The 230,686-nt window shown below is 58.2% G+C and carries 184 protein-coding genes and 38 pseudogenes (2 of these 222 cut by a window edge); 107 read left to right on the top strand and 115 right to left on the bottom strand.

Going from position 1 to position 230,686, the window contains the following annotated elements; all coding sequences use genetic code 11:
• Both AMK02_RS25110 and nodD3 read left to right on the top strand, forming a co-directional pair.
• Nucleotides 1-542 carry the 3' portion of an LLM class flavin-dependent oxidoreductase gene (locus tag AMK02_RS25110; protein ID WP_004677759.1) on the top strand. Its footprint begins 484 nt before the window's first position, so only the last 542 of its 1,026 coding nucleotides appear in the window; its start codon lies beyond the left edge, outside the window; the stop codon is at nt 540-542.
• A gap of 151 nt (nt 543-693) precedes the next feature.
• Entirely contained in the window at nt 694-1,602 is a 909-nt protein-coding gene (gene nodD3, locus AMK02_RS25105) for a transcriptional regulator NodD3 (protein WP_004677763.1), read from the top strand.
• 408 nt (nt 1,603-2,010) lie between these two features.
• Here nodD3 and nodD2 read toward each other — a convergent pair whose 3' ends face one another.
• Nucleotides 2,011-2,967, bottom strand: a complete 957-nt coding sequence (gene nodD2, locus AMK02_RS25100) for a transcriptional regulator NodD2 (RefSeq protein WP_004677768.1) — start codon at nt 2,965-2,967, stop codon at nt 2,011-2,013.
• Nucleotides 2,968-3,354: 387 nt separating this feature from the next.
• Here nodD2 and AMK02_RS31480 point away from each other — a divergent pair.
• A pseudogene (locus AMK02_RS31480) lies at nt 3,355-3,523 on the top strand (IS3 family transposase); the annotation flags it as partial.
• 111 nt (nt 3,524-3,634) lie between these two features.
• Here the strand turns inward: AMK02_RS31480 and AMK02_RS25095 are convergent.
• From AMK02_RS25095 to AMK02_RS25080, 4 genes and pseudogenes are all read right to left on the bottom strand, one after another.
• Entirely contained in the window at nt 3,635-5,224 is a 1,590-nt protein-coding gene (locus tag AMK02_RS25095) for a class I tRNA ligase family protein (protein WP_080956179.1), read from the bottom strand.
• Between the two features lies 1 nt (nt 5,225).
• Nucleotides 5,226-5,555 (bottom strand): cupin domain-containing protein, encoded by a 330-nt coding sequence (locus tag AMK02_RS25090; RefSeq protein ID WP_004677772.1) that lies wholly within the window; start codon nt 5,553-5,555, stop codon nt 5,226-5,228.
• Nucleotides 5,556-5,576: 21 nt separating this feature from the next.
• Nucleotides 5,577-6,356, bottom strand: coding sequence for a phytanoyl-CoA dioxygenase family protein (locus AMK02_RS25085; protein WP_016737344.1), 780 nt, complete (start codon nt 6,354-6,356; stop codon nt 5,577-5,579).
• Nucleotides 6,357-6,437: 81 nt separating this feature from the next.
• Nucleotides 6,438-7,723: pseudogene (locus tag AMK02_RS25080) on the bottom strand (lysine N(6)-hydroxylase/L-ornithine N(5)-oxygenase family protein).
• 764 nt (nt 7,724-8,487) lie between these two features.
• Here AMK02_RS25080 and AMK02_RS25070 point away from each other — a divergent pair.
• Nucleotides 8,488-9,590 (top strand): IS3-like element ISRel21 family transposase gene (locus tag AMK02_RS25070; RefSeq protein ID WP_139052612.1). Its coding sequence is split into 2 segments (ribosomal slippage): nt 8,488-8,749 and nt 8,749-9,590, totalling 1,104 coding nucleotides; the frame shifts between segments, so codons are not numbered across the junction.
• Nucleotides 9,591-9,890: 300 nt separating this feature from the next.
• Here the strand turns inward: AMK02_RS25070 and AMK02_RS25065 are convergent.
• A complete protein-coding gene (locus AMK02_RS25065; RefSeq protein WP_010034735.1) occupies nt 9,891-10,805 on the bottom strand; it encodes a hypothetical protein in 915 nt (304 codons plus the stop codon).
• A gap of 937 nt (nt 10,806-11,742) precedes the next feature.
• Between AMK02_RS25065 and nodA the strand changes: the two genes are divergently transcribed.
• Nucleotides 11,743-12,330, top strand: coding sequence for a nodulation N-acyltransferase NodA (nodA, locus tag AMK02_RS25060; RefSeq protein WP_004679687.1), 588 nt, complete (start codon nt 11,743-11,745; stop codon nt 12,328-12,330).
• Between the two features lie 410 nt (nt 12,331-12,740).
• On the opposite strand, the pseudogene AMK02_RS31945 reads toward nodA, so the two are convergent.
• A pseudogene (locus tag AMK02_RS31945) lies at nt 12,741-13,199 on the bottom strand (GDP-mannose 4,6-dehydratase).
• A 231-nt stretch (nt 13,200-13,430) separates the two neighbouring features.
• Here AMK02_RS31945 and AMK02_RS30770 point away from each other — a divergent pair.
• The 9 genes and pseudogenes from AMK02_RS30770 (at nt 13,431) to AMK02_RS25010 (ending at nt 21,548) form a co-directional block, all read left to right on the top strand.
• Nucleotides 13,431-14,374 (top strand): annotated as a pseudogene (locus AMK02_RS30770) (IS630 family transposase).
• Nucleotides 14,375-14,624: 250 nt separating this feature from the next.
• Nucleotides 14,625-15,518, top strand: coding sequence for a nitrogenase iron protein (gene nifH / locus AMK02_RS25045; RefSeq protein ID WP_004675840.1), 894 nt, complete (start codon nt 14,625-14,627; stop codon nt 15,516-15,518).
• Between the two features lie 107 nt (nt 15,519-15,625).
• The gene (nifD, locus tag AMK02_RS25040; protein WP_010023084.1) at nt 15,626-17,128 is read left to right on the top strand and encodes a nitrogenase molybdenum-iron protein alpha chain; all 1,503 of its coding nucleotides are present in this window, start codon (nt 15,626-15,628) and stop codon (nt 17,126-17,128) included.
• A gap of 123 nt (nt 17,129-17,251) precedes the next feature.
• Complete coding sequence (nifK, locus tag AMK02_RS25035) at nt 17,252-18,793, top strand: nitrogenase molybdenum-iron protein subunit beta (protein WP_018247184.1); 1,542 nt, start codon at nt 17,252-17,254, stop codon at nt 18,791-18,793.
• 58 nt (nt 18,794-18,851) lie between these two features.
• A pseudogene (locus AMK02_RS25030) lies at nt 18,852-19,154 on the top strand (nitrogenase component 1); the annotation flags it as partial.
• Nucleotides 19,155-19,187: 33 nt separating this feature from the next.
• Nucleotides 19,188-19,676, top strand: a complete 489-nt coding sequence (locus AMK02_RS25025; RefSeq protein ID WP_009991126.1) for a NifX-associated nitrogen fixation protein — start codon at nt 19,188-19,190, stop codon at nt 19,674-19,676.
• Between the two features lie 24 nt (nt 19,677-19,700).
• Nucleotides 19,701-19,904, top strand: coding sequence for a CCE_0567 family metalloprotein (locus AMK02_RS25020; protein WP_009991124.1), 204 nt, complete (start codon nt 19,701-19,703; stop codon nt 19,902-19,904).
• Nucleotides 19,901-20,218, top strand: coding sequence for a ferredoxin III, nif-specific (gene fdxB / locus AMK02_RS25015; protein ID WP_004677870.1), 318 nt, complete (start codon nt 19,901-19,903; stop codon nt 20,216-20,218). Before AMK02_RS25020 ends, fdxB begins: the two co-directional genes overlap by 4 nt.
• Before the next feature lie 874 nt (nt 20,219-21,092).
• Entirely contained in the window at nt 21,093-21,548 is a 456-nt protein-coding gene (locus AMK02_RS25010) for a phasin (protein ID WP_010024976.1), read from the top strand.
• 13 nt (nt 21,549-21,561) lie between these two features.
• Here the strand turns inward: AMK02_RS25010 and AMK02_RS25005 are convergent, their stop codons facing one another.
• Complete coding sequence (locus AMK02_RS25005) at nt 21,562-21,792, bottom strand: NAD(P) transhydrogenase subunit alpha (RefSeq protein ID WP_225880318.1); 231 nt, start codon at nt 21,790-21,792, stop codon at nt 21,562-21,564.
• A gap of 478 nt (nt 21,793-22,270) precedes the next feature.
• Here AMK02_RS25005 and hemN (AMK02_RS25000) point away from each other — a divergent pair, with 478 nt between their 5' ends.
• Complete coding sequence (gene hemN, locus AMK02_RS25000; protein ID WP_016737481.1) at nt 22,271-23,623, top strand: oxygen-independent coproporphyrinogen III oxidase; 1,353 nt, start codon at nt 22,271-22,273, stop codon at nt 23,621-23,623.
• Between the two features lie 965 nt (nt 23,624-24,588).
• On the opposite strand, the gene AMK02_RS24995 is transcribed toward hemN (AMK02_RS25000), so the two are convergent.
• Both AMK02_RS24995 and AMK02_RS31940 read right to left on the bottom strand, forming a co-directional pair.
• Nucleotides 24,589-25,032, bottom strand: a complete 444-nt coding sequence (locus tag AMK02_RS24995) for a pseudoazurin (protein WP_004674399.1) — start codon at nt 25,030-25,032, stop codon at nt 24,589-24,591.
• 306 nt (nt 25,033-25,338) lie between these two features.
• Nucleotides 25,339-26,056: pseudogene (locus tag AMK02_RS31940) on the bottom strand (cyclic nucleotide-binding domain-containing protein); the annotation flags it as partial.
• A 241-nt stretch (nt 26,057-26,297) separates the two neighbouring features.
• On the opposite strand from AMK02_RS31940, the gene ccoN reads away from it, so the two are divergent.
• From ccoN to AMK02_RS24940, 10 genes are all read left to right on the top strand, one after another.
• Complete coding sequence (gene ccoN / locus AMK02_RS24985) at nt 26,298-27,920, top strand: cytochrome-c oxidase, cbb3-type subunit I (RefSeq protein ID WP_046977167.1); 1,623 nt, start codon at nt 26,298-26,300, stop codon at nt 27,918-27,920.
• An 8-nt stretch (nt 27,921-27,928) separates the two neighbouring features.
• Nucleotides 27,929-28,663 carry a cytochrome-c oxidase, cbb3-type subunit II gene (ccoO, locus tag AMK02_RS24980; protein ID WP_046977166.1) on the top strand — a complete coding sequence of 245 codons (735 nt, stop codon included), beginning with the start codon at nt 27,929-27,931 and terminating at the stop codon, nt 28,661-28,663.
• A gap of 8 nt (nt 28,664-28,671) precedes the next feature.
• Nucleotides 28,672-28,824, top strand: a complete 153-nt coding sequence (locus AMK02_RS24975; RefSeq protein ID WP_016737484.1) for a cbb3-type cytochrome c oxidase subunit 3 — start codon at nt 28,672-28,674, stop codon at nt 28,822-28,824.
• A gap of 1 nt (nt 28,825) precedes the next feature.
• Nucleotides 28,826-29,689: a cytochrome-c oxidase, cbb3-type subunit III gene (gene ccoP / locus AMK02_RS24970; RefSeq protein WP_004674413.1), complete on the top strand. Its 864-nt coding sequence runs from the start codon at nt 28,826-28,828 to the stop codon at nt 29,687-29,689.
• Nucleotides 29,690-29,700: 11 nt separating this feature from the next.
• Nucleotides 29,701-29,886, top strand: coding sequence for a hypothetical protein (locus AMK02_RS32370; RefSeq protein WP_004674416.1), 186 nt, complete (start codon nt 29,701-29,703; stop codon nt 29,884-29,886).
• Nucleotides 29,887-30,053: 167 nt separating this feature from the next.
• Nucleotides 30,054-31,628, top strand: coding sequence for a cytochrome c oxidase accessory protein CcoG (ccoG, locus tag AMK02_RS24960; protein ID WP_011053473.1), 1,575 nt, complete (start codon nt 30,054-30,056; stop codon nt 31,626-31,628).
• A complete protein-coding gene (locus AMK02_RS24955; RefSeq protein ID WP_011053472.1) occupies nt 31,625-32,110 on the top strand; it encodes a FixH family protein in 486 nt (161 codons plus the stop codon). Before ccoG ends, AMK02_RS24955 begins: the two co-directional genes overlap by 4 nt.
• The gene (locus AMK02_RS24950) at nt 32,107-34,377 is read left to right on the top strand and encodes a cation-translocating P-type ATPase (RefSeq protein WP_011053471.1); all 2,271 of its coding nucleotides are present in this window, start codon (nt 32,107-32,109) and stop codon (nt 34,375-34,377) included. Before AMK02_RS24955 ends, AMK02_RS24950 begins: the two co-directional genes overlap by 4 nt.
• Nucleotides 34,374-34,532, top strand: coding sequence for a cbb3-type cytochrome oxidase assembly protein CcoS (gene ccoS / locus AMK02_RS24945; RefSeq protein WP_011053470.1), 159 nt, complete (start codon nt 34,374-34,376; stop codon nt 34,530-34,532). Before AMK02_RS24950 ends, ccoS begins: the two co-directional genes overlap by 4 nt.
• 31 nt (nt 34,533-34,563) lie before the next feature.
• Nucleotides 34,564-35,229: a Crp/Fnr family transcriptional regulator gene (locus AMK02_RS24940; RefSeq protein WP_011053469.1), complete on the top strand. Its 666-nt coding sequence runs from the start codon at nt 34,564-34,566 to the stop codon at nt 35,227-35,229.
• A 275-nt stretch (nt 35,230-35,504) separates the two neighbouring features.
• Here AMK02_RS24940 and AMK02_RS24935 read toward each other — a convergent pair.
• Together AMK02_RS24935 and AMK02_RS24930 are read right to left on the bottom strand one after the other, a co-directional pair.
• Nucleotides 35,505-35,690 (bottom strand): annotated as a pseudogene (locus tag AMK02_RS24935) (hypothetical protein); the annotation flags it as partial.
• 688 nt (nt 35,691-36,378) lie between these two features.
• A complete protein-coding gene (locus tag AMK02_RS24930; protein ID WP_010025697.1) occupies nt 36,379-37,365 on the bottom strand; it encodes a nodulation protein NodZ in 987 nt (328 codons plus the stop codon).
• Nucleotides 37,366-38,992: 1,627 nt separating this feature from the next.
• Here AMK02_RS24930 and nodB point away from each other — a divergent pair.
• The 7 genes and pseudogenes from nodB (at nt 38,993) to AMK02_RS24895 (ending at nt 44,696) form a co-directional block, all read left to right on the top strand.
• On the top strand, nt 38,993-39,652 hold the full coding sequence (gene nodB / locus AMK02_RS24925) for a chitooligosaccharide deacetylase NodB (protein WP_011053465.1): 660 nt from the start codon (nt 38,993-38,995) through the stop codon (nt 39,650-39,652).
• A 7-nt stretch (nt 39,653-39,659) separates the two neighbouring features.
• Nucleotides 39,660-40,991 carry a chitooligosaccharide synthase NodC gene (nodC, locus tag AMK02_RS24920; protein ID WP_011053464.1) on the top strand — a complete coding sequence of 444 codons (1,332 nt, stop codon included), beginning with the start codon at nt 39,660-39,662 and terminating at the stop codon, nt 40,989-40,991.
• Between the two features lie 15 nt (nt 40,992-41,006).
• Entirely contained in the window at nt 41,007-41,624 is a 618-nt protein-coding gene (gene nodS / locus AMK02_RS24915; protein ID WP_011053463.1) for a nodulation methyltransferase NodS, read from the top strand.
• Between the two features lie 35 nt (nt 41,625-41,659).
• Nucleotides 41,660-41,863: pseudogene (locus tag AMK02_RS32365) on the top strand (carbamoyltransferase N-terminal domain-containing protein); the annotation flags it as partial.
• 467 nt (nt 41,864-42,330) lie between these two features.
• Nucleotides 42,331-43,281 (top strand): nodulation factor ABC transporter ATP-binding protein NodI, encoded by a 951-nt coding sequence (nodI, locus tag AMK02_RS24905; protein WP_016737487.1) that lies wholly within the window; start codon nt 42,331-42,333, stop codon nt 43,279-43,281.
• A gap of 3 nt (nt 43,282-43,284) precedes the next feature.
• Nucleotides 43,285-44,073, top strand: a complete 789-nt coding sequence (locus AMK02_RS24900; RefSeq protein ID WP_011053461.1) for an ABC transporter permease — start codon at nt 43,285-43,287, stop codon at nt 44,071-44,073.
• A gap of 206 nt (nt 44,074-44,279) precedes the next feature.
• Nucleotides 44,280-44,696, top strand: coding sequence for a cupin domain-containing protein (locus AMK02_RS24895; RefSeq protein ID WP_010020624.1), 417 nt, complete (start codon nt 44,280-44,282; stop codon nt 44,694-44,696).
• Between the two features lie 352 nt (nt 44,697-45,048).
• Here the strand turns inward: AMK02_RS24895 and nodD1 are convergent, their stop codons facing one another.
• From nodD1 to AMK02_RS30715, 8 genes and pseudogenes are all read right to left on the bottom strand, one after another.
• The gene (gene nodD1, locus AMK02_RS24890) at nt 45,049-45,987 is read right to left on the bottom strand and encodes a transcriptional regulator NodD1 (protein WP_029532439.1); all 939 of its coding nucleotides are present in this window, start codon (nt 45,985-45,987) and stop codon (nt 45,049-45,051) included.
• A 168-nt stretch (nt 45,988-46,155) separates the two neighbouring features.
• Entirely contained in the window at nt 46,156-46,488 is a 333-nt protein-coding gene (gene nolE, locus AMK02_RS24885) for a nodulation protein NolE (protein WP_010022281.1), read from the bottom strand.
• A 388-nt stretch (nt 46,489-46,876) separates the two neighbouring features.
• Nucleotides 46,877-47,552, bottom strand: a pseudogene (gene istB, locus AMK02_RS24880) (IS21-like element helper ATPase IstB); the annotation flags it as partial.
• A gap of 7 nt (nt 47,553-47,559) precedes the next feature.
• Nucleotides 47,560-47,854: pseudogene (locus AMK02_RS31460) on the bottom strand (transposase); the annotation flags it as partial.
• 487 nt (nt 47,855-48,341) lie between these two features.
• Nucleotides 48,342-49,127: pseudogene (locus AMK02_RS32740) on the bottom strand (IS5 family transposase).
• A 59-nt stretch (nt 49,128-49,186) separates the two neighbouring features.
• The gene (locus tag AMK02_RS24860; RefSeq protein WP_011053455.1) at nt 49,187-49,582 is read right to left on the bottom strand and encodes an FkbM family methyltransferase; all 396 of its coding nucleotides are present in this window, start codon (nt 49,580-49,582) and stop codon (nt 49,187-49,189) included.
• A 194-nt stretch (nt 49,583-49,776) separates the two neighbouring features.
• Nucleotides 49,777-51,834, bottom strand: a complete 2,058-nt coding sequence (locus AMK02_RS24855) for a carbamoyltransferase family protein (protein WP_011053454.1) — start codon at nt 51,832-51,834, stop codon at nt 49,777-49,779.
• 760 nt (nt 51,835-52,594) lie between these two features.
• Nucleotides 52,595-53,011, bottom strand: coding sequence for a hypothetical protein (locus AMK02_RS30715; RefSeq protein WP_011053452.1), 417 nt, complete (start codon nt 53,009-53,011; stop codon nt 52,595-52,597).
• A 175-nt stretch (nt 53,012-53,186) separates the two neighbouring features.
• Between AMK02_RS30715 and AMK02_RS24845 the strand changes: the two genes are divergently transcribed.
• On the top strand, nt 53,187-53,861 hold the full coding sequence (locus AMK02_RS24845; protein ID WP_046977195.1) for a transcriptional regulator: 675 nt from the start codon (nt 53,187-53,189) through the stop codon (nt 53,859-53,861).
• A gap of 128 nt (nt 53,862-53,989) precedes the next feature.
• A complete protein-coding gene (locus AMK02_RS24840; RefSeq protein ID WP_004679185.1) occupies nt 53,990-54,529 on the top strand; it encodes a hypothetical protein in 540 nt (179 codons plus the stop codon).
• 550 nt (nt 54,530-55,079) lie between these two features.
• Here AMK02_RS24840 and hemN (AMK02_RS24835) read toward each other — a convergent pair.
• The 5 genes and pseudogenes from hemN (AMK02_RS24835) to AMK02_RS24810 all read right to left on the bottom strand — a co-directional run bounded on the left by hemN (AMK02_RS24835) (nt 55,080) and on the right by AMK02_RS24810 (nt 60,265).
• Nucleotides 55,080-56,426, bottom strand: a complete 1,347-nt coding sequence (hemN, locus tag AMK02_RS24835; RefSeq protein WP_080712026.1) for an oxygen-independent coproporphyrinogen III oxidase — start codon at nt 56,424-56,426, stop codon at nt 55,080-55,082.
• An 88-nt stretch (nt 56,427-56,514) separates the two neighbouring features.
• A pseudogene (locus AMK02_RS24830) lies at nt 56,515-56,712 on the bottom strand (hypothetical protein); the annotation flags it as partial.
• 107 nt (nt 56,713-56,819) lie between these two features.
• On the bottom strand, nt 56,820-57,713 hold the full coding sequence (gene nifH, locus AMK02_RS24825; RefSeq protein WP_004675840.1) for a nitrogenase iron protein: 894 nt from the start codon (nt 57,711-57,713) through the stop codon (nt 56,820-56,822).
• An 886-nt stretch (nt 57,714-58,599) separates the two neighbouring features.
• On the bottom strand, nt 58,600-59,310 hold the full coding sequence (locus AMK02_RS24820; RefSeq protein ID WP_008536495.1) for a nitrogen fixation protein NifQ: 711 nt from the start codon (nt 59,308-59,310) through the stop codon (nt 58,600-58,602).
• A gap of 517 nt (nt 59,311-59,827) precedes the next feature.
• The gene (locus AMK02_RS24810) at nt 59,828-60,265 is read right to left on the bottom strand and encodes a DUF3846 domain-containing protein (RefSeq protein ID WP_008536498.1); all 438 of its coding nucleotides are present in this window, start codon (nt 60,263-60,265) and stop codon (nt 59,828-59,830) included.
• Between the two features lie 189 nt (nt 60,266-60,454).
• On the opposite strand from AMK02_RS24810, the gene AMK02_RS31930 reads away from it, so the two are divergent.
• Entirely contained in the window at nt 60,455-60,790 is a 336-nt protein-coding gene (locus tag AMK02_RS31930) for a hypothetical protein (RefSeq protein ID WP_158464441.1), read from the top strand.
• A gap of 899 nt (nt 60,791-61,689) precedes the next feature.
• Here AMK02_RS31930 and AMK02_RS24800 read toward each other — a convergent pair.
• Nucleotides 61,690-62,879 (bottom strand): annotated as a pseudogene (locus AMK02_RS24800) (IS3 family transposase).
• A gap of 1,224 nt (nt 62,880-64,103) precedes the next feature.
• On the opposite strand from AMK02_RS24800, the gene AMK02_RS24790 reads away from it, so the two are divergent.
• The 8 genes from AMK02_RS24790 (at nt 64,104) to fni (ending at nt 73,788) form a co-directional block, all read left to right on the top strand.
• Nucleotides 64,104-64,283 carry a cytochrome P450 gene (locus AMK02_RS24790; protein ID WP_008536508.1) on the top strand — a complete coding sequence of 60 codons (180 nt, stop codon included), beginning with the start codon at nt 64,104-64,106 and terminating at the stop codon, nt 64,281-64,283.
• A 68-nt stretch (nt 64,284-64,351) separates the two neighbouring features.
• Nucleotides 64,352-65,632, top strand: coding sequence for a cytochrome P450 (locus AMK02_RS24785; RefSeq protein WP_011053445.1), 1,281 nt, complete (start codon nt 64,352-64,354; stop codon nt 65,630-65,632).
• Nucleotides 65,633-65,637: 5 nt separating this feature from the next.
• Nucleotides 65,638-67,239: a cytochrome P450 gene (locus tag AMK02_RS24780; protein ID WP_011053444.1), complete on the top strand. Its 1,602-nt coding sequence runs from the start codon at nt 65,638-65,640 to the stop codon at nt 67,237-67,239.
• A complete protein-coding gene (locus AMK02_RS24775; RefSeq protein ID WP_008536513.1) occupies nt 67,226-68,068 on the top strand; it encodes an SDR family oxidoreductase in 843 nt (280 codons plus the stop codon). Before AMK02_RS24780 ends, AMK02_RS24775 begins: the two co-directional genes overlap by 14 nt.
• Nucleotides 68,068-69,411, top strand: coding sequence for a cytochrome P450 (locus AMK02_RS24770; protein ID WP_011053442.1), 1,344 nt, complete (start codon nt 68,068-68,070; stop codon nt 69,409-69,411). The genes AMK02_RS24775 and AMK02_RS24770 overlap by 1 nt, the downstream gene beginning before the upstream one ends.
• A 771-nt stretch (nt 69,412-70,182) precedes the next feature.
• The gene (locus AMK02_RS24765) at nt 70,183-71,736 is read left to right on the top strand and encodes a hypothetical protein (RefSeq protein ID WP_016737498.1); all 1,554 of its coding nucleotides are present in this window, start codon (nt 70,183-70,185) and stop codon (nt 71,734-71,736) included.
• Nucleotides 71,733-72,635, top strand: coding sequence for a terpene synthase family protein (locus AMK02_RS24760; protein ID WP_008536520.1), 903 nt, complete (start codon nt 71,733-71,735; stop codon nt 72,633-72,635). The genes AMK02_RS24765 and AMK02_RS24760 overlap by 4 nt, the downstream gene beginning before the upstream one ends.
• Nucleotides 72,622-73,788 carry a type 2 isopentenyl-diphosphate Delta-isomerase gene (gene fni / locus AMK02_RS24755; protein ID WP_016737499.1) on the top strand — a complete coding sequence of 389 codons (1,167 nt, stop codon included), beginning with the start codon at nt 72,622-72,624 and terminating at the stop codon, nt 73,786-73,788. Before AMK02_RS24760 ends, fni begins: the two co-directional genes overlap by 14 nt.
• Before the next feature lie 188 nt (nt 73,789-73,976).
• Here the strand turns inward: fni and AMK02_RS24750 are convergent, their stop codons facing one another.
• The 4 genes and pseudogenes from AMK02_RS24750 to AMK02_RS24740 all read right to left on the bottom strand — a co-directional run bounded on the left by AMK02_RS24750 (nt 73,977) and on the right by AMK02_RS24740 (nt 76,410).
• Nucleotides 73,977-74,906 carry a polyprenyl synthetase family protein gene (locus AMK02_RS24750; RefSeq protein ID WP_008536525.1) on the bottom strand — a complete coding sequence of 310 codons (930 nt, stop codon included), beginning with the start codon at nt 74,904-74,906 and terminating at the stop codon, nt 73,977-73,979.
• A gap of 830 nt (nt 74,907-75,736) precedes the next feature.
• Nucleotides 75,737-75,884: pseudogene (locus tag AMK02_RS32735) on the bottom strand (IS5/IS1182 family transposase); the annotation flags it as partial.
• A gap of 86 nt (nt 75,885-75,970) precedes the next feature.
• Complete coding sequence (locus AMK02_RS31445; protein WP_008536526.1) at nt 75,971-76,087, bottom strand: transposase; 117 nt, start codon at nt 76,085-76,087, stop codon at nt 75,971-75,973.
• 32 nt (nt 76,088-76,119) lie between these two features.
• Nucleotides 76,120-76,410, bottom strand: a complete 291-nt coding sequence (locus AMK02_RS24740; RefSeq protein ID WP_008536527.1) for a hypothetical protein — start codon at nt 76,408-76,410, stop codon at nt 76,120-76,122.
• On the opposite strand from AMK02_RS24740, the gene tnpA (AMK02_RS32730) reads away from it, so the two are divergent.
• The 3 genes from tnpA (AMK02_RS32730) (at nt 76,382) to tnpC (ending at nt 78,886) form a co-directional block, all read left to right on the top strand.
• Nucleotides 76,382-76,789, top strand: coding sequence for an IS66-like element accessory protein TnpA (gene tnpA, locus AMK02_RS32730; RefSeq protein WP_011053439.1), 408 nt, complete (start codon nt 76,382-76,384; stop codon nt 76,787-76,789). The two genes, AMK02_RS24740 and tnpA (AMK02_RS32730), sit on opposite strands and share 29 nt — an antisense overlap.
• Nucleotides 76,786-77,136, top strand: a complete 351-nt coding sequence (tnpB, locus tag AMK02_RS24730) for an IS66 family insertion sequence element accessory protein TnpB (RefSeq protein WP_016737501.1) — start codon at nt 76,786-76,788, stop codon at nt 77,134-77,136. The genes tnpA (AMK02_RS32730) and tnpB (AMK02_RS24730) overlap by 4 nt, the downstream gene beginning before the upstream one ends.
• Nucleotides 77,137-77,195: 59 nt before the next feature.
• Nucleotides 77,196-78,886, top strand: a protein-coding gene (tnpC, locus tag AMK02_RS30690) for an IS66 family transposase (protein WP_237350495.1) whose coding sequence is annotated in 2 segments (ribosomal slippage) — nt 77,196-77,748 and nt 77,748-78,886 — 1,692 coding nt in all. Because the reading frame shifts where the segments join, the coding sequence is not laid out codon by codon here.
• Nucleotides 78,887-79,561: 675 nt separating this feature from the next.
• On the opposite strand, the pseudogene AMK02_RS32335 reads toward tnpC, so the two are convergent.
• Nucleotides 79,562-80,707, bottom strand: a pseudogene (locus AMK02_RS32335) (recombinase family protein); the annotation flags it as partial.
• Nucleotides 80,704-81,111: a hypothetical protein gene (locus tag AMK02_RS30680; protein ID WP_012489556.1), complete on the bottom strand. Its 408-nt coding sequence runs from the start codon at nt 81,109-81,111 to the stop codon at nt 80,704-80,706. The gene AMK02_RS30680 and the pseudogene AMK02_RS32335, both read right to left, overlap by 4 nt.
• On the opposite strand from AMK02_RS30680, the pseudogene AMK02_RS24710 reads away from it, so the two are divergent.
• Both AMK02_RS24710 and AMK02_RS24705 read left to right on the top strand, forming a co-directional pair.
• A pseudogene (locus AMK02_RS24710) lies at nt 81,084-81,314 on the top strand (transposase domain-containing protein); the annotation flags it as partial. The gene AMK02_RS30680 and the pseudogene AMK02_RS24710 overlap by 28 nt on opposite strands.
• Nucleotides 81,314-81,614, top strand: a pseudogene (locus AMK02_RS24705) (hypothetical protein). The pseudogenes AMK02_RS24710 and AMK02_RS24705, both read left to right, overlap by 1 nt.
• On the opposite strand, the gene AMK02_RS31925 reads toward AMK02_RS24705, so the two are convergent.
• Nucleotides 81,589-81,780, bottom strand: coding sequence for a hypothetical protein (locus AMK02_RS31925; RefSeq protein WP_170965075.1), 192 nt, complete (start codon nt 81,778-81,780; stop codon nt 81,589-81,591). The pseudogene AMK02_RS24705 and the gene AMK02_RS31925 overlap by 26 nt on opposite strands.
• Nucleotides 81,781-83,335: 1,555 nt before the next feature.
• On the opposite strand from AMK02_RS31925, the gene AMK02_RS24695 reads away from it, so the two are divergent.
• Entirely contained in the window at nt 83,336-83,839 is a 504-nt protein-coding gene (locus tag AMK02_RS24695) for a helix-turn-helix transcriptional regulator (protein ID WP_010069248.1), read from the top strand.
• Between the two features lie 517 nt (nt 83,840-84,356).
• On the opposite strand, the pseudogene AMK02_RS24690 reads toward AMK02_RS24695, so the two are convergent.
• A pseudogene (locus AMK02_RS24690) lies at nt 84,357-85,300 on the bottom strand (IS481 family transposase).
• Between the two features lie 442 nt (nt 85,301-85,742).
• On the opposite strand from AMK02_RS24690, the gene AMK02_RS30670 reads away from it, so the two are divergent.
• The 4 genes and pseudogenes from AMK02_RS30670 to hisC all read left to right on the top strand — a co-directional run bounded on the left by AMK02_RS30670 (nt 85,743) and on the right by hisC (nt 88,670).
• The gene (locus tag AMK02_RS30670; RefSeq protein ID WP_004671987.1) at nt 85,743-86,249 is read left to right on the top strand and encodes a helix-turn-helix domain-containing protein; all 507 of its coding nucleotides are present in this window, start codon (nt 85,743-85,745) and stop codon (nt 86,247-86,249) included.
• Between the two features lie 395 nt (nt 86,250-86,644).
• Nucleotides 86,645-86,824 (top strand): annotated as a pseudogene (locus tag AMK02_RS32725) (hypothetical protein); the annotation flags it as partial.
• Nucleotides 86,825-86,863: 39 nt separating this feature from the next.
• Nucleotides 86,864-87,408: pseudogene (locus tag AMK02_RS32635) on the top strand (adenylyl-sulfate kinase); the annotation flags it as partial.
• A 158-nt stretch (nt 87,409-87,566) separates the two neighbouring features.
• The gene (gene hisC, locus AMK02_RS24675) at nt 87,567-88,670 is read left to right on the top strand and encodes a histidinol-phosphate transaminase (protein ID WP_008536542.1); all 1,104 of its coding nucleotides are present in this window, start codon (nt 87,567-87,569) and stop codon (nt 88,668-88,670) included.
• A gap of 444 nt (nt 88,671-89,114) precedes the next feature.
• Here the strand turns inward: hisC and AMK02_RS24670 are convergent, their stop codons facing one another.
• The 15 genes from AMK02_RS24670 to AMK02_RS24600 form a co-directional block, all read right to left on the bottom strand.
• Nucleotides 89,115-90,053 carry an SIR2 family NAD-dependent protein deacylase gene (locus AMK02_RS24670; protein WP_012489553.1) on the bottom strand — a complete coding sequence of 313 codons (939 nt, stop codon included), beginning with the start codon at nt 90,051-90,053 and terminating at the stop codon, nt 89,115-89,117.
• A gap of 30 nt (nt 90,054-90,083) precedes the next feature.
• On the bottom strand, nt 90,084-90,296 hold the full coding sequence (gene nifT / locus AMK02_RS24665; RefSeq protein ID WP_004678514.1) for a putative nitrogen fixation protein NifT: 213 nt from the start codon (nt 90,294-90,296) through the stop codon (nt 90,084-90,086).
• 4 nt (nt 90,297-90,300) lie between these two features.
• A complete protein-coding gene (locus tag AMK02_RS24660) occupies nt 90,301-90,618 on the bottom strand; it encodes a nitrogen fixation protein NifZ (protein WP_012489552.1) in 318 nt (105 codons plus the stop codon).
• A 64-nt stretch (nt 90,619-90,682) separates the two neighbouring features.
• Entirely contained in the window at nt 90,683-90,889 is a 207-nt protein-coding gene (locus AMK02_RS24655; RefSeq protein WP_012489551.1) for a 4Fe-4S binding protein, read from the bottom strand.
• A 34-nt stretch (nt 90,890-90,923) separates the two neighbouring features.
• Complete coding sequence (gene nifB, locus AMK02_RS24650) at nt 90,924-92,402, bottom strand: nitrogenase cofactor biosynthesis protein NifB (protein WP_012489550.1); 1,479 nt, start codon at nt 92,400-92,402, stop codon at nt 90,924-90,926.
• A 213-nt stretch (nt 92,403-92,615) separates the two neighbouring features.
• Nucleotides 92,616-94,304, bottom strand: coding sequence for a nif-specific transcriptional activator NifA (gene nifA / locus AMK02_RS24645; protein ID WP_011053431.1), 1,689 nt, complete (start codon nt 94,302-94,304; stop codon nt 92,616-92,618).
• A 220-nt stretch (nt 94,305-94,524) separates the two neighbouring features.
• Nucleotides 94,525-94,824, bottom strand: coding sequence for a ferredoxin family protein (locus AMK02_RS24640; RefSeq protein WP_004678523.1), 300 nt, complete (start codon nt 94,822-94,824; stop codon nt 94,525-94,527).
• Nucleotides 94,825-94,836: 12 nt separating this feature from the next.
• On the bottom strand, nt 94,837-96,144 hold the full coding sequence (locus tag AMK02_RS24635; protein ID WP_064807225.1) for an FAD-binding protein: 1,308 nt from the start codon (nt 96,142-96,144) through the stop codon (nt 94,837-94,839).
• Nucleotides 96,145-96,153: 9 nt separating this feature from the next.
• Complete coding sequence (locus AMK02_RS24630) at nt 96,154-97,263, bottom strand: electron transfer flavoprotein subunit alpha/FixB family protein (protein WP_008536549.1); 1,110 nt, start codon at nt 97,261-97,263, stop codon at nt 96,154-96,156.
• 15 nt (nt 97,264-97,278) lie between these two features.
• On the bottom strand, nt 97,279-98,127 hold the full coding sequence (locus AMK02_RS24625; RefSeq protein WP_004678528.1) for an electron transfer flavoprotein subunit beta/FixA family protein: 849 nt from the start codon (nt 98,125-98,127) through the stop codon (nt 97,279-97,281).
• 176 nt (nt 98,128-98,303) lie between these two features.
• On the bottom strand, nt 98,304-98,687 hold the full coding sequence (gene nifW / locus AMK02_RS24620) for a nitrogenase stabilizing/protective protein NifW (RefSeq protein ID WP_008536550.1): 384 nt from the start codon (nt 98,685-98,687) through the stop codon (nt 98,304-98,306).
• A 339-nt stretch (nt 98,688-99,026) separates the two neighbouring features.
• Nucleotides 99,027-100,223, bottom strand: coding sequence for a cysteine desulfurase NifS (gene nifS / locus AMK02_RS24615; protein ID WP_012489549.1), 1,197 nt, complete (start codon nt 100,221-100,223; stop codon nt 99,027-99,029).
• Between the two features lie 969 nt (nt 100,224-101,192).
• Nucleotides 101,193-101,510: a HesB/IscA family protein gene (locus AMK02_RS24610; RefSeq protein WP_009995752.1), complete on the bottom strand. Its 318-nt coding sequence runs from the start codon at nt 101,508-101,510 to the stop codon at nt 101,193-101,195.
• A 529-nt stretch (nt 101,511-102,039) separates the two neighbouring features.
• Nucleotides 102,040-103,491, bottom strand: coding sequence for an RNA polymerase factor sigma-54 (gene rpoN / locus AMK02_RS24605; RefSeq protein ID WP_011053429.1), 1,452 nt, complete (start codon nt 103,489-103,491; stop codon nt 102,040-102,042).
• Between the two features lie 75 nt (nt 103,492-103,566).
• On the bottom strand, nt 103,567-104,106 hold the full coding sequence (locus AMK02_RS24600) for a peroxiredoxin (protein ID WP_004678566.1): 540 nt from the start codon (nt 104,104-104,106) through the stop codon (nt 103,567-103,569).
• 803 nt (nt 104,107-104,909) lie between these two features.
• Between AMK02_RS24600 and AMK02_RS31440 the strand changes: the two are divergent.
• Nucleotides 104,910-104,999 (top strand): annotated as a pseudogene (locus AMK02_RS31440) (L,D-transpeptidase); the annotation flags it as partial.
• On the opposite strand, the gene AMK02_RS24595 reads toward AMK02_RS31440, so the two are convergent.
• Complete coding sequence (locus tag AMK02_RS24595) at nt 104,989-105,705, bottom strand: Crp/Fnr family transcriptional regulator (RefSeq protein ID WP_010009905.1); 717 nt, start codon at nt 105,703-105,705, stop codon at nt 104,989-104,991. The pseudogene AMK02_RS31440 and the gene AMK02_RS24595 overlap by 11 nt on opposite strands.
• 596 nt (nt 105,706-106,301) lie before the next feature.
• Nucleotides 106,302-106,475, bottom strand: coding sequence for a hypothetical protein (locus AMK02_RS31920; protein ID WP_010009909.1), 174 nt, complete (start codon nt 106,473-106,475; stop codon nt 106,302-106,304).
• Nucleotides 106,476-106,781: 306 nt separating this feature from the next.
• Between AMK02_RS31920 and AMK02_RS24590 the strand changes: the two genes are divergently transcribed.
• The 13 genes and pseudogenes from AMK02_RS24590 to AMK02_RS24535 all read left to right on the top strand — a co-directional run bounded on the left by AMK02_RS24590 (nt 106,782) and on the right by AMK02_RS24535 (nt 119,353).
• The gene (locus AMK02_RS24590) at nt 106,782-107,960 is read left to right on the top strand and encodes a cytochrome P450 (protein ID WP_010009913.1); all 1,179 of its coding nucleotides are present in this window, start codon (nt 106,782-106,784) and stop codon (nt 107,958-107,960) included.
• Between the two features lie 20 nt (nt 107,961-107,980).
• The gene (locus AMK02_RS24585; protein ID WP_004678571.1) at nt 107,981-108,235 is read left to right on the top strand and encodes a ferredoxin; all 255 of its coding nucleotides are present in this window, start codon (nt 107,981-107,983) and stop codon (nt 108,233-108,235) included.
• Nucleotides 108,236-108,439: 204 nt separating this feature from the next.
• Nucleotides 108,440-108,682 (top strand): annotated as a pseudogene (locus AMK02_RS24580) (nuclear transport factor 2 family protein); the annotation flags it as partial.
• 1 nt (nt 108,683) lies between these two features.
• Nucleotides 108,684-108,896, top strand: a pseudogene (locus tag AMK02_RS30650) (integrase core domain-containing protein); the annotation flags it as partial.
• Nucleotides 108,897-109,315: 419 nt separating this feature from the next.
• The gene (gene nifH / locus AMK02_RS24575; RefSeq protein ID WP_004675840.1) at nt 109,316-110,209 is read left to right on the top strand and encodes a nitrogenase iron protein; all 894 of its coding nucleotides are present in this window, start codon (nt 109,316-109,318) and stop codon (nt 110,207-110,209) included.
• Nucleotides 110,210-110,316: 107 nt separating this feature from the next.
• A complete protein-coding gene (nifD, locus tag AMK02_RS24570) occupies nt 110,317-111,819 on the top strand; it encodes a nitrogenase molybdenum-iron protein alpha chain (protein ID WP_010023084.1) in 1,503 nt (500 codons plus the stop codon).
• Nucleotides 111,820-111,942: 123 nt separating this feature from the next.
• The gene (nifK, locus tag AMK02_RS24565) at nt 111,943-113,484 is read left to right on the top strand and encodes a nitrogenase molybdenum-iron protein subunit beta (protein ID WP_018247184.1); all 1,542 of its coding nucleotides are present in this window, start codon (nt 111,943-111,945) and stop codon (nt 113,482-113,484) included.
• Nucleotides 113,485-113,542: 58 nt separating this feature from the next.
• Nucleotides 113,543-115,033 (top strand): nitrogenase iron-molybdenum cofactor biosynthesis protein NifE, encoded by a 1,491-nt coding sequence (nifE, locus tag AMK02_RS24560; RefSeq protein WP_012489544.1) that lies wholly within the window; start codon nt 113,543-113,545, stop codon nt 115,031-115,033.
• A gap of 9 nt (nt 115,034-115,042) precedes the next feature.
• The gene (nifN, locus tag AMK02_RS24555) at nt 115,043-116,398 is read left to right on the top strand and encodes a nitrogenase iron-molybdenum cofactor biosynthesis protein NifN (protein ID WP_012489543.1); all 1,356 of its coding nucleotides are present in this window, start codon (nt 115,043-115,045) and stop codon (nt 116,396-116,398) included.
• Nucleotides 116,395-116,889, top strand: a complete 495-nt coding sequence (gene nifX / locus AMK02_RS24550) for a nitrogen fixation protein NifX (RefSeq protein ID WP_008536565.1) — start codon at nt 116,395-116,397, stop codon at nt 116,887-116,889. The genes nifN and nifX overlap by 4 nt, the downstream gene beginning before the upstream one ends.
• Before the next feature lie 3 nt (nt 116,890-116,892).
• The gene (locus AMK02_RS24545; RefSeq protein WP_064807221.1) at nt 116,893-117,381 is read left to right on the top strand and encodes a NifX-associated nitrogen fixation protein; all 489 of its coding nucleotides are present in this window, start codon (nt 116,893-116,895) and stop codon (nt 117,379-117,381) included.
• Between the two features lie 665 nt (nt 117,382-118,046).
• On the top strand, nt 118,047-118,199 hold the full coding sequence (locus tag AMK02_RS32630; protein ID WP_196411598.1) for an IS66 family transposase zinc-finger binding domain-containing protein: 153 nt from the start codon (nt 118,047-118,049) through the stop codon (nt 118,197-118,199).
• A gap of 221 nt (nt 118,200-118,420) precedes the next feature.
• A complete protein-coding gene (locus AMK02_RS24535) occupies nt 118,421-119,353 on the top strand; it encodes a cation diffusion facilitator family transporter (protein WP_082929717.1) in 933 nt (310 codons plus the stop codon).
• A gap of 130 nt (nt 119,354-119,483) precedes the next feature.
• On the opposite strand, the gene AMK02_RS24530 is transcribed toward AMK02_RS24535, so the two are convergent.
• The 4 genes from AMK02_RS24530 to AMK02_RS24515 all read right to left on the bottom strand — a co-directional run bounded on the left by AMK02_RS24530 (nt 119,484) and on the right by AMK02_RS24515 (nt 123,196).
• Entirely contained in the window at nt 119,484-121,076 is a 1,593-nt protein-coding gene (locus AMK02_RS24530) for an IS66-like element ISRle3 family transposase (RefSeq protein WP_016737534.1), read from the bottom strand.
• Nucleotides 121,077-121,150: 74 nt separating this feature from the next.
• Nucleotides 121,151-121,495, bottom strand: a complete 345-nt coding sequence (tnpB, locus tag AMK02_RS32720) for an IS66 family insertion sequence element accessory protein TnpB (protein WP_003592504.1) — start codon at nt 121,493-121,495, stop codon at nt 121,151-121,153.
• A 91-nt stretch (nt 121,496-121,586) separates the two neighbouring features.
• On the bottom strand, nt 121,587-121,745 hold the full coding sequence (locus tag AMK02_RS32715) for a transposase (protein WP_369685954.1): 159 nt from the start codon (nt 121,743-121,745) through the stop codon (nt 121,587-121,589).
• A 722-nt stretch (nt 121,746-122,467) separates the two neighbouring features.
• On the bottom strand, nt 122,468-123,196 hold the full coding sequence (locus AMK02_RS24515) for a carbonic anhydrase (protein WP_029532496.1): 729 nt from the start codon (nt 123,194-123,196) through the stop codon (nt 122,468-122,470).
• 620 nt (nt 123,197-123,816) lie between these two features.
• Between AMK02_RS24515 and AMK02_RS24510 the strand changes: the two are divergent.
• Nucleotides 123,817-124,065: pseudogene (locus AMK02_RS24510) on the top strand (biotin/lipoyl-containing protein); the annotation flags it as partial.
• Nucleotides 124,066-124,167: 102 nt separating this feature from the next.
• A complete protein-coding gene (locus tag AMK02_RS24505; RefSeq protein ID WP_016737537.1) occupies nt 124,168-125,163 on the top strand; it encodes an IS30 family transposase in 996 nt (331 codons plus the stop codon).
• Nucleotides 125,164-125,263: 100 nt separating this feature from the next.
• Here the strand turns inward: AMK02_RS24505 and AMK02_RS24500 are convergent, their stop codons facing one another.
• From AMK02_RS24500 to AMK02_RS30640, 4 genes and pseudogenes are all read right to left on the bottom strand, one after another.
• Entirely contained in the window at nt 125,264-126,001 is a 738-nt protein-coding gene (locus AMK02_RS24500) for a hypothetical protein (protein ID WP_029532498.1), read from the bottom strand.
• 392 nt (nt 126,002-126,393) lie between these two features.
• Nucleotides 126,394-127,560, bottom strand: a complete 1,167-nt coding sequence (locus tag AMK02_RS24495; protein WP_011053406.1) for an IS110-like element ISRel9 family transposase — start codon at nt 127,558-127,560, stop codon at nt 126,394-126,396.
• 284 nt (nt 127,561-127,844) lie between these two features.
• Nucleotides 127,845-131,150, bottom strand: a complete 3,306-nt coding sequence (locus AMK02_RS24490; protein WP_082929719.1) for a Ulp1 family isopeptidase — start codon at nt 131,148-131,150, stop codon at nt 127,845-127,847.
• A 36-nt stretch (nt 131,151-131,186) separates the two neighbouring features.
• Nucleotides 131,187-131,697, bottom strand: a pseudogene (locus tag AMK02_RS30640) (transposase); the annotation flags it as partial.
• 523 nt (nt 131,698-132,220) lie between these two features.
• Here AMK02_RS30640 and AMK02_RS24480 point away from each other — a divergent pair.
• Together AMK02_RS24480 and AMK02_RS30625 are read left to right on the top strand one after the other, a co-directional pair.
• Nucleotides 132,221-133,108 carry a hypothetical protein gene (locus AMK02_RS24480; protein WP_008536079.1) on the top strand — a complete coding sequence of 296 codons (888 nt, stop codon included), beginning with the start codon at nt 132,221-132,223 and terminating at the stop codon, nt 133,106-133,108.
• Between the two features lie 2,251 nt (nt 133,109-135,359).
• Nucleotides 135,360-135,917: pseudogene (locus tag AMK02_RS30625) on the top strand (radical SAM protein); the annotation flags it as partial.
• 209 nt (nt 135,918-136,126) lie between these two features.
• On the opposite strand, the gene AMK02_RS24460 reads toward AMK02_RS30625, so the two are convergent.
• Nucleotides 136,127-137,137 (bottom strand): LysR substrate-binding domain-containing protein, encoded by a 1,011-nt coding sequence (locus AMK02_RS24460; RefSeq protein WP_012489527.1) that lies wholly within the window; start codon nt 137,135-137,137, stop codon nt 136,127-136,129.
• Nucleotides 137,138-137,328: 191 nt separating this feature from the next.
• Nucleotides 137,329-137,655 (bottom strand): annotated as a pseudogene (locus tag AMK02_RS31435) (carbamoyltransferase N-terminal domain-containing protein); the annotation flags it as partial.
• A gap of 920 nt (nt 137,656-138,575) precedes the next feature.
• On the opposite strand from AMK02_RS31435, the gene tnpA (AMK02_RS24455) reads away from it, so the two are divergent.
• The 4 genes from tnpA (AMK02_RS24455) (at nt 138,576) to AMK02_RS32625 (ending at nt 141,225) form a co-directional block, all read left to right on the top strand.
• Nucleotides 138,576-138,938: an IS66-like element accessory protein TnpA gene (tnpA, locus tag AMK02_RS24455; protein ID WP_009996987.1), complete on the top strand. Its 363-nt coding sequence runs from the start codon at nt 138,576-138,578 to the stop codon at nt 138,936-138,938.
• Entirely contained in the window at nt 138,935-139,282 is a 348-nt protein-coding gene (gene tnpB / locus AMK02_RS24450) for an IS66 family insertion sequence element accessory protein TnpB (protein WP_009996986.1), read from the top strand. The genes tnpA (AMK02_RS24455) and tnpB (AMK02_RS24450) overlap by 4 nt, the downstream gene beginning before the upstream one ends.
• A 72-nt stretch (nt 139,283-139,354) precedes the next feature.
• Nucleotides 139,355-140,920 (top strand): IS66-like element ISRel19 family transposase, encoded by a 1,566-nt coding sequence (locus tag AMK02_RS24445; RefSeq protein WP_009996985.1) that lies wholly within the window; start codon nt 139,355-139,357, stop codon nt 140,918-140,920.
• Nucleotides 140,920-141,225 (top strand): hypothetical protein, encoded by a 306-nt coding sequence (locus AMK02_RS32625; protein WP_009996984.1) that lies wholly within the window; start codon nt 140,920-140,922, stop codon nt 141,223-141,225. The genes AMK02_RS24445 and AMK02_RS32625 overlap by 1 nt, the downstream gene beginning before the upstream one ends.
• A 59-nt stretch (nt 141,226-141,284) precedes the next feature.
• Here the strand turns inward: AMK02_RS32625 and AMK02_RS24435 are convergent.
• From AMK02_RS24435 to tssK, 6 genes and pseudogenes are all read right to left on the bottom strand, one after another.
• Nucleotides 141,285-141,523: pseudogene (locus tag AMK02_RS24435) on the bottom strand (SIR2 family protein); the annotation flags it as partial.
• Between the two features lie 99 nt (nt 141,524-141,622).
• On the bottom strand, nt 141,623-143,239 hold the full coding sequence (locus tag AMK02_RS24430; RefSeq protein ID WP_012489526.1) for a hypothetical protein: 1,617 nt from the start codon (nt 143,237-143,239) through the stop codon (nt 141,623-141,625).
• Nucleotides 143,240-143,535: 296 nt separating this feature from the next.
• Entirely contained in the window at nt 143,536-147,141 is a 3,606-nt protein-coding gene (gene tssM, locus AMK02_RS24420; RefSeq protein ID WP_012489525.1) for a type VI secretion system membrane subunit TssM, read from the bottom strand.
• A 9-nt stretch (nt 147,142-147,150) separates the two neighbouring features.
• The gene (gene icmH, locus AMK02_RS24415; RefSeq protein WP_008536065.1) at nt 147,151-148,440 is read right to left on the bottom strand and encodes a type IVB secretion system protein IcmH/DotU; all 1,290 of its coding nucleotides are present in this window, start codon (nt 148,438-148,440) and stop codon (nt 147,151-147,153) included.
• Complete coding sequence (locus tag AMK02_RS24410) at nt 148,440-149,660, bottom strand: type VI secretion system-associated FHA domain protein (protein WP_210256236.1); 1,221 nt, start codon at nt 149,658-149,660, stop codon at nt 148,440-148,442. Before AMK02_RS24410 ends, icmH begins: the two co-directional genes overlap by 1 nt.
• A gap of 7 nt (nt 149,661-149,667) precedes the next feature.
• On the bottom strand, nt 149,668-151,023 hold the full coding sequence (gene tssK, locus AMK02_RS24405; RefSeq protein WP_016737477.1) for a type VI secretion system baseplate subunit TssK: 1,356 nt from the start codon (nt 151,021-151,023) through the stop codon (nt 149,668-149,670).
• A gap of 653 nt (nt 151,024-151,676) precedes the next feature.
• On the opposite strand from tssK, the pseudogene AMK02_RS30610 reads away from it, so the two are divergent.
• Together AMK02_RS30610 and AMK02_RS24395 are read left to right on the top strand one after the other, a co-directional pair.
• Nucleotides 151,677-152,224: pseudogene (locus AMK02_RS30610) on the top strand (transposase); the annotation flags it as partial.
• Between the two features lie 965 nt (nt 152,225-153,189).
• Nucleotides 153,190-155,859 (top strand): hypothetical protein, encoded by a 2,670-nt coding sequence (locus AMK02_RS24395; RefSeq protein ID WP_237358367.1) that lies wholly within the window; start codon nt 153,190-153,192, stop codon nt 155,857-155,859.
• A 1,248-nt stretch (nt 155,860-157,107) separates the two neighbouring features.
• Here the strand turns inward: AMK02_RS24395 and AMK02_RS31430 are convergent.
• A pseudogene (locus AMK02_RS31430) lies at nt 157,108-157,464 on the bottom strand (IS3 family transposase); the annotation flags it as partial.
• Between the two features lie 93 nt (nt 157,465-157,557).
• On the opposite strand from AMK02_RS31430, the gene tssA reads away from it, so the two are divergent.
• The 7 genes and pseudogenes from tssA to tssG all read left to right on the top strand — a co-directional run.
• A complete protein-coding gene (tssA, locus tag AMK02_RS24390) occupies nt 157,558-158,550 on the top strand; it encodes a type VI secretion system protein TssA (protein WP_004680423.1) in 993 nt (330 codons plus the stop codon).
• A 35-nt stretch (nt 158,551-158,585) separates the two neighbouring features.
• The gene (tssB, locus tag AMK02_RS24385) at nt 158,586-159,140 is read left to right on the top strand and encodes a type VI secretion system contractile sheath small subunit (RefSeq protein ID WP_016737476.1); all 555 of its coding nucleotides are present in this window, start codon (nt 158,586-158,588) and stop codon (nt 159,138-159,140) included.
• A 2-nt stretch (nt 159,141-159,142) separates the two neighbouring features.
• Nucleotides 159,143-160,630, top strand: a complete 1,488-nt coding sequence (tssC, locus tag AMK02_RS24380) for a type VI secretion system contractile sheath large subunit (RefSeq protein ID WP_004680425.1) — start codon at nt 159,143-159,145, stop codon at nt 160,628-160,630.
• Between the two features lie 115 nt (nt 160,631-160,745).
• The gene (locus tag AMK02_RS24375; protein WP_004680426.1) at nt 160,746-161,279 is read left to right on the top strand and encodes an Hcp family type VI secretion system effector; all 534 of its coding nucleotides are present in this window, start codon (nt 160,746-160,748) and stop codon (nt 161,277-161,279) included.
• An 86-nt stretch (nt 161,280-161,365) separates the two neighbouring features.
• On the top strand, nt 161,366-161,869 hold the full coding sequence (tssE, locus tag AMK02_RS24370) for a type VI secretion system baseplate subunit TssE (RefSeq protein ID WP_004680427.1): 504 nt from the start codon (nt 161,366-161,368) through the stop codon (nt 161,867-161,869).
• The gene (tssF, locus tag AMK02_RS24365; protein WP_008536039.1) at nt 161,869-163,755 is read left to right on the top strand and encodes a type VI secretion system baseplate subunit TssF; all 1,887 of its coding nucleotides are present in this window, start codon (nt 161,869-161,871) and stop codon (nt 163,753-163,755) included. Before tssE ends, tssF begins: the two co-directional genes overlap by 1 nt.
• Nucleotides 163,719-164,690 (top strand): annotated as a pseudogene (gene tssG / locus AMK02_RS24360) (type VI secretion system baseplate subunit TssG); the annotation flags it as partial. The gene tssF and the pseudogene tssG, both read left to right, overlap by 37 nt.
• Nucleotides 164,691-164,795: 105 nt before the next feature.
• Here the strand turns inward: tssG and AMK02_RS32620 are convergent.
• Nucleotides 164,796-164,933, bottom strand: a pseudogene (locus AMK02_RS32620) (CoA ester lyase); the annotation flags it as partial.
• A 549-nt stretch (nt 164,934-165,482) separates the two neighbouring features.
• On the opposite strand from AMK02_RS32620, the gene AMK02_RS24355 reads away from it, so the two are divergent.
• Entirely contained in the window at nt 165,483-167,510 is a 2,028-nt protein-coding gene (locus tag AMK02_RS24355) for a type VI secretion system Vgr family protein (RefSeq protein ID WP_004680430.1), read from the top strand.
• 456 nt (nt 167,511-167,966) lie between these two features.
• Here the strand turns inward: AMK02_RS24355 and AMK02_RS32495 are convergent, their stop codons facing one another.
• Entirely contained in the window at nt 167,967-168,095 is a 129-nt protein-coding gene (locus AMK02_RS32495; RefSeq protein ID WP_010068000.1) for a hypothetical protein, read from the bottom strand.
• Nucleotides 168,096-168,225: 130 nt separating this feature from the next.
• Between AMK02_RS32495 and AMK02_RS24350 the strand changes: the two genes are divergently transcribed.
• The 3 genes from AMK02_RS24350 (at nt 168,226) to AMK02_RS24340 (ending at nt 170,316) form a co-directional block, all read left to right on the top strand.
• Complete coding sequence (locus tag AMK02_RS24350) at nt 168,226-169,197, top strand: hypothetical protein (protein ID WP_004680431.1); 972 nt, start codon at nt 168,226-168,228, stop codon at nt 169,195-169,197.
• A 526-nt stretch (nt 169,198-169,723) separates the two neighbouring features.
• The gene (locus tag AMK02_RS24345) at nt 169,724-170,029 is read left to right on the top strand and encodes a hypothetical protein (protein ID WP_004680432.1); all 306 of its coding nucleotides are present in this window, start codon (nt 169,724-169,726) and stop codon (nt 170,027-170,029) included.
• A gap of 41 nt (nt 170,030-170,070) precedes the next feature.
• Nucleotides 170,071-170,316, top strand: a complete 246-nt coding sequence (locus AMK02_RS24340; RefSeq protein WP_008536036.1) for a hypothetical protein — start codon at nt 170,071-170,073, stop codon at nt 170,314-170,316.
• A gap of 341 nt (nt 170,317-170,657) precedes the next feature.
• On the opposite strand, the gene AMK02_RS24335 is transcribed toward AMK02_RS24340, so the two are convergent.
• Together AMK02_RS24335 and AMK02_RS24330 are read right to left on the bottom strand one after the other, a co-directional pair.
• A complete protein-coding gene (locus AMK02_RS24335) occupies nt 170,658-170,957 on the bottom strand; it encodes a hypothetical protein (protein ID WP_016737472.1) in 300 nt (99 codons plus the stop codon).
• 263 nt (nt 170,958-171,220) lie between these two features.
• Nucleotides 171,221-171,676 carry a phasin gene (locus tag AMK02_RS24330; RefSeq protein WP_010024976.1) on the bottom strand — a complete coding sequence of 152 codons (456 nt, stop codon included), beginning with the start codon at nt 171,674-171,676 and terminating at the stop codon, nt 171,221-171,223.
• Nucleotides 171,677-172,111: 435 nt separating this feature from the next.
• Between AMK02_RS24330 and AMK02_RS32300 the strand changes: the two are divergent.
• Nucleotides 172,112-172,283, top strand: a pseudogene (locus AMK02_RS32300) (IS66 family transposase); the annotation flags it as partial.
• A gap of 26 nt (nt 172,284-172,309) precedes the next feature.
• Here the strand turns inward: AMK02_RS32300 and AMK02_RS24325 are convergent.
• From AMK02_RS24325 to AMK02_RS24315, 4 genes are all read right to left on the bottom strand, one after another.
• Nucleotides 172,310-172,807 (bottom strand): helix-turn-helix domain-containing protein, encoded by a 498-nt coding sequence (locus tag AMK02_RS24325; RefSeq protein WP_010005427.1) that lies wholly within the window; start codon nt 172,805-172,807, stop codon nt 172,310-172,312.
• A gap of 98 nt (nt 172,808-172,905) precedes the next feature.
• Complete coding sequence (locus AMK02_RS24320) at nt 172,906-173,244, bottom strand: ATP-binding protein (RefSeq protein WP_418314444.1); 339 nt, start codon at nt 173,242-173,244, stop codon at nt 172,906-172,908.
• Nucleotides 173,130-173,705 (bottom strand): DUF5372 family protein, encoded by a 576-nt coding sequence (locus AMK02_RS32710; protein WP_418314443.1) that lies wholly within the window; start codon nt 173,703-173,705, stop codon nt 173,130-173,132. The genes AMK02_RS24320 and AMK02_RS32710 overlap by 115 nt, the downstream gene beginning before the upstream one ends.
• Before the next feature lie 884 nt (nt 173,706-174,589).
• Nucleotides 174,590-174,766, bottom strand: a complete 177-nt coding sequence (locus AMK02_RS24315) for a DUF3606 domain-containing protein (protein WP_004668584.1) — start codon at nt 174,764-174,766, stop codon at nt 174,590-174,592.
• A 474-nt stretch (nt 174,767-175,240) separates the two neighbouring features.
• Here AMK02_RS24315 and AMK02_RS30570 point away from each other — a divergent pair, with 474 nt between their 5' ends.
• A complete protein-coding gene (locus tag AMK02_RS30570; RefSeq protein WP_010068053.1) occupies nt 175,241-175,435 on the top strand; it encodes a hypothetical protein in 195 nt (64 codons plus the stop codon).
• Nucleotides 175,436-175,493: 58 nt separating this feature from the next.
• A pseudogene (locus AMK02_RS31425) lies at nt 175,494-175,604 on the top strand (IS630 family transposase); the annotation flags it as partial.
• 209 nt (nt 175,605-175,813) lie between these two features.
• Here the strand turns inward: AMK02_RS31425 and AMK02_RS32290 are convergent.
• Nucleotides 175,814-175,991 (bottom strand): annotated as a pseudogene (locus tag AMK02_RS32290) (IS630 family transposase); the annotation flags it as partial.
• A 173-nt stretch (nt 175,992-176,164) separates the two neighbouring features.
• The gene (locus AMK02_RS24305; protein WP_029532418.1) at nt 176,165-177,076 is read right to left on the bottom strand and encodes a LysR family transcriptional regulator; all 912 of its coding nucleotides are present in this window, start codon (nt 177,074-177,076) and stop codon (nt 176,165-176,167) included.
• A gap of 242 nt (nt 177,077-177,318) precedes the next feature.
• On the opposite strand from AMK02_RS24305, the gene AMK02_RS24300 reads away from it, so the two are divergent.
• The 4 genes from AMK02_RS24300 to AMK02_RS24285 all read left to right on the top strand — a co-directional run bounded on the left by AMK02_RS24300 (nt 177,319) and on the right by AMK02_RS24285 (nt 180,955).
• Nucleotides 177,319-177,984 carry an ABC transporter permease subunit gene (locus AMK02_RS24300; protein ID WP_016737469.1) on the top strand — a complete coding sequence of 222 codons (666 nt, stop codon included), beginning with the start codon at nt 177,319-177,321 and terminating at the stop codon, nt 177,982-177,984.
• Nucleotides 177,985-177,988: 4 nt separating this feature from the next.
• Complete coding sequence (locus AMK02_RS24295; RefSeq protein ID WP_016737468.1) at nt 177,989-178,738, top strand: ABC transporter permease; 750 nt, start codon at nt 177,989-177,991, stop codon at nt 178,736-178,738.
• Nucleotides 178,739-178,795: 57 nt separating this feature from the next.
• The gene (locus AMK02_RS24290) at nt 178,796-179,638 is read left to right on the top strand and encodes a transporter substrate-binding domain-containing protein (RefSeq protein ID WP_011053397.1); all 843 of its coding nucleotides are present in this window, start codon (nt 178,796-178,798) and stop codon (nt 179,636-179,638) included.
• Between the two features lie 81 nt (nt 179,639-179,719).
• Nucleotides 179,720-180,955, top strand: a complete 1,236-nt coding sequence (locus tag AMK02_RS24285; RefSeq protein ID WP_004668595.1) for a CapA family protein — start codon at nt 179,720-179,722, stop codon at nt 180,953-180,955.
• A gap of 71 nt (nt 180,956-181,026) precedes the next feature.
• On the opposite strand, the gene AMK02_RS24280 is transcribed toward AMK02_RS24285, so the two are convergent.
• The 4 genes from AMK02_RS24280 to AMK02_RS24265 all read right to left on the bottom strand — a co-directional run bounded on the left by AMK02_RS24280 (nt 181,027) and on the right by AMK02_RS24265 (nt 185,479).
• Nucleotides 181,027-181,512, bottom strand: a complete 486-nt coding sequence (locus tag AMK02_RS24280; protein WP_018247165.1) for a helix-turn-helix domain-containing protein — start codon at nt 181,510-181,512, stop codon at nt 181,027-181,029.
• Nucleotides 181,513-181,891: 379 nt separating this feature from the next.
• Nucleotides 181,892-183,298, bottom strand: a complete 1,407-nt coding sequence (locus tag AMK02_RS24275) for a hypothetical protein (protein WP_016737467.1) — start codon at nt 183,296-183,298, stop codon at nt 181,892-181,894.
• Between the two features lie 2 nt (nt 183,299-183,300).
• On the bottom strand, nt 183,301-184,557 hold the full coding sequence (locus AMK02_RS24270; RefSeq protein WP_064807218.1) for an MFS transporter: 1,257 nt from the start codon (nt 184,555-184,557) through the stop codon (nt 183,301-183,303).
• Nucleotides 184,558-184,627: 70 nt separating this feature from the next.
• Nucleotides 184,628-185,479 carry a helix-turn-helix domain-containing protein gene (locus tag AMK02_RS24265; RefSeq protein ID WP_157214064.1) on the bottom strand — a complete coding sequence of 284 codons (852 nt, stop codon included), beginning with the start codon at nt 185,477-185,479 and terminating at the stop codon, nt 184,628-184,630.
• 289 nt (nt 185,480-185,768) lie between these two features.
• Between AMK02_RS24265 and AMK02_RS24260 the strand changes: the two genes are divergently transcribed.
• Both AMK02_RS24260 and rctB read left to right on the top strand, forming a co-directional pair.
• The gene (locus AMK02_RS24260) at nt 185,769-186,782 is read left to right on the top strand and encodes a class I SAM-dependent methyltransferase (protein ID WP_016737465.1); all 1,014 of its coding nucleotides are present in this window, start codon (nt 185,769-185,771) and stop codon (nt 186,780-186,782) included.
• 161 nt (nt 186,783-186,943) lie between these two features.
• Complete coding sequence (rctB, locus tag AMK02_RS24255) at nt 186,944-187,414, top strand: SMa0974 family conjugal transfer regulator (protein WP_016737463.1); 471 nt, start codon at nt 186,944-186,946, stop codon at nt 187,412-187,414.
• Between the two features lie 39 nt (nt 187,415-187,453).
• On the opposite strand, the gene traA is transcribed toward rctB, so the two are convergent.
• A complete protein-coding gene (traA, locus tag AMK02_RS24250) occupies nt 187,454-192,136 on the bottom strand; it encodes a Ti-type conjugative transfer relaxase TraA (protein ID WP_046977193.1) in 4,683 nt (1,560 codons plus the stop codon).
• Nucleotides 192,137-192,309: 173 nt separating this feature from the next.
• Between traA and AMK02_RS24245 the strand changes: the two genes are divergently transcribed.
• The 3 genes from AMK02_RS24245 to traG are packed head-to-tail and all read left to right on the top strand — an operon-like array spanning nt 192,310 to nt 194,736.
• Complete coding sequence (locus tag AMK02_RS24245) at nt 192,310-192,597, top strand: TraC family protein (protein ID WP_016737548.1); 288 nt, start codon at nt 192,310-192,312, stop codon at nt 192,595-192,597.
• Nucleotides 192,587-192,826 carry a conjugal transfer protein TraD gene (locus AMK02_RS24240; protein ID WP_011053389.1) on the top strand — a complete coding sequence of 80 codons (240 nt, stop codon included), beginning with the start codon at nt 192,587-192,589 and terminating at the stop codon, nt 192,824-192,826. Before AMK02_RS24245 ends, AMK02_RS24240 begins: the two co-directional genes overlap by 11 nt.
• Complete coding sequence (traG, locus tag AMK02_RS24235; protein ID WP_046977192.1) at nt 192,817-194,736, top strand: Ti-type conjugative transfer system protein TraG; 1,920 nt, start codon at nt 192,817-192,819, stop codon at nt 194,734-194,736. The genes AMK02_RS24240 and traG overlap by 10 nt, the downstream gene beginning before the upstream one ends.
• An 8-nt stretch (nt 194,737-194,744) precedes the next feature.
• Here the strand turns inward: traG and AMK02_RS24230 are convergent, their stop codons facing one another.
• Both AMK02_RS24230 and AMK02_RS24225 read right to left on the bottom strand, forming a co-directional pair.
• On the bottom strand, nt 194,745-195,014 hold the full coding sequence (locus AMK02_RS24230) for a type II toxin-antitoxin system prevent-host-death family antitoxin (RefSeq protein ID WP_008536018.1): 270 nt from the start codon (nt 195,012-195,014) through the stop codon (nt 194,745-194,747).
• A 154-nt stretch (nt 195,015-195,168) separates the two neighbouring features.
• Nucleotides 195,169-195,651 (bottom strand): hypothetical protein, encoded by a 483-nt coding sequence (locus AMK02_RS24225; protein WP_004676098.1) that lies wholly within the window; start codon nt 195,649-195,651, stop codon nt 195,169-195,171.
• 502 nt (nt 195,652-196,153) lie between these two features.
• On the opposite strand from AMK02_RS24225, the gene AMK02_RS24220 reads away from it, so the two are divergent.
• Entirely contained in the window at nt 196,154-196,459 is a 306-nt protein-coding gene (locus AMK02_RS24220; RefSeq protein ID WP_004676097.1) for a WGR domain-containing protein, read from the top strand.
• A gap of 80 nt (nt 196,460-196,539) precedes the next feature.
• On the opposite strand, the gene AMK02_RS31905 is transcribed toward AMK02_RS24220, so the two are convergent.
• The 6 genes and pseudogenes from AMK02_RS31905 to AMK02_RS31415 form a co-directional block, all read right to left on the bottom strand.
• Nucleotides 196,540-196,707 (bottom strand): hypothetical protein, encoded by a 168-nt coding sequence (locus tag AMK02_RS31905; protein ID WP_004676096.1) that lies wholly within the window; start codon nt 196,705-196,707, stop codon nt 196,540-196,542.
• A 345-nt stretch (nt 196,708-197,052) separates the two neighbouring features.
• Complete coding sequence (locus AMK02_RS24215; protein ID WP_064807216.1) at nt 197,053-197,376, bottom strand: DUF736 domain-containing protein; 324 nt, start codon at nt 197,374-197,376, stop codon at nt 197,053-197,055.
• A gap of 606 nt (nt 197,377-197,982) precedes the next feature.
• Nucleotides 197,983-198,381 (bottom strand): type II toxin-antitoxin system VapC family toxin, encoded by a 399-nt coding sequence (locus AMK02_RS24210; protein ID WP_008536014.1) that lies wholly within the window; start codon nt 198,379-198,381, stop codon nt 197,983-197,985.
• Nucleotides 198,378-198,644 carry a type II toxin-antitoxin system Phd/YefM family antitoxin gene (locus AMK02_RS24205; protein WP_004676093.1) on the bottom strand — a complete coding sequence of 89 codons (267 nt, stop codon included), beginning with the start codon at nt 198,642-198,644 and terminating at the stop codon, nt 198,378-198,380. Before AMK02_RS24205 ends, AMK02_RS24210 begins: the two co-directional genes overlap by 4 nt.
• Nucleotides 198,645-198,728: 84 nt before the next feature.
• Nucleotides 198,729-199,669: pseudogene (locus AMK02_RS24200) on the bottom strand (DUF2493 domain-containing protein).
• Between the two features lie 322 nt (nt 199,670-199,991).
• Nucleotides 199,992-200,251 (bottom strand): annotated as a pseudogene (locus tag AMK02_RS31415) (toprim domain-containing protein); the annotation flags it as partial.
• A gap of 310 nt (nt 200,252-200,561) precedes the next feature.
• Here AMK02_RS31415 and AMK02_RS24195 point away from each other — a divergent pair.
• From AMK02_RS24195 to AMK02_RS24185, 3 genes are all read left to right on the top strand, one after another.
• Nucleotides 200,562-201,752 (top strand): DUF1173 domain-containing protein, encoded by a 1,191-nt coding sequence (locus AMK02_RS24195; RefSeq protein ID WP_016737456.1) that lies wholly within the window; start codon nt 200,562-200,564, stop codon nt 201,750-201,752.
• A 509-nt stretch (nt 201,753-202,261) separates the two neighbouring features.
• Nucleotides 202,262-202,708, top strand: a complete 447-nt coding sequence (locus AMK02_RS24190) for a hypothetical protein (protein WP_029532409.1) — start codon at nt 202,262-202,264, stop codon at nt 202,706-202,708.
• Nucleotides 202,698-203,276 carry a PIN domain-containing protein gene (locus tag AMK02_RS24185; RefSeq protein WP_016737454.1) on the top strand — a complete coding sequence of 193 codons (579 nt, stop codon included), beginning with the start codon at nt 202,698-202,700 and terminating at the stop codon, nt 203,274-203,276. Before AMK02_RS24190 ends, AMK02_RS24185 begins: the two co-directional genes overlap by 11 nt.
• 43 nt (nt 203,277-203,319) lie before the next feature.
• Here AMK02_RS24185 and virB11 read toward each other — a convergent pair whose 3' ends face one another.
• From virB11 to AMK02_RS24125, 13 genes are read right to left on the bottom strand one after another with little or no spacing between them, the layout of a single operon-like run.
• On the bottom strand, nt 203,320-204,348 hold the full coding sequence (gene virB11 / locus AMK02_RS24180; RefSeq protein ID WP_046977191.1) for a P-type DNA transfer ATPase VirB11: 1,029 nt from the start codon (nt 204,346-204,348) through the stop codon (nt 203,320-203,322).
• A gap of 7 nt (nt 204,349-204,355) precedes the next feature.
• Nucleotides 204,356-205,528, bottom strand: coding sequence for a type IV secretion system protein VirB10 (gene virB10 / locus AMK02_RS24175; protein WP_016737452.1), 1,173 nt, complete (start codon nt 205,526-205,528; stop codon nt 204,356-204,358).
• 8 nt (nt 205,529-205,536) lie between these two features.
• The gene (virB9, locus tag AMK02_RS24170) at nt 205,537-206,394 is read right to left on the bottom strand and encodes a P-type conjugative transfer protein VirB9 (protein WP_016737451.1); all 858 of its coding nucleotides are present in this window, start codon (nt 206,392-206,394) and stop codon (nt 205,537-205,539) included.
• Nucleotides 206,391-207,062, bottom strand: coding sequence for a virB8 family protein (locus tag AMK02_RS24165; protein ID WP_046977190.1), 672 nt, complete (start codon nt 207,060-207,062; stop codon nt 206,391-206,393). The genes virB9 and AMK02_RS24165 overlap by 4 nt, the downstream gene beginning before the upstream one ends.
• Before the next feature lies 1 nt (nt 207,063).
• On the bottom strand, nt 207,064-207,345 hold the full coding sequence (locus tag AMK02_RS32285) for a hypothetical protein (RefSeq protein ID WP_016737561.1): 282 nt from the start codon (nt 207,343-207,345) through the stop codon (nt 207,064-207,066).
• 41 nt (nt 207,346-207,386) lie between these two features.
• Complete coding sequence (locus AMK02_RS24160) at nt 207,387-208,319, bottom strand: type IV secretion system protein (protein WP_046977189.1); 933 nt, start codon at nt 208,317-208,319, stop codon at nt 207,387-207,389.
• A 2-nt stretch (nt 208,320-208,321) separates the two neighbouring features.
• Entirely contained in the window at nt 208,322-208,537 is a 216-nt protein-coding gene (locus AMK02_RS24155; RefSeq protein WP_016737449.1) for an EexN family lipoprotein, read from the bottom strand.
• Nucleotides 208,534-209,235, bottom strand: a complete 702-nt coding sequence (virB5, locus tag AMK02_RS24150; RefSeq protein WP_016737448.1) for a P-type DNA transfer protein VirB5 — start codon at nt 209,233-209,235, stop codon at nt 208,534-208,536. The genes AMK02_RS24155 and virB5 overlap by 4 nt, the downstream gene beginning before the upstream one ends.
• Nucleotides 209,232-211,598, bottom strand: coding sequence for a VirB4 family type IV secretion/conjugal transfer ATPase (locus AMK02_RS24145; RefSeq protein WP_046977188.1), 2,367 nt, complete (start codon nt 211,596-211,598; stop codon nt 209,232-209,234). Before AMK02_RS24145 ends, virB5 begins: the two co-directional genes overlap by 4 nt.
• Complete coding sequence (locus AMK02_RS24140) at nt 211,591-211,929, bottom strand: type IV secretion system protein VirB3 (protein ID WP_011053369.1); 339 nt, start codon at nt 211,927-211,929, stop codon at nt 211,591-211,593. Before AMK02_RS24140 ends, AMK02_RS24145 begins: the two co-directional genes overlap by 8 nt.
• A 5-nt stretch (nt 211,930-211,934) precedes the next feature.
• Entirely contained in the window at nt 211,935-212,234 is a 300-nt protein-coding gene (locus AMK02_RS24135) for a TrbC/VirB2 family protein (RefSeq protein ID WP_007636189.1), read from the bottom strand.
• Nucleotides 212,231-212,899: a transglycosylase SLT domain-containing protein gene (locus AMK02_RS24130; RefSeq protein ID WP_016737445.1), complete on the bottom strand. Its 669-nt coding sequence runs from the start codon at nt 212,897-212,899 to the stop codon at nt 212,231-212,233. Before AMK02_RS24130 ends, AMK02_RS24135 begins: the two co-directional genes overlap by 4 nt.
• 3 nt (nt 212,900-212,902) lie before the next feature.
• On the bottom strand, nt 212,903-213,439 hold the full coding sequence (locus AMK02_RS24125) for a hypothetical protein (protein ID WP_016737444.1): 537 nt from the start codon (nt 213,437-213,439) through the stop codon (nt 212,903-212,905).
• Nucleotides 213,440-213,537: 98 nt separating this feature from the next.
• Here AMK02_RS24125 and AMK02_RS24120 point away from each other — a divergent pair, with 98 nt between their 5' ends.
• Complete coding sequence (locus AMK02_RS24120) at nt 213,538-213,909, top strand: hypothetical protein (protein ID WP_007636193.1); 372 nt, start codon at nt 213,538-213,540, stop codon at nt 213,907-213,909.
• A gap of 768 nt (nt 213,910-214,677) precedes the next feature.
• Nucleotides 214,678-214,860 (top strand): hypothetical protein, encoded by a 183-nt coding sequence (locus AMK02_RS24115; protein WP_016737443.1) that lies wholly within the window; start codon nt 214,678-214,680, stop codon nt 214,858-214,860.
• A gap of 110 nt (nt 214,861-214,970) precedes the next feature.
• On the opposite strand, the gene AMK02_RS24110 is transcribed toward AMK02_RS24115, so the two are convergent.
• Nucleotides 214,971-215,891 carry an ArdC family protein gene (locus tag AMK02_RS24110; protein WP_016737442.1) on the bottom strand — a complete coding sequence of 307 codons (921 nt, stop codon included), beginning with the start codon at nt 215,889-215,891 and terminating at the stop codon, nt 214,971-214,973.
• Nucleotides 215,892-216,184: 293 nt separating this feature from the next.
• Here AMK02_RS24110 and groEL point away from each other — a divergent pair.
• Nucleotides 216,185-216,408: pseudogene (gene groEL, locus AMK02_RS32280) on the top strand (chaperonin GroEL); the annotation flags it as partial.
• A 747-nt stretch (nt 216,409-217,155) separates the two neighbouring features.
• On the opposite strand, the gene AMK02_RS24100 reads toward groEL, so the two are convergent.
• The 10 genes from AMK02_RS24100 to AMK02_RS24055 all read right to left on the bottom strand — a co-directional run.
• Nucleotides 217,156-219,951 carry a sensor domain-containing protein gene (locus AMK02_RS24100; protein ID WP_016737441.1) on the bottom strand — a complete coding sequence of 932 codons (2,796 nt, stop codon included), beginning with the start codon at nt 219,949-219,951 and terminating at the stop codon, nt 217,156-217,158.
• A 175-nt stretch (nt 219,952-220,126) separates the two neighbouring features.
• Nucleotides 220,127-222,388, bottom strand: coding sequence for a methyl-accepting chemotaxis protein (locus AMK02_RS24095; protein ID WP_016737440.1), 2,262 nt, complete (start codon nt 222,386-222,388; stop codon nt 220,127-220,129).
• 292 nt (nt 222,389-222,680) lie between these two features.
• Nucleotides 222,681-223,646, bottom strand: coding sequence for a helix-turn-helix transcriptional regulator (locus AMK02_RS24090; RefSeq protein WP_008534397.1), 966 nt, complete (start codon nt 223,644-223,646; stop codon nt 222,681-222,683).
• Nucleotides 223,647-223,941: 295 nt separating this feature from the next.
• Nucleotides 223,942-225,207, bottom strand: coding sequence for an NAD(P)/FAD-dependent oxidoreductase (locus AMK02_RS24085; protein ID WP_016737439.1), 1,266 nt, complete (start codon nt 225,205-225,207; stop codon nt 223,942-223,944).
• 63 nt (nt 225,208-225,270) lie between these two features.
• Nucleotides 225,271-225,582, bottom strand: coding sequence for a putative quinol monooxygenase (locus tag AMK02_RS24080; RefSeq protein ID WP_004671505.1), 312 nt, complete (start codon nt 225,580-225,582; stop codon nt 225,271-225,273).
• A gap of 12 nt (nt 225,583-225,594) precedes the next feature.
• Nucleotides 225,595-226,698: an NAD(P)-dependent alcohol dehydrogenase gene (locus tag AMK02_RS24075; protein WP_004671507.1), complete on the bottom strand. Its 1,104-nt coding sequence runs from the start codon at nt 226,696-226,698 to the stop codon at nt 225,595-225,597.
• A gap of 58 nt (nt 226,699-226,756) precedes the next feature.
• The gene (locus AMK02_RS24070; protein ID WP_029532395.1) at nt 226,757-227,755 is read right to left on the bottom strand and encodes an ABC transporter permease; all 999 of its coding nucleotides are present in this window, start codon (nt 227,753-227,755) and stop codon (nt 226,757-226,759) included.
• 5 nt (nt 227,756-227,760) lie between these two features.
• The gene (locus AMK02_RS24065) at nt 227,761-228,702 is read right to left on the bottom strand and encodes an ABC transporter permease (RefSeq protein ID WP_004671512.1); all 942 of its coding nucleotides are present in this window, start codon (nt 228,700-228,702) and stop codon (nt 227,761-227,763) included.
• Between the two features lie 12 nt (nt 228,703-228,714).
• Nucleotides 228,715-230,244: a sugar ABC transporter ATP-binding protein gene (locus tag AMK02_RS24060; RefSeq protein ID WP_016737438.1), complete on the bottom strand. Its 1,530-nt coding sequence runs from the start codon at nt 230,242-230,244 to the stop codon at nt 228,715-228,717.
• Nucleotides 230,245-230,299: 55 nt separating this feature from the next.
• On the bottom strand, nt 230,300-230,686 hold the end of the coding sequence (locus AMK02_RS24055; RefSeq protein WP_016737437.1) for a substrate-binding domain-containing protein. The gene runs 702 nt beyond the window's last position; only the last 387 of its 1,089 coding nucleotides appear in the window; the start codon falls outside the window, past its right edge; its stop codon occupies nt 230,300-230,302.

The following is a 230,686-nucleotide window of genomic DNA, read 5'->3' as shown; positions in this document are numbered from 1 at the left end:
TAGACAAAGTCCCGTTGATGTTGCGGCCACACCAACGTCCTCAGCCTCCGACATGGATTACAACCAGTCGTCCTGAGGTTGCGCGCTGGGCGGCTGAGAACGATACAAATCTTGCCTGCGGGGGCCCTGCTTCTGCTGTTCGCCAGATCACTGATGCCTACCGAGCACACGAGAGACGTACCGCCGGGGGCAGGAAACGGGCGCCGTTCCTTGGGTTGGTCCGAATGGTGGTGGCCGGCAGCACGACGAAGCATGCCATTTCGCTCGCGGCCCCGGCTTATCAACGGTGGCTTCGGAGCTTTAGGTTTCTGTACGAGATTAACGGGATACAGACTCCTCAGAACCTCCCGCCGGATTTTGATGCAGCAGTAGACTGTCAGTTGTGCGTAGTTGGTACTGCTGCTTCAGTTAGGCAAGATCTTCTCGATCATGTCGAGGAAGCAGGTGCTAATTATCTTCTTTGCCAGCTGGCGTTTGGTGATTTGCCATTGGAGGCTTCCTATTACACTGCAACGAGCGTTCACTCTGGAGTTATGGCTTAATCTGGACTGGCCTCAGGTTGCTTTCCGATCACAGAGATTAAGTCTCTGTGGCCGCGCCCTCAAATCGATTGAGGAGCGCCAAGGCGAATTCAGCCATCGCCGTAGGAACAGCCATTGTGGAATGGGCTGCACTATTGGATAGTTAAAAGATATGCGATTTAAGGGCCTCGATCTAAATCTCCTTGTCGCGCTCGATGCACTAATGATTGAGCGCAACCTTACTGCGGCGGCACGTAGCATTAATCTGAGCCAGCCCGCAATGAGTGCAGCCGTCCGCCGGCTCCGCTCCTATTTCCGCGATGAACTATTTACGATGCGTGGTCGTGAGTTCGTTCCAACTCCGCGTGCGGAAGACCTCGCGCCTGCGATTCGTGAGGCTTTACAGCATATTCGGCTCAATATCATACCCTGGGATAAATTTACTCCTGATCAATCAGATCGTCATTTCCGAGTAAGCTTATGCGATTTCGTTACAGTTGTTCTTTTTCAGAAGATACTGGAGCGTCTTGCGCGGGAAGCACCCGGCATTAGTTTTGACTTGCTGCCTCTTACTGACAATCCAGACGAGCTATTGCGACGCGGCGACGTAGACTTCCTTATTAGCCCACCGCTATTCATGTCGAGCGCGCACCCTAAGATAGATCTATTTCAGGAACGACTGACTTGCGTCGGCTGCAGTAATAACAAACAACTTGAGGAAGCCCTTACTGCCGAGGAGTATTCTTCAATGGGGCACGCGGTAGTTAGGTTCGGTCGGACGCAGCAGCCTACCATAGAAGATTGCTTCTTGCAGGAGCATGGCCTCAAGAGGCGGGTCGAAGTCGTTGTTTCAAGCTTTAGCATGATCCCCGCCGCCCTAATGGGCACCGATCGCATCGCAACCGTTCCGTTACGACTAGTTGGGCTTTTTGAGGACACGATACCATTGCGGATGACTGCGCCCCCGATAGCGCTGCCGACATTCACCGAGGCAGTCCAATGGCCGGTACTTCACGACAAAGATCCGGCAAATATCTGGATGCGAGATATAATGGTTCAGGAGGCAGCGCGATTGCCGTGACCATCCTGAAACCTAGGAAGCTGGGCTGCATTGGGAGCGACGACCCGCGACGCGGCCGATTAGCTGAAGACGGCACCACCTGTGAGTGACCCGCAGGCCATTTTATCGACGAAGCTGAGCGCTACGTCCGTCGCCGATCGGCCGCCCTTCGGACCATTGCGCGACGTGCTGTCTAGCACCTTCGGCGGCAAATCGAAGGGTGCTGGGGGACCACAATTGCTCCGCACCGCAACCCGCCGCTACCGCCGCAAATACAGCAACCCAAAACCGTCGGAGCGAACTCAAAACTGGATAAGACTTGGGGGCAAGGTCAGCGGCCTTCCCCGGATGGATACCTTTGAAAAGCCTCTTTGGTGGCTGTTGAACTTATTCGGGCTCGGGCGGATCTTACTCAAGCAGGAACCTTGGTCAGGAACCGGATTGTTGTAGCAACCCATGTATTTTAGGTGCGTTGGAGGACATCATACGGGAAGCTTCCTCAACCAATATCTCCCTGAACCAGATGCTCCCTGGATCGGCATTATGGAGCGCTGGCCATTGAACAGCTTCTGTGAAGACGGGGAGCGGTAACGGAAGGTTGATGATCCGCAAAGGGAAAGTACTTTCGTAATGCTCGACTAAGCGAAGCGGTAGGTTAGCTATGCGGTTCGTGCCACGCAGGACTGGTGGTATTAAGCTAAACCCTTGCACGACGACCTCCACCCGCCTCTGAATACCATTCTCGAGCAAGAACCAGCCCTCGACCGATGGCTTCAAAAAGCGCCCAAACGCGGCAGCGACGTGTCCCGTGGAGACATATTGCTCGATCGTCAGCGCTGAAGGTAGGTCCACATTTGTCGAACAGGCTACACATACAAACTTCTCTGTGAACAGTTTTGCGCTCGGGTGTGCGCCCGAGAGAAAAAATTCAGGCACGATGAGGAAGTCGACGTCACCGCGGCTAAGCATCTCGTACGGATCACTATCCAAAGGCAGCAACTCAAAGCTGACTGCGGGCGCTTCTCGAGCAACTCGCTCAATGATTTTATTGAAGTATATCAGCATCATGAAATCGGACAGAACTATTCTAAAGCATCTGTCAGACTTCGACGGGTTAAACGGCTCCCAAGAGATGATTGAGCATTGTACCTGCAAGAGAGTTTCACGCACTGCCGAGGCAAGTCCTTCGGCACGGGGCGTCAGCCGAAGTTCTCGACCATTCATTGTAAACAATTCGTCGCGGAAATAGTCCCGAAGCCTACCAATGGCGGCACTCATTGCTGGTTGACTTAGATTGATACTACGTGCGGCAGCCGTTAGGTTGCGCTCGGTCGTGAGCGCATCCAATGCAACGAGCAGGTTTAGATCAAGGCCCTTGAAACGCATCTTTAGTCACATCCAAACAACGGATATTTTATATCCAAACAATCGATTTTTCCAGTACAGAACCTTCCAGCATAGAGCCAATGAAGGTTCGTCAAAAAGGCTTAGGTTAGTTTGGTGATCAATTAAGTAGGCCGCATAGTTACGATAGACGTTATAGTTGCAGATAGTCCACTTTAAATATCGAATGGCACCTTAGCAATAGGCGATGTGGAGCGGCGTCACCGAGCGACATGAAATGCTAGTGAACGGATGGGCGGAAGTAGGTTCATCATATCGCGATACCGGAGAGGCTTTGCCGTACGCTGGCTATCGACTGGCGGGCTCCTTCTGTTTGGAAGCATGTTCAAGATATTGGTGGCGTGCCAGTAATTTGTGATGAAAAGATCAACGCGCCTGAAGGCGCTTGAGGAAGAGAACGCCACACTGAAGAGACTGCTCGCCGAGCAGATCCTGGATACGGCCCCACTTCCCGAGCTCCTTAAAAAAAATAGAAAGGCCCGCCGCCAAGCGCGACGCCGTCGCACGCCAGAAAGCCGTCGTGGGCCTTTCGGAACGAAGTAGGTCGCCCGACTGCCGCCTTGCGTTCTCCGCTATCGAGATGCCGTCATCCGGTCGGCGTCCGCGTTACTCGCCTCGGGATCGTCAAAGCGGTTGCCGTCATTAAAAGCTAAGAATTCGGCCGGACTTGCCTAAATCGTCTTTCATAAGCCTCTATGAAGGCTTCCGGAATCGGGTCGCTAAACAATGGGAAATCAACCGGTTTGCGTAAGCCGGTGCTTGGCCGGATAGTGCCGCCATCGAGCCCCGGCCGCCATCCGGCTCCGAAAAAGAAAGCACCATACCGCGCCGCAAGCATCGGGGTCACAGGATTAAGAAGGCTTAGAAATACGGAAACTTCCGCTGCGCTGACTGAGGTATCTGCCCTTGAAAAAGACGCAACGTCGAAAAAGGCGTCTATGGCGTCCATGGCATCCCAGACGCGCAAGTCCTGCACCGCTTCGGAATATCGTTTAACATTGTGGTTCTGCTCGACTGTCAGCTCGTCGGCCGTCAGCGTCTCGTTACATCCGGCGTACTTGCGCAAAGCCGTTTCGAAAGCACGAATTCTAGCCGCGGTCTGAAGCAGCCCCTCGATCAGAAAATCGTTGTCGTTTGCGCCAAATGGCTTGGCGATGCTAGCCAAATAGTAGCGCAGCACGTTCGTGTCGATATCTGCTGCCACCTCGTCAGCCCACACAGCGTGGTCACGGCTAGTAGAAAATTTCGCGCCTTCGAGCTTATAAAAGTCCTGAATTGCATGGTTGTATGGAATCGCATAACCGCGCGAGAACAAACTAGCAGTAACGCCGATCGTGTAATAAAACCGGTTATCCTGACCCATGAAGAATACGAGTCTCGTGCTCGCGTTGCGCATAGTGTCATCGAGATCTGCGCCATTTTGCTTGCAGAGGCGTTCGATTCCTGTCTCGTAGCACCACAATCCTTCAAACCAAGTCATTAAAGTTTGGCCTGCCACCTCCACCGGGGAGTTCAAAGTCACACCACGGTCGAAATGCCGCGACATCGGCAATGCCATCAGTTTTGACCGTAGCCAGTCAAGTTCTTTGCGCTTTATGGATTCCGGCCATCCGCTCGCCTCAATGGCGTGATCGAGCCCCGGAGCAAATTTTTCAAGCTCAAAATGAACCTGTCGAATCGGGCGCAAGATAAGGCTCTGGCCGCATGTCGTGTGAATCGGGTTGCGTAGTAGATTGTGTTGCAGCGCCGAGCCGCAATCTTCGCAAAGGTTACTATCTGTTGGCGCGTTACAAGCTGGACACTCTCCGACCGCGAGTGAGTCTGCGGCGAACTCTTCGCACGTCCCGCAATACAGTTGCTCTCCGTCGCGCAGCTCAACGTAGCCGGACGCTCTCAGTTGGTCGTAGATCGCCAAGCTGCGGTCTTTGTGGTCTTCGCTTGAAGTCCTTACAAATACGTCCGGTTCAATATCAACTGACCGCAGACACTGCAGAATTTCTTCAATGTGCATGTGTGCGACGTCATCAACCGGCCTGCCAAGCTTTCGGGCTTTCACCAGCGTGTAAGTGCCATGTTCGTCCGCACCTGTCACGTGATAGGCCGCGTTGCCTACCATGCGGTGGTAGCGTACGAACACGTCGGCGAGAAGGTACACGCCACCTATATGCCCAAGATGCAGCTTGCCGTTCGGGCACGGCGGCGCCGAGCAGGCAAAAAAAGTATGTTGGTTTGCTCTCAATTCAATCCCACCATATCGAAAGGAACTTTAAGCTGGTTTGAGGGCTGCTATTTTTGATCGCGTGTTTTTGGTGCGGCGCTATATAGACCATCGTGTCCCCACTGACTGCGGAGGTTTCTCCATCGGATTGAAACACGCCGCTGCCCGAGATCAATACCCAGAGTTCGTGCTCTGGGTGCGAATGAAGATCGACCGCATCGCCAGGTACCACCTCCACAATCGATGTGCCGAAAGCCGTTGCGACTGCCTGCGGTAGATGCTCAAGTAACCGGCACACCAGAACGCCATACTCCTGGCGCATGATTGAGCGGTCGATCTGTTTCGTATACATGTTTGCCTCTGTCCTCTGCCTTCAATCGCGATAGAAAATGCCGTTCGGCGGCTTGAGCTCGTCGATGTTGGAGACCTTGCCCTCGGGAGGGTTGTAGGCGCGTTTCAGTTTGTTGTATTCGGCCCTCGTTGGCCCACCAGTTGAGGCACGCTGGAACACGAGATAAATCACCCTTCGAGAATTTTCACTTTTGTTGGGCTTTGAGTAATGTGGGGCATAGTCGTCAAAGATGAAAATGTCACCGGCCTTCCACGTTACGGGCTCCCAGGCCAGCCTGTCCGCGACCTCGGGGTACATTACGCCGCCGGCGTCCATTGGGAACACGCCCTTTTTGTGGTTCCCGGGGCTGAAGAAAAGCCCTCCGTTGTCTGGGCCGGAATCGTCGATGCCTATTGCAACAATCGCGTGCACCATCCGGTCTGGTAGCTTATGTGGGATATGGTAGATGTCCTGATGCGGGCGATAGCCGCCGCTGTCGGAGTACTTAAAGATCAGCAACTCTTTGAGCATGCGGGCATCTTCCCCCAGTAACTCTTCGACGATCGACTCGATACGGTGGTCAGCCAGCAGTAAATCACGCACGGGGGCGTTAAATTCGAGGAAGTTCTCGACCTTCGAAATGATCCTCCTACCGTCAGTTGTTTTTTCGAACCATATCAGCCATTTGTCTTCACTTGTCTCCCAGCACGAAACATCAGCCACAAGAGCTGAAAGTTTATCTCGGCTTTCTAGATCGAGAAATGACTCAATCCTAATGTATCCAACGTCATCCCATGTTGATTTTTGTTCTTTGGTTAACATGCGTAACTCCTTTTTAGATTTAAAGCCGCCTGGTAAAGCTGCGTCGTGAGCAGGCGCCCCGAGCTGCACTGCACTGGAGTGTTATCTTGCGTTTTGTGTCTCTTGAGCGGGAAGTAAACCTAGGCACCCAAGGATCGGCCGATCTGGGACGTTCAGATAGTATTCACGCCGAAGCAGGCTATTGATGATGCGACCGTTTCGGTAGGCGACGAGCGATAGATTCACACTCTGCAAGCCACTTTGGACTGGGGATCGGTTTTGCAGATATACCTGGCCGGGGGCGTTGTCCTCGAATTGAACGGAGTAATCGTCCTTCACGACCGGCAGACCGCCTTCCATAGAAGCGGAAGCCAATAGGCGATCGATAAACGCTAGCGGGCGAGGCTCGAAACCGGTGGCGAGTACGACCCGATCAGCCACTACAGTCGGTCGCTGACAGGTGCCGTGCGAAGCCAACAGCGCGTGCCAACCGTCCGCATGAGGAGACAACTCCTTCATGACGACTGCGGGTAGCAGTTGAATGACATCGTCAATATTGCCAGTCGCGCTGCGGTGATAGATAGTTTCGTAAATGCGGTTGCTCAATTCTGCTGAAATGCCGTCACTGGTGAGTTTTTCGTCGTCGACAATAGTGCGACGTTTTTTAAGTGGCAGCGAATGAAAGCGCTGGCTGTAAGACGGCGTGTATGACACGTTGATAAAAGAGCTGTCATCCCTCGTGAACAGGTTCCGCGTGACGTCACCCATGTAATTTTACCGATACCCGGACTGCCCAATAGGTGTTCAACAACCTCCGCACCGCTCTGCCCCCCACCAACGACTAATACGCGTTCACCGATGTCGATTTGTGGCCGATCCAGATAGCTCGCCACATGGTAGACCTTCTCGCCCAGCCAAGGTTTGGCGCATTCGGGAATTGTTGCAACGACACCGACGCCAATCGCAACTGAGCGTGCATGGTAGTGATCTCGAGTCGTCGTCACGCGGTAACCCTCGTCTAATCTGGTTACGTCGGTAACCTCCTCCCCAAACCGGAGTTGTGGCAACTGATGCGCAACCCATTGGAAATACTGTGTGAACTCTCTTCGCGACGTGGTCGCGTCGCACCGGTTTACGAAGCTGTACAGCCGTCCATGCACCGCGAGGTAGTTGAGAAACGAAAACGGACTGGTCGGATCTGCAAGTGTCACACAGTCCTTCAGCGGAGATACCTGCAGGCGACTGTTGGGCAGCAGCAGCCCAGGATGCCAATCGAAGCCGCTTTCCTTTTCGAAAAAGGCAGTGCGCAGCGGCGTCGGACACGCGAGTGCTGCAAGACTAAGATTAAAGGGTCCGATGCCTATACCGATGAGATCCAGCACTTGCATAAACACACTTCCTTTGGTTGGGCGGGCACGTGGGCAGCGATACGGAAATCATTATTGAAGGACGTCTGTCTCCTACACCGCCCTCCACAATGTCTGACTGGCGATTGCGATGTTGAGAGCGACCAGACCCGCCATCACGAGCATGGCAACGTCGATGCCATAAACAGCAATTAATGTGCCACCGAGATACGGGAATTCGAACGAACCCACGAAAATAAGCGAGTGTAAAGACTTGGGAGGCCGTTGAGATTGACAGACCACGTTCGCCAGCGAGGTTCACCACCATCGCATTCAAGGTCGAATAAGTGAGACCGTAGCCTATCGCAAAGAGAACGGTGGCGACGACGTACAGCAGCTCGCTTCCCGGGTTCAAAACCAAAAGTCCGATCCCAATCAGTGTCGTCACGAAGAGGGTGAGTGCTAGGCGCCCAAGCGGCAACTTACCGATCATACCCGCGACGGAGAATCGCAATGTGACAGTCGTGACGGTGAATGTCAGAAAGAAGACATTCGGTGAGAGTCCGCGCGTTTCGGCATATATGCTTTGAAACGTGGACAGGCCTGCGAACGTACAAGCACCGATCGCCAACATGACCACCGGCAACACCGTTCTCCCCCACAAAATAGACATGGTCGTCGGATCGGATAAGCGACGGCGCTGGTAGAAAGTTGCGGCTGATGCTGATCTGAACCCTTCAAACTGGACCAATTTTGGTTAGAGTTTTCCGGTGCATTTTCCTGGCTGGGAAAGGGACCAGAAGACGATGAAAGCGTCGCAGTTTTCGGACGCTCAGAAGGCGTTCATTCTGAAGCAAGGTGATGAAGGCGTGTCGGTTGCTGAAATCTGCAGGAAGGCGGGGATCAGCCAGGCGACTTATTTCAACTGGAAGAAAAAATACGCGGGCATGCTGCCACCGGAGATGAAGAGGCTGAAACAGCTCGAGGACGAGAATTCGCGCCTGAAGAAGATCGTCGCGGATCTGACGCTGGACCGCGAGATGTTGCAGGATGTCATCCGCCGAAAGCTCTAAGGCCTGCTCGGAAGCGGGAGATGGTGAAAGGCATGTGCTGCGATTGGGCGATCTCGATCCGACGTGCTTGTGGAGCGTTGAACTTCGATCGATCAACTCACCACTATACCTCTCGCCGTGCTGATCAGGCCGGTCTGGAACGTCGTATTCGCGAGATCTGCGAGATCCGTGTGCGGTACGGCTATCGCCGCGTGCATGTGCTGTTGGAACGCGAGGGTTGGGGCACCAACATCAAGCGAACCTACCGCATTTACAGGGACTTGGGGCTACAGTTGCGGAACAAGACACCGAAGCGGGGGGTAAAAGCCAAGCTTCGCGAGGATCGGCACATGGCCGTCGGACCCAACGACGTCTGGGCGATGGACTTCGTTCACGACCAACTCGCAACGGGTAAGAAACTGCGCGTGCTGACGGTGGTCGACACCTTCTCGCGCTACGTGCCGGTGCTTGATCCACGTCATAGCTATAGAGGCGAAGACGTTGTGCAAACCCTTGAACGGGTGTGCCAAAAAGCCGGCTATCCGAAAACGATCCGTGTCGACCAAGGGACCGAGTTCGTGTCGCGCGACTTGGACCTGCGGGCCTATTCCAAGGGTGTGACGTTGGACTTCTCACGCCCCGGCAAGCCGACTGATAATGCTTTCATCGAAGCGTTCAATGGCCGCTTCCGTGCAGAATGCCTGAACCAGCATTGGTTCCTGACCCTTGCGGATGCCCGCGAAAAGATGGAGGATTGGCGTAGATACTACAATGAGGAAAGACCTCATGGTGCGATCGGCAACAAGGTGCCGATCTCGTTGGTGAATTCGGGAGGCGCAACCAGCCCGCCTCCCTGAATGAAGCCGGAAAACTCTAGCATCCGGTGGTCCAACGTTTGGGAGCGTTTCAAGACCGCCGAGGCTCTAATCGCCGCCGGATGAAAATTCAGTGGCAGGTCATTTGGTCTCGATGTTGCACAAGGAGCCAATTCCAGCGGCCACGAAGTACTTGGTATGCACCCGTGGGAACAACATGGGCGCTTCAATTGAACGGAAACTCAAATTTATGGCTGGCTCTGACAAATTACGGACGATCAGCGATAGTTCGGGTCTCCAGCGGGATTGCAGCATGAGGCCGGCAGTCAATACCAAAGGACATTACTGCGACTTCGCCGAATGCCGGTAATAGACATCCGCCAGAATGTGGTGGTCATGGCGGTAGACTTCGGCCATGATATTATAGAGGCTTGGATCGTGAGCCTCGAAATCTTCTGATGTGGCAATGGTGAGATTGCCTCGGCTGTAAGCCAAGTTCGTATTGAACCAAAATCGCGTGCCCTCGGCCCAATACTCATCGACGTTGTTCTCCATATAGGAACACGCCCAGAGGCCTTTCTCGTAGGCGTGCGAATAGGCACGTTCAACTCGTGCAACGAGATCAGGATCTACCGTGCGCAGCGCGTTGAAAATATTATGTGAGAATTCGTGAACAAGAATGTTCCCGCCGTAATACCGCGTGCCCGGCACGCCCATCAAATTCTCCACAGCTCCCGTCGTGTAGAGCCCGCCCATGCCGCGCGCCCTTTGTGCCCAGTAGTCTCGGGCAGTCATCTTGCCGATCGTGTTGGCGTAATCCCGCCGCTCGTCAGGGGTGAGACGTGGATCATCGGGAAGAGGCTTCTTCCAATCCCGCTGCTCGGGAATATCAGTCGTCGTCTCGTCAATTGCCATGACGCCCACCCGCGCTCCAGCCTGGATTAAAGCATCGCGGACATCACGGCGTTCTGACAACATGTAGAGGACAATGTCACGTGAGATCAATAGTGCCGTGTCTGGAACCTTGTTTGACGAAATAATAGGTATGCCCGCTGCGTCAGCATATTTGGCATAAAATGGATCCAGATTGAGTGATGTCGGTGGGCTGCGAACTATGAAAGTCTCGAAACTCGATACATCAGCCGCGGACAAAGGCGAGTCAGATAAGACATTCTCAGCGCCGCCGAGTCTGCCTGCGGATGCAGCAAGAAGGTACCCACCGCACAACACCATCCCCATCGAGCATACATCCATCATCGTGACCTCTCGTTAACGGCTGTCTTTCGTGAGACGACGCAACAACCGTGCCAGTCACTAAGTATTTCCTCGGGGGCTCATCGGCGCCGCCGGCTCTGTACCAGACCATGTGCGTGACGATCGGCATCCGGTGACCAGGGTATGACGATCACCTCATACCGTTATCTAGGAGAAAATTGCGATCTCGCGGCCGCCTCGCCAGTCCTGGGAGGCGTTTGCTGTGTCCGGGGTCCTAAAAGCTTGCACCGGAAACGCACTGATCTGCGAATCCATTCCTGTACCCATCATCTTCTCCCGAGGTCGGGATCGCCAGGCAAGTATGTCCTCTGGCAATCTTCGCCGATACCCAGCGTGCCGGTCCATGGGCTGCGATAGCCAAAGCGAACCAGGGCGTTTTGCGAGGGGAACCCCTTTCAGATTCAACAGGAGAATGCTGCTGCCTATCGCCGCGTCCCATTTTGTGTGGAATCAGACTGTCGCAAACCGAACATTCCGAAAAAACCCCTCCGCCAGGTCGGGTCGTTCGACGACTTTCGACGCCGGGATAGACCAGCCCGGTTCCGCCGAGGGTTCTAATGTGATCTCGACAATTTGCCTGATTATCGCCGAAAACGTCTTTGGCTTGCTTCTGCCTGAGTAGCGAGCCTCTCAGTCATGGTCAACTTTTCAGTTCAATGTCCTGGATGCCTGATCAAGATGATCCAGCATGATGGACAAGGCGGCATGTTCACGAAGAAGTTGGAGCCCGGCCGCTTCATCTGGCGTCGGCAGCCGATGGCAGGCCGATTGATTGGAACGCATCCATTGGACGGATGAGTTCCATCCAAACAAATGATTTCACCAGCTTATACCAGTGCCATTAGAAGCGCCCCAACGAGTGCGTATCAAGTAGTTGCTCTGTCGACGCCTGGACAGAGTATTAAGTGGAGGTTTAGGTATGAGCCCTCAGGTGCGGTGGAAAGTGTGCTGGGAAAACGAGTTGGAGCTCTCTGACCACACGGAGCTCGCAGATTTCTTTCGGAAGACCTATGGGCCAACTGGAGCTTACAACGCCCTTCCATTCGAAGGTGCTCGTAGTTGGTCAGGAGCTAGGCCCGAGCTTCGCGTAATAGGCTATGATGCGCACGGTGTGGCCGCTCACATGGGGTTGTTGCGTCGTTTCGTTCGGGTTGGCGAGGTCGATCTACTCGTATGCGAGCTTGGATTGTGGGGCGTGCGTCCAGATCTTGAGGGGTACGGCATTAATTCGATGCGCATTGTTTACCCAGTGCTGCAGCAACTTGGCGTTCGGTTTGCGTTCGGCGGTGTTCGGCAGGCGTTGCGCAACCTTGTTCTCAGGCTCTGCCGAAATGGTCTTGCGACGGTTTTGGAAGGGGTACGCGTGCGATCCACCCTTGCCGATGTTTATCTCAACCTCCCGCCGACGCGCTGTGAAAACGTAATTTTGGTAGTATTCCCAATAGGATGCTCAATGAGTGATTGGCCATCGGGGACCTTGATCGAGCGGAATGGCCCTGAGCTATGAAAGAGCATGGTCCCATAGCTGAAGTTATCCGAAGAGACGGTGGCGGCCCAGTGATCGGTGCGTCTATTTAACCCTCGATGACGGACCGACCCACACGATGACACATCCCGCACCTTTCGATCTGCGAACGCTTAGACGTCAAGCGTGAGATATTCGAGACAAGCAGGACCATCAGGAACATATGCCCCGAAGCCTCGGTACCGCAATCCGGGCACCTGGTGGAAGTATGAACATCATCGGCTAATGCCGTATTTTTGCGCGCTCGCGGGTTCACGATCCGCGCTCCTCGTTCGACCCGCTAACTGACGCCACTGCCGCAGAGCACGGCATCGGAGCCTGCGCACAAGCGCACTGCCGACCATACTGCGATGGCCGACAACCCAGATCTTCTTGTTGGACAAGTCGTACACTCAGAGCTCTTCCCGGCTGTTCAGGGCCTTCCAGTGCTTGACATCCTCGCGCACCATCTCGGCGACGAGCTCCTGAACCGGGGCCTTGTGTTGCCAGCCCAGCTTCTGGCGGGCCTTGGTCGGATCACCGGCAGAAGATCAACTTCCGTCGGGCGGAGGTATCGAGGATCGACTTCAACAAGGCAGGCACCGGACGCGGAGTCGTAGCCAGTCGACGCCGGACGCCTTCCATTCCAAAGTAATGTTCACGTCGGCAAAAGCCCGCTCGAGAAATTGGCCGACACTCGTCGTCTCGCCGGTCGCCAAGACGTGGCCATCCGGTTTGTCCTGCTGCAGCATGCGCGACATGCCCTCGACATACTCACGTGCGTGGCCCCAGTCGTAGCTCCTGGCGCTGTTTTTGGCCAGCTGTCGGGCGCGGCGGGCCTGCGCGATCGAAGTTGGCTTGTTCAGCCACAAGGCGAAGCTCTATCACCTGGGCGCTCGCAGCGTCTCCCGTGCGATACGCCATTTCTCTCTTGGCTACAGGGATGTGCGATTGTCTCCTGTTTTCAAAGCTCTTTGTCCTGCTGATGGTCGCGGTCGCGCTGGCGCGCGGTCGACCTAGACATGTCCTGCGATTGATGAATCGATTGTGAGGTGACGAGAGCGACCGAAGCTGATTCAACATCCACAGCGGAGAGGTGGATGATGGGACAGGCCCTGAGCGATGATCTTCGAATACGGGTTTTGAAAGCGTCTGCGGCGGGCATGTCGGCTCGACAGGCTGCGGCTCGTTTCGGAGTTGGGATTTCGACGGCGATCCGCTGGATTGCAAGAGCGAAAGAGGGTGAGCTGACTGCTCGGCCACAGGGCTGGAGACGACCTTCGGCAGTGGATGCACACGAGGAATTCGTTGTCGCGTTGATCAACGAGCGTAGGGATGTGACGCTCGATGAGATGGTTGAGCGCTTGTCCGTCGAGCGGCAGGTGAAGATCAGCCGCAGCGCACTTGGCGCTTGGCTTCGAAGCCGTGGGTGGACCTTTAAAAAAGACCGCACACGCACTGGAGCAGGACCGACCGGACGTCCTGAAGCGCCGGCGCGCCTGGTTCGATGGTCAATTGGACCTCGATCCGGAGAAACTGATCTTCATCGACGAAACCGGCCTCTCGACCAAGATGTCACGTCTGCGCGGACGTGCATTGCGAGGTGAGCGTTTGCCGTGCCGGCGTGCCGCACGGCCATTGGAAAACAACGACTTTCACCGGTGCGTTGCGCCTCAGCGGAATGACCGCCCCATTCGTCTACGATGGCGCGATGAACGGCAACGTCTTCCTTGCGTATGTCGAACAGGTGCTGGTGCCGCCCCTGGAGATCGGCGACGTCGTCATTATGGATAACCTGCCTGCACACAAGATAGCAGGTGTCCGCGATGCCATCGAACGTGCCGGCGCCAAGCTCATGTTCCTGCCGCCCTATAGTCCGGACTTCAATCCAATCGAGAACGCATTCTCGAAGCTGAAAGCCATGTTGCGAGGCCGAGCCGAGCGAAAGATCGATGCTCTATGGGATGCGGTCGGGGCCTTGATACCTCGCTTCACTGCGGCAGAATGCGCAAACTACCTTAAGGCCGTTGGATATGACCCAGATTGAGCAGGATTTGCTCTAGCGGTGCAAGTGATGCCATCACGACACCGTCTGTCGGCTTTGTCTGATCGGCGACATTAGGTTTGTTTGGCAGTTTCCTGTGGTGGTTCGGAGTAACTTTCTGAAACCCAACAAAAGGATCTTTCCTTTGGCTCGATCGGCCCACATGGCACGGGTTTTGAAGATTGCCATGCGAGGCGGCGCGAGCTGCCTGCCTTTTACTCAGCGATGGATGGAACGAAAGAAGGAAGGCGATATGTCAGATTTGCGTCAAATCGCATTTTACGGCAAAGGGGGGATCGGCAAGTCCACCACCTCCCAAAATACGCTCGCAGCGCTTGTCGACCTCGGGCAGAAGATCCTGATCGTCGGATGCGACCCGAAAGCCGACTCCACCCGGCTGATCCTGAACGCCAAAGCACAGGACACGGTTCTGCATCTGGCAGCGCAGGAAGGTTCGGTGGAAGACCTTGAGCTCGAGGACGTGCTCAAGGCCGGCTACAAAGGCATCAAGTGCGTGGAGTCCGGCGGTCCGGAACCGGGCGTCGGCTGCGCCGGGCGCGGCGTCATCACCTCGATCAATTTCCTTGAAGAGAACGGTGCATATGACGATGTCGACTACGTCTCCTATGACGTGCTCGGCGATGTGGTGTGCGGTGGCTTTGCGATGCCGATCCGTGAGAACAAGGCCCAGGAGATCTACATCGTGATGTCCGGCGAGATGATGGCGCTCTATGCCGCCAACAACATCGCCAAGGGCATCCTGAAATATGCCCATTCCGGCGGCGTGCGGCTCGGCGGCCTGATCTGTAACGAGCGCCAGACGGACCGCGAGCTCGACCTCTCCGAGGCGCTGGCTGCCAGGCTCAATTCCAAGCTCATCCACTTTGTGCCGCGTGACAACATCGTCCAGCACGCCGAGCTCAGGAAGATGACGGTGATCCAGTACGCGCCGGACTCCAAGCAGGCCGGGGAATATCGGGCGCTAGCCGAGAAGATCCATGCCAATTCGGGCCAAGGGACCATTCCGACCCCGATTACCATGGAAGAGCTCGAAGACATGCTGCTCGACTTCGGCATCATGAAGAGCGACGAGCAGATGCTGGCCGAACTACAGGCCAAGGAGTCAGCGGTGGTTGCGGCTCAATAACTGCCGCTGTCGACAGGACGCGCTGGCCCTTGCGCCAGCGCGTCCTTCCAAGAAAGCCGCTTCGGCGACGACGACCTAACCCGAACCTTGAAAGGGGGCAGGGGCCCATGAGCCTTGATTACGAGAATGACAGCGTTTTGCATGAACAGCTCATTGCGGAAGTATTAGCGCAATATCCAGACAAGGCGGCGAAGCGCCGCAAGAAGCACCTCAGCGTCGCAACGAGCGGCGACGAGCCTGGCGATGAGCCGAAGGCCCTTTCCGAATGCGACGTCAAATCGAACATCAAGTCCATTCCGGGCGTGATGACGATCCGCGGCTGCGCCTATGCCGGTTCCAAAGGCGTGGTATGGGGGCCGGTCAAGGACATGGTCCACATCTCGCACGGGCCGGTCGGTTGCGGTCATTATTCCTGGTCGCAACGCCGCAACTACTACGTCGGCCTGACGGGCATCGACACGTTCGTGACGCTGCAGTTCACCTCAGACTTCCAGGAAAAGGACATCGTGTTCGGCGGCGACAAGAAGCTTGAACAGGTCATCGACGAGATCGAGGAGCTTTTCCCCCTCAACAACGGCATCAGCGTGCAGTCGGAATGCCCGATCGGGCTGATTGGCGACGACATTGAGGCGGTGTCGCGCAAGAAGGCCAAGGAGCACGAAAAGACGATCGTGCCGGTACGCTGCGAGGGCTTCCGCGGCGTCTCGCAATCGCTCGGCCACCACATCGCCAACGACGCCATCCGTGACTGGGTTTTCGACAAGAACGAAGTCGAGTTTGAGACCGGCCCTTACGATGTCAACGTCGTCGGCGACTACAATATCGGTGGCGACGCGTGGGCTACGCGCATTCTATTGGAGGAGGTGGGGCTGCGCGTGGTCGGCAACTGGTCGGGTGATGCCACGCTCGCTGAGGTCGAGCGCGCGCCAAAGGCCAAGCTGAACCTCATCCACTGCTACCGCTCGATGAACTACATCTGTCGGCACATGGAGGAAAAATACGGCATCCCGTGGATGGAATACAATTTCTTTGGTCCGTCCCAGATCGAAACCTCCCTGCGCGAAATAGCCAAGCACTTCGGTCCGGAAATCGTCGACAAGACCGAGGCTGTCATCACCAAGTACCGGCCCCTGGTCGATGCTGTCGTCGACAAGTACCGGCCGCGCCTCGAAGGCAAGACGGTGATGCTCTATGTCGGCGGCCTGCGTCCTCGCCACGTCATCACGGCCTATGAGGACCTCGGCATGCGGATCGTCGGCACCGGCTACGAGTTCGCCCACAACGACGACTATCAGCGCACCGGCCATTATGTGAACAAGGGTACGCTGATCTATGACGACGTGACCGGTTACGAGCTGGAAAAGTTCATCGAAGGCATCCGCCCCGACCTTGTTGGGTCCGGCATTAAAGAGAAGTATCCGGTGCAGAAGATGGGCATCCCCTTCCGCCAGATGCACTCCTGGGATTATTCCGGCCCGTATCACGGCTATGACGGCTTCGCCATATTCGCCCGCGACATGGATCTGGCCATCAATAATCCGGTGTGGGATCTCTACGACGTCCCCTGGAAAAAAGAGGCCGCGCCAGCTGAGGCGGTTGCGGCCGAATGAGAGCCTGGCCTGTCTTGGGAAGGGGCAGGCCAGGCTCTTCCTATCGGACTTGATCCGCACTCGTGACAGATGACATCCCATTGCCGCCACCGGTGCGGCGCGATGAAAAGAAAGGTGCTTACTATGCCGCAGTCGGCGGAAAAAGTTCTCGACCATGCTCCCCTGTTCCGCGAGCCGGAATACAGGCAGATGCTCGCCGAGAAGAAAGCCAATTTCGAATGCCCCCACCCGGATCAGGTCGTTGCCGATCAAAACGACTTCACGAAGACCTGGGAGTATCGCGAAAAGAACCTGGGCCGCGAAGCCCTGGTCGTGAACCCGGCCAAAGCCTGCCAGCCGCTCGGTGCCGTCTTCGCAGCCGCAGGCTTTGAGCAAACGATGTCCTTCGTCCATGGCAGCCAGGGCTGCGTCGCTTATTACCGTTCGCATCTGTCGCGTCACTTCAAGGAGCCTTCATCGGCGGTCTCGTCCTCGATGACGGAGGACGCGGCAGTGTTCGGCGGGTTGAAGAACATGGTCGACGGGCTCGCCAATACATACAAGCTCTACGATCCGAAGATGATCGCCGTCTCGACCACCTGCATGGCCGAAGTCATTGGAGACGACCTCCACGGCTTCATCGAAAACGCAAAGAACGAAGGGTCGGTCCCGCACGACTTCGATGTTCCTTTCGCCCACACGCCTGCCTTCGTCGGCAGCCACGTCGATGGCTATGACGGCATGATCAAGGGCATTCTGGAGAACTTCTGGAAAGGCAACGAGCGGAAGGAGGTTGCTCAAGCCATCAACATCATTCCCGGCTTCGACGGCTTCTGCGTCGGCAACAACCGCGAACTGAAGCGCCTGCTCGACATGATGGGCGTATCCTACATCTTCATCCAGGATGCCTCCGACCAGTTCGACACGCCGTCTGACGGTACGTACCGCATGTATGACGGCGGCACGAAGATCGAGGACTTGAAAACGGCGTTGAATGCCGAAGCGACCCTGTCGCTGCAGCACTATAACACGCGCAAAACGCTGGAATATTGCAAGGAGGTCGGTCAGGTTACGGCTTCGTTCCATTATCCGCTGGGTGTTCAGGCGACCGACGAATTCCTGATGAAGGTCTCGGAGATTACCGGCAAGGAAATTCCTCCGACAATCGGCCTGGAACGCGGCCGTCTCGTCGACGCTATGGCAGATAGCCAAGCCTGGCTGCACGGGAAGAAATACGCGATCTACGGCGATCCTGACTTCGTCTACGCCGTTGCCCGGTTCGTCTTGGAAACCGGCGGTGAGCCGACCCACTGCCTTGCTACCAACGGCACGTCGGCCTGGGAAGCCGAGATGAAGGCGTTGCTCGCATCCTCGCCCTTCGGCAAGGATGCCCAGGTCTGGGCGGGCAAGGACCTGTGGGCGTTGCGCTCGCTGCTCTTTACCGAGCCGGTTGATCTTATGATCGGCAATTCCTATGGCAAGTATCTCGAGCGCGACACCGGCACCCCATTGATCCGGCTGACCTTTCCGATATTCGACCGGCACCATCACCACCGTTTCCCGCTCATGGGCTACCAGGGCGGCCTGCGCGTCCTGACGACGATCCTCGACAAGATCTTCGACAAGCTCGATCGCGAGACGAGCGAGCCGGGTGTGACGGACTATTCTTACGACCTGACCCGCTAGGAGCGGCGGCGGTCGGCCTTGTGAGGCCGGCCGCCTTCATCTGAACTTGGAGACCGCAATGCCCTTGCTCAATGCTAAAGTCCAGGATGTCTTTGACGAGCCTGCCTGCGAGAAGAACCGCAGCAAGGATTCCAAGGCGCGCAAAAACGGCTGTTCGAAGCCGCTGATCCCCGGGGCGGCAGCCGGCGGATGCGCTTTCGATGGCGCCAAGATCGTGCTGCAGCCGATCACCGACGTCGCGCACCTGATCCATGGGCCTCTCGGCTGTGAGGGCAATTCCTGGGACAACCGCGGATCGGCTTCTTCAGGTCCCACGCTCTGGCGCACGAGCTTCACGGCGCTGACCGAAGCAGGCGCCATTGAAAAGAAGCCTTTCGATGAGGAGGACTAAGAAATGGGTACATTGACAGGAAGTACGAATGGCCCTGCTGTCAACGAAGATGGGGATCTCGCCACCCCTTTTCTCAGATGCCTGATAAGGCTCATCCGCGCTCAGGATGCCCATGGGGCGTGGGAAGGCAAATCGGACACTGACCTGCTGGCCGACTTCATCCTCACCAAGGAGCAGCGCCGTAAGATCCCGATCATAGGCGATCCGGATCCTGATGTGCTGTGGAGGCTACAGAACTTTTACAGTTGCGTGGGGCTTGTGATCGAAGAGTGCACAGGCCTGTTGGCATCGCCGATCATGACGATCGGCCATGAGGGCTTCGGCCGCTTGCTTTTGACGACTGGACGGTTGGTCGTTCTGTCGAAGACCCTGCGCGATGTCCACCGGTTCGGCTTTGAGACGCTAGGCAAGCTCGCCGAGACCGGCACGAAAATGGTCGATGACGCTATTGAAGTTATCGAAACCTATCCCGACGTGGCGCGGGCATCATGAAATCAATTTTCGAGGAAAGAGATCATGTCAGACATTGTGGAGCAGCTGAAGAAGGTCCGCAAGCTGCAGTCCCGCGCCGCCGCTGCGAAGATGGAGTTGCACGATCTTGCCGAGGACCTTCCGATTAATTGGGCTAGAATCAAGACCATTGCAGGAGAGACGTTCGACGCCTTCGCCGAGTTGAACGCTGCGAAGGAAGAGCTCGCTGCATTGGAGAATTCACGATGACTGGCCCTTTCGTCACGCGCGACGGCTCCAGCTGGGTGCCGGAGTACCTGACCTGCATCGATGCTACAACCTGCATCGGCTGTGGCCGATGCTTCAAAGCCTGCTCTCGCGAAGTCATGCACCTCTATGGCGTCGGTGAAGCGGGTGAAATCCTCGGCATCTGCGACGACGAGGAGGAAGACTTCGATGGCGAGCTCAATCGTATGATCATGGTTGTCGATGAGGCCGGCCGCTGCATTGGTTGCGGCGCCTGCGCGCGCGTCTGCCCGAAGAACTGTCAGACCCATGTCGCGGCAGACAAGGTTACTGCGTGATCTCGCGAACAAGTCAACGCTGTTACCTTCAGATCGTTTGTTGTCTCCTGCTGCTCGTCGTCTGCGCAAACGAACGAACGTAGTTACTTCGTGTGGCATTCCATCCACAAAGTTGGCGCTGCGATGGTGGCTAGTTCGTCGCTTCTTTCAATAGGACTTTTTTAAAAGCGCGAAGTGGCGATCGCTGTCTCGTCGCCCTCGGCGATGAACTTATCCGGTTGCCAAGGCAGATGCCCCGCGATTGGATCGCCACAGATCGTGCCGTTCGTGTCCCATGCCTGATCCGCGGATGCGGCGGTTCTAATCAATGGCGGCCGGTGCAAAGAAGGCACTGCAATTGCACGCAATGTCTCGCGCAAGCTGACCGTCAAGGTAAGCACCAGTGCGCAGCTGACGGAGGCACTTGCGGCGAGGACCGCAACGCCACTTTCCACCCCGCAGGCTCAATACGATCCGACACAGGACGATCCTGAGCGCGGTTGAATTACATGCTAATTCCCTTGTCCCCAGCGCAACCGTCGACATTTCTCGCAAATGTCGGGCATCCGCCACTTTTGTCAGGTTTGTCGTGATTGGAACGTTTTGTTCGCCGGTCTCTCCGTCAAATACACATCAACCTGCCCTCAACCCGCCCATTGATAAAAGAAAATCATCTTCTTGGCGCGTCGGAGCAGTTGGCATGGTGTTTGCTGATCCCTGGTTACAAGCGGCAGAAAGCAGTCTGCATTATGCCGGTTCATGAAACGAACGGAACGGAGGCCACCTGACCGTTCGTCATCGGATCCGCGTTCTACCAAGCGGCCATGCATCCGCCGGCGGAAGGGTCAATCCCGATGTCACAGCTTGCAACCAACTCAAAGAGAAGGAAAATGCAATGACCAAGATTTCCGAAAGATCCTTTGAAACGATCGAAAACCCGGGGTCATCGTCGCTCAAGGTGCCAGATCAGTTCGGCGCATCTGTTGAAAAGGGGAACAAGAAGGTGACAGAGGCTTTTTTGAAATTTGCGTCCGGCGCTGAAGCGACACAGAAAATGCTGCCTCCGATCCTCGAAACGACAAGTCTATTCGGCAACGAATTGTGGTGGAAGACGATCGCTGCACTGCAGGCCGACGCCGAGGCCAGCTTCTCACATTTGCAAGCTTTGCTGGGCGCGAATTCGCCGTCGCAGATCCTCGAACAGCAGTCGACCTTTTTCCGCAAGCGCGTTGAGACAAGTTTGCAGCACGCCAAGGAAGTCCGGGTGCTCTCAAGCAGGGCGGTGGAGGAAATCTCAAAGCCGGTCAAGGATGCTTTTGACAAGGTGCTGACGGACCTCAAGGCGACGTAAAACTGAGGAGACCCTAGAAATACCGCGCGGTGATCTGCCCGGTGAAGAAACACCTGAAGTTCGCACTCGCTTCGATGACCGCCCGGTAACCCCGATCTTTCCCATTCATCTTCTGTGCACGGCTGATGCGCGGGACCATGTCTATGGCGCTTATATTCGCGCCCGAATGCAGAGCCCGCTTGAGCAACTCATTGTTGGCTGCGGGATAGAAGAAAGCGATTAGCGTCTTTTCAGGCGACAGCAGGGCGACCTCATTGATCGAGGCGCACCTTGACGATCACGTCGGCGGCCGCGGCGAGGGCCTGTGGAATTGGAAAACGACCACGACTTCCGCGTTTCGGCAGGCTTCGCTCGAGATTCCCGCCGTTAGGCCGGCACCAGTTCCACTGGCGATCAACAAACTATCGCCGGGGGCCAGCGCATGGAGCGAGCCGAAACCGTGGGATGGCTCGACCGGCGACAGCACGCGGACACCAATTTGTTTCACCCGTTTTGCGTATCAGTCATTCTTGCTCATTTCCTTGTGGCACGTCTCTTCGAACAGCCGGGACCGCGGCTCGACCCATGTCAGAACGAGATGTTAGGCGGGTTCGAAAGTGCTGACTTTCACAGCGGACAAAGATCCGGCTGATTCTGGCCTGAGACGTCATCATTGATTTGGGACAAGGAAGCCGGCGCGGCCGGAGATCATAAAGCATCCTGTTTTGAAAAGGGATGCGAAAATGTCTGATGATCTGATCGCCAAATACGGCGATGCGCGGGTTCCGCGTTATACGAGTTACCCGACGGCGGCGGCTTTTTCTGCAGCCGTGGGGCCGGATGAATATGCCGGCAATCTCGCCCATATCGCCGCGGCTGGCCCGGTTTCGGTTTATCTCCACGTCCCGTTCTGCCGTTCGATATGCTGGTACTGCGGCTGCCACACGACCATCACCCGGCAAGACGCTCCGGTCGCCGACTATCTCGACGTGATGAAGGAAGAGATCGAGCTCGTCTCTTTTGCGGCCGGAAACGACGTGCCCGTCAAGTACGTGCATTTCGGCGGCGGCACGCCGTCGGTCATGAAGCCGCAGGAATTTTCGGCTCTAATGGCAAAGCTCAGGAGTGCCTTCACGTTTGAAGCGAAAGCCGGCGTCGCAGTCGAGATCGACCCTCGCACATTGGTCGCCCCCATGATCGATGCGCTCGCCGAAAACGGCGTCGACCGCGCAAGCCTCGGCGTCCAGAGCTTCGATCCGATCGTGCAGGCCGGTATCAAGCGGCTGCAATCCTTTGAGCAGACGGAAAGGGCGGTCGCCGGGTTGCGCTCAGCAGGCGTCAGCAGCATCAACTTCGACCTAATTTATGGCCTTCCGAAACAGACTGTCCAATCTTGCATCGAGACGGTCCGGCTGGCTGCAGAACTGCGTCCCGAACGTTTCGCCGTTTTCGGTTACGCTCACATACCCGCTTTTAAGAAACATCAGCGCCTGATCGACGAAGCATCGCTGCCGGACGCAAAACAGCGGAACGAGCAGGCGGAAGTGATCGCCGAGGAGCTCCAGAAGGCCGGATATCTGCGCATTGGGCTCGATCATTTTGCACTGCCGAACGATCAGTTGGCGCTCGCCGCGCGCAACAGAACGCTGAGGAGAAACTTCCAGGGCTATACCACGGATGATTGCGATAGCCTGATCGGCCTCGGCGCATCTGCGATCGGGCGGCTGCCGGCCGGCTATATGCAGAACCACGTGCCTCTCGGCCTCTATGCCGAGCGAATTGCCTTCGGGGTGCTGCCGACCGCCAAGGGATATCTTCTCAGCGAGGAGGACAAGCTTCGGGCGAGGGTCATCGAGAGGCTGATGTGCGATTTCGAAGCCGATCTCGGCCAGTTGAGCAGCGGATCGGGTTTCGACACCGGCTTCCTTGTCGAGCGCAACGACCGTCTCGGCGAGCTCATGGCCGACGGCGTCGTGACGATCAGCGGTGAGCGGATTGTCGTATGCGAGGAGGCGCGCTTCATGGTCCGTGCAGTCGCGGCGGCATTCGACGCCTATTTTAGCTCGCACGGGCACACGCACAGCAAGGCAGCCTAGTACTTGTCGCCGGAAGTGTGCATCGGTTCCGGCGACACGAAACGCATCAAAGGCCGCGCGAGAAGACATCGAGTTCCCGTTTCTCGATCGAGGACCCTGCAGTTATCTTCCCAGGAGTCCCGTCGACAACGGCACGTCGAGGAGGATCGACGTCGCAAGTTCGTGTGAAGCAGGGCGGGCGCACTCACAAATACGGTCATCGGGCCGCCCTGTCACAAGTAGATGGGCGCCCGTATCACCGCCTGGACGTCGAGGTCGTTATCGTCGAGCTTTTCGGCTCATTCAAATACAGCTCGATCTCGGCAGGCCCCGGCCCAGGGTATCGTTGGCGACTGACGTCGAACCTTTAAGGTGGCGTGGGCAAGCGCCGGTCCGCAGAGTTGTGCCCATCGCGATTATGGCCGCCGCGCAGGCGCCTGAAGGAGCCTTTTCGCGAGGTGAGCTACCGAGCGCCACATGATCGACGGCTCTCGCCCTCTCACGAACGCGGTTGTTCGAGCACGTCGAAGGACGAGGCAGGGGTCTCCTAGTTGTAGGACTTGCCTGCCGCGGGGATTTCGATCAAACGTTCGACGGCGCCTTCCGTGCAATTCTTGGGTAACCAGAACGAGACCCCGGGTTTTGGCTGGCATCTCCTTCGCGACTGCCGCGCAAAAAAACGACCTCGTTATATTCGTCGTCAGCGAGATTGCCGCCGGGCTAGTGATCTTGCCCACGCGTTCCTTCACAGGTCTGCCGTGCAGATCATAGCTCTTTTCACAGGCCACATTCACTTTCTCGACGGTCCCACCAGGTTTCGGCATCGGCTTTGCCGACAACCGTGTCCGACCACTGCCTTGGACGTCTTGCCTGACAGCGCCTGGCTCTGCTCGATGCTCACTGAGCATCAGCTGCTCCTGGCGAGGCAAACAGCTGCCACGAAAGCCATCGTCATGGGCTGCGCGGTCATCCGCACCTGCTGTGTCTCACTGGGTGATGTTTGTGAGGTCGGCATCGAGCCGCTTGCGCACCATGTTCGGCACCTTTGCAGTCTTGATCGCTTCGAGATTGGGCGGACTGTCACCCACCTGGATCAGGGCAACCATGCCCATGCCGGAATGTGGGGTGCATTTCAGGACATAGACGCCTGGAACATCGAATTTCGCGCGATATAGCTCATTCGGCTTTGACTTGAAGTCGGCAACGCCATCCGGAATGAGGCCTTTGAAGGTTTCGACGTTGTGGCCCTTGTCGGTGGGGATGAAGGTGACGGTGTCGCCGGGGGCGATCTTCAGGAAGCCAGGCTCGAACACCATCGCGCCTTCCGTGCCTTTGTTGAGCATCCGAACCTGGTGGTCGGCCGCCATCAACGGCGCTGCCGAAACAATCAAGGCTGCCGCTGCAGCGATCAGACCGAATTTTAACCGCATTTGCAAGCTCCTTTTCTGCGAGACCCAATCAGCCTCATGAATGTGTCTTAGCAGATGCCGGAATTGGGCTCTTTGACGCCCGTCAAATTCGGGGAAAAAAGGCAGAAGGTCCCAATTTTTGCCTGCTTGCCCAGCGCCCTTGCGAGGGACATGGCAGCCTGCAAGCGATGTAGGAATCACCGAAGGACAAGCACGCTCGGCGAACGTCGGCGCTGCTGAACAGCTTAGGATTGCCGTGACTGAGCTCATATCGCGTCGAGAAGTTCGCGGAGGGCATGAATGTCGATCCCGCGGCTTGTCGCGTGTGTTGAGGTTTACCCTCTGACAGAAATCCTCGGAAAAATCATCAGTGTCGCCCGATAACCGTACCAGCGGGCAAGATTGACGTTCCGCAGGTCGTGCCTGCCCTCGGGAATAACGATGTTGCGCGACGCAAGTTTCGTAACGGTGTGGGCCAGGGTCTCAATGGTCAGGCCGAGATGATCCGCAATGTCTTGACGATTCATGGAAACGCGCAACGGACCTTGGCGGACGCGGGTTGCGCCGGAATGCAAGCTTCACGATGAAGCTGCAGGGGCGCTCCTCGGCGTTCTTCTTCGGCAACAGCACCATCTGTTCATGCGAAGCGGCCGCCTCCTGCCAGAGCAACGAGAGCTAGGTCGAGCGAGCGCATTAGACCGAGCGACTTCCCCGTGGAAACTCATGTGCGATATCCGGCGGATCTTGCATTTCGTGACGGCCTCAGCCGTAAATAGGAAATCGATTTGCAGCGACGCGCCGTTGAGATCGCCGGCGAATTGAAGAGCGATTATCACCCGACGATCTTTCGCCGATGATACGAAGCAGGCGCACGACACCTTCTTCCACCTGGACAAGATGGTTGCTTATCACCCTCCCACCAAATCGCCTTACCGGCTGCGACGGCCTCGGCCGCCGAGCCTACGAACAGCGAAGAGAGGGATTGGCCGGCATGTATGGCTTCGCGCCCCTTCGCGCCATTGTCGAACGCGTGGTTGTTCTGCACAGCATCTTCATCGCCCCTTGTGGCAGTGGGTGCGGTAGAAAGCAGCTGCGTCACACGGGAGTAAGCGGGCGGTGCCAAAGGGGGAAGTTTGCAACAGAGTGTAACAACGTCGGTTCGTCCACCGCTTCCAGTCCGCTTGTTGATGTAGATCAAGGAGCCGTTCCCGTCTTCGTGACAGTCCTGCCTCGAAATCCGAGAAAGCCGGCCGCGAGGCGGTCGTCTGCGCACTGGAGACGACATCATGAATTACACGACAGAAACGATGGTGATCGCGGTCGCAGCGTTTCTGGCGCTGCTCGCGGCCGCATTCGCGCACGATCATCTGTTTGCAGTCCATATGGGTATACTTTGCCTCTGCCTGGTTGCGGGAACGCTGCTGCTTGTCAGAAACGCAGAGTTTTCGCCGACGGGCCAACAGCGCAAAACAGAGCTTACGGGCTATTGCGACGAGGTAATCCGCTACGGCCTGATCGCTACGGTGTTCTGGGGCGTCGTCGGCTTCCTCGTCGGCGTGATCATCGCGCTGCAGCTCGCCTTTCCCGACCTCAACATCGCGCCCTATTGGAATTTCGGAAGATTGCGGCCGGTTCACACATCGGCGGTGATCTTCGCCTTCGGCGGCAACGCGCTGATCATGACATCCTTCTATGTGGTGCAACGCACCTGTCGCGCGCGTCTCTTCGGAGGAACACTCGCCTGGTTCGTCTTCTGGGGCTACCAGCTGTTCATCGTGATGGCTGCGACCGGCTACGTGATCGGCATCAATCAGTCGCGCGAATATGCCGAGCCCGAATGGTACGTCGACCTGTGGCTTACCATCGTCTGGGTCGCCTATCTGGCCGTCTATCTCGGAACGATCCTGAAGCGCAAAGAGCCGCATATCTACGTGGCAAACTGGTTCTATCTCAGCTTCATAGTCACCATTGCGATGCTGCATGTGGTCAACAACCTCGCTGTTCCGGCGTCGTTCCTCGGCTCCAAGAGCTATTCTCTCTTCTCCGGCGTCCAGGATGCACTCACCCAATGGTGGTACGGCCACAACGCCGTCGGCTTCTTCCTCACCGCCGGCTTCCTGGGGATGATGTACTATTTTGTGCCGAAGCAGGCCAACCGGCCCGTCTATTCCTACCGGCTGTCGATCATCCACTTCTGGGCGCTGATCTTCATGTATATCTGGGCCGGTCCGCACCACCTGCATTACACGGCGCTGCCCGACTGGGCGCAGACGCTCGGCATGGTGTTCTCGGTCATGCTCTGGATGCCCTCCTGGGGCGGCATGATCAACGGCCTGATGACCCTTTCGGGCGCTTGGGACAAGATCCGCACGGATCCGATCATCCGCATGATGATCGTCGCCATCGCCTTTTACGGCATGTCGACCTTCGAAGGCCCGATGATGTCGGTCAAAACAGTCAATTCGCTCAGCCACTATACCGAATGGACGATCGGCCACGTGCATTCCGGCGCGCTCGGCTGGGTGGGTATGATCACCTTCGGGGCCATCTATTACCTGACGCCGAAGCTGTGGGGGCGCGAGCGTCTCTATAGCCTGCGGATGGTTAACTGGCACTTCTGGCTCGCGACCCTCGGCATCGTGATCTACGCCGCGGTCCTCTGGGTTGCTGGCATCCAGCAGGGGCTGATGTGGCGCGAATACAATTCCCAGGGCTTCCTCGTCTATTCCTTCGCGGAGACGGTCGCGGCGATGATTCCCTACTACGTGCTGCGCGCGGTCGGCGGAGCGCTTTACCTGGCGGGCGGTCTCGTCATGGCCTGGAACGTGTTCATGACGATCCGCGGCCACCTGCGCGACGAAGCTGCAATCCCGACCACTTTCGTGCCCCAGGCACAGCCTGCCGAATGAGGTGAGACATGGCATCGATACTTGATAAACATAAGACCCTCGAGAAGAACGCGACGCTTCTTCTGGTCGGCTCGCTGCTGGTCGTCAGCATTGGCGGCATCGTTGAAATCGCACCGCTGTTCTACCTGCAGAACACGATCGAAAAAGTGGAAGGCATGCGGCCCTACACGCCGCTAGAGCTCGCCGGACGGAACATCTACATCCGTGAAGGCTGCTATCTCTGCCACAGCCAGATGATCCGGCCGTTCCGTGATGAGGTCGAACGTTACGGCCATTATTCGCTCGCCGCGGAATCGATGTACGACCACCCGTTCCAATGGGGATCCAAGCGGACAGGGCCCGATCTGGCCCGCGTCGGGGGGCGTTACTCGAACGAATGGCACGTCCAGCATCTCGCAAATCCGCGGGCCGTGGTGCCGGAATCAATCATGCCGAGCTACGCCTTCCTCGAAGAGAAGGAGGTGACGGTCAGGAGTATCGGAGAGGACCTCAAGGCCAATGAGGACGTGGGCGTGCCTTACAGCGACGACATGCTGGCGAATGCCGAGGCCGACATGAGAGCCCAGGCCGATCCGAACGCGGACACGGCGGCTCTACTCAAGCGCTACCCAAATGCGAATGTCGGCGATCTCGACGGCGATCCAACCCGGCTGACCGAGATGGACGCGCTGGTGTCCTACCTGCAGATGCTCGGAACGCTGGTTAATTTCTCGACCTATGACGACGCGACCGGCTACCGGTGAGGTGATCCATGGAAACTTACACTGCAATGAGACACTTCTCCGACAGCTGGGGCCTCCTGGCAATGGCCGCATTCTTCGTCGGCGCGGTCATGCTCACCCTTCGCCCAGGTAGCAAGCAGACGGCCAAAGATGCCGCCGATGTTCCCTTGAAGGACGATTGAGATGTCGCAAAAGCATATCGATGAACTGAGCGGCGTCGAAACGACGGGTCATGAATGGGACGGCATCCAAGAGCTCAACAATCCCATGCCGCGCTGGTGGATCTGGACCTTCTACGTGACGATCCTCTGGGCGATCGGCTACGCCATCGCTTACCCGGCCATCCCGATGATCACTTCCGCCACTAACGGCTATCTCGGTTATTCAACGCGCGCCGAGCTGCAGCAGGACCTCAATCTCGCTAAGTCATCGCAGACGGAGTTCCATGACCTGATCGCTGCCAAGACAGTGGAGGAGATCGACGCGGATCCTGCTCTTCGTAAATTCGCGATCGCTGGCGGCGCATCCGCTTTCAAGGTGAACTGCGCGCCCTGCCATGGATCGGGAGCGAGCGGCGGTCCGGGGTTTCCGAATCTCAACGACGACGACTGGCTGTGGGGCGGGGATCTGAATGCCATCCAGGCCACGATCTCTCATGGCATCCGCTTCGACGGCGATACGGATAGCCATTCCTCCGAAATGCCGCCCTTTGCCGGTGTTCTGGAGCCCATCCAGATGAAGCAGGTCGCCGCCTTTGTCTGGGGGCTGACCAATACGCCCTCGGATGTCGGTCTGGCGGCGGCCGGAAAACAGGTTTTCTTCGACAATTGCGCCCCATGTCACGGCGAGGACGCCAAAGGAAAGGTGGAAATGGGTGCGCCGGATCTCGCCGACGCAATCTGGCTGAAGTCGCGGGGTGAAGACGCCATCCTTCGTCAGGTTGCCTCTCCCAAACATGGCGTAATGCCTGCCTGGGCAGCGCGCCTGGGGGACACAACGGTAAACGAGCTTACTATTTTCGTTCATGCGCTCGGCGGCGGCACGTAAGGAGAAGAGACATGACAGCCCACGACCGCAATCCGATCCTCCCTCTCTACGGCGCGCCGCGTGCTGTTATCCGATCGCGTGTCTCAGCCCGCGCCCAACAGATGCCTGCGTCTTCGGAGCAGGACGACCCTGCAAAAATCGGCAATTCGATGGTGAGTTTGATCTGCCTCAAAGACCACAAGCAGACGAGCCGATAGTTTCAGCTCCTGTGGAGGACGTCCCAGCGGTTTCTCCGCCGCTGTCCTCCGGCCACGCCCTTACTCTGGGGCGTGGCCTTTTCGCTTCTGCACGGTCGTTCTTGATCTGCATCAAGGAACGGATCCGCCACGGCTGGGAAAAGAGTGGTGAAAATCGGACAGGTCCTATGAATCTCTATACCCGCCCTAATCTAAATGACATTGACCACGTTCGCGTCGAACCCGTCAACGCCCGGCGCAACCGCCAGCCTCTCTATGCGCCGCGCAAGAAGATCTTTCCGAAACGAGCCGAAGGGCCCTTTCGCCGGTTCAAATGGGTCTTGATGCTGCTCACGCTTGGCACCTATTACCTCGCGCCGTGGATTCGCTGGGACCGCGGTCCCTATGCGCCCAATCAGGCAATCCTCGTCGACCTCGCCTCGCGGCGCTTCTTCTTTTTCTTCATCGAGATCTGGCCGCAGGAATTCTACTATGTGGCGGGCCTGCTCGTCATGGCGGGCTTCGGCCTCTTTCTCCTCACCGCCGCTGTCGGCCGCGCCTGGTGTGGCTATGCCTGTCCGCAGACCGTCTGGGTCGATCTCTTTCTCGTCGTCGAACGCGCTGTCGAAGGCGACCGAAACGCTCGGATGAAGCTCGATGCCGACCCCTTCACTTTCGACAAGCTCAGGAAGCGGGTGATCAAGCACGCGATCTGGCTGCTGATCGCCATCGCCACGGGCGGAGCATGGATCTTCTATTTTGCCGACGCGCCGAGCCTGGCGGCTTCACTGTTTGACGGCAGCGCTCCTGCCGCTGCGTATGCCACGATCGCCACCCTGACCGCGACGACCTATGTGCTTGGCGGCCTCATGCGCGAACAGACATGCACCTATATGTGTCCGTGGCCGCGCATTCAGGGCGCGATGCTGGATGAGAATTCGCTTGTTGTCACCTACAACGACTGGCGGGGCGAGCAGCGGTCGCGCCATGGCAAGAAGGCTCAGGGTCTGCCGGTGGGCGATTGCGTGGACTGCAATGCCTGCGTCGCCGTCTGCCCGATGGGGATCGACATCCGCGACGGCCAGCAGATGGAATGCATCACATGCGCCCTCTGCATCGACGCCTGTGGCGGCGTCATGGACAAGCTCGGGAAGCCGCACGGCCTGATCGCCTATGCGACGCTCAAGGAATATTCGAGCAACATGTCGCTTGCTACTGACGGAGGACGGACAGCCATCCAGCCCTCCAATGTCCGAAACGACGACGGAAGCTTCATGCCAGCTGTCCGGAATTTCGACTGGCGCATCATCTTCCGCCGAAGAATTGTCTTCTACGGTGTCGTCTGGGCATCGATCGGCGTCGCCATGGTCGTCCATCTCGCCTTACGCGATCGGCTCAGGCTCAACGTTATCCACGACCGGAACCCTCAATATGTTCTGGAAAGCGACGGCTCCATCCGAAACGGCTACACGCTGCATGTCCTCAACATGGTGCCGAAGCCGCGGGACGTGACCATCACCCTCGTCGGGCTGGAGGGGGGCACAATGCGCATTCCCGAGTTCGGCGGGCAGGATGCCCGCAGCTTCACCGCTCACGTCGAACCCGACGCGGCCACGACGCTCAAGGTCTTCGTCACGCGCGCCCCAGACGGGGCAGAGATCAACGAATTCCTCTTCGTCATCGAAGATATAGGTCAAGACGCAGGTCAAGCCGACCGGGCGAGCTATCGCGCGGCGTTCAACGCGCCGGGAGACGTGAAATGAAGACTTCTACTCAGGGCTTTACCGGCTTGCACGTGCTGCTTGCCACCTCGGCATTCTTCGCCGTAGTGATCGCCGTAAACGCCACCATGGCCTTCTATGCTGCGTCCAGCTGGAGTGGCATCGTCGTGGAAAACACCTATGTGGCCAGCCAGGAATTCAACACCAGGGCGGCAGCGATGAAGGCAATGGCCGCCTCCGGCGTCGAGGGCGCGCTCGTCGTTAAGGGCAGCCAAATCCGTTACGACATCCACGACCAGGCCGGCACGCCTGCGATCATCGATGATGTCACGCTGAACTTCAAACGGCCCGTCGGCGATCATGAGGATTTCCGCGTGACGCTCCGGAAGACGGGCGAAGGGCGGTTCGAAGCCGATCACCAGGTTGTCGCCGGCGACTGGATCGTCGAGGCCATATCGAGAATGAACGGGGCGGTCGTCATGCATGAGGCCAAACGCTTCGACACCGCGGAGTTCCGCCAATGACCTGCTGCTCGATGGATGCGGAAAGCGTTCTCGGCCTCAGCGCGACATCCGCCAGCGCCGAGGAGGTATGCCTTGCAAGCCACCCGCTCGGGGCTGGGTTACGCCAGGTCGACCTCAGCGTGCCCGACGTCCACTGTGGCGACTGCATATTGACCCTCGAAAAAGCGCTGTCGGCGCTTGCGTTCGTCAGGAAAGCCCGGGTCAATCTCACCGCCAGGCGTGTCACCTGCGTCTATCAGGAAGAGATCGAGGCGAAGGCGACCGATCCCTCCGAAATCCTCGCCGCGATCACCTTGGCCGGATACCGCGCCCATCTCATCACGTCGACAGCACCCGAAACCGACAGGATCCGGAACCAGCTACTGCTGGCGATTGGAGTTTCCGGCTTTGCGGCCGCCAACATCATGATGCTCTCGGTGTCGGTATGGTCGGGCGCCGATGCGGCCACGCGCGACATGTTTCACTGGATCTCGGCGATGATCGCGGCGCCGGCGCTGGTTTATGGTGGACGCTTCTTCTTCAAATCGGCCTGGAGCGGGCTCAAGCGTAGGCGCACCAACATGGATGTTCCGATCTCGCTTGCAGTGACGCTGTCCTATGCGGTCTCCCTATGGGAAACCATGCACCATGGCGAACATGCCTGGTTCGACGCGTCGGTGTCTCTGCTGTTCTTCCTGCTGATCGGCAGAACCCTCGATCATGTGATGCGGGAAAAAGCCCGCGCCGCGATCAACGGGCTTGCCAGACTGGCGCCGCGCGGGGCGCAGCTGATGATGCCGGACGGGTCGCGGCACTACATCCCGGTCGAAGAGATCGCCGTCGGGGATAACATCGCGATTGCCGCCGGCCAACGCATTCCCGTCGATGGCATGATCGTCAGCGGCGAGAGCGATGTTGACCTCTCCATCGTCACCGGTGAAAGCAGCACGGTCGCCGTCGCCGCAGGCAGCGCGCTGAATTCGGGTGCGATGAACCTGACCGGTTCGCTCGTCCTGCGGGCGACCAAAGTGGCAAGGGATTCGCTTCTTTCCGAGATCATCGGCCTGATGGAAGCGGCCGAGGGCGGCAGGGCTCGTTATCGCCGGGTCGCCGATCGCGCCGCAGCACTTTATTCTCCCGCCGTGCACCTGTTGGCGCTGGCCTCCTTTCTCGCCTGGGGCTTGCTTGGGGGCGATTGGAAACAGGCCATGCTGGTCGCGGTCGCGGTGCTGATCATCACATGCCCCTGCGCATTGGGCCTTGCTGTACCGGTGGTCCAGGTGGTCGCCGCCGGCGAACTTTTCCGCAGGGGCATCGTGGTGAAGGACGGTTCGGCGCTCGAAAGACTGGCCGACGCGGACATCGTGGCCTTCGACAAGACCGGCACCCTGACGATGGGCCGGCCCCGCCTCGTCCGAATCGACTCGATCGCGGGCAATAGAGCCATCGTTTGCGCAATGGCGGCGCATTCACGGCATCCGCTTTCCCAGGGTCTGGTGCGGGACATAGACATCTCTTACCCCTTCGCCTTCGACAGGGTCACGGAAATCGCCGGCGGGGGGCTGGAAGCCTGGCAAGGAGCGGACTTCTATCGGCTCGGCAACCGGGCCTTTGCCTGCGGAACCGGGCTCACGCCCGCGGGCGATACTCCGTTTTCGGAGGTGGTCCTGTCGAAAAACGGCGTCGATCTCGCCCGTTTCCTGTTTGACGACACGCTTCGTCCGGGCGCCGCGGAGACTTTCCGCCAGCTCGCTGCAGCCGGTATCGAAACGTTGATAGTATCCGGCGACAGGCAGGCCGTCGTCGACAACACAGCGCGGGCTCTCGGTATCGGCAAAGCTCTGGGCGACCTGGGGCCGAAACAGAAGGTCGAGGAACTCCAGAGGCTGGGCGCCGAGGGCTATCGCGTGCTCATGGTCGGCGACGGGATCAACGACGCACCGGCGCTGGCCGCCGCGCAGGTCTCGATGGCGCCTGCAACCGCATCCGACGTCGGCAGGCAAGCCGCCGACCTTATCTTCTTCAACGATCGTCTCGATGCCGTTCCTGAGGCAATCGCCGTTGCACGAAGATCCGCCAGCCTCATTCGCCAGAACTTTGCTCTCGCCATCGGTTACAACGTGCTTGCGGTACCGATCGCAATCGCCGGCCTGGCAACGCCGCTGATAGCGGCGGTGGCCATGTCGACTTCGTCGATCATCGTCGTGACGAATGCGCTGCGATTAAATGCCTTCGGCCTACGGAGCGAGCCGCTTGCCGGCGGACGTGCGGAAGTTGAAACCGCATGAACATGCTGATCTATCTGATGCCGATCGCACTGCTGATGGGGGGAATGGGTCTCCTGGCGTTCCTCTGGTCGCTGACGAGCCGCCAGTACGAGGACCTTGAAGGAGCAGCTTGGCGAATCCTCGTCGAGGACGAAACCGATTGCAAAAGACCTTGAACCGCTCACGGCCGAAACGAAAGGAAGATCGATGCTATCGAGACATCCCATACTTTTGCGATCTGACCTGTTTCACGGCCTGGACAAAGCAAGGATAGAAGAACTGGCCGACACGGCTCAGTTCCAGATCTTCGCACCGGACGAGCGGATCATCGCCGAGGGCCAGCAGGCGTCGTTCGTCTATTGCGTGATGCGCGGCTTCGTGCGACTTTCGAAGTCGGAATCCGCGGGGCGCCAGGCAGATATCTGCATCTGCGAACCGGGTGAGACGTTCGGTGAATATCTCCTGTCGGCAGGCGGCTCCTACACCTACAGCGCATGGTCCGCCGACGGCGCAGAGGTCGCGTTGTTCGACCTTGTGGAGTTGCGGGCGCTTGCCGACCGGGACCCCGTCATGCGTCGCAACGTCATGCGCATCATGGCCCGGCATCTGCTCGGTGCCATGGATTGCATAGCGGGAGACCGGCTGCACACGGCTGCACAGCGTGTTGCGAATTACCTCGTCAGCCGCTGCCCGGCCTCAGCATCGCAGGCCACCTTTCGCCTGCCTTACCGGAAAAGAATTCTGGCCGGCAAACTCGGGGTTGCGCCCGAAGCCCTTTCGCGGGCTTTCGCTGCCCTCGGTCCTGCAGGGGTCGAAGTCAGAGGCAGGGTCGTCGTGGTTGACAGCGTCGATCTGCTGCGGAAGGCGTGCTGACCTCGGGGCAGGGCGATAACCGCGCCGGAATTCGACAACCGTCAATATGGCGATCGCTTGCTCCGTTATGGCCAGGCGCAAAAAAGCACCAGGACGGATTGTTTTTGTGATCTCGACTGTCTTCATCGCTTGCTTCAGGCCTTGTCCGCATCAACGGTGGCGCTGACGACACATGCGGATACCGTCGGACTGGCGGGCTTAATAGGGAAGTGCAGACGAACGGGCGCAACGAGCACCAACATGCGACGGAGAGCGTCCGGCGCTATTCTTCGAGGGGCCGTCGCGAGATAACCCATGCTGATGGTGCTTGCGAAGAGGTAGATGAACAGGCCCTTCGCGAGATAATTCTCAAGCGTGCCTGCCGCGGCAAATCCATTTTGCCAAACGAAGAAGCCCACGGCGGATCCAATTGCGAACCCCGTCGCCAAACGCGTGAGTATGAACCTGATCATGCGAGGCATGGCACCACCTCAGACTTAGTCATTACAAATGGCCGGGCAACGGAAATGCTGGCTGGCCAATTGAGTTTTGTCAACGACTGGCGCAAGCCGTCATGCAAGCAGCGGCGGGAGCCGGAGACTACAACAGTGCATCTTCTGTCTTTCGCAGCCGGCGTTATCACGCCTGCGAATGCGTCGAGGCTGAGTGAGTTGCGAGTTGCAAGGACGATGGGCGCTAAGGACCTAGCGCGGCGGCGGCTTCTGTGGTCGCGCGGTTTGCCAGACGTGTCGGGATGCGGGAATAAAGAACGGCACCGGCCACGCCCACGACCGCATAGAGCACGAAATCAGCTTGATGGCGATCTGTCGACCAAGCCCGACGAACGCCCTCGCATCAGGCAGGGCGTCGGCTAAGGCGCCGACGAGGCTGTGGCGCGCGAACGTCCTCATCCCATCGGAATCGCCGACGTGCGAGCTTGCTATGCCAATGGTGCGGGTCGAGCGCACGGTGCCGTTTCCATTCACCGAAGGCGCCCAATAGCTACCCTTCACAACAATGATCCGGCAAGCCTTTGGACGCGCGAGACGCTAGGAGAAGATGCGCCCCGGCCTTGTCTCGTCGGGTGCTGCGCCCACATCGCGATCCAGTGAACACCTCTCCTCAATCCTGCGAGGGCGCCGAGAATTTGTTCAGCGGAGTGCCGGTTCATCAAGCCGGCTCATGCTCGGACGATTCATCAGTCAAGATCAAGCGAGTCGGATTTTTCAAGTCGAACTCAATAACACGTGGCACGAAGAGACGGGCATAGCGCGTAAAGGCGCTGGTCGGCGGAAAGCGAATTACCGTATCGCATCGGGCGAGAAGGTACATCTCTGTAAGAGCAGAGATACCACCGTCCACTCCCAGCGATGCACTGTGTAATGGCCCGGCCTGGGCCGCCTGGAAGCATTTCGGGATAGTGATTAGATCGGGGAACACACCGAGTAAATGGTCCCGTACCTGCGCGCTGTCCGTACACAAGAAAACCATCACAGGGCGTCGATGCGGCAGCGCTTTGGCCTTCTCGATGGCAGTGCACACCTGGCGTAAGGCCAACTCCGGATCGGCCCAGTAGGGCGTATGGTCCATTATATCTTCGCCATTGCCATGCCGTACGTGCACACCGATGATACTGCGCCCCTTGAAGTGCTCCTGATAGATGGCGTGAATACGAGCCTGAATTTCAGGTCTAAGGTTGAGGCTCTGAAATATCTGGCGTTCGGCAGCTTGGTCGCACCGCCACATTAAACAGGCATCACAGACTACCGTGTTGGCATCAGTATCGTCCTGGGCTTGAAGAAGCTCGGTCAGTTCGTCACGTTCCCGGAAAATTTGCTCATCGGGGCGGTAAACGCTCTCGATTGAGGGCTTGTTCCACCATGATGGGAAGAACGGTCCCGGAAATGAGAACTGGTTGATCTGGTCATCGCAAATAACCCGTACGCCAGCAATATCTTGAATCGGCTCGAAGAACACCGTAAAAGCGTTCGTGAAGGGTTGATTGAGATAGCAGGAGCCACGCCAATCGATGGCCAGCGTCCGCCCCGTTCGCTGTGCATAGCGCCAAGCTGCCGCCAGCGACCAGAGACAATCACCGAAACCAGTCCGCCGTCGAGAAACAACATACCGATCCCTCTTCAGGTCGCCAGCGAGCATGTTCGTTGCCTTGTTCTGGAAAAGCGCATCGGCTTAAATCCTGCTGAAATTTTGCATATCAATTCCCGGACCTGCATCAACGCTCGTGATTCTCGCCAATTTTATGCATGACCCTTCGTCGCACAGATTTACCATTTTACGCCAGACTGGAAGTTGCGGCGCCATACGCCTTTTCAGTCCGGGCATTGAAGCCGCCGCATAGCCCTCCGTCATCGTTCAGTCGTTTATCTCGCACCCGATCCAACCCATCGGCATCGCACTTGGCTCGGAGCGAGAGGCCGGAGCTTACGTTGCGGTACGGCTCATGTTGGCGCGCTTCGCCGATTCATCGAGGGTGGCGCCGATCTAGCCAATTCCCGTCCTTTCCCGCTACCTGATCTCTATTTCATGCGTCTTCTGGAGCATCCTGGGGAATCCGTAAAATCGATTGTTTGGATAATCTCCATCCGCTTGATGGATAAGTGTGGCCACCATTGCGTCACGGCTGCCACCGTGGCGGCGATGCTGGCGAGTTTCACAACTGCGGCTCGCTGGACAAGCAGTCGATGATCGTGCCGCGGCCCAGGTTGTTGATTCAGACGAGCTCGGTTACCTCCACTTGGAGGCCCATCGCGCCCGTTTGTTTTCCAAATGTGTTCCGCGCTACGACAACAGCTCGATCCATAGTCGCGTGGTCGTCACAGCATTATTGGACCGCCTGCTTTCACCTCTCGACGGTGGTCACCATCCGGGCGACAGTTATCGGCTTAGCCAAAAGCGACGCTCCGACCGTCTGCGGAAGATTGGGGCCAGTGCTCGGATCTAACGAAACGCAAACCGATGGGGTCCGTTCTTCAATTCGGCAAGTGGGACTAGTTCCTCGAGTCGTTTGACAGCCATAGCCGATCAATTCTATCCGGCGCTTTCAGGCTTCCGGAAGGTTTCAATCTGCTCCGGAGCTTTACCCAGAGTAGGTTAGAAAGCCGCCAATGCCGAGCCATGATAAGTTCGTCAAGGGAGCGACGACGGAAATCCGGCGTCAGCCACGACAACAGGCTCGGTCCGTTAGCAGGAACTGTGGCTCGAATTTTATCTATGGCGTCGATGGGTATCATCCAAACAATCGATTTTACGAATTGAATGGCATGATCCATTAGACGAGCATCTTGACGGAAATCAAGTCGTCGATGGCGCGCCAGTGGTGTAGAGGGGTCAAATGTGTGGCTTTGGAATGTAATGCTAGCATAAGCGTTCGATCAGCCCATTGCATCATCTTGCAATCGTCGATAGGTCGGGGTTCGCGACCAATCGTCACTTTGATCGCAAGATCGATCGTTTTGGCAAATCGGCAAAGATTATGAGGCCTTTGCATGCGATTTACGTGCGTTGGGAACCGTTGCGGAAAAGGAATCGCAACTCCGACCATGTCGAGGGAATTTACATTCGCACTCGGTACAGTCCGCAACGAGCCGCGTATTGACAGATTCAAACGAGGCGGTCTGGTGACCGCTATTTTGGGAAACGGCGTACGCTACACGCTGCCACACGCGCGTTTCGACCTGCGTCCACGCGCGGCGTCATCATCCTACCTTTGGGCGGCCGGTCTCCGAATGGCCACCAGGATAATTTACCGGAAAGGACGAGAGCAATGACGCACCTCGATTGCTCGTGCGAAGTGCACGGTGAGCGCGATGACGGCACTGGTCGTCACAGCGTTTATTTGACGTTCGACGACGGTCCGCATCCATTTTGTACACCGGAGATTCTCGATATTCTGGCTGAACACCGGGTGCCGGCAACATTCTTCGTCATCGGCGAGTTCCTGGCCGATCAATCGAAATTGATCCAGCGAATGATTGCAGAGGGGCATGAAGTCGCCAACCACACAATGACGCATCCAGACCTGTCTGACTGCGAACCCGACGAGGTGCAACGTCAGATACTCGAGACAAACAGAGCCATAAAAATGGCGTCGCCTCAGGCGGTGGTGCGGCACATCCGAGCTCCTTACGGCATCTGGACCGAAGAAGTGCTCAAGGCTTCGGCGAATGCGGAACTCACTGCCGTGCACTGGTCGGTAGATCCGCGAGACTGGTCTCTTCCCGGGGCCGACGCCATTGTTAATGATGTGCTGCAGTCTGTCCGGCCGGGGTCAATCGTGCTCTTGCACGACGGTTGTCCCTCCAGTGAAATGCAGCAAGGAGCTGACCACAGTCTGCGCCACCAGACTATCATGGCGTTATCTAGCATAATTCCAGCTTTGCATGATCGCGGCTTTGTATTTCGCTCGCTTCCTCGGGAGTTCTGAAGATCCGATGGATATGCTTGACACAACCAGCACTGTCGCCGTCTCGCTTTATGCACTTCTCTCGACTGCATATAAAAGCATGCAGGCCGTTTATTCTCTGCCGACCGATGTTTCATTGGCGTCCCACGGCTTGGGCGGCTTTGACGAGCTGCCCAGCGTAGATGTCATCGTGCCAAGCTTCAACGAGGATCCCCGCACGCTTTCGGAGTGCCTGGCTTCTATTGCGGGTCAGGAATACGGGGGAAGGCTGCAGGTTTACCTAGTTGATGACGGTTCCGAAAATCGCGAGGCTTTGCGACTTGTGCACGAGGCCTTCGCGCGAGACCCCAGATTCAATATTCTCCTGCTTCCCCAGAATGTCGGCAAACGGAAGGCACAGATCGCTGCGATACGCCGCTCTGCTGGAGATATGGTGTTAAACGTCGACTCCGACACGATCCTCGCATCTGATGTCATCAGGAAGCTCGTGCCTAAAATGCAAGATGCGGCTGTCGGCGCGGCCATGGGACAGTTGACGGCCCGCAACCGAAACGACAGTTGGCTGACCCGTTTGATCGACATGGAGTACTGGCTGGCTTGCAACGAGGAGCGTGCGGCACAAGCTCGCTTCGGTGCCGTTATGTGCTGCTGCGGTCCATGTGTTATGTACCGTCGCTCTGCGCTCGCTTCGCTGCTTGACCAGTACGAGTCACAGTATTTTCGGGGAAAGCCAAGCGATTTCGGTGAGGATCGGCATCTCACCATTCTCATGCTGAAGGCAGGCTTTCGAACAGAGTACGTGCCGAGCGCCATCGCAGCGACAGTCGTTCCGAACAAGCTAGGACCGTATCTGCGCCAACAACTACGCTGGGCGCGGAGCACGTTCCGGGACACGTTGCTTGGGCTGCGCCTGCTGCCCAACCTCAATCGCTTCCTTACGCTCGACGTCGTCGGACAGAACCTCGGACCGCTGCTTCTGGCACTATCAGTGCTGACGGGACTCGCACAGCTTGCATTGACGGGCACCGCGCCTTGGTTGGCAGCCCTGATGATTGTGGCCATGACGATGATCCGCTGCAGCGTTGTAGCGCTTCGGGCCCGCCAACTACGGTTCCTCGGATTCTCTCTGCATACATTCATCAATATTTTTCTGCTACTGCCCTTGAAAGCCTACGCGCTGTGCACGCTGAGCAATAGCGACTGGCTGTCGCGCAGCTCTGCTGGCAACTCGAATCAACATCCGACGGCTGATGCACGCACTACAGAATGTTCTGGACATGCGACAGCGCCTCGAAGGCTCAAGCCCGCCCGCCATCCTGCCAGGCGAACGACGTCTGACTGCATGTGCAGCGACGAGTAAGATCTATTTACCGAGGTGAACGAGTTGACACAGAGCGACAATTATCAATTGCTGAATCGGGAACTGGCTGCACCCGATCCATGGGGACTCGACGCCAATCCATTCGAGCGTGAGCGTCACACGCAAATGCTCCGCTTGGCGCTTGCCCAGGGATCCATCTCAAGTGCGCTCGAAGTGGGATGCGCTGCCGGCGCATTTACGGTGCAGCTAGCCCCCCACTGCAAACGGCTCACCGTGATCGATGTTGTGCCTCAGGCTATAGAAAGATCGCGTCGACGCATAAGGGGTTCTCCGCACATCAGCTGGATAGTCTCTGATGTTCAACAGTTTTCACCTGACGAGAGGTTTGATCTGATCGTTGTGGCGGAAGTGCTCTACTACATCGGAGGAATAGCCGAGATGAGAGGGGCTGTTCGGAATTTAGTGCGGATGCTTGCGCCAGATGGATATCTGGTTTTCGGATCGGCGCGCGACGCCAACTGTCGTCGCTGGGGCCACGTTGCTGGTGCTGAGACGATCCTCGGCATGCTGAACGAAACTTTGCTCGAGGTAGAGCGGCTTGAGTGTCGGGGTGAGTCGGTCAACGAAGATTGCTTGCTCGCCTGTTTCCGAAATCCGTTTTCTGCCTCCTAACGGCTCAACCCTCGACGTTCAGACATGGAGACACTATGCGCATCTGTGGTATCAAATTGACCCATGACGGAGCGGACGCGCTTGTCGAGGATGGGTGGCTCGCCTTCTGCGTCGAGCAGGAGAAGCGGGGCAGCAACCCGCGATATGAAACTGTCGACAATCTCGACGCGATTGGCGCCGCTTTGGCGCAACACGGTCCGGATCCACGCGTTCTTGATCAAATCATCATCGACGGCTGGGGTGCAATGCTGAAAGTTCTCTCGAATCCGTCGAGGGCTCCGGTCTCGTTCCAATGACAGGGCATTTCCCTGCAAGAACTATCCTCGTGATAGGTGCCGCGCGGCCACCGCAGCCCGTGGCTCCGATCTGCCTGGAGGACCCGTGCGCCTTATATAGTCAGCCCTCGAACTCCGGATTGCGAAATGTTGTTTAACCATCAGACCCGGATGAGATGCCAGGACAGAATTCCGGCTGTTGTCCATCTCGATGAATCTGCACGACTTCAGACCATCCCAGGCACTCTCTCCGTGAAGGCGCCGAGCTACTCTTCGAATGTAACAAGCTCAGGGACATTCGGCTGCTCTGCAACACGAGTGCCAATTACCACGGACGAGGCGTTTTCCCGGATTCTGCTGCAGCCCTTTAATGGAGACGCAATGAACACATACGGTGCGATGGACCAGGAAGAACCCAACCAACCGAAGAAATGCCGGTCAACGGCGCCCGACGGTCAGATGAGCGCATGTTCATGACCGCAATAGATTTTTCCGACGTAAGTAAGACATATGGCGACAAGGCCGTGGTCAGCGCGCTATCGTTCCGCGTTTCCCCGGGGGAATGCTTCGGGCTGCTTGGACCGAACGGCGCGGGCAAGAGCACGATCGCACGCATGATCCTTGGCATGACAGCCCCTGATGCGGGGAAGATTACCGTGCTCGGCGTGCCGGTGCCTGCCCAGGCTCGCTTGGCGCGAAAGGGTATCGGCGTGGTGCCGCAATTCGACAACCTTGAGCCTGAATTCACTGTGCGCGAGAATCTGCTGGTCTACAGCCGCTACTTCGGCATGAATACACGCAAAGTCGAGGCGGTCATGTCGTCGCTCCTTGAGTTTGCACGCCTAGAGAGCAAGGTGAATGCGCGTGTGTCTGAACTTTCAGGCGGCATGAAGCGGCGCCTGACGCTAGCGCGTGCGTTGATCAATGACCCGCAGCTACTTGTCATGGACGAGCCGACCACCGGTCTCGACCCGCACGCGCGCCACCTGATCTGGGAGCGCCTGCGTTCCCTGCTTACGCGCGGCAAAACGATCATCTTGACCACCCATTTCATGGAAGAAGCCGAACGGTTATGCGATCGACTCTGCGTACTCGAAGGAGGTCGCAGCATTGCCGAAGGGCGTCCGCATGACCTGATCGATGAACTGATCGGGTGCGAAGTCATTGAGATCTACGGCGGCGATCCGCATGAGTTGGAATCGCTGGTCGGGCCATATGCCGATCGCATCGAAATTAGCGGCGAGACCCTTTTTTGCTATGTGTCCGACCCGGAGCAGGTGCGTGTGCGGTTACGGCAGCGCGCGGGCTTGCGCATTCTGCAGCGTCCGCCGAATCTTGAGGATGTATTTTTGCGGTTGACCGGGCGCGAGATGGAGAAGTGAACGATGGATGAAGGTTGTGCTGCGGCTCTGCCCGCCAACGCTTTTAACTGGATTGCGATATGGCGACGCAACTATCTGGCATGGAAGAAAGTAGCACTTGCGTCAATTGTTGGAAGTCTGGCCGATCCTATGATCTACCTGTTTGGCCTCGGCCTTGGCCTCGGAATTATTGTGGGTCGCGTTGACGGCACAACCTACGTTGCATTCTTGGCGGGCGGCATGGTGGCGACAAGCGCGATGACGTCTGCGACGTTCGAGACGATTTACGCGGCCTTTACGCGAATGCACGCCCAACGCACCTGGGAAGCCATGCTCTACACACAAATGACACTTGGGGACATCATCCTGGGTGAGTTGGCATGGGCAGCGAGCAAGGCATTTCTTGCCGGTACGGGAATCATAATCGTCGCCACCGTGCTAGGCTATGCGACGTGGCCATCAGTCGTCTATGTGCTGCCAATTATCATGCTCACTGGATTTGCATTCGCGAGCCTTGCGATGGTAGTCACGGCGCTTGCGCCCAGTTACGAGTATTTCATTTTTTACCAGACGCTCGTCCTCACACCAATGCTGTTCTTGTGCGGCGCGGTGTTTCCAATCACGCAACTGCCCCAGACTTTTCAGCAGGTAGCGCAGTTCTTGCCTCTAGCGCATGCGATCGACCTCATACGCCCGGCAATGCTTGGGCGCCCCGCGAGCAGCATGGGCCTGCATATAGGCGCGCTTTGCATCTACGCGCTTTTGCCGTTCTTCCTGTCGGCAGCGCTGTTGCGTCGGCGCCTGATGTCTTGACGCCACTCGCCACCACGCCAGGAGGGGTATTGCGATGCAGTGTCTTGAAAAGACCCGCAGAGCTCTGAAGATAATCATCATAGTCCGGGAACAAACGAACCCATGTCGGCGCCGGCGAGACGATGCAGGTTTTTCGCTCTGCAACTGGCCGAACTCGGAAGCAAACACCCTTCAGGAAGATCCGGCGTGTATCAGGAGAAAAGCAAATGAAGGTCATCTCAATCGCTACGGCGCTCTTTGCTCTGGCGTGTCCCGCGAACGCGTTCGAAAACAAAGCGGTCGCGGCTACGCTTATCTTAAGGACCGATCGTACGATTGCCGGTCAGCCCATCATCGTTCCACGGAAGGATGTCGAGGTCATCGCTTCGATTTATGAGATTGCGCCCGGTGCGACGTTACCAATTCATCAGCATCGCTATCAGCGCTATGGCTATGTGCTTTCGGGGGAGATCACGGTCACCAATACAGAATCTGGGAAAGAAAGCATTTTCACGGCAGGGGATTTTATCGTCGAGTCCTGGGGCATATGGCATAAAGGGGCGAACAACGGCACCGAGCCGGTAAAGCTGCTCGTGATCGATCAGGTGGAAAAGGGCAGTGAGAATGTTCTGCCGCAAAAATAAAGACGTTGAGGTATTACCGGAGGGCAATCTGGCGCCACGGCTCGGATGTGGTGAACCCGTCCCATATTAGGGGTTGGTTTGCCGCTCCTTGCTAATGTCGATTGGAGCTGCGTGAACCTTCGACTTGCGTCGTCGACAAACTGTCGAGGAGGTTGTTTCATTGGTCGGCTGAACGGCGGGCGTAGGAGAGCATCTGTCCAGTTCCTCCATACTTGGTCGTCAGTCAGCGCGGCTGTTGGGCCAGCGGCGACAGGATCATCGATCATCCGTGAGACTGTAGCGGCGGCGTTTCAAAGAGGCTCCTCATTCCGACGCCATGAATCACGCCGAACGACAAAACCACGAAAGAATGCTAGGAAATCCTGAGACGTCTCATTACCTCATGGGGCGAAGGCATGCGGGATGCTTCCTGGCATAGCACGTCCCGCATCCAGAGGCTTGCCTGATCACTATTGTGAAGCGCGGGCCATTGGAGGGCCTGTGTGAACGCGGGCAAAGGTAGCGGAAGGTCAGCGATCCGCAGGGGTATTGTCTTTTCGAGCTGCTTGACCAGGCGTAAGGGCATTGTCGCTATGCGCTCGGTCCCTGAAAGCATGAACGGAACCATGCTGAAGCCCTGCACGACTACTTCGACATGTCTCTTAAGCCCGTGCCCAAGCAAACACCATTCCTCGATGGAAGCAGCGTTCCCAAACTTCACCACAACGTGCCCCATCGACATATACCTCTCGAGTGTAAGTTGCTCCGAGAGTAGCTTGTTCGAGCGGCAGCCCACGCACACGAGGGTCTCCTCGAATAACGCCACCTTAGGATGTGCGCGCGACATGAGCAATTCCGGAAAGATGAGAAAATCGGCGTCACCGCGCCGCAAGTAATCATCGTAGTTATCGGCGATCGGCAGCAACTCGAAGCTGACGGCGGGCGCTTCTCGGGCGACACGCGTCACGACCTTTTCAAAAAAAACGAGTGCGGCGTAATCGGAAAGAATGACTCTGAAGCAGCGATCCGATTGAGCAGGGCAAAACGGATCCCAGGATATGATCGAAACCTGGATGTGAAGCAGAGCCTCGCGGACCGAAGGCGCGAGCCGCTCCGCACGCGGGGTTGGAACGAGTTCGCGACCGACCATGGTAAAAAGGTCGTCATTGAAATAGGTGCGTAACCTGCCGACGGCCGCGCTCATGGCCGGTTGGCTCAAGTTGATGCTGCGCGCTGCCGCCGTGAGATTACGCTCGGTCATCAAGGCGTCGAGTGCGACGAGGAGATTCAGATCAAGGCCCTTGAACCGCATGTCTTCATCCATAGCGAGGTGGCGAGATAAAAGGTGAAAAGGCTTGGTCTCGCAGTGTGCGGCGCCACGAGAGATCAGCAAGCAAAGGGTCGCCTAAAATTGAGAAAGTATCGATGTTCCAGCCGCCGTGGCTTTGATGGTCTTACTGCTACCTTCAACCGACACGATTCAGTGGTGCCTGATCATTCTGGCGAGTAGCAGTGTTTTCCGCGGATAAAGGTTTCGGTCTGCGACGTCGATCACTTCGGCGCCTTCAATATGTACTTCGGGGGGTAAGACGCACTCGTAGCACTCACCTTCTTCGGCAGGAGTATCTTGGCAATTGAAGTCTTGAGTGTGCTCCGCTGAATGGGCTTTGTCAGCACCATTCAGGTTTGCGCGGGGGTCACTTGCCGCCGGGCCACAATCTTGGTTACGATCATCTGCTGCAAGTGACGGCCCGGCCCGCAATGTCAATGCGAGCAACGCTGCAACGATGACGTAGTAACCAATAACCTTCATGAGACGTTTCCTTTCTTCGACTAAGGCCAGGCGATACCAGGTAGGATTGATGCCATTCCCGCCGCCAGTGCTTCGGGGCTACAGGCGTTGTTGGATTGGTTGAGAGCCTTTCAACGGATCATACCCGGTGGAGTGGAGACGGCCGTCTATGGAGCATCCGCGAAAATTGGTGAAATCTATTGTTTAAATGCGAGTCATCCATTTGATGCATGTAGACGACGTCTTGCCTGCCCGAGCCAACAAGTGTCGCCAAACCCACTGTTTTCAGGGGCGCCTTTTCACCCAGTCCTTCTATCCTCAGTGGGCTTGCGCATGTCGTTGCCGCCATCCCCTTCATCCGGGATAGCAAAGGGCGCCGCGTGCGGGAGGGACACCCCTGCGTCTCCCGTCAGGCTACGACATTTTGTTCGATCGGCTGCCTTGTATGGAGAAGACCGGATTCCTGACGTTTCAGTGTCATCGTTTGCAATGAGATAGAGGTAATGGCCGCAAGCCGGCTGGGTCGACCACGTTTAGCTTCCATCGCGGAACGTCGCCATTAGCTTTCGACGTTCATTTCGAATGATCGTAGCGTGATGAACAAGTCGGTCCACCGCGGCAAGCGTCATGGCCGGGTCCGGAAAGACGCGGTTCCATTCTCCAAAGGGCTGATTGGCGGTGATGATGATGGACCGCCGCTCATATCTTGGGAGATGAGTTCGAAGAGCACGCGGGTTTCGGCCTGGTCCTGGTGACGTAGGCCAGGTCGTCGAGGATAAGCAGATCGAACTTGTCGAGCTTTGCGACGGCGGATTCGATCTGGAGTTCACGCCGTGCGACCTGCAGTTTCTGGACGAGGTCGGTCGTGCGAGTGAACAGCACCCGCCAACCGTTCTCGATCAGCGCGAGGTCGAGGGCCGCGGCGAGATGGCTCTTTCCGCCGCCCGGCGGACCGAACATGAGGATATTGGCACCTTTCGCGACCCAGCTGTCGCAGCGGCAATGGCCATGACCTGGGCCTTGGAGACCATAGGGACTGCATCAAAATCAAAGCTGTCGAGCGTCTTTTCCGGTGGCAGGTTTCGCCTGGGCAAAATACGCCGACGCTTTGCGCAGAATCTCGTTGGCCTGACGAAGCTCGCGGCTCTCCCGCTCAAGAGCATTCATATTCTCGGCGACATCGTTCGGCCGGCCTGCTCGCTTACCGCTATCGACCTCGGTCTTCTTCACCCATTCGTGCAGCGTGCGTGGCCGGCGAGCAGCCGATCTTGACCGCGATAGATGAAACGGCAGCCCACCGCGCGGGGTGCTCGGCTTCGTGATCCAGCACCATGCGGATGGCACGCTCACGGACTTCAGGCGAGAATTTGTTCGTTGTCTTGCTCATATCGGCTCCAATCTCTCATGAGTTGAAGCCTCCGGCAAACTCGGCGCGGTTCTTGAATCCCAAAAAGGGAACCGGCTATAGGCTTGTGTTTTTAAGCAAAACGTCACCCTCCACTCCTAGGTCCTGTTGACAAAGTCAGCAGTGATAATGCGATAAGATCGCTCCTAACGGAGGATTTGATGTCTGGAGCTGATCGGGAAATACGACTTCGACTTAGTGTGCAACGCGCCTTGCTCGGGGCCGTATCATCGACGCTCGCCGCCGTTACGTGTGGCTGGAGTGGCAACGAGATTGTCCTCGAATTCTTGGTCGATCCCGATTTCAGCGATGATGACCGCGAACGCATGGAGGTAGTCGCATCCGAGGTCATCTCGGATTTCGGTTATGAAACAATAATGACTGTCTTCACATCCCCACCATCGGATGGACCGAAGGTTCCGGTTGATAGGCGATGGTGGGCTTACAGGCGATTTGAGCCATTGCTGGGCTAAAGGCGTTCCATGAAGTGCGGCAGCCAGATTTTTGCGGCGGCCAGCAAAAGGAACGCTTCGAAGGAAGTTCGGGTCTTGTCGTAACGGGTGGCAATCCGTCGGAACTGTTTGAGCCGGTTGAACATTCGTTCGATGCGGTTGCGGTCTTTATAAACTTTGAAGTCGCAGGAAGGCGGGTCTTTCCGGTTCGCTTTTGGCGGAATCACGGGCCGAATGCCGTGGATCAGCAACTCTTCGCGGGCGGAGTCGCCGTCGTAGCCCTTGTCAGCAAGGAATGATTTAGGTTTGCCAACGGGTATGGTAAGAAGCGCTGGAACGGCGCTAGCTATAATTAGAAGCCTCGCCACCTGTCAGGACAAAGCCGAGAGGACGTCCCTGACCGTCTGCGCGGGCATGGACTTTTGTCGTAAAGCCGCCGCGTGATCGACCAAAACCCTCCTTATAAGTCCCCCTTTAGCGCCCGCAGCCTGCGAATGGCCGCGAACCGTGGTGCTGTCAATCATATGTTGCCAGTCATCGGTCAATCCAAGTTCGACAAGCGTTTCCAGAAGTGCGTCCCAAACACCTTGTTCGGCCCAGCGGCGGAAACGAACATAGACCGAATTCCACTTTCCATATCGCTCGTGCATATCGCGCCACGGACAGCCGACGCGCAGAACATGGAGCATCCCGTTAAAAAAGCGGCGGTTGTCGTGGGATGGCCGAGACTTGCGACCACGCTCGGTCGGCAATAGCGGTTCGACAATCCGCCATTCCTCATCACTCAAATCGCCTCGTGCCATAGCTGCTTCCTAAAAAGCAGTCTTGAATCACGCCTAGGCTGATTTGGGAATCCACTTTGTCAACAGGACCTAGTCTCAACCGAAATCGGAGGGTCAAACCGAACCCACTCGTACTCAGAAAGATGGTTCTTGGGACGGCGTATCGAGCCCGAGAGATCCCATTCCTTAGCGCTGTCATTGCCATTGCTGGGATGAAACTCGATCATCCCGTTTCGGTCGCTGATCGCAACCTCGGATAGCCTCATCCGATCCCGATCAGAACCCATTTTCTCCTTGAAGCGTGCAGCGGCTCTGGGGTCTGGCTCAAAGCAATAGAGCTGGGCGCTCGGAAGAAGGCGCAGAAAGCGTTGAGCATCGCTTCCGTCATTGCACCCAATGTCAAAGATTACAGGGTTAGGCTTATCGAGAAGCGAAACGATCTGTCGATGTACGTTTAACTCACACACCGGATCCATCACAGTCTCCTTAACTTTTCGAAGTGCCCCTGCTGAACGAGCTCGGACAGGATATCACTGAAATACCGAGCCATTTGGCCCTTCTTTCGACATGGTTGTTGACGCGTCGCCGTGCGATTAGGTGGGCACGGCGCATTGTCGGTCGCGGGCTTTGCTATTCGCGAGTTTGTTTGGCGTAACGACGCGACCCCAAGCTATGCTGAAAGCCCACTAGTCACCGAGGCCTCAGCGGGGACGGATACCTGTGATTTGCGGCCACGTACCGGGCTTAAGCATATGCAACGCTGCTCCCAAATCTGCCGAAGTTCATTTAGGAAAGTCTCACGACTACCTGAAACAGGCGCGATTCCATCCAAAATGTCGCCAACCAGGGCTTCTCCCTCAATCCTAATTAGCTGTTCAAACAACTCCGGTGAAATACGCACGGCCTGCAGGCTGGAGGCGCCTGTGCGGATCTCACATACAGTCTCTTGCCGATCCAGGGTGGAATATGCACGCGCCTGATGGAGACTTGCGTAAGGTGGCAAGGAAACTGCTAGTTTATTCCACTCCTCCATCGTTGAGATTCGCTTCTTGACGAGAAATGGACCGATCACAAGTGCATCCAGGTCGGTCGTCAAAAAAGTCGTTACGGCATCCCTAACCGAATCCACTACCGGCTCGGCGTTGTTGTTAAACGACGTGTTGAGCAAGATCGGAACGCCGGTTCGCTTCCCGAAAGCATTGATTAGCTCCCAATATGCGGGATTTGTCTCGCGTGACACTGTCTGCAAACGAGCCGTACCATCTACGTGCGTGATGGCGCCTAGCGAACTACGCTTGGGTTCGCGCACAGACACTACGAAATTCATAAAAGGAAATTTGCGCAAGGTACCTGGCAGATCAAAAAATTCCACGGCGTCCTCCTCCAATACCGAGGGAGCAAATGGGCGGTAGCCTTCCCGCTTCTTGACCATCATATTAATTCGATCCTTGTTTGACGCCGGCCTCGGATCAGCAAGAATACTCCGGTTGCCTAGCGCCCGTGGACCGAACTCCGAACGCCCCTGCACCCAGGCGATCACGGCGCCATCCGCAATCCATTCGGCTGCTTTGCCTGTCACGTCATCACTCCGTTCAATTTCGAGATGCTGGCCCCAAGCAAAAAGTTCCTCCTCCACGCTTCCTTCGCTCTCCAGGTCGGGTCCCCAATAGACGTTTTGCAAACGCTCACGAGGTGCCGGATGCCCCAGATCATGAGACGCCATCAATGCGGCGCCTAGTGCGCAGCCAGCGTCATGGGCAGCCGGTTGCACGAAGATGTCGTCAAACATCCCCGAGTACAGCAGCTTGCCATTCAAAGTGCAGTTGTGAGCCACTCCTCCGGCCAAACACAGTCGTTCGATGCCCGTAACCTTGGTGTAATGCCGTAGGACGTGGAACACGATCCGTTCCAGTGCTTCCTGCAGTGAAGCACTCACATCTTTATGCTGCTGCGTGAACGGCATGCCTTTCTGGCGTATTTGAATGTTACTGAGCAACGTAGGACCAACTCGGTCGAGATGGACCCGATAACCACCGTCGTCTAGGAGTTCGTAAAATTGTTCGAAGATCTCGCGGTACGAAGCGGGATTGCCGTAAGGTGCCAGACCCATGATCTTATATTCATCGAACGCGCCATAACCTAGGTAGCGGATCGTTTCCAAGTATAGCAGCCCTAGAGAATCATTCTCCGGAAATGTCACGAGTGGCTCAATCTCCGTGCTGGAACCAATCGCCAAAAGCCCCGAAAGAAAGTCTCCACCGCCGTCAATTGAGAGGACCAAACTTCGCTCGAAGCCCGACATGAAAAACGAGCTCACCGCGTGCGACATATGGTGGCTCACGAACGACACACGTGAGGGATCAATTTCGGCACCAAATTCTTGCCCGAGTAATCCGCACAACAACAGTCTCGCGTCCGGTATTGGGGTACTTGGGTGAGAGAGGCGCACGCGCTCGAGCACAGCGTTGCAATAGGCCTCGGTCGCATAATACGCGATGCGGTCGATGTCGCTCAGGTGAACACCTGCAGATGCGAGGCAATATTGAATCGAACGCGTTGGTAACTTGTTGGAGTGCTTGATCCGGTTAAGGCGCTCCTCCTCGACCGCCGCTATCACTCGCCCGTCGCGAACGAGAACCGCAGCCCCATCGTGCATAAAGGTGTTCGGTAGATCGAACGAATTTTCGTAGACTCTGCTTAGACCGCCACTGAGCCCTAGACACAGCATGTTGCTCTCCAGTTCGTTTCGAAAGGTAGGTCGCTCTGGTCTGGCCACCGGCTTTCGCAGTTTCATAGGGTGGCGCTTGACAGTGCAGCTAGAGCTCACGGGTCGAAGCCGAAATCAGATCGTGACCGGATCGGTGAGATTGCCGACAATCGGCGCTAACAGAGCCCCAGACCGAAGCATTTGCGGCAGTAACGCCGCGTAACGTATCCACATTACCCAGTCCTTCATCTTTCCGCCCGACAGCCACAACGACGTTTGGTGGTCGCTGCAAAGGTCGCAGACCGTATCCTTGCAGCGGCGAGTGCGCCTGCGTTGGCTCCGAGGCATAGCACACAGAATTCCGCCGCCGGCCTCCGTCATTCGCATATGCGCCAGTACCGAACTCAGCTCCCACGCGGTGGGGCCGCCATTGATAATCACGTCGAACGGCGCCCACGGCGTGAGAACCGATCTGCAACAAACGCTAGAAGGGGAAGCAGTAGAAAGATGACCAGCGCGCGGTGAAGACGAATAGGAGGCGGCATCGACCGGGGCAAAAGTGCGTCCCGTGAGAGCCCACTGAAACGTCGAGAAGCAACGACCAAGATTCTACCCGATCACGTCGAGCGCAAGATAACGATCGAGACCAGGCAGCAGACCGACTGCCTCATCTCGTTTTCCCAGCACAGTCTCCACGGCACCCGAGGACCCATTTTAAGAACTCCGAATTACGGCTTTTACAAAACGCTTCTTCAGCGTCTTCTAATGGCAACCGTTTCGATCAGTAAAATCGATTGTTTGGATGGAATGCATTCACGAAAACGATGGCGTGACTCAGCAGTGAAGCGAGCGGCGACCCCATCCTTCTCTCTATGGCGGCCGTGTGCAAGGCAGATCCGCCTGTGACATTCGACCGACAAACTCCTCGTGTCTTGTCATAAAAGCAACACTCCTTCGCTACTCTTGTTTCAGCCGACAAAGCCAAGCCGCATGTTCGTCTCGGCACATCAATGAGCCTAATGGCAGCGCTAGCTGCAAGGAAACTGCGTTCGGTCTTGGTCAGCACCGCCGCTGCGAGTGCCGCGAAACGTGGGCCAAGCGCTTCAACATTTTCCCCGGCGTAAGTGCGCAGCATCTGGTCTTTGAAGCGCCAGCCGACGAAGGAGAAGCCTGGGTTGGTGCGCGGCTCCTTCACCACTTTAGGGACCGGGACGATAAATCGGCAGAGGCCGCGGTAACTCCAAAAAATAATGCGGCGCTAAAAAATTGGCCTCAGGCTAGACCGTGGGTATAGACTGGTAGTCCGGTAGGCGCTATTCGTGCTGTTCCAGCATAACATCAGCCACCCCGTGGATTCTCCAAGGCCTCTTATATTGAAAAAAGTGCAACGCAGTTTTGCCGTCGAGTACAAGAACGGCAGGCGAAAACTTGATGCCAGATCGAACTCGATCTGGGGCGATGTGGATCTAAAGTCAGTCGCGCGCGATCTAGAGGAAGAGGCATTGCCTTTTCTGTCAGGTAGCTCTCAGAGTGGCAAACCCGACAGCGAAATGTCTTTGCCGGAACAAGATCAGGCCGAGCAGTTGTTGACAGCGCCTCTCGGGCCGTCGACAACTGCATCAGATACACAGGAGATGAGCATGGCCGACGAGACTAATACGACAACCAAGGTCGATGGACAGACCGTTGTCGAAACGCCTAATGCGCCGAAGAAACAGCGCAAACCGCGCGCCAAAAAAGTCGCGGCACTCGAGACCGCGTTAGCTGACGCTACGGCAGAGCCGGCAGCTGCGCTGGCCGGGGACGGTGGTGTGAAGAGGAGAGGGCGCAAGACAAAGGCTATCGAAGCCACGGCGAGCGCCAAACGCGCACCTGTGCGCCGTGCTCCAAAGGCTGTGCAGGCAGCGCCGGCTGCCCCGATGACGGCGAGCGATGAAATGGCAGACCTTTTGCAGTTGGAAGAGGAAAATCAGCGGCTGCGCAAGCTTCTTGCTGGAAAACTTCGCGCTGAAAATGAAGATCTGCGCAAACGGCTCAAGCTCGATTGATATAAGCAGCCGGTCAATAAGCGACCGGATCTACATTCTTATCGAGACAAACAATTCGGCAACGGTAATGCTGTTGCCGGACCCCAAACTCACTGCCTGCTTGCGGGATAAAACGCGAGGTCGGATAGATGGCGTCTCCCTGGAAACTTCTTGCCCGACTGATCTCACCGGGTCGCGAACAAAAGCGAGAAAACGGCTCGGACCAGAAGGTTACGCCGGACACATTGGCCATTGCCGGTCCGACCGAAACGCCTGCCGAGAAGAGCCTCATAAGCGCCGTTCGACCGGCAAGCGAGGGGCCTCCCCGTCACGGCCATTCTCCTGCAATTTCCACCGAGTTTGTTGTTTCTAAGGAAGTCGGAATCGGTGGCCACGATCAGGTCGAAGGCCAAGATGCCAAAAACGTTGAGGCGGCCGATCCACCTCCATTCGGCGGGCTTAGTACCGACATCGCCGCTGGGCACGATGCTACGAGGCTCGAGCGAACTCTCGAGGTCGCCCCGCGTAAGAAGGCATCAGCCGCGATTGCAAACGCTGCCCCGGCAGTTCACACTGCGGACCAGATGAGCCTCGACGAAGACATCAGGGTGCTCAGGAGGCAGCTAGCCAGAAAGCTAAGGCTGCAAAACGCGCAGTTGAGAACAATGCTGGAGCGGTTTGAACGGTGACCTGTCGCAGTGCAACAACCTGTCGCCCTGGGCATGTAGTGGAGCCAACGGCAGCATCACCTGTGTACGGCAAGGACAAATAATTGGGGTCCGAACACGGTCCCATTTCGTCGAGATCAACGACAAGAGTGTTTAGGCCATGTTCTAGGCATTTAACCGCGCTCGATCGCCACCGTGAACATCGAGCCTGCCGCAGGTTTCCTGGATGCGCGTCTCCGCCGCCTGCGCAATCGAAGCCGCATTGGTGGCGTCAAGCTGAACTGTCCGGGCGTCTGGTCCGTTTTGAACGAAGGTGTCGCCTGCTTCAAGTTGGCGCGCGCAACCGAGCCGGTGAAGCCGTGCTGCGCCAGACCTTTCACGATATTTGACGGCGGATTTCTTTGCCAGTGGCGAGAGCTGAACTGTGACGCGATCGAGACCGACACATGCCATGGACTGCGAATTCAGCGATCGATTTAAAATCGAGCAATTGGGGGCTTGCCTCCTGCCTAACATCTCGACGAACTCGAGCTCGATTAAGTGATCACTCCAAGGTCCTCCGTTTGCCAGTCTAGATCGGCTGGCGGCCAAGATAAGCATCGAACGCGGCAGCGACATGGCGAAGGGCAGAGCGACGTTCGTGCCGCACACTGACTAAACCGTTGTCAAACTCAACGATCCCATCCTCAGCCAGAATCTCTAGCTGCTTAGCTGAACTCACTAGATGGGTCTGATCAAATCCCTGAGCCGTACAGATTGCTGATATGTCCGCCTCCAAGTAGCACATGAGCTGTTCGATGATTGCAGCTCTTACGCGATCCTCGGTAGCTAAACGGTAGCCCCTTGAGATCGCCAAGCGGCCGGATGCTATGTGCCGGTTATAACAGCTTTGCGTGAGATCGTTTTGAACGTAACCGTCGCCGCAACGACCAATGGCGGACGCGCCCAAACCGATGACAGTTGAGCAGGTTTCGGCAGAGTAACCAAGCGAATTTCGGCGCAGACGACCAGCTCTCTGTGCTATTGCAAGCTCGTCATCCGGCAAAGCAAAATGGTCGAGACCAATTTGCAGATAGCCTGCTGCAACTAACGTATCGGCCATGGCTGAGGCCTGCTCAGCTCGCGCGGCTATATCGGGCAGTGCTGCTGTGTCAATCAAGCGCTGATTTTTTCGAAAAGATGGAACGTGGGAATAACCGAAAACCGCGAGGCGGTCGGGACGCATCGCAATAGCTAACATAGCGCTCTCGAGACAGGACTGGACGGTTTGGTTCGGCAAACCGAACATCAAGTCGAAATTGATACGCCTGACCCCATACAGGCGGAGGTTTTCGACGGCGGTCATCACTTGCGCCTCGCTCTGAATCCGGTTGATCGCTTTTTGTACGACGGGATCGAAGCTCTGCACACCGACGCTTGCGCGATTCACACCGGTTCTTTCTAGGGCTTCGGCCATATCGGTGGTGAACGTGCGCGGGTCGACCTCAACGGCAATGGTTGCACCTCGCTCAAGCGCAAAACGGCCGCGCAGGAGTTCCATTAGCGACAGGAAGTCTGCCGATGGCATAATGGTCGGGGATCCGCCGCCAAAGTGCACGTCACCCACGGAGAGTGCCTGCGGCACTTGCTCGGCGACCAGGCGGATTTCCTCGCGCAGCATTGCTAGATAATCGGTTATCAAAGTGTCCCGACGAGTGATGCTAGTCGGAAAACCACAATACCAGCACATCGAGCGGCAGAATGGAATGTGGAGATAGAGCGAGACAGCGTCATCAGTTCCCTGGCTTCTCAGCCATTGCTCATAAGTGTGGGCGCCGATTTCTGGAGAAAACTCCTGTATTGTTGGGTAGATAGTATACCAAGGCAACTGCGCCCCGCTATTTGTGTTCGGAACGAAAATCGACGACGGTGCGCGCAAAGACTTTCGCCTGCAGTCCGTGTCACGTTCACATACAATATTTGACACGTTTTTTTCCTTCGAAAGCGTGGTCCTATTGGGCACATGCCACGCCCGGAATGGACTTGATGTTCGATTTGACGTCGCATTCGGAAAGGGCCTTCGGCTCATCGCCAGGCTCGTCGCCGCTCGTTGCGACGCTGAGGTGCTTCTTGCGGCGCTTCGCCGCCTTGTCTGGATATTGCGCTAATACTTCCGCAATGAGCTGTTCATGCAAAACGCTGTCATTCTCGTAATCAAGGCTCATGGGCCCCTGCCCCCTTTCAAGGTTCGGGTTAGGTCGTCGTCGCCGAAGCGGCTTTCTTGGAAGGACGCGCTGGCGCAAGGGCCAGCGCGTCCTGTCGACAGCGGCAGTTATTGAGCCGCAACCACCGCTGACTCCTTGGCCTGTAGTTCGGCCAGCATCTGCTCGTCGCTCTTCATGATGCCGAAGTCGAGCAGCATGTCTTCGAGCTCTTCCATGGTAATCGGGGTCGGAATGGTCCCTTGGCCCGAATTGGCATGGATCTTCTCGGCTAGCGCCCGATATTCCCCGGCCTGCTTGGAGTCCGGCGCGTACTGGATCACCGTCATCTTCCTGAGCTCGGCGTGCTGGACGATGTTGTCACGCGGCACAAAGTGGATGAGCTTGGAATTGAGCCTGGCAGCCAGCGCCTCGGAGAGGTCGAGCTCGCGGTCCGTCTGGCGCTCGTTACAGATCAGGCCGCCGAGCCGCACGCCGCCGGAATGGGCATATTTCAGGATGCCCTTGGCGATGTTGTTGGCGGCATAGAGCGCCATCATCTCGCCGGACATCACGATGTAGATCTCCTGGGCCTTGTTCTCACGGATCGGCATCGCAAAGCCACCGCACACCACATCGCCGAGCACGTCATAGGAGACGTAGTCGACATCGTCATATGCACCGTTCTCTTCAAGGAAATTGATCGAGGTGATGACGCCGCGCCCGGCGCAGCCGACGCCCGGTTCCGGACCGCCGGACTCCACGCACTTGATGCCTTTGTAGCCGGCCTTGAGCACGTCCTCGAGCTCAAGGTCTTCCACCGAACCTTCCTGCGCTGCCAGATGCAGAACCGTGTCCTGTGCTTTGGCGTTCAGGATCAGCCGGGTGGAGTCGGCTTTCGGGTCGCATCCGACGATCAGGATCTTCTGCCCGAGGTCGACAAGCGCTGCGAGCGTATTTTGGGAGGTGGTGGACTTGCCGATCCCCCCTTTGCCGTAAAATGCGATTTGACGCAAATCTGACATATCGCCTTCCTTCTTTCGTTCCATCCATCGCTGAGTAAAAGGCAGGCAGCTCGCGCCGCCTCGCATGGCAATCTTCAAAACCCGTGCCATGTGGGCAGCAGCATATAAAACAGCTGTTTTGCTGATCTTCAGCTATTTAGTTCCGAACTTTCGAAGGCGGGATCGACAAACTCTTGTCTCGAAACCGCCAAACTGGACGAAGCGGCTGCGAGGTCTTGTCGGTTGGAAATCGCTTGCGTCAAAGATCAACAAATCTCGTCCGTATCCTTACATCTCAGGCGAGGGACAGAAGTAGTGTGGCAAGTCGTAGAGCCAAGCAGATCGGTACCGTCTTGACGGCCGATCGGCTTCGCACCACGCGTCGAATCAAGGCCGGATGATCAGCAGAACGCATATGAAGGCACAGTAGAGATTGTCGCTTACAACAAACTCGCTGTTATGCTGTCTCCATGAACAAATAGGGGGAATGCCGACAGCTTGGCAGCTGCAGTCTTGCAGGCCCGGATTGTTTCGCCATTGGCTGAGATTGACAACGGAGCCGGTTTCGATCGTCAGCGGGCCAGATTCTGAGGAAATGCTCGAAGGCTACAGCAAAGATCGTGAGCAAGCTATCAAGTTAAAGCGCTAGTCGCGGACGCTTTTTTCCGGCCATACGCTCAGCTCCGACAAATTGTGGATCGCGTAGTCGAATACGGCGAAGAGCTTAAGGCAATTTTAGTAGGTGCTATCAGAATTGACCGATGATCATTATCCGACGACGACATCACCGCTCATCTTTAGGAAAGTGGCATTTGCGCGTGCCCGCACAGTCGTAATATCGGGAGCAATAATCCCCCGTATCGGTTCAACGTCGCCGGACAAGCCCGCCAAGTTGCATCTGTGGCCTTCACGTTTTCAAGATCTCGCGCCCGACGAACTCTGCCGCTCCAGAAAGACTTCCGCTTTCCTCAGGGAGAAAGCATTCATTAAAATCGCCGCATTCCTTGCAGCTGGGAGCGCTACAAAGGGAAAAGCCTTCAGCTTCGCAAATCTTGCGGTAAAAATACTTCTTCCACCTCATGTTGTTGGTGTTGCCTGCCACCAGCGCCGGAAAATGCGCGAACAGCAATCTCCTAAGTTCGGCTTTGTCAAGCAAGCCGAGATCCCGCCAGAGGTGGTCTTCGCGCATGGAACGTCGCGCAATGATCTTAGCAAAACGCACGCCCTCAGGGTCGCCTGGCCGCACATGCCCTAGGAGCATATCGCGCAACAGTTGCTCCTCCGCATCAGGCACGCAATCACTCGCCTCTTGCAGGGCAAAAGCGCGGATAAGCCTTGCCGGGAAACTGCGGGCTGGTATATCCCGCAGCTCCCTAAGCGAAAGGCCGGTTGCCTCGGTCGCGGTGGCAATCCCCATCTCAATTTCTTCAAGTGCGCGCGAAAAAACGCGGAAGAGCACATAGTCATCAAAATATAACTTGAGACCCATTTGGCATGGTCGGCTGAAATAGCGTGTTTGGCAATCGTCGCAGTGGTCGACGGCTATGCCGGTTTGACGTGCGGCGTCCGCAGCTGGCACCGCCACCGTCGAGACCCCGATGTGATGCACATTTGGCATGCGCTTCGTCGCTTTCTCCAATAATCGAATTCAGTTGGCTGCTTTGATCCCCGCAAGGCGAGCATTCAAAGGTTGTGCCAGCTTGAGCAAGTGACAGTTGAAGCCGGCTTTTCAATCACTCGATCGCCCGTGCAGCGGGGAGGCGATCCCGCCTCCCAGTTATCGCCAAACGGACAAACGCAGGCTTTCAATCTGCGGCGCCGATCGAGCAGTCTGAGTGTAGCAATCTGAGGGAAGATCAAAGATCAATTGCTGCGCAACGACGTGTTAGCCGCCGATAGAGTTATCATATGTCTCTTCGATAGTCCTCAGAGTAGTTGGAGACCGGCACTGAACGTCTTCCGACCTTCAGTGTTGACCTTTGTCCAGTTGAACGGGAGGCCTTCGGCAACGTAGTAAACGCCGCTTTGAGGCGTCAGCTTTCCGTTTCTCGAGCCAATGTCGCCACGCTCGCGGACTCTCAGCGAATCGGCGCGATAGAGTTCATTCTCCTGGATCCTATCATTCGTCATTGCGCTCATAGGAGCACCGGGGAGCGGCGATCAATACGCACTTGCAGGCCTTCCAGTGCGCCCGCAACGATGAGGCCCTTGTTCGCCACTCGGTCCATCGGAACAAACACAGGATCAAGCACCGGCCGGCAACATTCAAAACGTCGCGCGGCTTCCGTCATCGTTATTGACGGCGAACGATAAGGTTTACTACCATCGCCTCCCAAAAGCGCTATCTGCCCGGCAAGAGGGATCGGGTACCCGTCAAAGATCGTAAAGGCGGTTAACCCAACTCGCAAAGCTTCTTCGCCAACAAATAGCGAGTGCATGTCGTCGAAGCGGATCATCTGAATAAGATCACTGCCAATTAAACCGGCGATCGATGCAATGCTGTTGCGATCAGGGAGCTCAGCGGCGCGAAAGATCGCACTTTCTGGCTCCAACAGATACACAAAATTTTCCATATCCTTGCCTTCTAAATTCTTGAAAAGAGCTCGTGCCCAGCTGCTTTTGACGGGAGCGAAAGCGACTCGTGCATCAACTTGGGATAGCGACAACGCGCGGCAATATGCAGATTTCAGCGTGCTGTGTAAATGGTCCTGCGCCAATTCGGTTCGGTTCAATTCAAGCCAGGCTCCGGACGCGTCGCTCCGATGTCGCCCAGCCAGTTGATTCTATTGAGATATTTTAATGGGCGTGTTTTTATTCCGGCCAGCCCCCATACCAACTCCGGGCCAAACATGAACGCGACGATGTTAGACCATACCGGCAGCCGCGAGTCGACTAAGCGGGTTCAGCAATCGAACGCGGCGGCCATCGGCGTCGCCGCACGTATGGCTCGAATTTGTCCCAAATTTGCCGAACGGGATCCCGACCTTGGGCAAACTATGCAAACGGGTGCGTGTTCCAAGTTTGACGAGATCTGTACGTTGTACGAATACCCGGCAGAATTAGAAATCATTTCCCATGCTGCAGACGCGAGAGCCTGAACTCGAAGCTAACGAGTGGAGCTTCTATCAAGGCACCCCTTACGACGTATAAAGCAGAAAGAAAATTTGCAATCGGCGAGTTCCATCCGAGCATCACGACATTTGGCTAGCGCAACCGGGGCAACAGCCGCGCTCACTGTTGGCTGACTTAAAGTGTGCTGAAAGCCGCGGTCGCGAGTTCGCGCTCGGTCCCCAGGCGTTTTCGGTGCCGCGTTTTTAGCGTTATTCAAAACGCGGATGATGGCATCCAATCAATCTATTTTGCCTGATTAGCGACCTTGGTGCATGACCAAGGTGTCTCACCAAACAAGCCGATCGCGACCTCAGCGGAGAACGTACAAAAATGCAATAGATAGGAAGCGGCAGATTTTATTGCGTATCCCGGAGAGATACTGGCGCCGCCTTGTTGCTCGCTATGGCGGCGGCCTTCGGAGTCTGGCGAACAGGATTTGCCGAGTCGGAAGCCGCGAAAGAAGAAGTCGTCACTTTGGCGTATTCGCGCTGACCCAACTTTTGGCAACCTATGGCACTCACGGCGAAGTCATGCACGTTCATAGCGTGGACGAATCGGGCGAAAGGTCAGCGTCGACGCAGTTCAAGTATTGGACGAACGAACGGGAGCAAGGCCTTGTCCTTTAGAACTTTTTTTTGCATTCTGCTACTGGTCACGTGCACCAGCGCTGTTTCGGCCTACGCCGCGTCGCTTTCCATCTTCAAAGCGTTCGCCGTAACACTAGCGGCTTCGGTTTTCCTTCAGGTCGTTTATTTCTTGAGCCTGCTATTTATGTCCTTCCGGCCCACGCGCGAGAGCGACAGGTCGATACATTCAGGAACTCGGCAGGCAAACCAGCCACAAAAACATGATCGCGATGAAACTGAGCTGACCTGCCACTGAATTTTCATCCGGCGGCGATTAGAGCCTCGGCGGTTTTGAATACGCCAAGTGGCGCGGTGTGAGCAACCGGCGGAAACGCGAAGCCTTCATCTTGCGCAGCGTTGGAGCCGGTTGCGGCGATGGTCCCGGCATAATCTGCCGGGGTCTGATATCCGAGCGATTAGTGCGGCCGGAAATTATTGTGATCGTCCGCCCATTCGGCAATGGCGCTTCGGGCATGATTGAGGCCAAAGAACAGGCTTCCGTTGAGCAGTTCGTCGCGCATCCGACCATTGAAGCTCTCGGCATAGCCGTTCTGCATCGGCTTTCCCGGCGCGATGTAGTGCCAGTCGACTTTGTGATCCTTCGACCACGCGAGGATCGCATTCGAGGTGAGTTCAGTGCCGTTGTCGGAGACGATCATCCCCGGCTTGCCGCGTCGTTCGATCAGCGTCGTCAGTTCTCTGGCGACACGGCGGCCGGAGATCGACGTGTCCGGGATCGCCGCCAGGCATTCGCGCGTTACGTCATCGACGATGTTGAGCACGCGAAACCTCCTTCCGCAAGCGAACTGGTCGTGCACGAAGTCTAGCGACCATCGGGCATTGGCCTTAGCTTCGACCAGAAATCGGAGCACGCGTGCGGACAGCACGGCGTCTGGCTTTGCGCTTGCGGACAGAGAGACCCTCCTCCCGATAAAGGCGATAGATGCGATTGACCCCGGACGGTTCTCCCTCCCGCCGAAGCAGGACGAACAGTCGCCGGTAGCCGAAACGCCGCCGCTCATTGGCGAGGTCGCGCAGCTTCGCTCGCAACTCGGTTTCCGGCGGTCGGTTCGACTGATAGCGGATCGTCTTGCGGTCGGCGGATATGATCTGGCAGGCCCGCCGTTCCGAAAGACCCATGACGGTCTTCAGATGCGTGACGGCGTCACGCTTCGCGACAGGCCCTACCATTTTTTTGAAAGAAGCTCGCGGAGTGCTGCTGCGTCCAACATCTGCTCGGCGAGCAGCTTCTTCAGCCTGGCATTCTCATCTTCAAGCGCCTTCAGCCGCTTGGCCTCGGAGACTTCCAGGCCGCCGTATTTGGCTTTCCAGTTGTAAAACGTCGCTTCTGAAATCCGTGCTTGCGGCAAAGGTCGGCCGCCTTCGCACCAGCCTCCTGCTCCTTCAGCACCGCAATTATCTGCTCTTCGGTAAATCTCTGCTTCTTCATTCGTCCGTCCTTTGATGGGCCGGACTCTAATCAATTCTGGAGGAAATTCGCAGGGGCAGGTCAGAGCAGTCCAACGTCCCCCAGCTTGACCTAAGGCGTAAACGGCGCACCCCTTAGTTAGCGGTGTAGGTATTGACCCAATTCATCAGGCTAAAGCTCAATTCGATGTCATGGAACTACTCAACAACCTCCAGCAACCGAGGACCGCTTTCTTCACCACGGTGCGGCGGTCCATGAGATGCTGCATTGGTCTCCCGATTGCTTCATCTTCGGCAGGAGGCTTCTGGATTGGGCATCGTCTGGTTTAGAAAGCACCTCCGACTCAGGCGACTGTTGCCGACCGCCGCTCCTGATTAGATGACATGTTTCCGGAAGAGAACATGCTTCGAAATTTGAGCGTTTCCCGTTGCCTTTTCTACCTACGCCGATCGAGAAGCTCGACCGTCTCGGTAAGCGCGGGGGTGGAAACATTAAGAACAACGTCAACGAGATGACTACAAGCTCAGAACTTGCATTTGGCGGAAATAAGCTCCGCAAACTTTACTACCGGAGGGTCGAGGCGGGTCCAGTCTGATTTGCCCAGAGCCGGCGCTTTTAACGCGGCGACCTCGGCGCAGTCGACGACGTTCCCGCCCATCGGACGAAAACTGGCGGGGCAACTTCGACGTCGAAGATGGCGCGGATTGTTGCACGAAAGCCCGCCGCGAGGGCATCCCATGCAGGTCGCCGACTATCGGACGCAGACCGGCTTAGAGCAGTCTTTTGTCAGACATGTACTCCGCGGTTGTCGGCAATGAGACTGAATGGCGGGAGCTTGACACTACGCGCTGCTACGAAATGCCTGCTGAACCCACGAATTCACTTCGGCACGCGATTTGCTCTGGTCACGGTATGTCGCCAATCGCAGCGCGATGGTCTTCGGGCGGCGCATCGCTGTTCGCGTCTCGTGAGTTCCGATGGTTTGCTGGGCAATGATAGTGGCTCGGTTGTGTGTGCCGGGAAAATGTGAGGAGTGTTAGATGCGATCTAGAGTTCTTCGTTTGCGACCCACAACAATCGCCCACGTCGCGAGCGGTACAGCCAAAGCGGCAGACCTTGAGCCAGGCGGGAAGCCGGGGGTGTGGGACTGGACTGGAAGTTCTGTTTGCGGACGGGTCGGTGGGCGGGTGCGGTCGAACCTGCTGCGCCAATTCCTACGGTCGGCCGACCTATGGCGATACCGACATGTTCGATTTCAACCGGCTGCAAAACCCGCACCTGCCGCTCGGCCAGGGGCCGCATCTGTGCCTGGGCGCTGCGCTGGCGCGCCTGGAATTGGGAAGTGTCTTCCCCCCGCCGTTCGTGCGGCCGGAGGATCTGGCGCTGGCAATCGCCGCAGAGGGCGTGGTCTACACGTTGCCTTAACTCATTTGCTGCCCGCAGTCTGCCCATCATCTTCCGCCCCTTCCGGGCTTAAAGAGTGAAGCGTCACCATGTCCGAACAATCCTTGCCGACGCTGCCGATGTGGCGGGTCGATCACATCGAGCCCTCGCCCGAGATGTTAGCGCTACGCGCCAAAGGTCCGATCCACCGCGTGCGCCTTCCGTCCGGGCACGAATGCTGGTGGGTGACAGGCTATGACGAGGCCAAGGCGGTGCTGTCTGACGCGGCATTCCTGCCCGCGGGAATGCCTCCGGCGGATTTCACCCCCGATTCGGTCATTCTCGGTTCGCCGGGATGGCTGGTCTCGCACGAAGGGGACGAGCATGCTCGGTTACGCACGATCGTGGCGCCGGCCTTCAGCAACAGCAGGGTGAAGCTGCTTACGCAGCAGGTCGAGGCGATCACCGTGCAGTTGTTCGATACGCTGGCGGTTCAGCCCCAGCCCGCAGACTTGCGACGCCATCTCTCCTTTCCGCTTCCGGCCAAGGTAATCAGCGCGCTGATGGGCGTGCCCTTCGAGGAACACGCCTTTTTCGCAGGGCTCTCCGACGAGGTGATGACGCACCAGCATGAAAGCGGCCCGCGCAGCGCGTCCGGCCTGGCCTGGGAAGAGCTCCGCGCCTACATCCACGGCAAAATACGGGGCAAGCGACAGGATCCGGGCGATAACCTGCTGACGGATCTGCTAGCCGCGGTCGACCAGGGCAAAGCGACCGAGGAAGAGGCGATCGGCCTCGCGGCGGGCGTGCTGGTGGCGGGGCACGAGAGCACCGTCGCGCAGATCGAATTCGGCCTGCTGGCCATGTTTCGCCATCCGCAACAGCGCGAACGCCTGGTCCGCGATCCTTCCCTGGTTGACAAGGCGGTGGAAGAAATACTGCGCATGTATTCGCCTGGCGCGGGGTGGGACGGCATCATGCGCTATCCCCGGACCGACGTTACCATCGCGGGCGTGCATATACCCGCGGAGAGCAAAGTACTGGTCGGCCTGCCGGCGACCTCGTTTGATCCGTGCCATTTCAAAGACCCGGAAGTCTTCGACATCGGACGCGACGCAAATCCCCACCTGGCGTTCTCCTACGGGCAGCACAATTGCATCGGGGCGGCGCTGGCGAGGCTGGAACTGAAGGCCATATTCGGTTCGATCTTCCAGCGCTTTCCCGCGTTGCGCCTGGCCGTGGCGCCCGAAGAACTGAAGTTGCGCAAGGAGATCATCACCGGCGGGTTCGAGGAGATGCCGGTGCTCTGGTGCGGACGCCCCCCGGCATCGCAATCTTCTCATTTGGCGGCGCCTGGCGCGCACCGGTCAGATCAGCCACTCGACAGGTAATCAAGATGGACGTGCAAGACACCACGGCAGCATGCCACGACGCCTTCGCCGAGCTGGCGTCGCCAGCATGCATCCAAGACCCGTACCCGTTCATGCGGTGGTTGCGAGAGCACGATCCGGTGCACCGCGCGGCGTCGGGCCTCTTTCTGTTGAGCCGCCACGCCGACATCTACTGGGCGTTCAAGGCTACGGGCGATGCGTTTCGGGGGCCGGCGCCATCCGAACTGGCGCGCTATTTCCCGCGTGCGGCGAGCAGCCTGTCGCTCAATCTGCTGGCGTCTACGCTAGCCATGAAGGAACCACCGACGCATACGCGTCTGCGCCGGCTGATTTCGCGCGATTTCACCGTGGGCCAGATCGACAACCTGCGGCCGAGCATCGCGCGCATCGTCGCAGCTCGCCTGGATGGCATGGCGCCCGCACTGGAGCGAGGAGAGGCGGTGGACCTGCATCGGGAATTCGCACTGGCCTTGCCCATGCTTGTCTTCGCTGAATTGTTCGGCATGCCCCAAGACGACGTTTTCGAGCTCTCAGCGATCGTCAGCGCCATTCTAGAAGGCCTGAGCCCGCACGCCAGCGATCCACAGCTCGCCGCGGCGGACGTGGCCAGCGCCAGGGTGAAGGCCTATTTCGGCGACCTCATACTGCGCAAGCGCGCCGATCCCCGCCGCGACATCGTGTCGACACTGGTCGGCGCACACACCGACGACGCCGATACGCTCTCGGACGCGGAGTTGATCAGCATGCTGTGGGGCATGTTGCTGGGCGGCTTCGCCACCACTGCTGCGACTATCGACCATGCGGTGCTGGCGATGCTGGCCTACCCCGAGGAGCGGCACTGGCTGCAGGGAGACGCCGCAGGGGTGGAGGCATTTGTAGAAGAAGTACTGCGCTGCGAGGCGCCCGCCATGTTCAGCTCCATTCCGCGTATCGCCCAGCGCGACATCGAACTGCATGGCGTGGTGATCCCGAAGGACGCGGACGTGCGCGTGCTGATCGCGGCCGGCAATCGCGACCCGGACGCTTTCGCTGATCCCGACCGCTTCGATCCGGTGCGGTTCTACGGCACCAGGCCTGGCATGTCGAGCGACGGAAAGATTATGCTGAGCTTCGGCCACGGCATCCACTTCTGCCTAGGTGCTCAACTCGCCAGGGTGCAACTGGCCGAGAGCCTGCCGCAGATCCAGGCTCGCTTCCCCACGTTGGCCTTGGCCGAGCAGCCGACCCGGGAGCCCTCAGCGTTCCTTAGGACGTTCCGCGCGCTGCCGGTGCGGCTGCACGCGCAGGCGGCGGCTGAGGTTCGCGTCGTGGTCGACCAGGACCTGTGCGGAACCACTGGTCAGTGCGTGTTGACGCTGCCGGGCACCTTTCGTCAGCGCGAGCCGGACGGCGTGGCGGAAGTGTGCATGGCGACGGTCCCGCAGGCGCTGCACGCCGCCGTGCGCCTAGCAGCCAGCCAGTGCCCGGTCGCGGCCATTCGGGTGATCGAAAGCGAAGCCGGCGATGACCATTGCACCAACCCCGGCCCTACGCCCTCTCCGGCAGACGCTGAGCGACATGCAGCGAAAGACCTACGCAATCCAGGAGAACATGATGGAACGATTTAAAGGCAAGGTGGCCGTGGTGACCGGCGCCGGCGCCGGGATCGGCAAGGCATGCGCCCTCGCCATCGCGCGCGAGGGCGGCAGAGTGGTGGTGGCCGACATTGATGGCCCCGCTGCCATCGCCTGCACCGCACAGATCGCAGCCGAAGCGGGCCAAGCGCTGGCCGTGGCCATGGACATCGCAGATGCGCAGGCGGTGGCAGAGCTGTTCAAAACGGCGAAGCGGCGCTTCGGTGGGGTCGACGTGCTTGTGAACAATGCGAGCGCCATGCATTTGACTCCGCACGACCGCGCGATCCTCGACCTGGACGTGGCGGTCTGGGACCAGACCATGGCGACCAATTTGCGCGGCACGCTCCTTTGCTGCCGGCAGGCCATCCCACAAATGATCGGCCGTGGTGGTGGCGCGATCGTGAACATGTCATCGTGCCAAGGGCTCAGCGGCGACACCGCACTGACGTCATACGCCGCGTCGAAGGCCGCAATGAACATGCTGTCGGCCTCGCTTGCCACCCAATACGGACACGCGAAGATCCGCTGCAACGCGGTTGCGCCAGGTCTTGTCATGACCGAACGTCTCTTCGCCAAGCTGGACGAGTGCATGCAACGGCATCTACACCGGCACCAGCTCCTGCCGCACGTCGGCCGCCCCGAGGACGTAGCCGCGCTGGTCGCGTTCCTGCTCTCGGAGGAGGCTGCGTTCATCACCGGCCAGGTGGTGTGCATCGACGGCGGCATGTTGGCGCATGTTCCAACCTACGCCGACGGTGGCAACAGCGCGGCTCGGCCGGCCGGTGACGCCGCCGAAGCAGCCGCAGCGTCGCATTGGTGATGGACATGCTGCTCAACCCGCTGAACCGCTGGCGCCGGCTACGGGACGACATCCCGGTCATGCCTGGCGCTTTCCCCCTGGTCGGGCATCTTCCCGCCATCGTCTGCGATCTGCCGCGCCTGCTGCGGCGCGCGGAAAGGACCCTAGGCAGCCACTTCTGGCTGGACTTCGGCCCGGCCGGACACCTGATGACATGCCTGGATCCAGATGCGCTCGCATTGCTCCGGCACAAGGAAGTGTCCTCGGCACTGATCGAAGAGATGGCGCCCGACATCCTTGGCGGAACGTTGGTCACTTTGGACGGTAGCGCGCACCGGCAGGCGCGCGATGGGATAAAAGCGGCGTTTCTGCCGAGGGGTCTGACCGAGGCCGGCATTGGCGAGCTGTTCGAACCAATTATTAGGGCTCAGGTCAAGGCGTGGCGCGACCGCGGTGAAGTCGCTATCCTGCCAGACACCCGCAACCTGATGCTCAAACTCACCTTCAGTCTCATGGGCATCCCCGCCCAAGACCTGTCGGAGTGGCATCGCAAGTATCGGCAACTGCTACAATTGATGGTCGCGCCCCCGATCGACCTGCCGGGGATGCCCTTGCGACGCGGCCGCGCCGCCCGCGATTGGATCGACGCGCAGTCGCGCCAGTTCATCCGGGACGCGCGCGCGCGCGCCGCGCGCACCGGGTTGATCAACGACATGGTGAGCGCCTTCGATTGCAGCGATGGCGCGCTCTCCGATGACGTCCTGGTCGCCAATATCCGCTTGCTGCTGCTTGCCGGCCACGAGACCTCCGCCTCGACGATAGCCTGGATGGTGATCGAGCTGGCGCAGCATCCAGAGCTGTGGGACGCCCTGGTCGAAGAGGCGCAACGCGTGGGCGCGGTGCCGACCGGGCACGAGGACCTGGCGCAATGTCCGGTCGCAGAGGCGCTGTTTCGGGAGACGCTACGAATGCATCCGGCTTCCTCGCTCGTACCGCGTCGCGCGATGCAGGAATTACAACTCGGCCAGCGGCGCATTCCTTCGGGCACTCATTTGTGCATCCCACTACTGCATTTCTCGACCTCGCCGCTGCTGCACGAAGCGCCCGATCAGTTCCGTCTGGGGCGGTGGCTGCAACGCACGGAGCCGATCCGGCCGGTGGACATGCTGCAGTTCGGTGCCGGCCCACACGTCTGCATGGGCTATCACCTTGTATGGCTGGAGCTGGTGCAGTTCAGCATCGCCTTGGCATTGACCATGCAGGAGGCCGGGGTGCGGCCGCGATTGATGAGCGGCGTCGAAAAAGGCCGGCGCTATTACCCGACCGCACATCCGTCCATGACAGTCCGCATCGGATTCTCATGAGCTGGGATCCTCTGCCCCGTGTCAAGAGGCAGCGGCGACGACGATGGGCGGCATTGCTGCACTCGGCGCGCGCGCGCGGTGCGACGCCGGCAGCACCGCGGCGGCTCGCCGCTCGCCGCGGCATTCTCTGTCAGGTAGAAGGAGATGAACAACATGCAGAAGGGTTCCACGCTAAACGACGACCGAACTGGCGTTTCCCCGTTCGGCGGATCGGGCGCGCAGGCGTGCGGCGGATTGCCGGTGCGCGCGTCCATAGGCATTGGCGCGCTATGCGCCGTCGCGGAGGATGCCGCGCTTTACTCTGTACCGCGCACTGGATCGCTATCGCGCCTGTTTCGGCCTTGTATTGTAGGTGGTCGAGGATGACACGCCAGCGGATGAAGCGACGCTGGGCAAGCCCCCGGCAAGCATGCGGCGGAGAAGAAAGCAACCGGCGTGCCGATCACGAAGCTGCATGCAGCGCCCCAGTCAGTGCCGGGCCTATGGCCAGAGGCCGAGGAAGCCATCACCTCGCTGCGCCCGCGTGCGGAGCGGTTGGCGCAGGCCGTGCAGCGGGCCAAAAGGGTATCTGTTCAAGCACGCGCCGTGCGCATTGGCGCCGGTCCGCACGGAGGCGCCGCCGTACCGCTGCGATCGGCCGGCGGCACCGCTAGATGCTACATTGTGTTCGATTCCACGGCAGATCGGAGCGGTTGCCCACCGCGGACCGCCGCCAGCATAGGTGCGCTTCGCCGCGCTTCTCGTCAACTGCCTGCAGAGGGAACATCCCGCATGAGTGCGCTGTCCGAACAGATCCTTTCTGAATTGCGCCACTTGCTGAACGAGACGCGCGATGGCGGCAGCGTGAGTCCGTCCGTTTACGACACGGCGCGCGTTTCGCAGTTCAGCGGCAACGTCACCGGTCGGCAGAACGGATACGCGTGGCTCATGGCGCAGCAACAGGCCGATGGCGGGTGGGGAAGTGCTGACTTCCCACTGTTCCGCCATGTACCCACGTGGGCGGCGTTGCTTGCATTGCGGCGTGCCGATCCTCTTCCCGGCGCTGCGGACGCAGTTCAGGCTGCAACGCGGTTCCTCGAGCGCCAGCCGGATCCCTACGCGGATGCGGTGCCGGAAGACGCGCCGGTAGGCGCGGAGCTGATCCTGCCGCAGATCTCCGGCGAGGCCACATCCTTGGTGGGCGACGTGGTGTTTCCGCGCTACCCGGCGCTGTTGCCGTTGCGGCAAGCGTGCCTGGTTAAGTTGGGGACGGTGGGACCGCTGCCGAGCGGCCATCCGTTGTTGCACTCCTGGGAAGCCTGGGGGACGTCGCCGACCACGGCATGCCTGGACGACGACGGCAGCATCGGCATCAGCCCGGCGGCAACCGCCGCGTGGCGTGCGCACGCCCTCACACAGGCGAGCGCGCCACAGGTCGAGCGTGCCGACAGGTATCTTCAGGCCGCATCGCGCGCGGCGCGCAGCGGCATCGAAGGTGTCGTTCCCAGCGTCTGGCCGATCAACGTGTTCGAGCCATGCTGGTCGCTGTACACTCTGCATCTGGCCGGGTTGTTTTCGCATCCCGCGCTCGCCGAGGCGGTGCGCGTGATCGTCGCGCAGCTCGATGCCTGTCTGGGCGTGCGCGGTCTGGGTCCGGCCTTGCACTTCGCGGCCGATGCGGACGACACTGCTGTTGCGTTGTGCATCCTGCACCTAGCAGGACGCAACCCGGCTGCCAACGCGTTGCGCCACTTCGAAATCGGCGGGCTGTTCGTTACCTTCCCCGGCGAGCGCAATGCCTCGGTGTCGACCAACATCCACGCCCTGCATGCGTTCAGACTTTTGGGAAAGCCCACCGCCGGTACCAGCGCTTACCTTGAGGCCAATCGCAACGCGGACGGTCTATGGGACAATGACAAATGGCATGTTTCGTGGCTGTATCCCACCGCGCATGCAATCGCTGCGCTCGCGCAAGGCGCGCCCCAGTGGCGCGACGAGCGCGCGCTGGCGGCGCTGTTGCAGGCGCAGCGCGACGACGGCGGCTGGGGCGCGGGTCGCGCGTCAACATTTGAGGAAACCGCCTATGCGCTGTTCGCGTTGCACGTGATGGATGGGCGCGAAGAGCCGACAGGGCGCGCCCGCATCGCGCTGGCGGTCGCGCACGCGCTGGAGTGGATGCTCGCTCGCCATGAGGCGCATGAATTGCCGCAGACGCCGCTGTGGATCGGCAAGGAATTGTATTGCCCGACCCGGGTCGTGCGCGTGATCGAACTCGCCGGCTTGTGGCTGGCTCTTCGTTGGGGGCGGCGCATCCCGACCGAGGGAGCAGGAGGAATGGCGCAATGATCCCGACGGAAAGCGCGCTGCAGCAAGTACTGGAGTGGGGGCGTTCCCTGACCGGATTCGCCGACGAGCATGCCGTAGAAGCAGTTAGGGGCGGACAGTACATCCTGCAGTGTATCCAACCGAGCTTGCACGATATCAGCGCCCGCACCGGCCGAGATCCGCAGGACGAAAAGCTGATCGTGGCGTTTTATCGCGAGTTGGCGCTACTGTTTTGGCTCGACGATTGCAACGACCTTGGCCTGATCGCGCCGGAGCAGCTGGCCGCGGTGGAGCAGGCGCTGGGGCAGGGCGTGCCATGCGCGGTCCCCGGTTTCGAGGGCTGCGCTGTGCTGCGCGCTTCCCTGGCCGCGCTCGCCTACGATAGGCGCGACTATACTGAGCTTCTAAACGATACCCGGTGCTACTGCGCGGCGCTGCGCGCCGGACCCGCGCAGGCGGCGGGGGCTGAACGCTGGTCGTACGCCGAATACTTGCACAATTCCATCGATTCGATCGCCTACGCGAACGTGTTCTGTTGCCTGTCGTTGCTATGGGGGCTGGACATGGCGACCCTGCGCGCGCGTCCGGCGTTTCGCCAGGTGCTGCGGCTCATCTCCACGATAGGGCGCCTGCAGAACGATCTGCATGGATGCGCCAAGGATAGGGCGGCGGGAGAAGCCGACAACGCTGCCATCCTGCTCCTGCAGCGTTATCCGGCTATGCCTGTGGAGGATTTCCTCAACGACGAGCTGGTCGGCCATGCGCGCATGCTGCACCGAGTGATGGTGAAAGAACGCTTTCCTGCACCATGGGGACCGTTAATCGAGGCCATGGCGGTCATTCGCGCGAAGTACTACCAGACCTCGATCAGCCGCTACGGCAACGATGCGGCGGGGGGAGGCCAGCGTGCGCCGGCGTGAACGCGCGGGAGGCGGCGGCGTGCGCGCGGCGCCCTCGGTCCGATCCGACGCAACGCCAACGCCCAATACGGCGGATCGAGCGAGCGGGTGCGACGACGCCCTGACCCGGCGCAAGGACGACCATCTGGACCTCGTGCTGGATCGGCGAACGGCGCCAGCCACGGTCGCTGCCGGCTGGGAGCAAATCCGGTTCGAACACTGCGCACTGCCCGAGCTGGACCTGACGCAGATCGAACTGCGCACATCGCTGTTAGGCAAGCCCATACGTGCGCCGCTGCTGATCAGTTCCATGACCGGCGGAATGCCACGCGCAAAGGCCATCAATCGGCACCTGAGCGAGGCGGCGCAAGCCTTGGGGATCGCCATGTGCGTCGGTTCGCAGCGCGTGAGCCTCCAATCGCGCAATTCCCAGGGGCTGACGCGCGCCCTACGCCGCCTGGCGCCTGACATTCCCTTGCTGGCCAATATCGGCGCTGCGCAACTGCGCGAGGCCGACGGCCTTGATCTGGCGCGCCGGGCTGTCGATGCGCTGGAGGCTGATGGGCTGATCGTCCATCTCAATCCGCTGCAGGAAGTGCTACAGCCGGATGGCGACCGCGACTGGCACGGCGTACTGGCGCAGGTGGCTCGCGCCGCGCGTAGCGTGGGCGTGCCTATCGTGGCCAAAGAAGTCGGGTGGGGCCTGTCCGCCTCGGTGGCCTGCGCGCTCGTCGAGGCGGGTGTTGAGGTGATTGATGTCGCCGGAGCCGGCGGCACCAGTTGGGCCGCGGTGGAGGGCGAGCGCGCCCGCGATGCCGCCGGCCGTGCAGTGGCGATGGCGTTTGCCGATTGGGGGATCCCGACACCGGCCAGCTTGCAGGCGGTCCGTCGGGCACTGCCAACGGTGAAGCTTATCGCGTCCGGCGGGATCCGCGACGGCGTCGACGTGGCCAAGGCCATTCGCCTGGGTGCGGACATTGCCGGGCAGGCAGCCGGCGTGCTGCCGGCGGCTACGGTATCGACCGAAGCGGTCGTTGCGCATTTCGAGGTCGTCATCCGCCAGTTGGCCGTCGCCTGCTTTTGCACCGGCTCACCTGATCTGGCGACGTTGCGCCAGGCGCGCTTGTTGCCCTCCGCGCACTTGTTGCCCTCCGCGCATCCGCCAGTCGGATGATGCCGGCGTCGCCCGCTCTGTCGGCCGGCCCTCCAAGCTGGTTGCAAAAACCGTTAACGCTAAAGCTAGACCTCTAATCCACCTTGGCCCAGCGGTTCGATGCAGGGAACGAAATGTTCATGAAGCAGCTGTTGACGATGAAGCGGTAATGATGCCGCCGGCTAGGTTATGCGTACCGTAACTCGGGCTTACAAAGGCGCGCAATCCAGCGCCGTTTGTTGAATCAGACCGGCTTTTCCCGGTCCAGCCACGCCTTTGCAAAGTGCATGATTAAGCCAGTCAACGAAGGACCGTTTTTGAGGGCTGGCAGGAATGGTGTCACCTATCTGTTCGAGATACGCATAAAATCTGGCGGCTGCGCTGTCCAATCCTTGGCCGCGAACGATACTGGGTCGATTCAGCTGCGTGTCCACGGCAGGCAATTTGCCAAGCACTTCTGCGCGGCCGACTGTATCTGCGATGTCGTCGGCGATCTGATACGCGTGCCCGAGCAATTCCCCCACCTTAGACCATGGGGCCGGATCTGCACCACTTGCCAGGGCACCGCAAGTGGCCGCCGCGACAAAGAGGGAGCCGGTCTTGTAATGGTGATAGCGGTCGATTGGGACGTGCGTCATTGCCTCCATCGACTGTCCGGCGATCAGTCCGTGACTGGGGCCGACCGCCTCCGCAACCACCTCGATCATGCGCGCGCCCAACTCAGGTGTTAGCGCAGCCTGCAAGCTGAGGTATTTGAAAGCCATCACAATCAAGGCATCGCCGGTCAAAACGGCGATAGGCTCTCCGAAAAGCCGGTGCACCGTTGGTCTGCCGCGGCGTAGGGCCGCGTTATCGAAGCAAGGCAAGTCGTCATGCACCAACGAGGCACAGTGCAGCAATTCAATTGCTGCCGCGGCTCTTGTCGCGAGCTCAGGATCTTTTTCGCCGCACACATAGGAGACTTTCAAGCAGAGCTTGGGGCGCATCCGGGAGCCCCCTGGAAACACTGCCGCGTCCAGCGCTCCACGCAGGTGAGCCGGCGCAGCCGGACTTAGAGCAGTATCCATGGCAGCTCGCAGCGCTTGCTCGATGAGCTTGTCGCTATCGCCAACCACGTCGGCTTGGTGATTCGAAATCATATCGCATCTCCACTTTTGAGACGAAAACGAAAACGGGCCTAGTCCAACCGGTGCCAAACAAAAGGCCGATTTCGCTGTGTCTCTTCAGGTTCTAAGGCACCGTTAAGTTTAGCGGATTGCGGCGGCCAACATGCGGCACCGGCGTGACCAATGAAACCGTGTGCCAGTGGGAGCCTTAACTCGGCAAGGCGATCTCCCACTGGAATCCCTTGAAGCAGTCTCATTCGTGGCGACCTGACATCTGAACGTCGGTTACTTCGATCGCGCGCGAAGAACATTGGCTCCGGCGGCGCTGTCGGCCAGAATGGCATCGCTCTCAACGTCTTGGTCCAAAGCTGAAGAGGCTCCCGCGCTGAGCAGTGGCTGGTGACAAAGCTCTTTGGATCGGCTGCACGCCGCCGCGCGTGATGATCGCTGACGAGCTCCGTTCGTACGGTACGACATGGGCGAAGATGGGCCTTACATCTAAAGGTGTTGGTCATCGTCGATAGTAGCCACTGGAGCTTGGACCGGAACCATTGCTGGCAGAGATCTGGGCTCCTACAAGCAATTGGTGTGCCACCAGATCATTGTTAGTGAATGTTTCAATGGCGACAGAAGGCGTCTTCCGGTGCTCACCGTGTGTCGGGAGTCGCGGATTGTGCCACTCCGCCTAGTATTTGAACAGCGTCAACCTTGCGAGCGATCCGTCCGAAGGCCAACCCAGCATTGGAGTGATTTGGGTTGAGGTCACAATGCACGTCGGCGCTTGCACCATGCCAGCCTGTCAATGTGCGCGATCGCACACGACTGTCAGCTTTGCGTCAATTACGATCGAACCGATGCTTTTGACGTTTCACGAGGTTACGCTGCCGATAGACCCAGCGTGAGAAGACGACTGAGCCTTCCAGTTGTTCTTCGGCGCGATGTTGCCGAAGCCTTACACTCGACCGGCTTGGCGAGGATTTCAGCGCTGCCGTAGCCCTTGTCGGCCGGCAGGAAACCGCTTCGAAAAGTCGGTCCCCTACCGCCTTTTGCTAGCGGACTAAAAGGGCGGAGCAGGTGGATCTATACAGCGCTTTCTTTCAAAGCCCTGGTTGCGCCTTGTGTTCGTCAGCGATCAGGAGCGCCTTCGGCTCCACATGCTTGGCGACGGCCGCCCATGCATCCTTGCCGTTCTCGTCCAGGATCACCCGCGTCACCGTTCTGTTCGGTGCATGGCGGTTGGCCTCCCTCAGCGCCAGAACTCACATACGCTTGCCGTTCTGATTTTCCTTCTTGCGCCCGTCCTTGCGCTCTTCCTTCTTGTCACCTTGCGGAGGACGCCGCCCACATACTTGCCGTCGATCTGCACCGTACCGTGCAGCTTGATCGCATCACGGCGAAGGTCGGCTGCCTCCCGGAGCTTCTGCAGCAGGAAGTAGGCGGTCTTGTACGTACCCATCCGGCGAAGGCCGTCTGTCCTGACTTGCTGATTGGCTTTAAGTCCATGCCTTATGTCATGCGCTACAATCATTTCCCCCATTGAGGTCTTGTCCGTCGACGATCTTGGTCGCCGACGGGATTGGTCGGACGAAGAGAAGGTTCGGATCGTCGAGGAAAGTCTACAAGGCTTTCGGAAAGGCTCGGTGACGGCGCGGCGATATGGATTGTCACGGTCATTGTTGACCCGTTGGCGTCGGGAATACCGTAGTGGTCTTCTGAGCAGTTCCGCTACAACGGGCTTCGTGCCACTTACGATTTCGCCACCGGCGGCGGCATCTTGCGAGGTAGCCTCACGGCCGCGATTTGAAGACGACATGACGATCGAGATCGGCCTGCCGAATGGCCGACGGCTGACGATCCCAGCCTCGCTTGATCCGACCATTCTTGCCCGCCTGTTGCCCGTCGTGGATGGGTCATGATCGCGTTTCCCGCGGGGGTAAAGGTGTGGATCGCGGGCGGGGTGACGGACATGCGTTGCGGCATGAACAGCCTGGCGCTGAAGGTTCAGCAAGGTCTTGGCCGCGATCCTCATGGCGGCGAAGTCTTCTGCTTCCGGGGTCGCAAGGGTGACCTGATCAAGGTCCTCTGGCATGACGGCGTCGGCATGTCGCTTTACCTGAAGCGGCTGGAAGCTGGAAAGTTCATCTGGCCGGTCAGCCAGAATGGCTCCGCCGTGCCTGTATCGTCGGCGCAGCTCGGCTATCTCCTGGAAGGGATCGACTGGCGCAACCCGCGCTGGACGCAGCGGCCTTCGAAGGCAGGCTGACCGCCTGCATTCCTCTGTTTTTGTTGGGCTTTCGGCATGCGGCATGGTAGCTTTCGGCCATGGATGATGCTGCTTCGGAGATAGCCAGACTGCGCGCCGCGCTTGCGGCATCGGAAGCGCGTGCCGCCTCTGCCGAGGCCGACCTCGCACAGGTGCGCGCGGTCGTGACGACGTCTGAGGCGATGATCCGGCATCTCAAGCTCGAGATCGCCAAGATACGTCGCGAGCAGTACGGCCAGAGCTCGGAGCGCCGCGCCCGGCTGATCGAGCAAATGGAATTGCAGCTCGAAGAACTTGAAGCCGACGCCACCGAAGACGAGATCGCTGCGGAACGCGTGGCGACGAGAATCACAAATGTCTCCGCTTTCGAACGCCGCCGGCCGGCCCGCAAGCCGTTTCCCGAGCACCTGCCGCGCGAGCGCCTGGTCATCGATGCCCCGTCGACCTGCACCTGCTGCGGCTCGCACCGCATCGTGAAGATGGGCGAAGACATCACCGAGACGCTGGAGATCATTCCGCGCCAGTGGAAGGTGATCCAGACGGTGCGCGAGAAGTTCACCTGCCGGGACTGCGAGAAGATCAGCCAGCCACCGGCCCCTTTCCATGCGACACGCGGGGATGGGCAGGACCGCACCTGCTGGCGACGATCCTGTTCGAGAAGTTCGGCCAACATCAGCCATTGAACCGCCAGGCTGAGCGCTACGCCAGGGAAGGCGTCGCTCTCAGTCTCTCCACACTGGCCGATCAGGTCGGAGCCTGCACGACGGCCCTGCAGCCGATCCATGACCTGATCCGTGCCCATGTTCTGGCCGCCGAGCGGCTGCATGGTGACGACACCACCGTGCCGCTTCTGGCCAGGGGAGCAACAAAGCAGGCGAGGCTCTGGACTTACGTCCGCGATGACCGCCCTTTCGCGGGCGGCGCGCCTCCCGCCGCACTCTTCCACTTCTCTCCCGATCGCGAGAAGACCCACCCCAACACGCATCTCGCCGGATGGCACGGCACCCTGCAAGCCGATGCCTATGGCGGCTACAACGACCTCTATCGTGCCGACCGCCGCCCCGCGCTGGTGATCAGCGCACTTTGCTGGAGCCACGCGCGGCGCAAATTCTTCGAACTCGCTGACATCGCCGGCAACGTGCGCAAGGGCAAACCTGCCCACGAGATATCGCCCGTCGCGCTTGAGGCCGTTGCCCGCATCGACGCGCTCTTCGACATCGAGCGCGGCATAAACGGAATGCCTGCCGAGGATAGGCTCGCAGCGAGGCTGCAACATGCTCGCCCGCTCGTCGAAGAACTGCACGATTGGCTCATGGCCCAGCGCGGGCAAATGTCGAAGCACAACCCCGTCGCCGAGGCGATCAACTACATGTTCGAGAAGGAGGGTCGCTGGGAAGCCTTCGCCCGGTTCCTCGACGACGGCAGACTGTGTCTGACGAACAATGCCGCCGAACGAGCCCTGCGCGGCGTTGCCGTACCTGAGTCATTGTGCACTCCCTCTTTAAGTATCTGTAAACATTGGAAGCGTCTCGGTGTCAGCAATGCGACACGGGCGGCCCTTTCGGGCTATCGCGGCTTGGACGGTTGCCGAAGTCAGATTGCTGGCCCGGATTTGATACGGCGCGCCGGGAACCACCTGCTCGGCAGACAACACGTTCGTCTTGATCAGGTGGCGTATTCGGTGGTTGGTCACGCCCAAAACCGCCGCCGCCTCTGTCATGGTCAGCCATTCGCCCTCTTTATCGGCTGATTTGTACGCGTGAATGGCCCGGACCCGCCTTACTGAAGCGACCCGGTGTGCAGTCCAGGTTTTTCCTTGCCCCGTGGGCATTCCCATTCGATTGAGCGACGCGGCGATATGTTCATCGGACCAGCGTCCTGCCATGCTCCGCATCACTGCCAAAGCATCTTCCGTTGTGGCGCACCCGTGTTCAACCGTCTGGGGCTTGCGAACCTTGAGCTCCGAATGCTGACCGCCTTTCCAATGGATGGTCAGCACCACGTCGCGCACCTCATCATCGACATCGACAACAATGTCGGCGATCAATGTACGTAGCAGTTGCTGGCGCACGCGCATGGTGACATCCGGCGACTCCCAGGCCGCCTGCAGATTGTCGGCGAGGTTTGCGAAAGTGCCTGGGTCAACTTCGATGGTTGAAGGACTTTCGGTAGGCCTGCGCACTTCCAGATCACGGACGCGGCGTAGCGCCGTTTCCCAATTCTTCTCAAGCTGTGCAGCTATCAGGCGGTTGTCGGGATCGCATGCCGCATAGCGGCGCTCGGCGAGGCTAGCCTCGTAGCGGGCCTGTTGTAGCTCCAGATCGTGAATGTGGCGCTGGTCTTCCTGTCGCTCCCGGTGCATCCGCTCTGCTTTAAAAGTCGCCTCGATCGCTAATGGTTCTACCGCGCGCAACAACTCGCGCGCAACCGCCGCATCGACCTTCGAGCCGCCGAACGTCATGCAACGGGGCAAGCCCATCATCAGGTTCTGTTTATAGCAGCGATAGACAGGATTTTGTGGATTTCCCGTATAGGCAACACTCAGTCGCCGTCCAGACCGTCCGCAGGTCAGGAGACCTGATAATAATGCTTTGCCGCCGCGGCCCGATTTAGTCCCACCCGATCGGCCATAATTATTGAGGGCCAGTTGCTGTTGGTTACGCTCGTATTCGCCCCAACTAATGTAACCTTCGTGATGGTCCCGGATCATCACCTCCCAGGTACCGACGGGCTTGCCGTGCCCGTAACTGCGCCGAGCCCATCCATCGACGATGGCAGTCCGCTTCTCGCTCTTCCCATAGACGTAAACGCCGGCGTAGAAGGGGTTTTTGAGGATGCCGATCACATTGCGATAACGTACTGGCATCCATACGAAGTTGGTCATGCGCCCTTCATCCGACGGCCGAGGGAAGTGAATGTGATCTTTCGTCATCGACAGCAGCACCTGACGCGCGCTTCCAAGGTCGTGGAAGCGGGCGAAGATGGATCGAATTACCTCTTGCAGACGCAGATCAGGATCGAGCCCAAGCCCGGCCTCCCGATGCCAAATGTAGCCGAACGGAACAGAAAGTCGCAGTTCGCCACGGCGCGCCTTCGACCTGGCGGCATCGAGCATCCGGGCTCTCAGCACGCCCAGTTCGAACTCGCTGATACTGCCCTTCATTCCCAGCAGCAGCCGATCGTTGGGTCGACATGGATTGTAGACGCCGTCATGGTCAATGACGCGGGCTTCGACCAGGCCGCACAGTTCGAGCAGGTGATGCCAGTCCCGACCGTTGCGCGCAAGCCGTGAAGCATCGAAGCAGAAAACGGCACCAACTTTGCCGGCGCACAGTAGGGCGACGAGACGATCGAAGCCCGGACGGGCGACGGTTCCGCTGGCAGAGCGCCCGAGGTCGTCGTCGATCACCTCGACGTGGCTGAAGCCGTGGTGTCGCGCAATGTCAACAAGATCATACTGCCGTCGCTGGCTTTCCAGATTGGTTATAACCTGCGACTGAGTGGATTGCCGCACATAAACGACGGCCTTGCGCGCGAGCAGCGCTGTCGGAATCAAATCAGTGATGGTCATCGTTGAGCTCCTCGAATATCAGGTCGAGCTGCCGGCCCGACGCCGGCACCAGCGTATTGCGAGATCTCATCATGGTCCTCCTGAGTGATTCTACGTCCACTTCGGAAGGGTGCCGCTTTGCTGCCGCCAGAGACCAGCCTGTTCAATTCGATTAGCGTCGCAAGATCGACGCGTGGCGTTCCCATGGTCATGCCGCGGCAGACCACGGGATCGATCATCCACCCTGAGATCGCGATGACGACACCTGTCGGCCCCAGAACCTTCAAAAACCGGCCTGTCGCTCGTTCTTCGACGCGACGAATGGAAACCTTCTGGCCAAAATATGGATGCCAGCAATAGTGAACCTCGACTTCATCGCCGACATGGGCAGAATGAACAGGGCATTGCTCTCGGAAGAAAGGCATGGCTATTCGCCGGTTCCCAGCGCGGAGGCGAGCGTGCTGCCTTCATGTATTCCCTAATCGTCACGGCAAAGACGAACGATATCGATCCGCAGGCCTGGTTGGCGGACGTGCTCGCCCGCATGCCTGGCATTCCCGTATCACGGCTGCCGGAACTGCTGCCGTGGAACTGGCCCGCCGGAAGCGCCCGGCAGATGGCGGCCTGATGGCGCGCCCGACGCATGTCTACACGATCAACTACGTCGCCACGCTGATTGGCGAGAACCTCGAACTCATCCAGGAGGTCGCCAGCAACTCCGACAACATCGACTATGGTGAGATGATCCATGCCCATGACGGCAGCGAAGAGGGCATCACGACCTTCACCGACCGGGGCATCGAAAGCTTGAAGGAGTTCCTCGCCGATATCCGCACCTGGGAAGGAGGTGTTCGGCAGTTCCTTGTCGACGAGCAATGCGATCGCGACAAGATTCGAACGCATCATGGCAGACGAGCCGAAATCATAAGTGCCGCGGCCTTCGCCGGATGGATACTCTTGTACTGGACGTTGACCTTGCGGCTCAGATGGAGCGCCGCCATGCCCTTGGCGGCCGTGATTCCTCCCAGATTGCCATGATGATCTTCTTGAATGAAAGCTTGCGGTCGGCGAAAACCGAAAATTCGGCGCGGCATTCCGGCTCCGAGCATCAGAACGACGACGCCGTACGGCGCCAGGCAGCCACAGCGAGGGCAATATGGCTTCCCGACGTTCTTGGGCCAACGGAAGTCGACGAACAGGCCGTAGGTGTCGTCCTCGGCTGCCCGAAGCCTCTCTCGGGTCAGGCCAGGCGCACTGGTCGTATTTCGAACCTCCGGTCTCCTGCGGAGAAAGCGTCGTAGGAATTCGGTCTCAGGATGGAATTCGCTCCTGCAGCATGTTCAGGCTTCCGGTCCATACGCGAGACATAAGCAGACAACTCCGTCGTAAGGACGGAAGCGAAAGGTCAGTGCTCTATTCGTATCGATTTGAACATGAAAGGACCCTTACCAGGAGAACGAAACCACGTTCAGGGGTTAGCACTTTCGTAAGGTTGTCAAACCCGTGCCCTTATATCGGGAGAAAATTCAATGTCTCAGAGCCAGACTACCCAGCGCAATCTATAATCCAGTTCAGTGAATGGGTCCAGATCGTGAGAGCTGTCTTCGGGTGACCGCGCCTCATGACGACTATTAACGACTCGTTCCCAACAATCGAACATCCGCAAGGTAGATTCACGTTCGAGCATCTTGTGCCTACCTCTGTATGCCTTACTGGGCAGGTAACATTGCCGTTTCAGGCCCTGTCCTGACCTCTGGCCTTAATGATCTTGTTGTTTATTACCTTTTCCCGAGCAGATCAGACGAACACAACGTAGAACTGGTGGTAAAAAGCGCTGATCAGAAAGAAATTAATTTCAGCCGCATCAAGCGAAGGTGTAACGTCTGCCAACTCGTAAAAAAGGCTCATTTCCAGCAAATAAGGGTGCCCTAGAAACAAAAAAGGCCCCCTAAAGGAGCCTTCCCATGGCGTTTCCGCCGAACGCGTGTGCCCTACCGTGGTGTACCGACCTCTAAGGGTGCACCTGCAACAGCGACCTTTCGGAAGCCTCGTTGTCTGCTGCTCACAAAGATATAACCCTCACGGTCGACTATTTCAAGCCCTTTGTGTGGATGCGATAAGGTGGCGGCTTCGTTTAGCAAAGTTCACGTTTGTGGCACTTGCTCCATGATGCCGGAATTTTCAGAGAGCATCGAACCTACACGCTAGCGGGAGCGGTAACCGATATGGGTTCTTGGCTGAGTGATTTCCAGCACGGCGGAGCTTTCCCAGCTAGCCAAATGGGATATCGTGGGACGGGGAAATGGATCGGTTTTCGAGGATTATGTCTTATCGTCCTCAACGAAGACCGCTTAGAAGATGTTGAGCATTGAATGTGAATTTTCGCTCAAATTCGACGCAACCTAGATGTTTCAGTCGCGGGTGCGGCCATAGCCGACTCATCTTTCATGGAACTGGGCCACCGGTCTAGCGAGACTGTTTTGAATGCATTCATGAAGCAATTTGGCTAAACTCTCAAATATTTGCTATAACGCAAAAAATGCCCAAAATGGGTATTTAAAACGGTTGTAGTGTGGCGATGACAAGTGGTTCAAATCGGTTCAGGTTGGCTCAAGCCTACAACGAGTGGCAGGAAAACAGGGACGTGCGGTGACGGAAGATCTAGCAAGCTACAGAAGTTCGAGAGGCCTCGTCAGCACCGCCGATCCGGAGGTTGACAAGGCGATCTATCGAAAGCCAGGTTTCGGCGGCGAAATTACATCGTTGGGTCACATGGAGGAATTGATCAGCGCGTTCCTGAAAAAGACACGCGAAGCGCAGGGCCTGTCTCGCGCAGACGTTGCTCCAATGCTTGGTCTGTCCATCCCTGTATACGGACGCTACGAGCGGGCATTTTCCAAAATGACTGTTACTCGGATGATCCATCTGTGTGAGATTCTTGGCTTCATGCCTATCGATATGATCTTTGAAGCTGCGCCACATCTTTGGGGCCGCACATCGGAGGAGGCCGAGGATTGTCTCACACTGGCGAGGATTCTTAGGAGACTTCCGAACGGCACGACGCGCGATCTTATTCGGCTCCTGCAGCGAATGATCCCCGATGACGACGAGAGCGACAGAGGTATCAGTGATGTAGCGGAGCCCGTGAAGTGAGCTGGGTTTGTCTATGACGCCCCGACCAGTAGTTAGCAGTATTGGTGATAGCTGTCGCAGCCGACGCGCTGTCGTCGGTGTGCAGACACCCGCAATCTCACAACTTAGTTTTTCACTCGAATTTCCGTCTGATCAACAATACGCGCCGATTGCGCAATTTTTCGATGTTTGGTTGGCGTTGATCTCGCTCGATGCTCGAGCGATTCGTCGGCGAGCGACGCCAAGTCTATTTGCATGCGCTTTGCTTCGACAGTAGGGTCTGTGTTAAACTCCCTCGTTGGGTTTTCCCGCTCAATGCCATGTGGGTATTCGAGCTGCCGGCGCGCATGCTTTGATTTCGATTGCTGAATCTAAGCCCGTCCTCTCCGCGCCTCCGTTCCATCGCGCCGATCCTTTTTGCCATTCGGCTCGGAAACAGTCTTTTGACATCACGATCAGGTTCCGCGAAAACGGGGTCGAGTCGCTGAGACTGGAAACGCTGTTCATGGCTGTCGCCGTTCAGAGGTAAGGGCATCGCCTAGGTGTTTAGTCCCGGCATTTGATGGATGGGGTCGATGATGAATCGATCCGGCTCCAAAGTCCATCGTCTACAGATGAACTCGTAAGGCGTAAGGCCCTTTAACGTCTTGAGCCGGCGCCCGAAATTGTAGGCGTCGATAAAGTCGGCCAGATGTTTTTTCAACTGCGCATGATCGTCGTAGTGGAAGCGCTTGACGGTCGCCTCCTTGATCGTTCGGTTCATCCGTTCGACCTGTCCGTTGGTCCAGGGATGCTTCACCTTGGTCAGGCGATGCTCGATGCTGTGATCGTCGCAGACCCAATCGAAGATGTGCTGGAAGGCATTTCGATCACAAGCTCGGTTGGTGAACTGAATGCCATTGTCGGTCAAAACGGTGTGAATGGTGTAGGGCACTGCCGCGATCAGATTGCGCAAGAACTGAGCGGCATTCATCTTGCCGGCTTTGGTGTAGAGTTCCGCGAACGCGAACTTGGATGTTCGGTCAATTGCGACAAAGAGATAGAGCTTGCCCTCAGCCGTCTGCACCTCGTCAATATCGATGTGGAAGTAAGCGATCGGATAGCTTTTGAACTTCTTCTTCGGCTCCTTGTCGCCTCTGACCTCCGGCAGACGTGAAATGCCGTGGCGCTGCAAACACCTGTGCAACGACGAACGCGTCAGATGTGAAATGGTCGGCTGAAGAGCGTAGAGGCAATCATCGAGCGGCAGCAACGTGTGCCGGCGGAAGGCGACGATAGCGGCCTCTTCTTCGAGGGAAAGGGTCGTCGAGTGCGGGTCCTTTGGGCCTGTAGGAAGGTCGACCAACGATGTCCGCTTCTTCCATTTCGCCACGGTTTTCTGGTTGATCCCGTATCGCTTCGAAAGCGTTTTCAGGCTCTCTTCACTATTGCTCGACGGATTGCCTCTGTCGTCGTGGCGCTCCCGTGTAGAACCTGGCCCATAGTGCTTCCCTCCATGCCAAGGAAAATATTGCACCATCAAATGCCGGAACCAAACACCAGAGCAGCCAGCGCGCGGAGCCGTGATTGGTCTGCCGTGAACCGAGAGCTCCACGTGCAGGACAAAAGGCCACCATGCCCGCACACGACGTCCCGGGAGCTAGACGAGGAAATGAAGCGACCGTTATCACCAAAATCACTGAGGGTCATAGCCAATTTGGCGCAAGTGGATAATCCTTGCGTGAAGCGATTTCGGTATGATCTATGTCTATGTACTTGCGATCACTTATATATTTTGGTGAACGATAGCTATCGGGTGAGGTCCGCGTGGCCCAAAATGCGCCAAATTAGATCGAAACGAAACATTGGTGGTTCCAAGCACATCACTTTCCGTATAAAGAGCTTTGGCGCATTTACCTCAGTCGGAGCAATGTCAGGACCACCATTGAAGCAATGGATTAATGAACTCGGTTTGCAACAAGTCGATGATCCAGGCATAGACAAGCCGGTCTATCGAAAACCTTTTGACGGACGGATTGCACTTAGCGCCGAACTCGAAAACTTGATCAGCATCAGCCTTCGCGAAGCCCGCGATAAGCGAAAACTCCCGCGCTCGAAACTGGCGCCCTTGCTTGGCATCACTAAGCAGGTCTACGGCCGGTACGAAAATGGAGTATCCCGCTTGACCGTGAGCCGACTGATTCATCTGTGTGAGGTTTTGGATGCCACTCCGGAAGAGATTATCGCCCCGGCGGCACCTTATCTTTGGGGCGAAACTGAAACCAAAGCGGTTCTGCTGCTGGCTACTATCGTGAAGTTGCGGACTTTCGATGAAGAGATCTTGCAAGATATTTTCAGCTTACTAAGCCGCATAGACGAGACCGGTAGCGATAGCGGCGATCGTGCCATGAAAGTCGCGTCTACCAGCGCCACTGCAGACGATCGCGAATAGGACGTAGATCGCTAGCTTCAATAAACAGAACGTGCGTCCCTGATGAAGTTCCATCAGAAACCGCGAAGGACTAGCTGGCGACCGTTCATCGCCACTCCGGGACATAGGTGGGTAAACCGGGGAGGGCGCAGTTGGGTCAACTGGTCCAACGCATCCCTGCTTTCGGCCGCTGGAGGGGACGCGCGGTCGTCTTTACGCCGCGAGTGCCAGGGAGGTCACGTCAAAGTCTAAGAAACCCGTATATTCGACATACAAAGCATCGATAATTCCATTCATACAATCCATTTTACCAATCTCCCGTGATGATGCACTAGGAATGATCTCAGACGCGAGTGACGGCGAAACATTTGACGATCCGGACTGGCTATAGCGCGAACCCGAGCAACGGCGCCGACATGCATCGGGGCGGCCACTGCTTCGATCGCACAGTGCGGGCTTCAAAAACAGCAGCAGGAAATACCAAAGGAGGTCTTTGCATGCGTTCTGAGGTGCGGTGGAAGCTGTGCTGGGAAAACGAGCTGGAACTCATCGACCACGTCGATCCTCCCGAGCTCTTTCGCAAAGCCCAAGGGCCGACCGGGGTCTTCAATTTCAGTGGCAGCCAAAGCTGGGCAAGGCGCGCCGACAACCTGCATTGGCAGGCGACCGACGCTGACAAGGGCGCGCGCGGCGATGAAGAGTCAGCAGCCAGCCGTCCTTTTGTTCACTGGACTTTCCGGCTCCGGCAAGTCGACAATCGCCAATGCGCTCGACCGGCTGCTGCATGCCCACGGGAAGCACACCTACATCCTCGACGGCGACAACGTGCGCCACGGGCTCAATCGCGACCTGGCTTCAATCAACCCGATCGCGTCGAGAACATCCGCCGCGTTGCCGAGGTCGCCGAGCTGATGGAGGAGGGGAGCTTATTGAAATCCTCGTCGACACGCCGCTTGAGGAATGCGCGCGACGCGATCCGAAGGGGCTTTATCGGAAGGCGCTCGCCGGCAAGATCGCCAATTTCACCGGCGTTTCCTCGCCGTACGAAATCCCTGAGGGCGCTGAATTACATCTCGAAACGGTTGGCCACGACCCTGCGGCGTTGGCGTTTGAGATCGAACAGTTCCTCGAAAGGCGAATGGAGCAAGTGACGCATGAGTGTGAGAGTGGGGAGGCTTGACCATTGGCGGCTTGAAGCGGCCGCGGCGGTCCTTGGCCTATTAACTACGCGGCGACCGTAGCAGCCCGCAGGCGGCCCGCGCCAACGTCCGATGTGGCTTCAACAGGAGACGGCCGATCACGCGCTCACGACTCGGCTTACTGAAACGGAGAAAAGATATGGCTGATGCAAAGCTGCAAGCCGTGCTTTCGGCTCTTTCGCCGATGGCGAGACAGCTAAATGCGCTACCCTCCAATCAACCGGGGCGAGATGCGAACTGCGTTAAACTAAACACGAATGAGAATCCGTTTCCGTTGCCGATGATGGTGTTGCAAAGTGCGCTGGCGGCCCTCGAACGGCATTATCTGTATCCCGAAGATGACAATCTGAGCTTGCGCGACGCAGCCGCCAGCGCGTATGGCCTCTCCCAGGATCAGGTGGTCGCCGGGAACGGCTCGTCGGAGCTGCTTGGGCTCATCTACAGAGCATTCCTCGACCCGGGAGATAGCGTTGCGATGATATCGCCAGGTTTTTCCTTTAACCGCAAACTGGCCAAGTTGCAGGGTGCCAGATTTCTCGAAATCGAATGGGGCGAGTCTTATTCTCTGCCAATCGAGCAGCTGCTTCTTGGTCCAGCAAAAGATGCAAAATTCATACTGCTGGCCAATCCGAACAATCCAACGGGAACATTCGTTCCGGTGGCTGAAATCGACCGCCTCGTCGCGCAATCGGACCAGTTGATAGTGGTGGATGAAGCGTATGTCGACTTTGCACCCGATGATGCCCTGCGCCTAGTCGATCGTCATCCAAACCTTCTAGTATTGAGAACACTTTCGAAAGGCTTTGCAGCCGCGGGAATTCGCGTCGGTTTCGGCTTTGGTCATCCCGAACTTATTGGGAGGCTACGCAACCTGCAAAATGTCTTTAACATGAACGTGATCGGCCATGCGGTGGGCATTAGTATCCTTTCGCACCGCGCCGACTACGACGAGAACCACAGATATATTAAACATGAAAGACACAGAACGACCACTGCCTTGTCTCAATTGGGCTTTTCTGTCATTCCCTCCCACACAAACTTTTTGCTAGCTCGGGTGCCACCCGGACGAGATGGCAAATGGTGGCAAGCGTCTTTGGATAGGCAGAACATACTTGTAGCCGTCTTTCCCGATGCCGGTTTGGAAAATTTTATCCGCGTCAGCATCGGCACCAGAACCCAAATGGACGCGTTCCTTTCAGCCGCCAGGGACATCATTTCTGGAAGTATGAAGACGCAGAGCTAGGCGGTTAGAATTATTGGCCACACTGCTTGTCACTTGGAAACACCAAGTATCGAAGTCCATATTGTGGGATAAAGATCACAAATAAGCGCAAGACCGTAAAGCGTGTGCCGTCTCGATCCCGTTGATTACGCGTGTTATTGGCGCACGAGTGGAGCACCCGGTGGCCGATGCGAGGCTTATTTCTGGCGATTCGGCCGCGGCTCTGCCGCTGTATTGGGAATGGTTTAGGTTTCTTCATAATCGGTCCTTCGCATTGACATTGAGCGAACAGTAATCTGCGGTCGTCGCCGATCTTCCGTCGATCACCTGCGACAGAACCTCGATCCGCTAAAGATCACGCTCGCTCATCGCCATTGATCCCACCCGCAATCCCCTACGCCAGCAAACGTGGGCAGTATGGCATTCGAACTTGGCAGAAACAGAACTTTTTCAATCTGCGGCACTCTAGCCGCTACAGAGATTCGAAGCGGGAGCCGTGCGGCCATGGTCACCATCCGCCTTGCTACCAAATGGTACAAGCAGAGCCGCGGCTTCGCCGATCGGCAGGTCGACCACCGTGATTCCGCTTGCTGCAAGGAAACGGCGCTCGTTTTTGGTAAGGCCTTCCGCATCAAGTACTGCAAAGTGGGGGCCGTGAGAGCGCTTGATGATCTGTCGAGCGTAGATCCGGAGCATCTGATCGTTGAAGCGGCAGCCAATGAAAAGAAAACCGCGATCTATACGCCGTTCTTTCACCATTCCAGGTATTGGCGTCTGGATATCGATTTCGGTTAGGACTTCCACGTAATCGGAATCGGACACCAGAAAGTTCGAAGCTGGTATAACACTGCCGTACGGCGCATAGAGGACCGTCTTTGGCGCTGCGACGCATTCGACGTCTCTCCCGGACAGATCGTAAGTTTTTGTCCAAATGTCGCCGCCGCCGTTTGCACGCGTGACGCCCTGAATCTCGACGACATCCGTTCGACCGGTCTTCGCGAAAGCCGCACGCATTGTCCCGTCGTACCAACCGTCGACGATAAGGGAGAGCGGCAGCGTTGCGAGCCAGTCGTGGAGGGCGGTCGGCGCCACGGGTGCTCCAAATATTTCTGCCATCCAGGCCTGAAGCGTCCGGCGATGCCGTCGCTGTTCAATAAACTGCGCGACTGACCACATATTGCTGCGTATCCTGGAAGGGGCAGGTGTGCGTTCGTTGAGTGCCGCGGAGACGGCTTCCGGGGTGTCCGGTACAGGTGGTTCCGTGGATTGCAGCCGAAGGAGATCCGGACCGAGATAGGGAACGATCCGATCCGCAGCGAGCGCTTCCTGAAGCAGCCTAAGTCTTTCTTCGGCGTCACCGTTGCGAATGATCAGGAGACGGTCCGAGGTCAAAATTTTATTCATGCTGTTTTCTCTTACCTCTCGTTTGCAGCATCAGTCCTCGTCAGGAATCTTCCTTGCGTGGACGGTGATCGGCAGAGGCGTATCCCGCGATAGCTTGGGCAAGACGAGTCTCCAGCCGTTCCTGAGAGTGATCGTGCCGCCCCACATGTCATCAGCCTCGACATCTACGATCGGCTCTTCGAGATCTTTCTTTGGTACGTAAGCCGACAAGCCGGCGCTCGTTCTGCGAATCATTATCTTCATGTCGCTATTCCTTCGTTGGGGGCCCCGCGATTTCAGCAGCGCCGCAAGCAGCGGCGTTGTCTAGACTCGTCAGTTCACGGGCACGCATGCCGACGATAGTGCCACGTTCGACCCATTCGACGGCATAGATGTAAAACTGCTGGAGAAAGGTGCCGATGTCGCGCACATAGCCTTCGTCGCCCTTCCGCACCAAACTTTCCCCAATTTTTTTGCCAGCATAGGTGCCGTCATTCTTTACGTGAAGTCTGGCCCGCACCCGCTCGCCGGGTGTAAATCGTGGAGGCCTGTGGATTTCGACCTCCTGTTCACGTCCAAGGCCCATGGGCATTCCTCCTTGCAGGATATCATTGAAGGCTTCTCCGCAGGAGCCCCGACCATGCTGAAGGTCAAATCGCAGGTGCGGCGAGGACGCAGGTCTTCGGCACGGGGCAAACCTCCGCGCATTGCTGCGTTTCGAAGGTACCCTTGCATTCGGTGCATTTTTCCGGGTCGATAACGTAGATCTCACCTTTGAACCTGATCGCACCGGAGGGGCATTCGAACTCGCAGGCACCGCACTGGGTGCATTGGGACGCTATGATCCTGAAGGCCATTTTTAAACTCCTGAAGATGTTGGATTAAGAGCGCTCACGCCGTCGCCGCTTGTGGTTCGACGCCAAACTTGGCGGCGTAGAGGGTGCCGATGGCGGTCTCGATGTAGTCATAGCAATAAGCATCCGTTGCCCGAACCCCGGCCTCCATGAGCTTAGTCTTAGGGCACTCCCCGATCTTGGCGCATAGCACGACGTCAATACCGACCAGCGCAGTTATGATGCCGTCGAGGGTGGCTTCCTCGCCCCTGCCTCCGAGGCAATACTGTTCGATCTTGCGATGCCCGACGTAGGTGATGCCTCTCGACGAAGCTTCGTATACTTGGAACTCCTTCGCATGGCCGAAGTGCTCGTTGATGCGACCGCCACCCTTTGTCGCGACCGCGACGTGGAGGGACCCATCGCCGGCTGCTTTGACTGTCTCGATTGCCTCGCTCTTGGCGGTCGCGTGATCGCCGCGTTCGCGGGCGATCACTTCCCGATAGGCCTCGCGCTTACGGGCGTCATAGGTGATCTCTCCGGGAAGCTGGTCGAGTGCGAACTCCTGGCCCCGATCATCCCCAAGCAGGCCGACGGCATCGGCCCTACACTGCCGGCAATGGCGCATTAGCTTTGCGCCGCCTTCGAGACGATCCTGGAGCGCCTTCAATTCGAGCGCCCGCGGGCCGCGCTGTCCGGTCAAGCCGTAGTAGGTGCCATGGGCCGGATCGGAAATAAGCGGCATGACGTTGTGCAGGAACGCCCCCCGCTCCTTGACCCATTTATTTACCTCGACCAGGTGTTCGTCGTTGACACCAGGAATCATCACCGAATTGACTTTGGTGATGATGCCGCACGCGGTCAGCATCTCCAGGCCCACCATTTGCCGCTCGTGCAGAATTCTCGCAGCTTCGATGCCGGTGTAACGACGGTTGCGGTAAAAGATCCAGGGATAGATCTTTGCGCCGATTTCAGGGTCAACCATGTTGATCGTAATTGTCACGTGATCGACATTCATGTCGACAAGTTCGGCGACGTGATCCGGCAGCGCAAGCCCGTTGGTGGAGATGCACAGCTTGATGTCGTGGATCTCCCCCGCAACTCGTTCGAACGTTTCCTTTGTCTTCTTCCAGTCGTAACAGGCATCGCCCGGTCCGGCGACACCCAGCACGGAAAGCTGCGGCACTTCGTTGGCGACGGCAATGACCTTGCGCAGCGCCTGGTCTGGCGTCAACTTTTCCGAGACGACCCCAGGGCGGCTTTCGTTGGCGCAGTCATATTTACGATTGCAATAGTTGCACTGGATATTGCAGGCTGGTGCGACCGCGACATGCATGCGCGCGAAATAATGGTGAGCCTCTTCTGAATAGCAGGGGTGGTTTTTGATCTTCGCCCAGATAGCCTGGTCCACGTCGGCCGGTTTTGTGGACACGCCACATGACGAGGATGTGCAGCCACTCGGTTTCGCGGTCGCCAGCAATTGATACAAGGATGTCGTGCTGGTCGCACTTTCAAGCGAAATCATCGGTGCGGACATTGAGTGCTCCGTTGCTAGTTGACGTCGCCTTTCAAAACGCAAAAGCCATGCCATCCCAAGGACGGGATTTGCTTTAAGAATTTGCATTTATTGCCCGATTCCGACCGTGTTCGGACACAGACTTGTCAAGCTTCCGACAGTCGACAAAAGAGTTGTCCGTAAGCCACCAAACCAGGCATTGGAGATCGAGAAGGTCCAACATCACCCAGGCGCTTAAAGCTTTTTCACCTCGATGCGATGCTGGCGTAGAGCATAGCCGACCTGACGAGGCGTAAGGCCGAGAATACGAGCCGCTTTGGCCTGAACCCATCCGGCCTTTTCCATCGCCTCGATCAACCGGTCCCGTTGCGTGAGGCGCGACTCCATTGCGGGACAACCGGAACCGTGCGGATCACAAGCCTTGACGGAAGATACCTCGTCCGACGCACCGATGCTCCCGCCCGAGCGCGGCGATGAAGTCGGCATCACATTGCTCCGGGCATGCCCATCGACGGTGATGCCGCCGGGCGACCCGTCGGTTTTCCAGAGGAGCGACGAAAGGCACTGGCTGTTCTTGCAGGCAAAATCAGACGAAACGATCGAGCTTGAACGCGCAAGGGTGGCAGTCCTTCGCACGCAGTTTTCGAGTTCCCGGACGTTACCTGGGAAATAGCATTGCGACATCACCTCGATCGCCGACGACGAAAACGTCAGCTCGCGTTGGTTCTCCTTGTTGAATCGGTCAAGAAGAGCGTTCGCAAGGCGTGGAATATCGCCGGGTCGCTCTCGAAGCGGCGGCAGGACAATTGGAACTACGCTGATGCGGTAATACAGGTCGGCCCTGAATTCGGCGTTTGCAACAGCCATCTCGAGGTTCTTATTCGTGGCGCATATGAGCCGGACGTCGACCGCAAGCGTCTTGGTTCCGCCCACCCTCTCCAGTTCGCCTTCCTGCAGGACGCGCAGCAGTTTGGCTTGAAAGGCGGGCGAAATCTCGCCAATCTCGTCAAGTAGAAGCGTTCCGCCATTTGCCAGTTCGAAGCGTCCGGCGCGCTGCGCGATGGCCCCGGTGAAAGCCCCTTTTTCATGCCCAAACAGCTCCGATTCCAGGACGCCTTCGGGCAGCGCGGCGCAGTTCAATTTGACGAACGGCTTGTTTTTACGAGGGGAAAGTTCATGGATCGCCTGTGCAAAAAATTCCTTGCCGGTGCCGCTTTCGCCCCGCAGAAGCACGGTGGAATTCGTCCTCGCCACCACCGAGACGGTTTCAACCACCTGCTGGAGAGCCGGGCTATCCCCGATAATCCCGTCGATTTTGACGGGTGGATGTCGGCCCGGCGCGCCCCTTTGCGCGATGATCGGCTTCTCCGGTCTCTCTTGTTCGCCGATAGGTCGCCGACCCTCCAGGTTCAGGAAACGATGAAGCCTGATCGTCCGACTGACCAGATTGGCGACCATGGTCAGAAAGCGAACGTCCTCGTCGGCGGGGAAGGGGGCGGCGTCGTTCCTGACGCGATCGATCGATATTGTGCCAAGTATTTTATTATCGGCTTTTACCGGAACGCCAATAAAAGAAATTGGGACGGTGCCGCTGCTCCAAGGCGGTTGCGGCTCAGCCTGAAATAATTCGGACTTGCTGACATCCTTTACGATTAAGGGCATACCGGTCGTCGCGATATGGTCGATTACGGCCTTAGGTATAACGCCTCGAGCGGCTGATTGAGAGGATGGGGGGATGTCGCCAGTTGCGGCAATCTCGGGCTGACCTTCAGCGTCTAGAACAACGATTGCTCCGCATCGAATCTGCAGAAAGGAAGAGAGGACGTTCACGACGTTGGCAAGCGTAATCTCTAGCCGGGCGGGGGCAGTCAGTACCTTTGATATCTCGTAGATTCCGCTGCGCTGCGTGCCCGCTTGGCGCATAGGTCCAGCAGGTAGCGCAGATAGGGGTTCCGCTCCATCGACCGGTCGGGCGGGCATGTGGGTCATTATATGGCCTTGGGTTGTCTAACGTTTCTTATCACCCTTGCTTGCATGTATATATAGTAATTTCTAATACCAATCTGCAACGCGCACCTCTGCAAGTTTCCGATGCGCCCGTCTGCAAACCCAAGTTGGTTCTGAATCGTGGAGTTGCAAACCTTTATCCGAACTTGAAGAGAACGCCGAAACCGCCTCTCGGATAGTTCCACTCGATATCTCCACTTGCCTCGCAGAGTACGCGGCACGTGCCGCACTCCATGCACCCGTCGGCGATAACCTCCACTTGGCCCTGGTCATTCAATTCGTAGCACTTGGCCGGACAGACACTTGTGAGGGCATACAGATTTACGCTTGGCCAATCGTGTGGACGCACCCTAATATGCGGGCGTCCGGCATCGACCACGTATCGATTTTGGTAAAGCTTGTCCTCTACGCGTATGTTCGTCACTGCAACCGTCATCTCATCTCTCCTTTATCGCCACGCGCGCGCCAAGCGAACCGCGTCACCAAACAGCCCCCAGCGGGAGCGTGCCTTGATGAAGGTGCCCGTGGTCGCCCGTTCCTTGTCGATCTTCGGGGTGCCATCGACTCGCACAAAGTTCTGTGCGGCCTGCGACAGCAACCTTGGATAAGTCGTGAAGAAATTGCGGGAATTGGTGTGCAGCAGGGCAGGCATGTCCTTGTATTTCCGCAAGTCTTTGATAACGAACGACTTTTCAAGCATCGACTTGTAAAGGGAGAGGTTCTCCTTGACCATCGGCTTTTTGCGATTCTTGATCTGGACGATTGCTTCGCCGGCGATGCGCCCCGACGTCATGGCGAGGTTGGACCCCTCGCGGTGCACCGCATTATTAAGTTGTGCCGCGTCGCCGACGACGACCCAGCCGTCACCAAAAAGCTGCGGAATTGCCTTGTAACCACCTTCTGGAATGAGATGCGCCGCATATTCCTTGACTTCCGCTCCTGCGATCAGCGGCTTTACCGACGGATGGCTTTTGAATTTTTCGAGCAGATCATAAGGACTTTCCATTGTTGCCACGAATTCGGAGACAAGGCAGCCAATGCCGATCGAGATCGATTCTTTGTTGGTGTAGAGGAAGGCAAGCCCGGCCATGTTGCGAGAGATCGTGCCAACTGCCTCGATGACGCAGCCTTCATTGGCCTGGAGGCCGAACCGCTGGTCAATTACCTCTTCGGCCAGGAAATGCATTTCCTTGACGGCGAGCGCGACAGTTTCCGGTTTTGGCGTGTCACGCAATCCAGCACGCGTGCCGAGCAGCCCATTGACGCCCTCTGCGAGAACGACCACGTCAGCAAGAATCACGTCGCCGGCGCGGTCGGTGCGAACGCCAATCACCTTGCCCTTTGGATCACGAACGAGTTCCGTCACGGTCGTCTCGCATAGAAGCGTCGCTCCGGCCTCGCGCACCTTGCGTGAAAACCATTTGTCGAATTGGGCGCGAATGACCGTGTAGCGATTGTGTCTCGACTCGTTGAAGTCGTCCGACCGGTATTGCATACCGATGTGGGACGAGTCGTCCATCATCCAGAAGCGCTGCTCGACTAAGTGCCGCTCCAGAGGCGCATCATCCCGGAAATCCGGCAGGATTTTCTCCAGCATGTCCGCGTACATGATGGCGCCCTGCACATTCTTGGAGCCCGGATACTCGCCACGCTCCAACTGCAGCACCTTCATGCCGCGGTTCGACATCGTGTAAGCAGCTGCGTTTCCGGCCATGCCGGCCCCGATAACTATGGCGTCGAAGTTTTCCTCAGTCATGGGGCGCCCTCAGTTTGCAAGCTTATCGCGACTGTGCGGCGACAGTCGATGGGTGAAGAGTTCCGTTAATGACGGCAGTAAACGGATCGCATCGGTGACGACGCCGAGGTGGGCGAAATCAAAAATCGGCGCGTTAGGATCGGTGTTAATGGCTAAAATAAGATCAGCTCCCTCGACGCCAACGCGATGCTGGATGGCGCCGGAAATGCCGGCTGCTATGTAAAGCTTCGGCCGGATAGTTTTGCCAGTTTGGCCGATCTGCCGATCAGCAGGCATCCAGCCCTTTTGGACGAGGGGGCGCGAACAGCCATAATCGGCCCCGATCGTCCGCGCGAGTTTCTTCATAAGCTTCACGTTCTCCACCGCGCCGAGACCGAGGCCTCCAGCAACCACGACGTCCGCATAGGCGAGATTCGCCGTCGCCGACTGGCCATCGGACAAGAAACCGAGGACCTTAGTGACGATCTCTTCCTCGATCATCGACACTTTGTGTTGAATGACGCGTCCGATCTTATTATTCCCGCGCGGAGGCATGGCCATGACCCTCGGCCGGACCGTTGCCATCTGCGGCCGGCAGTTGAGCGTGTAGATCGTGCAAAGCAAGGAGCCGCCGAAAGTCGGCCGGGTCGCCGCAAGCGAGCCGTCCGCATCCACATCAAGTTCGGTGCAATCCGCCGTGAGCCCTGTCAACAAGGTCGTCGCCACGGAACCGGCAAGGTCGCGCCCGAGCGTCGTTGCCCCTAAAAGAAGGATTTCCGGTTTGTAGTTAGTAACCAGATCCGTCAATGCTTTGGTGAAAGGCTCATTTCGGTAGTCGGCGAGCAGTGGGGCCTCGACGAGGTAGGCCAGGTCGGCGCCATAAGCAAAAGCCTCGGCGATGGCAAACCACGTGGCCTCTCCCGGTGGTCCGAGAACGACGCCGGCAAGCTGGACGCCCAGCTTGTCGGCGAGCTTGCGGCCTTCGCCGAGCAGCTCGAAGGAGACGGGATGCACCTGATCGCGCTCCAGCTCCATGAAGACCCAAACGTGCCGATGGTCCTTAAACTGATCGGGCAGCTCTTTCTTCATGGCGGCACGGCCAGCGGCTGGAGGAGGGCTCTCTCGATTCGTGCTCAACATCGTCGCTCCTTGCCTTCATTCGCCGTCAAAGGCGAGTTCGCTTTCGAGCGCCGGCTGGCGCAAAAAGATCCCAGCGATCAACTCCTCCGCGAGATCGCGCGGTGTTTTTTCCGCGGTGTCGATCTGCTCCGCCTTTTCCGCCCGCTCAGGAGGGGCAAAGACCCTCTTAACGACGGTTGGCGAGCCACGCAGGCCGCACTTGGTGAGGTCCTCTATGCCAGCGTCGGCCGCATTCCACTTCACGATCTGGCTGCGCGCGGCCCGTAGCGCGTCATCGAGCGAGCCGCGGCGGATTTCGTTTGTGCCTTCGAGCATTGTAATTAGGCAAGGGAGCTTGCTCATCAGCGTCTGCGTGCCCCCTTCCGAGCGGCGCTCCACCGTAATCTCGCGCCCATTGATGTCGACAGAGACGATTTTGGCAACGTAGGTGAGCTGCAGGAGGTCGAGGCGCTTGGCGATGCCAGGCCCAACCTGGGCGGTATCGCCGTCGATGGTCTGTTTGCCCGTAAAGACGATATCGGGCGTACCGAAGGCCTCTCCGATCTTCGCGATGGCTCGCGAAAGAGCAAACGAGGTCGCCAGAGTGTCGGAGCCGGCAAAATGACGGTCGGTCAAGAGTACGGCGCGGTCGGCGCCGTAGGTGAGCGCCTTGCGCAACGCGTCCTCTGCCATGGGCGGCCCCATGGTGAGCACGGTCACCTCGCCGCCATGGCGGTCGCGCAACTGGAGCGCCTCTTCAAGGGCGAACAGATCATAGGGGTTGATGATGGTTGGCACTCCCTGACGCATGATTGTGTTCGTCACCGGATGCACTCGTATTTGTGCGGAGTCCGGTACCTGTTTGATACAGATAACTATGTGCATGGCGGTTTCTTACTCCCTCCCTCTATGGGTGGCGGGCTTGTCAGTACACATGCTTGCGTGCATCATTCGTGCCAACCGTTTGGCGTTCTCTATCACATTGAAATGGCTTCGATTCCGACGTTGCTAGCATATGACTGAATTGTAAGCTTCCCGACATTGTCGTGTCGCAACCGTGCTCACTTCTTTTCGAACGGCTTCAGGAAAGAGTCTAACGGGACAACGGTGCGGCCGGGTGTGACAGGTCTGTTCGGATTGTGGTCCTTGAGCACCTTGAAGACCCGGTGCGAGAGCGGCGCGGAGGTCGCGAAATCACAGTAGGCCCTTTCCAGTATGGCACGGGCACGAGCAGCGATTACCCGGTCTGGGAGATGGGAGAAGTCCTCTGCCGCGAGGTATTGGCCCATACGCTTCATGATATGGAGTCGTGAGACATCGAGAACCTTAGGGTCATAGGGGACCCCTAGGGCTGCGAAGAACTCCTCCGCAGCCGAGAGAGATTTCAGCCGATTGAGGATGTCTTTGACATCGACGGGACTGCTGTCAGCGGAGCAACGGCACATAAGATTCCCCCTGGTCGTGAGCGGTGATCGCGAGATCGTTCTCCCGTAGCTTAAGCTGCAACGTACGGAATGCGTGGTTCGACGCGGCTAGGCGCAAGGCAGTCGCGTTGCAACTGGAGTCGGCATAGGCTGGTGGTCGGATGCGATCCACCGATGGTGTCGAGAGATTGATTAAGATGATATGGCGCTGGGCCCCCTCCACGAACACGCATGGGCGGTGAACCGGCGATCTATGTGACTGAGAGCCCCGGCTTTTACCTGATCGTTCATACGATGCCGGTGCCGTCATGCAGGTCGTATCGGTGAAAAGGAATTGCCGTTTCATGAGCGTGCCTGCTCCTACTCCCCTGAACGAACCCGGCTGCTCGTGTCGGCCACGTGGCCGGAACGGCATTGGCTCCGGAGCCTTTCAACGATGCCCGGTAAAACTTCGAGCACCCGGTCGACATCCTCGTCACAGTTATCGCGCGAGAACGAGAAGCGGATTGTTCCGTGCGCCATAGCATGAGGGATATCCATTGCCCTCAAGACATGGCTCGGCTCCAGCGAACCGGAGGAGCAAGCAGAGCCGGAAGAGCAGGCGATGCCATAGCGGTTGAGAAGAAGGAGCATACTGTCTCCTTCGACACGTTGAAAGGCGATGTTCGCCGTGTTCGGCAACCTCTTAAGCCTATCGCCGGTTACGAAGGCGCCTGGAACACGCTGGACAATGCCGTTCTCCAATCGATCTCGGAGCGACTTTAATCGGGTGCTCTCGTCGTCTATTGATTTCAGGGCGAGTTCGGCAGCCTTGCCTAAACCGACAATCCCGGCCGTATTTTCTGTCCCTGCGCGTCGGTCGCGCTCCTGATGACCTCCCTTGATCAGTGAGGAGAAAGATAAGCCCCGCCTGAGATAGAGTGCACCAATGCCTTTTGGTCCATGGAATTTGTGTCCGGACAACGAAAGCATGTCGATTGCAGTAGGTTGGAGGTCCATTGGAACCTTGCCGACCGCCTGGACCGCGTCGGTGTGGAAAAGTGCACCGATTCTCTTGGCCATCTCGGCAAGCTTAGCGACCGGGAAAATGGTTCCCGTCTCGTTGTTCGCCCACATGATCGAAGCAATCGCTACACGATGAGTGAGGGCGGTCTCATAGGCGTCAAGATCGAGACGTCCATGTCGATCCACTGGGATCCTGTGTACCTTAATGCCGCGCGTCTTCTCCAGATGGCCGCAGAGTGTCAGCACCGCTGAATGCTCGACTGCGGAAGTCACGATCTCTGTGCGCTCAGGCATCACCTCCAGCGCCGAAAGGATCGCCGCATTGTCGCTTTCCGTCCCCCCCGAGGTGAACACGATCTCATGATCGAACTCGGCGCCGATCAGCGCTTGCAATTGCCGGCGCGCCTTCCTCACCGCCTCGCGGATGGAGGAGCCAAAAGCGTGCGTCGACGAAGGGTTTCCAAACTGATCCGCAAAGAACGGCAGCATGGCTTCAACCACTTCAGGATCGACTCTGGTCGTTGCATTATTGTCGAGATAGATCGCTCTCATGGGTGGATCTCGACTGAGGGGAAGCGGTGACAATGCTGCGGCGTCTTGCACATGCTGTTGTTTGATAGCCTCGGGCAAGCAGCGCGGGGTGGAGTCGTGCGATGGCGCGTCACGCGATCTTGTTGGCATCGATAACGTCGCATAGCCGCCATCAGTAGGAAGGGAAGAACGTTGTGCGCTCGCGCCTTTTCCAACGGTTGGATTCGCCGCGGCTGCTTAACTAGATGGGTCGCCAGCTTAGCTTGTCGCTGAGAACTGAACTGTTGCAGGCTGCGGCGATTTTTAGACCCTGTCCTACGCGATTGCCGGCTACAACATCCATTTCGACCCTGCCAATTTCTCCAGGCCTCAGATTTCTGTTGTGACGGTCTGATCGTCCTCCTCTGCCGGAACGAGGCTTTCGACGACCAGTATTGTATAAACCGCTGACACGTCTTCGACGGCTTGAACGAGTGTCGTCCGTCTACTGCCAGATCTAGCGAAGTGAGCGACTTGGTCATGAAATCAAGCCTCTTGACACGCACGCGTCTTCGCTCACCTTTCCTCGGCGCGGAACTGCTTGCAGAGGGGGCGTCTCCTTTGGAATCCTGGCCCGGATGCCCGCCAAAAAATTTTGCTGCCTCAGGATAATCCGTTGATGAGCAGACCTTTCTCTCCGGCAGCAAACCGCTTAAAAAGCCTGCTGTCTCCTGACGGACGGTTTGAGGCGCTTCGGCGGGCTTTAGGGTTATGAGTTCGGCCAGCGCTGGCGAGAAGGCGGTCGCTGGGTTGGAACGCAAGGACGACGGCGTCACCAGAAACGCTTCCACCGTTGGATCGACTCCAATTATCAATTCAGGCCCTCTACCGTAGGAAACTGCCCCGGTCTCGCTGAGGGGATTTTCCTGCACGCCGTCGTTCTTCGGATTGAAAAAGGAAACCATGACCTTTTCGCAATAATTCCGCATGGCTCTCTCGCTTTCTCGGTGATCAGCCGAAGGATTTGCCGCAAGTGCAGTTCTGGTGCGCATTGGGATTGTCGAAGACAAAACCGGAGGTTTCTGGTCCCGTCACGAAGTCGATCGTCATGCCGTTGATGTGTGCTTGCGAGTCTGCGTCAACGAACACCTTGACCCCATTTGTTTCGATCACCGCGTCGCCCTGGCCCTGGACGCTTTCTAGCCCCACCAGGTATTTGTAGCCGGCGCATCCACCTGCCTCGACCGCGATGCGAAAGCCTTCCGCCTGCTCGGCTCGGGAAAGCGTTACGTTCATGATGGCGGCGGCATTCTCTGTGAGCTTGATCATGGGATGATTCCTTTTTGTTCGATGGCGCATTTTCGGATTACCGTGCATGCGTCGTGCCAAGCGGTGAGGAAGGCCAAGAGTTCGATCAGCCCGCGTGTTGTATTCCTGCGTCGTCGAACATCGGAGATCTCGAAAGCGCGCCAACTCCAGAACGTCTGCCCGCGTATCTCCGTCTATCATTTTCGGTTGAGGCTCTCGTTGCCGCCGCACCGAAATCCCAGCGGTTCGGCGAAAATGAATGGGAGGCGACAACTGCTTCTAGATTTGTCGCTTGCGCGACATAAAAATTCTGCACGAGTTTTCGTGATTAACCGCTTAGCCCCTAAGCGCTTGGGCTATGGAACAGACATCTAATCTTTTCTGGAACGTCAGCTTAAGCGGCCGGAACAACTTTTGAAGCTCCCGTGACGAGGCTGCGGTCGCCAGCCCATATGAAGTCGATCCTCCATGGAGAGGACTAAGCACAATGTCACATGTGCCTCAGTTCCGCGGTTTTTGGGAAAAGGGCATCACCTACGGTACAAAGGACTTATCCCTCCGCGGCCGCCAGTACAAACCGTTTCTCCCGCCGGCGTTGCGCGGACGAGGGGATGTTCATCGCCTCGCGATATTTGGCGACTGTGCGGCGAGCAATGTCGACGCCTGTTTCCTTGAGCTTGGCAACGATGCCATCGTCGGACAGCACATCATGGAGCGTCTCTGCGGCAATAAGTGCCCTTATCTGATGGCGCACAGCTTCGGCCGAGTGCGCGTCACCGCCTTGTGAGGACGGGATCGCGACGGTGAAAAAATACTTGAGCTCGAACACGCCGCGGGGCGTGAGAATGTATTTGTTCGACGTTACCCGACTTACAGTGGACTCGTGCATGTCGATCGCGTCAGCGATGGTCTTAAGATTGAGAGGGCGAAGATGAGCAATGCCATCTTCCAAAAAGACATCCTGGTGGCGCACGATTTCGGTCGCCACCTTAAGGATCGTCGTGGCGCGCTGATCGAGACTCCGAACCAACCAGCTCGCGCTCTGGAAGCATTCGTTCAGGAATGACTGATCTTTCGAGCTTTGGGCGGTTAGGCGAGTAACTTGCGCAAAATAGGTTTGGTTGATCAGTACCTTGGGCAAAATCTCCCGATTAAGCTCGACGTGCCATCCGCCTCCCGGCGAGGGTAGGACGAAGACGTCGGGTATGATGGATTCCGACCTTGCGGACTGGAACTGGTTTCCAGGCTTTGGGTCAAGTGCACGAATTTCGTTCAACATATCGAGAAGGTCGTCTTCATCGACCCGGCAACGTCGCTTCAGTGCTCGAAAATCGCGTCGCGCAAGCAACTCGAGATTTGCGACCAGAGCTGCCATGGCCGGGTCGAACCGGTCTCGTTGGCGCAACTGAATCTCGAGGCATTCGCCCAGACTTCGCGCAAATATGCCCGGCGGGTCAAATAGCTGCAAAGCCTCAAGAACCCGCTTCACTCCAGCCTCAGGGCTATTTAGCCTCTCTGCTAGCTCCAGAAGGTTCACTTGCAGATACCCAGTGTCATCCAGATGGTCGGCAAGCGCGCCAGCAATCAGCCGCTCCTGGGGTGTGAAGGCAGTGAGGGCGATCTGATGGGCGACATGTTCGTGCAATGTCTCAGTTGAGGCGGCGAACTCATCCAGGGAAGGCCTTTCCCCCGGCGAAAGGTTGCCTGTGTCACGGATTGATTTCCAGGGACTAGACAGCTCAGGCATGTCCGTCCTGGCCGGTCCATCAACGTGGTCTTCGCGTGCGCTGATATTTGGATCATCCGCCGCAGTTGGCGATACGCCAGAAGCCCCGCCGTCATTCGACGCCAGGTCGAGAAATGGGTTCTTCTCGATTTCCTGTTCCACGAACTGATTCAGTTCGGTGTGCGCCAGCTGCAGCAAGCGAATAGACGCGATGAGCTGGGGCGTAATAACCAGCGATTGCTGCTGACGCTGATGAAGGCTTGTAAAGGACTTCATGGTTCGAGCAAAACTCCTATCATTCGGCGCAGGTGTGCACGACAAGTCGTAGCTGCTGGTCGTTGGCTTCAATGCTCATACGAAGGCTGGGGCCTTAAGGCATTTCAAAATGTTTTGCGGCGAAGAAACGCCATACGGATCGGTCGCGCAGTTGTCGCCAAAGCCTTCTTCCTCGAACCACCCCTCCACGACGCCATTATTGATCACGGCAGCGTAGCGCCAGGAGCGCAGACCGAAACCGAGATTGTCCTTGGCGACGAGCATACCCATTTTCCGAGTGAATTCTCCCGAACCGTCCGGGATAAGCTTGACATTTTTCAACCCCTGAGACTTGCCCCAAGCATTCATGACGAAGGCATCGTTGACGGAGAGACAGTAGATGTCGTCAATGCCATTCTTCTTAAACTCGACATAAAGACTTTCGAAATCAGGCAGTTGGAAGGTGGAGCAGATTGGCGTGAAGGCGCCCGGCAGCGAAAAAAGGATTACCCGCTTACCGCTGAAATAGTCGTCGGTCGTCTTGTCTTCCCAGCGGTAGGGGTTGGGACCGGATATAGACTCGTCGCGAACCCGCGTGCGAAAGGTGACAATAGGGACCTGCTTTTCCATGGTCATCAATGAAGCTCCTCTAGGAAAATTTATTTGCGGCCTCTCAGTCACGGCTAACACGAATCCGACCTCGGCCCACACGCCAGGGCAAGCAAGCGTCATGCCATTTGGCCTGAAGGAGATGGACTTGCGGTCAGCACAGGGCCTTCGTCGCCGCACTCGTGCGCTGCTCGTGCGGGCGAGCGAATTGTGAAGCCGTTGTGCCGCGCTGACGGCCGGGCGCTGTTTCGGCTACTTCCGACCGCATCTCGATCAAGGTTTCTCTGCCGCCTTTTAGAACCTTAGCATACTGCCCGCCAGTCCGGTCGCGGCGGGAAGGCGCGGGTCACGAGGTTTGAGGTTCTGCTCGTGCGTATGTCTACCCGCGCACGTTTTCTTGTTTGAAACTGCACAAGAAAGTTTGAGGTCCGACAAAAAGGGGGCGCCAGGCTCGGACCGCGCATCGAAAAATGGTGAAACGCAAACGGCTCCGATAATTTCGTCACAGAAGACGACGATGGCGGATATCCGCAGGTTGGGGGCGTGAAGAGCTCGCAGCCGCCAATATCGATCGGCTGATGCCGACCGGCACCCGGGTCGCGCTATGTAGCCTTTGGCCTACGAGCATTTGTTGCTCGGCTGACGTCGCCGCGGAGCTGATATTTTGTTCCTCTCACCGCTCACCGCTCAGCTCGCTGGCGACCTGCTGGGCGCCCGGCGCCGATGGCGACGCCACCCACCTGCCCGGCGGCTATCCCGAGCTGCAAGCCGGCGGCTCCGGGACTAGAAGTTTTCTCGCCCGGAATGCTCGATGTGGTAGCGCCCGGCACGTCCGTCTGCATCCCGACAATGCCGCCTAGTTCTTTACGCTGGCGCGCCAGGCTGGCCTTTCCAATACGCGGGTGGTAATTACCCGCTGATTTTCTTTGCGAGCGCATCCATGTCGGGCACGGTGATATGCCGGATGTTCTCGATGCGGATGACGCCCTCTTTGCGAAGCCGGGTCAACTGGCGGCTGACGGTTTCGATCGTCAGCCCGAGAAAGTCGGCAATCTCGGCACGCGATAGCGGCAGATCGAAGGCAGTGCTCGTCGCCGTCTCGGCGTGGGCGGCAATGAGGTGGAGCAGGCTTGCGACCTTCTCCTCGGCGGTCCGCCGGCCGAGCGTCAGCATCCATTCGCGCGCGGCATCCAGCTCATTCAGCGCCTGAGCGTGCAGGCTACGCTGCAATTCCCTAGTCTCCAATATCATGCGTTCGAGCAAATTGCGGGGGAACACGCAGATCTCCGCATCGGTCGCGGCCTCGGCCGACAGCGTGCTTTCGCGCACGAAGGGGCGGCCGACGAAATCGGGGGCGAATTGCAGGCCAACGATCTGCTGGCGCCCGTCCGACATCACCTTGCAGAGCTTCACCACGCCGCGCGTGATGTTCGAATAGAAAGAGTTTTCCGATCCTTGTGCAATGATCTCGCAGCCTGCGTCGACCTTGCGGCGCAGCGAGTGGCGGCCAAGTTCGCTAAGCTGGCCAGCCGACAAGGCGCCGCAAACGACGCCGTGCCGCGCCTGGCAGGAACGGCAAGCGACGGAAGTGCCAATCACGAGAACCTCACTGCGTGCGACGTCCATGTCCTGATCCCTTCGAAAACCGCCTATGCCGGACATGCCCGAGACGACCACGCGGCCGTTGCGACTTCGGCTATCCCTATTTCTTCCAGCGCGTCTTTGATGGCTATCAATTTCATCGGGATTGCGATTTGATCCAGATCAAATCTCCGTACCCACGCTCTTGCCGTGCCAGGCAGGGTAGTTTGTGGATTTGTTTCGGACGGCATTTTCGGCCCGCCGCTTGAGCGGGCTTTCTGCGGCCATCGCCTTCCGTCTCGGCGGACGGTAGGCCACCATACCCATTGCTGTCAGGCAACACCCAATCGGCAGATTGCCGCCGACTCTTAGGGTGGTGTCGTCGGGCTGGTAGAACTGACATTCAGGACAAAGGAGTAGCACGCTTCGAGCTGTTCCCGGAATTCCGCCGCTAGCTCGATGCCACAATTCAAAGCTACCCACCCTCAAGCTATCCCACTGCATCGCAGTACATCAGGACATTCGTTACTCGTCGCGCTGTCTCTGGCCCCCGGCTGTGGTGGCTGGAAAAAAGTCGCACCTGAATAGATGGCATCCGGCACCTGATGTCGGGTTTTGTTAGATACGCGACACGGCCTTGATCAGCCAATCTTTAGTTCTGCCTTGAGCCAAAGCGCTGAAAGGCAATTGAAAAATTTCTTTCCGGCCAAATCAATCAAATTGGCATGAACTTTGAAGTTCTTCTTGCGGGGCGGCAAGGACTGTCGGCCGGTTTCTTTGGTGACCGCCATGGAGCGGAGGAAATCAAAATGCATCTGTGCTCAGAACGCATTTACCGGAAGAGAGGTACCCGTGAAAATCCGATGTCGACCGGAAGGGTGGGCGAGGCATCCAAGAAATTTCGACTTCGGCCAACAAAGCAGCGTGGATTTCGAGCCGCACGGCGATCTGATCGCTGCATCGCATGTCATTGGCGCCTCGCGCTGCTGAGATTGGAAATCTGGCGCTCAACGATTTTGCTCGCTCCCTCTCCGAGGAGAATTCGTTCTCGGCGAAGGGGCTTTGATGACAGGAGAAAAGCAGTGGCTACCATTAGGGTTCCAGAACATGTCCCTCCCGAAATGGTGAAGGACTTCAGCCTGTTCACGTCGCCCGGCATGGAGCGCATGCCAAATGGGGATCCGCACGCAGCTGTCGCTTGCCTCCATAATGGACCGAGAATCTTTTATTCTCCCTGCAATACGCGCGATGGCCGAGGTACCTGGGTCATCGTTCGCGCTCAGGACCAACGCAAATTGCTGCAGGACACCGGAACCTTTTCCAGCCATCGGAGCCTTTTCGCCTCGGCGCTTGGCGAAAACTGGCCGCTGATCCCGCTTGAACTCGACCCCCCGGCTCACAGCGTGTTTCGCTCACTTCTCAATCCGCTGCTTTCGCCCAGGCGGATAATGGAGCTTGAACCGGCGGTCCGTGATCGGGCGATTGCGTTGATTTCCAAGATTTCCGCGTCGAGCACAAGCTGCGACATCTTGACGGACTTCGCCTTTCCTTTTGCGGTTAGTATCTTCCTCCGTTTGCTCGGCTTATCCGATGAGCGCCTCAATACATTCGTGGGCTGGGGGAAGGACCTGCTCCACGGCGACGGCATCAGACGAACCGCAGCCGCCCGAACAATTTTGGCGTTCATCGATGAACTTGCAGCGATGCGCCGCAAAGAACCGGCCGACGATTTCATGACCTTCGTCGTGCAGGCAAAGGTCGACGGCCGCCTGTTGAGAGACCAGGAAATCCATGGAATAGGCGTGCTTCTATTCGTCGCGGGACTGGACACCGTGGCAACGGCGATCGGCTTTGACCTGGCCTATCTCGCGCGCAATCCGACAGAACAGGAATTGCTGCGGAGCAAACCGGATCGAATTGTGCTCGCAGCCGAAGAACTGCTTCGCGCCTATTCGACCGTGCAGATGATCCGTGTGGCGACGAAAGATATCAATTTCGAAGGCGCGCCGATCCGTAAGGGGGACTACATTTCCTGCGCCACGATGATTGCCAATCGTGATCCGGTGGAATTCGAAAATCCGAACACGATCGATTTGGCACGAGAAGACAATCGCCACACCGCTTTTGCGTACGGTCCCCATCGCTGTCTTGGATCACACCTTGCCCGGCGAGAGATCGTCATCGGCCTGGAGGAGTGGCTGTCGCGCATCCCTGACTTCCGTATCAAGGATGGTACGGCGCCCATCACCTATGGGGGCCACGTGTTTGGAATGGAGAATCTGATCCTGGACTGGTCCTGATAATTGAGAGGAGGAAAGACATGGAGTACCGTATGCGCGTCATAGTGCACACTTCCAAATGCCAAGGTCATGCAAGATGCTGGGCCCAAGCGCCCGAAATATTCAATCTTGACGACGAGGGATACATACTGCCCGGTGCAATCGATGTCGAGGAGAGGGACGAACTGTTCGCGTCGCGAGGCGCTCGATCCTGCCCTGAACGTGCGCTGGAGATAGATTGCGTTTCGGATGCGTTGCTCGATCGCCTTTTGTTCAACCAACATTGTGGGGGTTGAAACGCAACGCAACTGGTGCATGACGGCGCCGTCGCTGTCCAAACACCTTACCCGCAGCTCTCCCATTGATGTCTACTTCTAAGGGCAGTTGTTTACATGCATGCCTAAGCAGAGGGAGGGTTTTTCCTTACGTCAGCCGAGCAGTTGAAAGCTGGCTGCGTCACTGGATGGGTAAGCGCCCCGATATCAGATGTGCGACAAGCGATGAAACACAAAAAAATTACCGAATTGCTCGACCGCGAGGCGCTCCGCGACTGCCTCTATCGGTATTGCCGCGGGATAGACCGCGCCGATGAAAGGGCGCTGCGCAGTTCCTACTGGCCCGATGCACGTGACAATCACGGGACCTATTCCGGTTCGGCCGAGGGCTTCATCGAGTTCGCCCTTGGTGTCTTCAAGACGGGACCGCGCAACATCCATCAAATCACGAACATTCTGATTGAGTTCAAAGCCGACTGATAATGCTTTCATCGAAGCGTTCAATGGCCGCTTCCGTGCAGAATGCCTGAACCAGCATTGGTTCCTGACCCTTGCGGATGCCCGCGAAAAGATGGAGGATTGGCGTAGATACTACAATGAGGAAAGACCTCATGGTGCGATCGGCAACAAGGCGCCGATCTCGTTGGTGAATTCGGGAGGCGCAACCAGCCCGCCTCCCTGAATGAAGCCGGAAAACTCTAGCATCCGGTGGTCCAACGTTTGGGAGCGGTTCAAGACCGCCGAGGCTCTAATCGCCGTCAGCGGCAGGTCAGGATCGAAAGCTTCAACATTTTTCGATTGGGAGCTGGGTGCGATTGTCTCCAGTTTTCGGATCCGTTGTCCTGCTGATAGTCGCGGTCGACCTAGCGGTGCAAGTGATGCCATCACGACACCGTCTGTCGGCTTTGTCTGATCGGCGACATTAGGTTTGTTTGGCAGTTTCCTGTGGTGGTTCGGAGTAACTTTCTGAAACCCAACAAAAAGATCTTTCCTTTGGCTCGATCGGCCCACATGGCACGGGTTTTGAAGATTGCCATGCGAGGCGGCGCGAGCTGCCTGCCTTTTACTCAGCGATGGATGGAACGAAAGAAGGAAGGCGATATGTCAGATTTGCGTCAAATCGCATTTTACGGCAAAGGGGGGATCGGCAAGTCCACCACCTCCCAAAATACGCTCGCAGCGCTTGTCGACCTCGGGCAGAAGATCCTGATCGTCGGATGCGACCCGAAAGCCGACTCCACCCGGCTGATCCTGAACGCCAAAGCACAGGACACGGTTCTGCATCTGGCAGCGCAGGAAGGTTCGGTGGAAGACCTTGAGCTCGAGGACGTGCTCAAGGCCGGCTACAAAGGCATCAAGTGCGTGGAGTCCGGCGGTCCGGAACCGGGCGTCGGCTGCGCCGGGCGCGGCGTCATCACCTCGATCAATTTCCTTGAAGAGAACGGTGCATATGACGATGTCGACTACGTCTCCTATGACGTGCTCGGCGATGTGGTGTGCGGTGGCTTTGCGATGCCGATCCGTGAGAACAAGGCCCAGGAGATCTACATCGTGATGTCCGGCGAGATGATGGCGCTCTATGCCGCCAACAACATCGCCAAGGGCATCCTGAAATATGCCCATTCCGGCGGCGTGCGGCTCGGCGGCCTGATCTGTAACGAGCGCCAGACGGACCGCGAGCTCGACCTCTCCGAGGCGCTGGCTGCCAGGCTCAATTCCAAGCTCATCCACTTTGTGCCGCGTGACAACATCGTCCAGCACGCCGAGCTCAGGAAGATGACGGTGATCCAGTACGCGCCGGACTCCAAGCAGGCCGGGGAATATCGGGCGCTAGCCGAGAAGATCCATGCCAATTCGGGCCAAGGGACCATTCCGACCCCGATTACCATGGAAGAGCTCGAAGACATGCTGCTCGACTTCGGCATCATGAAGAGCGACGAGCAGATGCTGGCCGAACTACAGGCCAAGGAGTCAGCGGTGGTTGCGGCTCAATAACTGCCGCTGTCGACAGGACGCGCTGGCCCTTGCGCCAGCGCGTCCTTCCAAGAAAGCCGCTTCGGCGACGACGACCTAACCCGAACCTTGAAAGGGGGCAGGGGCCCATGAGCCTTGATTACGAGAATGACAGCGTTTTGCATGAACAGCTCATTGCGGAAGTATTAGCGCAATATCCAGACAAGGCGGCGAAGCGCCGCAAGAAGCACCTCAGCGTCGCAACGAGCGGCGACGAGCCTGGCGATGAGCCGAAGGCCCTTTCCGAATGCGACGTCAAATCGAACATCAAGTCCATTCCGGGCGTGATGACGATCCGCGGCTGCGCCTATGCCGGTTCCAAAGGCGTGGTATGGGGGCCGGTCAAGGACATGGTCCACATCTCGCACGGGCCGGTCGGTTGCGGTCATTATTCCTGGTCGCAACGCCGCAACTACTACGTCGGCCTGACGGGCATCGACACGTTCGTGACGCTGCAGTTCACCTCAGACTTCCAGGAAAAGGACATCGTGTTCGGCGGCGACAAGAAGCTTGAACAGGTCATCGACGAGATCGAGGAGCTTTTCCCCCTCAACAACGGCATCAGCGTGCAGTCGGAATGCCCGATCGGGCTGATTGGCGACGACATTGAGGCGGTGTCGCGCAAGAAGGCCAAGGAGCACGAAAAGACGATCGTGCCGGTACGCTGCGAGGGCTTCCGCGGCGTCTCGCAATCGCTCGGCCACCACATCGCCAACGACGCCATCCGTGACTGGGTTTTCGACAAGAACGAAGTCGAGTTTGAGACCGGCCCTTACGATGTCAACGTCGTCGGCGACTACAATATCGGTGGCGACGCGTGGGCTACGCGCATTCTATTGGAGGAGGTGGGGCTGCGCGTGGTCGGCAACTGGTCGGGTGATGCCACGCTCGCTGAGGTCGAGCGCGCGCCAAAGGCCAAGCTGAACCTCATCCACTGCTACCGCTCGATGAACTACATCTGTCGGCACATGGAGGAAAAATACGGCATCCCGTGGATGGAATACAATTTCTTTGGTCCGTCCCAGATCGAAACCTCCCTGCGCGAAATAGCCAAGCACTTCGGTCCGGAAATCGTCGACAAGACCGAGGCTGTCATCACCAAGTACCGGCCCCTGGTCGATGCTGTCGTCGACAAGTACCGGCCGCGCCTCGAAGGCAAGACGGTGATGCTCTATGTCGGCGGCCTGCGTCCTCGCCACGTCATCACGGCCTATGAGGACCTCGGCATGCGGATCGTCGGCACCGGCTACGAGTTCGCCCACAACGACGACTATCAGCGCACCGGCCATTATGTGAACAAGGGTACGCTGATCTATGACGACGTGACCGGTTACGAGCTGGAAAAGTTCATCGAAGGCATCCGCCCCGACCTTGTTGGGTCCGGCATTAAAGAGAAGTATCCGGTGCAGAAGATGGGCATCCCCTTCCGCCAGATGCACTCCTGGGATTATTCCGGCCCGTATCACGGCTATGACGGCTTCGCCATATTCGCCCGCGACATGGATCTGGCCATCAATAATCCGGTGTGGGATCTCTACGACGTCCCCTGGAAAAAAGAGGCCGCGCCAGCTGAGGCGGTTGCGGCCGAATGAGAGCCTGGCCTGTCTTGGGAAGGGGCAGGCCAGGCTCTTCCTATCGGACTTGATCCGCACTCGTGACAGATGACATCCCATTGCCGCCACCGGTGCGGCGCGATGAAAAGAAAGGTGCTTACTATGCCGCAGTCGGCGGAAAAAGTTCTCGACCATGCTCCCCTGTTCCGCGAGCCGGAATACAGGCAGATGCTCGCCGAGAAGAAAGCCAATTTCGAATGCCCCCACCCGGATCAGGTCGTTGCCGATCAAAACGACTTCACGAAGACCTGGGAGTATCGCGAAAAGAACCTGGGCCGCGAAGCCCTGGTCGTGAACCCGGCCAAAGCCTGCCAGCCGCTCGGTGCCGTCTTCGCAGCCGCAGGCTTTGAGCAAACGATGTCCTTCGTCCATGGCAGCCAGGGCTGCGTCGCTTATTACCGTTCGCATCTGTCGCGTCACTTCAAGGAGCCTTCATCGGCGGTCTCGTCCTCGATGACGGAGGACGCGGCAGTGTTCGGCGGGTTGAAGAACATGGTCGACGGGCTCGCCAATACATACAAGCTCTACGATCCGAAGATGATCGCCGTCTCGACCACCTGCATGGCCGAAGTCATTGGAGACGACCTCCACGGCTTCATCGAAAACGCAAAGAACGAAGGGTCGGTCCCGCACGACTTCGATGTTCCTTTCGCCCACACGCCTGCCTTCGTCGGCAGCCACGTCGATGGCTATGACGGCATGATCAAGGGCATTCTGGAGAACTTCTGGAAAGGCAACGAGCGGAAGGAGGTTGCTCAAGCCATCAACATCATTCCCGGCTTCGACGGCTTCTGCGTCGGCAACAACCGCGAACTGAAGCGCCTGCTCGACATGATGGGCGTATCCTACATCTTCATCCAGGATGCCTCCGACCAGTTCGACACGCCGTCTGACGGTACGTACCGCATGTATGACGGCGGCACGAAGATCGAGGACTTGAAAACGGCGTTGAATGCCGAAGCGACCCTGTCGCTGCAGCACTATAACACGCGCAAAACGCTGGAATATTGCAAGGAGGTCGGTCAGGTTACGGCTTCGTTCCATTATCCGCTGGGTGTTCAGGCGACCGACGAATTCCTGATGAAGGTCTCGGAGATTACCGGCAAGGAAATTCCTCCGACAATCGGCCTGGAACGCGGCCGTCTCGTCGACGCTATGGCAGATAGCCAAGCCTGGCTGCACGGGAAGAAATACGCGATCTACGGCGATCCTGACTTCGTCTACGCCGTTGCCCGGTTCGTCTTGGAAACCGGCGGTGAGCCGACCCACTGCCTTGCTACCAACGGCACGTCGGCCTGGGAAGCCGAGATGAAGGCGTTGCTCGCATCCTCGCCCTTCGGCAAGGATGCCCAGGTCTGGGCGGGCAAGGACCTGTGGGCGTTGCGCTCGCTGCTCTTTACCGAGCCGGTTGATCTTATGATCGGCAATTCCTATGGCAAGTATCTCGAGCGCGACACCGGCACCCCATTGATCCGGCTGACCTTTCCGATATTCGACCGGCACCATCACCACCGTTTCCCGCTCATGGGCTACCAGGGCGGCCTGCGCGTCCTGACGACGATCCTCGACAAGATCTTCGACAAGCTCGATCGCGAGACGAGCGAGCCGGGTGTGACGGACTATTCTTACGACCTGACCCGCTAGGAGCGGCGGCGGTCGGCCTTGTGAGGCCGGCCGCCTTCATCTGAACTTGGAGACCGCAATGCCCTTGCTCAATGCTAAAGTCCAGGATGTCTTTGACGAGCCTGCCTGCGAGAAGAACCGCAGCAAGGATTCCAAGGCGCGCAAAAACGGCTGTTCGAAGCCGCTGATCCCCGGGGCGGCAGCCGGCGGATGCGCTTTCGATGGCGCCAAGATCGTGCTGCAGCCGATCACCGACGTCGCGCACCTGATCCATGGGCCTCTCGGCTGTGAGGGCAATTCCTGGGACAACCGCGGATCGGCTTCCTCAGGTCCAACGCTCTGGCGCACCAGTTTCACGACCGACCTCACTGAAACCGAAGTGGTGATGGGGCACGGCGAGCGGAAACTTTTTAAAGCAATCCGCGAGATCAAGGAGGCCTATGCTCCACCGGCGATTTTCGTCTATTCGACCTGTGTGACAGCATTGATCGGCGACGACATCGAGGCCGTCTGCAAGCGGGCCGCGGAAAAATTCGGCCTTCCGGTGGTGCCGGTCAACGCACCGGGCTTTGCCGGCTCCAAGAACCTTGGCAATAAGCTCGCCGGTGAAGCGTTGCTCGATCATGTGATCGGCAGCGTAGAGCCGAACGACGTGACCGCCTACGACATCAATATCATTGGTGAGTTCAACCTATCCGGCGAGTTTTGGCTGGTAAAGCCGCTTCTTGACCGGCTGGGGATCAGAGTAAGGGCCTGCATTCCAGGAGACGCCCGATATCTTGACATTGCTTCTGCGCATCGCGCCAAGGCGTCCATGTTGGTGTGCTCGACAGCACTCATCAACCTCGCCCGCAAAATGGAGGAGCTCTGGGATATCCCGTTCTTCGAAGGCTCCTTTTACGGAATTACCGACACCTCGGAAGCACTCAGACAGATCGCCAAGCTGCTCGTGATGCAGGGGGCGGATCCCGAAATCCTCGAGCGCACCGAGGCATTGATCGCGGAGGAGGAGGCGATTGCCTGGATGAAACTCGCAGCATATCGACCAAGGCTTGAAGGCAAGCGCGTGTTGCTCAACACCGGCGGCGTCAAGTCCTGGTCGGTTGTCCATGCGCTGATGGAGGTGGGCATCGAGATCGTGGGCACCTCGGTCAAGAAATCCACGCCTGAAGACAAGGAACGTATCAAGCAACTCCTGAAAGACGAAAAACACCTGTTCGAGTCGATGGCGCCGCGCGAGCTTTATAACATGCTCGCCGACGGTAAAGCCGACATCATGTTGTCTGGCGGGCGCACGCAATTCATCGCGCTGAAGGCCAAGACACCTTGGCTCGATATCAACCAGGAACGCCACCACCCCTATGCCGGCTATGACGGCATGGTGGAGCTCGTTCGCCAGATCGATCTTGCTATTCACAATCCGATCTGGATGGAGGTGCGGGAGCCGGCACCGTGGGAATGCCAGCATGCGGTGGAAGAAGAACTGACGAATACCAAGAGCGAGAACGAGACTGGGTACGTCTTGCAAAACTTTGTCGGCGCGGTCGCCGGCAGCTTCGGCAAGCGTTGAGGAAAGCCGATGGTTCAAGTCTTTCCCCAGACCAAATCAGCTGCGGTCAATCCGCTGAAATCGTCGCAGCCGCTCGGCGCCGCGCTCGCCTTTCTTGGCGTCGAGCGTGCCGTGCCGCTGTTCCACGGCAGCCAGGGCTGCACCAGCTTGGCGCTGGTACTTTTAGTCCGGCACTTTAAGGAAGCCATTCCCTTGCAGACAACGGCATTGGACGCAGTGGCGACCATTCTTGGCGGCGCAGGCAATCTGGAAGAGGCGATCCTAAATCTCAAGAGGCGCGCAAAACCCAAGCTGATCGGAATTTGCACGACAGCCCTGGTGGAAACCCGCGGCGAAGATTTCGCAGGCGATCTCGCCAACATCAAGCGGGATCGTGCCGATGAGCTCGCGGGTACGGAGGTTGTGCTGGCGAATACCCCGGATTTCGAGGGAGCGATCGAAGAGGGATGGGCGAAGGCCGTCATCTCTATGGTCGAGCGCATCACCACTCCAGGCGAGCAGAGCCGCCACCAAAAGAAGATTGCGATCCTACCAGGATGGCATCTGACAGTCGCTGACATCGAGCTTCTGCGCGAAACGGTCGAAAGCTTCGGTCTGAAGCCGGTGATCCTGCCGGACATTTCCGGCTCTCTCGACGGCACGGTGCCCGGCGATCGTTGGGTTCCGACCACCTATGGCGGTACTCCCGTCGACGAGATACAAGAGCTTGGCACGGCGGCGCAATGTATCGCGATCGGCGAGCATATGCGCCGCCCCGCAGAGCTACTGCGGACCCGGACGGGAGTCCCTTACGCATTGTTCCAGTCGCTGACAGGATTGAAACGAGCCGACCGGTTCGTCTCGTTTCTTTCTGAGATTTCTGGTGCGCCGGTGCCAGCAAACATCCGCCGTCGCCGAGCACAGCTGCAGGACGCCCTGCTCGACGGACATTTCCATTTCGGAGGCAAGAAAATCGCAATTGCTGTGGAGCCGGACCAGCTCTACCAATTCGCTACCTTCTTCACCGGCATGGGCGCCGAAATCGCGGCAGCGGTCACCACGACCGGCACCTCAAAAATACTCGCGGAAATGCCGGCCGAATCGCTCCAGGTCGGTGATCTTGGCGATCTCGAAGAACTTGCCGTCGGCGCTGATCTTCTCGTCACGCATTCGCATGGACGACAAGCGGCGGAGCGCCTTGGGATTCCGCTCATGCGGGTGGGCTTCCCGATATACGACCGACTCGGCAGCCAGCATAAGCTCACAAGTCTCTATCAGGGAACGCGCGACCTGATCTTCGATGTTTCCAACATCTTCCAGGCCAATCAGCGCGCGCCGTGTCCTGGATCGCTTGATCCCTCCCGCAAAGGAGAACTGCCTAGATGATCGCCGCTCGTCGCCTTTCCCTCGTCCCTGACGGGGTTCACTCGTCAGCTCCAAAACGGAAGGCTGGCGCGTTGCGCGTCGCAATCGCCACTCAAGATATGAAATCTCTCGACGCCCATTTCGGATCGGCAAAACGTTTCGTCGTCTATGATGTGAGTCCCGACGACTGGAAACTGGTGGAAGTCCTGGACTTCGAAGACGTTTCCGACCAGAGCGGAAAGCATCGGAACGAGGACGTCGATCGTATTAACCCGAAGGTGAAGGCGTTGGAAGGTTGTCACTTATTGTTCTGTCTGGCGATCGGTGGGCCATCGGCAGCCCGAGTTGTTTCGGCCAAAATCCACCCAATTAAAGTATCCGATCCTCAACTGATCGAAGATGTTTTGTCGCGAACTCGGGCGATGCTCAGGACTACTCCGCCACCCTGGTTACGCAAGGTGCTAACCGAAGCAGGCGCCATTGAAAAGAAGCCTTTCGATGAGGAGGACTAAGAAATGGGTACATTGACAGGAAGTACGGATGGCCCTGCTGTCAACGAGGATGGGGATCTCGCCACCCCTTTTCTCAGATGCCTGATAAGGCTCATTCGCACTCAGGATGCCCATGGGGCGTGGGAAGGCAAATCGGACACTGACCTGCTGGCCGACTTCATCCTCACCAAGGAGCAGCGCCGTAAGATCCCGATCATAGGCGATCCGGATCCGTATGTGCTGTGGAGGCTACAGAACTTTTACAGTTGCGTGGGGCTTGTGATCGAAGAGTGCACAGGCCTGTTGGCATCGCCGATCATGACGATCGGCCATGAGGGCTTCGGCCGCTTGCTTTTCACGACTGGACGGTTGGTCGTTCTGTCGAAGACCCTGCGCGATGTCCACCGGTTCGGCTTTGAGACGCTAGGCAAGCTCGCCGAGACCGGCACGAAAATGGTCGATGACGCTATTGAAGTTATCGAAACCTATCCCGACGTGGCGCGGGCATCATGAAATCAATTTTCGAGGAAAGAGATCATGTCAGACATTGTGGAGCAGCTGAAGAAGGTCCGCAAGCTGCAGTCCCGCGCCGCCGCTGCCAAAATCTCAGCATTTGCAATGGCCAGAACGAGAGTTCGATGGTGAGCTCACTGGCATGATCATGGCTCTCAACCACGCGGCGGTTGCCGCCTGAAGAACTGCCAGACTCTCGTTGCCGCAGACGACATTGCTGCGCAATCTCGCGAACAAATCAGGAGAACGGTGTTGCGTTTCACAATCTTTTGCGGCCTCCTGCTGCTCGTCGTCTGGGCGAAGGCACTAACGAGTTACTTCGTCTGGCATTCCATCCACGAAGTCATCGTTGCAATGGTGGCTAGTTTGTTGCTTCTTCAGTGGGCGTATATCGCAAGCCTGCTCTTTTCCATCTGGCAATCCAGCCGTAATTACAGGAGTCGCCAAAGGGCTCGACGATCCGATCATCGCTAGACTAGAACGTGGTGTCAGCCACAGCCTATCATGAGGGCGAAAACCTCGGCGTTCTTTGGAACGCCTCTCATCAAATCAGATCCAACCATGAGTCAACGGAATTCGAACCTGCCGGATGACGTGGATGCGTCGAGAGCCCTATCGCCGCGCAAGCTCTGCAACCTCGGCCGTGCCATGATGACGTGTAACAGGTGGCCTGCTCATGCCCTATCTGTGGTGGCTCCGACTTCATTCGCGGCGGCGAGACCGTCAGCGAAGTGCTGGACTATGTTCATGCGTCCTTCCGTGTCGTGCATCATGTCCAGCCCCGCTTTACCTGCAAAGCAAAATTGGCCCTTGTTTAGATAGTCGAGGCCGCACTGCCAGAACACAGCGAGGCGATTTTGTCTTGTGGCCAGGTATGTGAAAGACGCTCATGCGAGCCCACTGGACAGGAGAGGTCAGCATTTGAATTTAAAAAGGTACCTTGATCCAAAAGTGGATGTGCTCGCTTCAGTAGCTGAATTGGATGGTCTGTACCGCGTCCAGAGGACCATAAAGAAACGTAAGTTATAAGGCTGAGCCTATGAATTTCATGAGAACGGAGCAGGGGCTTCTCTGCGTTTCAATTACCGTTACCATCCTCCTTGCCTGCATCGGCATTTTGTTCGGGATCATTTCAGGTTCGTTCGCAATCATATTCGATGGTGTCTACGCATTGACGGACGCTGCTATGACTGTCGTAGCTCTGCTTGTTACAAAGCTCATCGCGTCATCCGAAGCGCCCTCCAGCAAAGGAAAACTTATCGAGCATTTCACGATGGGGTTCTGGCATCTTGAGCCCATAGTCTTGGCTCTCAACGGCATTCTCATAACCGGGTCGGCTGTTTACGCACTTGTCAACGCAATCGGCAGCATTTTGCATGGGGGACGTCCGCTCAACTTTAGTCAAGCGATCGTCTACTCCGTCGTAACACTCGGTGTGACAGCCACCATGGGGGTTATTGGTGATCGAGCTAATCGTAAGATCAAATCTGATTTCGTTGCCCTGGATACGAAAGCTTGGCTGATGTCCGCCGGGCTAACGATCGGGTTACTCGTCGCGTTTGCCATCGGATATTTCATTCAGGGGTCTTCTTACGAATGGATCTCGCCGTTTATTGACCCGGTCGCGCTGGCATTAATCTGCATTGTGATCATTCCCATTCCGGCGGGCACGGTTCGGCGAGCGCTCGCCGACATACTGCTTGTTACGCCATTAGATCTCAAACAACAAGTTGACGCGGTCGCCAAAACAATCATCGAACGACATGGATTCATATCCCACCGGGCTTATGTGGCCCGGGTCGGCCGAGGCCGGCAAATCGAGCTACATTTCGTTGTCTCAGAGGACCTCCCGGCGAGGAAATTGCAGGAATGGGATAAGATCCGTGACGAAATCGGGCTCGCGATTGGTAACGAGGGTCCGAGTCGTCGGCTCACCATCGCCTTTACAACCGATCCTGAGTGGGCGGATTAGGATTTTGAACCGAATTTGGAGCCCTGTATCGCAGGCATTCCATAGCGGGCGTGATCCTCGAACCGGATGCATAGCTCGGCGTTTTTTCCAGCCACCATGCGTCAATTTGTAAGCGACAAGCCGTGGCCGTTCAGGCGGCGTAGTTCCATGGCATGAGCGCGTCGATTTCACTGCTGGGCCATCCATTCGCAAGGCGCTCAAGCGTCTGGGTCAACCAAGCTTGCGGATCGACTGCATTCATCTTTGCCGTTTGCAGGAGCGTCGCGATGGTCGCCCAAGTCCGGCCGCCACCGTCGCTTCCAGCGAATAGACTATTTTTTCTCGTGATCGCTTGGGGTCTGATTGCTCGCTCGACTATGTTGGAGTCGAGTTCGATGCGGCCGTCGGTCAGGAAGCGCTCGAAGATGTCTCGACGCGAGATGGCATACCGCAGAGCTTCGGCGAGTTTGGATTTTCCAGAGACCCGTGGCAGGGTCGCCTGCCAGAGAGTGAAGAGGTCACGGACGATCGCTGCGGAGATCTCCTGGCGTGCAGCGACACGAGCTTCAGGGCTTTGGCCGCGCACACGCTCCTCGATCTCCCATAACCTCGCCATACGCTCGACGGTGTCTGTAGCGACCTTCGAGCTCTTTGCGACATGCAACTCGTAGAACTTTCTCCGGCTGTGCGACCAACAGCCGGCCAGGATGGCGCTGTCATTGCCTCCATCTTTCCGGACGAGCTTGTTATAAGCGGCATATCCGTCGACCTGCAGGATTCCACGATAGCCGCTCAGGTGTCGTGCGACACACTCGGTGGCTCGACTGTCCTCGAAGCGATAGGCTACCATCGGTGGACCGCTGCCCCCAAAAGTCCGGTCATCCCTGGCATACGCCCATAGCCATGCCGTCTTCGCTGATCCGGAACCAGGTGCAAGTGTGGGCAAGGTCGTTTCGTCGGCAAAGATCCGTTCGGCCTTCTTGATCTCATCGAGGATGTAGTCGGCGAGGATATTGAGCTCGAACCCCAGCTTGCCCATCCATTGAGCCATCAGCTTGCGGTCGAGTTCGACCTTGTCGCGTGCGTAGATGGCTTCCTGGCGATAGAGTGGCAGCCCGTCGGCATATTTGGAAACGGCGATCTGGGCCAGAAGTGCTTCCGTTGGAATGCCACCTTCGATGATATGTGCCGGAGCCGCCGCCTGGACGACACCATCCTCGTTCCTAAAGGCATACTTCGGCCGACGGGTGACGATGACACGGAACTTCGCTGCCACGACATCCAGCCGCTCGGAGACGTCTTCTCCAATCAGGATTTTGGTCTTACCTGCATGTTCTGGAAGCTCTTCCGGTTCGATCACGACCTCGACGCGCTCAAGATGAGGCGCAAAGCCCTTGCGTGGCCGCGGAGCGCGTTTGCTGTCCGCGCTACCGCGGCCTTTCGTGACCTGAGCCTTGATCGTCGCAATGCCGGTCTCGATCTCTTCGAAGACAAAGGCGTGCTGCTCGTCATCGACGGTGGATGATGCAAGCCTTTCCGAGCGTCGGCCAAATCGGGCGCGATCGAAAGCCTTCAGGATCTGCGTCAGCCGCTCGATGCGCTCATCGGCGTCCGCGTTGCGGGCCTCTAGATCGTCAACCTGCTTCTCCAAAGCCTCGACGCGGGCTGCTTTTGCGGCCATGGCAAGAACCATGGCTTTGAGAGCCTCTACATCATCCGGGAGCTCAATCTCGGGCCGCGTCATGGGTATGATCAGAGCATATTTTGCCGCGCTCCGCCCATGCTTTCAGGGACCTGATTCACTTCGCCGCAGCGGTTTTACCCAACAATCTCGGGAGGCTTCACCGGCGTGGATCGAACCCGCTTCCAGTCCATTCCGTCGACTAAAGCCAGAAGCTGGGCATGATTGAGCTGGACGCGATGATGGCCGATCCGGGGCCAGCAGAACTGGGCTTTTTCCAGCCGCTTCGCATAGAGGCAAACGCCGGAGCCATCCCACCACACGATCTTGACTCGGTCTGCTCTCTTGGCCCGAAAGACATAAAGTGCACCGTTGAACGGATCACTGCCAGCATCCCGTACCAGCGAAAGCAAGCTGTCCGGCCCCTTTCGGAAGTCGATGGGATGGCTCGCAAGAAAGACCTTCACGCCGGACGGGATCATGCCGACCGCACCGCTCGGATCACCCGCTGCAGGTGTGCTTCGCCGATATCTGCGTCGGCCCGGATAACGACGTCGCCGATGATAAGCTCGATCATCGCACGTGTGCCAATCGTCCCAGTCTCCGTCTGACCAGCCCGATTTGCGAGGAAGATCGTTGTCCGTCACGAGCATCACGACGCCAGCCAAATAGCTGCGAGGGATGTATGCCGATGCGATGCGCAATGGCTGAGACGCTTGCGCCGGGCTCCATTGCCTCAGCCACAGCCCGCGCTTTAAAATCATCGGACCAGCGGCGCCGAAATTGCCGTGGGGCGCCCTCAAGCCGTTCCGGAACAGCCTCGATCATATGGAAGTTTCTAGTTCCAGAGCTAGGCGCAGACATAGAAGCTCACAGTTTGTGAATCGTCTGTCCGCAATACAGCGGCCAACGCTACTGACGCCAGATGGGGTCAGCTTGTCGCTTACGTCAATTTCACGGTTCGTACCAATCTTCGATCAATGCGGCCAGTTTCGATGCCGTAGTTTTCCGTTATGCCTCCAGGCGCGATACTCGATTCAGCGAATAGGGTTGGCTGAACCCAGATCGCGCCTTTGCGTTCAAGCTCCACAGGCGGTTTCGCCGTCTTGATCTTGTTGAGATCCTGCCGGAGGCCGATTGTCTCGCGTTCTTTGAAACGAGCGACGCCTATGTCCTTGTACTGGCTCAGGAGGGCGCGGCCCAGCTGCCCAGGTTCCGATAGATGTCATCGCGCAGCTGTCGGACCTGTCGATTGAGCTCACCAAATTGCGCAGGCGTATGGTCGGAAATTTCCAGAAGAGCGTCGCCCAGGCAGCCAGCTCGCGACCTCAGCTCCGGCCCGCGTAACCCGCCGGGTGATGCTGCGGGCGGCAAGGGTCATCAGCGACTATGGTTCCGCGAACGCGACGAGGCGCCCGCGGATAGCCGTCGGCAACATGAAGTCGCCTCGTAGGTCAGACCTTGTGCAGAAAATCGACCACGCCGGTATCGAGATCATAATAGGCGGGCACGATCTTCACCTTGCCTTCCTCGACCAGGCGAGAAACAATCGCACTTTCGGTGAGGATGCGCTCGGCGCCGTTGAAGGCATTGGCATGGACGGTCTTGTCGACAAAATTGTCGCCGCGATCGGTCTCCGCCAAAGCCACGGGCAGGATCGGCTGGGTCATCTTGCCGATTGAGCCATCGAGCTTGGTGCCCTTGGACACGACCTCGCAGGCGGCGGAGACCGCCCCGCAACGCTTGTGGCCCATGACGACGATCAGCGGCGCATGCAGATGTTCGGTGCCATATTCGATCGTGCCGAGCACATCGGTGTCGACCACGTTTCCGGCATTGCGGGCGACGAAGAGTTCGCCGAGCGTCACCCCGCCGAATACAAGTTCCGGCACGACACGGCTGTCGGAACAGGTCAGCACGATCGCCCAAGGTGCCTGGCTCTTGGCGACGTCCTGCCGGCGCTTGGAAATATTGGCGGCGCAGGCTTCCGTGTCGGTGACGAATTTCTTGTTGCCTTCCTGGAGTTTTGCCAGTGCTTCATCCGGCAGGAGGGCGGGAGCGTTCGAGGCGAATGCCGGCATGGTCATGTCAAAGCCTGCAGTCATGACGGCCACGCCTCCGATGCCGGCAAATTTCAGCAGGGAGCGACGGCTGAGTGGGGAGGAATTGCATTCAAAGCACATGGTATCGGTCCTTTTGCAATATCCGGGATGGCTGCGGAGAAATGGCACCTGCTCCAAGTCATGTCCGGCAATTCTCCGGGAATCGGAGAATGGCCGATTGGTTATGCCTTGATATGGCACTCATCAAGCGGAATTTTGACGCATCGGAGGAGCTAAGCCAATCCTGGAGTATTGCCCCGGCCGTACGGTAGATCAACCCGGCCCTGACGGGTTCTGGCGAGGGATGCTCATGCGCGGCATATTGGGTTGCAAGGGACCCTTTGGGCGCTGCCTTCTGCTTCTTTAGTGGCTCCGCTGCCGCCGGCGGGATCGCATTCATTAACTCACTCGGGAACCTAGGAGCATTTGTGGGGCCGTTCGTTATAGGGTATCTCCGTAGTCAGCCCGGAGGTTTTTCTACAGGCCTATACGCTTTGGCAATCATGGGCCTAGCCGCGACAGTCATGTTGATTTTCCTCCTGCGCCTCCTGCGCCAAACTTGATAGAAACAACCAGATGTTCTTGTGTTTGTTGTCACGTGAGCCGAGCCGGTTAGGTGCACAACGAGATGCGGCTCGGGTCCGCGAGGAACCAACAGCAAGAGCTCGCAAAATTCCTCAGCGTCACCGGCCGCCGTCTTCGCACCCAAGGCCGAACCCGGCAATGCCGCTCATGTCGGCGCACCGATGCCGGGCGCCATCTCGCGCGTCTTTATGTCGCCCGGACAGGCGATCAATGCCGACGATGTGCTGGTGTCGACCGAAGCGATGAAGGTGGAAACGGCAATTCACGCCGAGGAGAACGGCACGATCGCCGAAGTTCTCGTCAAAGCCGGCGACCAGATCGATGCCAAGGACCTGCTTGTAACTATCGCGGCCGGTTCAGCGTAAAGTTCCATAACATGCATTACGCCAGATTCGCCTGTAGCCGGGGTACATTCTATCTCGAACTGCAACAAAGGCGCTAAGCTGCCTGCTTTCGGGAGCCATGGTTTGAGCCGTACCTTTTCGCATTTGAGCTTTGACGAACGCCGATCGATTTCCAGGATGTTGGATCAGAAGTTTAGCCAGTCTGAGATCGCCAGACGCCTCGGCCGGGACCGTGCGACCATCTCCCGGGAGATCAAACGCAACTACTGGCACGATCAGGAATTCCCCGATGCCGAGGGCTACTGGGCGATGACCGCCAGCGACATGGCGCGCGAAAGGCGCCGGCGGATCGGCAAGCTCTATCGTCGCGAGGATCTGCGGAACGAAGTGATCGGAAAGTTGGAATCCGGCTGGTCGCCGGAACAGATTGCTGGGCGACTGAAGATCGAACCAGCGGCCAAGGCAAGCGTCTGTCACGAGACGATCTACCGATATGTCTATTCACCAGAAGGACAAAGGCAGCAACTCGCGCGGCTTCTACCGGAACGGCGGAGAAAGCGCCGGCCGCGATATGCTCGCAAGCCGCAGAATCCAGTCTTTCCAGATGAGCGTTCGATCAAACATCGGCCGGAAGCCATCAACGATCGCAAGGAATTCGGTCACTGGGAGGCCGATCTCATGATCTTCGAAAGGGTTCAGGGCAATGCCAATGTGGCAACGGTTGTCGAGCGGACGAGCCGGTTCACCATGCTGTTCAAGAACAACGACCGGCAGTCCAAGCCGATCATGGAGCGGCTCATCAACGTGCTCAGCCCCCTGCCCAGGCATGCCCGCCAAAGTTTGACGTTTGATCGCGAATTTGAATTCGTCTCCTGGCGGCGACTGAAGCAAGGAATGGGAACCGATGCATGGTTTTGCGATCCGTCTGCGCCCTGGCAAAAAGGCTCCGTCGAGAACATGAATCGGCGGATTCGGCGTTACCTGCCGAGGGATACTGCTGTCCTGTCAGTTCCTGATGAATTGATACGATTACTGGTCGATCGGTTGAACAGTACGCCCAGAAAATGCCTTGGTTTCCACACCCCAGCTGAAGTGTTCAGGCGTGAAGTGAACAAATGACGGCAAGCCGGGGCGGAGGATGGATTTTATGAATGATCCTGCGGTGATTGCGCGGCGAGAGAAAGCGTTATTGAGGCAGCCAGCGGCAGGATAGAGATCGTCAATGCACGCCGATGTCGCTTTGCGTATCCGATTCCAATTGCAGGCAAGCTGCCCAAAGTGGCGTCTTGTGGAAGGATCCGTTCTGCAGAAGAGAGAGCCCCTCTCGTGCCTCATAGAGCAAGCCGAGCCAGCATAAGCGTTGGAAGACGCCATACCGAAGATCGGATTTCAACTCCCAGGCTTCTATGGTCATTTCGGTGTCCGACAGAGGCGCCAGGTCTGGATAGAGGACCTTCACAACTTCCATTGGCGTGCAACCTTCTCTGGCCTTGATATTGAGAAGATTGAGGAACATGCGCCACCAGCGTAAACGCGCTCGGATCTCCTCTTCCCGCTCGGTGGCGTGGACATACGAATAGAGATAATCCGTGGCGACCAGATCGAAGAAGGCTTGCGGGTTCACCAGAAACTCCCGGCCGCGTCTGGTTGGCAGCAGCACATCCTTTTTCCGGCGAAGAAGCTTCAGATGATGGGTCATGTCACGCACGACCCAAAGCGGCGGCATGTCGCTTTCATTGAGCACCTTGTTCATGCTGTAGAGGTCTTCGGCTGTGAAGCCCGGCCAGAGGAAGTGCACAGCGGCCCAATGCACGAACTTGCGGTTCATGGCGCCGGTCGCCGTCAATCCTATGCCACCCTCACCGTCAGCATAGGCAATCGAAAGAAGCATGCCACGAACAAGTGGTGACAGAGCGGCGACATCGACGTCCCCGTGCAGATTGATTTCCGGAAGCATCGTGCGGCTTTGATCCCTACCCCGTCCCATGCAGGTGCAAGCGAGTATCAACCGGCGACGGAACAATTGCTACTGAGAAAGCTCACATGAGGATTTTGCCGTCAAGATCAATCATAGTTTCATAGCTTGTTCCCTTCAATTTCGTTTCGAACCCATGGTCTGAGCCACTTTGCTTGACGCGGCACGTTTCCGTCACCGGTTCAAACTCACATACGGTCGCCGTTTTGTCCGGCAGCACCATTATCCCGCTTGCGTAGCGGCAAGGCTCAGGAGAACGGGACCAATCTAAAGCGCGGCATTTAAAGCCCGACTTTGAGGCGGTTCGCTCACCTGGATCCGCCAGGAGTGATCAGTCCTGGAAGATTTGTGTATTCGGCAATCTTTTGGGGTCGTCAGGCGGTCTTCATGACAGCCCCCTCGATGACAACACCCGCGGTGACAAACTTCCACAGTGCGATAAGGAGTTTGCGCGCCAGGGCCACTATCGCGGCTTTTTTTAAGCGTCCACCATTCGACTGAACCCGATCCACAAACCAACGGCTAAGCGCTGATGCTGGCTGATTGCGTAGCCACAACCAAGACAGTTGGATCATCGTGGTGCGCAGCCGAGGGTTTCCTGCCTTTGAGACACCCTGTTCGTGGTCGATGGTCCCGCTCATCCATGGGGTTGGTGTCAAACCTGCATAGGCGGCAATCTGCCGCCGATTATCAAAATGCCGGGACAGGGCTTCGGTCCAAAGAACGGCGGCAAATTCAGCGCCAACACCCTTCAAGGACAGCAGCATCGCTGCGGGCGAGGTTGCCTCAACCGCTGGCTGCTCGTCCATCGATAGGAGAGAATTACGCTCGCTCTCCACTGCAGCGATCTGTTCTAGCAGCAACTCGAGACGGTCGAGTTCGCGATTGATTTGAGCCTTCAGGTGTTTCGGTAACTCGCGCCCATCTCCGGTCTGGAGTTCCTCCAGCCGCTGACGGCGATCCTTACGGAGCGGTTGATAGCCGCTGACGCCTTGAGCGAAGAGTAGCCCCTTCACGCGATTGACATGCCTGACCCGCTCAGCAATCAAAACTTTGCGTTCCCGGCAAATCCGACGTCGATCTTCGTCCTTCGGATCTGGCGCTCTGACCATCGCACATACGCGAGGCTCGCCGCGCTTGAATGCAAGCAATGTGCGCGTCAGAGCCTCTCCATCGATCTTGTCGGTCTTGGCACGCCGACGTCGACGGGAAGTCGCGATCGAAGCTGCGTCGACGACGTAACTTTCGATGCCGTGAGTCTCCAGCACGCGGTGTATCCAGAAGCCGTCCAATCCTGCCTCCTGGATCGTCACGATGGGAAATAACTTCCCTGTTCTCAACCGCGCCTTCTGTTGTAGCTGCTCAAATCGATCCAGCAGCTCGGCTACATTGCCACCGGCCACTACGTGCTTCGACATCTTCTCGCCACTGCCAGGCGACAGCGAAGTGATCAACCAGGTCGATCGGCTCAGTTCCAATGATACAAAAATTGCGCCAAGATCAATGCGGACAGCGGTCGGATGAATGGATGCAGGTTCCATAAACTGCTCCTCCTGAGCGAGTGTTTTGATGCAACCTCACTCTGCCAGAGCGGCGGCCGCTGTTCACTCCTCATGGGATCTAAAGCCGATGGGCGCCCCTCACCCGCCCCCGCTCCGCCCTTTCAACCCGGCCCAGCCGGTCGGATCGGGGCTGATCATCAGAGCCAGCGTCGCGTTTCTAACTGGCTGACAATGTCGCCCCTCTAATCAGCTTTGACAGCAATTGTAACCGCAAAGTTAGAATGTAAGAACGACTGGCATCTATTGCTCGATCCATCTCCACCCTATTGCAGGAAAAGGTAAATGTCGCTCTGCATGCCTGATGGCCCCAGAGTGGCCGTGTAGGGCACACCATGGATACTGAAGTTGGTGGGTTTGTCCGCGCTCGGCAGCAAGTCAAACAAGTACATTGCAGGCAGAAGGTCATCTGGTACCGGTTGATTGCCGTGTTGCCAGCTCGGAGGGACAAATCCTCCCAAGTCGTCCACAGGCAGCGTGTACTGTGGGGTGCCGAAGATCGATGCCCCCAAGCTTTGCTCCCATGGTGCGTCTGGCGGATTGACGCTTTGCACCGGTGAATAGGCGGCTGACGGCAAATCCTGCCGGAAGGTCGCTGTATTCCAGCTATCGGGAAGCTGGCCGGGTTGACCCACTCCATGCCAAAACTCTGCGGGATCGGCGATCTGTGTGGAGGACTCCGGTTCAGCCGCCGCAGCCCCCGCTCGAGCACTGTTGGTCGCGGTGCTCAGACGTCGTTGGAGTTGCTCCCGATCGGCGACGAGGTTGTCGAGGTGCAGCACGGCTGGCCGGTCTCTTCGCGCCAGACGTCTAACGAGCGCCCGCGTGCCGTCAACCACGAAGACTCCGCAATCATAGCCGTTCCGCTGTTGGGTCATGCGGACGGGCTCCAGACGGGTACCCAACCTTTGTGCGAGCATTGCTGCAAACTCGTCGTTCTGGCCCCGGAAGGAGTCATAGTGATAGGCAGCCGGCCCCTCGCGGTTGCGACGGTCAACGAGTAGCAGCGACCAATGGGTGCCGCGGTGATCAGGATCCGAAGCACTGGCATCGCTCACTGGAAGGAACAGGAAGTCGGCTGTATCTCTTCCATTCTGATCATTAACGATGCGCTGGAAAGCGCTCAGCGCGGTGCTCTCATCGCCCAGGCGCAGATGATAATGGGCTATCAGGGGATCGATAAGCCGCGTCCTGGCTGCGAGATCCGGATCGTTTCGCTGCAAGTCCTGCATTAGCAGCTCATAATCCGTCTGGATATGCTGGTCGCCCAGCCATTCGATATGGTCGAGCGACAATCCGCTGCGGCCTTCGATCGACGGATCAACCTGCTGCAGCGGCGAAGTTGATCTGAACTCGGCACGTGAATCCGAACGGCCGTCCAGACCGGCCGGTTCGCGGCCACTTGCCGGCTCAGGGGACAACCCCGACGCTGCGTTCGCCTCAACGACTTGCTGGTACTGCCGAAGCCGCTTGAAAGAGATAGTGTGTTTTCCCATGTCTTCGGTGAAGTCTTGGTAATCTTTTTTCAACGACCATTGCTGCTGATCACTGCCGTTGAGCCGGCTCGCTATGCTCTCCCTACCCCTGGTTTGCAGCCAATCACCAAACTTTCGCTGATTGCTGACCAGCTTCGAGACGACTATCCTCTGCGAAGTCGAGTCCGATCCGAGCTTGCTCAGCTCTTCGTTGGCGAAGCTATCAATCATGAGGGCGTCGTCGGGATAAGGATTATGCTGTTTCAACTGCGACTCAGCGCCTAGATACTGCCGCAGCCGATCGAGACTCACGTTTATTCTTTTTCCTTCAGCCTTGGTAAAGGCCCTCAAATCGTCCTTTAACGACCGTTGCTGCTGATCACTGCCAGTCAGGCGACTGGCTATGCTCCCCCGACCCTTCTTTCGGAGCCAATCACTAAACCTCCGTTTATTGCTGGCCAGATTCAAAACGCTTTTCCGCTTGGAACTCGAGTCCGATCCGAGCTTGCTCAGCTCTTCCTTGGTGAAGCTATCAATCATGAGGGCGTCGTCGGGATAAGGATTATGCTGTTTCAACTGGGACTCGGCGCCTAGATACTGCCGCAGCCGATCTAAACTCACGACCACTTTTTTTCCTTCCTCCTTGGTAAAGGCCCTAAAATCCTCCTGCAACGACCGTTGCTGCTCATCAGTACCCGTGAGTCGGCTGACTATGCTCTCCCTGCCCTCCCTTTTGAGCCAAGCGCTAAATTTTCGTTGGTTACTGGCATTTTTCCGGGAAGTCGCGGCCGGTCGGAGCTTACTCCGCTCTTCGTTGGCCAAGGCATCAATAATGAGGGCGTCGTCGGGATGGGGATCATGCTGTTTCAACTGCGACTCAGCGCCTAGATACTGCCGCAGCCGATCGAAACTCACGCTTATTTTTTTTCCTTCAGCGTTGGTAAAGTTACTGTAATCGTCCTTTAACGACTGTTGCTGCTGATCACTGCCAGTCAGGCGACTGGCGATGCTCTCCCTGCCCTCCCTTTGGAGCCAATCGCTAAACCTCCGTTGATTGCTGGCCATATTCCAGACAACATTCCTCTTGGAAGTCGAGACCGGTCGGAGCTTACTCCGCTCTTCGTTGGCCAAGGCATCAATAATGAGGGCGTCGTCGGGATAGGGAACATGAATTCGGCGCCCCATCAGGCGCGGCCCAGGTCCAACGGCTTGGAGTTCTTGCCCCTCAGGCGAGAGCCTCCTGAAATGAGACAGTGCTGAGTTAAGACGCTTACGATCGTCCCCACCGTTTGCCCAGTAATCCGCGATATCACCGGCTAGCGAATCTGGATCGTTTAAAAACCGAGAAGCCATCGAATCTCTGTTTTCTGCTCGGAGCCAACGAGCGAACCTCCTAAGAATCCCTAAATTGTTCTCGACGGTAGCCTCGGGAACCCTTCCGTCCCCTCGGCCGACGCTACCGTCGGGTAGAATTTCGTAGTTTCGGACTGCTTCCGCGAACTGGTTGATGCGGGTCTCGTCATCGGGATGCATGTCCCGGTCGGCGGGGCGACCACGCTTGGCGCCGACGCGAGCCTTGGTTGAGACCACGTGAGTCTCCGTTGCGGCATCGACGTCTTGCTGCCCCGAACTCCGCGACGACGTCTTGCCGCTGCTCAATCCGAACGCCTTCTTGAACCCTGACGCCATGCGCGACGTAAATCCGCGGCGTTTGCCCTGCGGCGCCGCGGCGACTTCGCCCGCCTCCGCCATATTGCTCGATGTCTTGCTCCCCGAGCCGCCGAATCGCAAGCTGCTGGAGCCCGCCCGAGAGACGTCTATGCTGTGGCGGGCGCCGCTCAACGAGTTCTCCGGCGCCAACGACTGCGGCGTCACTCGCATCGAACCGCCCACGGATCTGCGACGCGGCACACGGTCGCCGGCGTCACTGTCGTGCGAACCGAGGCGCAAGTCGCTCAGATCCTGTTCCACATCTCGTCTCTGTGAATTGTACTCCCGGATCCAGGCGTCCGTATCGAAAGCTCCGGTCACGCCTTCGATCCACTCACTTACTTCGCGAGAATCGTCATCGCGCGGCTGGTTCCGTCTTGGGTACATCGATGCCGGTCCTCCGGAAATCAAATTTGGAACCTCGATCCTATTGACGCCGGACGGCTCTCCTTCCCGTCGAAGCAGGACGAACAGTCGCCGATAGCCGAAACGCCGACGCTCGTTTGCAAGGTCACGCAGCTTTGCCCGCAGCGCCACCTCCGGCGGTCGGCAGGACCGATAACGCACCGTCTTGCGGTCGGCGGATATGATCTGGCAGGCCCGCCGCTCCGAAAGACCCATCACGGCCTTCAGATGCGTGACGGCTTCACGCTTGGCGGCAGGCCCTACCATTTTTTTTTGCAAGAAGCTCGCGGAGCGCGGCCGCATCCAGCATCTGTTCGGCCAGCAGCTTTTTCAGCCTGGCGTTCTCGTCCTCAAGCGCCTTCAGCCGCTTGGCCTCGGACACTTCCATACCACCGTATTTGGCTTTCCAGTTGTAAAACGTCGCTTCCGAAATCCCGTGCTTACGGCAGAGGTCGGCCGCCTTCGCGCCTGCCTCCTGCTCCTTCAGTACCGCAATTATCTGCTCTTCGGTAAACCTCTGCTTCTTCATTCGTCCGTCCTTTGATGGGCCGGACTCTAATCAATTCTGGAGGAAATTCGCAGTGGCAGGTCACCTTCACCACCTAAGGGGTCACGTGGCTCCGCTTTTCCAAAGCATTTTAGAATATCGATTTTGCATGATGGCGACCAGTCCGGTTGCACTAGCATATGCGTAATCTGCAATTGGAGACCAACAACGGTGAAAACAGAACAGGCCCGCGGGGCGGTAAATTTTCCGAGACGCCTCTAACATTCAAGCTAATCTTAGCCCTGCCGCGGCGCAGACACCTCCGACGGACTGTCAGCCGATTCGACGATGGTCTGGCGAAGGGAGCCACGCTTTCGCGGATCCTCGAGGCTTGGGCTGAGGTAAAGGGATCAGGAGCGGCGCATGCAACGCGCACCGCCCGCTTCATCGAGTCTAGCAGTCACGTATCCGCTTTATAGGCCGGACATGTGAGCGCACCGTTCCCATGTGAAGCGACTGAAAAGAATGCGCTTCATCACACCTTTCACTCTCAGGAGAGACCGCCATGGATAACTCAGAACGATCGCTGCGCTACAACATTTCCGAGGAAGATGATCGCACCCGGGCCATGGCGGGGTGGATCGAGAATATGACCGGGGCACAAACGCTTACGGGCATGCCGTCCCGATCAACGCCAGATCCCCATGCTCTTTCGCCTTCGTCGCCAACGCGACCATACTCGCTCTCTTCCGAACCTCCAATTAAGGTGCTCGACAGATCGACATTTGCCAGAAAAGTAAGGGAATTTTACGGTGATGAAATCAAGCACATTTCCGTCAATCCACAAGAGTACTCGCCCTTCGTGTCCTCTAAAGCCCTGCGTACGGCTACCATCGCTCGACTCTACGGCGGCACCGACAATGATACGCCCAGCGCGCGATATTTCAGCTATGATCTGGGAGAACGAAGCGTTGGGCTTTTAAGAACAGAGGATGGATTTAGCATCGAAAACGAGCCGTGGCGGGAACTATTTCCCGGTCGAAGAAGAATCACGTCGATTGTAGACCTTCGCGTTACTCATCCGCTTGTCGAGAACGCAGGCGATATTCTGCTCGAACATCAACTTCAACTCGACGGCGAACAGCCGTTGATCATGTCACGTCCCGCTACGCCGGAGATGGGAACCCGTCTAGAGCAGATGGGTTTCGTTAATGTGGGTGAAAATCGCTGGGTGCTCGACCCTACGCAACATCCCGACAAGTGGACAAAGAATAGCAAGGGTGGATGGCAGCGCGCCGACAAACCTTGGAGTTATCTCTCTAAAACCGTGGAGTATCTTAGCGACGATGAAGCAGGTGTCGAGGAGCATTCGAGTGACGCCAGTGTCGAGACAGATTCATCCGATGATGACCCGTCTTGGTACTTCGAACACCTCAATTTGAACCGCGGCTAAAAGCTTGCCTCATCGTGAGGACTTTTTGCGCCGCCGGCTGAGTTGATACGCCCTTGTATTACGGGAGGACGCAGGCGAAGATTAGAGACTGCAATAATTGCTGCGACTCTCTGCGACGGCCCGCCTCATGCTGCACTCCGATCCTGCCGCGATGCAGATTGGCGGGGCTGGCTTCTGGGTGGTCCGCAACGATATCGCCGTTGGGGGTATCTTCTGATAATGGCCGTCGGGTTCGAAAACCTTCTGGTTGAGCCCCTAAAAGATCACCCAGGTACTCCCCAGGCGCCTCATGAATAACGACACCGAAGCGCTTGAACTCGAATCGCTCGTATCCGGACCCGTCGCCAAGCCCAAGGCGACCGTCCGACACGATGTCGATGAATGATCGACGTGCGAGCTGACCGGAAACCGCAAGGTCCGGTCGACATCATCGGGACGCGCCCATGGGCCCCATCGGCACGCGTCGGCGAATAGCGGCGAGATCCGTCTCGTCGGCGCGTTCCAGTTCTCGACCATCGGCGTGCGCACATAGCCGAGCTCTTATGGCCGTCAGGCCCACTCGACGCGACGCCAACTCGCATGCCAAACTTTTCGTGATCAAGATCAGGCCCCTTCCAGGCAGCGTAGCCGTTGCGTCTGGGGCGCCCAGCAACCCGCCCAGCGAGGCCACATTGAAGATCGCAGGGCCGCGCGGCAACGCCGCACCGCACCGTTCCGCTTCCAGGAAGATCCACGGCAACGACAATGTCGCCGTTTGTCGCAAAGGCATCGACCAGAGCGCGGCCAATCCCGCCTGCAGCGCGTGTAATGACGGCGGGTGTCTGCTTGCTTCATGGATTAGCTTCTCCTGCTCCGGCGTATGCGATCTAACGCTAAAGGAGCCAGATGACAGCAAGTTAGCACCACGTCCCGGAAAAGAAGAGTTCGGCACCAGCTGAACGCGCCGCTATTCCGCCTCGGCTTTTCATGCTCTTTGCCGCTTCCGAGCGTATAGACCGGGTCGTTAGAATGCGATGTTCCGATCGGCTGCCTGAAACCGAACCGCTCAAACTCTGGCGACGCCGCCTGCTGTGTCTGCTCCTCGAGCCAATCATAGACCACTGTGCGGTCGGCAATTCTCCACTCCCCTTCCCTTTTCAGAAAATGGTCGCAATATCGACCACATAGGAGAAACCTGGCAACGTTTGATCCGGCCGCAGTCCGGCCCTCGTTGGAGCGCAGTGAAGTAGCTCTCGACAGGTGCTTCAGCCGGGCTGATAAACTCAATCAGAACGTTGGTGATCTGGTGGATGTTGCGCGGTTCGGTCTTGAAGACACCAAGCGTGAACTCAATGAATCCCTCGGCGGAGCCCGTGTACGCTCCGTGAACGTCCTGCGCATCAGGCCAGAAGGAGCTGCGCAGCCCCGCCTCGTCCGCCCGTCTATCCCGCGGCAATACCGATAGGACAGTCGCGGATCGTTTCGCGATCATGCAATTCGACCCATTTTCGTGGTCCATGGCCCGTCGCAAGTCTGGTCTTGAGTTGAAAATGGCGTTCTATGCATCTGCGAACGGACATTCGCGCCGTCGGCGCTTGACTTGGCCTCGCAATGCCACTTCCCAGGGAACGTCTGTGAACTCAAACAGCGTGCGTAGGACAGCAACTCCCGCGCAATCAAGGACCATTGGTGCGTTGGATTTTGTCTGCAAGAACAGCCAGGGCCTCTCTGCGCTTGTGTGGAAGGTAGCTAACGGTCCATTCGGCGACAATGCGATCGACGAGTTCGCCAGAAAGAGCCCAATGTCGACTGGATCCCCGTTTGCGGCCGCCGGGGCTGCCGGTGCCTGTCTCGGCGAAGTCTCCTCCAAAGCCTGTATCCGAACGATCCTGCCTGGCTCCCAATCGGGCTCGTCTGACCGAGCGGGAGCGGCTGATCGACGCGAGGGAGAAATCTGGGGCCAGGCGGCTCGCCTCTCGGCGTCACCCCACGTTAGGCTGGTTATGCCATCCGCGGGCATCAAATCGGGGTGAAAGAAAGTTCTAAGCCTGGTGTGGTCGAGCGGCCCGACCTGCCCTCCTCAACTCAAGCACTCGAGGCGAGCCGCCATTTTACCGGTGTAGGTCTATTGTCGAATGCCTGACAACCCTATGTCGGGTCGCAAATGGAGGGAACCGGACAAAAAACTCTAACCAATTGAAAACTAACGCAATTTTCATTGGCATGGCCCTTGCTTCTTGAACCGCGACGTTAAGCAGCAACGGAGCCTTTAATGCCCCCACCAATGATTTCGCTCAAGAACCTGACCAGCACGACAACTATGAACCAACTGCTGGCCACAGCGAAGTCCACTGCTTGCGCCGCGTCATTGTGCGGTTCGTCCGCAAAGCCGCACCACGTCGAGCCGGCTGTCTGGGAGAAAATCACGGACCTTTCCTGCTATTTAGAAAAAGCGCACTACTATTTCGCGCGCATGCACGTCGTAGCCGCACCAGCTTGCAATATCCAGTGCAACTACTGCAATAGTAAATACTGCGCCAACGAAAGCCGGCCTACGCCTGACCAGGCGCTGCGAAAGGTCGTTGCGGTCGCCAATGAAGTCCCTCAGCTTTCCGTGCTCTTTATCGCCGGACCAAGCGATGCCTGTTATGACCGGAAGAAGACAAAGGCGACATTTGCACGCGGAGCCACAGAGGTCCCCGATATCAAGCTGTGTCTTTCAACCAACGGTCCGGCAGTGCCAGACCGTGTCGGCGAGCCTGCTGACATAAATGTTGATCACTTGACGATCACCATCAAAATGGTCGATCCGAGAGCCGGCGCGAAGATATCCGCGCCACTGCAGGGCCGAGCCGCAGCTCAGCAGAAGCCCGGATACAAGCAGACCCCGCGAGCACATAGGCATCCAAGTCTCGATATTCGTCCAACATGCCTGGCACTCTCGGGCGCAGCAGCGCTGAGCTCTTGGTCATCTCCCCGCGCAAAATCCCCGTTTGCTCTCTTTGATGCTTCGGGAGCATCCCGATCACCGCTTCTGTGTCAGTCTGCTCCCGTCTCCAACGCTGCGGCGACCTCCTTGCGCAGCCATTTATGCTGCGGGTCGTGATGGCACCGCTCGTGCCAGATGAGCATGACCTTGTACGGTGCCGGCTCGAGGGGTGGATCAACAACCCTAAGCGGCAGCATCGCGGAAACTTGGGTCGCAACGCGGCGCGGGACGAGCAATACCAAATCCGTCCCCGAAGCCACCACCGCTGCCGTGAGAACGCTGGAAAAAAGTATGGGACTACGATCCTCTCGCAGGTTGGGCAAGTGGTCGTAGATCGGGCCGAAATGGTCGGGGGAGTCCGTACTGATGGCAGCGTGACGCAAGGTCGCGAAGTTGTCGATCGTCCATTCCTGCGCCAGCGCGGGATGGTCGTGGCGCAACAAACACGCGAAGCGGTCTGTATAGAGACTGCGCCGAAAATAGCCAGGCAGTTGCACGTCAATATGCCCAACGGCCAAATCAATATCACCTTGCTCAAGCCCCCGCACGGCACGATCAAACGGCAAACAGGCGAGTGTGTCGAGATGAGGGGCACGCTCGCGTAACCACGGCAGGAGGCGCGGTAGTACAGCCAAAGCTTGATGATCGGGGATCGCCAGCGTTGCCCCCCTCCCCCATTCTTTTGAGATTACGCTGCGGCTTGTCACCATCTCTCGGATCGTACGCAGTGCCGACGGCAGCCTTTGAGCCAAGTGTTCGCCTTGCGGCGTTGGGATCAAACCCGTTGAAGACCGCACCAGCAGGTCATCATTGAACATGCCGCGCAGCCTTCCCAGTGCCCGGCTCATCGCCGGTTGACTCCGCCCGATGTGCTGGCCCGCGTGCGTCACGTTCCGGTATTCGAGCAGAGCCTCGAGCGCGACCAGGAGGTTGAGGTCTATTGATGCCAAGTTTATCTGGTGTCCAGTGAGGCGCTCTCCTCTCCAATCTTGCAACATCTTTCGCCTATAAGCGAGTTGATCCGTCACCTCTTTTTCTACATAGCGTTTCATGACGTTCATTCCTCAACAATCAATTCCGGGTCCAACGTTTTCGAGTTCATCTCGGCGGTGGAGCGCGGGTGACAACCTCATGGCATTGTGCCATCACGCGTCCAAGGGGCGGCCAGATCTGTGTGACGATGGCGATCACATGGAACATCGGGGTGTCCCACAGGAATATAGCGCCCGTGTCGACTTCCCCGAGCCCGTTGCAACAGTCTCGGATCCGATGCTGGGGTGCTTGGGTGAAAGAGGCGCACGCGCTCGAGCACAGCGTTGCAATAGGCCTCGGTCGCATAATACGCGATGCGGTCGATGTCGCTCAGGTGAACACCTGCAGATGCGAGGCAATATTGAATCGAACGCATTGGTAACTTGTTGGAGTGCTTGATCCGGTTAAGGCGCTCCTCCTCGACCGCCGCTATCACTCGCCCGTCGCGAACGGGAACCGCAGCCCCATCGTGCATAAAGGTGCTCGGTAGATCGGACGAATTTTCGTAATCTTTGCTTAGACCGCCACTGAGCCCTAGACACAGCATGTTGCTCTCCAGTTCGTTTCGGAAGGTAGGTCGCTCTGGCCTGGCCACCGGCCTTCGTAGTTTCATAGGGTGGCGCTTGACAGTGCAGCTAGAGCTCACGGGGTCGAAGCCGATACCATTAGTGACCGGCGCGGCGACATTGCCGACAACCGATCCTGCGCAACCTTCTTGATCATTGTTGCGACGCCGCACAGAAACCCGGGCCGAAGCGCTTGCAGCAGAACTGCCTAACCTATCCACATCACTCAATCCTTCATATTTCGGCCCGACAGCCGCAAGAAAACATCACGAGGTTTGGTGGCCCTGCAAAAGGCGCAGACCAAGTCCTCGCGGCTGCGAGCGCGCCTGCTCTGGCTTCTAGTGATTGTGGGAGATGCACTCACAGGTTAGTCGACCAGGGAACAGTGCTTCTTGTGAGAGCCCTATCAGCACTGAAACGGGAGAAGCAACGGTGAAGATTCTGCCCGATCACGACCAGCGTAAGATAACAATCGAGGCCAGGCAACTGACAGAGGGCTCCAGGTCGAATTTCCAGCATCGTCTCCGCACCTGAGGACCCATTTTTTTAGAACTCCACATAATCTACACAGCGCTCTTCAGCGTTTTCTAAGGGCAATCGTTTTGAGCAGTAAAATCGTTTTTGTGGATGGAATGCGTGCAAAAAGGAATGGGTGGATTCATAGCAAGGCGAGCGGCACTTTCAAACAGCGGCCGTGATGATCAACGTTTACGGCAAATCCGCCTCCGACGTCGGTGCCGACGACCGACCTCCGAAATCCTCGTGTATCGTCGTACCCGCAACACTCCTTCTCTACTGTGAGCGTACGGTGAGCTGTTTTTGCTGATCGGCCAAATCAGGCGATGTTCTGGCATTAGAACCAGCATTAGTGCTGACATTAATACCAGAACGAAGAGGTTTCATGGCTCGCATAGAGATCATGTCCGGTACCGAGCGCAGACGGCGTTGGTCGGACGAGGCGAAGCTGAGGATACTTGCGGAAGCTGATGAGCCCGGTGCTCGCATTGGCGATGTGGCGCGCCGGCACGACATTCATCCGGGCCAGATCCGCTTGTGGCGGCAATCATTCAACTATGCCGATCGGCCGACGGTGTTCCTCCCGGTGGAAATCACGGAGGAGGTTGGCGTAAGCCAGCCGTCTACCGCATCAACAAGGCCGACGATCGTTGAGATCTTGCTTCGAAACGGTCGGAGCTTGAAGGTTGCGGTTGACGTTGAGTTGAAGCTGCTTGGCCCGCTCGTCGCTTGCGTGGAGGCGGTATGATCGGCCCATCGGGGAATGTGAGGGTCTATCTGGCCTGCGGAGTGACCGATATGCGGCGTGGCATTGATGGTCTGTCCGCGCTGGTGGAGACGGTCGTGAGGGAGGCACCGGGCTCGGGCGCAATCTTCGGCTTTCGCGGAAAACGCGCGGACCGGATCAAGCTGCTTTGGTGGGATGGCCAGGGGTTCTGTCTGTTCTACAAGATTTTGGAGCGCGGATACTTTCCCTGGCCGACGGCGAAAGAGGGTGTAGCGCACCTGACGCAGGCGCAGCTTTCGATGCTCGTTGAGGGGATCGATTGGCGACGCCCGGCGTGGACTTCCGCTCCCGGCCGAACGGGATAAAAGCTATATTTTGCAGGGGCATGGGAAGCTTAACGCTGGTGCGTCAGAGGCAAATCGGCTAGTTTCGCGGATATGGAAACAGCGCCGCTGGACAGTCAGGACGAGCTCAATACTTTGCGCGCACTCGTCGCGGAACAGGCGGCAAAACTTGAGAGCCAGGAAGCCGAGGTCATCAAGCGAGACTCCATAATCGGGCTTCTTCGCGCGCAACTGGAGCTTCTCCGACATCGGCAACATGGCGCGTCTTCGGAAAAGATCGACAGGAAGATCGAGCAATTCGAGCTGATGTTGGAGGAGATCGAGGCCTCCCGGGCCGAGGCTGAACAGCGCTCCGGGAAACCGCCTCTGCCGGAGTTGGACGACGCATCCGAGAAGCCGAAGCGCAAGCCTCTACCCGATGATCTCACCACCGAAGAACTGGTCTATGCAGCTCCCTGCAATTGCCCGACCTGCGGTGGCACTTCGTTCCTGAAGGCGGCCGACAGAGTGGTCCAGGTGCTGGAGCACGTGCCGGCGTCGGTCAAGATTGTCCGGCATGTCGAGAAGCGCATGATCTGCAGGGAATGCGATACGACAGTGGCTGGCGAGATGCCGACCTTGCCGATCGAGCGCGGCAAACCCGGGCCGGGGCTGCTCGCCCACATCATGATCGCCAAATTCGACGATCACATTCCCCTCTACCGCCTGTCAGAGATGTACGACCGGTTGGGGATAGACATCTCCCGATCCGTAATGGCCGACTGGGTCGGCCGGGTATCTGCATTGCTGACACCACTTGTCCTGTTAATCAGGGCCCATATCGCCGCACTCGACCGAATACATACGGACGATACCCCGGTCGATGTTCTCGACCCCGGGCGGGGCAAGACAAAAACCGGCAGGGTCTGGGTCTACATCTTTGACGGCAGTGGCTATCAATCCGCCACTCCCGCAGCCATTGCCTATTACTACAGCCCCGACCGCAGGGGCGCACATCCGGCTGATCACCTGGCAAGCTTCAGCGGCGTCATGCATGCCGACGGCTACGGGGGTTACAAGAAGCTCTATGGCAACCAGATCATTGAAGCCGCCTGCATGGCGCATGTGCGCCGCAAGTTCCATGATGTGATAAAGCTCAAGCCGTCTCCGATCGCTGAGGAAGCGCTGTCACGCATCGGCGCTCTCTACGATATCGAGAACCGTATCCGAGGCATGTCGGCTGACGAGCGGCGCACCCTGCGCCAACACCATGCCCGGCCTGTTCTGGACGAACTCAAGGCCTGGATCGAGGCGACACTCTCGACTTTGCCTCAGAAGCAGAGGCTGGCCGAGGCGATGCGATATGCCCTGTCGCGATGGGCAGCCTTGAGCGTCTACATCGACGATGGCCGTGTCGAAATCGACAACAACATCGCTGAACGAGCCATGCGTCCGCTTGGAATTGGAAGGAAGAACTGGCTGTTTGCCGGCTCGGACAAGGGCGGCGAGCGCATCGCCAACATCCTCACCATCATCGAGACGGTCAAACTGCAAGGCCATAATCCAGAGGTCTATCTGACGGATGTCCTGACCCGGATCCAGGATCACCCCGAAGACCGAATTGAAGACCTCCTGCCTTGGAACTGGACGCCGGCAAAAGCTCGATGCGAGGCCGCCTGATGGCGCGCTCGAGGTTCATCTACACACTCAGCCAAGTCGCCGGCATGATCGGCGAAAACCTCGAACTGATCGAAGAAGTGACCGCAAACTCGGACAACATCTCCGAAGGCGAACTGGTTTACGTCGGCGATGGCAGTGAAGACGGCACGAAGGGTCTGACCGAGAATGGCATCGAAGAACTTCAAAGCCTACTCGCCGACATCAGGACGTGGGACGGCGGTATCCGCGAGTTCCTCATCGACACACAGTGCGATCCTGAAATAATCGACCGCATCATGGCCGATGAGATGAAACGCGGCCTATAGATTCCATCTCTCGACACCCGAAAATGCGTTCGCCGGACGCTTACTCTCTACTCTGGTTTTCAGCCGATAAACCTAGCCGCAGCTTCGCCAGTCGGCACGTCGATAAGCGTGATCGGGCTTGCTGCAAGGAAACGGCGTTGGTTGTTGGTCGGCGCTGCCGCATCCAGCACCGCAAAACGTGGTGCGTTGGATCGCGTCATGATCCGTCGGGCGTAGGTGCGCAGCATCTGGTCGTTGAAGCGGCAGCCGATGAAGAAGAGCCTCTGTTGGTGCGCCGCTCCTTCACCGCTTCGCTGACCCACCTGAGCGGCGGAACTCCTTCCGTCGCTGATGAGGCCGTTGATGGCCTGCTCGCCCGGCCTTCCGGTGGGTCGGCCGGCATCGAGACAGGCGATTATTACGCGGCGGGCGCGGCGCGCGAGGTTTCGATGCGCTTCAGTCCATCGGTGATGGCCGCGAGCCCTTCCCGCAGCGTCTGCCCTATAGTGCCCGGACCGATGTCGATTGGAGGATTGTCAAGCATGGCTACAATGTCGCTGCCGTTGAGATAATCGAGCTTCTTCTGGACTGTGGTTCGGACACGCTCGGTCGCGCTCGACAGTGCCTCACCGTTGCGTTCGGTGATGGCGGAGAGCTGATCTGAAAGCTCTCCTCCGAACTGCAGGAAGATGTCGTCGACATACCTCCACGTTCCGCCGCGGGCTTCCACATCGACCATCTGGTTGATCTTGCTCTTTACCTCATCCCGCAGCGTCAAGGCAGTGTCGAGATGAGCCTGCCATATAGCTATGATACTTTCGACCGAGTTCTCGATGGATTTGGTCCTTTCGGGCTGGTCTGCGATGCCAAGAAGGACCAGAAGTTGATCATCGTTACCGAGCCGCGGGACCACCGCTGCGATCAGACGCTCCACAACCGCGCGCCTACGGGCTGCATCGCCTAGTTCCTTCGGCCATTGCGACGACACTATCTTCGCAATCCTCTCAGAATTCGCGTTCTCTAGCGGATAAGAAAGCTGTCGCTCCTGAGCCTTTGCCTTGATCAGACGGAACAAGGACTCTACTACCTCGTCTTGATCGAGAGCGCCCGTTGGAACTCTGTTCAGATCGATCCCATTCACCACGACCTCTTCGCGGCGGTCGCCGTTTGTCTCGCCCTGCCCCGCCCCATCGGGCATGTCATCCACATATTGAAGATTTCGCAGATTCTCAGGATAGGCCAGCATCAACAGAAGTCGGCCGGCGAAGTTGTGCAGCGTTGCCTCCTGCTCTTCCGGAGGCGTCGCAGCCAGCACACGTTGCAGCCAATCCGCGATCTTCGTGGTCAGATGGGACAACTCTGCGGTCTGTCCCGCGCCAATTTGCGCGCTGAGACTTACTGCGTGATTGGAAATGGTCGCGGCCGCGGCGGCAATGCCCTCCTTCACTTCCGGGAGAAGCTGCTCCAGGAGCTCAGCCCCGCCTTCACGCTTGCTTCTCTCTTCAGTTTCTTCAACACTCCCTGCAGAGTTCCCTTCCGCGCTATCGAGCGCCGTCATCGGCCGATTGAATTCTTCAGAGTCGTCGGGTGGAAGAAATTGGGAGTTCTCCTCGGCGTTCATCTCAAACTGCTGAATGTCTTCTTCAGTTAAGATTCCTGCTTCCTGCATGTCAGGCAACCTCATGCGGAAGTTCACGAAATACTTCTTCATCACCTTTTGGACCTGCGGGAACCCGGCCTTTCCACCATCAGCCAACTTGACGAGGATAACGCCGTTTTCGTTCATCCTGCCCGTGCCTCTCCGCAGAAGCGAAAAGTTCTCCTTACTACTATCCTCATCATCTTCAAAAGGCATGTTTTTCAAAGTTTGTGCCAATCCATTGAGCTTTTTCTTACTCACCAGGACAGCAGGCTTCCGCAGATCGCCAACCGTGCCGACCGCAAAGCAGAACTCCAAATCCGCTCTGTTCTTCGTCTGGTCGATCAACTGCAGAAATTTCTTCGCTCTTGTCCTATTGTGCTTCATTCCGGCCATTATATCTCTCCAGTTTCCTGTTCTAGATCAGTGTACGTCGGTTGATAGGGTGGGACAGGATCTGATCACCCAACTTCCCGAAGATCTGCCTGATGGAGGTGACCGCGCTCTCCAGCGGTCTAGTCGAGCGGGAAAGCGGCGCGCCGAGATCAAGCGACGATCGCCGCCAGTCGCAGCCGTGACCGCCTCCGATCCGGCCGGCAACCGACATGCCGACCTCTCCCGCCGCAGACCTGCGTGGGCGTCTCGTGACCCCATAGGGCTTTCCCAGCGCCAGTCGGATGCTATCCCGGCGTTCATAAGAAATCTGGACATCGGAATTCTGACAGCAGATTGCGGGACAACGGGCTCATCACGCTGTCAGGCTGGAGGTTAAAAACCGCCCAATGGCGACCGGACACCAGTCGTACCTGAATAAGGTCCCCTCCTCCCAATGGCTGCTTATCCGCCTCATTTAAGAGGCGAAACAGCGCCCAATGGCCGCTCTTGGAGAGGGTGGCGCCTTGAAAACCGATGAAAGCGACGGAAGCGCCGCCGACGCCGCCGGCCGTAGGCCAATGGAAATGCATGGCCGCGGCGGCCGTTCCTCGTCGATGTTCGAGGCGCTGGCCGTCGATGTCTACCACCACCTGGTCTGTCAACGGATCGGTCTCGGCGACGGTGAGCAGGAATCCAACTGACACCTGGCCGGCATCATCGAACATGGTGTCGCGGATCGTGGCTGCCCGTTGGAACTGGGCCAAGGTATTGCGGCCGATAGGGAAATCGACACCGCTCGTTGGCCGAAACTGCCACGAACCTTTGGATTTGTCGACGAATGGGGAAAGGTTCTCGGCGAAGAAAGTGTCGATCTCCGCCTTGCGGCCGAACAGCCGGGCGAAATCGCTCAAAGGGATATCCCGGCGGGATCCGCTCGCGAAGGGATACCGTCCTTCGGTAGCCCGTCGGCACAAATCGCCGGGGCCGCCCGCCCAACCGCTCGCCAACCCGCGCCTCATGCCGCTGACGGTTAGGTCCGAGCTGTGGCGGCTGAGGCCGAGGATCCATTGCCGGATGGGTTCGGGCAGATCGGCCGCCCCCGCCTCGATCTGTTGGATGGCGACGCCCGCCTGCCCGTTGTGTTCCAAGATGTTCGAACCCGCCAGCCCCTGCGCCTGGCTGAGGGAGCGATACAGTTCGCCGAGATCCCGGAGAGCACTGTCGATCGGCGCCTGCGCGCCCGCTTGGCTGTTCGACGGCACTTCGACCAGCTGGTGCAGCCACCGGAAATGATCGCCCATATAGAGCTGGACGTGAGCTTCAGGCGTGTCCGCGGCCGGTTGAGACCGGAACAGTGCCTCGAGCTCGCTTGGCAACACCTCGCCCTGGGGGACACTGTCACCTTTCGTCAAGCCGTCCTCGGGAGCCGGTGGTTGCTTGAGCTTTAGCTCCTGCGCCGCCGCGAAAAGGAACAGGCGCATTGGTGACGTCGGCGCGGACAGCGTGTTCAAGGTGCGCAGCGCGTCATCGATACCCCCAGACGGGCGGATGGACATATCGCCAATGAGCTGGTCCCAGCGCAACGCGAACTCCTGAGCGTAGAGATCCGCCGCCGAACGCCGCAGCTTCTGGCTCACATCACCGGCTGCAATCGGCGCGACTACCTGTGAGTCGAGAACCCAGCCTTCTGCAGCGACAGCGTCAGCCACTTGCGGCAGCAATCGCAGGAAGGTTCCGTAAAACCCCGCCCTCGTGTAGATGCCAGGAACCCCCTCGCTGAGCGGCTGTCCCGATTTGCGAGCCAGGACGCCCTGCGCCAGCGGCCCGGCATGGTCGGCCAGACGCCAGGTTGGCGCCCGCGAGGCTTCGGGACTGGTCGCGATGATGTCGAGGACGCGGCGCGCCATCGAGACGGTCTGGAGCTTCGCGCGGCTCCTCTCGATCAGTTCGCCATTAAGCTCACTATGGGGCAGCGGCCCTTCCATGAGTGCATCCAGGTGATCAGCGAGCGCGCTGCGCAGGCCGGCATCGGCTTCGGCCGGAAACATCACTCGCCAGTCGGCAGCCATCCAGTTTTTGACGACCGCGCGCTGGAGCGGACCCTGCTGACCCAGCATCAGGTAAACCTTTAACGCCTGGTAGACGAACTGATCATCGTCGTGCCGCTCGACCAATAAGGTTTCCAACCGGAACATCAGCCGCGGCAGCAGGATGGTGTTCACGGCGCGGCGGTACGCCGCGAGCGTCTGAACCTTGATTTTCTTACTCTGGTCGAGACCCGAACTTGATAGGCGGCCGCCCGCGCTGTCGCCGTTGGCATCACGCAGCCGCTGAAGCAGTGGCAGGATGGGTCGAAGATCGCCACTCTCAACCCGGTCGAGCTTCAGCTTTTCAGCCCCTCTGGCATAGCTGCCAGCCATTAGGCGAACGCTCTCGATCAGCTGAACATTCCGAATATAGCTGAACGTCCATAAGACGCTGGCGGTAACAATGACCGCCGCTATCATCGTGTAGGCGCCATACCGGATCCGCCGCTGGCGCCGATCGAAGCGGTGATTGGCATCGACGAGCCCAGCTTCGGCGAAAACGACTTCGCGCAGCAGCCGGCTGATGAAATAATTACGGCCCGGGCCACGAAGCGCTGTACAGGGCGGCTGAGCGATCTCGAAGGTCTGAGATCTGGCGTTCGCAACTCGATCGAAGGGCATGCCAATTTGCGTGCCGCTTAAGAAGTAGACGCCGCGGAGCATAAGCGGTTCCTGGAACGAATTCCCGCCAAAGGCTTCCTTCAAGAACTGTTGCGTCAGGTGCTTGAGGCTAGCGACCTGCTGTGGGAAGCCGAACATGAGCGCACGACGCTGGAGGTTGCTTTCGTGCTGCATTCGTTCAAGCAGCCTTTCGTTTAGGCGGCCAACAAGCGCATCGTATGCTGCGGCAAACGCCATCGGATCGCCTTCGTCCTCCGACGCCTCTTGCGCAAAGGTGAACCCCCACACCGCCTCCCGCCCCTCGCGACCCAGATCGTCGAAGAATTCAACAAATCCCGCCAGCAGATCGCTCTTAGTGAAAAGCACATAAATCGGCAGTTGCAGGCGAAGCTCCCTGTACACTTCGAGGAGCCGCTCACGGATACAGCGCGCGCGATCGGCGAGCACTTCCTCGGATGTAGAATTCAGCTCGCTGATTGCGATCGTGACTAAGACACCGTTCAGCGGCTGCCGTGGCCGGGAGCGTCTGAGCATACGAAGCAAGCCACGCCAAACCGCTTTGTCCCGGTCTGCATCACCCTCCTGTACCGTGTAGCGCCCAGCAGTGTCGACGAACACCGCGTCATCGGTGATCCACCAGTCGCAGTTTTCCGTACCCGCTAACCCACCGGCGGCTCTCAGACCGGACCTCGCCGCCATCGGAAAGCTGAGCCCGGAATTGACTATTGCTGTGGTCTTCCCCGAGTTGGGCGGACCGATCATCACATACCAGGGCCGCTGATAGAGCCACCGCCTGCTGATACCTCCTGCGTAGCGGCGCCCCTTGAGTGTGGTAAGGGTCTCGCGGAAACGATGACGAATCGCCTCCAGCTCTCTTTCAGCAAGCGTGCTGGCTTGCCCCACACTTCGGTCGGAAGGCCTTGGGTCTCCCTTCTTCTGCTCGGCCCCACCCGCGTCCAGCGCTCCCGACACTCGTGATTGGACGAGGTCTTCAAAATAGGCCTGAACCTTGTAAAGCTGGGACTGGATCAAGTAGATCACGGTGTATCCGACCGGAATCAGCATCGATGCCGCGATCTGGCTGCGAAGGCTGTCAAGCGGCGCAAATCCTCCGACCGAGATATGCGGTCCGAGCGTGAAGATTAAGGCACATACGATCGCCGCCCCGCCGACACGGAGCCATTGCCACCTAAGCGCTTTCTTGATTGACTGCATGGCTTGTCTTCATTGTGTCTTTGTGATGATGATTTGAATCCGACGGTTCCGCGCGCGGCCCTCGGGCGTGTGGTTCGAAGCGACCGGTTCTCCGCTCCCTCTGCCCTCTTCTCGCACGCGGCCTGGGTCATCCATCATGGATTTGATAATCTCGGCAGCTGCGCTCGCACGCGCGAGCGAAAGGGAATCGTTTGAAGGGAAGGCGAGTGATTGCACCGGAATGGCGTCGGTGTGCCCGGTCAGGAGGACCGATCCCGACTCACCGTTCAGAGAACGACCAATTCGTAAAAGAAGCGGCAGGAACATTTTCTTCACTTCCGGACTAGCAGAATCGAACATCCCGGAGGCGCGAATGATAACGACGATCTGCTGTGGGTCCTCGGACACAGTGACAAGCCCTTCGCGGATTTCGGGCTCGAGGAAGTTACGCAGTCGGTCGCTGCTCATAACAACCTTTGGTGGCAATGCGATTCTCGCCGATCTGACAACGCCGTTCGGCGGCAATGTCGCGATATCGTTGAAGACAGCGTCGGCGCGGGCATTTAATGCATGCAGGAGTCCGGTATAGATCGAGAGGAGTAATCCTGCCCCAAACGCTACGACGGCCCAGATTGGAACGATTGTGCGGCGTGGCTTCGGATTATTTGAGTTCCTCCGCCAGTGCGGGGATAGTTCGCGCTCGAAGTCACCACGGGCTGCTCGGATCAGGCGGTAGACGTCTTCGCACAGCACACTGAGCTCTGCGGCTCCTCCCGCAGTGACGCGGTAGCGGCCTTCGAAGCCCAACCTCATGCAGTAGTAGAGCAGCTCCAGCAGTTCTATATTGATGGCCGGTTCATTTTTCAATTGCGTCAGCAGATCGAAGAAGCGCTCGCCGCCCCAGGTATCGCTGAACAGCGATCCCACCAAGCTGCGCGTCGTCCAGACGCTGTTGCTGCCCCAGGCTGTGTTCAGAACGATGTCATCGATGGTCGCGCAGAGGGCGTATTTGCAGACCTTGATCGCTCGCGAGGGCAATCCGAGCGGCGTGATCCGACGCTCAAAAGCATCGATCTCCCGCAGCACCCTAAGGCGCAGTGCTTCAACGTCGATATGGCTAGCACTGCTCTTGAGCTGAGCGCTGAGACCCAGCAGCGCCGCCGCGGCCGCGACCAGTGGATTAAGTCGGTCGAGCGCAAGCATCTCCCAGGTAAGTTCGTCCGCCACTGGCGATGACGGCGAAGGGACAGCCAACTGCTCCTCGGCGTGAAGGAGGACGAGTGGCTGGGATTTTGGCATCGTTTCCTCAATCACCACCATCAACCCGCCCACTTCCCTTCGGAGCGGACGCTCTCATCGTGGGATCGGCGGGCGGGTCGACTACGCTCTCGCACTGGGCGCGCGAAGTCGGCGCCGAAGCTCCGGAGCAAATCGGTTTCGATGCTCGATACGACGTCATTGAAGACGCGCACGTACGCACTCCGGTTTCGCGCCTTATGGTTGCGGTGCAAAAGGGAACGGGGCCGCCCCATCGCCTTCTCGATCCCTGCTAGGGACAAGCGTGCACGGACGCTGGACAGAGCCTTCTGCACAGCCGCGAATGACACGTCATGCGTCCCACGGTCGGTGAAGGCTTGCTCAACGGCCAGGTCTCCGCGGAGGGACCCGCTGGAGTCATTGCACAGAACTGCGCGCAACGCCTCGCCGACATCGGGAACGAGACTCAGGGTTTTTTCGTCGGAACTCTTATTTCTGAATAATTGTTCGCCAGCTCTCGCTCGGAGAGTATGCTGTGCAGCGCGGCGGAATACAGAAGCATTTTCCCTGCACGATCCAGCACGCTTACGATGCCGGCATTCCGGACATCTGCCAATGATAAGCCGCAGGCGGCAAGGAAAGCCGTGACCGCCGCTCGATGATTCTTGGCGAGATGATTGCTCCACCTTGGGTTGCGTCAAGATGGGGGCCCGATCTGGCACACTGTCTGCGTAGATATCCCACGGACTTCTCATCATGCCCGCCAGCGCGTCTAAACGAGTGCCTAAGAACGGCAATGGTAGGAACTCGCCGTCCCTCAGGTCCAGCAGCGCTTCTTCACCCCGGGTGCAATTGCCCGCCAGGAGCGACGAGGCCGTTTCGAGGGGGCCAAGAAGACTCAACTCCTCACTTGTCGCTGCAAGTTGTCCCTCCGGTTCGGCGGCACTCTCCGCAATGGATATCGAAGGCGACACCGCGACGACATCGGTCATATAGGCGCCGATCTGAATAACATCGCTGGTTTTCCGGGCGACCGGCGCCTCTGACGGAAGCGGCACCGCCTCGTCATTTTGACATGTGTCGTCGCGGCCTCGGTCGATCAGTACGTATCGCCGTGCCATGCACTCGATTGAGCAGTGGGATTTCGAGACCATCTGCTGATCATCCGGCAGAACCAGGCTGTTGCCTGCTCGGCTGGTAGTCAGTCCACCAGCCGCGTCGCCCGGCACGAGATATTCCGGAAAACTACATCTATTGCTGTGTACACGTAGCGTGAGGGGCATTGGTGGGCTAACTCAAATGTGGGTTCTGTCCGGCTCGGATGGCCCAGAGAGCCATTTCGAGATTTGGGAAGTCGCCAGCAACGTGCAGCGCCAAGCCGGCGGATTGGGGCATATCCTTCCAGAAGCGGCTATTTTGATCGATCTCGAAATAGCTGAATCCAACATGGAAGGGGATCTGACGCGGCGCGACCGGTAGGGGATTGATGATAATGCCGGGCAGTGCGACATTGACGAGTTCCGTGATTTTCTCCGCCGGGCCGATCTTAATCTGAGACGGGAACTCGCGCCGGAGGCGCTCGACCTCAATATCAGCCCGAGCAGCCAGCACGAAGCTCGAGGTCGTAAAGAGAGAGCGGTCGGCCACCTCAGCCACATGGACACCGTATTTTTGCCGCTGCAGCGGTACGGGGACCGCAGTCTGCTCAATCACTGCACCCAGCGAAGCCCGGATCGACTGTATCACTGGCAAAAACGCCTCCGCGAGAGAGTCGTGCTTGTAAACACCAAGGGTCGGGGCACGTTTATCGACGCGGGCGAACGTGGCTAGTTCACCCGCCAACTGGAGCATGAGAACATACAGCGATTCCGGATTTACAACGGCGGCCTTGGACAGGTGGCAGAAGTACGGCTCGTACCGATTGATCGCCTGCAGCAGAAGGAAGTCCGCGAGCTCTGCAACCCGGTTCGTTCCCGACTGGGAGACCCGAGTGGCCAGAGCTTCACCACGATGGTGAAGCAGGCCGGTGATCTCAGTGATGTAGTTCGAGAGGACCCGGGAGCTGGCGCAGTCGGGGGTTGGCGGCACGTGCGTTTCGTCCAGAATGATCTGTCGGTCGGCCCGGACCTCTATGATACGGGCGATTGGGATGCAAGTGTAGCCAGACCGGTCTGCCGCGTCCGGCAGCAGTCGAAAATCCAGCCTCGCTACGTCGATGGAGGCGCTGCCTCGCTCGCCAGCGTTGGTGTCGACAACATCCTCAGTGGAGACTGCGAAGCGGATAGGTACGTCAATTCCCGCTTGCGCGTCGGTTTCAAGAGCGCCGGGTTGATAAAACGGTACCGCCAAGTGAATAAGCGAATCTCGAAAATCCGGCGGAACGTCGTAGGGAGTTGGCTGGTTGGCTTCGTCAGGAATACTGAAGGGCATCCCGTCCTCCAAGACGCCGCGAGCCGCTTCGATGGCGATCTTACCGAGACCAAGCAGCTCTCGATTGAGCCGCAGCTCGCTGATACCCCACCCGTACCCATGCAAAACCGCCGTCCTGCTGCGCACCAGCTGTTCGACGTGACGATCGGCCTGCTGAAAATGCTGCGGGCGGAGGAACAAGCCCTCCGACCAGACGACCCTATTATTCCACGACATTCAAGACTCGCCTCGCGTCCACCTGACAGAACGGCTTTCTCCGTAAAAGTAGCAGAGCTTCACTGCCCCCTTGCATGCACATCTGATATCCAACAATGCGCTGGTAGAAGGGCATCGCGTGTCGGGACAGCTCAGATATGCAAGCGCCGAAGCTCATCAGGATTGGTCATGAGCCCCCTTGCAGCGCGACAAGCAAGGGGTCTCATCTAGACTGTCGCTCAGTAGCCCGTTGCCCTCAGAGCCTTATTGGTCGTTCATGTTCACACTGACCTACAACGCGCCAATTCGCCTGTCCTGTCACTCGTACGGGATGAATCTCGCAAATGACCGCCCGGAAGCCTTGAGACCCGGCGCCGCAAGTACGGGGCCAAAAGAGCAGCGCAACAGGCAAGGTGACACGTGATGCGCATTGCCTCGTCGAAAATGTTCCTGAATACGCTGAGGCAGTGCCGCCGCCAACATCGTCTTCACGCGCCGCCGCCCCTAAAGCACCTTGACGACCAGTTTAGCGATTAGACAACCACCTCCTGGACACGATCCACGAACCGGTTGCAGTCCCGGTTCGCGCCAGGTGCGGGATAGCAGCCTGGCGGCATGGATCATTCATGCGGCGAAGATAGGCATTTCCACATTTGGTGATGCCCAATAGCTAGCGAATGGGATATGCGCTGCGCCTCATGTTGGCGCGCGAGCACATGCAAGATGGCACGGTGGAGATCGACCGTTTTCATCTCGGTGAGCGACCGAGAATGGATCCGGACGGTCTACCGCCTGGACGGGGCCGAAAAGGCCTTTCGATACATGCAGGGCGCGCGACGGCGAAAGGGATCGAACCGCAACCTGCCTGATGGGCGGTGAGGCGTTCATGGCGATTGGCAAGAGCTTTGCTACGCATGAGAACGTAAAGCATTCGAGCCGCGAATTCGTCCAAGTCGCCGTCCACTCGGTGGGAGGTTTCAGGTCCCGGGTCCGCCGCACCATTGCCGGCGTCTTTCATCATATCAGCCCGCAGCATGCCTTGTCTTTCCACGAGATCGGCTTCCGCTGGTCACAGCGCATTGTTACGGGCCAGGCAGTGCGGATACTAGTCACGGGTGCCGCCGGCGCTGCGATTGCTGCAAGTCTTTCGCGCTATTACCGGCCGGCAATGCGCAGAAGTCCGGATGCCGGGATCATCGTTAGATCTCCCAGCCTTTTGTGATAAGGCCGCGTTGTTTAGCGGAAGCCAGCAAGGAGTTCGAAGACGAAGGCCGACCTCACTGGCGCCGCAATTGGCGACAGTTGCCACTACCCTGGTATCGTTGGGCCAATCCCACCATAGAAGAGATCATGTCGATGTTTCGTCGTAACCGGCTTGCGCGGCACCGGCGGCCGTCAGCGTTGATAGCAATCCGAGCCGATCGCCACATCAAGCACGGACCTCCGGTCTGGAGAACGGGTCGTCGCTGCATCTCTCGAAGGATCGCCGCTGTCGTTATGGGTTCACGCAGGAGCTGCGCCATAGCCGCTCACTAACCGGATGCGAGCATATCACCTGTGCATGCAATCCAATACCGGGACTGCGCTAGTTTGAATCGCGGGCTCTTCTCCGTGGTTTTTGAGGTTCTGCTGCAATGATGCGTTTACGCTACCAGTTATCAACGGCCTGGCCATGTCTTCGGGATCTGCCGGCCTCCCGTCACCTGAGCTCGATTCCGCAGAGCCGCCCCATGCCACAACAGCAAAAAACGGGACCCACGGTGATTGAGCGGCGTCCGAACGAGGCTCGGCAAGCTGGAGCGGTCGATGGTCGCAGTCGCGCCCCTTGCACTCTGGTTAAGTCGCTTGAGCCCCTGATAAATTCTGACCTTCCGTCAGCAGTCGGTGCCCGACAGCTGACCCCTTGTTTCCTGAAGGCCATATCCCAGGGGGGTGAGCATGGTTGACAGGGACCCTCGGACTAAGGGGCAGGGCTCTTCGCGGCCGGATGAGGGCCGGCACCCAGCGGATCAAAGAGCGCAGTCTTCAGTGGCGCGTGTCGATCAAGTGGCCGACAACTTCAATTCGGACGACATCTGGCAAGAGAATTCGGTATTGCGTTACGTGGAAAGGCTAAGCGTCGACCAGCCAAGCCCGCCGACCGAGCTTCAAAGCCCTGAAGAACAAACCCCGCAAATGATGGCTGACATGACGGAACTGACGAGAGTTCCGGTCGTCCCGGCAGAGACCGCGTTCAACCTCACGAGGACAACAGATGAATACAATAATGCCGATCGCACTATTCACCTCGTCGAGGGCCAGCCGCTGGAGACTGGCCCTCAGCGCGGGGGGCTGCATGGCCTTGGGAATTTAGAAGCCTCAGCGGTTGCCGGGCCCACCGAGGTGCCGGGTGGAAGAGAGGAGCATTCGGCCATGTCCGAGGTGCCCGCGGAGCCCAGCGATCCGACCGGTGGCGGGCGCAAGAGGCGGACTACTGAGAAGGACGCAGATCCCAGGCCCAGCCGCAGGCAGACGTTATATGCTCAAAGGCCGCTGGCGTTGGCGCCTGATCTCAGCGCCGCGAATGCCGGCATAATCGTGGGGGCCTCAACGGGCGATCTCGTCAATCGAGCGGCGTTCCGGACGGTGTCGGCCCAGGACCAGGCGAGGCTGGACGAAATCGCCAGGCAGACACCGCGGCAGTCGAGGCAGAGCAAGGGGGCGTGGGCGGACGCGCTGAAGGCGGCCCATCCCAATCTCAGCGCCGCCGATGCCGCCGTAATCGTGGGCGTCGTAAAGCGGGTTATCGCCAGGAGGGCGGCGTATCGAACGGTGTCGGCCCAGGACCGGGCGAGGCTTGACGAGATCAAGGCGGCGACACCGCAGCTGCCGGGGCAGAGCAAGGGGGCGTGGGCGGACGCGCTGAAGGCGGCCCATCCCGATCTCAGCGCCGCCGATGCCGCCATAACCGTGGGCTCTTTTAAGGACGATATTGCAAGGAGGACGGCGTTCCGGACGGTGTCGGCCCAGGACCAGGCGAGGCTGGACGAAATCGCCAGGCAGACACCGCAGCTACCGGGGCAGAGCAAGGGGGCGTGGGCGGACGCGCTGAAGGCGGCCCATCCCGATCTCAGCGCCGCCGATGCCGCCATAATCGTGGGTGCCGTAAAGCAGGATATTGCTAAAAGGGCCGCGTTCCAGACGGTGTCGGCCCAGGACCAGGCGAGACTGGACGAAATCGCGGCGGTGACACCGCGGCTGCCGGGGCAGAGCAAGGGGGCGTGGGCGGACGCGCTGAAGGCGGCCCATCCCGATCTCAGCGCCGCCGATGCCGCCATAATCGTGAATGCCGTAAAGCAGGATATTGCTAAAAGGACAGCGTTCCAGACGGTGTCGGCCCAGGACCACGCGAGGCTGGACGAAATCGCCAGGCAGACACCGCAGCTACAGGGGCAGAGCAAGGGGGCGTGGGCGGACGCACTGAAGGCGGCCCATCCCGATCTCAGCGCCGCCGATGCCGCCGCCATCGTGGGCGCCGTAAAGCGGGTTATCGCCAGGAGGGCGGCTTTTCAGACGGTGTCGGCCCAGGATCAGGCGAGGCTGGACGAAATCGCTAGGCAGACACCGCGGCTGCCGGGGCAGAGCAAGGGGGCGTGGGCGGACGCGCTGAAGGCGGCCCATCCCGATCTCAGCGCCGCCGATGCCGCCATAATTGTGGGTTCCGTAAAGCATAATATTGTAAAAAGGGCGGCGTTCCGGACGGTGTCGGCTCAGGACCAGGCGAGGCTGGACGAAATCGCCAGGCAAACACGGCGACAGTCGAGGCAGAGCAAGGGGGCGTGGGCGGACGCGCTGAAGGCGGCCCATCCCGATCTCAGCGCCGCCGATGCCGCCACAATCGTGGGCGCCTTAAAGGACGATATCGCCGTGAGGGCAGCGTTCCGGACGGTGTCGGCCCAGGACCAGGCGAGGCTGGACGAAATCGCGGCGGTGACACCGCGGCAGGGGCGGAGCAATGCGGCCTGGGCGGACGCGCTGAAGGCGGCCCATCCCGATCTCAGCGCCGCCGATGCCGCCACCATCGTGGGCGCCGCAAAGGACGAAATCGCCAGGAGGGCGGCGTTCCGGACGGTGTCGGCCCAGGACCAGGCGAGGCTGGACGAACTCGCTAGGCAGACACCGCAGCTGCCGGGGCAGAGCAATGCGGCCTGGGCGGACGCGCTGAAGGCGGCCCATCCCGATCTCAGCGCCGCCGATGCCGCCGTAATCGTGGGTGCCATAAAGCAGGATATTGCTAAAAGGGCGGCGTTCCGGACGGTGTCGGCCCAGGACCAGGCGAGGCTGGACGAAATCGCGGCGGCAACACCGCGGCAGGGGGGGAGCAATGCGGCCTGGGCCGATGCGCTGAAGGCGGCCCATCCCGATCTCAGCGCCGCCGATGCCGCCACCATCCTGGGCACCTTTAGGGACGATATCGCCAGGAGGGCGGCGTTCCGGACGGTGTCGGCCCAGGATCAGGCGAGGCTGGACGAGATCAAGGCGGCGACACCGCAGCTGCCGGGGCAGAGCAAGGGGGCGTGGGCGGACGCGCTGAAGGCGGCCCATCCCGATCTCAGCGCCGCCGATGCCGCCATAGTCGTGGGTGCCGTAAGGCGCGATATCGCCGTGAGGACGGCGTTCCAGACGGTGTCGGCCCAGGACCAGGCGAGGCTGGACGAAATCGCTAGGCAGACACCGCAGCTGCCGGGGCAGAGCAAGGGGGCGTGGGCAGACGCACTGAAGGCGGCCCATCCCGATCTCAGCGCCGCCGATGCCGCCATAATCGTGGGTGCCTCGAAGAAACGGATAGCCAGGAGGGCAGCGTTCAAGGTGATATAGGACGGCTCATGACTCATCACCACATTCCCTAGGAACTGCACCATCATGTGCGTTGGTTGTCCACCACGGGATTGCATGAGCATGTGAGAGCGCCGAATTTTTCTTCAGTCTGGAGGCCAATACCTGGCTCGAGATCGATATTTAGGGGCACGACGGCCGGCGCATTCCGGCTGACTAACACGCCGAGAGCGACCTCGTCTTCGACGGTCGGGAGCGCAGAATGTCGGCTCGCATGCCGCTGCGACCATCAGCCCGCTCCTCGCAAGATTGGCGCCAAGGCCGCCGTCGAACGATGGCGACGAGGCAAGTTTTTCCAAAACTTTCTTTAGCATAGAGGTAGAAGGATCGCTACAGCGGGGTTGCAGTGCGCGGGCGGCTAGGGTGACTAAGTGCGTGCACTCCACGACCGTCAAACGGGGTCGGTGTCCGTCAATTCGAAATCGCAGGGATCTGCACGAGAGACCGCGTGGTTGCCCTGCACGACTAATGGAAGCAGGGTCGACAGTCACGTTGGGATGCGGTAGGTGCGCGATAGAACGGGGGATTGGCGGCGGGACTCGATTCTTTTTAGAAGATCACGCAAAGCCGCATCACACCCATTGTCAAAAGTAAATACCGCGACGATGGTTATTAACCTTCGACTTCCGTCGAAAACGGCAATGGCGCTCACGAAGGAGGCCGGCCGCTGCGAAACCCCGCCATCTCCGCACCCCACTCCTTCGCTCCAACTGGGAGCAAAATGAATGAGGCAACGTGCGAATCTCGGGGAGCATCGTTACATGCGGTCAATACGGATCTCATCCAGATTGTCGCCCTATATGCCTCGTGCGGCGGTCCGGCGGAGCGCAGGAGATATAATGCCGTTGAAGTGCTCGAGCCGTTCTACCACTGACGCCGGGTCGCTGCACGCGCGATGGCGCCGACACCCCCAAGAGCGATCGCCGAGGACGCCATCCACCTTATGCAGCAACTGGCGCGGAGGCGGCCGCGCGAAGACTTCGTAGTTGGAGGCCTTCAGGCTCACGTTTGCAACGGTACTCCGCAGGTTGCCCTTTGCAACGACTGCCCGACGATGTCAATTCAATCTGGCTGAGCTTGTACCGTCAAGTTTATCCAGTTTGGGGTTCGCTCCAGCGGTGGGTTGCGCATCTGCGGCGGCATCGGCGGGTTTAGGTGCGGAGACCATTCCGGCTGCGCAGCACTGCATCACGTCGCGGGTTGCCGATCTGGGCGAACTCTGCAGGGTTAGTTAGCCGAGGCCAGAGTGCTTGGCTTGCCACGCTCCTCGATAACCCGATCCAGTCCACAGGCGACCGCAGGCCGGAGAGCGAAGTATCGGCGACGAGAGTCCGGCTTTCCTCACGACCATCAGAAGCCTGAACCCGCGCCAACGATCATTGGCAGCCAGCGGGATCAACACCAACGCTTGCCTTTCGCTCGTTTCCGGCCACGGCGCTTGCGCATCGTGAGCTTCTCCTCCCGATGGACCCGGAAGAGCTTCTTGTTGTTCACAAGGTGTCCCTCGCGCCTGAGCAGCACATAGCTGCGTCAAGATCCGAAGCGGCGGCATTCACGCCCCAAGCATTCACGACATATACGAATGTCGATTGTGCATGAGCAATCGCGTCTGCTCATTGCTAAACATTGAGAAACAGAGGCGCGACGATCTTTTATGTCGGGAAAACTGGGATTTGGGTCATGCTCGATGCAGATCATCTATTAAAACCGATCAGCGACGGCAACGCATGCGGGGATGCTCTCGATTACGATTTGAGCTTCCTGGAGTTGGAGATAGCGTCGCATGGCAAGCCGCACCAGCAGATAGGCGACTCCATCGCCACCGAGGAGGCTCCCGATTGGACAGAGGTGTGGCGGCTTGGCCTCGACCTTTCTGCCCGCACTAAGGATCTAAGAGTCGGAATCTTGCTCACACGATCCGCCCTCAGTCAGTTCGGCTTCTCTGGTCTAAGTCGGGGGCTTGAGCTGCTCGCGGCCTATGTCGAGCTCTACTGGTCAGAGCTACATCCGCGACCGGATCCAGAAGATGACGAAGATCAGACCGTTCGCCTCAACGCTCTAGCGAGCCTCTGCGATCTCTCCGGGCTCTTGGCAGAAATACGCCAAGTCCCACTCACCTCCTCCAGGCAATTCGGGACTTTCACGCTCCGCGATTGGGCTGGTGCGCTACGGTCCCAATCTACGGAAATTGATCGTTCGACCATCGAGCACGCCTTCATCGACACCGATCCACTGCAGCTCGAGCAGATCAGCACTGGTCTCCACGCCAGCCTGGCAGCCGCCACCCATCTAGACGCGAGTGTTCGGCAGCACGTCGCGAGTGACGAGGCCGTTCGATTCGACCCTCTGATAGTGCTACTCACCCAGGCCAAGGATCTGGTCGACGCCCATCGGAAAAGGGCCCAGCCTGCAGCCCCGGCATCTCCATTGCCAGACTCTAGCAAGGCCTCTTACCCCGAAGTGATCCGCAACCGCGATGACGTTGTCGAAATTCTTGGCCGCATTTGCCACTGGTACCAGGTGAATGAGCCCGCGAGCCCGCTGCCAGCCCTCCTGGAGCGCGCGCAGCGACTTGTCTCGAAGGACTTCATGGCTCTTATCAAAGAGTTGGCGCCAGAAGGGGTTGCCCAATACCGTTCGATTGCCGGTCTGGCGGTCGGCGAGGGCACGTGACGTGCGCAATCTTCCCTATCAGGAGAGTGGAACACATGACAAAGGCGAGTAGTCAAAAGTTCATCGCGCGGGTTCGTCCGCCTCGCGTACAGATCGAATACGACGTCGAGACCTATGGCTCTCAGAAGAAGGTTCAGCTTCCCTTCGTGGTCGGCGTGATGTCCGACCTCGCCGGCAATGCTGCCGAGCCGCTTGCCCCTGTCGCGGAGCGCAAGATGATGGAGATCGATATCGACAATTTCGATGATCGGCTCAGATCGCTGAGGCCCAGGGTGGTGATGCGGGTGCCGAACCTATTGACCGGAGAAGGCCAACTCGCTGTCGACTTGACGTTCGAGCGGCTCGAAGATTTCTCGCCGGCGGCCGTGGCGCGCAAGGTCGACAGCCTTAGCAGGCTGCTCGAGGCGCGAACGGAGCTCTCCAATCTGCTGGCCTATATGGACGGTAAGAACGGTGCCGAAGAGTTGCTCACCCACTTCCTCGCGGATTCGGCACTGCTAAGCGCCCTCGGCAATGGCATCGAGACTGAGAAGCCTGATGCATTGGTTGCCGCTCCGCCATTGCCATCCCCAGACACAGAGGAGAACTGATCATGATGCCTGCAGATGCCACAGATGTACAGGTCGCCACCGTTGATCTCGGCGATTTCACCCGCATGCTTCGATTCGAGTTCAAGATCCGCTCGGACCACTCCCGTGACTTGGTGGAGAGTGCCGTCCGAACACTGGCCGAGCAGGCACTTCAAAACACGTCGCTAATCAGCGACGATGTCGTCACGACTATCCAAGCAATGATTGCTTCGATCGACCAGAAGCTTTCTGCACAACTCAACGAGATCCTCCATCACGAAAATTTCCAGCGCGTGGAATCAGCTTGGCGGGGCTTGCATCACCTTGCCATCAACACCGAAACCGATGAAACGTTGAAGATTCGCGTTCTCCCAGTTTCAAAGGTGGAGATGTCCCGAACTCTGCGGAAATATAAGGGTGTCACCTGGGATCAGAGTCCGCTATTCAAAAAAATTTACGAAGACGAATACGGCCAAATCGGCGGTGAACCCTATGGCTGCCTGATTGCCGACTACTATTTCGACCATACCCCACCGGACGTAGAGTTGCTTTCGGGACTGGCGCAGATCGCGGCGGCGAGCCACTCACCGCTTATATCTGCCGTCTCACCACATCTGCTGCAGATGGATTCTTGGCGTGAGCTTGCGAACCCGCGTGACATCACAAAAATCTTCCTCACGCCCGAACATGCCCCTTGGCGGGCGTTCCGCGAGAGCGAGAACTCTCGGTACGTGGCCCTGACCTTACCACGCACCCTTGGCCGGCTGCCCTACGGGGCCAAAACCAACCCGGTCGATGAATTCGCCTTCGAGGAGGACACAGACGGCGGCGACAGCGAGAAATACCTTTGGACGAACGCAGCCTACGCCATGGGCGTAAATATCACGCGCTCGTTCAAGCTCTATGGCTGGCTCTCCAGAATTCGTGGCGTCGAATCCGGCGGCCTGGTCGAGGGTCTGCCGGTACATACCTTCCGCAGCGACGACGGTGGCGTCGACCTAAAATGCCCCACTGAGATCGCGATCAGCGACCGCCGTGAGGCCGAACTGTCCAAAAACGGTCTTCTACCGCTGTTGCACCGCAAAAACACGGACCTCGGCGTATTTATTGGCGCTCAAACTATTAACAAGCCGGTCAAATACGAAGACCCCGACGCGTCAGCGAACGCCGAACTCAGTGCCCGGCTACCCTACATCTTCGCAACCTGCCGCTTCGCACATTATTTGAAGTGTATGGTCCGGGACAAGATTGGCACGTTCAAGGAGCGCCACGAGGTCGAGGAGTGGCTCAACCAATGGATTCAGGGCTATGTCCACCCCTCGCCCGAGCTTGGGAGCGAAGAGAGTAAGGCACAGCAGCCGCTCTCCTCAGCCGAGGTCAAGGTGGAAGAGGTCGAAGATAATCCCGGATATTACGTTGCGAGATTTTACATGCGGCCACACTACCAGCTCGAAGGCCTAACCATCTCTTTGAGACTTGTCTCGCGCCTGCCATCCGCCCGCAAGGACTGAGAAAACCCGCAGATGATTGTGCTCCGTTCTCGGCGCCAAAACTCCGGAATAGCTGCCCCGGGCTGGCCGATGCAATCCAGGCCCAATCAGATCAACGAGAAAAGGAAAGTCCATCATGGCGTTCGACGCGGTTATAAAATTCACGCAAGCGTCCAAGGACGGCATTTTGCCCAAGGGCGAATCTATCATTCTAAAGGACGGTATCACCCTAGCGGACGAATGGAGCTTTTCACTCGAAAACAAGCTGAACATTGGGCCTCATACCGCCGGGGCGGGCGCGGGCAAGGCCGAATTCGAGGTCTTCACTATCAAGAAGCAGGTGGATACGTCATCGCCCTCTCTGTACGTTGCCTGTGGTCGCGGCGCCCACTTCAATAGCGTCGAACTGAAACTTTTCAAAGCGACGGGGAGCGGACAAGCTACATCAGAATCGAACCTGTTCTTGCACTGGAGTTTCAACATGCTGGTAGTCGAGAAGGTCGAGTGGTCCTATGCGGAAGAGGCCCCCGAGGAGACGATCACATTCCGGTTCGGCGCCTGCAAGGTCATTTATTACAGGCAGGATGAAAAAGGCGCTCTTACCAAAGCCGGCGAGGGCATCTGGAACCAAATCGCGAACAGCACCGACTTCAATAGGCTCGTCGGCTGATGGGGCCATCGGCAACCCGGGAATATTCGGGGCTGCGCGCGAAAACGACGGATCGACTCGTCGCTATTGCACCTGGAGATTGTAACATGGGCAGAGATGTTAAGCGGGATCTCGTGCAACCATCCCTCCTGGACCGGCTTACGGACGATGAGCCGCGCAGCTCGTGTGAAGCGCAGGACAAGCGCAGCTTCTCTGTTCGCCAACTGGAAGAGGTGATTCTACGCGATGTTTCCTGGTTGTTGAACACCAATCAATTGGGTGCAACCGTAGATCTACAAGCGTACCCTCACGTAGCGGCCAGTGCACTTAATTATGGTGCCTGGCCTCTCAGCGGACAAATTCGCGAAGGGATGGATAAGAGCGCATTGCGCGAAGCGATAATCGAGAGCCTTCAGCGCTTTGAGCCGCGTCTCTTACCGGACACCCTGAAGGTCACGGTCCTGGACGATGGTCAGGGTTGCGGCACTTTTCGCTTTAGGATCGAAGCCGATCTGTGGGCGCAGCCGTTGCCGGTGCGAATGGTGATGCGTACGGAGGTAGATTCCGAGCTCGAATCCGCCCGCGTTCATCTCGGTACAGAGATAAGCTGATGGATCCCCGGCTCCTGCGACTGTACAACGACGAACTTGCTTATATGCGCGAGATGGGGGCCGAGTTCGCCCGCGCATTCCCGAAGGTCGCCGCCCGGCTCGGGATGGAATCAGCGGAGGTCGCCGACCCCTACGTCGAGCGGCTTCTGGAAGGCTTCGCTTTCATGGCGGCGCGGGTGCAATTGAAGCTTCAGTCTCGCTTTCCGGAATTCACCCAGCACCTCCTGGAGATGGTCTATCCGCATTTTCTACCGCCGCTCCCCTCGATGACGATCGTCCGTTTCGAGCCCGACCAGGATGCCGGACGACTTGAAAATGGATACCTCGTGCCGCGGGGAACCAAGCTTTTGGGCCGTCTTGCTCCGGGCGCCGTCACACATTGCGAGTTCCGCACGGCCCATGATGTGCATCTCTGGCCAATTGTGGTGAGCGCTGCCGATTATTTTTCGACGCCGGGGCAGATCGCCGCACTGGATCTTCCGGCCCGGCAAGATGCGAAGGCTGCTTTGCGACTACGCCTTCGCACCACCAATGGCATGCCGTTCAATAAACTCGGACTAGAGGCTCTCACACTGCACCTAACAGGCCCCGGTGGCATCGGCGCCGCACTCGCCGAACAGCTTCTCGGTGACGCATGCAATATCATAGCCCGTCCGGTCGGCCGGCCTATCCCTTGGCAGGAAAAGATTCCGGTTCATGCGCTGCAGCAACGCGGTTTGGAGCCGAGCTGTGCTCTCCTGCCCGAGGTGCCACGCTCTTTCGACGGGTACCGTCTCCTACAGGAGTATTTCGCCCTCGCGGAGCGGACGTTGTTCGTCGAGGTTAGCGGGCTGGCAGACGCAGTAGCCCTGTCAACTGCCGAGACCCTTGAGATCGTCTTCGCACTCAGACGTGTCGAGCCACGGCTGGAACGACAGCTCGGACCCCAAAATATCGTTCTCTTCGCAACGCCCGCGATTAATCTCTTCGAACGCCAGGCAGATCTCGTCCACGTGAGCGACAAGAACACCGAGCATCATGTGATTGTTGACAGGATGAGGCCGCTCGACTTTGAGGTCCACTCGATCCTCGAGATGAGCGGAGACGGGGCGAAAAACGAAGCGGCTCCCGTGAGGTTCTACCCGTTCTATAGCATCAGCGCGCACGGTCAGGAGGAGCAGCATTCCAGATACTACGCGATCCGCCGGGAGCAGCGCCTCATGTCGGAGCACCAGCGTCTAAATGGCGCGCGGACTGGCTACATCGGCAGCGAAACGTTCGTTTCTCTAGTTGATCGCCAAGCGGCTCCCTATTCGGCGGAACTCCGGCATTTGTCTGTAAACTGCCTGTGCTCGAACCGGGATCTGGCGCTGCTGCTGCCGATCGGCCGGGACGAGACAGACTTCACCCTGGAAATCGGCGCTCCAGTTACCGCCACCCGGTGCGTATCGCCCCCGAGCCGACCGCGCCACTCCTTCGCCAATGGCGATATCACTTGGCGATTAATTAGCCATCTTTCACTGAACTACCTCTCGATCAGCAATTCCGATAGGAACGACCACCGGGGCGCAGAAGCGCTACGTGAACTCCTCCGCCTCTACGTCGATCCAGTCAATGCCTTCGCCTCACGGCAGATCGACGGGATCCGGGAGATTCGGTCCAGGCCTGCGGTCAGGCGATTGTCCAGCGGTGGACAAGCCGCCGTAGCACGTGGGATTGAGGTTGGTATCATCCTGGACGAAGCGGCCTTCGAAGGCGTTGGCATCTTTCCGCTCGCCTCCGTGCTCAACCAGTTCTTCGCGAAATACGTATCCATCAACAGCTTCACCGAGATGGTCGTCTCGACGCTACAGCGCGGGGAGGTAATGCGATGGCCGACGATGGCCGGCCGCCGGGCGATCCTTTGATTTCGGGGGCACTCGGCGACTTCCTAAGCTCGCTCAGGGCCGAACCGCATGCCTGCGACTTCTTCCAGGCTCTGCGGCGGATCGATGCAATCTGCTCAGATCGGCCTCGGCTGGGAGAATCGAGCGGTCCCAGCCTGGATCGCGTGCGGATCGCCCAGCAGCCCTCCCTTGCATTTCCGACTCGATCGATCGCGGGCGTGACTGCGCACGAGGAGAACGACCCCGTAATCTCCACCTACGCCTTCGGCTTGTTTGGACCCCACGGTCCCCTCCCATTGCATCTGACGGAGTACGCCCTTCTCCGGCAGCACAACGCCGCGGATGAGACGCTGATCCGATTTGCTGATACCTTTCATCATCGAATGGCCTCGTTCTTCTTCCGCGCATGGGCGGAGGGCGAACCGACCGTGAGCTATGACAGGCCACAAGAAGATCGATTTGCCCTTCAGCTCGGCGCGCTAGCCGGCTTCGGGATGACCTCCCTGCGCGCGCGGGATGCTATGCCTGATCTGGCCAAACTCCACTTCACCGGCCGTCTCGCCTCACACACCCGCAACGCCGAGGGGCTCGCTGCCATCCTCGCCAGCTTCGTCGAGGCGCCGGTTGATATCCGTGAATTTGTCCCAAAGTGGGTGGATCTGCCCCGCATATCGCTCTGCCTCCTGGGCCGCGACCCGGCCACGGGCACGCTGAACAGCAACGCTATTGCAGGTGCGAGGGTCAGAGTGTGGCACCATCGGTTCCGACTCATTGTGGGTCCCCTCAGCCTGGCTCATTACGAATCGCTTCTGCCCGCAGCTCCCGGCCTTAAGTCGATAGCGGAGATCATCTGCAACTACCTTGGAGATGAACTTGACTGGGAGATTAACCTCGTTCTCCGTCAGGAGCAGGTCCCGGAAGTGCAGTTGGGTCGCTGCGGCAGACTCGGATGGTCCAGTTGGATGGGCAAGCGGAAAACGCGCCAGCACGCCGATGACTTGACAACTACCCCGACTGACCGGGGCCCACCGGCTGCCGCATGGCACTCTCCTGAAACGGACATCCATGATGCGGCGGGCCCGCTCGACCTTCTTTTCGGGCGGGGAGAAGATCTCCTTGGCGAGATCGATCTGGAACGGGTGAATGGCCCACGTAACCTCGATACCAAGTGCGGCGGCACGGCGGGCGGCGGCTTGGAAGGCCCGTTATGACAAGCATCGGAAGCTCGACTCTCTTCAGTAAGCTCAACGCAAACTGCAATGGGACCGCCAAGGCCCTTTGCAAAATTCGCCGTGACGCCTCTTTGGAACGTTATCGCCATTTTGACGCCCTTGAGGCTTCAGCAGCGGAGAGGCCTATCGAGCCGACGATCGCGGCGAAACTCGACCACCGTGGTTGTCCGCTCGGGCGCTGCGCCCTGGGCCTGGTTGAATCTTCCAGGAGACACGTCGTCGCTAGCACCGCCGGAATCCGCCAACTCATCGATGTTACAAGGCCGCATGGCGAGATTTGGGTGGGATTTAGCGTGGGTGAGTTCCAAGAGACCCACACGCTTTCTTCACCCCGCCCTCCCCCGCTTGGCTCTGACGATGCGGGCCAGCAAGACATCTTGGCTGAGCAACGGTCGGCGATTTCGATGCACGAAATAAACGCTTTTCGGCATCTTCGCCGATGGCTTCGGCAGCATCCTACTCACGCCATCGGGCGCAACCGCGCCTTCTCATCAAATCTGCGGAACACACACCACCATGGTCGAGTCAAGAATCGAGAGTCTCTTAAGGCACAATCGTTTTGTTGCGGTCACTTCGGCCGCGTCCGAGTTGAATGAAATCTCTCTCCGGCGGCTCAGTGGCACCGAGCGGCTGGGGGAACCTTTCCTCTACGAGGTGAAGCTCGCCAGCCGCAATCCAGTTCAGAACTTTGCTACGATCCCCGGTCAAAACCTGACAATCGGCCTTAAGCTCAAGGACTCGCAAACCCGCTTCTTCAACGGTGTTGTTACGCGCTTCCAATATCTCGGCCTCGACGATACCGAGCACCTCAACTACGTGGCGCAGGTGCGGCCGTGGATTTCATTGCTCGAGCATCGCTCTAACAGTCGGGTCTTTCAGAACAAGACGAGCATCGAGATCATCACCACGATTTTTCGAGAACATAAAGGCAATTTCAAGAATCAGACCGCCCGACGGTTCCCACAGCGCCCATATTGCGTCCAGTACGATGAAACGGATCTGGCCTTCGTCAGCCGCCTCATGGAGCAGGACGGCATCTACTACTATTTTGAACATGCTGAGGACCAACATGACCTGGTGCTGGTCGACAACGCCGCGAGTCACATGGCCTGCACGCCTGAGATCGTAGAGACCCACCACAATCTCAGGCCTGCCCGAAGTCTTTACCAAGAAGATGTCATCCTGCATTGGGACGAGGTCGTATCGCTACAGCCGAACAAGGTCGTTCTCAGGGACTATGACCATGAGAAGCCGATGGCAGAACTGACGTCTGTCGCGCGTGTTCCTCCCGTGAGGACAGGCGGCATTCCGCCATGCAAGCTCACGGGAAGCGCCATCACCCGACCGCGGGAGAGCGTGGCGGTCAGAACGGGCGAGACCTCGTCGGCAAGCAGCGGCTGCACGGCAATGCGGGAGGTCTTCGAGTATCCAGGCCAGTATACAAAAAAAAGCGATGGCGATTTCTACGCCACCATCCGTGCCGAGGAACTCGCCTGCAACGCTTATCGCGCGCGGATCGAAAGCACTGCGCGCCAGATAACGACCGGGTCATTATTCAAGGCGGCAAATCCCTTCTACTACGGCCAGGTCGGTTCCCGCCCGAAACCCACCGATCGCTTTCTGGCAGTCGGACAGGACTTCACTGTCATCGGTGAGGTGGGGGACGATCTCACTGCGGACACCGTGGGGGGGAAGGGCGAGCGGTTCCTCTATCACAGCAACGTAGAGATTATCCCCGCGACCACCCAGTACCGACCGAGGCGCCGCACACCGGCGCGGTTGATTCACGGACCGCAGACGGCCGTCGTCGTGGGCCCCGAGGGCGAGTCGATCGCGACGGATAAGTACGGCCGTGTGAAGGTTCAGTTCTTCTGGGACCGAGAAGGCGGAAAGAACGAGAACAGCTCCTGCTGGATTCGGGTGGCCCAGAACTTCGCTGGTAAGGGTTTTGGCAACCTGGTCGTCCCACGGATCGGCCATGAGGTCGTGGTTGATTTCATCCACGGCAATCCCGACACGCCCCTGGTGACCGGCGTCGTATACAATGGCTCAAATCTGCCGCCTGAAACCCTGCCGACCGACAAAACGCGGTCGACCTTCCGGACGCATACCGATGGCGGCGCCGCTAATGCCTACAATGAACTGCGCTTTGAGGACAAGCAGGGCCGTGAGGAGGTCTATTTGAAGGCCCAGAAGAATCATACCGTCGAGGTCGGGAATATCTACAGCATCGACGTCAAGAGACACTTCCTCCTGACCTCGGGCGGCGCCGCGCCCGACTCCCCTGCCGCAGCGGCCTTAGGTAGCCGCGTCGAGGTAACACCCGACAAGATCCGCCTTGTAGTATCGGGCAGAACCGGCCCGCAGGCCATCGAAATCAGCGGCGATGGGATCGCCATTATCGGCACGATGATTGGCGTTATGGCAACGCCTCCGCGGCTCGGGTCCATCGTCTCCATGCCGCCGCCGACACCGGGTCCACCCACGCCGTCGATAATGAAGCTTATTGCGACACTCGGGCTGCCGCCTGTTACGCCCGAGTGACACGATGTCAAGGTGAACTGGTTCTGGGCCTCGGCTGTCCGGAAGTCGTTGCCTTTAAGTCGGCAGGGCCCTGCAGGCGTAGAGAAAAAGCGTAACGGCTTCGGCGTCGTAAGCTGACCTACCAAATCAACGTGACACTGCGAGATTGCCCGAAAATGAGGAAAGGTTATCGCGCGTGAGCGTTTGTTCCGGGAACTTGCGCCTCAGTTAGATGGAGTTGCCACGCGAAATCGGCCGCAAGCGGCTCCAAATGCGTCTGGTTTAGGTCTCCACCAAGCTGAAACTGGTGGATGAAATACCTTTATCACTCGGCGTCACGAAATTGCGATCAGGGCGCGGGCGGCGCAAAAATCAGCGTTCTCGATCTGGGCGTTACAGCGCTGCTTTGCAGGGCGGGCTCTCGCCTCGAAGCGCTTCTGGCGGAGCGTGGCCGCCTCGAGCAGCAGTCGAAGCCTTTCACCATGCTCGAAGGTGTCTCGCTTCTATTTGCGTTTCGAGTTCCTGATAGGCGCTGGCCATGCCTGTCAGGCCGAGTTTGCGCAGCATGTCAATGGTGGGATTGTTCAACGTCGCGATAAAAATCATGCGCTGTCCAGCTCGAGGGAGGACGCTGGCCATGCCCCCGAAGCATAACGGGATACGAATTTGGTATTGGAAGGAAAGGTCGCGACGGAAGTAACATCAGCAGTGACGCAATGACCTAAGGAACGACGCAATGTACGGCAGAAGGCAGGGGGGTGTTGGCAATAGTTCCGAACAAGGCGGTGAAGACACCTTTAACTGGGTTGAAGGCTTGACTGGCTCCTCGTCCGGCGAAGCGGCACTGAAAGAAATTTTACTGGCCTGGGCGGAAGACGGGCAGCAGGAGCAGGACGAGGACCGGCACGAGGCAATGGCACGGATCGAGGCCTGGACGGAAACCCGCAATTTTCGTGCCCCCCTGAACTTAACATCGCTGTCCCTAACGGCACTGCCCCCCACCTTACCGGCCGGCCTCCAGCGGCTCAACGCCAATGACAACCGGTTGGGCAGGCTGCCCAACAACCTCCCGCCCGGTCTGCGAAAGCTCTCTGCCTGCGACAACCAGCTGACCACGCTGCCTGAGGTTCTTCCGGACATGCTCGAGACGCTCTACGTCGACGGCAACCGGCTGACCAGATTGCCGAACGAGCTTCCTTCCGGACTAAAGTATCTCTACGTCAACCACAACCGGCTGACCAGTTTGCCCGATAACCTGCCGCCTGAGCTCAGGGAGCTTCATGTCACCCGCAACGAAATCGCGCACCTGCCGGAGAATCTCCCCCTCGAATTGACGGATCTCCGCGCCGAACTCAATAATATAATTCGCCTGCCCGAGCGCCTTCCTGCAAAGCTCACGAGGCTCGAAGTCCCTCACAATGAACTGACTAGCCTACCCGAGGACCTCCCGGCCACCCTAAAGTGGCTCAGCACCGACAGTAATGAACTGACCCACCTGCCCCCTAACCTGCCGAGGGGGCTGGAGGAGCTTAGCGTTCGTGGAAACAACCTGAGAGGACTTGGCGACGGGCGAACTGCACTGCCGTACATTCTGTCGCAGCTTCCGCCTCATTGCAAAGTGTACCTGAATAACAATCCGCTGCCAGATCGACTGCGGGCGCACCTGAGCGCGCAAAGCGGGACGAGCCTTCCGCAGATCTTTTTGTGATGCTGCCTGACAAACGGGCCAAACTAGGTCCCTGCGTTTTGAGTAAAAGGCCTTTTGCCGAAGCCATGGCGGTGGGGTGCAGGCCAGGTATGACGCGTGCGGATCAAAAACAATGAGTTTGCAGGTTTATGCCGCTCGCCGGAATATGTTGAGTTGTGGAAGCAACAGACGTCTCACTGAAGACTATGGCCGGAAAGCCCAGGCTCGGCACTTGTGTCCTTCGGGCGACCTTGCATGCGAGCCAGTTCGTACAAAGGATTACCCGCTATCGCGTACCAGGAGGTGCGACGCGTACGGCCTAGAGGCATTGCCGCCGGTTGGAACGTTCGGAAGCTGGACCCAGATTTCAACAGGCCTCAAGCGCATCCACCATTTCCACATGGTCCACCCCCAGCATCGCGTATTCGTTGATCTAACTACCCGAGACTCCAGCCTACGGGCCTATTTGCATTCGTCGGCGATCGACGACTCTGTCGCCTATTAGTTGAAATAGAGTTTTCGTGGCGAGCCAGCAGAGGAACAGCCCATGGATGAGAAAAACAGCCCCATTGTTTGCATCTCGGGTGTAGACGAACGAAAGCTCGGCGCCGCTCTAATCGCGGTCCAATCGGCATTTAGTGTCGCGATTGCGGAACTATCGAAGCTTCACAAAGGGAACAGTCCTCAGTGGTTCGAAGACCTGGAGGAGGTGGTAATCGCTAACGCAAAAGGCACAGTCACCGAGGGCATCTCGCTGGATGTCGAGGTGGAAAGCCTCAAATTCGGCATCGACGTCCTTCGGGCGATCTTAGATGTCAGCCGCGTTGAGCTAGGCTTTGCAGCAAAGGAATAACCTTTCGCCCAAACGAGGTCTCGATGCTATTGGCGCCGGAGATGTTCGATGCACACTCGAACCTTCGCATGAGTACCGCGCTCGTCGCCAAAGTCGCCCGCATCGTCACCAAATGGTATGGCCGTCCGACAAACCAGGAGGTCTTGCCGCAGATGATCGACGATACGACCTATGCATGGCGCACCGGCGTTTTTGAGGCAACGCGCGTTTTCCATGCGGAAGACCCGGGCGGACCAACCTTCATCGGGGGCAATTTGCGCAAGCCGGACTCCCATGGAAGACAATAACTTGTCGGACGCTGGGCGCACGAGACTGAGGGACTCAGCGTTGAAGATGTGCCGACAAGCTCGGCATTAGCGATGCACCCTGTATAGCGGGCAGCGACCGCCTTGCCATGCTTGAAGATGCCCTGAGCCGACACGCCCACAGTTGATAAAGATGTCGACTCAGTACCGCCGGCCGCTCCTCACCTTCTACCTTGCTGAGCCGCCAGCCATTGCGGCTCGTGGCAAGGATTTTTCGGACTCTTCCCGAGAATATGCACAACGCGACGCAGCGCTTGTCGACCCGCTGTTTCGTGAAGTTCGCGCTCGCCAGGAAATGGTGCGTGATGAGCCCTTTGTAAGAGTCACCCTTGCGCCGGCAGTCCGAGACCTCCCCGTTCATCTGGTTCGTCGTCTGGAATCGCAATCGATCGATGATCGACCTCCGCCCCTTCGTCGCAGGGATACACATCAAGTGGATTTGACCTGGACAGCGACCGCTCGCGCTGGAGCGCCGAATACCGGCGGCGCATTTCACCGGACGCAATCGACCCTGCCGTCCAAAGAGCGACCAGTTCCATGAAACCCGGGTCTTCATCGATCCGGATTCCTCGCGCCTTCCAACGCGCGATGACCCGCTCGGCTATGTCCCTGCGTGAATCCATTACCACTTCCCTGCCCCCTGCCCCCTGCCGCCTACGCGGTTAGATACCAAGATGGTGGGTTCTTCGCCAGTTCAAACCGTCCAATATGTCACGCCGGCCGCCCGCGATCCGTTTTCAGGAGCTTGTTAGCTGGAGCTATCGAGATCGCAGGACACACTTTCCAGCTCTCTCCCGACCTGATGGTCCCCGTCACCATCTTTTCCGTCCATGAATAAGGTAGGCCGCCCCCGATCAGTCCAGGCGATTTAAGTGCGAGTCCGCTTTTACGTCGCCTTGAGGTCCGTCAGCACCTTGTCAAAAGCATCCTTGACCGGCTTTGAGATTTCCTCCACCGCCCTGCTTGAGAGCACCCGGACTTCCTTGGCGTGCTGCAAACTTGTCTCAACCCGCTTGCGGAAAAAGGTCGACTGCTGTTCGAGGATCTGCGACGGCGAATTCGCGCCCAGCAAAGCTTGCAAATGTGAGAAGCTGGCCTCGGCGTCGGCCTGCAGTGCAGCGATCGTCTTCCACCACAATTCGTTGCCGAATAGACTTGTCGTTTCGAGGATCGGAGGCAGCATTTTCTGTGTCGCTTCAGCGCCGGACGCAAATTTCAAAAAAGCCTCTGTCACCTTCTTGTTCCCCTTTTCAACAGATGCGCCGAACTGATCTGGCACCTTGAGCGACGATGACCCCGGGTTTTCGATCGTTTCAAAGGATCTTTCGGAAATCTTGGTCATTGCATTTTCCTTCTCTTTGAGTTGGTTGCAAGCTGTGACATCGGGATTGACCCTTCCGCCGGCGGATGCATGGCCGCTTGGTAGAACGCGGATCCGATGACGAACGGTCAGGTGGCCTCCGTTCCGTTCGTTTCATGAACCGGCATAATGCAGACTGCTTTCTGCCGCTTGTAACCAGGGATCAGCAAACACCATGCCAACTGCTCCGACGCGCCAAGAAGATGATTTTCTTTTATCAATGGGCGGGTTGAGGGCAGGTTGATGTGTATTTGACGGAGAGACCGGCGAACAAAACGTTCCAATCACGACAAACCTGACAAAAGTGGCGGATGCCCGACATTTGCGAGAAATGTCGACGGTTGCGCTGGGGACAAGGGAATTCACGTGGACTTCAAATCGCGCCAAGGATCATGTGCCTGTTCGTGGCTAAGGGGCGTTACCCGGAAAATCAAAACTCGCGGAGCTCTCCGCTATTCCATATCGCGCCGCGATATCTTCGAGCGCTTCCTGAAAGACGGCCGCGTCGAAGTGGACTCCACATGTTGAGCGGGCAATCAAGCCCCAGGCGTTAAGAAAAAATAGCCTGTTTGCTGAAGGTGACGAGGGCGCGACATACTCCTCATCTGATGATGTCTATAAAAGAGGATTTTGAACCGGATCCTGAGATATCGGACGCCGGGATCGCCTGGCATCGGCTTCGCGGCGCACGGTTTCGTGTTGAAGGTCGGAAAGCTGGATGATCCACGGCGCTCCGGTGCATAACTGGCGAGCGGGAAGGACACCGCTGCTGACCATCCGGTAGGCGGTAGCTCGACTCACCTTTAGAATGTCGGCGGCCTCGTCGAGGGTTCTCTCACCGCGTTCGGCCCGTTCACCTTCTCGATAGACGGAGATGCCGTGGATGTTGCGAAGACTGCAGACGTGGCTTCGCGTCCAGCTGGCGCCATGCCCTGTCCGCTTGCCGGATCGATTCAAGATCGCTGCGATCGACAAATCGGGCAACTGCCTCGCCAAGTTGCGAACGAGATCGACAACATCAGCCTTAACTGCCCAGCGGGTCTGGCCGATCTTGTTTTTCTTCACCGTCATCCGGGTGTGATCGCCACCCTGCCAATGAATGACGAGCGCCAATGTGTCGTCAACGGTATCGACAATGATTTCTTTGATCAGCAGCCGAATGATCTTTTGGCGTGTCTCGATAGACGCGTCGGGACCTGTGCCATGCCTTACTATAGATCGCTACCGAGCATCATCAATCTTGTACGGTCGTCGGCCGATAAAGCAGGCGTGTTACGGTCGGTCGAGAGCATCTCGAACTGGACCTCGAGATCACGCAATAGGATCAGCTTCTCATTCCAGCGCCGCTCCAGTTCGCCGGCGACCAACCGATTGCCCGGATCGACAGCATCATACTGGCGGCGCGCCCTGGCAGCCTCGTATTGTGCTTGCTTGATTAAGTTCTCGAGTTGCTGTTGATTGTCGCTATGACGCTGCGTGTGCGCCTCCATTGCCCGCAAGGCCGCCTCGATTCCCAGAGGTTGCAATCGCTCGAGCACCTCCTGCGCCACGGCCCGATCGACCCGCATGCCGCCGAACCCGATACAGTTGCCGACCGCCATGGCGCCGAACGTGCCGCGACAAACATATCGCTGCGCCGCCTTTCCCGGAGTATTGAATGTGCAATCGGCGACCGCAGCGACCGCAACGGAATAGTTAGGCAACAAAGCTTGGCGCGCAGTTCAACGAGTTTGGTTGCCGAAAGGCGCGGCGCAGCTACGATCTCGATCGAACTTGCCGCAGGATCAAACATCCATGCCGGAATTTGAAATGAACCACCGTGTGCCAGAATGAGCAGATAGTGAACGCCTTCGTGCTCATGGCTGCCGGTTACCAAGACGGTTTGGTCAACCAGTGGATGGAAGGGATAGGTGACCCTTGCTTCAAACGTCGGAAATCCGGCATTATGAACCCGGCTCGGAAGGCGGCGGCAGGACTTGGGCGACGATCGCGACGCTGCTTCAAACTGCATTTTGCCGCGCGCGGCAAAAGCACGTTTATACTGACCAGCAAACTATGCCGATTAACCGACTTTGCCAACGTTTCCGGCACCATAGCAGCCGCCTAGTCGGCATAGCTTAGGGTCTCTCCGTCGCGAAGGAGAGGACACATGAACGCAACTCAGGATCGCATCGCCCTATGCAGGAAGCTAGTCTACAGTCCACATCGGGACGACGATGCACGTGGCACTCGCTAAGCCTGTTTCGGGATCTGATCGACTGGCATGTCGGCAATGGAATACTCCGCAGGATTTAAGCGAGGTTCACGTCGACCGCTTCCCTGAGCATCGTTTCAAACACTGGAGACCCGACTCGGGCGATTGATCGGCGCTCCGCCGCTCGCCTTTGGCGTTACGGGAGAATGGCTTAATACCGACCGCGCTTCCTATTCAGCGCAGTGAGCACGAGAAGATCGACGATGCTGGCCGGTCCCAAAAACGGGATGGCAGCTTCTAGAAGTCGATTGAACGGACCGGTCGGGACCGGCGTCCGCACGCGGTGCCCCACGGTCTGTGGGCCTCTGAATTCTGTTCTGCAGGTAAAGTCAGCCGACGCCGTCGCGTATCGCGACTTTGGAGCTCGTTGGGTTCGCTCGCCAGCCCCTTCCTCATGCGATGCGGCTCCGCCCCTTGCAAGAAACGCTCCGGCGTCCCAATACTTTTGGCTTTGCTCGACGGCGCTGTATCCCGCAGCTTCGATAGCCTTGCTCCGAAACGCTTCCTGCGGGGTCGTCAACTCCTGCAGTCAGGCGCCTTCCGCCGCTGCGTTATGATCCGTCGGAGCCAGACTTTCAGCGGCTGTTTCCGCCGCTGACTTTATGGCTGCGGACCCTCACGGTTGAACTCTCCAACCCGGATTAGTGCCGGTCGAGTTCGGCTTCGACCTTCTTGCGACTGTTGCCTACGTTCTTCACGGTCTTCTTCACCGCTTCCTTGGAAATGCCTTCCTTCCGGGCTTCGTACTTCACCTCGTGATCCTGACCACCTGCGACGCGAGCACGATCCTGGCTGCGGGCTTTGGATGTGGTTGCCATGGTGAGATCCTCCTAATGTCGGTCCTTACGAACGGGCGCCGATTCAATAAGTTCCGGCCTCCGTTATGGTGAGGCGCGCTTCGGCGATGTCGCGGACGCGCTGCACATGGCCTCGGGCGAGATGGTTCACTTCGACGATGAGATCGCGCAAGGCATATCTGCGACCGCAGTTAATCAGTAGCGGACAATTCTTCCCAGGCAGTTGGTACGGCTCGTCGTGTGCCTATGAGCAAACCCATGGATTGATTGTCATAGAAAGCAGGACTAGAACAACAGCGCTAATGCAGGAGCGCTCGGCATCCGAACGCAGAACAAGATCGCGGCGGAAGCCACGCAAGAGCGTCGTCTGCGAAGAGAAACCAAGCGGCTCGGCAGGTTGCGGCTAACCTCTGACCGAGTCGGCACCACGAAGGAGCCAACCCATCGGGGACAGATCCCCCTCAGCCGCTACATCAACGTGATTTGGAGTTTGGAATGGATCAATTTGCTACCGCCGACAACACCTCCGCAGCCGCTCGTCGCCGCGAAGCCAGGATTGCGAAGGGCTACAGCCTTGAGGACCTGGCCATCGCCACCGGACTTACGGTCGAGGAAATCGCAGCGGCCGAGGAACCCCTTCAGATCGTGCCTCAGCACCACCTCGAGCGCATTGAGCATGTGATCTCATAGCTTCCGTCGCCACCGGCACGCGGTCCCGGTTTAGGGGCCGCAGTCAACCACGGAGGGCGCGGAACGAAAGATCGATGCTCTATGGGACGTCCTAGGCGCATTGATGCTCCGCTTCACGCCGACAGAATGCGCAAACTACTTCAGGGCTGCTGGATATGAGCCGGATTGAACAGGATTTGCTCTAGTCGATATTGCGTCCAATTGAAGTGTCATCCGCCATTTTAAGATAACTGCAGAATCACTTAAAGAGAACATGGCACCAATGATCGCACAAACAACCGGTCCGCTTCTGCCAACCGACGCAGTTCCGATTGTCGCGATGTTCTTCTACGATATGGCGCAACTATCTGCTCGGTGGCTTAGGTAAGCCACCGCCGTTCGCGGCTTGTGGCTACTCATCCTGCCGGGCTGCGCTGTCCGTCGCGTCACGCGCCGCACCCAATCGATCGCGATGCTGATGCCAATGCGGAAGCGCTTGGACGCCGCCCGGCACCACACCCCTCCTGTATCACCGCTTCTACAACTTCTCGCGGTTATTCGAAACAGGTCTCGCCATCCAGCTCAGCCTCCTGACCGGCCAGAAGGATGAATCTGATTTGCGTCATAGGGAATCCTTCTCACGGGTCTACCTAAAATCATCCCGCTCTAAGCTTACGCGCACAACTCGCGGTTCAGCATGAACTCGCAACATCTGTTTTACGGTGCGAGGGTCATACCTCGATGCGATCGTCAAGCAGCCCGATCTGTCAAAGCCGCGACTATCTCTTCCAATGCAAATCTTAGGCTATCACTCAGCTTTCGATCTTTTTGCCAAACGACGACGTAGTGATATGTTGCCCCTGGCTGAAATTCGCGGAATGCAACGTCGAATTCAGCATATTCGCTCGCAATGATCTCGTTCGTAATCGAAACGCCGGCCCCTGCCATGACATAGCCAATGTCATGGCCATTGGCGTCATATTCCACGGCGATGTCAGGAGCGGTTCCCATATATCGAAGGGCATTGACGCTCATTTGGTGAGAGGCAATTTGCGGGTCGATATCGATGATCGCCTCACTAGCAAGATCTTCGGCAGTGACAAGCTGCTGTGCCGCAAATCGATGGTTGGCCGGAAAAAGACATACGTTGGTGGCCGAGCCGACGGGCACCCAATCAAGAATGCGCTCATCAAGAGGCAATCGGGAGATGCCAAGATCCGAGCGGCCGTTTAACACATGATCTGCAATCTGCTCATAAGTTCCTGATTTCACCTGAACGGCGTAAGAGCGGCTTCTCTCCCGAATCCTTTTGACCACTTTCGGCAAGGTCGCGAAGGAGAAAGCGCTTGGCGCCGCGATGCCGATCATTCGCGTATCGTTGTTCCGCAGGAAGTCGATTGACGGTCCGATCCGATCAAGTCCGGCAAACGCCGCGTCGATTGTGCGTAGAAATTCCCATGCCTTGACGGTTGGCACCAGTCTGTTGTTTTCCCGGCGGAAGAGCGCGAAGCCGACAGTCTCCTCTAGCTGCTTGATGTTTTGGCTGACCGCCGGCTGGGTTATTCGCAACATCTGCGCTGCGAGCCTTTCCGAGCCGGCGCGCATAACCTCCCGCAATATTTGAAGGTGGCGGATCTTCACTCCGGAGTCGGTGACGTCCATGGCCGGGAATCTCAATCGTGGTCGAGCGACGCGCCTCATAAGCTGCGCTTATCAAAACTTCCTGAATCTTATAAATTGACGGCGGCAAGTCAAAGTATATTTTTGACATACGCCAAACTTAGAGCGCCGGTTAAGCTAATAAATCCAATCTACCCTCGGTTAAATCTCGGCAAGCCCTTTGTATATGTCGGGAGAATACCTTTCCTATTTCGGTGCGCTCGCAAGAATATTGGAGACTTGCATTGTACGCATTTGTAGATCAATTTTTATCTGGATTGAAGAACACACTTTTAGTGTTTGCCTTGAGCTGCGCTTTCGGGACCCTATTAGGTTTGCTTATTGCCGTTCTCCGCAACTCGACCCGTAAGTCGGTTTCATCGTGCATGCGGGCCTACACGGGCATCATCCGGGGTGTTCCGGAACTTCTGATCATCCTCCTGACGTATTTCGGCGGAACCGCCCTTTTGAGCGCGATTGCCGGTGGCTACATCGAGATTAATGCATTTGCGGCCGGTGTCGCGGCACTGACCGTCGTGTTCAGCGGGTACGCCGCGGAAATATTCCGTGGTGCGATCAACGCGGTTGCACCAGGCCAACGAGAGGCTGCAGCGGCGCTCGGGCTTTCGAACGCGCAGATTTGGTTTCTGATCATCATTCCCCAGATGATCCCGATCGCTCTGCCGGCATTCTGTAACCTTTGCATCTCCTTGATAAAGGATACATCGCTGATTTCCGTCGTCGGGCTGACGGATGTCATGCGCGTCGCCTATATAGGCGCAGGCTCACTGCGCGCTCCACTCCCCTTCTATCTCGCAGCGTCTGCAATCTACCTCGCCCTCACAAGCCTGTCCCTTCTTTCGTTCCGGTTATTGGAGCGCCGCTATTCGCTCCCGGCGATGAAAGGTTGAGGCAATGAGCATGACCATCGCGCTTGAAGCGTTTCTCACCCTTCCCCGCGGCCTTCTTCTCACTCTGGTTCTGACATTCGCATCGCTTGCCGCAGGCTTCGCCGTCTCGGTCCCGCTCGCCTTCCTACGGGCATCATCAAATCCGTGGGCTTCCGCGCCCGTGCTGGCATATACCTATGCGTTCCGCGGCACGCCACTTCTGGTTCAGCTTTTCCTGATTTACTACGGGATTGGCCAGCTTCCCCTCGTCCGCCAAAGCTTTCTATGGGCCGTGATGCGAGAGCCGTTCTGGTGCGCCTTCATTGCTTTCACCCTGAACAGCGCCGCCCATACGACAGAAGTTCTGCGCGGCGGGATCCAGGCGGTCCCGCGTGGGCAGATTGAAGCGGCCAAAGCCTTGGGCCTTTCCCGTTTCCACACTGCCCGTCTTATCGTGTTCCCTTTGACCCTCAGGATCGCTCTTCCCGCCTATGCAAATGAGGTGGTTGGAATGCTGAAGGCAAGCTCCCTTGCAAGCACCATCACGCTGCTTGAGGTGACCGGGCTCGCCCGACAGCTGGTGTCGGAGACATTCGCCCCATACGAGGTCTTCATTGCCGCGGGGGCTTTCTATCTGCTGCTTACCCTCTTGATCACGCAAGGTTTCCAGATGCTGGAGACGCGTTGGACGCCGACGGCAAACCGTCCACCGCCGGCGCAACCTGTACCTCGAAGAGCGAACGGAAAGCCGCCTCTCGCCTCGGCTGAAACTTGACGCCAGCCCACATCCCGGACGCCAACAATCAAACTCAGCAATGAAAGGAACATCGTCGTGAAACGAACACTTCTGCTTGCCCTGTCTCTTGTCGTCTGCGCCAACAACGCGGGAGCAATGGACAGGAAGACACTGACAATCGCCTCTGAAGGTGCTTCGCCGCCCTGGAATGCCATCACCCCCCAAGGGGAGCTCGCCGGCTTTGACATCGACGTCGGCCGCGATCTTTGCCGGAGGATGAAGTTCGAGTGCACTTTCGTGCCTCAGGACTGGGACGGAATCATACCGGCGCTCACCGTTGGAAAGTTCGATGCCATCATGTCGGGGATGGCGATAACTGAGAAGCGGAAGAAATCTATCGCTTTTTCCAAGCCCTACGCCGGAGGTTTCAACCAAGTTGTCATACGCAAAGATCTCAATCTTCCGCCCACGGATACGTTGGCCGAGCTCGACCTCACAACTATCGACCCTGAAAAGCAGGCAAAGATCGAGGAGCTTCGAGCCGCTCTCAACGGCAGAACTTTGGGCGTATTGCGATCATCGAATTCGGAAGCGGTGCTCAATGAACTGTTCGGAAAGGTCGCGACGATCAGGAGCTACGATTCCCAGGACAACATGCATCTCGATCTCGTGGCTGAGCGCATCGATGGCGGTCTTGCCGACTATTTCACCTGGAAAGCCTTCCTCGACAGCACGGATGGCGGGATTGCGACGCTCTACGGCCCGCGGCTCTCCGGTGGCCTGTGGGGCCCGGGTGTCGGCGTCGGGCTCCGGCAAGATGACGGCGAACTGGTTGCGGCATTCGATAGCGCCATCGAGGCCGCCACGAGCGACGGAACCCTGAAGCGGCTGAGCGAGCAATGGTTCAAGATCGATGTTTCGCCGCAGACATCGAACTAGACACTGGCTTTCCGACACGCATTTCCCCCGAAGCCATAGTGCGTGAGCAGTCGGCAGTCCCAAAGATCGAAGGTAGACCATATGTCCGCACCCTTTTCCATTGCTGTCACCGGCCAGTCGCTCATCCGTCATGATCTTCGAACGATCGGCGATCCACGGCTCGCTGAGATCGCCGAGATCCTCAAAGCAAGCGATGTTGCCTTCACCAATCTCGAGACGACTATCTATGGTCGTCATGGTGGATGGCCGCTCAAAGGCAGCTATTTCGGCGCTGCAGCGCCGGATGTCTTGGCGGCGTTGAAGGAGCTCGGTTTCAATAGCCTGGCTCTGGCGAACAACCATGCTTTCGATCTTGGACCGCCGGGGATCCTCTCGACGCTGGAGGAGGTTGCGGCACACAATTTCCTGCATGCCGGCATCGGCCACAACAAGCATCATGCTTCCACGGCACAGAAAATGACGTTCGGATCCCGAAATGTCGCGCTGATTGCCATGGATGCCGGGCCAGGCCCGTCTTTCATGTACGCCGAGGACGCAACTGAGGGCAGGATAGCAAGGCCCGGCATCAATAGTCTGAAAGTCTCCAGGGTATTCGACCTGGAAGCGGGAACATTCAACTTGCTTCGCTCCATTCAGGAGCGTCTTCTAAGTTCGCCCTTGGAGCGCGCGAATTATGCCCAGCCAGAGGATCCGCCTGATCTTCATGGCCAAGACGAAATTGATTTCTATGGAACCGTGTTTCGCAGATCAGATGAGACCGCTCGCCGCATCGTCATGGACCGGCACAGCGCCAGGGCTCACCTTTCGGCGATCGCGGAAGAAGCGGGCCGCGACACGCTCGTCATCGTGTATTTGCATCATCACCATTGGGAGCCGAACTGGCAGCAAGTCCCCGTCTGGGTCCGCGAATTTGCGCACGATTGCGTTAACGCGGGCGCAGGCCTCTTTGTCAGCCATGGCGCTCCGGTCCTTCAAGGGGTTGAGATATATCGGAATACGCCAATTTTCTACGGCCTTGGCAACTTCCTCTTCCATACGGAAAAGGACGAACAGGAATGGAGCCCGCCGGAAGTGTGGAGGAGCGTCATCGCGACCTGCAATTTTGGATCTAGCGGACAGCTGGAAAATGTACGCTTGCGTCCGATTGTGATCGGTGGAACCGAGGCATTATCGAATCCTGCACGCGATCGCCTCCCCTTCCCTGTGCTCGCCGATGGCAGAATGGCGGCAGACATCCTTGACGATCTTGCCGACCGCAGTGCCGGTTTTGGCACTGTGCTTGACCGAGAGAAGAACGTTGGCCAGATCGCTTTTTAGAACCTGCAGTATGCGGCGATAACTCTACGAACCGCTGACCAATTTTTGCGGCCGCGCTCTTGTTGGTCTTTTTATGGGGAAACGTCCTTGTGTTCTTCCATCTCTTCATCGACAATCGAGCTGACGAGGGCAACGACCCGGCTGCGCACACGCGGAGAAAGGAGCAAAACGTCGTCTATCAGACGCCGTCCCTCCGCCGTGGATATGTAGGCAATCTTCCCATCGATCTCTGTTATGAATTGCTGGCCCTGAGTGGTTTCGGGATCTGGAAGGCCTTCGAAAAACCTCGAAACCGGGATCTTGAGGCAATTGGCAAGCTCGTAGAGCATCGAAGCGCTGACGCGGTTCTTACCGCTTTCATATTTTTGTACCTGCTGCAAACTCACCCCGATGCCGGCGCCGAGATCCCCTAGGGAGACATTCGACTGCATTCGGCGGATACGGATTTGCTGTCCGACATGCCGATCGACTGGATGTACCGACTCGCGTGCAACATCCGACTGTTTGGCTTGCGCAGGTCTCGAAGTCCGAACCTGGGCTGCTACATAGCGCTTCATGGTGGTCACCCCGATGGAGAGTTTCACGCGGTGCGCCCCCGCTGAAAACTCGCTCAACCCACTGATCGGGGAGTTAGAACACCGTGCTAGACGGCCCTGTGGCCTTTAGTTCCGAGGAACCTGGACATACGCCACAGGCTCCTCGACCGAAGGTCAAGGAGTGTGGTGCCGAATCGGCCGACACCAACCGCTAACAGGGGGTTCTAATCCCCAAGGCAGCGCGTACTGCCTCGCTGCGAAACCTAGTTGAAATCCGCCCGCCGCGCAACCGAATTCTTTACAAGATTCAATAGCTTCGCTTTACGCGCGGACACTTGTCTCAAAAGCGAGAGGTCACGCTTCGGGCGGTAAAGTGGACAGAAAACCAAAGGAGGTGCGATCAGCGGAACGCCCATTGCGAGGAGTGTCTGCCCACCCTCCGGGAGGAGTATGCCACCGCAAGCTCCGCCCATAGGGGGTCCTGGGTGAAGCTGGAAAAGGGCCCGCAAGCGTCGATAATGCTCATCTTGCCGAACTGCTCGAGAAGCGTTGCAATACCCCCGCGGCTAACTGCATTCAGCAGCGAAAACGGCTCGCACGGCGAGGAGATGATGCGATGGCCCCAAACCCCCGGCCGTTCGTCCTTTGACAGTGCGTTGAGAAGCTGTGTGTCACGATGGTTGTTCCTCAACGCCTCGCAGAATGCCCAGCGCATCAACGGATAATAGATCGTATGCCGACTTCCACCCAGGACACGCACGCCAGGCAGGATCGACGTTACGATGAACATCAGCAGAAGGTTCGGAACGATCCGGCCAGTTCTCAGGGCCTCCACAAGACTTGGCGGCGAGAATTCAACACAGACATCATCTGTCTCCTTCGACCGGAGGACCCTGCCATCCAGCCAAAGTGGAAAAAGCCGCCCTTCAATGCAGCCCCAGAAAAAATGCGTCGAGTTTTTCAGCCAGCCTCGCCAAGCCGTGTCAGCGAGTTGATCGATGCAATGGATGAGGCGCATCGCGAATGCTCGGTCCTCGATCAACGAGGCTCGCAGCCAGGACCGGCCATCGGAAAGGTGGTCCGCGACCAGATCGGCAACGTCGCTATCGTCAAGCTGAAGAAAGTCCACCTGGCTGTCAGAATACCGCTTCCAGAGGCAAAGATTTGCCGCTTTGATCGCCTCTGCCGCCGACTGGAATTCGCCAAGAGGCAAAAGGTCTCGCAAGCAGGAAATTGCCTCCGAGTCATGACCGGGCCTGTCGACGTTTTGAAGATGGAATCTGTAGCAGCCGTTTCTGCCAAGAATGCTGTAGGGGATCATTTTGCTGCGCGACAGGCCGAAGACATTGACTGCATCGCCATCGACGTGGAGCCAGGCCGGACCCTTGCGACCGCGTTCCACGAACTTCACTGTCGAGCAAGCGTAGGAGATATAGGATGTCCTGCCATGCGCGCGAAGTCCCATCAGGGAGAACAGATGGGTGTAAAAGGCGTCAGGCTCGATCAACAGGTGGAGGTGGGGGCCACACTGCAGCACCGGAGCGACTTCGATTTCGGTTTGAAAGCGCGTCACGGCCCCTGCTGAATAACCCTGACGTTGCGCGACGGCCGCCACGCGTGACCGCAATAGAGACATTGCCTGGCTTCGCGCGACGCAGCCCGATTGATCCGATCCAACCGAGAAAGCCGCCTTTGCGTAGTCGTTCAGCGATGCCTGCTCAAACTGACGCAACCAAGGGAATAATTCAAAAATGAGGGTCAACACCTCACCTTTTGAAACCAGGTCGCTATTGGGCGACGTCTCCATCCTCAGACGAACCGGCTTTCCGCCGGCGCTCCCCGATCCATGTCAAAGTAAAAGAAGAGCGCGACGGTCATCATCAGCGCCCCGAAGAGGCCGAAAATCCCCGAAGGTGGAATTGCGTCTCCGATCGTCCCGATGATGCCATACGCAAGAAGCCCTATCGAAACACAGATCGTGTGGATCTGGCTTCGCGCCCGCCCCAACATGTCAATTGAAACGGTCGATTGAACCCGTACATCGATCAGGATCCGCGTGACATTGTAGCAGAAGCCAAGCAACACCAGTTGAACGAGCCCGGAGAAAAAGCTCTGGAAAACAGGAAAGCCCAACAGAACAATGCCAGCGAGCGCCGACTGGAATAGGATGCTTTGTCGTCGCGAACGCGCCCTTCTGAGAAGAAGGGTTGAACAGCCCGCAATCGAACCGAGGGCCCAACCTGCCTCGAGATAACCGAACTCTAGCGCTGACCCCTTGAGTTCGCGGGTGACATATGCGGCGCCCAATACACTCACGAGCATGCCCATCGCATAGGTCAACGCATACATGACGGCGATGGTCTTCAATGGGTGAACGACGAAGGTCGTCGGCAACAGATCCATCCGACGAATGCTCTTTGCCTGCAAATTCGATCGAGAACGAGAAGGCGGCTGGCGGCCGAGCAGTGCCAGCAGCCCCAACAGTGATAGGGCGAAAAAGGCGCCAGGCAAGACCGACGTCAGATTCATCCCGATGGCGTTTAAGCTGTAACCGGTGACGATAGCGGCGATGAGATTGCCCGCCTGCATCGCAATATAAGACGCCGAATTGAATGAAGTGAGGTTCTTAGGACGCACGATGTCTGGAATGATGGCCTGCAGCGCAGTCGAATAGGTTCTGTCGATGAACGCGAAGATGGTCCACGATAGGCAAAGAACACCACGTGGGTCACCGAACGAGAGACCAATACCCGTTGAAAATATGAGGATCAACCTGGATAAATCGCAAGCGATACAGACGAAGCGACGATCAAATCGATCAACTAGAACCCCACCAACATTGCTGGTGAGCAACTCAGCGGCACTGCCGAGCGCCAAAAGGATGGCGAGAGCGCTCGTGCTCTTGCTGACATCTGTCGCAACCCATGCCGCCAGCACAAAGTAGACATTGCGGCCGGTGGCCGACGCAAGAACACAGAAGAGATAGATGCCGCGAGAGGCATAATACCCTATGCCGCTGCTTTCTGTCGCGCCCACTTCATCCACACTCCCTACTGGCAGGTTCATGGGGACATGCTATTCTTCTGAACAGCTGGCGGCTTTCATGAATTTGATATTATCTCTCGTCCAGAACCAGCTATTCTTTCCAGAGCGCCCGGTACTCGGCAGGGGAAAATCCCGTCTCTCGGCGAAATCTGGTCGAGAGGTGGCTCCCGCTGGAGTAGCCACAGGCGATGGCGATCTCGGTCACACTGATCGCAGTCGTGCGGAGAAGGTCGGTCACGCGTTCAAGGCGGCGCTGGTTATAGAAGCCATAGGGCGTCGAGCCTTGCGACTGCTTGAAAGCGCGGGAAAAATGCTCGTAGGTCAATCCCGCCTCTTCAGCCAGAGCGCGCACGCTCGGAGGTCGATCGATGTGAGCTTCAATTCGCCCTATCACCCGCTTGAGAACCGTAGGAGACAATCCTCCTCGAGACAATCTGCCAGATGTGCCGGAGCGGCGCTGCAGAAGTCCGAAGATAGCCGCTAGGTGCCCTTCAACGATCAGACTCCCTACGGAATCGTCGTGTGAAAGTTCTCCGGCAATCTGCCGCGCCAAGCATTGGATTGGCAGATCTCTAAATCCAAGCTCCGGACGTAAGGTGCCTACGCGCGGGAGCTTGGTCGTGAGGTTGGAAAAAAAATCCTGCGTCACGGTTATCATAAGATAACAACCCTCAGCATCGCCTTCATCCCAACCGCTCCAATGGCAACCGGGCGGAATGTAAACAAGCGAGCCGTCTGGACGCGGACTGAACTCGACTCTTCGTCCGTCCACAAAATTTTCGCCGGATGCCGCCGTACCCCTTATGTTGAGGAAGATCAGGTGGTCATCCGCGACAACGTCGATAACCTGTCGCCCGAGACTGCGCCGGCGAACGACATCTGCGCGGGCATGGCTCCAAAGGCCTTGCTGGTGAAGAATGATCTCCCCTTGTGACTTTTTCATCCTCTCGGGGTGAATTGATGGAATGATCCCCACTCGAAAGCTGCTCCCCTGAAAAACCGGTGTGGTAGCGACCCTACCTCACCCCAAGTTGTCAACAAGTCAGGCTTTAACCTCAGGTCGAACTTCATGTCAATTTCATGAAAACCAATCAAAATCGTGGATGCGAAAACATGACGTTCGCGATCATCTTCTGCCGACATCATCGCTGACGGCACAATCTTTTCGGGATGCGCGATTTCCTCCTGAAACCCGGAAAACGCGATGGTGCGAGAGAAAGGCAGGCTTTCGCATGCGTGAATTTGCCGACTTCATCGAGGAGTGCGACCGCGCCCCTCGCCTTAACGAGCTTACTGAGTTTTTTTCGACCACCGCATCCGGTGAGGCTGGAATGCCTATCCGTCCGCCTGAGCTCGATCGCCGCTTGTTCCCATTGGACATGACGTTCAGGCGCTTTTCAGCCCTTCATCCGCTGCGCCAAGGTCCATTCGATAAGCACTACCTGAGCAGCATACCCTATCGCCTCGAAGAGGAGTGCCGCATAGGCAGCGCGATCCTCAAATACGCGCGCGCCAGAAAGGGTCAACTGCAGCTCTACACGCTAGGTACAGCCGAGGGGACGATGGCTCGTGTGATCGGCGAACTTGGCAATGGCAGGATAGAAACACTGTCCTGCAGTCCCAACGTCGAGAACCTCAGAAGCTTCTATGCCTATGGCGTTCCTCCTCACGCCATGTTTTTTCACGGACCATTTCATCATCTGACATCGCAAAGGATCCAAGAAGACGTGGAGCTCCGAAAATTTGGCAGCGGTTTCGATATCATCCTCGAGGACACGACTTTCCAGATGTATTCGCCAAATCGTTTCGATCAGATCCGGTTCGTCTCGCAGCATCTCAAGACCGACGGGCTCTTCATGTTCGTCGAGAAGTTCAGGCATGAAGACGACGAGGAATATCGGCGGCGGGAACGCCAGAAGGACCATAGTTTCAAAGCTCGCTTTTTCAGCGCGTCAGATATTCGCGCCAAGGAAGAGACGGTGCTGACGCGAATGGATCGAAACGAAGTTACCCTTACGAAGATGAGCGAAACACTACGCCGGTTCTTCGAACACTCATTCGTCACCTGGAACAGCGGCAATTTCTACACGCTTGTCTCCAGCAACAGTCGGGAGAATCTCGACCTGTTCCTATCGAAGCTGTCCGCACCCGCGATTCCAGCAGAATATGTCTATGCGGACCTTCCTTGCCGCCTTTACCCGGAATCCGAAGCCAGGCGGCTATCGGGGCGATCCTGGACCCTTTAGCAATCTCACTCATCTTCGCCGTCGCGTGAGCGACTGCGTCACGTCTTCACGAGCTCAACTGGAACAACGTTTGCGTCAGCAGAAAGCGATCCATCACGTTGAGCAGCCTCCAACGCTTTGCCATCTCGAAAAGCTTTTTTCTCCAAATAGGCAGGAACAGCATGAAAAAATCGATTGGCGAAGTCCGTCACTTCGTTGACCTAGGCCCGCCGGGCAACGCGCACCTGATCTTGCCACGAGCGCCATCAATCGCGGGTGAGGAAGATGTTTCAAAGTGCGTACACGTCGCCGAAGCGTGTGTCGCTCTCTCGCGCACGCAGCACGTTGCCGACAAGATCTGCACGCAAATCGAGGACTTCTACCAATCCCACGTCTCCGTGGGCCCTGACAGGTTTCTAGCTTTCGAAGGTGGAGGCGCGATCATAAGGCCGACCAGTGAAAGCTTGTTCTTCAGGGTCTCAGCGCGAGACCTCGTCACATTCTGTGGCATCCGCGCGCTGTTGGAAGCAGGCTTGTTTCTGGCCACGTCCGTGTCCGAGGGGGCTATAGAGTGGCTTCACGCAGACGGCACGCGATCTGGTGAAACCTGCAATCGCCTCTACAACGACCGCTGCGGAACGGACGAACAGTAGCTTCGACCGCTCCGCCACCCCCCCGCTTTTCTTCGAGTCTCAGAGGTTGATGCCGCGAGCGCGGCTAGCAGCCCTTTGGCGCCGCTCCGCTGTGATCTGCTCACTGCTCTGCAGACGGACAGTCTGCTGCAGGACCTTCAACCGCTCCTGCATCGCCTCGAAAGCTCGACGCTGCGCCGGCGGCAGGCGGCTGACAAGATCCTTCTCGCCCCGAACGATGGCATTGCGACCGAAACGTTCATCGAGCGCCCGGCTGACAGCGGCAAACTCCCGGCCAATGCCCGGATCGAGGGGAACTGCGGAGACTCTCAACCCTCTGCTGTCCTTCCTCGCCTCGGCCGTCAGGCGCGCCAACGCCTCTTCCGCAGCTTTCGACAGAGCAGGGATCGCGACCCCCATGCGCCGCCGCTCTTCTGTGATGGCCTGGCGTTCTGAGTTGAGCGCATTGGCGTAGGCCGCACCGAGCGCGCGCAGGCGCGCTGCAGCTTCCGGCACGGCCGCCACAGCCTCTTTCCGCTCTCGGCCAGAGGCCAGCATCCGGTCTACGAGACGGTCGGAACCGCGCAAGGCCGCGTAGGCCGCCGGGTCATTGGCCACAGCGGCTCCAATGCGATCGGCGGCAAAACCTTTCTGGAGAAGTTCCTCGATCTTGCCGACGACTTCAGCCGGATCGCGCCAGATTGTCGTTGCCGCGTTCGCCAGTGCCACACGCTGCTGACGATAGAGAGGTGCAGAGAGAGCTCTTGATCGCGCCTCGTCGTCAACGGGGACCTTGAACTCGGTGACGGCGGCGAGCATAGGGGGAATGGGAACGTTCTCCTTCCCCACCCCCTTCTCCGTCTCCAGATCGACACTGGCGCCGGCGACGACCTTCGAACGATCCCGACGTTCGGCGAGGTGCTGCTCTTCCGCAAAGCGTCGCACGGCTTCGAACAGCCGCGTCAGCTTTCCGCGCCGTTCATCCGTCAGGTCCTCCGGCATGCGCTCGACAATGTTGCGTTCAGCGATCGCATCCGCCTTCGCGCTAAATGCGCTCCAGCCAAAGCGGGCCGTTAACGCTTCGCTGACCGCCTTGATCTCCTGCACGACCGAGCGGTCCTCAGCGGCAAGCGCAAAGGCGCTCTTATAGGCGTCGTCCCCGCCCTGGCGGCGCACCGCCTCGATCTCCATAAGGCGCGCCATCGCGCGCTCGGAAAGCGCCGGGATCGACAATGACATATGCGCGCGGCGCGTCTGCTCGCGCAGGTCGAACCGTTCGGCGTTCCTGCGGAACTCGGTCGCATGGGCACGGGCCATCGGAAGCAGTTCCTTCACGGCCGCGACAGCGAGATTGCGCTCTTCACGCGCCGCGCGTCCGTCGACGATCAGCTCGGAGCCACGCAGCCGGCCAAGCCGACCAGGGGCTGCGGCAAGGTCGTCGGCGAGCCTGCGGGCTGCGACCCCGATATCCGACGCCAGTGCATTCAGGGAGACGAGCGCTGCATCCGGATCCCGGTAGATCTTCTCCAGCAGCGGCCGCAGGATCACCTCCCGCTCTGTCCAGGCCGGCGACGCAAGCTGCGCCAACCGCGCATCCTCCTCGACGCTGCTGACAAAGGACGTAGCCGGCGGGATCAGATAGCGTGTTTCATCAGCGCTCGCGCCCGAGACGGAGTGGGATGCAGTTCGCGCGTCACTGGATGTCGCTTCGACCATCGTCTGGCTCCGTTCTTCATTGTAGGCGACCCGCCGTTCCCGTTCGATGGCAAAGCCGAGCGCCACGCTTGCCCTCTCCCAGAGCTTTTCCACCTGCTCCCGCTTTGCGGCAATCCACGCCCAGCGCCGGGTAAGGCTTTCCTCCATCTCGGCGGCGGCAAGCGAGAGATGATCAAGCCCGCGGCGCCGGGCGAAGTCGTTAGCGTGTGCGCGGTAACTGGCCTCGCTCTCAAAATCGAGCGTCGTCGTCTTGGCACCGGAGCGCGACAAGCGTTCGACGAGCAGATTGAAGAGTTCCGGCCGATGACTTTCCCGCTCGATGCGCTCCTGTCGTGCGCTAGCGGTCTCGACCTGACTGGCTGTCCAGACGTTGCGATCGACCTCCCGCTCCTCGTAATGCTTGTGACCTGTCTTCTCGTCGACAACGGCAATCTGGACCTTGACCCGCTCGACACCATCCTTTCTGAGCGTCACGGTGTCGCCTTCCATGATGCTGGCCTCCTCAAGTGCCTTCGGCAGGCTCACGCCCCAAAGGCGATGGACGGCTCCGCCATCCGTCCTGATGTCAGCATAGGGGCTATCGTCGGCATCTTCGTCATCAGGCCGGAATTTGGCTTCGCCGGTTTCGACAAGCTCGCCGGTCACACCCGCGGCATGATCGACACCCGCCTTGCGTCCCCATTCAGGTTTTGCCTCAAAATCCTCTATCGCTGCATAAAGATCGACACGATCGCGATGCCTCGTCATTGACACATAGGTCAGATGCTGGTCCATCATCCCGGTCGCCAGCACGAAGGTGCGATCGACGGTGGCGCCCTGCGACTTGTGGATCGTTGCGGCATAGCCGTGATCGACGTTGCGATAACTGTCCTCGCCGAAGACGACTTTATTGCCATTGTCGAGCAGAACCGACAGCAGCGGACCTCCACGTTTATCGCCGGTGGAGACGACGGTGCCGAGCATGCCGTTCTTGACATACTGCGGCCCGGAGTGCTTGGCCCGCGGCTCGAGGAAGCGGGCGTTCTCCAGGAAGATGATGCGGTCGCCGGCGGCAAATTTTCGCGCCCCGCGCTCGGTCCGGAAGCTGCGGCTTTCGCCGAGGGCATTATCGCCGGCCATCACCTCACGCAGCGCCTCGTTGAGCTTGCGGACATCGTCGTTGGTGTGGGCGAGCACCAGCAGTTCATCACCGCGAAGACGGCCATCCCTGCCCTCGGAGATCGAGCGACCGATTGCGTGTTTGCGTGCCTCTGTCCAATCGACCACAATCCTGTCGATCGTTTCCTCGCGTGTGCCCGCCTCGACCAGGTGGCCCTGCTGGGCATAGGCGTCGAGGCCCTTCTCGACCTCGCCGCGGGCAAACAGCCGCGAGGCATTACGTGCCCAGGCCTCACGCTGGCGGCGCACGCCGGCAAGCTCTGCAAAGCCGATGCGTTCGGTAATTGCCCGGAAGGCAGCACCGGCCTGGATCGGCTGCAGCTGCATCGCATCGCCGACCAGCACGACCTTTACCTCAGCCTCCTCGGCAATCTTCAGCACACGGGCCATCTGCTGCGAGGCCACCATGCCGGCCTCGTCGATCACCAGCACATCACCGCGATGGAGCGTATCGCGGCCATTGGCCCAGGCCAGTTCCCAGGAGGCAAGTGTCCGCGACTTGATGCCGGAACTGTCTTGCAGCCCTTCTGCGGCCTTGCCGGCAAGGGCTGCACCGATCACCCTGTGTCCCTCGCCCTCCCAGGCAAGACGTGCGGCAGCAAGCAGCGTCGATTTGCCGGCGCCGGCAAGCCCAACGACGGCGGCAATGCCGCTGTCACCGGTGACATGACGGACAGCATCGACCTGCTCTGCATCGAGCCGAAACGGAGTTTTGGGATCGCCGCTCTCGACGCTTTCGATCGCCACTTTCACATTCCGCTCGGAAACGCCGAAGCCGCGACGCTCCGACAAAACCCGCGCCGACTGCGCCATGTCGTATTCGATGCGCAGCATCTCCCGCGTCGTAAACATCGCGGGCTCCGACACCTTTCCTGTCTCTGCCTCGATCTCCTGCGGCTTCAGTATGACCAATTGGTCCGACGCCATGAGGCGTACGCGGATGTTGGCAAAATCGACGGGATCGTCGACATAACGGTGCAGCGCCTTAGCGATTTCCCTCTCGTCGAAGGTAGAGCGTTCATTGCCGAGCTGCTTCAGCAAAAGCTCCGGCTCTGAAAGCAGCCGATCGGCCATCTCCTGGCGGCGGGCGAGATCGGCCGGCGCGAAGTGGAGCTCCCTGCCCTTCCTCGCCAGCGCCGCCTTCTCCGGCCCGAGATGTTTTTGCGCGATGCCGTCGAGGCCCTGTTCGGCATAGGAGCGACCGTCGAGGCGGATGTCATGTCCGGCCAGCGCCAGATGCCGGTTGGCCGTTTCCGCCCAGGCGATCTTCCACGCCTTCATCGTTTCCTTGTCGCCCGCCCAGACTTTGTAGACGATCTTGCCGTTCGGGCGGTCCGGCGTGACGACGCGCAGCGGCTTACCATCCTCACCAAGCACTGGAACCTTCTTTGCCCCGAACCCCTCCTCCGTCAGCGGCCGGAGCGTCGTCATCAGGTGGATGTGCGGGTTGCCGTCCTTGTCGTGATAGACCCAGTCGGCGATCATTCCTTTCGAGGTGAGATTGTCGCGGACGAATTCGCGCACCAGCGTGATATTCTCGGCCCGCGTCAGCTCCTCCGGCAGCGCGATGATCAGTTCGCGGGCGAGCTGCGCATCTGCCCGCGTCTCGAAGGCGTCAACGGCATTCCAAAACACTTCGCTGGCCTTGCTGACGGACTGACCTGATATCGCCGACCGCAGCCAATCCGGGATCTCATCCGGCAGCGCCAGTTCCTCATACATCAGTTCGCCCGCCCCACCGCGATAGCTGAACGACGTTCCCGCCTGCTCGTCCATCATCCGGGCGCGGTGGCGATAGGCGGCAGCCGAGACGATGCTGCGTCCCGATCCCCTACTGATCACCTGCGCTCTGACGAACATGATCGCCACTGGCGTCTCCAGACTGGCCCAAGCACGTCGCGACAGCGACGTATATTGCGCCCTCAAACAGATCGGACCGAAGGGCCGATGCCGCTTTTCTGGTTGCACGCTAGCGCATTTTACTGTTTTATTCTAGTTAGTATAATCGCACCTTCGACATCAAAGCAGAAAAGGAACCAGGAATGGCGACAAAATCATCGATTTCCGATCTCGACGCCCAGATCGAAAAGCTGCGCGAACGCAAACGATTGTTGATAGTTAAATCGGCCGAGCGGTTTGCCCGCGCCGCGACCAGAACCGGGCTGGCGGAGATGGAGATCGCCGACGAGGAGGTCGATCGGATCATCGAGGAAATCGCCGCGCGATTTCGGAAGGGGGAAAGGAAAATCGCCGCTGGCCCCGCTCCTCAAGCGCGTCGATCAGGAGATAGCGGCGCTGGAGCGCAGGGGCAGGCTCCAAATGACGGCTGAGCGGAAGCGCGACGCGCGCGAGAAGTTCCTGCTCGGCGGAATCGTCGTCAGAGCAGGGCTGTCGAAAGCCGATCGGGCATTCCTGCTCGGCGGCCTCATAGAACTGGCAAAGCTCGCCCCAGGCTCCATTGAGCATCGGCGGCTGCGCGATATCGGCGAAGAGGCTTTCAAGGCTCCGTCGCTGGCCGACGTTTCATCGCATCTCAAGGAGACGGCGGAATGGGCCTAAGAGGGAAACCGCATCCGAGCCTGCTGCTCGTTTTGGCGCCGATCGCCGTCACCACGATCACAATCTACATTGTTGGCTGGCGGTGGCCAGGGCTCGCCGTCGGCATGTCGGGAAGGATGGAATATTGGTTCCTGCGGGCAGCACCTGTACTGCCTCTAATGTTCGGACCTCTTGCCGGACTTCTGACAGTTTGGGCCCTGCCGCTGCATCGGCGAAGGCCGGTCGCCATGGCAAGTCTTTTGTGTTTTCTCGGCATTGCCGCCTACTATGCGCTACGCGAATTCGGCCGGCTTGCACCGACTGTGCAGGCCCGGGTCGTTCCGTGGGATCGAGCGCTGTCCTATCTTGATATGGTCGCAGTCATTGCTGCCGTCGCCGGCTTCATGGCAGTGGCGGTGTCAGCCCGCATCTCCGTCGTCGTGCCAGATGAAATCAAGCGTGCCCGGCGTGGAATATTTGGAGATGCCGATTGGCTGCCGATGGCGGCAGCAGGAAAGCTGTTCCCGCCGGATGGGGAAATCGTGGTCGGCGAGCGTTATCGGGTCGACAAGGAAATCATCCATGCGCTTCCCTTCGATGTAAACGATCGCAGCACATGGGGACAGGGCGGGAAGGCGCCATTGCTCACCTACAGACAGGACTTCGATTCCACCCATATGCTGTTTTTCGCGGGATCGGGCGGATACAAAACGACCAGCAACGTCGTGCCGACGGCGCTCATATATACCGGACCCATGATCTGCCTCGATCCTTCCACTGAGGTCGCACCCATGGTCGTCGAGCACCGCACCAATGCGCTCGGGCGCGAGGTCATGGTGCTCGATCCGACGAACCCGATCATGGGCTTCAACGTGCTCGACGGGATCGAAGCATCCAAGCAAAAGGAAGAGGACATCGTCGGCATTGCCCATATGCTGCTGTCGGAAAGCCTTCGCTTCGAAAGCTCGACGGGATCCTACTTCCAGAACCAGGCGCACAACCTCCTGACCGGTCTGCTCGCCCATGTGATGCTCTCGCCCGAATATGAGGGCCGGCGAAGCTTGCGCAGTCTCCGCCAGATCGTTTCCGAACCGGAGCCCTCGGTGCTCGCTATGCTGCGCGACATTCAGGAGCATTCCGGTTCGGCCTTCATCCGCGAAACGCTCGGCGTCTTCACCAACATGACCGAGCAGACGTTTTCGGGCGTCTATTCCACAGCATCGAAGGATACCCAGTGGCTGTCGCTCGACAGCTATGCCGCGCTCGTCTGCGGCAATGCCTTCAAATCGAGTGATATCGTTTCGGGCAAGAAGGACGTCTTCCTCAACATCTCCGCATCGATCTTGCGCTCCTATCCGGGCATCGCTCGTGTGATCATCGGCTCGCTCATCAACGCCATGGTGCAGGCCGACGGCGCCTTCCAGCGCCGGGCGCTGTTCATGCTCGATGAGGTCGATCTGCTCGGCTACATGAGGGTGCTCGAGGAGGCGCGCGACCGCGGCCGCAAGTACGGCATCTCGATGATGTTGATGTACCAGTCGGTCGGGCAGTTGGAGCGGCATTTCGGGAAGGATGGCGCGACGTCATGGATCGATGGCTGCGCTTTCGCCTCTTACGCAGCGATCAAGGCGCTCGACACGGCGCGCAACCTCTCTGCGCAATGTGGCGAGATGACGGTGGAGGTGAAGGGCAGTTCCCGCAACATCGGCTGGGACACGAAGAACAATGCATCCAGGAGATCCGAGAACGTCAACTTCCAGCGCCGGCCGCTGATCATGCCGCACGAGATCACCCAGTCGATGAGGAAGGACGAGCAGATCATCATCGTCCAGGGGCATAGTCCGATCCGCTGCGGCCGGGCGATCTACTTCCGGCGAAAGGAGATGGATCAGGCAGCGAAGGTCAATCGTTTCGTCAAACCGGTGCTATGATCGTGGTTTTATGAGCGGCCCACCTCGTCCTCGCCGGCATAGGCGTCGACGGCGTTTTCGAGTTCGGCAAAAAGCTCATCGGGCATCGTTTCGATAGTGCCGACGGTGCGTCGGTCTGCCTGCCTGATCAGTTGCTGATAATCTTCGATATTGAGGAGAACCAGCCGGGGTTTGTTCCGCTGGGTGATCGTCACCGGATGACGCAGCGCCTCGGCGATGATGTCGCCGGATTTACGTGAGAGGTCACTGGTTGAATACGTCCCGCTTGGCTTCGGCATTGGGCTTCCTTGCTATCGCTGGAATTTACAGCATTTACAACATTACTGCGATTGTTGTGAAACTTCGCAGCCGTCCTTCCTCGGCTCACTTGAGGGCCATCGGCAACTGAGAGGCAACCTCGTCTGTCGCCTCTCAGTATGTGAGATGGTGCTGCTACCACCATGACCAAACGACGCGCCCCGCATAGACCGGGATGCGAGTTGCCAACGTGATATCCTTGATGATCGGCGCCAGCGAGCCGAGTTCGTCCGCAATCAGCGCAACGAGCTCAGGATAGTTGATATCGACGCCAGTGTCGTCGGCAGCCCAAGCGCTCATCCAATCGCCGCCGTTGACGCGGAATTCATGCGTGTCGTAATCAATTTCGAGTTCGTCCAGCAGATTGATAGTGAAGCGCCCGAAAATCTCGATCTCGCCCTCCAGCTGATATTCGGCGAATTCATCCTCCCCGATGAGAACACTTCGTTCCAATTCCATGATGACGCTGATCCGATCGATTGCCGCGTCGAGCCCCTCAACCAGGCGATCGTGAAGCTCTCGCGAAAAATCGCTGTCGCAGCCGAAGCGGTTTGCCAGGACGACGAGCCGGAAGCCGGCAAACTTGGTGTAGAGTATGAGGTTCTGATCGGTTGTCATAATGTGATCTCCTTCGTTGATGACGGAGATCGGCCACTCTCTTGCAAAGAGGGGTCAAGGACCGCGGGACGCGGCTCGCAAGCGGGGGAACCGATTTTTCCAGAGCGCAGTGAAACGCAGCAGCGGAAAAATTGGGGGAGACGCGCCGTCCTTGACGCCGGATTTGCTGGAGTAAAATTGGACGTCAGAGAGAGAAGAGACCCGCGGACCCGAAGGGGACGCGACCGTTTCCGGCGTGAGCCGGCAGGAGGTGTCGAGGATAGAACCGCCGCCCTGCGGCTGGGCAATTCGCTCACGTCATTCCGCGAGAGGGGGCGTGACCGGAGGCGGAGACGGTGTTCGGGCTCCGTGAGCGGAGCGAATAGCACCCGGCCGCCGATTGGCCGGCTCGCCCAAATCCATGATCTTCGGCTTCAACGATCATCACAAAAATGAATCGGTGTGGGCCGACCGATTCATAAGTGTCGTTAGACGCAAAAGCTGGAAGAGGCGACTCTCCGTCATGCTCACTCAACCCTATCAGCTCTACATCGAACGCAGGGACGCGACGAAAAACATGGCGCGCTTCTACGCGCTCGCAATCGAACCGACGTTGTTCGGCACACCATGCCTGACGCGGCGATGGGGACGCATCGGAACGATCGGACAAGCCATGGTGCATCACTTCGACAGAGAGGAGGATGCAGTCCGTATGTTCCTCGAACTTCTCCGATCAAAACGGGCGCGCGGCTATAGGCCGAACACAAATGTCGGACGGGAACCCATGGTCCGGGCTGTCCGCGGAAGTCTTCCTGGTCCTTGCCGGTAATTATCGGCGTGAAGCGCAGCTTCGGGTCGACGCGCCGGTCGATCCGGCGTGCCGGCCCAGGCGAGGAGGCAAACGCCGCCTCAGAAGGGTGGCGCGGCGTCGATGGCGCCCTCCTGCTCGGCGATCGCTACCCTCAGTTCGGCCCGAGCGATCTCCAGCTCCGCTTCGATCTGGCGGCGCTCAGCCGGATCGGCGTTTCTGAGCTCGGCCCGCAGTTCCTCAACCTGAATTTCGAGTGCAATCGTCATCGTCGTCGTCTCCTGAAATGTGAAAGATGACGCCCGGGGTCGTGAGGATCGGGCCGGGTCAAGGATCGCGTCAGCGACCGGCGGAGCCGGCGAGCGGAGGAACCGATTTTCTGACGGTGCCCTTCAGGGCGCCGGCTGAAAATAGGAGGGGCCGCGAAGTCCTTGAGGCGGCACGAGCCTCACGGCAGACTTCAAGTATCTGAGCAGACAGGGTCCTTGGTCTCGTGTGGCACGACAGGAGGATTGAAGGCGGGCTCGATGCCCGCTTTCAATCCCGCTATTGCGCGCAAAACCTGAGATACGGCGAAGCCGGCCCCGATTGCTCGGGGCCGCTCGCTTTGTTCTTCAGTTCGGGCTGTTCCAGAGGATCACCTTCTTGCTAGGATCGCCGCCGGGTGCCAGTGCGAGATTGCCGAAGATCACACCGATCTCGGGAGCCTCAAGCTTCACTGAGAGGTATTCCTCGCCGGTCTGCCGCGCGATGCGGTTCCAGGCGGCGCCGATCTCGAAGCCCGTCTTGCGGTGAATGACGCGGTAGTCGGGCGCTTCTTCGCTTGCCTTGCTGGCATTTGGGACGATGGCGATCGGGGCGTTGACCCGGATCGTGGCGAAGACGCCTTCGAGGATGCCGTCGGTCTTCTGCGTGAGCGTTGCGATCGTGGTGGCCATGGTTGTTGTCTCCTTCGGTTGCTCGGGACCATTCCCGATGGCGCACGAAGAGACGGCCGACCTGCTGCGGTCAGCTCGCCTGAAAATTTTGCAAAATTCTATTTTCCACCAGGATAAACGAACCGAAATCGAATTTTGCAAAAATTTCGGGCGAGTCTTACCCCTTCAGGGGTTGGCCGCCAAAGCAGGCGGTCGTCTATACGAGCGATATAAAACGGGAATGGTTCGGGGCAATCGAAGGAGACAACAAACCATGGCCTCCCGGTCCAAGCACTGGGGGATATTGGCCGCACACTCCACGGACGCTTCGCCCGCATGTCGATCAACATAATACCCTCGCCCGCTCCCGGCTGCGGCAGGCTGTGAGCACCTCGATAACATTTCTGCTGATCGGCGAGGTCGCCGCGGCACCGCATTGCCGTCTGCACACCGTGCTCCAATCCCGGGTGAAGCTGTTCACGCGGGCGTCGAATGAGTGATCTTCCCCAAACGTGCCCGCTCCCAAGCACCTGAGCCGCCGATGGGTCGCCAGGTACATCGCCATTGGCAAACACGCAACCGGAACGATCTGAGCCGGCTTCATCCGCGGAGCCAAGCTCGGTGAGATCACAAGGCAACAGGATCGGAGCAAGTCACAAACGGAATGCCATAAAGCGCGACATTTTGATCGTCCGAAACCAAATACGCTCCCTCCGCCACGGCTTGCGCCATGAGCAGATGATCGAAAGGATCGCGGTGATGAAGTGGAAGAGCAGCGAGAGCGATAAGATGCGCGTCCGAGATATCCAGCCGGTCGAAACCTTGATCCGGCAAAATCGCAACAATCTCTTCGATATCGGCATCAAGTTTGCCGATGCGCAGCTTCACAGTGATTTCCCAAAGGGAGACAGCACTGACGAGGACATCATTCTCGGGATCGCCAATAAGGCGACGCGCATGGTTCCCTAGCTTCTCGTCGTCGTTCAGCCACCACAGCAAGGCATGTGTATCGAGCAGCAGCCTCACGTCCCGTCTTCCATGGACTTCAGAACATCCGCCGGCAGACCATCGAAGTCATCGGCAACTTTGATCTTTCCGCGCAACGCGCCTGGTTTCCGCATGACGACGCCGGCTGACGGCGGGCCGATTTCGGCGACAACCTTGTGATGCGACGTCAGGACGAACCGCTGGCCGTCTTCGACCTGCTTGAGGAAAGACGTCAGGTTGCCGCGAAATTCCCGCACGCCGACACGGCGGGGAGATGGTATCTGCTGCCGAGATTGGGTCATGGCGAAGCTCCGTTTCAGCGGCAAATGTGTACACAATTTTTGCGAAATGCAAGCATCTCCTTCAGCCGTATGGACAGATGGCGCTTACGCGCCATCTCCCGCCGCTTGCCAAAACGGAGATGCCAAGTCGGCGGGCCTTGTCGGCAAGATTGCCGGTAATGCCGGAGCCGGGGAAGATGACGACGCCAGCCGGCATGACCGAGAGCATGTCGTCATTGCGGCGGAACGGTGCGGCCTTGGCGTGCTTCGTCCATTCGGCTTGAAGGCGATCTGTATCACCTTGCGCGCTTCTGCCCAGCAGGCAGCGATACGTTCGGCGCCCTTCGGCGAGCCGCCGTGCAGCAGCACCATGTCGGGATATTTGGCGAGGGCTTGATCGAGTTTCGCCCAGATTCGTTCGTGATCATTGTAGTCGATGCCGCCGCCGAAGGCGATCTTGGTGCCTGCCGGGATCAGCACTTCGGTCTCGGCGCGCCGGCGGGCGGATGGAAAGTCTCTGGAGTCGATCATCGCCGCGGTCATGTTGGCGTGGCTGACCTTGGAGCCCGTCCGCGGCCGCCATGCCGAGCCGCATTGGCTTCGAAGTGGTCGCCCGCATAGGCGCGCATGAACTCGAAGGCATTGCGGCGCTCAAGCAGCGTGATGCCTTCGGCAACGAGGCGCTCCAACTCGACACTCTTGACCTCCGAGCCGTCCTGCTCGCGCTGACCGTTGCGTTGGCTATCCTCATTACGCTGAAGCTCCCGCTGGATGCGCTCGCCGGCGCGGTGGAAGAGATTGACCGTCGACCACAGGAGGTCTTCGAGATCGGGCTCCAGGCGGGTATCGCCGAGCATTTCGAATAGAGCATCGAACATGGCGGTCAGCGCCGACTGGACGACCGGCTCCTCCGGCAGCGGACGCGGGTCCGGTTCATCCTGGAAGGGGCGATGGCCGTAGATCTGCATCTCGTAGATGAAACGGTCGGTTGGGGACGAGGCGGGGCGGGGCTCGAAGGCGTCGTCGATGGGAAGACTTAGGTTCAGATGGTCTCCGTCGGATTTGGGCCGCGCCTCTCGCGGCCTGACGGCGATCCCTGTCCACGCGGCAGACGGGCCGGAACCGCGGCGCCTGACGCCGCGGCGAAGCGCCGGGCGGCGGAAGGGAGGTTTCTTGCTGTGCCAGGAATGGCGGGCCGCACGCGGCCCAAGCCAGGGGAAGAAACCTGAGCGACCCGCTGAAGGCCCGCCCCGCATGGTAAGGGTCGCCTCTCGGCAGGCCCGCGGGCGGGCGCCTACCCGTGCGGCGACCGGCAGAGACCGGCCATCCTGTAGGCCCTCACGCCCTCACCTTCCCCGTCCGGCTCGATCATGCGGGCAGAAAGGCCAGAGCGTTTCCCAGAACGAGCTGCGCCCTGAGATTAGCGATGAGCCGTTCCGGGCTGAGCCGGCGCAGATCCTCGTTGAAGTCGCCGAGCTCCGGGGCAAGCACTAGCGGCAGGATCCCCAGCGCCTGGGCGCGGCAGCTCAATCCCTCGATACGTGCCGGCCGGCCGCATCGGCGTCAGCTGCGATGTAGAGACGCCGGCAGCCATCGGGCAGTCGGAAGGCGGCAAGGTGATTGGCGGTTCAGCGCCGGCCGGCTCGAAGGGCTGGGTAGCACGCGATTAGAACTCACTTTATGCTGGCGCAGCCTCTACATTTTGACGGGCTGACGTCTAATCAACGCACCGTTGACTTCTAATTATCATGATCGTTAATTTTAATTTTTGGAGGCTGGAATGCACGTATCTTCTTTCCTGCCTATGGCGTTGAAATCGGCCCCAGCGGCCGTAACATTTACATACTAACTAATTTGCGCTAGTAAAGTCCGCGAAGCTCATGCTACGCCTTCCTTTTACGGCTCGATCAGCCTTTGGTCAGGCAAGGGAGGAACGACGTGCGACAGTTTTTGATCGGCAACCAGCCGTTCGACGACAGTTCTCCAGAGTTTCTGCCGCAGCTCGAACGCGCTTACGAACAGAAGCTCAGGCCACTTTGCCCGTGTCGGCAACCGCCGGTGCCGATGTACATTGCCCGGATGGATGGCCAATTCCTGATCAAACGCATGCCGCTCTCAGGCCGGCAGCATGATCCCGGCTGCTCGTCTTACGACCCGCCGTATGAGCTATCCGGCCTCGGGCCGTTGATCGGCAACGCCATCCAAATCGACGCGGCGACCGGTGCGGCAACGCTGAAACTCAATTTTTCGCTGTCGAAACGAGGGAGCCGATCGACGTCGACATCGCCTTCGGAGCCGTCGGAGACTGTGCGAAGCGAGCCCAAGAAGCTCTCGCTCAGGGCGATGCTCCATTATCTCTGGGACATGGGGGAGCTGACGGAATGGACCTCGCTATGGGCCGGGAAACGCGGCTGGGGGCGCGTGCGCAGCAGTCTGGTGAACGCGGCAAAGCAGATGATCGTCCGCGGCGGCCCTCTCAGCGATATCTTGTTTGTCCCGGAAGTGTTTCATCAGGACGACAAAGAGGGGATTTCAGCGCGGCGTGCGGCTATGTTGGCCGGCGCCCAGTTAACCGGTCCCGGTCCGCGGAAACTGATGATGACTGTCGGAGAGGTAAAGGAATTTTCCTCAGCGCGCGATGGCCAGAAGATGCTGGTGCGCCACCTGCCTTTCCCCTTCATGCTCGATGAGGGGGCGTGGAAACGGTTGAATGCCCGATATGAAACCGAACTGGAACTGTGGCGATCCAACGAGGGGTTTCATCTCATCGTCATCGCCACGTTCGGCATTTCGGGAGCGGGGATAGCTTCGGTCGAGGAAGTGGCGCTGATGGTGGTCAACGAGAACTGGATCCCGTTCGAAACCATCCATGAACAGCGTCTCCTGGAGCGGCTCTCAAGCCTGAAGCGAAGAAGCGTGAAAGGACTCCGGTTCGATCTTTCGCGCGACCAGCCGATTGCCTCCGTGACCTTACCGGAGGCAAAGCCAGCGCCGATCGCCATGTTCATCGTTCCGACGAAGGCCGACGAAGACTATGACGTTGCACTGAATGAGATGATCGCCGCGAGAGCCGAGATGACGCCGTGGATCTGGCGTGTGGCCGACGGCGAAATGCCGCGGCTGCCATGATCCACACCAGCCTCCTTGGTCAGCGACGTATACGCCCTAAAAGGAAGCCACCGCGCGGGCGATCTCGACTGCGTGAAGCTCCGGTCAAATCGGCCCAGAGAACTCTCTGCCATTTCTGCATAGCTGCACTGCACAAAAAATGTTTTACCAAGCGGTCAAAATATGAGCATATTGCCTCCAGTTGATGCAGTCGATGGTTTTCCTCCCAGTGCCATCGTATCAGCTGTTCCCCTCTGGAGGTTATTGACCTTCACACCTTAAAGGGCCCTGGTTTTCCAGCGGCCCTATTTTTCTGCATAGTTGGTGAGGCGGCCCCCTTTGCATTGCATGATCACATCGAAAGCGGAGCGCTTGCCGTTGGCGGGTAACCCACGCTTCAAGTTGGCGGGTCGAGCTTGTTCGCCGCGCGCTCCTATGGCACCCAGAAATCGGAGATGGAAAGCGGAGGATATTTCAGTTATTGCAGTTATGAGCGACTTGCCCTATATACATGGTCAGAGGTGTTCGCCATGACCAGCCATGTTCTTCAATTTACCAAATTGTCGGATCGCGACCGCAAGGCCGTCGCGCCTATGCCAAATCTGGCGGAGGGCGACCAACTGGAACTACGGATTCGCCGTGAAGGTGGACAACTTCAAACCCTTTCTCTCCCAGCCTCGGCTCTCGCACCTGTCGAAGCACTCCTCGATAATCTGTTGCGCGGCAAGCGTGTTGCCGTGCTCACGGAAGATCAGGAATTGAGCCCGACCGACGCCTCCACCATCCTCGGCATCTCACGTCCTCTCGTGGTGCTGCGCATGGATCGCGGCGATCTGCCCTTCCGCTATGTCGGCAAGCACCGCCGAGCTAAGTTGAAGGATGTTCTCGCGCTCAAGGCCAAACTCGATGCTCGCCAGAAAAGCCTCGACGCGCTGGCCGAGGACACAGAGGATCTGATCGTCAATCATGGCCTCTAAGCCGCCTGTCGCGGTCTATGATGCCTGCGTCCTCTACCCTTTCCATTTGCGTAATGTCTTGGTCCAGTGTGCTTTCGACGGTCTCGTCGACGCACGCTGGACCGACGACATCCACGCCGAGTGGATTCGCAATCTGGCCATCGGCTCACCCGAGATACCCTTCTCCCGTCTGGAAGCGACCCGTGATCGGATCAAGGAAGTTTTGCCCGATGCCGATGTCGGCAACCACCGAATTCTCATCCCCGACCTCTCGCTACCGGATCCGGATGATCGTCATGTTTTAGCTGCAGCCATCGCCGGAAAGGCTTCTGTGATTGTCACGTGGAATCTCAAGGATTTCCCAGCCGCGGACCTTCGGCCTCATGGGGTGGCCTGCGTATCGCCAGACAATTTCCTCGTGGGCCTCCATTCCACCTTTTCGAGCGCATTGATCGACAGCATCAGGCGCGCCCGGTTGAATTTACGCAAGACGGTGCCGGCGGTTCACGAATTCATTGATGCACTGGACCATCAGGGACTCCGCGCGTTTTCATTGGTCCTGCGTGAGAAGGCCGCACAATTGGACTGACGGTCGAGACCGACAGAATTGTTAGAGGCCCGGACGCAACCCGTTAAGCTCGATCCGACGAAGAGCGGCCGATGTCAGTCGCGGCGTCTCGATAGTAGATCTCGCTCACCCGAAACCGGCCGTCGATCCGCTTGCATTGGACGATGATGTCGACCGAGATCGTCAGCATCTCGCGGATGTCGTGCCGTTCGAGATCACCACCCCCCTCCGATTCCTTAACCAGCAACGTCAGCTGCTCAAAGGCGAGGCGGGCGGAATCGGCATGGACCGTGGTGATCGAGCCAGGATGGCCGGAGTTGACATTGCGGATGTAGTAGAAGGCCGTGCCGTCTCGGAGCTCCTGAAGTAGGATGCGGTCGGGCCGCATGCGCAAGCAGGATTCCAGCAGATCCTTCGCATCGACTTTAGACAATCCCTGGCCGCCTTTGGAATAGAACAGTCGAACGTGGTTGGGCTGCGGGACCACCAGTTCCGGAGTGTCTTCGATCGAAATAATCCGCTCGCTTTGCGGAATGTGGCGGATCAGCGCTTTCGATAGAGTTGTTTTTCCCGACCCGGTTGCGCCGGAGATGATGATGTTCTTTCTTGCAAACACCGCCTCCCGGAGAAACGCTTTGTAGGCGCCAATGCGATAGTATTCCAACAGCCTGTGGTCTGATGGTCTCCCGTCGCTTTCGACAGGCGCGACATCGGCAAACAGCCCGCCATGATCGAGATCCTCAAGGGTCAGCGACACGGAGGACGGCTTGCGGATGGTGATGCTGACGGTTCCCCTCGTCGTTGCCGGCGGGATGACGATCTGAATTCGCTCATCATCCGGCAACGTCGCCGACAGGATCGGTCGCGTCTCGTCGATCGCCTGATTGGAAAAGCTCGCGACCGAGCGGGCGAGACGCATCAACCTGTCGAAAGAGAGTTCGGGCATCTCATAGGTCTGCCATCCGTCCCTACCCTCCGTGACGACCTGTCCCGGCCGGTTGACGATGACCTCATAAAGCGTCTTGTCGCGCAGGAAGCGTGATAGTGGCGAAAGCAGTTCGCGCACGACGCCGGCGTCGGCAGCTTCAGTCATCCCGAACCTATTTTGTCACGAGCTTCGAGGAGGGGCTGAAGTCCCCAAGGACAGCACGGTCATAGACACGAATGCGGGGCTCAGTCACACGAAGCCGGTAGACGCTGGAGAAATCGAGATCGCGTGCGACGAAGATCGAAACGAGCTCGCCCTGATGTTTCATCAGGGTCGGGGGAATGTTGATCGACTGCTCGACGGCGATCGCCGCGGCCTGCTGACCGGCGCTGGTGGTATTTTGCGCTTCGACGTCGCTGTCCTGCAGCCGGCTGCTGGCATAGGAACTGGCATCACCGACGATCGACAGGAGCATTGCGCTGCCGAACCGCTCCCACCAATGGGCGTCCACATAGCCGTCGATGCCCGCCCGGCCAAGCGCATCGGTTGCCGGCGATGCCAGCGTGATGATCACGCCTTTCGGCGTCTTCGCCCGGTTCCAGAGAACGAACACGCGCTTTTGCCCGCGGCGAATGCCGCCGCGATATTCGCCGACGACCTGCGTGCCTTTTTCCATCAGCACAACGCGGCCGTTATCTGAAAGAACGTCCCGGTTGATGACGCAGCTCGTGAACCCCGGCTGATCGGAGGAGAGCGCGGTCTCGAGAACGCAAGGAATGGATGTCCCCATTGCGACGATGAAATCGCGATTGCCCAACGTCTCTGCACGCGATCCCTGCAATTGCGTCGGCGTCAGCAAGCGGTTGAAGCGCTGATCTTCGTTTTCGCCCTGCGAGGCGAAGCCGTCGGGATTGGCGCCGAGCGGCACGTAATTCAAGGCTTGATCCGCCGCCGCATCCTGATCCTGCCGCCGCGTCGCCGGCGATTTCTCGCCGCCATAGGCAATGACCGGCGCACGGCGGGCAGCGTCGAGCAGCTTGTCATCGTCGGTCGGCGCCTGCTCGGCGGCGACAGGCGTCGGGAGCTGAACCTGCGGCGGTGTCGCCACCGGCTGTGGCTCCTTCGCCGGTTCGAAATCCGATGTCTGCCGGATGACAACGCGCTCCGCCTGGGCACCGTCTGACGGCTTGTCCTGCCCTCGCATCGACCAGAGAGCGAAGGCGACAAAGACGACGATCGCCAAGGCGACAGCGCCGCGTTTGAGGATCGGGTTATTTTCGAGCCGGCCGCCGGCCGACGTCTCGGCGCGCTCGCCCGGAATCTGGGTAATCTCTTCCTCGGCCATGTCACCTCCTATTGCGCCGCGCCGGGCGGCACTTTGACGACGCGCTCGACCGATGGTGACGTGGTGTTGGTCTCGGGATTGGTGCCGACGCGATCGTAGGCTTCGTTGAAGACGCAAAGCACGTCGCCGCCACGGCGCAGTATGAACTTGCGGCTGATCGCGTGAACGAGGACGAGATTGCCGTCGACTGACTTCGGAACCAGGCTTTCGCTGCCGTCGGAATTTTCCATATAGATCGCCGGCATTTCCTGGTTGCCGGCAAAAGCGAAGGTGGTGACCTTGCCGTTGTCATAGACCGCTTGCGGTTCGAGCGCTTGGGATCCTTGCGCGGAATAACGCCAGTTGCGCGGTCCATAGGCCTCGTGAAGGGCAAGCACGCGATCGGCCTCACCGGCCTGCGCCGCCTGCGCGCGCGCAGCTGCTTCCTGCCGGCGCCGCTCCGCTTCATCAGCGGCATAGCGATATTTCACATAGAAATAGGTGTTCTGACCGGCTTCGACACTGCCGTCGCGGACGGTGAGTTCCATCTGATAGCTGCGGATCGAGCCGTCCCGTCGTGTCGTCACGACCGAGATATTCGTCATCGGCTGATTTTCCCGAGGCTTCAGGAACAGGATGTTGCCGGCCGGCGCCACCTCCCAGGCGACGCTGTTGCCAAGCGCCACATGAGCGATTTCCTCGTCGGCGGCAAATTCGATCTGCACCGAAGACCGCAGCGTGCCGACGACTTTGGTGATGTTATAGGGCTGGTAGTCAACGAAACGGATGCGGCTGTCCTGCGCGGCGCCGCGCGGCGTCTCGAGGGCGAGCGCTGCAGACGAAAACCCGCCGGCCAGGATGAGCGGAAGGAGAAAGTGCGGTCTCAATTGATGGCCTCCGGATCGGCGCGATATTCGCTGACGACGAAGCCCAGCGGATTGGTCAGCCGGTCGGTCGAGGACATCGGAGCGTTGGCATAGGAGAAGGTTAGGGTCGCAACCCAGTGCGTGGTGCGCACCTCGTCACCGCGGGTCACGGTCTTCATATAGCGGACGGATGCCACATTGGCGTTGATCAGCGAGATGGAAACAATGTTGATCCGCGACGTGGCGCTGCGGCCATAAATGTTCTGCGGGGACTCTGGATTGCTGCCGCGGTAGACTGCGGCAAATCGAGTCTGCTCCGGCTGCGTCGACAGCAAGGCGACGGTGCGGAAATTCTCCTCGCCCTCGCTCCAGACGTAGCCCTCGCGGGCGCGGACATATTTGGCCGCGAAATATTTGGTGACGGCCTCGTCGTAGGTGCCGGCGGTCGATGTCAGCGCCGAGACCACGTCAACAATGCCTGTGGAATTGTCGACCCGCACGACGAAGGGCTCGACGGTTTTCAAAGGCGTGAGGCCGGCAATGGCAAAGACGGAAACGGCAGCAAGCGTGCCGGCGCAAACAGCGACGAACCAGGCGATGCGGGCGGAGCGCTCGACCTGGATCATCCGATCCTGATCGAACCGGCGGGCCTTGTCGAAGTAACTTTTGAGGTTGTCGGTGGTCACCATGTCACTCGCCCTCGCATGGACGGTAGGAGCCCGCGACATCGAAATGCGCGAAAGCGGCTGGTCTGGCTGAAGATGGTTCCGCCACATAGGAGGCAGCGTGACTGGTCGGCTCTGCGGGAACAGCCCCGGTCGCCGGCTGCTCTCCTCCACTGCCCTGCCATTGCCACATGGCACGGTTCAGCGGCCGGCGGGAATAACCATCACATTTGGGCAACGATTGGGAAATCGAACCGCAGCCTACGAGACCGGCGGTCAGCAAAAACGATAAAACGATACGGAGCATCCAAAAAAAACCTGTTCAATTGTCTGAAGCGTTGGTGGCCGTCATTCCGTCCGGCCTGGAGTCAGGCGGCGGCCAACGGAACGCGCGCCGCGGCCGACCGCTCTGACTGTGTGGGATGTCGCCCAGGCGAGCGTGCTTTCATGCGCATCGCGGGCCGCGCCGTAGCCATAGGTGAGCGACGCCCCGCCCGCCGCAAGAGCCGAAGCAATGCCGGGCAGTTGGTAGAAGACGTAGAGTGCGGCGACGCAAATGGCGCAGAGCGCGATCGGCCGCATCAGCACGTCGCTATAACCTTCGATCGCCGTAAACGTCGTATCGATGCAGGTGATCAGCAGCGAGCCGATGGCAACGACCAGCACCTGAAGGATGACGAAATTGACGAGCTGGCCGATCCAGGATTCGGTGAACCGGCGGGTCGACTGGAACATCGCGAGCGCGATGAAGATCGGACCTATTGCCAGCACGATGGCAAGCGCCAGCCGGGCATAGAGCGAAACGATATAACCGATCGCCGCGACAAGAAAGCTTGCGCCGATAACCAGTAGGCCGCCCACGCCGGTGACGATATCGATAGGCCAGGAACCCCGCGACCATATCTCTTTGGCGCATTTCTGGCCCTTATCGAGCAGGCTGTCGAAGGTCGACGCGCTCGGCGCCGTGCCCGAATTCAGCGCCTGCGAGATTTCGCGCGGGAGCGCATCGAAAAAAATATTGGTGACGTAGGTCTGATAGTCGCCGGCGTTCCTCACCAGCATGACGATGATGGCGAGCTTCATCGCCCGGAAGGCGAATTCGAGGATCGGTTCCTGCACGGAGCCGCGCAGAACGAGATAACCGTAGAGCACGACATAGAGCGTGAGGGTGGCCGTCAGCGGGCCGCTGACCCAACTGGCGATATTCGAGGTGCCGGAGGAAATGAAGTTTTCCAGCGGTGTCTTGAACTGTCCGTCGACGAAGCTGAAGACCTGATACATCGTCAGCCTCCCAACGATTTGCCCATCCGCTCCAGCCGGCCGTCGGCTGCCTCGGCGTTGCGGCAATTGGGCGTATCGCGGAGTTCTCCGGGATTGTTACGGCATCTAGCGAGCAGACCATCGTCCGGCATGAGCTCATCGACGGTGTAAATCTTATCCACCTGTGGGGAGCAGGCCACCAGAAAAAGCAAGGCCGCGCTGGAAAGAAGCCACTTCATTTCAGCGCCGCTCCCATCGTGTCCATGCGCTTGCGCCAGTCCTCGGCCTTGCGCTGCTCATCGACCTGCACCTGGGCCTGCTGGACCATCTGCAGGCCCTGCATGCGCAGGACGTCGGTTTGCAGGAAGGCGGTCTCGGCCTGGAGACGGGCCTGCAGATCGGCGATGTCCTTGGCGTCGGCCGCACCGGAGATTTTCTGGCGAAGCTCATCGATGCCGCCGATGCGCTTGGTCGCCGCATCGTAGATCTGCCGGCCGAGGCTCATCTGCCCGGCGTTCTGGTTCTGGATGCGCGACAGTTCCTGCGCATAGAAATCGTCGGCATCGGTGCGATAGCTGGAGTTATCCTGAAGGAATTTCGAAGCGGAACTGCCGAAGACGCCGCTGCCGGAACCTTGGAACAGGCCCTCGATTGCGTTGAAGTCCTGCGGAAGCGCCTTGCGGATCGACGGATCGTTCAGCAGGTTGGCGACGTCGGCCATGTTGGTGATCTTGTTCAGCGAGCCGTAGAGCTGCTGGGCTTGCTGGAGCTGCTGGTTCAAGGCGTCGAGCTGGGACTTCAGCTGCGTGATGCTCTCAATCTGCTTGGCGATCGATGTCTGATCGATGACCGGGATGCCCTGGGCCGACGCCAGCATCGCCGACGCTAAAAGAGCGGCCGATACAAATAATGGCCGCATCGTTCCTGTTCGGATCATGCTGTCTTCCTCCTCTGATGAAACACGGCAAGCCAATCCTCCCGTCCCTCGCCGATCTCCAAACGGATAGCATCGGCAAGCTCGACATTGGCCGTCCGGCCGGAGAGGATGGCAAGTTCGTCGTCGAAGCCGTTGAGGTTCAGCTCGGCGACAACGCTGTTGTGCCCCTGCTTGACGATGAACCGGCGGCTCTCGACAGAGAGTTCGCGTGAGACGAGCTCGAATTCGCGCTCAGTCAGCTTGAAGCCGTCGACATAGTCGGCGCGGTCGCCGCGCGGGTTCGGAAGAAAGATCTGGGTCGGGCACTGCTCGATGATCGTGTGGGCGATCGGCGATACGATGGCGTCGCGCGGGCTCTGGGTCGCAAACAGCATGAGACCGTTCTGCTTGCGGATCGTCTTGAGCTTGTTCTGGGCGAGATCACGAAAGCCTTCGTCCTGCAGCGCCTTCCAGAACTCGTCGATGACGATGATGATGCGACGCCCGTCGATCAGCTGCTCGATGCGATAGAACAGGTAGGCCATCAACGGCGTGCGGATCTCCTCATTGTCGAGGAAATCGGTCATGTCGTAGCCGATGAACCTGGGGCCGATACCGATATCGTCAGCCTCGTTGTCGAAGACCCAGCCAAGCGGCCCGCCCCTCTCCCACCGTCGCAGACGTGCGGCAATGCCCTCGGGATCGGTATTGTTGAGGAAGGTGCGCAGGGCGCCGATGGAGCGACGCTCCACCGGCAGGTCCGCCACCCCGTCGACCGCCGAGGTGATGTCGCGCAACTCGGTAATCGATAATTCGCCAGGTCCGGATCGGACCAGCTTGGCGATCCAACCGGTGAGGAATACTTTGTTTTCCGCAGTGAATTCCAGTGCTTTCAACGGCGCGCAGCCGGTGGCGACACCATTTCTCAGCGGCAGATAGGTGCCGCCGGCCGCCCGCACGAAGAGATCCGCGCCGCGGTCCTTGTCGAAAAAGACCATATGCGGATCGTGCTTTTCGAGCTGCGACAGCATGAAGTTCAACAGCACCGTCTTGCCCGCACCCGACGGGCCGCAGACGAACGTGTTGCCGAGGTCGCCGTGGTGAAAGTTGAAATAGAAGGGTGAGCCGGACGCGGTCTTGAGCATGGCGACCGCCGGTCCCCACTCGTTGCCGTCCTTCTGACCTGTCGGATAGGAGTGATAGGGAGCAAGGGCTGCGAAGTTGCGCGACGTGATCGCTCCCGAGCGCGCGCGATAGCGGAAATTGCCCGGCACTTGCGCCCACCAGGCAGCCTCGAGCCCAAGATCCTCGCGGGCGACGACCGCGCCGCCGCTGGTGAGATAGGCCCGCGCTTTCGCCATGTGATCAGTCAGTTCCTTGACCGAGGGCGCGAAGACGGCAAGCGTAAGATGATGTTCCCCAAGAACGAAGCGATTGGATTCGAGATCGTCCATCGCCTCACCGAGTTCTTCGATCTGCGAGGCTGCCTTGTCGCCGGCACTGACCATCTGGTTCTGCTTGCGACCCATGATCGTGCGGGCATCGGCCTTTGAGGTGAAGGCGAAGGACTGCGTCAGGATGAGCTCGAAAGGTGCGGTCAGGATAGCGTCGAGCATGCCGCTGCGCGTCGTCGCCGGATATTCCTTGAAGCCGAACATGCCGGCATAGCGGCTGTCGGCCTCGTGACGGATTTCAATGGTCTCGCGCCCGAAAATGACCCTATCGGAATAGATCGCCGAGGAAATTCGTCCCTCCGTCAATGGGATCGGCTCCCGCCGTCCACCGACGATCTGGTGGAGAACTTCGCTCGGCTCGGAGAACAGGATGCCGTCATGTTCGTGGAGGGTAAGCTGCCGCGGCCCAAAGCGCTGCAGGCCGGCGGCGACATCCGCCACGTGGTCACGCAGATGCTTCAGAGCCTGCCCGTCAAGTTCGGTATCGGATCGGCGCGCCTTGCTGAGTCGAGAGAGAAGCTTGGCGGCCTTTTCGGCCGCATCCCGCCCGGGATGCCAGACAAGGGTGAGGTAGAGATCGTTGCGAAACAGGTCTTCATTCACCATCCGCTCCCGATATCGCGCGTTCAGACCGTCGGAAAAGGGATTGGCGAAGCGTCCCTCGGGATAGGCATTGTCGCGGCGGCGCACCACATGCGTCCAGAGCGCCAGTCGCTCGTCGGCGATATTGCGATAGAGCGTGTTCAGGCTGCGGTGCAGGCCGTTGAGATCCCTGACGTCTGATGTCTCGAAGGAAACGCCGTCGAGAGCGATCATTGTCATCAACGCTCGGGATTCGAGCGCAATCGTCGTCTCGTCGACATGCCTGACATAGGGAATGAAGGTCTCCGGCCCTAGCTCGCGCGACCGGAGCGTCGCAATGTTAGACAAAGCTGAGATCCCTTTCGTCATAACGCCGGGTGAGCGTCAGAGGCGAGAGAGTGGCGCCGCCCCAATACGCGGTATTGCGGGAGCGGCCACGGGTTTCGATCCACGCAATCAGGATCCGAAACATATTGTGGTCGTGCTTGACGAGCGCGCGAAACAGGACATGGAAAACGATGCCGACCAGCGCGTAGGCGATTGATCCCGCAGTGATATAAAGGATGGTCGTCAGCATGATGTTGACGCCCATCGCCTCCATCGTCACGCCAGCGATCATTGCCGGGCGCGTGCAGGCGAGAAACAACGTGTCGTCTTCGAGACTCGGAATGCTCGCCATAGCGCTCAATTCCCGACGATGGTATTGACCAGCTCGGTGGCGCCGAAAATGCCGCCGATCCCGATGATCCAGAAGCCGGCCCGCCTCAAATCCATGTAGCCAAACATCCAGGCGATGCAGATAATGATGACGGCGATGACGGCCAGTAGGCGGGCGATATTGCCGGTCAGCATGTCGACGATGTTCTGCAAAACGGTTTCGATACCGGCGGCCTGGGCGAAGGCTGGCTCGACCAGGCAGATGACAATGGCGGCCGCCATCAGCGTGGATGCGGCAAGGGGGCGAAGAGGGGCTTTGGAGATCATTCACTTTGCTCCGATCGATCATTCTGGAAAACGAGAATCGAGGATTGCCGCCCTGAGCTGAACACGTCCCAGGATGGAGCCTCGACGGTTTGGGAGGGTTGTAAAGGCGGTTCGGGAAGTGCTGGTACCACCTCATCCTGTGGCTGCCCGCCCGACCCGGCCTGGTCACCGCGTGCGCCAATGGTGAGCGAGGCAAGCGTTGGCGATAACTGCTTTGCTTCCTGGCGTACCTGCTCGTCATATTTGGCCATGGCGCCGAGGGATGGATCATCGCGGCCATAATAGGACTGGAGCATCACCCTTTCGGCCTGAGCCGGATCCCCCGCGCGTAATGCGGCGCGGTAGTATCCGTCGAGAAGCGTAGCCGTGGCCTTGAGGTTCATGCAGGGATCGAAGGCGTCGGCGACGGATAGCTTCAGTTTTTGGAGCGCCTCGATGCCAATACCGCCAAGGCCGATCTGAATATCCTGGCGATCGGCATGCAGAGACGTGGCAACCTCGATCGCTTCGGCCTTCGATGCGGGTTGGGTGGCCAGCGGCGGGCCGGTGTTGATGCGGATGGCGAAGGGCTGAAACCGGCTCTCAAGGCTGACAATGCCGGCCAGCGTCTCGACCTGAACCATCGGCGCACAGGTTTGCGCGATTTCGACGAATGCAGCACCCATCGGTCAGTACCAAACGCGCTGTTTACCGGCGCCGTCGATGGTGACATCGACATAGTGCGGCTGCGATCGCACATTCGGACGACTTGTCGGATAGCCCATGCACTGGCGGTGCCCGTCCACGCGCTGCCAATGTGGCGACAGGACCGAATTGTCGCGGGACGTATAGTCGTTCCTATCCCAGCAGAGGCTGTTGCTCACCGGCTGCGGCGATGTCGACACGCAGGTTGCTTGCCGACCGCCGCGACCGCTATCAGTCGTGAGCTTGTACCCCGCATCGCAATAATAGGGTTCATAGCCCGGCCCCGAACTCTGAAAACCGACGCCGCTACAGGTCGGGAATGAGTGCCCCTCGGCAAGCTCCCGCCACAGCTTCTGGATCGGCGGCCGGCATTCGGCATATTGCGTCGGCCCGCCGGGATTGGAAAGGCATAGGATAACCTGGCATCCCCAATCCTCGGCCCGCGCTTTACTGCCGAAAATAAGATAGGGTGGCGCAACGAAGCAGATCGTAAGCAGTGAATTCAGGAGAAGGCTTTTCATGAACAGGATCCTTCGAGACGATGGCGCCCTATTGCGTTTCGGGAGACCCAATCTGCCTGCCCGCGTTCATACTGTCGTATATAACATAGTTAAATGACATGACAAGCGCGATTAAAACGCAATGGCACAACCTTGCCTTCTCGGGACTTATTCTCCATGAGATCCTCGACCATCCGCTGGAGGACGAGACCCCGCAGGCGAGGCTGAAGCAGATCGGCATGATGACGATCCTCTATACGATGACTCAGGCCCATCAGAAGCTAACCCTCTCTAATATAATTGAGATTACCGAGCTAACACGCAGCGGTGTGAAGGAGACGGTCGACCTTTTGGTAAAGCGGGGAATGCTGGTGGAGACGATGGGGAAGAACTCCATGGGCCGGGGAACGGCGCGGCAATTCGAGATCTCTCAGGACCTCCTGAGCAAGCTGAGCTCTTTCCGCACCAGCCAGGAGGCGGGGTTAAACTGACTGATTTTCGGCTTTAATGAGTGAGATGCGAATCATCTGGCAGTCCCGATCGTATGGTTGCCGGCAGCGATCAGGGATAATGGGGCAACCCGCCCGCAGGCGGGTTCCAATCAAACAATGAAGAGTATCGGAGAAATCAGCATAGCGGCGCCGTCAGGCGGATTTCGGGAATTCTCGTCACGCTAAGGGCGGAACAAGGGCAGCCGCAGGAGCCTCAGCATAGCGGCCGTCAAGGGAGGCGGGACCGACTGCCCCCGCCCGTGCGTTCCCTATCTCCGTCGCCGCTCAGCATATGGAGCGCGTTGCGCACCGGCGAACTCGGCTGGAACATGACCTACCGGTGAGGGCGCCGATGGTTGGCTCTCCAGTGTCTATCCGGCATTACGCGCCAAGCGAAAACAGATTTCATGAACGGGTCCAACGCGTTTGGACGGAGAGATCGCTAATCCCAGGCAGGATCTGACGAAACAGGAAAGACGTTGTTTGCAGCTTTTATCCGACGGCGATAGTGACGGTGCTATCCATAGGAGACTGAAACTTATCCATTCAAACCGTCCGCCTCCATCTTTCCAATGCGCGCCAGCGGCTGCAGGCACCCGCTCGTGTTGAGGCCGCGGCCAAAGCTGTCAGCGCAAATTTATCAAAGCAATATTTTTTGCTAGTTCCAAATAGATCATCCGACGACCCGCTGTCATCAACGCTTCTCTCGATGCTACGCACGACGACTCGTTCGCGCGGGACATCGTTCTCGTTCGCCCTCGGCGGACGATGGCTTCCGCCATCGCGATGCTAAGGGAGGATCTGCCGGAGGAGGTTGCAAGCCTGCACAGTCGCGTGATTTTCAGCATCGACGGTCGAGGGGATGCGCTGGTTCTCACCACGGGCCGCATGACGACGCCGTCGGAATACTTCGCGCGTCACTTCAATATGCCGGTGAACACGCCCCACTAGCTGCGCGAGGTCAATGCCTGACGATTTTAGACGCCGGTTCGCGGGATAGGAGCTTGCGGCCGTCGGGTCGCGGCAGTGGGCGGCGTCCGGGTGGCTAAGAAGGAGACGGCTCACGCCGCCTCCTCCTCGTTGAGGTCCGGCTGCAAGTCATGCAGATAGTCGACCGCGCGCTGGGCATGAGCTGCCGCTGAAAAGATGGCACGCTTGTCGCTGCCGAGAACCTTGAGCCAGTCATCGAGATAGCTTGCATGGTCGGGGCGTGGTTCGAGCTCGGGGACGATACCAAGATCGGCGCAGAGAAAGCAGCTGCCGAGTTCGGCAATGAGCTCTTCGCGGGCGCGTTCGCTCCTGTCTTTCGCATAGCGGCTGAGATCCCGATCGAGCCTTCGCGGTGCAGCGGTCCAGTGCGTCATCTCGTGACTGAGAACGGCGACATAGGATGCATCGTCCCGGAAGGCGTCGAAGCACGGCATCTGGATGTAGTCACGGGCAGCAGCATAATAGGCCGCCGATCCTCCATGGCGGATCAGGGCGCCGGTATTGGCAAAGAAGCGGCCGGCAGCACCGATGCAGCTCATCCAATCCTGGTCAGGCGCGATGGAATGGGCAAGGCCATCAAGGCCGGTGATCTGGTCGGTGTTGAACACGGTGTAGGTTTTGAGGAAGGGGATGTCGCGTTCGATTTCGGCGCCTGTCTCCGTCGTCTCGGCGCGGATGAAAGAGCTGGCGAAGACGACGGTCGTGCCGGTTTCGCCCCTGCGGACGGCGCCGCCGAGCTCGATTGCCTGGCGAAACGTCATCCACCTTGGTGATGCAAAGCCGCGGGCGATGGCTTCAGACCAGAGGAGCAGAGCATTGATGCCGGTGTAGGGTTGGCCATTGTGGCGCAGTGGCCGGCTGACCTCGGCTGTCCAGCCTCCCGTCGTCCATGGCTTGGTCCATGGACGGACGCCCTGTTTGAGATCGGCGATGATCTTGGTGGTGATGCGGCTGTAGATATCGGATCGTTGATTGGATTGCTGCCTGTTCATCTCTGAACCTCCGTTCGAGGTCGCGGCCATCGCGACCTGCTACGGCGGTCCAAAAGCCAGGCTGCAAGTGCGGCCAGCACCCGCAGGGCCGCAACGAAGTGAAGGACGGCAAAGCCGTTGCGGGCAGCGCGAGCCTGGCAGGACCAAAAGCCGGGGCAGGACGGATGCAGCAACACCACGGCGAGACAGGTTTGAAACCCAGGCAGAAATGAAAAATCCAGTCTATTACGCAAGGCGGGAGCGTCCGGGATGAATCGATGGACCCGAAGCGTGGCGTCGACCTTGCGCGCCCGTTCCTCGTCGACGCAATGGAGAAGGTTAGCAACGAGAGTGCCATTTCGTCGAGGAAGCCAAGACCGCCGAGACCAAACTCGTAGTCTTCGCGCGCATGCAATTCGACCCGTACCTCAGCCCCTACTTCGTCGCCAACCAGGACAAGATGCGGGTAGAGTTCGAGGATCCGTATATCCTCATCCACGAAAAGAAGCTATCGAACCTGCAGTCCTTGCTGCCGGTAAGTTGAGGTCTGATGGAGCATTCCAATCGGCCGACCGCCTTCAGCAAATAGGCAGAACCATTACGAAATCACGGCGCAATCGCTGGCGTTTTTTTCCGCCACCCGTTCAAATGGCCGAAAGTTTCGAGTTGATCGAATTGAAGCTCCCGTGTTCGGGAAGTGGTGGGATCCGGGAACGTTTGGCAAGATTCAACGAACCACTGGCCGCCACGCCCAGAGAGGGTCATAGGGAATACGATGACAAGCGCGGACGCTCAGTCGTTCAGTCAGGTTGCGAGCACGTATCAGCTTGGGATCGGTATGACTCACATAGCGCCTCCAACTGATTTACGGCACTAGCCAAATCGTGAAGTTCCGATTTCAGCGATTGGATGATGTCGAAATGTCCGGAGCCATTCGAATTCGCAGTTGAACTTGTCAAATCCGCAGAATTTCTATTCGGATGGGGAAATGGGATGAGCTTTTGCACGGTTATGCTTTTGACGATATTGACGCAGAATAGTAGATTGTACTGGGCAAGTCTTTGCAATGGCAATCGAAAGCGAAAACACGTCAACGTATGTTTCGTCGCGCAATTCGGCACAGGGCCTGCATATTTCGGAACATCAAAGCACCTGAAGTTTTAAGTAGTTCCTATTGGTCCGCGTTTTATCCAATCGCCCAGAGTAGTTTGGGCTTCCGTTGGATGAGTGCGGTATAAACAGCGCCGCAGGTGGCGTGGATCCTGCGCGCTGTTAGCCGTAGGCTTCACGCGGTTCGGGTCCCAACAGATGCGGGAGGCAAGCGCATGAGTGCCACCCCTTCCTCGGGCATCGGCGTAAGATGGGAATCACCGCGAGAGAACTCGAGCACTGCGTTTGCAGCGAGAAGTTCGGACTTCGGGATGGGCTTGCTATAGTAGAACCCCTGTGCCACAGCGCAGCCGCTTTCAGCCAAGAATTTTTCTTGATCGACCGTCTCCACGCCCTCAGCGACTACATTTTGCCCTAGGCAGCGCGCAATTGAGAGAATTGCCTTGACCAGTTCTCTACTTCGCTTGTCGGATCGATTGATGAATGACCGGTCAATTTTGAGGGTATCAATGGGAAAGTTAGCCAAATAGCTCAGAGATGAGTAGCCGGTGCCGAAATCATCGATCGCTATGGAAATTCCGCTCGCATGCAATTGAGAGAGTGTCGTCGAAACGCCCTCGCAGTTATGGAGCAGGAGACTCTCAGTTATTTCAACCTCGATCCACTCCGCACGACAACCGGTTTCCTGCAATACGTCCGCCACCGTTTGCGACAAACGCGGGCATTGAAACTGCTTAGGAGACAAATTTATCGCAATCTTGTGCGGGGGCAGTCCATCTGCATTCATGACGGCAGCCGTGCAACACGCCTCATGCAGCACCCATCGTCCAAGATCGATGATCAATCCCGTTTCCTCGGCGACACCTATGAATTCTCCCGGAGGGATCATTCCCATCTTCGGATGATGCCATCGTAGCAGTGCTTCTGAACCGATCACCTTTCCGTTGTCCAATAGGACCTTTGGCTGATAATGGAGTTCAAGTTGCTCATGTTTCAAAGCTAGGCGTAGGTCTGATTCTAGCGCTAGGCGCTTTTCAGCCCCAATCGTGAGATCCTTTGAGTAGAAGCGGAAGTTGCTACGCCCCGAGCGCTTCGCCAAATACATCGCAGAATCCGCATATTTCACCAAATCGTCGGGAGCGTCGCCGTCATTTGGAAATACCGATATCCCGATGCTGCAGGATACAAAGATCTCCCTGTCGGAAAGCATGAAGCGTTCGCCGAATGCGGCAAGCATTCTGCTGGCAATTTGAGCCAAATCGTCATTGTCCTGAACATTGGGCAGCAAGACTGCAAATTCATCTCCACCGAGTCTCGCCACGGTGTCGCTGGCACGGACGCCTTTTTTCATGCGCGTCGCCACCTGCCGCAGCAACTCGTCACCGACGGGATGTCCCATAGTGTCATTGATCGCCTTGAAATGGTCCATGTCGATCAGCATCACCCCGGCTCGCTGGCCCGCCGAAGCCGCGTCCCCGATCATCTCGCGTAGCCGTTCATTGAAAAGTGTCCGGTTAGGCAGGCCGGTCAGAGAATCGTAGAATGCCATCTGATGGATTTTCTTACGGGACGTGTCCAGTTCGGTGATATCGCGGGCGACGCCGAGGATCCCCATCAGCTTTCCCCCCGTGAATACCGGAACCTTACGAGTCTCCAAAAGCGTTGATCGACCGTCCTCGTGAGCGGTAAACCGTTCCTCATTGATGAGAATACGGCCGGCTTGCATGGCCTCCTCATCCTTGTCACGAAAAAACTGGGCGAGTTCGGGAGTAAACAGGTCATAATCCGTTTTCCCGACGATTTCCGCTTCTGCCTTGCCGACCAATTCTTCGAAGGCATGATTGCACAACAGATATTTGCCTGTTACGTCTTTCAGCCATACCATATCCGGAATGGTCTGCAGGACACTTAGGAGGCGAGCCCGAGCTTCAATAGTCGTGCCCTCGGCGTGCTTTCGTTCGGTAATATCGCGAGATAACACCAGAAAAGTGACGGTTGAGTGATTGCTGCTTGGTCGCCTTGCGACCGACAGTTCAAACCAACGGGATTCGCCGTTTGGTAGGGCTATACGGACACAACGACCGTAGGAGGCGCCGGTTTCATCGGCTTCTTCAAGAGCCAGCATAGCGATGTCGGCCTGATCTGGAGGGAGCACATCGCGGACAAGCTTGCCGAGCAGCACTTCTTTTCGCTGCGCCAGGATCTCCTGATTCCTTGCCCAGACCTGCAGGTAGCGACCGTCGGCATTTACCTCGAACAGAACGTCAGGAATGGCGGCAATAATTCCCTCTGCGAATTCAAGAGCCTCTTTGAGATCATGCTCCGCACGTTTTCGCTCTGTGATGTCCAACATCGCGCCAACCAAGCCGATCCTGTTACCAGCGATATCAGTGATTGCGGTCTTGCTGAGTAAAAGATCAACGACACCACCATTCTCGGTGGTGGCCTTTGCTTCATATTGCTGAACACCGCCATTTGCAAAAAGCGCCTCGTCCAACGCGGCATACGTCTCGGCTATGGGTGCGGGCACCAAATCGAAAACGGTTTTTCCGATAATATCTCCCTTTGAGCGGCCGGAGAAGCTTTCGAAGGCCCTGTTGCAACCAAGGTGTATCCCATCTCTGTTTTTGAAGAAGACGGGTAACGGGATCGCGTCGAGTACGACGGCACTGGACATCTCTTCGGTGTTGAATGGCAAGTCGACGTTTGTCGCAGGATGCCGGGGATTCGCCCGGAAAGCCTTCTCAAACGGTTGCTTCAGACTTGCGACATCTGCGTCGTGACCGTGCGATGGCCGGACAACGGAGGCTTCCGAAAATGGCGGGGCCGTGCCCGTGGCAAGCGGAGGGCTGGCATTGACCGCGTTGCGGAAGGCTCCACGCCCCTGGTCGATTTGAGCATCAGTCGGCATCTGCACTTCCACTGGCTGTTCGGGGCGGGATGTGCGTTCCGATTGACGTACGTGTTTCATGTGCCTGTCCTGCTTTGTCACGTGGCTGAGCAATCATGCGTCAAGCCAGCATTTTGTTAGGACCGCACAAGTCATTTGGCGGAGTACCATGCCGCTACCCCACCGGGATATCGCTCTCATTCAGAATCATCAAAGACGTGTATTTGCATGTGGTCGGCGACGCCGCCCATATCATTTAGAACGCTTGCCAATCATCATTCGAAGGCGCGAGCACCAGGTTACCACGGCGCATCGGATAGTCTCCGCGGTCAACCATTGTCTGACCGGGCGGGAAGCTCTTCCCAAGTTCGCCCGTGACCTTCTGTGGCTTCCCGCTCTCGTCTTTGAAGTGGAAATGTTTCAACAGTGCGGCTAGGCTTTGGCTCTCTTGAGCGAGGTGCGATCCTGCAGTATTCATCTCCGCGACCATGCTCGCATTTTCTTGAGTGGCATGGTCCATATGGTTAACCGCGCCGTTGATCTCGCGCAGGCCCGACGATTGTTCCTGGGAGGCCGTTGCGATTGCGTCCATATGAAGATTTACATCCTGCACAAGCTCTTCAATCGTTCTCAGGCCCGATCCGGTTTCACTCACGAGCCTTACGCCTTCGTCGACGGCAAGAGCTGAATTGCCGATGAGATCCTTGATTTCTTTTGCCGCTGTCGCTGAGCGCTGTGCAAGCTCCCTGACCTCCTGGGCAACAACCGCAAAGCCTTTTCCCGCGTCGCCAGCACGCGCTGCTTCGACGCCGGCGTTCAGCGCCAGGAGGTTCGTTTGGAAGGCGATCGCGTCGATGACGCTGATGATCTGGGAAATCTGCTTGGAGGAGTTTTCAATGCGATTCATGGCGCCGATAGCATCGCGTACAACCCGACCGGACATTTCCGCATGATTTCGCATCTGTTGGACGGCTCCGCGCGCCTCAGCCGTCCTCTTCGTGGTCGATGCAACGTTGACGGTTATCTCCTCCAACGCCGCTGCAGTTTCCTCGAGCGAAGCCGCCTGCTGCTCCGTGCGTCTTGAAAGATTTTCAGATGCGGCCGAGACGCCCGAGCTGCCATTCGTGACCGTTTCGACTGAATGGCCGACGGTAACAAGCACGTCCCGGAGCTGACGAATGGAAGCGTTGAAATCCCTGCGCAAACTTTCAAACTGTGGCGCTAACGGCTCCTCAATCTCATAAATCAAGTCTCCATCCGCCATCCGCTTCAACCCGGTTGCCAATGCCGTCGTCGCTCGGATGAGGCGCTCTTCTGCTTCTTTTTCCGCTCTTACCTGAATATCCAGCTTCTCTTGGTCAGAACGAATGCGCTCAGCTTCCGCGGATGTCTCCAGGTTACTTTTCTGTATGGCCGCGCCGCGGAAAAACTCAAGGCAACGCGCCATGTCCCCGATCTCGTCGCGTCGGATTGTCAAGGGCACCGGCGCCGACGTATCGCCTTCTGCGAGTGCCTTCATTCGGCTTGTCAGAGTCCGAATGGAGCTTGAAATTCTCCGAACGACCGAAATGCACAAAATGAGTACCGTAGACATGATCAGAAGCGTGGCGCCGGAGTAGCCGATAAAGGCATTGCGAAGATCGGCGTAACGCTGAAATGCCATCTCGTCCAACTCGTCGCCGGTGCGCATAATGAGTGCGGTCAACAAAGCAGCCCGCTGTTGGGTGATTTCATTCCATCGATCCAACGTCTCGGGGGGGAAGGAAACGCCCGGCTGGTTTGCATACATCTGATCGCGAACGCCCGCGATGAACTTGCCTGCGGCGCTGGCCTCGAAGTCGTCATAAGATTTGACGAGATCGGCGGGGAGAAATTCCTGCATCGCAGGCACATAAAGCTGCTTTAGATTTTTTGACTGTAAGAGGGACGAAAATAGATCGACGGACATGGCTGAATTTTTGACGTAGGCTCGGCCGGGCCTGATCTCCAGCAAACTAGCTTCCGTGATCTGCATGAGCGCGTGAAAACCGGTAATTTGGCGTGCTAAATCCAAATCATTGACAGTCGCCCCAGTGCGACGGACGAGCTCCAAGCCCGCAAGGGCAGCTGGGCGCAAAGCAACAGCTCCCTCCGCCTCGCTAGCCGTTCCGTCATCGACGCGCCGGCGGAAGCTATCGATATTGTCCCGCCTTTCACGAATGATCTGTACCGCCCGTTCTATGGCCGGATCGTCGAATGCCTTTTTCCAAGAGTCGTAAGCGGAAAAGACCGCTGTAAAAGCCCTGTCCGATGCAGCTTGCTTTGCCCGACGCACGTCGGCGCCTGCAAACGCTTCCGCCGCTATAGCTTGGGCGAGGAATCCGCCTTCCCGCCCAAGTCGCTGCGTTGTTTGTGCGCTGCGGAAGGTAGAGTATTCTCGGTAATATCCCAGTGATGTTGATACTCCGATGATTACGAACGCCGTCAACGGGATAATTGCCAAAATCATTAAAAGTAGAGATAGCGGCAGTCTCGACATATGTTCCTCATAGACGACTATAAATTACACCGGCTTCCATTAGCGACGCGGTCCAGAACATTGCGACATTGACCGCTATGTGTGAGATGACCTCGGCATAATTACTATAAGATTAACCCCTGTAGTGGTCTTGAACTGCGTTGCGCAGATCGGAACATCGTCGCGTTCAGGGGATCATCTGCAAGACAGATCTTGGGCCGAGGCAGTCGGATTTTCTGGAGAGTGCTGTTGCTACAAGCCTTGAGGACAGTCGAGCGTGCCGGCTGATCGTAGCTCGGTCGGCGCAATCTGCTTATGATATACGCAATGTTTCCGAGGGAAGTACCCCATAGCGCTTGCGATAGTCCGCAGAAAATCTGCCTCTATGCACGAAGCCCCATTTCAGAGCGACCTGCGTGACCGAGAGGCCAGGTTCGCCTGTCATCAGTTCCTGATGCACTAATTCCAACCGTAGGTGCTGCAGGAATGCCAGAGGGGTCGTATTCCGAAAGTTGCGAAAACCGCTTTGAAGAGTGCGTCGGCTTACGCCACAAGCCGTTGCGATTTCCTCAAGAGATAGCGGCCGAGTAATATTGGCACGCATATAGTCGACCGCCCGCTTAACGGCCTTGGGTAAGGGTGATTCAGCAACGCGGCATAACTCAGATGAGTAGCGATGCTGCGCAGCTTCGATCAAAAGCTCCATCGTCGTTTCAGTGAGGTGATGAAGTGCTATCGGTGATTGAAGGAGGGTTCCGTCTCGTAATCCAGCATACAGCACTGGTACCAGTTGAACCAAAAGGGAGCCGAACCCGACCGATAGGTCGATTTCTGGCGAAAAATCGAGGCTGCCTCTTATTGGCGTATTGAGCCGACATCCCAAACGGCGCGTCAGCTCATCATGGGCGATCCTAAGCCCCAAATGTTTCCTTGGCCCAATGAATTGGGTCGTACTCGCCGACATACTGTTCACGAAAACGCCCCGCGTTCCCTCTGACGGGATTTGTCTGCCGTCAACGGTAACGACCGATCGCCCATGTAGTGGAAGCATGATGATGTTTGCCTCCGCCGGTCCCCGGTGCTGGACCGTTAGGTCGCCCTCGTAGTGCGCGGCAATAACCGCAATCGGACCATTGGTAATCGCATGTACATCGTAGGCGATCGTCTTATCGCCATGTACATGCGCTTCAGATTGCGGGGAAAGCCTCGAAAGCGCTGCCGCGAGTTCCTCGCTGCAGGTACCTTTGAGCGAGAAATGGTCAATCTTAGAGGGGGACACTCTCAACTCTCCACATCATCACTTCTTCCCGAAACGGTATTCAAGCATGAGGCCCGCCTATCGCTAACGACAGGCGGACAGGGCAATTGACTTGTCGCGGCCAGTCCTCGCCGTGAATTCGACGCAGTCGAAGTCGCCTAAGTTGATAGTGCGAAGATCAATCATTGTTATATATGGAACTCCGACAGAATTGTTACCTGCTGCCAACCATCGCTTCGCAACCGATTCCCAAATGTCTGGCCTTTGATGGTCTCCATTCACGGCCCAGCAGACTCGGGCGTGCTCGCGCTAGCGACTAAACCTCATCCTTTAAGGTTTCTTTTTGCGTGATCAAACGTGCGGAGTGATGGCCGGAAACAAAGATCCATAGCCAGCTTAGTCCCACTGCCAATCTGCTCCTCGTACCTATCAGGAAGTAGATATGGGCAAGCCCCCAAATCCACCATGCAATTCCGCCCTTGAGCCGGATTTTCCCGAAGTCGATAACAGCCGAATTCGGCCCGATGGTAGCCAGGTTTCCCAGATGCCTATATCTGAACGCACTTGGAGTGGGTGTACCCAGACGTCGTGCTTCAATTACCGAAGCGACATATTTGCCTTGCTGTTTGGCGGCGGGAGCCACTCCGGGGACGGGTGTTCCATCAGCGGCCTTCACGGAGGCAGTATCTCCAATAATAAAAATCTCGGGCTTACCGCCAACAGTCAGATCTGGCTGCACGACCGCCCTACCCGCCCTGTCCTTTTCAGCACCGACCCAGGCGGCGGCGTTCGACGCTTGCACCCCCGCAGCCCAGATGACGGTCCGGCTTGAAACGAACTCATCTCCGATCGCGATGCCGTTCTCGTTGCATGCCGTCACGGGAATGCCTGTTCTCACTTCGACGCCCATCTTGATTAGCGACTGCTCGGCATATCTCGAAAGTGCTTCCGGGAACACGGGTAGGACACGTGGACCTGCCTCGATGAGAAGGATGCGCGCCGATCTGGTGTCGATGCTACGGAACTCCTCAACAAGGGTTCGTTGGGCCAGTTGCGCTATAATCCCAGCCATCTCCACGCCTGTCGGGCCTGCTCCGATTATGCTGAACGTGAGCATTGCCTTCCGCCGTTCGGGATCAGTCTCCAATTCGGCCTTCTCAAACGCGAGAAGAAGCCGCCGCCGGATGGTCGTCGCGTCTTCGAGTGCCTTTAGCCCGGGCGCAAACGGCTCCCACTCGTCCCGGCCAAAATAGGCGTGCCTTGCACCTGTCGCGAGAACGAGCGTGTCATAGGGAATAGCATTCCCATCCTTGAGCGATACTACGCGTGCCTCGGTATCAACGCCAACAACCTCGCCCAGCAGCGTCGATACATCCTTTCGTCCTCTGAACAATGCTCTGATGGGCCAGGCTATCTCCGAGGTTGCCAATACAGTCGTGGCAACTTGGTAGAGGAGCGGTTGAAAGAGGTGATGGTTGCGCCTGTCGACGATCGTTATGGAAGTGTCGGGACACTTGAGGTCCTTCGCTAACTGGAGTCCGGCAAAGCCACCGCCGACTACGACAACTCGATGCGTATCCATTTCGTCTCCCTCAAACCTGCGCGCTCGGGGCGCGCGCCTCGTAGAAATGGCCATTGCGCCCGATCAGTCGCTGATACGGGTATTTACATTAATCGACGGTGGACTCACCAACAGTGGAAGAAGAGGCTCCAGCACCCGCTTGACATTAGGATGTTCGCCATGGCCAACGACAGCCGCCTCATTCTGCCAGCCGTCTAAGATGATGAAAGTGTTCGGATCGTCCGACCGCTGGTAGAGGTCGTAGTAGAGACAACCAGACTCTTCGCGGGCGGGTCCAATGAATTCCTGAAGGAGTTCTTTTACGCGATTTCGATTTTGGGACGTGGTTTTGAATTCCACGACAAGGTGCTGTTCCTCTGACTTCTTCGATGTCATTTGCGCTGGCTCCTAATTGAAAACGACGACCGGCTTGATCACTCGCCCGGCTTCGGCGTCCGCGATCGCTTCGTTGATCTTCTCGAAGGGATACTTGGTGATCAATTTTTGGAAGGGGAAAAGCCCAGCCTGATTAAGATCCATCATCTGCGGAATGAACAGCTGTGGAATCTGATCACCAAGGATCGCACCCTGGATCTTGCGATTGAACACCATTAGATCGAGGGGGATGGGAATGTCGTTCCCGAGCGCGTCGAGGCCGAGCAAGACAACGTGCCCGCCGGCACGGGTGCACTTGATCGAGTTCAGAATAACCGGAATGATGCCAACTGCGTCGATCGCGAAGTCGGCACCGCCGCCCGTCAGCGCATGGATCTGGTTGACTACGTCGGGATCTTTGCCGTTGATCGCATGTGTGGCACCAAGCCCCATGGCCATGTCTAGCCTCTGCTGATTCAGATCTATGATGATAATCTTGCTGCACCGACGAACTTTGGCGGCCATCACGGCGGCCATGCCGACAGCACCTGCGCCGAAAACGGCTATCGTCGACCCTATTTCCGGCTTCATCGCGTTTATCACTGTTCCTGCACCCGTTGCCATGCCGCACCCGAGTGGCGCAGCGTCGGTAAGGTCGAGGTCTGTTTTCGGCAAAAGCGCTGCATTGTTTTCAGTCGCAAGGATATGCGTCGCAAAGGACGACTGGCCCACGAAATTGCTGCCAATGCCAACTTCATCGCAGAGCAATGCCTTCTTACCATTCGGACGAAGCCCCGTAAGATTGTACTGGGTATAGTTTTGGCAGTTCATTGGGTGAGAACGGCGGCAGTCGGCGCAGAATCCGCATGAGCTCTGGCTCAGTGCGACGTGATCACCCACTTTGAGGCTCTGAACTTCTGGTCCGACCGCCTCGACGACGCCGACGCCTTCGTGCCCCGGGATCACCGGTGCCGGCGGGCCAAAAATACCGTCGCGAAGCAGCAAGTCCGTGTGGCAGATCCCGCTCGCAACCGTGCGAACCAGGATCTCGTTGCCTTCGGGGTCAGCCAGTTCGAGTTCACGGAATTCCAGCGGGCTCTTTGGTTTCACGGCGACAGCCGCAGTGATTTTCACCATTATATTCTCCTGCGTTCTCCCGCAATTGCTACGGGAATGGCTTGATCGGCCCGACGGACTAGACGCGACCCGCGCGCGCACCGTAGATGATTGCGGCAAATGCAATGATCACGCCCTGGACGATAAGCTTGCCCGGCTCCTGGATGCCGAAGACGGTCAGCATCGCGAACAGGAAGCTGAAGGCAACGACGGCAACGAACGGCCCGGCGACGCCGCCCCGGTCGACGCCGAACGTCACACCGCCGAGGATCGTGGCGGCGAGCGCATTCATGAAGGTGTCGAAGCCTGGCTTGATGGTGCCGACCGCCAACGCGGATACCTGGACCAGGGCCGCGATGCCTGTCAGGGCGCCCGCGAGCGTGTGCGAGACAAAAATCGTACGTGCCAACGGAATTCCTGTAGTTTCCGCCGCCCTCGGATTGTCGCCGACGGCCCTGAAGTAACGCCCGACGATGAGAAAGCGAAATGCGATAGAAATCAGGGCGGCGATGACGATCCACAGGACCACGGAATAGGAAAGGCCGTGGATATTGCCGCTCGTAAGTATTCGAAGCCAGCTTGGCGTTGAACCGGGCGCGCGGCCGGCGCTCATGTATTGGACGATCCCAATCAGAATGGCCGAAACACTTAGTGTGGAGATAACGGCAGAAGCGCGCACGTATGCTACGAGTATTCCGTTTACACCCCCCACAGCTAGCCCAATCACAACAGGCATGAGGACGGTCATTAGCGGTGGATAGTTGTTGAGCTGGCCCGAGCTGGCCAGATAAATCGCGAACGCGAAAATACCGCTGACAGAGAGATCGATGGATCGCACCCGCATGACAAGCGACTGGGCGAGCACCGCGATCCCGAGCGGCGCTGACTGCTTGAGGATTACAAACCAGTAGTTGGGATTTATGAGCGTGGCGCTCACTGCTGGAGCAACCGCAACCAGGATTGCGAGCACATAGTATGCGGGCGGTAGCCCGAGTATCCACGAAATGGCGCTCTTACCCCTCAATAAGCGAGATGGTGCTTCAGTTTTCGAGTCTGATGTGGTCATCGAGAAGTCCATCTCTTTCAAAGTCCGATTGTTTTGCGTCGCTGCGAAACGACGAGTACGAGAAGCAACACACCCTTGACGACCGACTGAAGAAATGCAGAGACGTTGGCCAGATTCATCACATTATTCACTGTCCCGAGGATCGCCGCGCCAACGACGGTTCCCACAATGCTTCCGATGCCCCCGGCGAGGTGGACCCCACCCAATGCTGCAGCCGTTACAGACTCAATCCCGAATGAAGCGCCGCCCTTAGGATCACCCGATGCAAGGCGACCTGCAAGAAACATCCCCGCAGCGCATGCGAATAGAGCGGAAAGAACATACGCTTTGATGATGGTGCGCTCGACGGGAACACCGTTCATCCGTGCGTTGAAGTCATTGCCGCCGGAAGCGAAGAGGTAGAGGCCGAAGGGACGACGATAGAGAATCCAGGATGCGAAGAGCGATGCCGTGATCAACCAAAACAATGAGTTAGGTACGGGGCCGATGGATCCGGCTACCGAGCCGGAAAGCCACTCCGGAACGCGCCCACCTGGGATTGGCAAAATGATCAACGCGATACCTTGGCCGATGCCCATTGTTGTCAGCGTCATGATGATTGGATGTACATTGAGGCGCGCGACACCGTAACCGTTCGCTACTCCGAACCCCATCGCCACCGCGATGCAGATAAGCACGCGGGTTATCTCAGGAAGATCAAGCGTCATGATCGTCGTCGTTAGACTGATGACGGACCCAACCGACACGTCGAGGCCGCCAGTGAGAATGACGAACGTCTGACCGAGAGCCGAGATGACGAGCACCGTCGATTGCGCCAGGAGATTAGACAAATTCTCCGGATCCATGAAGTCCGGCAATAATATTACCGAGGCGACAACCATCACCAGGAGCGTTCCAATGGAAAGCCCGATCGCTCCCGCGCGATAAGGGAGCTTCAGGCGACTGGCAAATGAATTCATAAGTTATCCTCCTCAATGCACCGCAGCACGGGGATCCGGTGACGCACTCGCCCCCAGCGCAGTCTCGAGGATTCTTTCCTCGGTCGCCCCCTCTGCGGACATCTGCCCGACGATCTTCCTGTCATGAACGACCAAAATGCTGTCGCAGAGCCCTATAAGCTCAGCGTGCTCGCGCGACGAAACCACGACAGCACCGCCACGATCACTGAAGTCCCGCAGCAATCTGTAAATCTCTGCCTTTGCACCGACGTCGACGCCGCGCGTGGGCTCCTCAATAACGAGGATGTCCACTCCGGAGAGCAACCAGCGGCCCAGCAGCACCTTCTGCTGATTCCCGCCCGAGAGTTTACCTACGGGCGCATTGGGATCGGCGGCCGCAACTCGTAACGACTTGATCACCTCGCGGACCTTCGACACCGATCGCCACGCAACGCTTGCCATATTCCGATTGAGCTGTTTTCCCAGCGCGATGTTGTCGTAGATAGGCAGGCGCAGGAACAGCCCTTCCTGCTTCCTGTCCTCAGGGATAAAACCGATTCCTGATGCGACCGCGCGAGCGAACCCTGACCCTACATTCACCACATGCATGCTGTTGTCGGGGCCGGCACGCCACACGGCGATGGCCTTTGGCGATTCAACGCCCACAATGGCACGCATTATCTCTCGCTGGCCCTGTCCTTCGAGCCCTGCCAGCCCGATGATTTCACCTTTTCTGACAACGAAAGTGACTGTCGAGCTGCTGTCGTCGAGGCGCAAGTCCGAAACCTCCAGCATTGCCGCTCCGGTGGCCTGCGAGCGCGGCGGAAAGAAGTTCTGAAGTTCGCGACCAACCATTGTCGCTACCAGCGTTTGCAAGTTGAAGTCCTCCGCTCTTGCAGTCCTTACCCAAGCGCCATCTTTCATGACGGTGATGGTGTCGCATAGTTCGAAGACTTCATTCATGCGATGAGAGATGTAGACGACAGCCTTATGTTGAGCCTTAAGGTCGCGGATAACCTTGAAAAGATGCGCGACATCGGTCGAGTTCAACGCCGCCGTTGGCTCGTCGAAGATGAATACGTCCGCGTTCGACGTAAGTCCCTTCGCGATCTCTACTGCCTGCTGCTGCGCGACAGTCAGTGTCTCGACGATCGCGGTTGCGTCGAGCTGTGGAAATACGTCAGCCAGCAAAGCGCGAGCGCGTTTCACTACCTCGACGCTATCGATCGAACCGTCAATGCGACGAGGTTCGTGGCCCAGGAACATGTTCTCAGCAACGGTGAGATTGGGGATCAGGGTAAACTCCTGAAACACCGTCGACACTCCCGCCAACCGTGCCTCCTTAGGGGAACGGAAATTGACTTCCTCCCCGCGGAGCCGAACACTTCCTGCGCCCGGCTGATATACCCCCGCCAGAATACGCATCAGGGTGGACTTCCCCGCGCCGTTTTCCCCCATCAGAGCGTGCACGGAGCCACGTTCCAGGGAAAAGCGAACGTCCGAAAGGACTTTCGTGAAACCAAACGATTTGTTGATGCCGACCATCTCGACAAGCGTGCTCATGGGAATTTCCATCTTCGACAGGGATACGGGCACGAGTGATCGTGCCCGTAGTTCATCAAGCCTTGAAATAATCAAGGAGCTTTTCGTTCGGCATTTCGGTCGGCGCCCAGTACGCATCAGTGAGATCTGCGCGATAGAACTGGGAGAGCGTCTCGTCGGTGATCGGCTTGGGGCGGTTCGTCCAGTTACGCTGAATCGGCTTCCCATCCAGCAAGGCGAAGGCGGCCCGTAGCGCGGCAGTAGACAGAGCGGGTGGGCAAATCGGACCGATCGAGGAAAGTTTTTCGTCATTCCAACGACGCATCCAGCCGTTAAGTGCTTCGCCCGTGATTGGGGGGATCGTTGAGGCGCCAGCCTCCTGCAAGGCATCCAAAACGCCAAGAGACATGTTGGCTCCATCGGTCCAGATGCCCGCGACATCGGGGTCGGAGAGATACAAGCT

Source organism: Rhizobium sp. N731, assembly GCF_001664145.1.
Lineage (GTDB): Bacteria > Pseudomonadota > Alphaproteobacteria > Rhizobiales > Rhizobiaceae > Rhizobium > Rhizobium esperanzae.
Note: the sequence above shows the minus strand (reverse complement) of the source record. Positions and strands in the feature narration are given on the sequence as shown.

Bases quoted from the DNA above. Each gene is read 5' to 3' on its own strand.
- tnpB (WP_003592504.1), bottom strand. From the start codon at position 121,495: ATGATCCCGTCCGGCGTGAAGGTCTTTCTTGCGAGCCATCCCATCGAC.
- AMK02_RS24060 (WP_016737438.1), bottom strand. From the start codon at position 230,244: ATGAGCACGCTTGTCGAGATGGTCGGCATCAACAAATCGTTTGGTTTC.
- tnpB (WP_009996986.1), top strand. From the start codon at position 138,935: ATGATCGGCCCATCGGGGAATGTGAGGGTCTATCTGGCCTGCGGAGTG.
- nifD (WP_010023084.1), top strand. From the start codon at position 110,317: ATGAGCCTTGATTACGAGAATGACAGCGTTTTGCATGAACAGCTCATT.
- AMK02_RS24125 (WP_016737444.1), bottom strand. From the start codon at position 213,439: ATGAAAAGCCTTCTCCTGAATTCACTGCTTACGATCTGCTTCGTTGCG.
- tssC (WP_004680425.1), top strand. From the start codon at position 159,143: ATGATGCCTGCAGATGCCACAGATGTACAGGTCGCCACCGTTGATCTC.
- AMK02_RS24490 (WP_082929719.1), bottom strand. From the start codon at position 131,150: ATGTACCCAAGACGGAACCAGCCGCGCGATGACGATTCTCGCGAAGTA.
- AMK02_RS24165 (WP_046977190.1), bottom strand. From the start codon at position 207,062: ATGGTGACCACCGACAACCTCAAAAGTTACTTCGACAAGGCCCGCCGG.
- AMK02_RS24355 (WP_004680430.1), top strand. From the start codon at position 165,483: ATGGTCGAGTCAAGAATCGAGAGTCTCTTAAGGCACAATCGTTTTGTT.
- AMK02_RS24275 (WP_016737467.1), bottom strand. From the start codon at position 183,298: ATGGAGACGTCGCCCAATAGCGACCTGGTTTCAAAAGGTGAGGTGTTG.
- ccoG (WP_011053473.1), top strand. From the start codon at position 30,054: ATGAATCTCTATACCCGCCCTAATCTAAATGACATTGACCACGTTCGC.
- AMK02_RS25025 (WP_009991126.1), top strand. From the start codon at position 19,188: ATGGGTACATTGACAGGAAGTACGAATGGCCCTGCTGTCAACGAAGAT.
- AMK02_RS24590 (WP_010009913.1), top strand. From the start codon at position 106,782: ATGGTGAAGGACTTCAGCCTGTTCACGTCGCCCGGCATGGAGCGCATG.
- AMK02_RS24530 (WP_016737534.1), bottom strand. From the start codon at position 121,076: ATGACGCGGCCCGAGATTGAGCTCCCGGATGATGTAGAGGCTCTCAAA.
- tnpA (WP_011053439.1), top strand. From the start codon at position 76,382: ATGTCATGCGCTACAATCATTTCCCCCATTGAGGTCTTGTCCGTCGAC.
- nolE (WP_010022281.1), bottom strand. From the start codon at position 46,488: ATGAAGGTTATTGGTTACTACGTCATCGTTGCAGCGTTGCTCGCATTG.
- AMK02_RS24500 (WP_029532498.1), bottom strand. From the start codon at position 126,001: ATGCTTCCGGAAATCAATCTGCACGGGGACGTCGATGTCGCCGCTCTG.
- tssM (WP_012489525.1), bottom strand. From the start codon at position 147,141: ATGCAGTCAATCAAGAAAGCGCTTAGGTGGCAATGGCTCCGTGTCGGC.
- AMK02_RS25085 (WP_016737344.1), bottom strand. From the start codon at position 6,356: ATGTTAACCAAAGAACAAAAATCAACATGGGATGACGTTGGATACATT.
- AMK02_RS24655 (WP_012489551.1), bottom strand. From the start codon at position 90,889: ATGGCCTTCAGGATCATAGCGTCCCAATGCACCCAGTGCGGTGCCTGC.
- AMK02_RS24085 (WP_016737439.1), bottom strand. From the start codon at position 225,207: ATGGATACGCATCGAGTTGTCGTAGTCGGCGGTGGCTTTGCCGGACTC.
- AMK02_RS24130 (WP_016737445.1), bottom strand. From the start codon at position 212,899: ATGGGTGCTGCATTCGTCGAAATCGCGCAAACCTGTGCGCCGATGGTT.
- AMK02_RS24110 (WP_016737442.1), bottom strand. From the start codon at position 215,891: ATGAACAGGCAGCAATCCAATCAACGATCCGATATCTACAGCCGCATC.
- AMK02_RS24660 (WP_012489552.1), bottom strand. From the start codon at position 90,618: ATGGGCCTTGGACGTGAACAGGAGGTCGAAATCCACAGGCCTCCACGA.
- tssF (WP_008536039.1), top strand. From the start codon at position 161,869: ATGGATCCCCGGCTCCTGCGACTGTACAACGACGAACTTGCTTATATG.
- rctB (WP_016737463.1), top strand. From the start codon at position 186,944: ATGAAAAAATCGATTGGCGAAGTCCGTCACTTCGTTGACCTAGGCCCG.
- AMK02_RS24120 (WP_007636193.1), top strand. From the start codon at position 213,538: ATGACAAGCGCGATTAAAACGCAATGGCACAACCTTGCCTTCTCGGGA.
- ccoN (WP_046977167.1), top strand. From the start codon at position 26,298: ATGAATTACACGACAGAAACGATGGTGATCGCGGTCGCAGCGTTTCTG.
- AMK02_RS24780 (WP_011053444.1), top strand. From the start codon at position 65,638: ATGGACGTGCAAGACACCACGGCAGCATGCCACGACGCCTTCGCCGAG.
- AMK02_RS24115 (WP_016737443.1), top strand. From the start codon at position 214,678: ATGGCTTCCGCCATCGCGATGCTAAGGGAGGATCTGCCGGAGGAGGTT.
- nodD3 (WP_004677763.1), top strand. From the start codon at position 694: ATGCGATTTAAGGGCCTCGATCTAAATCTCCTTGTCGCGCTCGATGCA.
- icmH (WP_008536065.1), bottom strand. From the start codon at position 148,440: ATGGTGGTGATTGAGGAAACGATGCCAAAATCCCAGCCACTCGTCCTC.
- AMK02_RS24190 (WP_029532409.1), top strand. From the start codon at position 202,262: ATGACCAGCCATGTTCTTCAATTTACCAAATTGTCGGATCGCGACCGC.
- AMK02_RS24075 (WP_004671507.1), bottom strand. From the start codon at position 226,698: ATGGTGAAAATCACTGCGGCTGTCGCCGTGAAACCAAAGAGCCCGCTG.
- AMK02_RS24155 (WP_016737449.1), bottom strand. From the start codon at position 208,537: ATGAAGTGGCTTCTTTCCAGCGCGGCCTTGCTTTTTCTGGTGGCCTGC.
- AMK02_RS24240 (WP_011053389.1), top strand. From the start codon at position 192,587: ATGACGGCTGAGCGGAAGCGCGACGCGCGCGAGAAGTTCCTGCTCGGC.
- AMK02_RS24330 (WP_010024976.1), bottom strand. From the start codon at position 171,676: ATGACCAAGATTTCCGAAAGATCCTTTGAAACGATCGAAAACCCGGGG.
- AMK02_RS24785 (WP_011053445.1), top strand. From the start codon at position 64,352: ATGTCCGAACAATCCTTGCCGACGCTGCCGATGTGGCGGGTCGATCAC.
- AMK02_RS24900 (WP_011053461.1), top strand. From the start codon at position 43,285: ATGGATGAAGGTTGTGCTGCGGCTCTGCCCGCCAACGCTTTTAACTGG.
- AMK02_RS24285 (WP_004668595.1), top strand. From the start codon at position 179,720: ATGTCCGCACCCTTTTCCATTGCTGTCACCGGCCAGTCGCTCATCCGT.
- nodB (WP_011053465.1), top strand. From the start codon at position 38,993: ATGACGCACCTCGATTGCTCGTGCGAAGTGCACGGTGAGCGCGATGAC.
- AMK02_RS24840 (WP_004679185.1), top strand. From the start codon at position 53,990: ATGGCGTCTCCCTGGAAACTTCTTGCCCGACTGATCTCACCGGGTCGC.
- AMK02_RS24225 (WP_004676098.1), bottom strand. From the start codon at position 195,651: ATGACAACCGATCAGAACCTCATACTCTACACCAAGTTTGCCGGCTTC.
- AMK02_RS24220 (WP_004676097.1), top strand. From the start codon at position 196,154: ATGCTCACTCAACCCTATCAGCTCTACATCGAACGCAGGGACGCGACG.
- AMK02_RS24740 (WP_008536527.1), bottom strand. From the start codon at position 76,410: ATGGGGGAAATGATTGTAGCGCATGACATAAGGCATGGACTTAAAGCC.
- AMK02_RS24135 (WP_007636189.1), bottom strand. From the start codon at position 212,234: ATGATCTCCAAAGCCCCTCTTCGCCCCCTTGCCGCATCCACGCTGATG.
- AMK02_RS24750 (WP_008536525.1), bottom strand. From the start codon at position 74,906: ATGATTTCGAATCACCAAGCCGACGTGGTTGGCGATAGCGACAAGCTC.
- AMK02_RS24775 (WP_008536513.1), top strand. From the start codon at position 67,226: ATGGAACGATTTAAAGGCAAGGTGGCCGTGGTGACCGGCGCCGGCGCC.
- nifH (WP_004675840.1), top strand. From the start codon at position 14,625: ATGTCAGATTTGCGTCAAATCGCATTTTACGGCAAAGGGGGGATCGGC.
- ccoO (WP_046977166.1), top strand. From the start codon at position 27,929: ATGGCATCGATACTTGATAAACATAAGACCCTCGAGAAGAACGCGACG.
- AMK02_RS31920 (WP_010009909.1), bottom strand. From the start codon at position 106,475: ATGCATTTTGATTTCCTCCGCTCCATGGCGGTCACCAAAGAAACCGGC.
- AMK02_RS25010 (WP_010024976.1), top strand. From the start codon at position 21,093: ATGACCAAGATTTCCGAAAGATCCTTTGAAACGATCGAAAACCCGGGG.
- AMK02_RS24305 (WP_029532418.1), bottom strand. From the start codon at position 177,076: ATGGACGTCACCGACTCCGGAGTGAAGATCCGCCACCTTCAAATATTG.
- AMK02_RS24215 (WP_064807216.1), bottom strand. From the start codon at position 197,376: ATGGCCACCACGATCGCAACGCTCACGCAGAAGACCGACGGCATCCTC.
- AMK02_RS24810 (WP_008536498.1), bottom strand. From the start codon at position 60,265: ATGGAAAATTTTGTGTATCTGTTGGAGCCAGAAAGTGCGATCTTTCGC.
- virB10 (WP_016737452.1), bottom strand. From the start codon at position 205,528: ATGGCCGAGGAAGAGATTACCCAGATTCCGGGCGAGCGCGCCGAGACG.
- virB11 (WP_046977191.1), bottom strand. From the start codon at position 204,348: ATGACTGAAGCTGCCGACGCCGGCGTCGTGCGCGAACTGCTTTCGCCA.
- AMK02_RS24270 (WP_064807218.1), bottom strand. From the start codon at position 184,557: ATGAACCTGCCAGTAGGGAGTGTGGATGAAGTGGGCGCGACAGAAAGC.
- ccoP (WP_004674413.1), top strand. From the start codon at position 28,826: ATGTCGCAAAAGCATATCGATGAACTGAGCGGCGTCGAAACGACGGGT.
- AMK02_RS24670 (WP_012489553.1), bottom strand. From the start codon at position 90,053: ATGAATAAAATTTTGACCTCGGACCGTCTCCTGATCATTCGCAACGGT.
- AMK02_RS25065 (WP_010034735.1), bottom strand. From the start codon at position 10,805: ATGATGGATGTATGCTCGATGGGGATGGTGTTGTGCGGTGGGTACCTT.
- nifT (WP_004678514.1), bottom strand. From the start codon at position 90,296: ATGAAGATAATGATTCGCAGAACGAGCGCCGGCTTGTCGGCTTACGTA.
- AMK02_RS24160 (WP_046977189.1), bottom strand. From the start codon at position 208,319: ATGTATCAGGTCTTCAGCTTCGTCGACGGACAGTTCAAGACACCGCTG.
- AMK02_RS24205 (WP_004676093.1), bottom strand. From the start codon at position 198,644: ATGACCCAATCTCGGCAGCAGATACCATCTCCCCGCCGTGTCGGCGTG.
- tnpB (WP_016737501.1), top strand. From the start codon at position 76,786: ATGATCGCGTTTCCCGCGGGGGTAAAGGTGTGGATCGCGGGCGGGGTG.
- nifS (WP_012489549.1), bottom strand. From the start codon at position 100,223: ATGAGAGCGATCTATCTCGACAATAATGCAACGACCAGAGTCGATCCT.
- AMK02_RS24495 (WP_011053406.1), bottom strand. From the start codon at position 127,560: ATGGAACCTGCATCCATTCATCCGACCGCTGTCCGCATTGATCTTGGC.
- AMK02_RS24955 (WP_011053472.1), top strand. From the start codon at position 31,625: ATGAAGACTTCTACTCAGGGCTTTACCGGCTTGCACGTGCTGCTTGCC.
- nodA (WP_004679687.1), top strand. From the start codon at position 11,743: ATGAGCCCTCAGGTGCGGTGGAAAGTGTGCTGGGAAAACGAGTTGGAG.
- nifD (WP_010023084.1), top strand. From the start codon at position 15,626: ATGAGCCTTGATTACGAGAATGACAGCGTTTTGCATGAACAGCTCATT.
- tssE (WP_004680427.1), top strand. From the start codon at position 161,366: ATGGGCAGAGATGTTAAGCGGGATCTCGTGCAACCATCCCTCCTGGAC.
- AMK02_RS24065 (WP_004671512.1), bottom strand. From the start codon at position 228,702: ATGAATTCATTTGCCAGTCGCCTGAAGCTCCCTTATCGCGCGGGAGCG.
- hisC (WP_008536542.1), top strand. From the start codon at position 87,567: ATGGCTGATGCAAAGCTGCAAGCCGTGCTTTCGGCTCTTTCGCCGATG.
- AMK02_RS32495 (WP_010068000.1), bottom strand. From the start codon at position 168,095: ATGATTTTTATCGCGACGTTGAACAATCCCACCATTGACATGCTGCGC.
- AMK02_RS31925 (WP_170965075.1), bottom strand. From the start codon at position 81,780: ATGCCGCGCCGAATTTTCGGTTTTCGCCGACCGCAAGCTTTCATTCAA.
- nifE (WP_012489544.1), top strand. From the start codon at position 113,543: ATGCCCTTGCTCAATGCTAAAGTCCAGGATGTCTTTGACGAGCCTGCC.
- nifX (WP_008536565.1), top strand. From the start codon at position 116,395: ATGATCGCCGCTCGTCGCCTTTCCCTCGTCCCTGACGGGGTTCACTCG.
- AMK02_RS24185 (WP_016737454.1), top strand. From the start codon at position 202,698: ATGGCCTCTAAGCCGCCTGTCGCGGTCTATGATGCCTGCGTCCTCTAC.
- AMK02_RS24820 (WP_008536495.1), bottom strand. From the start codon at position 59,310: ATGCCAAATGTGCATCACATCGGGGTCTCGACGGTGGCGGTGCCAGCT.
- AMK02_RS24095 (WP_016737440.1), bottom strand. From the start codon at position 222,388: ATGTCGAGACTGCCGCTATCTCTACTTTTAATGATTTTGGCAATTATC.
- AMK02_RS24410 (WP_210256236.1), bottom strand. From the start codon at position 149,660: ATGCCCCTCACGCTACGTGTACACAGCAATAGATGTAGTTTTCCGGAA.
- AMK02_RS24545 (WP_064807221.1), top strand. From the start codon at position 116,893: ATGGGTACATTGACAGGAAGTACGGATGGCCCTGCTGTCAACGAGGAT.
- nodD2 (WP_004677768.1), bottom strand. From the start codon at position 2,967: ATGCGTTTCAAGGGCCTTGATCTAAACCTGCTCGTTGCATTGGATGCG.
- AMK02_RS24600 (WP_004678566.1), bottom strand. From the start codon at position 104,106: ATGACCATGGAAAAGCAGGTCCCTATTGTCACCTTTCGCACGCGGGTT.
- tssK (WP_016737477.1), bottom strand. From the start codon at position 151,023: ATGTCGTGGAATAATAGGGTCGTCTGGTCGGAGGGCTTGTTCCTCCGC.
- rpoN (WP_011053429.1), bottom strand. From the start codon at position 103,491: ATGAAGTCCTTTACAAGCCTTCATCAGCGTCAGCAGCAATCGCTGGTT.
- AMK02_RS24395 (WP_237358367.1), top strand. From the start codon at position 153,190: ATGACGGAACTGACGAGAGTTCCGGTCGTCCCGGCAGAGACCGCGTTC.
- AMK02_RS32715 (WP_369685954.1), bottom strand. From the start codon at position 121,745: ATGGAGCCCGGCGCAAGCGTCTCAGCCATTGCGCATCGCATCGGCATA.
- AMK02_RS24535 (WP_082929717.1), top strand. From the start codon at position 118,421: ATGAATTTCATGAGAACGGAGCAGGGGCTTCTCTGCGTTTCAATTACC.
- AMK02_RS24315 (WP_004668584.1), bottom strand. From the start codon at position 174,766: ATGGCAACCACATCCAAAGCCCGCAGCCAGGATCGTGCTCGCGTCGCA.
- virB5 (WP_016737448.1), bottom strand. From the start codon at position 209,235: ATGATCCGAACAGGAACGATGCGGCCATTATTTGTATCGGCCGCTCTT.
- nodI (WP_016737487.1), top strand. From the start codon at position 42,331: ATGCCGGTCAACGGCGCCCGACGGTCAGATGAGCGCATGTTCATGACC.
- AMK02_RS24765 (WP_016737498.1), top strand. From the start codon at position 70,183: ATGAGTGCGCTGTCCGAACAGATCCTTTCTGAATTGCGCCACTTGCTG.
- AMK02_RS24950 (WP_011053471.1), top strand. From the start codon at position 32,107: ATGACCTGCTGCTCGATGGATGCGGAAAGCGTTCTCGGCCTCAGCGCG.
- AMK02_RS30680 (WP_012489556.1), bottom strand. From the start codon at position 81,111: ATGCCTTTCTTCCGAGAGCAATGCCCTGTTCATTCTGCCCATGTCGGC.
- AMK02_RS24445 (WP_009996985.1), top strand. From the start codon at position 139,355: ATGGAAACAGCGCCGCTGGACAGTCAGGACGAGCTCAATACTTTGCGC.
- nifK (WP_018247184.1), top strand. From the start codon at position 111,943: ATGCCGCAGTCGGCGGAAAAAGTTCTCGACCATGCTCCCCTGTTCCGC.
- AMK02_RS24995 (WP_004674399.1), bottom strand. From the start codon at position 25,032: ATGCGGTTAAAATTCGGTCTGATCGCTGCAGCGGCAGCCTTGATTGTT.
- AMK02_RS24295 (WP_016737468.1), top strand. From the start codon at position 177,989: ATGAGCATGACCATCGCGCTTGAAGCGTTTCTCACCCTTCCCCGCGGC.
- nifH (WP_004675840.1), bottom strand. From the start codon at position 57,713: ATGTCAGATTTGCGTCAAATCGCATTTTACGGCAAAGGGGGGATCGGC.
- AMK02_RS24855 (WP_011053454.1), bottom strand. From the start codon at position 51,834: ATGCTGTGTCTAGGGCTCAGTGGCGGTCTAAGCAGAGTCTACGAAAAT.
- nifK (WP_018247184.1), top strand. From the start codon at position 17,252: ATGCCGCAGTCGGCGGAAAAAGTTCTCGACCATGCTCCCCTGTTCCGC.
- AMK02_RS24080 (WP_004671505.1), bottom strand. From the start codon at position 225,582: ATGACATCGAAGAAGTCAGAGGAACAGCACCTTGTCGTGGAATTCAAA.
- AMK02_RS32710 (WP_418314443.1), bottom strand. From the start codon at position 173,705: ATGCAGTTTGAAGCAGCGTCGCGATCGTCGCCCAAGTCCTGCCGCCGC.
- AMK02_RS24460 (WP_012489527.1), bottom strand. From the start codon at position 137,137: ATGAACGTCATGAAACGCTATGTAGAAAAAGAGGTGACGGATCAACTC.
- AMK02_RS24100 (WP_016737441.1), bottom strand. From the start codon at position 219,951: ATGAAACACGTACGTCAATCGGAACGCACATCCCGCCCCGAACAGCCA.
- AMK02_RS24280 (WP_018247165.1), bottom strand. From the start codon at position 181,512: ATGAAGCGCTATGTAGCAGCCCAGGTTCGGACTTCGAGACCTGCGCAA.
- AMK02_RS24350 (WP_004680431.1), top strand. From the start codon at position 168,226: ATGTACGGCAGAAGGCAGGGGGGTGTTGGCAATAGTTCCGAACAAGGC.
- AMK02_RS25020 (WP_009991124.1), top strand. From the start codon at position 19,701: ATGTCAGACATTGTGGAGCAGCTGAAGAAGGTCCGCAAGCTGCAGTCC.
- AMK02_RS24335 (WP_016737472.1), bottom strand. From the start codon at position 170,957: ATGGATTCACGCAGGGACATAGCCGAGCGGGTCATCGCGCGTTGGAAG.
- nifH (WP_004675840.1), top strand. From the start codon at position 109,316: ATGTCAGATTTGCGTCAAATCGCATTTTACGGCAAAGGGGGGATCGGC.
- AMK02_RS24930 (WP_010025697.1), bottom strand. From the start codon at position 37,365: ATGCTCGCTGGCGACCTGAAGAGGGATCGGTATGTTGTTTCTCGACGG.
- AMK02_RS24585 (WP_004678571.1), top strand. From the start codon at position 107,981: ATGGAGTACCGTATGCGCGTCATAGTGCACACTTCCAAATGCCAAGGT.
- AMK02_RS24640 (WP_004678523.1), bottom strand. From the start codon at position 94,824: ATGACGGTTGCAGTGACGAACATACGCGTAGAGGACAAGCTTTACCAA.
- AMK02_RS32625 (WP_009996984.1), top strand. From the start codon at position 140,920: ATGGCGCGCTCGAGGTTCATCTACACACTCAGCCAAGTCGCCGGCATG.
- tssA (WP_004680423.1), top strand. From the start codon at position 157,558: ATGCTCGATGCAGATCATCTATTAAAACCGATCAGCGACGGCAACGCA.
- AMK02_RS24630 (WP_008536549.1), bottom strand. From the start codon at position 97,263: ATGTTGAGCACGAATCGAGAGAGCCCTCCTCCAGCCGCTGGCCGTGCC.
- AMK02_RS24625 (WP_004678528.1), bottom strand. From the start codon at position 98,127: ATGCACATAGTTATCTGTATCAAACAGGTACCGGACTCCGCACAAATA.
- AMK02_RS24340 (WP_008536036.1), top strand. From the start codon at position 170,071: ATGTTCGATGCACACTCGAACCTTCGCATGAGTACCGCGCTCGTCGCC.
- AMK02_RS31905 (WP_004676096.1), bottom strand. From the start codon at position 196,707: ATGACGATTGCACTCGAAATTCAGGTTGAGGAACTGCGGGCCGAGCTC.
- tnpA (WP_009996987.1), top strand. From the start codon at position 138,576: ATGGCTCGCATAGAGATCATGTCCGGTACCGAGCGCAGACGGCGTTGG.
- AMK02_RS24260 (WP_016737465.1), top strand. From the start codon at position 185,769: ATGCGTGAATTTGCCGACTTCATCGAGGAGTGCGACCGCGCCCCTCGC.
- AMK02_RS24895 (WP_010020624.1), top strand. From the start codon at position 44,280: ATGAAGGTCATCTCAATCGCTACGGCGCTCTTTGCTCTGGCGTGTCCC.
- AMK02_RS24230 (WP_008536018.1), bottom strand. From the start codon at position 195,014: ATGCCGAAGCCAAGCGGGACGTATTCAACCAGTGACCTCTCACGTAAA.
- hemN (WP_016737481.1), top strand. From the start codon at position 22,271: ATGTCTGATGATCTGATCGCCAAATACGGCGATGCGCGGGTTCCGCGT.
- AMK02_RS24940 (WP_011053469.1), top strand. From the start codon at position 34,564: ATGCTATCGAGACATCCCATACTTTTGCGATCTGACCTGTTTCACGGC.
- AMK02_RS32370 (WP_004674416.1), top strand. From the start codon at position 29,701: ATGACAGCCCACGACCGCAATCCGATCCTCCCTCTCTACGGCGCGCCG.
- ccoS (WP_011053470.1), top strand. From the start codon at position 34,374: ATGAACATGCTGATCTATCTGATGCCGATCGCACTGCTGATGGGGGGA.
- AMK02_RS32285 (WP_016737561.1), bottom strand. From the start codon at position 207,345: ATGCTCCGTATCGTTTTATCGTTTTTGCTGACCGCCGGTCTCGTAGGC.
- AMK02_RS24480 (WP_008536079.1), top strand. From the start codon at position 132,221: ATGGATAACTCAGAACGATCGCTGCGCTACAACATTTCCGAGGAAGAT.
- AMK02_RS24140 (WP_011053369.1), bottom strand. From the start codon at position 211,929: ATGGCGAGCATTCCGAGTCTCGAAGACGACACGTTGTTTCTCGCCTGC.
- AMK02_RS24345 (WP_004680432.1), top strand. From the start codon at position 169,724: ATGGATGAGAAAAACAGCCCCATTGTTTGCATCTCGGGTGTAGACGAA.
- AMK02_RS24975 (WP_016737484.1), top strand. From the start codon at position 28,672: ATGGAAACTTACACTGCAATGAGACACTTCTCCGACAGCTGGGGCCTC.
- nifW (WP_008536550.1), bottom strand. From the start codon at position 98,687: ATGTGCCGTTGCTCCGCTGACAGCAGTCCCGTCGATGTCAAAGACATC.
- AMK02_RS24635 (WP_064807225.1), bottom strand. From the start codon at position 96,144: ATGACTGAGGAAAACTTCGACGCCATAGTTATCGGGGCCGGCATGGCC.
- AMK02_RS24790 (WP_008536508.1), top strand. From the start codon at position 64,104: ATGTTCGATTTCAACCGGCTGCAAAACCCGCACCTGCCGCTCGGCCAG.
- AMK02_RS30570 (WP_010068053.1), top strand. From the start codon at position 175,241: ATGGATCAATTTGCTACCGCCGACAACACCTCCGCAGCCGCTCGTCGC.
- nifB (WP_012489550.1), bottom strand. From the start codon at position 92,402: ATGTCCGCACCGATGATTTCGCTTGAAAGTGCGACCAGCACGACATCC.
- nifA (WP_011053431.1), bottom strand. From the start codon at position 94,304: ATGCGCCAAGCGGGCACGCAGCGCAGCGGAATCTACGAGATATCAAAG.
- AMK02_RS24070 (WP_029532395.1), bottom strand. From the start codon at position 227,755: ATGGACTTCTCGATGACCACATCAGACTCGAAAACTGAAGCACCATCT.
- fdxB (WP_004677870.1), top strand. From the start codon at position 19,901: ATGACTGGCCCTTTCGTCACGCGCGACGGCTCCAGCTGGGTGCCGGAG.
- nodC (WP_011053464.1), top strand. From the start codon at position 39,660: ATGGATATGCTTGACACAACCAGCACTGTCGCCGTCTCGCTTTATGCA.
- AMK02_RS24265 (WP_157214064.1), bottom strand. From the start codon at position 185,479: ATGAAAAAGTCACAAGGGGAGATCATTCTTCACCAGCAAGGCCTTTGG.
- AMK02_RS24860 (WP_011053455.1), bottom strand. From the start codon at position 49,582: ATGGATCCGGTGTGTGAGTTAAACGTACATCGACAGATCGTTTCGCTT.
- AMK02_RS24760 (WP_008536520.1), top strand. From the start codon at position 71,733: ATGATCCCGACGGAAAGCGCGCTGCAGCAAGTACTGGAGTGGGGGCGT.
- AMK02_RS24375 (WP_004680426.1), top strand. From the start codon at position 160,746: ATGGCGTTCGACGCGGTTATAAAATTCACGCAAGCGTCCAAGGACGGC.
- AMK02_RS24245 (WP_016737548.1), top strand. From the start codon at position 192,310: ATGGCGACAAAATCATCGATTTCCGATCTCGACGCCCAGATCGAAAAG.
- nodD1 (WP_029532439.1), bottom strand. From the start codon at position 45,987: ATGCGGTTCAAGGGCCTTGATCTGAATCTCCTCGTCGCACTCGACGCC.
- AMK02_RS31930 (WP_158464441.1), top strand. From the start codon at position 60,455: ATGTCGCCCAGCCAGTTGATTCTATTGAGATATTTTAATGGGCGTGTT.
- tssB (WP_016737476.1), top strand. From the start codon at position 158,586: ATGACAAAGGCGAGTAGTCAAAAGTTCATCGCGCGGGTTCGTCCGCCT.
- AMK02_RS24770 (WP_011053442.1), top strand. From the start codon at position 68,068: ATGGACATGCTGCTCAACCCGCTGAACCGCTGGCGCCGGCTACGGGAC.
- AMK02_RS24610 (WP_009995752.1), bottom strand. From the start codon at position 101,510: ATGATCAAGCTCACAGAGAATGCCGCCGCCATCATGAACGTAACGCTT.
- traG (WP_046977192.1), top strand. From the start codon at position 192,817: ATGGGCCTAAGAGGGAAACCGCATCCGAGCCTGCTGCTCGTTTTGGCG.
- AMK02_RS24515 (WP_029532496.1), bottom strand. From the start codon at position 123,196: ATGTGCTTTGAATGCAATTCCTCCCCACTCAGCCGTCGCTCCCTGCTG.
- AMK02_RS24595 (WP_010009905.1), bottom strand. From the start codon at position 105,705: ATGGACGTCGCACGCAGTGAGGTTCTCGTGATTGGCACTTCCGTCGCT.
- AMK02_RS24430 (WP_012489526.1), bottom strand. From the start codon at position 143,239: ATGGCCGGAATGAAGCACAATAGGACAAGAGCGAAGAAATTTCTGCAG.
- AMK02_RS25090 (WP_004677772.1), bottom strand. From the start codon at position 5,555: ATGTATACGAAACAGATCGACCGCTCAATCATGCGCCAGGAGTATGGC.
- nifN (WP_012489543.1), top strand. From the start codon at position 115,043: ATGGTTCAAGTCTTTCCCCAGACCAAATCAGCTGCGGTCAATCCGCTG.